The sequence below is a fragment of the Kitasatospora sp. NPDC023120 genome, assembly GCF_055560835.1.
The window spans coordinates 56,024-279,138 of record NZ_JBVHHY010000001.1; the positions used below are offsets into that span (position 1 = coordinate 56,024).

General features: G+C 73.4%; 211 protein-coding genes, 1 tRNA gene and 1 pseudogene (1 of these 213 cut by a window edge). 130 read left to right on the top strand and 83 right to left on the bottom strand.

Annotated features, from left to right (window positions below; genetic code table 11):
- Positions 1–640, bottom strand: the 5' portion of a protein-coding gene (locus ACZ3TI_RS00290) for a class I SAM-dependent methyltransferase (protein WP_465721703.1). Its footprint begins 5 nt before the window's first position; 640 of the gene's 645 nt are visible here — the first part of the coding sequence; the start codon lies at positions 638–640; its stop codon lies beyond the left edge, outside the window.
- A gap of 483 nt (positions 641–1,123) precedes the next feature.
- On the opposite strand from ACZ3TI_RS00290, the gene ACZ3TI_RS00295 reads away from it, so the two are divergent.
- A complete protein-coding gene (locus ACZ3TI_RS00295; RefSeq protein WP_465721705.1) occupies positions 1,124–1,327 on the top strand; it encodes a hypothetical protein in 204 nt (67 codons plus the stop codon).
- A gap of 14 nt (positions 1,328–1,341) precedes the next feature.
- Here the strand turns inward: ACZ3TI_RS00295 and ACZ3TI_RS00300 are convergent, their stop codons facing one another.
- Both ACZ3TI_RS00300 and ACZ3TI_RS00305 read right to left on the bottom strand, forming a co-directional pair.
- The gene (locus ACZ3TI_RS00300) at positions 1,342–3,990 is read right to left on the bottom strand and encodes a lysylphosphatidylglycerol synthase domain-containing protein (RefSeq protein ID WP_465721707.1); all 2,649 of its coding nucleotides are present in this window, start codon (positions 3,988–3,990) and stop codon (positions 1,342–1,344) included.
- Between the two features lie 58 nt (positions 3,991–4,048).
- On the bottom strand, positions 4,049–4,810 hold the full coding sequence (locus ACZ3TI_RS00305) for an SDR family oxidoreductase (RefSeq protein WP_465721709.1): 762 nt from the start codon (positions 4,808–4,810) through the stop codon (positions 4,049–4,051).
- 187 nt (positions 4,811–4,997) lie between these two features.
- Here ACZ3TI_RS00305 and ACZ3TI_RS00310 point away from each other — a divergent pair, with 187 nt between their 5' ends.
- From ACZ3TI_RS00310 to ACZ3TI_RS00340, 7 genes are all read left to right on the top strand, one after another.
- Positions 4,998–5,870, top strand: a complete 873-nt coding sequence (locus ACZ3TI_RS00310; protein WP_465721711.1) for a helix-turn-helix transcriptional regulator — start codon at positions 4,998–5,000, stop codon at positions 5,868–5,870.
- A 59-nt stretch (positions 5,871–5,929) separates the two neighbouring features.
- Entirely contained in the window at positions 5,930–6,196 is a 267-nt protein-coding gene (locus tag ACZ3TI_RS00315) for a UBP-type zinc finger domain-containing protein (RefSeq protein ID WP_363571382.1), read from the top strand.
- Positions 6,197–6,325: 129 nt separating this feature from the next.
- On the top strand, positions 6,326–6,598 hold the full coding sequence (locus ACZ3TI_RS00320) for a hypothetical protein (protein ID WP_465721714.1): 273 nt from the start codon (positions 6,326–6,328) through the stop codon (positions 6,596–6,598).
- Between the two features lie 185 nt (positions 6,599–6,783).
- Positions 6,784–8,025: a serine hydrolase domain-containing protein gene (locus tag ACZ3TI_RS00325; RefSeq protein ID WP_465721716.1), complete on the top strand. Its 1,242-nt coding sequence runs from the start codon at positions 6,784–6,786 to the stop codon at positions 8,023–8,025.
- 118 nt (positions 8,026–8,143) lie between these two features.
- On the top strand, positions 8,144–9,154 hold the full coding sequence (locus ACZ3TI_RS00330) for a sigma-70 family RNA polymerase sigma factor (RefSeq protein ID WP_465721718.1): 1,011 nt from the start codon (positions 8,144–8,146) through the stop codon (positions 9,152–9,154).
- A gap of 398 nt (positions 9,155–9,552) precedes the next feature.
- On the top strand, positions 9,553–10,047 hold the full coding sequence (locus ACZ3TI_RS00335; protein WP_465721720.1) for an NUDIX domain-containing protein: 495 nt from the start codon (positions 9,553–9,555) through the stop codon (positions 10,045–10,047).
- A gap of 165 nt (positions 10,048–10,212) precedes the next feature.
- On the top strand, positions 10,213–10,989 hold the full coding sequence (locus ACZ3TI_RS00340) for a recombinase family protein (protein ID WP_465721722.1): 777 nt from the start codon (positions 10,213–10,215) through the stop codon (positions 10,987–10,989).
- Between the two features lie 641 nt (positions 10,990–11,630).
- On the opposite strand, the gene ACZ3TI_RS00345 is transcribed toward ACZ3TI_RS00340, so the two are convergent.
- The gene (locus ACZ3TI_RS00345) at positions 11,631–12,386 is read right to left on the bottom strand and encodes a helix-turn-helix domain-containing protein (protein WP_465721724.1); all 756 of its coding nucleotides are present in this window, start codon (positions 12,384–12,386) and stop codon (positions 11,631–11,633) included.
- Between the two features lie 325 nt (positions 12,387–12,711).
- Complete coding sequence (locus tag ACZ3TI_RS00350; RefSeq protein ID WP_465721726.1) at positions 12,712–12,957, bottom strand: hypothetical protein; 246 nt, start codon at positions 12,955–12,957, stop codon at positions 12,712–12,714.
- A 138-nt stretch (positions 12,958–13,095) separates the two neighbouring features.
- Between ACZ3TI_RS00350 and ACZ3TI_RS00355 the strand changes: the two genes are divergently transcribed.
- From ACZ3TI_RS00355 to ACZ3TI_RS00365, 3 genes are all read left to right on the top strand, one after another.
- On the top strand, positions 13,096–13,335 hold the full coding sequence (locus ACZ3TI_RS00355) for a hypothetical protein (RefSeq protein WP_465721728.1): 240 nt from the start codon (positions 13,096–13,098) through the stop codon (positions 13,333–13,335).
- 82 nt (positions 13,336–13,417) lie between these two features.
- Positions 13,418–14,284: a JmjC domain-containing protein gene (locus tag ACZ3TI_RS00360; RefSeq protein ID WP_465721730.1), complete on the top strand. Its 867-nt coding sequence runs from the start codon at positions 13,418–13,420 to the stop codon at positions 14,282–14,284.
- 290 nt (positions 14,285–14,574) lie between these two features.
- Positions 14,575–14,907, top strand: a complete 333-nt coding sequence (locus ACZ3TI_RS00365; protein ID WP_465721732.1) for a DUF6087 family protein — start codon at positions 14,575–14,577, stop codon at positions 14,905–14,907.
- Positions 14,908–14,942: 35 nt separating this feature from the next.
- Here the strand turns inward: ACZ3TI_RS00365 and ACZ3TI_RS00370 are convergent, their stop codons facing one another.
- Entirely contained in the window at positions 14,943–15,173 is a 231-nt protein-coding gene (locus ACZ3TI_RS00370) for a GntR family transcriptional regulator (protein WP_465721735.1), read from the bottom strand.
- A 157-nt stretch (positions 15,174–15,330) separates the two neighbouring features.
- Here ACZ3TI_RS00370 and ACZ3TI_RS00375 point away from each other — a divergent pair, with 157 nt between their 5' ends.
- Complete coding sequence (locus ACZ3TI_RS00375; protein ID WP_465721737.1) at positions 15,331–15,735, top strand: hypothetical protein; 405 nt, start codon at positions 15,331–15,333, stop codon at positions 15,733–15,735.
- Positions 15,736–16,060: 325 nt separating this feature from the next.
- Here ACZ3TI_RS00375 and ACZ3TI_RS00380 read toward each other — a convergent pair whose 3' ends face one another.
- The 3 genes from ACZ3TI_RS00380 to ACZ3TI_RS00390 all read right to left on the bottom strand — a co-directional run bounded on the left by ACZ3TI_RS00380 (position 16,061) and on the right by ACZ3TI_RS00390 (position 18,518).
- Positions 16,061–16,819: a Clp protease N-terminal domain-containing protein gene (locus ACZ3TI_RS00380; protein ID WP_465721739.1), complete on the bottom strand. Its 759-nt coding sequence runs from the start codon at positions 16,817–16,819 to the stop codon at positions 16,061–16,063.
- A gap of 75 nt (positions 16,820–16,894) precedes the next feature.
- On the bottom strand, positions 16,895–17,638 hold the full coding sequence (locus ACZ3TI_RS00385) for a tyrosine-protein phosphatase (RefSeq protein WP_465721741.1): 744 nt from the start codon (positions 17,636–17,638) through the stop codon (positions 16,895–16,897).
- Between the two features lie 148 nt (positions 17,639–17,786).
- Positions 17,787–18,518: a VC0807 family protein gene (locus ACZ3TI_RS00390; RefSeq protein ID WP_465721743.1), complete on the bottom strand. Its 732-nt coding sequence runs from the start codon at positions 18,516–18,518 to the stop codon at positions 17,787–17,789.
- A gap of 431 nt (positions 18,519–18,949) precedes the next feature.
- Between ACZ3TI_RS00390 and ACZ3TI_RS00395 the strand changes: the two genes are divergently transcribed.
- From ACZ3TI_RS00395 to ACZ3TI_RS00415, 5 genes are all read left to right on the top strand, one after another.
- Positions 18,950–19,636, top strand: coding sequence for an RNA polymerase sigma factor (locus tag ACZ3TI_RS00395; protein ID WP_465721747.1), 687 nt, complete (start codon positions 18,950–18,952; stop codon positions 19,634–19,636).
- Positions 19,633–20,622, top strand: coding sequence for a hypothetical protein (locus ACZ3TI_RS00400; protein ID WP_465721749.1), 990 nt, complete (start codon positions 19,633–19,635; stop codon positions 20,620–20,622). Before ACZ3TI_RS00395 ends, ACZ3TI_RS00400 begins: the two co-directional genes overlap by 4 nt.
- A 425-nt stretch (positions 20,623–21,047) precedes the next feature.
- Positions 21,048–22,595 carry a protein kinase domain-containing protein gene (locus ACZ3TI_RS00405; protein WP_465721751.1) on the top strand — a complete coding sequence of 516 codons (1,548 nt, stop codon included), beginning with the start codon at positions 21,048–21,050 and terminating at the stop codon, positions 22,593–22,595.
- A 20-nt stretch (positions 22,596–22,615) separates the two neighbouring features.
- Positions 22,616–22,990 carry a VOC family protein gene (locus tag ACZ3TI_RS00410; RefSeq protein WP_465721753.1) on the top strand — a complete coding sequence of 125 codons (375 nt, stop codon included), beginning with the start codon at positions 22,616–22,618 and terminating at the stop codon, positions 22,988–22,990.
- A 324-nt stretch (positions 22,991–23,314) separates the two neighbouring features.
- Positions 23,315–23,572, top strand: a complete 258-nt coding sequence (locus ACZ3TI_RS00415; RefSeq protein ID WP_465721755.1) for a hypothetical protein — start codon at positions 23,315–23,317, stop codon at positions 23,570–23,572.
- A gap of 161 nt (positions 23,573–23,733) precedes the next feature.
- Here ACZ3TI_RS00415 and ACZ3TI_RS00420 read toward each other — a convergent pair whose 3' ends face one another.
- Positions 23,734–24,255, bottom strand: coding sequence for a potassium channel family protein (locus ACZ3TI_RS00420; RefSeq protein WP_465721757.1), 522 nt, complete (start codon positions 24,253–24,255; stop codon positions 23,734–23,736).
- A gap of 163 nt (positions 24,256–24,418) precedes the next feature.
- Complete coding sequence (gene tatA, locus ACZ3TI_RS00425) at positions 24,419–24,700, bottom strand: Sec-independent protein translocase subunit TatA (RefSeq protein WP_465721759.1); 282 nt, start codon at positions 24,698–24,700, stop codon at positions 24,419–24,421.
- A 235-nt stretch (positions 24,701–24,935) separates the two neighbouring features.
- Here tatA and ACZ3TI_RS00430 point away from each other — a divergent pair.
- Positions 24,936–25,205: pseudogene (locus tag ACZ3TI_RS00430) on the top strand (type II toxin-antitoxin system RelE family toxin); the annotation flags it as partial.
- A gap of 95 nt (positions 25,206–25,300) precedes the next feature.
- Here ACZ3TI_RS00430 and ACZ3TI_RS00435 read toward each other — a convergent pair.
- Entirely contained in the window at positions 25,301–26,857 is a 1,557-nt protein-coding gene (locus ACZ3TI_RS00435; RefSeq protein ID WP_465721761.1) for an MFS transporter, read from the bottom strand.
- Between the two features lie 110 nt (positions 26,858–26,967).
- Here ACZ3TI_RS00435 and ACZ3TI_RS00440 point away from each other — a divergent pair, with 110 nt between their 5' ends.
- Positions 26,968–27,552, top strand: coding sequence for a TetR/AcrR family transcriptional regulator (locus ACZ3TI_RS00440; RefSeq protein ID WP_465721763.1), 585 nt, complete (start codon positions 26,968–26,970; stop codon positions 27,550–27,552).
- 30 nt (positions 27,553–27,582) lie between these two features.
- Here ACZ3TI_RS00440 and ACZ3TI_RS00445 read toward each other — a convergent pair whose 3' ends face one another.
- Entirely contained in the window at positions 27,583–27,900 is a 318-nt protein-coding gene (locus ACZ3TI_RS00445) for a cupin domain-containing protein (RefSeq protein ID WP_465721765.1), read from the bottom strand.
- A gap of 105 nt (positions 27,901–28,005) precedes the next feature.
- Between ACZ3TI_RS00445 and ACZ3TI_RS00450 the strand changes: the two genes are divergently transcribed.
- Positions 28,006–28,272 (top strand): hypothetical protein, encoded by a 267-nt coding sequence (locus ACZ3TI_RS00450; protein WP_465721767.1) that lies wholly within the window; start codon positions 28,006–28,008, stop codon positions 28,270–28,272.
- A 63-nt stretch (positions 28,273–28,335) separates the two neighbouring features.
- Here ACZ3TI_RS00450 and ACZ3TI_RS00455 read toward each other — a convergent pair whose 3' ends face one another.
- Positions 28,336–29,493, bottom strand: a complete 1,158-nt coding sequence (locus tag ACZ3TI_RS00455; RefSeq protein WP_465721769.1) for an acyl-CoA dehydrogenase family protein — start codon at positions 29,491–29,493, stop codon at positions 28,336–28,338.
- Between the two features lie 223 nt (positions 29,494–29,716).
- Here ACZ3TI_RS00455 and ACZ3TI_RS00460 point away from each other — a divergent pair, with 223 nt between their 5' ends.
- The 5 genes from ACZ3TI_RS00460 (at position 29,717) to ACZ3TI_RS00480 (ending at position 35,937) form a co-directional block, all read left to right on the top strand.
- A complete protein-coding gene (locus ACZ3TI_RS00460) occupies positions 29,717–30,868 on the top strand; it encodes a TetR/AcrR family transcriptional regulator (protein WP_465721771.1) in 1,152 nt (383 codons plus the stop codon).
- A gap of 134 nt (positions 30,869–31,002) precedes the next feature.
- On the top strand, positions 31,003–31,320 hold the full coding sequence (locus ACZ3TI_RS00465; RefSeq protein ID WP_465721773.1) for a hypothetical protein: 318 nt from the start codon (positions 31,003–31,005) through the stop codon (positions 31,318–31,320).
- 137 nt (positions 31,321–31,457) lie between these two features.
- Positions 31,458–33,245 (top strand): threonine/serine exporter family protein, encoded by a 1,788-nt coding sequence (locus ACZ3TI_RS00470; protein WP_465721775.1) that lies wholly within the window; start codon positions 31,458–31,460, stop codon positions 33,243–33,245.
- 88 nt (positions 33,246–33,333) lie between these two features.
- Positions 33,334–34,410: a hypothetical protein gene (locus tag ACZ3TI_RS00475; RefSeq protein ID WP_465721777.1), complete on the top strand. Its 1,077-nt coding sequence runs from the start codon at positions 33,334–33,336 to the stop codon at positions 34,408–34,410.
- A gap of 240 nt (positions 34,411–34,650) precedes the next feature.
- Positions 34,651–35,937, top strand: coding sequence for a C40 family peptidase (locus tag ACZ3TI_RS00480; RefSeq protein WP_465721779.1), 1,287 nt, complete (start codon positions 34,651–34,653; stop codon positions 35,935–35,937).
- Here ACZ3TI_RS00480 and ACZ3TI_RS00485 read toward each other — a convergent pair.
- Positions 35,922–36,257: a hypothetical protein gene (locus tag ACZ3TI_RS00485; protein WP_465721781.1), complete on the bottom strand. Its 336-nt coding sequence runs from the start codon at positions 36,255–36,257 to the stop codon at positions 35,922–35,924. The two genes, ACZ3TI_RS00480 and ACZ3TI_RS00485, sit on opposite strands and share 16 nt — an antisense overlap.
- Positions 36,258–36,431: 174 nt before the next feature.
- Between ACZ3TI_RS00485 and ACZ3TI_RS00490 the strand changes: the two genes are divergently transcribed.
- Entirely contained in the window at positions 36,432–36,953 is a 522-nt protein-coding gene (locus ACZ3TI_RS00490; RefSeq protein ID WP_465721783.1) for a GNAT family N-acetyltransferase, read from the top strand.
- A 40-nt stretch (positions 36,954–36,993) separates the two neighbouring features.
- Positions 36,994–38,274, top strand: a complete 1,281-nt coding sequence (locus ACZ3TI_RS00495) for a GNAT family N-acetyltransferase (protein WP_465721784.1) — start codon at positions 36,994–36,996, stop codon at positions 38,272–38,274.
- A 96-nt stretch (positions 38,275–38,370) separates the two neighbouring features.
- Here ACZ3TI_RS00495 and ACZ3TI_RS00500 read toward each other — a convergent pair whose 3' ends face one another.
- A complete protein-coding gene (locus ACZ3TI_RS00500; RefSeq protein ID WP_465721787.1) occupies positions 38,371–39,171 on the bottom strand; it encodes a TetR/AcrR family transcriptional regulator in 801 nt (266 codons plus the stop codon).
- A 183-nt stretch (positions 39,172–39,354) separates the two neighbouring features.
- On the opposite strand from ACZ3TI_RS00500, the gene ACZ3TI_RS00505 reads away from it, so the two are divergent.
- The gene (locus ACZ3TI_RS00505) at positions 39,355–39,894 is read left to right on the top strand and encodes a GNAT family N-acetyltransferase (RefSeq protein ID WP_465721789.1); all 540 of its coding nucleotides are present in this window, start codon (positions 39,355–39,357) and stop codon (positions 39,892–39,894) included.
- Between the two features lie 35 nt (positions 39,895–39,929).
- Here the strand turns inward: ACZ3TI_RS00505 and ACZ3TI_RS00510 are convergent, their stop codons facing one another.
- Complete coding sequence (locus tag ACZ3TI_RS00510; RefSeq protein WP_465721791.1) at positions 39,930–40,409, bottom strand: macro domain-containing protein; 480 nt, start codon at positions 40,407–40,409, stop codon at positions 39,930–39,932.
- A gap of 9 nt (positions 40,410–40,418) precedes the next feature.
- Positions 40,419–41,726, bottom strand: a complete 1,308-nt coding sequence (locus ACZ3TI_RS00515) for an MFS transporter (protein WP_465721793.1) — start codon at positions 41,724–41,726, stop codon at positions 40,419–40,421.
- Between the two features lie 150 nt (positions 41,727–41,876).
- Between ACZ3TI_RS00515 and ACZ3TI_RS00520 the strand changes: the two genes are divergently transcribed.
- Positions 41,877–42,857 (top strand): LysR family transcriptional regulator, encoded by a 981-nt coding sequence (locus ACZ3TI_RS00520; RefSeq protein ID WP_465721796.1) that lies wholly within the window; start codon positions 41,877–41,879, stop codon positions 42,855–42,857.
- A gap of 118 nt (positions 42,858–42,975) precedes the next feature.
- Here ACZ3TI_RS00520 and ACZ3TI_RS00525 read toward each other — a convergent pair whose 3' ends face one another.
- Positions 42,976–43,587, bottom strand: coding sequence for a YceI family protein (locus ACZ3TI_RS00525; RefSeq protein ID WP_465721798.1), 612 nt, complete (start codon positions 43,585–43,587; stop codon positions 42,976–42,978).
- 262 nt (positions 43,588–43,849) lie between these two features.
- Between ACZ3TI_RS00525 and ACZ3TI_RS00530 the strand changes: the two genes are divergently transcribed.
- The 8 genes from ACZ3TI_RS00530 (at position 43,850) to ACZ3TI_RS00565 (ending at position 51,764) form a co-directional block, all read left to right on the top strand.
- The gene (locus ACZ3TI_RS00530; RefSeq protein WP_465721800.1) at positions 43,850–47,017 is read left to right on the top strand and encodes a DEAD/DEAH box helicase; all 3,168 of its coding nucleotides are present in this window, start codon (positions 43,850–43,852) and stop codon (positions 47,015–47,017) included.
- Complete coding sequence (locus ACZ3TI_RS00535; RefSeq protein WP_465721802.1) at positions 47,014–47,214, top strand: hypothetical protein; 201 nt, start codon at positions 47,014–47,016, stop codon at positions 47,212–47,214. Before ACZ3TI_RS00530 ends, ACZ3TI_RS00535 begins: the two co-directional genes overlap by 4 nt.
- A 33-nt stretch (positions 47,215–47,247) precedes the next feature.
- The gene (gene sigJ / locus ACZ3TI_RS00540) at positions 47,248–48,201 is read left to right on the top strand and encodes an RNA polymerase sigma factor SigJ (protein ID WP_465721804.1); all 954 of its coding nucleotides are present in this window, start codon (positions 47,248–47,250) and stop codon (positions 48,199–48,201) included.
- A 34-nt stretch (positions 48,202–48,235) separates the two neighbouring features.
- Positions 48,236–49,327: a DNA polymerase III subunit beta family protein gene (locus ACZ3TI_RS00545; RefSeq protein ID WP_465721806.1), complete on the top strand. Its 1,092-nt coding sequence runs from the start codon at positions 48,236–48,238 to the stop codon at positions 49,325–49,327.
- Between the two features lie 96 nt (positions 49,328–49,423).
- Positions 49,424–50,239, top strand: a complete 816-nt coding sequence (locus ACZ3TI_RS00550; protein ID WP_465721808.1) for an alpha/beta fold hydrolase — start codon at positions 49,424–49,426, stop codon at positions 50,237–50,239.
- 92 nt (positions 50,240–50,331) lie between these two features.
- On the top strand, positions 50,332–50,739 hold the full coding sequence (locus tag ACZ3TI_RS00555; protein WP_350627506.1) for a helix-turn-helix domain-containing protein: 408 nt from the start codon (positions 50,332–50,334) through the stop codon (positions 50,737–50,739).
- Between the two features lie 2 nt (positions 50,740–50,741).
- Positions 50,742–51,287: a hypothetical protein gene (locus tag ACZ3TI_RS00560; RefSeq protein WP_465721810.1), complete on the top strand. Its 546-nt coding sequence runs from the start codon at positions 50,742–50,744 to the stop codon at positions 51,285–51,287.
- Positions 51,288–51,410: 123 nt separating this feature from the next.
- Positions 51,411–51,764, top strand: coding sequence for a DUF2516 family protein (locus ACZ3TI_RS00565; protein ID WP_465721812.1), 354 nt, complete (start codon positions 51,411–51,413; stop codon positions 51,762–51,764).
- A 103-nt stretch (positions 51,765–51,867) separates the two neighbouring features.
- Here the strand turns inward: ACZ3TI_RS00565 and ACZ3TI_RS00570 are convergent, their stop codons facing one another.
- Complete coding sequence (locus ACZ3TI_RS00570) at positions 51,868–53,388, bottom strand: PP2C family protein-serine/threonine phosphatase (protein WP_465721814.1); 1,521 nt, start codon at positions 53,386–53,388, stop codon at positions 51,868–51,870.
- Positions 53,389–53,624: 236 nt separating this feature from the next.
- Here ACZ3TI_RS00570 and ACZ3TI_RS00575 point away from each other — a divergent pair, with 236 nt between their 5' ends.
- Complete coding sequence (locus ACZ3TI_RS00575; protein ID WP_465721816.1) at positions 53,625–54,188, top strand: O-acetyl-ADP-ribose deacetylase; 564 nt, start codon at positions 53,625–53,627, stop codon at positions 54,186–54,188.
- A 231-nt stretch (positions 54,189–54,419) separates the two neighbouring features.
- On the opposite strand, the gene ACZ3TI_RS00580 is transcribed toward ACZ3TI_RS00575, so the two are convergent.
- Positions 54,420–55,253, bottom strand: coding sequence for a methyltransferase domain-containing protein (locus ACZ3TI_RS00580; protein WP_465721818.1), 834 nt, complete (start codon positions 55,251–55,253; stop codon positions 54,420–54,422).
- A gap of 237 nt (positions 55,254–55,490) precedes the next feature.
- On the opposite strand from ACZ3TI_RS00580, the gene mshA reads away from it, so the two are divergent.
- Together mshA and ACZ3TI_RS00590 are read left to right on the top strand one after the other, a co-directional pair.
- Complete coding sequence (gene mshA, locus ACZ3TI_RS00585) at positions 55,491–56,861, top strand: D-inositol-3-phosphate glycosyltransferase (RefSeq protein WP_465722491.1); 1,371 nt, start codon at positions 55,491–55,493, stop codon at positions 56,859–56,861.
- Positions 56,862–56,923: 62 nt separating this feature from the next.
- The gene (locus ACZ3TI_RS00590; RefSeq protein WP_465721820.1) at positions 56,924–57,460 is read left to right on the top strand and encodes a type III secretion system chaperone family protein; all 537 of its coding nucleotides are present in this window, start codon (positions 56,924–56,926) and stop codon (positions 57,458–57,460) included.
- 10 nt (positions 57,461–57,470) lie between these two features.
- Here the strand turns inward: ACZ3TI_RS00590 and ACZ3TI_RS00595 are convergent, their stop codons facing one another.
- Positions 57,471–58,802, bottom strand: a complete 1,332-nt coding sequence (locus ACZ3TI_RS00595) for an MDR family MFS transporter (RefSeq protein WP_465721822.1) — start codon at positions 58,800–58,802, stop codon at positions 57,471–57,473.
- A gap of 153 nt (positions 58,803–58,955) precedes the next feature.
- Between ACZ3TI_RS00595 and ACZ3TI_RS00600 the strand changes: the two genes are divergently transcribed.
- On the top strand, positions 58,956–59,714 hold the full coding sequence (locus ACZ3TI_RS00600; protein ID WP_465721824.1) for a phosphoglyceromutase: 759 nt from the start codon (positions 58,956–58,958) through the stop codon (positions 59,712–59,714).
- Positions 59,715–59,968: 254 nt separating this feature from the next.
- The gene (locus ACZ3TI_RS00605) at positions 59,969–60,559 is read left to right on the top strand and encodes a lytic polysaccharide monooxygenase (protein ID WP_465721826.1); all 591 of its coding nucleotides are present in this window, start codon (positions 59,969–59,971) and stop codon (positions 60,557–60,559) included.
- A gap of 106 nt (positions 60,560–60,665) precedes the next feature.
- Here the strand turns inward: ACZ3TI_RS00605 and ACZ3TI_RS00610 are convergent, their stop codons facing one another.
- Together ACZ3TI_RS00610 and phoU are read right to left on the bottom strand one after the other, a co-directional pair.
- Complete coding sequence (locus ACZ3TI_RS00610; RefSeq protein ID WP_350521682.1) at positions 60,666–60,845, bottom strand: hypothetical protein; 180 nt, start codon at positions 60,843–60,845, stop codon at positions 60,666–60,668.
- Between the two features lie 178 nt (positions 60,846–61,023).
- On the bottom strand, positions 61,024–61,722 hold the full coding sequence (gene phoU / locus ACZ3TI_RS00615) for a phosphate signaling complex protein PhoU (RefSeq protein WP_465721847.1): 699 nt from the start codon (positions 61,720–61,722) through the stop codon (positions 61,024–61,026).
- A gap of 307 nt (positions 61,723–62,029) precedes the next feature.
- On the opposite strand from phoU, the gene ACZ3TI_RS00620 reads away from it, so the two are divergent.
- Both ACZ3TI_RS00620 and phoP read left to right on the top strand, forming a co-directional pair.
- Positions 62,030–63,448 carry a sensor histidine kinase gene (locus tag ACZ3TI_RS00620; protein ID WP_465721849.1) on the top strand — a complete coding sequence of 473 codons (1,419 nt, stop codon included), beginning with the start codon at positions 62,030–62,032 and terminating at the stop codon, positions 63,446–63,448.
- A 2-nt stretch (positions 63,449–63,450) separates the two neighbouring features.
- On the top strand, positions 63,451–64,146 hold the full coding sequence (gene phoP / locus ACZ3TI_RS00625) for a two-component system response regulator PhoP (RefSeq protein ID WP_189915892.1): 696 nt from the start codon (positions 63,451–63,453) through the stop codon (positions 64,144–64,146).
- A gap of 117 nt (positions 64,147–64,263) precedes the next feature.
- On the opposite strand, the gene ACZ3TI_RS00630 is transcribed toward phoP, so the two are convergent.
- Positions 64,264–64,941: a DUF461 domain-containing protein gene (locus ACZ3TI_RS00630; protein ID WP_465721851.1), complete on the bottom strand. Its 678-nt coding sequence runs from the start codon at positions 64,939–64,941 to the stop codon at positions 64,264–64,266.
- Positions 64,942–65,368: 427 nt separating this feature from the next.
- Between ACZ3TI_RS00630 and ACZ3TI_RS00635 the strand changes: the two genes are divergently transcribed.
- The 7 genes from ACZ3TI_RS00635 (at position 65,369) to ACZ3TI_RS00665 (ending at position 72,505) form a co-directional block, all read left to right on the top strand.
- Positions 65,369–65,851 carry a CarD family transcriptional regulator gene (locus tag ACZ3TI_RS00635; protein ID WP_014136563.1) on the top strand — a complete coding sequence of 161 codons (483 nt, stop codon included), beginning with the start codon at positions 65,369–65,371 and terminating at the stop codon, positions 65,849–65,851.
- 328 nt (positions 65,852–66,179) lie between these two features.
- Positions 66,180–66,905, top strand: a complete 726-nt coding sequence (ispD, locus tag ACZ3TI_RS00640; protein WP_465721853.1) for a 2-C-methyl-D-erythritol 4-phosphate cytidylyltransferase — start codon at positions 66,180–66,182, stop codon at positions 66,903–66,905.
- Positions 66,895–67,413 (top strand): 2-C-methyl-D-erythritol 2,4-cyclodiphosphate synthase, encoded by a 519-nt coding sequence (ispF, locus tag ACZ3TI_RS00645; RefSeq protein WP_465721855.1) that lies wholly within the window; start codon positions 66,895–66,897, stop codon positions 67,411–67,413. The genes ispD and ispF overlap by 11 nt, the downstream gene beginning before the upstream one ends.
- A gap of 177 nt (positions 67,414–67,590) precedes the next feature.
- Positions 67,591–67,986: a PPOX class F420-dependent oxidoreductase gene (locus ACZ3TI_RS00650; protein WP_465721857.1), complete on the top strand. Its 396-nt coding sequence runs from the start codon at positions 67,591–67,593 to the stop codon at positions 67,984–67,986.
- 130 nt (positions 67,987–68,116) lie between these two features.
- A complete protein-coding gene (cysS, locus tag ACZ3TI_RS00655) occupies positions 68,117–69,511 on the top strand; it encodes a cysteine--tRNA ligase (protein WP_465721859.1) in 1,395 nt (464 codons plus the stop codon).
- 138 nt (positions 69,512–69,649) lie between these two features.
- Complete coding sequence (gene rlmB / locus ACZ3TI_RS00660; protein WP_465721861.1) at positions 69,650–70,642, top strand: 23S rRNA (guanosine(2251)-2'-O)-methyltransferase RlmB; 993 nt, start codon at positions 69,650–69,652, stop codon at positions 70,640–70,642.
- A gap of 204 nt (positions 70,643–70,846) precedes the next feature.
- On the top strand, positions 70,847–72,505 hold the full coding sequence (locus ACZ3TI_RS00665; RefSeq protein WP_465721863.1) for a DoxX family membrane protein: 1,659 nt from the start codon (positions 70,847–70,849) through the stop codon (positions 72,503–72,505).
- A gap of 160 nt (positions 72,506–72,665) precedes the next feature.
- Here the strand turns inward: ACZ3TI_RS00665 and ACZ3TI_RS00670 are convergent, their stop codons facing one another.
- The 3 genes from ACZ3TI_RS00670 to ACZ3TI_RS00680 all read right to left on the bottom strand — a co-directional run bounded on the left by ACZ3TI_RS00670 (position 72,666) and on the right by ACZ3TI_RS00680 (position 75,310).
- On the bottom strand, positions 72,666–73,511 hold the full coding sequence (locus ACZ3TI_RS00670; protein ID WP_465721865.1) for a nucleotidyltransferase family protein: 846 nt from the start codon (positions 73,509–73,511) through the stop codon (positions 72,666–72,668).
- 45 nt (positions 73,512–73,556) lie between these two features.
- Complete coding sequence (locus tag ACZ3TI_RS00675; protein WP_465721867.1) at positions 73,557–74,000, bottom strand: hypothetical protein; 444 nt, start codon at positions 73,998–74,000, stop codon at positions 73,557–73,559.
- Between the two features lie 212 nt (positions 74,001–74,212).
- Complete coding sequence (locus ACZ3TI_RS00680; RefSeq protein ID WP_465721869.1) at positions 74,213–75,310, bottom strand: ABC transporter ATP-binding protein; 1,098 nt, start codon at positions 75,308–75,310, stop codon at positions 74,213–74,215.
- Between the two features lie 283 nt (positions 75,311–75,593).
- Between ACZ3TI_RS00680 and ACZ3TI_RS00685 the strand changes: the two genes are divergently transcribed.
- Positions 75,594–75,667: transfer RNA gene (locus ACZ3TI_RS00685), tRNA-Thr, on the top strand.
- A gap of 71 nt (positions 75,668–75,738) precedes the next feature.
- Here the strand turns inward: ACZ3TI_RS00685 and ACZ3TI_RS00690 are convergent.
- From ACZ3TI_RS00690 to ACZ3TI_RS00710, 5 genes are all read right to left on the bottom strand, one after another.
- Positions 75,739–76,944: a sensor histidine kinase gene (locus ACZ3TI_RS00690; protein WP_465721871.1), complete on the bottom strand. Its 1,206-nt coding sequence runs from the start codon at positions 76,942–76,944 to the stop codon at positions 75,739–75,741.
- Positions 76,941–77,720 carry a two-component system response regulator CseB gene (cseB, locus tag ACZ3TI_RS00695; RefSeq protein ID WP_465721873.1) on the bottom strand — a complete coding sequence of 260 codons (780 nt, stop codon included), beginning with the start codon at positions 77,718–77,720 and terminating at the stop codon, positions 76,941–76,943. Before cseB ends, ACZ3TI_RS00690 begins: the two co-directional genes overlap by 4 nt.
- Positions 77,717–78,604 carry a hypothetical protein gene (locus tag ACZ3TI_RS00700; protein ID WP_465721875.1) on the bottom strand — a complete coding sequence of 296 codons (888 nt, stop codon included), beginning with the start codon at positions 78,602–78,604 and terminating at the stop codon, positions 77,717–77,719. Before ACZ3TI_RS00700 ends, cseB begins: the two co-directional genes overlap by 4 nt.
- Positions 78,605–78,829: 225 nt before the next feature.
- Complete coding sequence (locus ACZ3TI_RS00705; protein ID WP_465721877.1) at positions 78,830–79,435, bottom strand: class F sortase; 606 nt, start codon at positions 79,433–79,435, stop codon at positions 78,830–78,832.
- Positions 79,436–79,694: 259 nt separating this feature from the next.
- Positions 79,695–80,132 carry a sortase-dependent protein gene (locus ACZ3TI_RS00710; protein ID WP_465721879.1) on the bottom strand — a complete coding sequence of 146 codons (438 nt, stop codon included), beginning with the start codon at positions 80,130–80,132 and terminating at the stop codon, positions 79,695–79,697.
- Between the two features lie 634 nt (positions 80,133–80,766).
- Between ACZ3TI_RS00710 and ACZ3TI_RS00715 the strand changes: the two genes are divergently transcribed.
- Positions 80,767–82,653: an ABC transporter ATP-binding protein gene (locus ACZ3TI_RS00715; protein WP_465721881.1), complete on the top strand. Its 1,887-nt coding sequence runs from the start codon at positions 80,767–80,769 to the stop codon at positions 82,651–82,653.
- Positions 82,650–83,468 (top strand): serine/threonine-protein kinase, encoded by an 819-nt coding sequence (locus ACZ3TI_RS00720; RefSeq protein ID WP_465721883.1) that lies wholly within the window; start codon positions 82,650–82,652, stop codon positions 83,466–83,468. Before ACZ3TI_RS00715 ends, ACZ3TI_RS00720 begins: the two co-directional genes overlap by 4 nt.
- A gap of 79 nt (positions 83,469–83,547) precedes the next feature.
- Here the strand turns inward: ACZ3TI_RS00720 and ACZ3TI_RS00725 are convergent, their stop codons facing one another.
- A complete protein-coding gene (locus ACZ3TI_RS00725; RefSeq protein ID WP_465721885.1) occupies positions 83,548–84,345 on the bottom strand; it encodes a hypothetical protein in 798 nt (265 codons plus the stop codon).
- Between the two features lie 202 nt (positions 84,346–84,547).
- Here ACZ3TI_RS00725 and ACZ3TI_RS00730 point away from each other — a divergent pair, with 202 nt between their 5' ends.
- The 7 genes from ACZ3TI_RS00730 to ACZ3TI_RS00760 all read left to right on the top strand — a co-directional run bounded on the left by ACZ3TI_RS00730 (position 84,548) and on the right by ACZ3TI_RS00760 (position 93,187).
- A complete protein-coding gene (locus ACZ3TI_RS00730; protein ID WP_465721887.1) occupies positions 84,548–85,837 on the top strand; it encodes an MFS transporter in 1,290 nt (429 codons plus the stop codon).
- 183 nt (positions 85,838–86,020) lie between these two features.
- Positions 86,021–86,254, top strand: coding sequence for a hypothetical protein (locus tag ACZ3TI_RS00735; RefSeq protein ID WP_465721889.1), 234 nt, complete (start codon positions 86,021–86,023; stop codon positions 86,252–86,254).
- A gap of 134 nt (positions 86,255–86,388) precedes the next feature.
- Entirely contained in the window at positions 86,389–86,934 is a 546-nt protein-coding gene (locus ACZ3TI_RS00740) for a methylated-DNA--[protein]-cysteine S-methyltransferase (protein ID WP_465721891.1), read from the top strand.
- Positions 86,935–87,195: 261 nt separating this feature from the next.
- Positions 87,196–88,617, top strand: a complete 1,422-nt coding sequence (locus ACZ3TI_RS00745) for a family 2B encapsulin nanocompartment shell protein (RefSeq protein ID WP_465721893.1) — start codon at positions 87,196–87,198, stop codon at positions 88,615–88,617.
- Between the two features lie 275 nt (positions 88,618–88,892).
- Positions 88,893–89,942, top strand: coding sequence for a family 2 encapsulin nanocompartment cargo protein polyprenyl transferase (locus tag ACZ3TI_RS00750; RefSeq protein WP_465721895.1), 1,050 nt, complete (start codon positions 88,893–88,895; stop codon positions 89,940–89,942).
- Positions 89,943–90,333: 391 nt separating this feature from the next.
- Positions 90,334–91,800 carry a DUF1254 domain-containing protein gene (locus ACZ3TI_RS00755; RefSeq protein ID WP_465721897.1) on the top strand — a complete coding sequence of 489 codons (1,467 nt, stop codon included), beginning with the start codon at positions 90,334–90,336 and terminating at the stop codon, positions 91,798–91,800.
- Positions 91,801–91,852: 52 nt separating this feature from the next.
- Positions 91,853–93,187 (top strand): DUF1254 domain-containing protein, encoded by a 1,335-nt coding sequence (locus tag ACZ3TI_RS00760; RefSeq protein WP_465721899.1) that lies wholly within the window; start codon positions 91,853–91,855, stop codon positions 93,185–93,187.
- A gap of 4 nt (positions 93,188–93,191) precedes the next feature.
- On the opposite strand, the gene ACZ3TI_RS00765 is transcribed toward ACZ3TI_RS00760, so the two are convergent.
- The gene (locus ACZ3TI_RS00765; RefSeq protein ID WP_465721901.1) at positions 93,192–95,015 is read right to left on the bottom strand and encodes a BACON domain-containing protein; all 1,824 of its coding nucleotides are present in this window, start codon (positions 95,013–95,015) and stop codon (positions 93,192–93,194) included.
- Between the two features lie 150 nt (positions 95,016–95,165).
- Here ACZ3TI_RS00765 and radA point away from each other — a divergent pair, with 150 nt between their 5' ends.
- Both radA and disA read left to right on the top strand, forming a co-directional pair.
- Positions 95,166–96,701, top strand: coding sequence for a DNA repair protein RadA (gene radA / locus ACZ3TI_RS00770; RefSeq protein ID WP_465721903.1), 1,536 nt, complete (start codon positions 95,166–95,168; stop codon positions 96,699–96,701).
- A gap of 194 nt (positions 96,702–96,895) precedes the next feature.
- Positions 96,896–97,954 (top strand): DNA integrity scanning diadenylate cyclase DisA, encoded by a 1,059-nt coding sequence (gene disA / locus ACZ3TI_RS00775; protein ID WP_391551439.1) that lies wholly within the window; start codon positions 96,896–96,898, stop codon positions 97,952–97,954.
- A gap of 147 nt (positions 97,955–98,101) precedes the next feature.
- Here disA and ACZ3TI_RS00780 read toward each other — a convergent pair whose 3' ends face one another.
- Positions 98,102–98,983: a hypothetical protein gene (locus ACZ3TI_RS00780; RefSeq protein WP_465721905.1), complete on the bottom strand. Its 882-nt coding sequence runs from the start codon at positions 98,981–98,983 to the stop codon at positions 98,102–98,104.
- Positions 98,984–99,176: 193 nt separating this feature from the next.
- Here ACZ3TI_RS00780 and ACZ3TI_RS00785 point away from each other — a divergent pair, with 193 nt between their 5' ends.
- Positions 99,177–100,097 carry an HhH-GPD family protein gene (locus ACZ3TI_RS00785; RefSeq protein WP_465721907.1) on the top strand — a complete coding sequence of 307 codons (921 nt, stop codon included), beginning with the start codon at positions 99,177–99,179 and terminating at the stop codon, positions 100,095–100,097.
- A gap of 116 nt (positions 100,098–100,213) precedes the next feature.
- Here the strand turns inward: ACZ3TI_RS00785 and ACZ3TI_RS00790 are convergent, their stop codons facing one another.
- Entirely contained in the window at positions 100,214–101,809 is a 1,596-nt protein-coding gene (locus ACZ3TI_RS00790; RefSeq protein WP_465721909.1) for an MDR family MFS transporter, read from the bottom strand.
- A gap of 223 nt (positions 101,810–102,032) precedes the next feature.
- Here ACZ3TI_RS00790 and ACZ3TI_RS00795 point away from each other — a divergent pair, with 223 nt between their 5' ends.
- Positions 102,033–102,671 (top strand): TetR/AcrR family transcriptional regulator, encoded by a 639-nt coding sequence (locus ACZ3TI_RS00795; RefSeq protein WP_465721911.1) that lies wholly within the window; start codon positions 102,033–102,035, stop codon positions 102,669–102,671.
- Between the two features lie 7 nt (positions 102,672–102,678).
- Here ACZ3TI_RS00795 and ACZ3TI_RS00800 read toward each other — a convergent pair whose 3' ends face one another.
- Entirely contained in the window at positions 102,679–103,599 is a 921-nt protein-coding gene (locus ACZ3TI_RS00800; protein ID WP_465721914.1) for a M23 family metallopeptidase, read from the bottom strand.
- A 358-nt stretch (positions 103,600–103,957) separates the two neighbouring features.
- On the opposite strand from ACZ3TI_RS00800, the gene ACZ3TI_RS00805 reads away from it, so the two are divergent.
- Positions 103,958–105,145: a threonine aldolase family protein gene (locus tag ACZ3TI_RS00805; RefSeq protein WP_465721916.1), complete on the top strand. Its 1,188-nt coding sequence runs from the start codon at positions 103,958–103,960 to the stop codon at positions 105,143–105,145.
- 102 nt (positions 105,146–105,247) lie between these two features.
- Here ACZ3TI_RS00805 and ACZ3TI_RS00810 read toward each other — a convergent pair whose 3' ends face one another.
- From ACZ3TI_RS00810 to ACZ3TI_RS00880, 15 genes are all read right to left on the bottom strand, one after another.
- Positions 105,248–107,593, bottom strand: coding sequence for an immune inhibitor A domain-containing protein (locus tag ACZ3TI_RS00810; protein WP_465721917.1), 2,346 nt, complete (start codon positions 107,591–107,593; stop codon positions 105,248–105,250).
- 343 nt (positions 107,594–107,936) lie between these two features.
- Positions 107,937–110,456, bottom strand: a complete 2,520-nt coding sequence (locus tag ACZ3TI_RS00815) for an ATP-dependent Clp protease ATP-binding subunit (protein ID WP_465721919.1) — start codon at positions 110,454–110,456, stop codon at positions 107,937–107,939.
- Positions 110,457–111,106: 650 nt separating this feature from the next.
- Positions 111,107–111,457 carry a histone-like nucleoid-structuring protein Lsr2 gene (locus tag ACZ3TI_RS00820; RefSeq protein ID WP_465721921.1) on the bottom strand — a complete coding sequence of 117 codons (351 nt, stop codon included), beginning with the start codon at positions 111,455–111,457 and terminating at the stop codon, positions 111,107–111,109.
- A gap of 91 nt (positions 111,458–111,548) precedes the next feature.
- A complete protein-coding gene (locus tag ACZ3TI_RS00825) occupies positions 111,549–112,085 on the bottom strand; it encodes an amino-acid N-acetyltransferase (protein WP_465721923.1) in 537 nt (178 codons plus the stop codon).
- Positions 112,086–112,094: 9 nt separating this feature from the next.
- A complete protein-coding gene (locus ACZ3TI_RS00830; RefSeq protein WP_465721925.1) occupies positions 112,095–112,592 on the bottom strand; it encodes a BlaI/MecI/CopY family transcriptional regulator in 498 nt (165 codons plus the stop codon).
- A gap of 308 nt (positions 112,593–112,900) precedes the next feature.
- Positions 112,901–114,457 carry a bifunctional lysylphosphatidylglycerol synthetase/lysine--tRNA ligase LysX gene (lysX, locus tag ACZ3TI_RS00835; protein WP_465721927.1) on the bottom strand — a complete coding sequence of 519 codons (1,557 nt, stop codon included), beginning with the start codon at positions 114,455–114,457 and terminating at the stop codon, positions 112,901–112,903.
- A 128-nt stretch (positions 114,458–114,585) separates the two neighbouring features.
- Entirely contained in the window at positions 114,586–115,338 is a 753-nt protein-coding gene (locus tag ACZ3TI_RS00840) for a hypothetical protein (protein ID WP_465721929.1), read from the bottom strand.
- A gap of 86 nt (positions 115,339–115,424) precedes the next feature.
- Complete coding sequence (locus ACZ3TI_RS00845; RefSeq protein ID WP_465721931.1) at positions 115,425–116,210, bottom strand: type III pantothenate kinase; 786 nt, start codon at positions 116,208–116,210, stop codon at positions 115,425–115,427.
- A gap of 46 nt (positions 116,211–116,256) precedes the next feature.
- Entirely contained in the window at positions 116,257–117,225 is a 969-nt protein-coding gene (gene nadC, locus ACZ3TI_RS00850; protein WP_465721933.1) for a carboxylating nicotinate-nucleotide diphosphorylase, read from the bottom strand.
- 4 nt (positions 117,226–117,229) lie between these two features.
- Entirely contained in the window at positions 117,230–118,903 is a 1,674-nt protein-coding gene (locus tag ACZ3TI_RS00855) for an L-aspartate oxidase (protein ID WP_465721935.1), read from the bottom strand.
- Positions 118,904–118,918: 15 nt separating this feature from the next.
- The gene (panD, locus tag ACZ3TI_RS00860; RefSeq protein WP_465721937.1) at positions 118,919–119,368 is read right to left on the bottom strand and encodes an aspartate 1-decarboxylase; all 450 of its coding nucleotides are present in this window, start codon (positions 119,366–119,368) and stop codon (positions 118,919–118,921) included.
- 87 nt (positions 119,369–119,455) lie between these two features.
- Positions 119,456–120,361: a pantoate--beta-alanine ligase gene (gene panC, locus ACZ3TI_RS00865; protein WP_465721938.1), complete on the bottom strand. Its 906-nt coding sequence runs from the start codon at positions 120,359–120,361 to the stop codon at positions 119,456–119,458.
- Positions 120,362–121,309, bottom strand: a complete 948-nt coding sequence (locus ACZ3TI_RS00870) for a Rossmann-like and DUF2520 domain-containing protein (RefSeq protein WP_465721939.1) — start codon at positions 121,307–121,309, stop codon at positions 120,362–120,364.
- Between the two features lie 70 nt (positions 121,310–121,379).
- Positions 121,380–122,069, bottom strand: coding sequence for a response regulator (locus ACZ3TI_RS00875; protein WP_465721941.1), 690 nt, complete (start codon positions 122,067–122,069; stop codon positions 121,380–121,382).
- A gap of 24 nt (positions 122,070–122,093) precedes the next feature.
- On the bottom strand, positions 122,094–123,326 hold the full coding sequence (locus ACZ3TI_RS00880; RefSeq protein WP_465721943.1) for a sensor histidine kinase: 1,233 nt from the start codon (positions 123,324–123,326) through the stop codon (positions 122,094–122,096).
- 129 nt (positions 123,327–123,455) lie between these two features.
- Here ACZ3TI_RS00880 and ACZ3TI_RS00885 point away from each other — a divergent pair, with 129 nt between their 5' ends.
- Complete coding sequence (locus ACZ3TI_RS00885; RefSeq protein WP_465721945.1) at positions 123,456–124,478, top strand: SAM-dependent methyltransferase; 1,023 nt, start codon at positions 123,456–123,458, stop codon at positions 124,476–124,478.
- A complete protein-coding gene (locus ACZ3TI_RS00890; protein ID WP_465721947.1) occupies positions 124,475–125,644 on the top strand; it encodes an NADH-quinone oxidoreductase subunit D in 1,170 nt (389 codons plus the stop codon). The genes ACZ3TI_RS00885 and ACZ3TI_RS00890 overlap by 4 nt, the downstream gene beginning before the upstream one ends.
- A 3-nt stretch (positions 125,645–125,647) precedes the next feature.
- Here ACZ3TI_RS00890 and ACZ3TI_RS00895 read toward each other — a convergent pair whose 3' ends face one another.
- A complete protein-coding gene (locus ACZ3TI_RS00895) occupies positions 125,648–126,553 on the bottom strand; it encodes a DUF3109 family protein (RefSeq protein ID WP_465721949.1) in 906 nt (301 codons plus the stop codon).
- Between the two features lie 263 nt (positions 126,554–126,816).
- On the opposite strand from ACZ3TI_RS00895, the gene ACZ3TI_RS00900 reads away from it, so the two are divergent.
- The 8 genes from ACZ3TI_RS00900 to ACZ3TI_RS00935 all read left to right on the top strand — a co-directional run bounded on the left by ACZ3TI_RS00900 (position 126,817) and on the right by ACZ3TI_RS00935 (position 138,085).
- Positions 126,817–127,254, top strand: a complete 438-nt coding sequence (locus ACZ3TI_RS00900) for a hypothetical protein (RefSeq protein ID WP_465721951.1) — start codon at positions 126,817–126,819, stop codon at positions 127,252–127,254.
- A 26-nt stretch (positions 127,255–127,280) separates the two neighbouring features.
- Entirely contained in the window at positions 127,281–130,187 is a 2,907-nt protein-coding gene (locus tag ACZ3TI_RS00905) for a toxin glutamine deamidase domain-containing protein (protein WP_465721953.1), read from the top strand.
- A 683-nt stretch (positions 130,188–130,870) separates the two neighbouring features.
- Positions 130,871–132,133 (top strand): SUKH-4 family immunity protein, encoded by a 1,263-nt coding sequence (locus tag ACZ3TI_RS00910; RefSeq protein ID WP_465721955.1) that lies wholly within the window; start codon positions 130,871–130,873, stop codon positions 132,131–132,133.
- Positions 132,134–132,273: 140 nt separating this feature from the next.
- Complete coding sequence (locus tag ACZ3TI_RS00915) at positions 132,274–133,236, top strand: Ppx/GppA family phosphatase (protein WP_465721957.1); 963 nt, start codon at positions 132,274–132,276, stop codon at positions 133,234–133,236.
- 561 nt (positions 133,237–133,797) lie between these two features.
- Complete coding sequence (locus ACZ3TI_RS00920) at positions 133,798–134,601, top strand: sugar phosphate isomerase/epimerase family protein (protein ID WP_465722492.1); 804 nt, start codon at positions 133,798–133,800, stop codon at positions 134,599–134,601.
- Positions 134,602–134,649: 48 nt separating this feature from the next.
- On the top strand, positions 134,650–135,420 hold the full coding sequence (locus tag ACZ3TI_RS00925; RefSeq protein WP_465721959.1) for a class I SAM-dependent methyltransferase: 771 nt from the start codon (positions 134,650–134,652) through the stop codon (positions 135,418–135,420).
- Between the two features lie 187 nt (positions 135,421–135,607).
- Positions 135,608–137,452, top strand: coding sequence for a dihydroxy-acid dehydratase (ilvD, locus tag ACZ3TI_RS00930; RefSeq protein WP_465721960.1), 1,845 nt, complete (start codon positions 135,608–135,610; stop codon positions 137,450–137,452).
- Between the two features lie 84 nt (positions 137,453–137,536).
- Positions 137,537–138,085: a hypothetical protein gene (locus ACZ3TI_RS00935; protein ID WP_465721962.1), complete on the top strand. Its 549-nt coding sequence runs from the start codon at positions 137,537–137,539 to the stop codon at positions 138,083–138,085.
- 28 nt (positions 138,086–138,113) lie between these two features.
- Here ACZ3TI_RS00935 and ACZ3TI_RS00940 read toward each other — a convergent pair whose 3' ends face one another.
- Entirely contained in the window at positions 138,114–139,442 is a 1,329-nt protein-coding gene (locus ACZ3TI_RS00940; RefSeq protein ID WP_465721964.1) for an SCO2583/SCO2584 N-terminal domain-containing protein, read from the bottom strand.
- A gap of 164 nt (positions 139,443–139,606) precedes the next feature.
- A complete protein-coding gene (locus ACZ3TI_RS00945; protein ID WP_465721966.1) occupies positions 139,607–140,056 on the bottom strand; it encodes a hypothetical protein in 450 nt (149 codons plus the stop codon).
- A 188-nt stretch (positions 140,057–140,244) separates the two neighbouring features.
- Here ACZ3TI_RS00945 and proC point away from each other — a divergent pair, with 188 nt between their 5' ends.
- From proC to ACZ3TI_RS00980, 7 genes are all read left to right on the top strand, one after another.
- Positions 140,245–141,072: a pyrroline-5-carboxylate reductase gene (proC, locus tag ACZ3TI_RS00950; RefSeq protein WP_465721968.1), complete on the top strand. Its 828-nt coding sequence runs from the start codon at positions 140,245–140,247 to the stop codon at positions 141,070–141,072.
- Positions 141,073–141,250: 178 nt separating this feature from the next.
- Entirely contained in the window at positions 141,251–142,423 is a 1,173-nt protein-coding gene (locus ACZ3TI_RS00955; RefSeq protein ID WP_465722493.1) for an MFS transporter, read from the top strand.
- Between the two features lie 122 nt (positions 142,424–142,545).
- A complete protein-coding gene (locus tag ACZ3TI_RS00960; protein ID WP_465721970.1) occupies positions 142,546–143,742 on the top strand; it encodes an acetoin utilization protein AcuC in 1,197 nt (398 codons plus the stop codon).
- A gap of 246 nt (positions 143,743–143,988) precedes the next feature.
- Positions 143,989–144,198, top strand: a complete 210-nt coding sequence (locus ACZ3TI_RS00965) for a helix-turn-helix domain-containing protein (RefSeq protein ID WP_045699258.1) — start codon at positions 143,989–143,991, stop codon at positions 144,196–144,198.
- 191 nt (positions 144,199–144,389) lie between these two features.
- Positions 144,390–144,488 (top strand): 30S ribosomal protein bS22, encoded by a 99-nt coding sequence (locus ACZ3TI_RS00970; RefSeq protein ID WP_003948845.1) that lies wholly within the window; start codon positions 144,390–144,392, stop codon positions 144,486–144,488.
- 148 nt (positions 144,489–144,636) lie between these two features.
- A complete protein-coding gene (locus tag ACZ3TI_RS00975; protein WP_465722494.1) occupies positions 144,637–145,746 on the top strand; it encodes an NAD-dependent epimerase/dehydratase family protein in 1,110 nt (369 codons plus the stop codon).
- A 6-nt stretch (positions 145,747–145,752) separates the two neighbouring features.
- The gene (locus ACZ3TI_RS00980; RefSeq protein ID WP_465721972.1) at positions 145,753–146,760 is read left to right on the top strand and encodes a lysophospholipid acyltransferase family protein; all 1,008 of its coding nucleotides are present in this window, start codon (positions 145,753–145,755) and stop codon (positions 146,758–146,760) included.
- 94 nt (positions 146,761–146,854) lie between these two features.
- Here the strand turns inward: ACZ3TI_RS00980 and ACZ3TI_RS00985 are convergent, their stop codons facing one another.
- The 3 genes from ACZ3TI_RS00985 to ACZ3TI_RS00995 all read right to left on the bottom strand — a co-directional run bounded on the left by ACZ3TI_RS00985 (position 146,855) and on the right by ACZ3TI_RS00995 (position 150,783).
- Positions 146,855–148,132, bottom strand: a complete 1,278-nt coding sequence (locus ACZ3TI_RS00985; RefSeq protein ID WP_465721974.1) for a DUF5667 domain-containing protein — start codon at positions 148,130–148,132, stop codon at positions 146,855–146,857.
- A gap of 270 nt (positions 148,133–148,402) precedes the next feature.
- Positions 148,403–149,191, bottom strand: a complete 789-nt coding sequence (locus ACZ3TI_RS00990; protein ID WP_465722495.1) for an ECF subfamily RNA polymerase sigma factor, BldN family — start codon at positions 149,189–149,191, stop codon at positions 148,403–148,405.
- A gap of 608 nt (positions 149,192–149,799) precedes the next feature.
- Positions 149,800–150,783 carry an HAD family hydrolase gene (locus tag ACZ3TI_RS00995; protein ID WP_465721976.1) on the bottom strand — a complete coding sequence of 328 codons (984 nt, stop codon included), beginning with the start codon at positions 150,781–150,783 and terminating at the stop codon, positions 149,800–149,802.
- Positions 150,784–150,898: 115 nt separating this feature from the next.
- Between ACZ3TI_RS00995 and ACZ3TI_RS01000 the strand changes: the two genes are divergently transcribed.
- The 7 genes from ACZ3TI_RS01000 (at position 150,899) to hemB (ending at position 158,227) form a co-directional block, all read left to right on the top strand.
- Positions 150,899–151,198 carry a glutaredoxin family protein gene (locus ACZ3TI_RS01000; protein ID WP_465721978.1) on the top strand — a complete coding sequence of 100 codons (300 nt, stop codon included), beginning with the start codon at positions 150,899–150,901 and terminating at the stop codon, positions 151,196–151,198.
- Positions 151,199–151,385: 187 nt separating this feature from the next.
- Entirely contained in the window at positions 151,386–152,108 is a 723-nt protein-coding gene (locus ACZ3TI_RS01005) for a 3'-5' exonuclease (protein ID WP_465721980.1), read from the top strand.
- A 107-nt stretch (positions 152,109–152,215) separates the two neighbouring features.
- Positions 152,216–153,112: a redox-sensing transcriptional repressor Rex gene (locus tag ACZ3TI_RS01010; protein WP_465722496.1), complete on the top strand. Its 897-nt coding sequence runs from the start codon at positions 152,216–152,218 to the stop codon at positions 153,110–153,112.
- Positions 153,113–153,137: 25 nt separating this feature from the next.
- A complete protein-coding gene (locus tag ACZ3TI_RS01015) occupies positions 153,138–154,478 on the top strand; it encodes a glutamyl-tRNA reductase (RefSeq protein ID WP_465721982.1) in 1,341 nt (446 codons plus the stop codon).
- Between the two features lie 41 nt (positions 154,479–154,519).
- Entirely contained in the window at positions 154,520–155,527 is a 1,008-nt protein-coding gene (gene hemC, locus ACZ3TI_RS01020) for a hydroxymethylbilane synthase (RefSeq protein ID WP_465721984.1), read from the top strand.
- Positions 155,524–157,173: a bifunctional uroporphyrinogen-III C-methyltransferase/uroporphyrinogen-III synthase gene (locus ACZ3TI_RS01025; RefSeq protein ID WP_465721986.1), complete on the top strand. Its 1,650-nt coding sequence runs from the start codon at positions 155,524–155,526 to the stop codon at positions 157,171–157,173. The genes hemC and ACZ3TI_RS01025 overlap by 4 nt, the downstream gene beginning before the upstream one ends.
- 73 nt (positions 157,174–157,246) lie before the next feature.
- On the top strand, positions 157,247–158,227 hold the full coding sequence (gene hemB / locus ACZ3TI_RS01030) for a porphobilinogen synthase (RefSeq protein WP_465721987.1): 981 nt from the start codon (positions 157,247–157,249) through the stop codon (positions 158,225–158,227).
- A gap of 70 nt (positions 158,228–158,297) precedes the next feature.
- Here the strand turns inward: hemB and ACZ3TI_RS01035 are convergent, their stop codons facing one another.
- The 3 genes from ACZ3TI_RS01035 to ACZ3TI_RS01045 all read right to left on the bottom strand — a co-directional run bounded on the left by ACZ3TI_RS01035 (position 158,298) and on the right by ACZ3TI_RS01045 (position 159,550).
- Positions 158,298–158,564, bottom strand: a complete 267-nt coding sequence (locus tag ACZ3TI_RS01035) for a hypothetical protein (protein WP_465721989.1) — start codon at positions 158,562–158,564, stop codon at positions 158,298–158,300.
- Between the two features lie 211 nt (positions 158,565–158,775).
- On the bottom strand, positions 158,776–159,120 hold the full coding sequence (locus tag ACZ3TI_RS01040) for a rodlet layer protein (protein WP_465721990.1): 345 nt from the start codon (positions 159,118–159,120) through the stop codon (positions 158,776–158,778).
- An 85-nt stretch (positions 159,121–159,205) separates the two neighbouring features.
- On the bottom strand, positions 159,206–159,550 hold the full coding sequence (locus ACZ3TI_RS01045; protein ID WP_465721992.1) for a rodlet layer protein: 345 nt from the start codon (positions 159,548–159,550) through the stop codon (positions 159,206–159,208).
- Positions 159,551–159,854: 304 nt separating this feature from the next.
- Between ACZ3TI_RS01045 and ACZ3TI_RS01050 the strand changes: the two genes are divergently transcribed.
- Positions 159,855–160,574: a hypothetical protein gene (locus tag ACZ3TI_RS01050; RefSeq protein ID WP_465721994.1), complete on the top strand. Its 720-nt coding sequence runs from the start codon at positions 159,855–159,857 to the stop codon at positions 160,572–160,574.
- A gap of 115 nt (positions 160,575–160,689) precedes the next feature.
- On the opposite strand, the gene ACZ3TI_RS01055 is transcribed toward ACZ3TI_RS01050, so the two are convergent.
- The 3 genes from ACZ3TI_RS01055 to ACZ3TI_RS01065 form a co-directional block, all read right to left on the bottom strand.
- Complete coding sequence (locus tag ACZ3TI_RS01055) at positions 160,690–161,070, bottom strand: hypothetical protein (RefSeq protein ID WP_465721995.1); 381 nt, start codon at positions 161,068–161,070, stop codon at positions 160,690–160,692.
- 112 nt (positions 161,071–161,182) lie between these two features.
- A complete protein-coding gene (locus ACZ3TI_RS01060) occupies positions 161,183–161,452 on the bottom strand; it encodes a chaplin (RefSeq protein ID WP_465721997.1) in 270 nt (89 codons plus the stop codon).
- A 106-nt stretch (positions 161,453–161,558) separates the two neighbouring features.
- Positions 161,559–161,801 (bottom strand): chaplin, encoded by a 243-nt coding sequence (locus ACZ3TI_RS01065; RefSeq protein WP_465721999.1) that lies wholly within the window; start codon positions 161,799–161,801, stop codon positions 161,559–161,561.
- A gap of 573 nt (positions 161,802–162,374) precedes the next feature.
- Here ACZ3TI_RS01065 and ACZ3TI_RS01070 point away from each other — a divergent pair.
- The 5 genes from ACZ3TI_RS01070 (at position 162,375) to ACZ3TI_RS01090 (ending at position 168,177) form a co-directional block, all read left to right on the top strand.
- Positions 162,375–162,614 (top strand): chaplin, encoded by a 240-nt coding sequence (locus tag ACZ3TI_RS01070; RefSeq protein ID WP_465722001.1) that lies wholly within the window; start codon positions 162,375–162,377, stop codon positions 162,612–162,614.
- 251 nt (positions 162,615–162,865) lie between these two features.
- Entirely contained in the window at positions 162,866–164,497 is a 1,632-nt protein-coding gene (locus ACZ3TI_RS01075; protein ID WP_465722003.1) for an RICIN domain-containing protein, read from the top strand.
- Positions 164,498–164,784: 287 nt separating this feature from the next.
- Positions 164,785–166,065, top strand: a complete 1,281-nt coding sequence (locus ACZ3TI_RS01080; protein WP_465722004.1) for a hypothetical protein — start codon at positions 164,785–164,787, stop codon at positions 166,063–166,065.
- Positions 166,066–166,128: 63 nt separating this feature from the next.
- On the top strand, positions 166,129–166,617 hold the full coding sequence (locus ACZ3TI_RS01085) for a MarR family winged helix-turn-helix transcriptional regulator (RefSeq protein ID WP_465722006.1): 489 nt from the start codon (positions 166,129–166,131) through the stop codon (positions 166,615–166,617).
- A 117-nt stretch (positions 166,618–166,734) separates the two neighbouring features.
- Positions 166,735–168,177 (top strand): MFS transporter, encoded by a 1,443-nt coding sequence (locus ACZ3TI_RS01090; protein WP_465722008.1) that lies wholly within the window; start codon positions 166,735–166,737, stop codon positions 168,175–168,177.
- Positions 168,178–168,243: 66 nt separating this feature from the next.
- Here the strand turns inward: ACZ3TI_RS01090 and ACZ3TI_RS01095 are convergent, their stop codons facing one another.
- A complete protein-coding gene (locus ACZ3TI_RS01095; protein ID WP_030055696.1) occupies positions 168,244–168,732 on the bottom strand; it encodes a hypothetical protein in 489 nt (162 codons plus the stop codon).
- A 459-nt stretch (positions 168,733–169,191) separates the two neighbouring features.
- On the opposite strand from ACZ3TI_RS01095, the gene hemL reads away from it, so the two are divergent.
- From hemL to ACZ3TI_RS01130, 7 genes are all read left to right on the top strand, one after another.
- On the top strand, positions 169,192–170,520 hold the full coding sequence (gene hemL / locus ACZ3TI_RS01100) for a glutamate-1-semialdehyde 2,1-aminomutase (protein ID WP_465722011.1): 1,329 nt from the start codon (positions 169,192–169,194) through the stop codon (positions 170,518–170,520).
- A gap of 63 nt (positions 170,521–170,583) precedes the next feature.
- Positions 170,584–171,234 (top strand): histidine phosphatase family protein, encoded by a 651-nt coding sequence (locus ACZ3TI_RS01105; protein WP_465722497.1) that lies wholly within the window; start codon positions 170,584–170,586, stop codon positions 171,232–171,234.
- A 151-nt stretch (positions 171,235–171,385) separates the two neighbouring features.
- The gene (locus ACZ3TI_RS01110) at positions 171,386–172,003 is read left to right on the top strand and encodes a TlpA family protein disulfide reductase (protein WP_465722013.1); all 618 of its coding nucleotides are present in this window, start codon (positions 171,386–171,388) and stop codon (positions 172,001–172,003) included.
- Positions 172,000–172,773: a cytochrome c biogenesis CcdA family protein gene (locus ACZ3TI_RS01115; protein ID WP_465722015.1), complete on the top strand. Its 774-nt coding sequence runs from the start codon at positions 172,000–172,002 to the stop codon at positions 172,771–172,773. The genes ACZ3TI_RS01110 and ACZ3TI_RS01115 overlap by 4 nt, the downstream gene beginning before the upstream one ends.
- 2 nt (positions 172,774–172,775) lie before the next feature.
- Entirely contained in the window at positions 172,776–174,533 is a 1,758-nt protein-coding gene (gene resB, locus ACZ3TI_RS01120) for a cytochrome c biogenesis protein ResB (RefSeq protein ID WP_465722017.1), read from the top strand.
- Positions 174,534–174,536: 3 nt separating this feature from the next.
- The gene (gene ccsB / locus ACZ3TI_RS01125) at positions 174,537–175,667 is read left to right on the top strand and encodes a c-type cytochrome biogenesis protein CcsB (protein ID WP_465722019.1); all 1,131 of its coding nucleotides are present in this window, start codon (positions 174,537–174,539) and stop codon (positions 175,665–175,667) included.
- Between the two features lie 125 nt (positions 175,668–175,792).
- Positions 175,793–176,200 (top strand): hypothetical protein, encoded by a 408-nt coding sequence (locus ACZ3TI_RS01130; protein ID WP_465722021.1) that lies wholly within the window; start codon positions 175,793–175,795, stop codon positions 176,198–176,200.
- Positions 176,201–176,241: 41 nt separating this feature from the next.
- On the opposite strand, the gene ACZ3TI_RS01135 is transcribed toward ACZ3TI_RS01130, so the two are convergent.
- A complete protein-coding gene (locus ACZ3TI_RS01135) occupies positions 176,242–177,330 on the bottom strand; it encodes a ScbA/BarX family gamma-butyrolactone biosynthesis protein (protein ID WP_465722023.1) in 1,089 nt (362 codons plus the stop codon).
- Between the two features lie 349 nt (positions 177,331–177,679).
- Between ACZ3TI_RS01135 and ACZ3TI_RS01140 the strand changes: the two genes are divergently transcribed.
- A complete protein-coding gene (locus ACZ3TI_RS01140; protein WP_465722025.1) occupies positions 177,680–178,297 on the top strand; it encodes a ScbR family autoregulator-binding transcription factor in 618 nt (205 codons plus the stop codon).
- 16 nt (positions 178,298–178,313) lie between these two features.
- On the opposite strand, the gene ACZ3TI_RS01145 is transcribed toward ACZ3TI_RS01140, so the two are convergent.
- The 4 genes from ACZ3TI_RS01145 to ACZ3TI_RS01160 form a co-directional block, all read right to left on the bottom strand.
- The gene (locus ACZ3TI_RS01145) at positions 178,314–178,931 is read right to left on the bottom strand and encodes a ScbR family autoregulator-binding transcription factor (RefSeq protein WP_465722027.1); all 618 of its coding nucleotides are present in this window, start codon (positions 178,929–178,931) and stop codon (positions 178,314–178,316) included.
- A 216-nt stretch (positions 178,932–179,147) separates the two neighbouring features.
- The gene (locus ACZ3TI_RS01150) at positions 179,148–179,357 is read right to left on the bottom strand and encodes an acyl-CoA carboxylase subunit epsilon (RefSeq protein ID WP_465722029.1); all 210 of its coding nucleotides are present in this window, start codon (positions 179,355–179,357) and stop codon (positions 179,148–179,150) included.
- A 72-nt stretch (positions 179,358–179,429) separates the two neighbouring features.
- A complete protein-coding gene (locus tag ACZ3TI_RS01155) occupies positions 179,430–181,031 on the bottom strand; it encodes an acyl-CoA carboxylase subunit beta (RefSeq protein ID WP_465722031.1) in 1,602 nt (533 codons plus the stop codon).
- A gap of 451 nt (positions 181,032–181,482) precedes the next feature.
- On the bottom strand, positions 181,483–181,920 hold the full coding sequence (locus ACZ3TI_RS01160; protein ID WP_465722033.1) for a PLD nuclease N-terminal domain-containing protein: 438 nt from the start codon (positions 181,918–181,920) through the stop codon (positions 181,483–181,485).
- A 95-nt stretch (positions 181,921–182,015) separates the two neighbouring features.
- On the opposite strand from ACZ3TI_RS01160, the gene ACZ3TI_RS01165 reads away from it, so the two are divergent.
- Positions 182,016–183,473 carry a menaquinone biosynthesis decarboxylase gene (locus ACZ3TI_RS01165; protein WP_465722035.1) on the top strand — a complete coding sequence of 486 codons (1,458 nt, stop codon included), beginning with the start codon at positions 182,016–182,018 and terminating at the stop codon, positions 183,471–183,473.
- Complete coding sequence (mqnP, locus tag ACZ3TI_RS01170; RefSeq protein ID WP_465722037.1) at positions 183,473–184,369, top strand: menaquinone biosynthesis prenyltransferase MqnP; 897 nt, start codon at positions 183,473–183,475, stop codon at positions 184,367–184,369. Before ACZ3TI_RS01165 ends, mqnP begins: the two co-directional genes overlap by 1 nt.
- 114 nt (positions 184,370–184,483) lie before the next feature.
- On the opposite strand, the gene ACZ3TI_RS01175 is transcribed toward mqnP, so the two are convergent.
- The 3 genes from ACZ3TI_RS01175 to ACZ3TI_RS01185 all read right to left on the bottom strand — a co-directional run bounded on the left by ACZ3TI_RS01175 (position 184,484) and on the right by ACZ3TI_RS01185 (position 186,867).
- Positions 184,484–185,239, bottom strand: a complete 756-nt coding sequence (locus ACZ3TI_RS01175; RefSeq protein ID WP_465722039.1) for an alpha/beta fold hydrolase — start codon at positions 185,237–185,239, stop codon at positions 184,484–184,486.
- A gap of 92 nt (positions 185,240–185,331) precedes the next feature.
- The gene (locus tag ACZ3TI_RS01180) at positions 185,332–186,048 is read right to left on the bottom strand and encodes an MOSC domain-containing protein (protein ID WP_465722041.1); all 717 of its coding nucleotides are present in this window, start codon (positions 186,046–186,048) and stop codon (positions 185,332–185,334) included.
- 66 nt (positions 186,049–186,114) lie between these two features.
- Positions 186,115–186,867 (bottom strand): cyclase family protein, encoded by a 753-nt coding sequence (locus ACZ3TI_RS01185; RefSeq protein ID WP_465722043.1) that lies wholly within the window; start codon positions 186,865–186,867, stop codon positions 186,115–186,117.
- Positions 186,868–186,934: 67 nt separating this feature from the next.
- On the opposite strand from ACZ3TI_RS01185, the gene ACZ3TI_RS01190 reads away from it, so the two are divergent.
- The 6 genes from ACZ3TI_RS01190 to ACZ3TI_RS01215 all read left to right on the top strand — a co-directional run bounded on the left by ACZ3TI_RS01190 (position 186,935) and on the right by ACZ3TI_RS01215 (position 192,925).
- Positions 186,935–187,612: a UbiX family flavin prenyltransferase gene (locus ACZ3TI_RS01190; protein ID WP_465722044.1), complete on the top strand. Its 678-nt coding sequence runs from the start codon at positions 186,935–186,937 to the stop codon at positions 187,610–187,612.
- A 119-nt stretch (positions 187,613–187,731) separates the two neighbouring features.
- Positions 187,732–188,190 carry an Lrp/AsnC family transcriptional regulator gene (locus ACZ3TI_RS01195; protein ID WP_030055719.1) on the top strand — a complete coding sequence of 153 codons (459 nt, stop codon included), beginning with the start codon at positions 187,732–187,734 and terminating at the stop codon, positions 188,188–188,190.
- Between the two features lie 3 nt (positions 188,191–188,193).
- Entirely contained in the window at positions 188,194–189,156 is a 963-nt protein-coding gene (locus ACZ3TI_RS01200; RefSeq protein WP_465722045.1) for a threonine ammonia-lyase, read from the top strand.
- A gap of 85 nt (positions 189,157–189,241) precedes the next feature.
- Entirely contained in the window at positions 189,242–190,405 is a 1,164-nt protein-coding gene (gene mqnE / locus ACZ3TI_RS01205) for an aminofutalosine synthase MqnE (protein WP_465722046.1), read from the top strand.
- A 127-nt stretch (positions 190,406–190,532) separates the two neighbouring features.
- Entirely contained in the window at positions 190,533–191,858 is a 1,326-nt protein-coding gene (locus tag ACZ3TI_RS01210) for a L,D-transpeptidase family protein (RefSeq protein ID WP_465722048.1), read from the top strand.
- Between the two features lie 122 nt (positions 191,859–191,980).
- Entirely contained in the window at positions 191,981–192,925 is a 945-nt protein-coding gene (locus ACZ3TI_RS01215; RefSeq protein ID WP_465722050.1) for a beta-ketoacyl-ACP synthase III, read from the top strand.
- 262 nt (positions 192,926–193,187) lie between these two features.
- Here the strand turns inward: ACZ3TI_RS01215 and ACZ3TI_RS01220 are convergent, their stop codons facing one another.
- The gene (locus tag ACZ3TI_RS01220; RefSeq protein WP_030055725.1) at positions 193,188–193,835 is read right to left on the bottom strand and encodes a TetR family transcriptional regulator; all 648 of its coding nucleotides are present in this window, start codon (positions 193,833–193,835) and stop codon (positions 193,188–193,190) included.
- A gap of 426 nt (positions 193,836–194,261) precedes the next feature.
- Between ACZ3TI_RS01220 and ACZ3TI_RS01225 the strand changes: the two genes are divergently transcribed.
- Positions 194,262–196,658 (top strand): outer membrane protein assembly factor BamB family protein, encoded by a 2,397-nt coding sequence (locus ACZ3TI_RS01225; RefSeq protein WP_465722052.1) that lies wholly within the window; start codon positions 194,262–194,264, stop codon positions 196,656–196,658.
- A 34-nt stretch (positions 196,659–196,692) separates the two neighbouring features.
- Here the strand turns inward: ACZ3TI_RS01225 and galE are convergent, their stop codons facing one another.
- A complete protein-coding gene (gene galE, locus ACZ3TI_RS01230) occupies positions 196,693–197,679 on the bottom strand; it encodes a UDP-glucose 4-epimerase GalE (protein ID WP_465722054.1) in 987 nt (328 codons plus the stop codon).
- Between the two features lie 219 nt (positions 197,680–197,898).
- Here galE and ACZ3TI_RS01235 point away from each other — a divergent pair, with 219 nt between their 5' ends.
- Positions 197,899–198,987, top strand: coding sequence for a S1C family serine protease (locus ACZ3TI_RS01235; protein ID WP_465722498.1), 1,089 nt, complete (start codon positions 197,899–197,901; stop codon positions 198,985–198,987).
- A gap of 139 nt (positions 198,988–199,126) precedes the next feature.
- Here ACZ3TI_RS01235 and ACZ3TI_RS01240 read toward each other — a convergent pair whose 3' ends face one another.
- On the bottom strand, positions 199,127–200,299 hold the full coding sequence (locus ACZ3TI_RS01240; protein WP_465722499.1) for a sensor histidine kinase: 1,173 nt from the start codon (positions 200,297–200,299) through the stop codon (positions 199,127–199,129).
- A 368-nt stretch (positions 200,300–200,667) separates the two neighbouring features.
- Between ACZ3TI_RS01240 and ACZ3TI_RS01245 the strand changes: the two genes are divergently transcribed.
- The 11 genes from ACZ3TI_RS01245 to htpX all read left to right on the top strand — a co-directional run bounded on the left by ACZ3TI_RS01245 (position 200,668) and on the right by htpX (position 211,965).
- On the top strand, positions 200,668–201,084 hold the full coding sequence (locus ACZ3TI_RS01245; RefSeq protein ID WP_465722056.1) for an NADH-quinone oxidoreductase subunit A: 417 nt from the start codon (positions 200,668–200,670) through the stop codon (positions 201,082–201,084).
- On the top strand, positions 201,075–201,758 hold the full coding sequence (locus tag ACZ3TI_RS01250) for an NADH-quinone oxidoreductase subunit B (RefSeq protein WP_465722058.1): 684 nt from the start codon (positions 201,075–201,077) through the stop codon (positions 201,756–201,758). The genes ACZ3TI_RS01245 and ACZ3TI_RS01250 overlap by 10 nt, the downstream gene beginning before the upstream one ends.
- Positions 201,755–202,876: an NADH-quinone oxidoreductase subunit C gene (locus ACZ3TI_RS01255; protein ID WP_465722059.1), complete on the top strand. Its 1,122-nt coding sequence runs from the start codon at positions 201,755–201,757 to the stop codon at positions 202,874–202,876. Before ACZ3TI_RS01250 ends, ACZ3TI_RS01255 begins: the two co-directional genes overlap by 4 nt.
- A complete protein-coding gene (gene nuoH, locus ACZ3TI_RS01260) occupies positions 202,873–203,832 on the top strand; it encodes an NADH-quinone oxidoreductase subunit NuoH (RefSeq protein ID WP_465722060.1) in 960 nt (319 codons plus the stop codon). The genes ACZ3TI_RS01255 and nuoH overlap by 4 nt, the downstream gene beginning before the upstream one ends.
- 73 nt (positions 203,833–203,905) lie before the next feature.
- Complete coding sequence (locus tag ACZ3TI_RS01265) at positions 203,906–204,469, top strand: NuoI/complex I 23 kDa subunit family protein (RefSeq protein WP_465722062.1); 564 nt, start codon at positions 203,906–203,908, stop codon at positions 204,467–204,469.
- On the top strand, positions 204,466–205,182 hold the full coding sequence (locus ACZ3TI_RS01270; protein WP_465722063.1) for an NADH-quinone oxidoreductase subunit J family protein: 717 nt from the start codon (positions 204,466–204,468) through the stop codon (positions 205,180–205,182). The genes ACZ3TI_RS01265 and ACZ3TI_RS01270 overlap by 4 nt, the downstream gene beginning before the upstream one ends.
- Positions 205,182–205,556 (top strand): NADH-quinone oxidoreductase subunit NuoK, encoded by a 375-nt coding sequence (gene nuoK, locus ACZ3TI_RS01275; protein ID WP_396549074.1) that lies wholly within the window; start codon positions 205,182–205,184, stop codon positions 205,554–205,556. Before ACZ3TI_RS01270 ends, nuoK begins: the two co-directional genes overlap by 1 nt.
- Positions 205,553–207,613 (top strand): NADH-quinone oxidoreductase subunit 5 family protein, encoded by a 2,061-nt coding sequence (locus ACZ3TI_RS01280; protein ID WP_465722066.1) that lies wholly within the window; start codon positions 205,553–205,555, stop codon positions 207,611–207,613. The genes nuoK and ACZ3TI_RS01280 overlap by 4 nt, the downstream gene beginning before the upstream one ends.
- 56 nt (positions 207,614–207,669) lie before the next feature.
- Positions 207,670–209,250 (top strand): complex I subunit 4 family protein, encoded by a 1,581-nt coding sequence (locus ACZ3TI_RS01285; protein ID WP_465722068.1) that lies wholly within the window; start codon positions 207,670–207,672, stop codon positions 209,248–209,250.
- Between the two features lie 56 nt (positions 209,251–209,306).
- Positions 209,307–210,890 (top strand): NADH-quinone oxidoreductase subunit N, encoded by a 1,584-nt coding sequence (locus ACZ3TI_RS01290; protein WP_465722069.1) that lies wholly within the window; start codon positions 209,307–209,309, stop codon positions 210,888–210,890.
- Between the two features lie 211 nt (positions 210,891–211,101).
- Positions 211,102–211,965: a zinc metalloprotease HtpX gene (gene htpX, locus ACZ3TI_RS01295; protein WP_465722074.1), complete on the top strand. Its 864-nt coding sequence runs from the start codon at positions 211,102–211,104 to the stop codon at positions 211,963–211,965.
- A gap of 55 nt (positions 211,966–212,020) precedes the next feature.
- Here htpX and ACZ3TI_RS01300 read toward each other — a convergent pair whose 3' ends face one another.
- Positions 212,021–213,475 (bottom strand): aminotransferase-like domain-containing protein, encoded by a 1,455-nt coding sequence (locus ACZ3TI_RS01300; protein WP_465722076.1) that lies wholly within the window; start codon positions 213,473–213,475, stop codon positions 212,021–212,023.
- Between ACZ3TI_RS01300 and ACZ3TI_RS01305 the strand changes: the two genes are divergently transcribed.
- The 3 genes from ACZ3TI_RS01305 to ACZ3TI_RS01315 all read left to right on the top strand — a co-directional run bounded on the left by ACZ3TI_RS01305 (position 213,474) and on the right by ACZ3TI_RS01315 (position 215,958).
- Positions 213,474–214,382: a DMT family transporter gene (locus ACZ3TI_RS01305; RefSeq protein WP_465722078.1), complete on the top strand. Its 909-nt coding sequence runs from the start codon at positions 213,474–213,476 to the stop codon at positions 214,380–214,382. The two genes, ACZ3TI_RS01300 and ACZ3TI_RS01305, sit on opposite strands and share 2 nt — an antisense overlap.
- Positions 214,383–214,572: 190 nt before the next feature.
- On the top strand, positions 214,573–214,998 hold the full coding sequence (locus ACZ3TI_RS01310; RefSeq protein WP_465722080.1) for a BlaI/MecI/CopY family transcriptional regulator: 426 nt from the start codon (positions 214,573–214,575) through the stop codon (positions 214,996–214,998).
- A 3-nt stretch (positions 214,999–215,001) separates the two neighbouring features.
- Entirely contained in the window at positions 215,002–215,958 is a 957-nt protein-coding gene (locus tag ACZ3TI_RS01315) for a M48 family metalloprotease (RefSeq protein WP_465722082.1), read from the top strand.
- A 40-nt stretch (positions 215,959–215,998) separates the two neighbouring features.
- On the opposite strand, the gene ACZ3TI_RS01320 is transcribed toward ACZ3TI_RS01315, so the two are convergent.
- A complete protein-coding gene (locus tag ACZ3TI_RS01320) occupies positions 215,999–216,688 on the bottom strand; it encodes an FMN-dependent NADH-azoreductase (protein WP_465722084.1) in 690 nt (229 codons plus the stop codon).
- 191 nt (positions 216,689–216,879) lie between these two features.
- Here ACZ3TI_RS01320 and ACZ3TI_RS01325 point away from each other — a divergent pair, with 191 nt between their 5' ends.
- On the top strand, positions 216,880–217,788 hold the full coding sequence (locus ACZ3TI_RS01325) for a sigma-70 family RNA polymerase sigma factor (protein WP_465722086.1): 909 nt from the start codon (positions 216,880–216,882) through the stop codon (positions 217,786–217,788).
- An 82-nt stretch (positions 217,789–217,870) separates the two neighbouring features.
- On the opposite strand, the gene ACZ3TI_RS01330 is transcribed toward ACZ3TI_RS01325, so the two are convergent.
- Positions 217,871–218,881, bottom strand: a complete 1,011-nt coding sequence (locus tag ACZ3TI_RS01330; RefSeq protein ID WP_465722088.1) for an NADP-dependent oxidoreductase — start codon at positions 218,879–218,881, stop codon at positions 217,871–217,873.
- A gap of 156 nt (positions 218,882–219,037) precedes the next feature.
- Between ACZ3TI_RS01330 and ACZ3TI_RS01335 the strand changes: the two genes are divergently transcribed.
- Positions 219,038–220,060: a LysR family transcriptional regulator gene (locus tag ACZ3TI_RS01335; protein ID WP_465722090.1), complete on the top strand. Its 1,023-nt coding sequence runs from the start codon at positions 219,038–219,040 to the stop codon at positions 220,058–220,060.
- On the opposite strand, the gene mug is transcribed toward ACZ3TI_RS01335, so the two are convergent.
- From mug to ACZ3TI_RS01350, 3 genes are all read right to left on the bottom strand, one after another.
- Positions 219,985–220,542 (bottom strand): G/U mismatch-specific DNA glycosylase, encoded by a 558-nt coding sequence (gene mug, locus ACZ3TI_RS01340; protein ID WP_465722500.1) that lies wholly within the window; start codon positions 220,540–220,542, stop codon positions 219,985–219,987. The two genes, ACZ3TI_RS01335 and mug, sit on opposite strands and share 76 nt — an antisense overlap.
- A 59-nt stretch (positions 220,543–220,601) precedes the next feature.
- Positions 220,602–221,600, bottom strand: coding sequence for a phosphatase PAP2 family protein (locus ACZ3TI_RS01345; RefSeq protein ID WP_465722092.1), 999 nt, complete (start codon positions 221,598–221,600; stop codon positions 220,602–220,604).
- A 75-nt stretch (positions 221,601–221,675) separates the two neighbouring features.
- On the bottom strand, positions 221,676–223,040 hold the full coding sequence (locus tag ACZ3TI_RS01350; protein WP_465722094.1) for a M20/M25/M40 family metallo-hydrolase: 1,365 nt from the start codon (positions 223,038–223,040) through the stop codon (positions 221,676–221,678).
- Positions 223,041–223,115: the final 75 nt, after the last annotated feature.

Consider the following 223,115-nt stretch of genomic DNA (forward strand, 5'->3'; position numbering starts at 1 on the left):
ACGTCGTACCTCGTCCATTCTCGGAGCCCTCGCCCACCTCGGGGCGGGGCCGCGCTTCCAGAATCCGGCTCCCGCTGACCGACGTGACCCGGGTGGTGGGGTAGCCCTGCTCGTTCAGCCACTTCTGGAGCGAGTCCGAGCCCAGGTGCTTCTGCACCACCAGGAACGCCGAGCCGTCCGGGGTCAGCCGGTCGAGCCAGTGCGTGAGCAGTCGGCGCAGCGCGGCCTTGCCGATGCGGATCGGCGGGTTGGAGTAGATGGTGGCGAACCGGAGGTCCTCGGGGACCTCGTCGGGCAGGGCGGCCCGGACGTTGCCGAGCCCCAGGGCCTCGGCGTTCAGCCGGACCAGATCCAGGGCGCGCTCGTTGACGTCCACCGCCCAGACCGGCAGCCGCTTGCGCCGGCTCGCCCAGGTCAGCGCGATCGGACCGTAGCCGCAGCCGATGTCCAGGATCGGGCCGCGCACCCGCGGCGCCGGGGCGTGCTCCAGCAGGATCCGGGTGCAGGGGTCGAGCCGGCTGCGGGAGAACACCCCGGTGTCGGTGGTCAGTTCCAGGGTGAGGTCCGGCAGGGAGACCGTGATCGGCCGGCGGTCGCTGGCGACCTCGGGTGCACCGGAGAAGTAGTGCGAGCCGGACATGATTCCCCGTCGTTCGTAAGGGCCGTCGGCCGTGAAGGGCCGTCGTTCGTATGGGCCTCGGGGCCACCGGGAGGGTGTGGGTCGGCCCTTCGTACGGCACCGATCGTACCCCCGGCGGCTCGGCGGGCGTTCCGGTCGGACGGCGCCGGAGGTCCTGCGGGTGGCCGCGTTGACGCGGTTCCAGGCGTTGACGGTGAGGCGGACCGAGATCGGCTGCGCCGGCTCGGCCTCCGCGAAGTGCGCGGCGGCCCGGGCGTACACCGCGTCCGGCACCCCGCCGCCGAGGAGCGGAATGCACCCGCTTCCCGGGTCGTTCGGAGCCGTGTTCCATGGGTCAACCAGGGCGTCGGGGCCGGGCGGCACCGGGCTCCCGGCAACACGCCGGGCCGACCCCGGCGCGTCGCGCCCGGGCGCCGGGCGGCGGATACTGCCAGTACCGCCACCCGGGCCCGTGGGAGCCTCCGAACAGTGAGGACGGATGCCATGCCGCAGGATCAGGATCACGAGGACTACCTGATCGACGAGACCGCCGAGACCGTCGAGTCCGACGAGGAGGCGTCCCAGGAGGACGAGTACGACGAGGTCGCCGAGCGCCGCGCCCTCGGCGCCGACCCGGCCACCGACGTCGCGGACGTCGCGGAGCAGACCCGGGTCGTCCAGCTGGACGAGGACGAGTACCGGGAGTAGCCGCCGGACGGCTGCTACAGCGCGCGTCGGCGCTGCAGCCAGGCCAGCGCGGCCCAGCCCGGCAGCACCGGCAGGATCAGCGTCAGCAGCCGGTACAGCGCCACCGCCGCCAGCGCACCGCCCTTCTCCATCGACGCGGTCTGCTGCAGCAGCGTGATCAGCGCCCCGTCCACCGCGCCGGCCCCGCCCGGGGTCGGCGCCGCGCTGCCCGCCGCGTTGCCCACCAGGAACACCACGGCGACCGAGGCGAAGGACGGCTCCCGGCCGATCGCCCGGGCACAGCAGTACAGGCAGGAGATCAGGCAGATCGACACCAGCAGCTGCCCGGCCACCCCGACCGCCAGCCGAGCCGGACTGCGCAGCAGGTCCAGCAGTCGCGGCAGCACCTCGGTCGTCAACGGGCGCAGCCGCGCCGCCAGCCAGCGCCGGGCCGCCGGGATCGCCGACACCACCGCGAGCAGCACCGCCGCCCCCGCCAGCCCGCCCACCACCGCGGGCAGCGCGTCCAGCTCGGAGCCGCCCGGCTGCATGTCCAGCAGGTAGACGAAGGCCCCCAGCTGCAGCAGGTGCAGCACCAGCCCGATCAGCGTCCCCACGCCGACGCTGGACAGCGCCTGCGCCGTCGGGATCCCGGCCCGCTGCAGCAGCCGGGTGTTCAGCGCGACCCCGCCGACCCCGCCGGGCGACACCAGCTTCACGAACGACCCGGCCACCTGTGCCAGCACCGCGTTGCGGAAGTCCAGCCGCTCGGGAACGAAGCCGACGAAGCCCATCGCCGCCGTGACGTGGCTGGTCGCAGCCGCGGCGAGGGCCAGCAGCAGCCACCACGGATCGGCGTCCGCCAGGGCGGAGACCGGGTTGTCCTCCGCCGCGAACAGCTGCGGGATCAGCAGCCACCCGGCCACCACCCCGCCCACGACGGCCAGCAGCGTCCGCGGCCGCACCCGCTCGAGCCGCACCGGCCGCCCCACCACCTGCGGCCGCGCCCGCAGGGCCTCCGCCCGGATCTCCTCCAGGAGGCCGCCGGGGGCTGCGGGCACGGTTTCGGCGGGGGCGGTGGGGCCGCCGGTGGTCCGGGCCGCGGGTTTCGCGTGGCGTTTGAGGGCGCGCCGGGTGGTGTGGGTGAGGGCGATGGGCTGCAGCAGGGGGAGGGCGGCCCCGACGGGGTCGGGGCCGAGGACGGCGGTGGCGGTGCGGACGGAGCGGGCCGCGCCGGTGCGCAGGGCGAGGGTGGTCAGGAGCTGGGCGATGTCGCAGCGCAGGACGAGTTCGGTGGCGGCGATGTCGCCGTCGGCGAAGTCGACCAGGTGCACCGCGCCGGAGTCGTCCACCAGCAGGGAGGAGGGGACGAGGGCGCGGTGGGCGATCTCGCGGCGCTGGAGGAGGGCGAGCTGGCGCCAGGCGTCGGTGAGCAGCTCGTCGGTGATCTCCTCGTCGGCGAGCTGGTCCAGGGTGCGGCCGGCCAGCCGCTCGTACGCGATGAGCGCGGTGTCGTGGCCGAGGCCGGCGGTGGCGGCGATGCCGCGGGTGCGCACGCCGGCGGCCAGGGCCGCGTACGTGACCAGGGCCTCGTGCTCCAGGCCGGTGCGCGGGGAGCGCAGGACGCGGGGGTCGGGGGCGGTGCGCAGGCGCAGCCGGCGCCAGGCGCGCTGGACGGCGGCGGCGGTGACGGCCTGCCGGTCGAGGAGCTGGACGTCCAGGTCGGGCAGGTCGTCGGCCTGCCGGACCCGGTAGCGGTCGGGCCCGGCCTGGTGGGCGTCGACGGGGCGCAGGCCGCTGTCGCGCAGCGCGCGCAGGACCTCGCCGGGCCGCGGGCAGGGGTCGGGGGTGCCGACCGCGTACAGGGTGCCGTGGGCACCGGTCCAGCCGATCAGCAGGCCGAGCAGCAGGGCGGTGGGGGTGGCGAAGCCGCCAGCCAGTCCGGCGAGGCCGTAGAGGGCGAGGACGGTCCAGGACAGGCGGCGCTCGCGGCTGCCGGAGGCGGTCATGAACGCCAGGACCGGGGCCAGGTAGCCGTAGACCGGCTCGGTGCGACCGAGGACGTTCCCGGGCAGCGGCTGGGTGAGCGCGGTGAGCAGCGAGTGCGGGGCGAGGCCGTCGGCCCACAGGTCCATGCCGAGGGTGGCGCCGTACGCGAGGACGGCGGCGAGCAGCCCGTCGGAGACCTGCTGGAGGGCGCGCCGCCGGTCGGGTCCGAGCAGTCGGCGCACGGCGAGGCCGACCGGCAGCAGCAGGACGAGGGCGGTGGTCAGCCCGCCGGCCAGGCTCGCCAGCGGCCGCGGCACCAGGGCGGCGGCCTCGGCGACGTCGGCGGCGATGCCGCCGGTGGTGGCCCGGGCGTAGTCGGCGAGCAGCAGGGTGAGGGCGACGGCGAACAGGCCGCCGAGCAGCCGGATCAGCGCGACGGGCTGCCGGATCCGCCCGGTGGCGGGCACCGGTCGGGCCCGGACCCGGCCCGGTCCGGCGTGCCCGGGTATGCGGGCGGCGCCACTGCCGGGCACGGCACCGCTCGTCACGTCACCGCTTGCCGCGCCACCGCTCGTCACGTCACTGCTCGCCACGCCGTTGCCCGCCGTCCCCGCCCCGCCGTTCCGCTGCGCGGGCACACCGTCCGTGTCGCCCCCGTCGGTGTCGCCGCTCGTTCTCCCCGTCACGATCGCCACGGTTGGCATGCTCCCATGCCGCCCGCGGCCGCCGGGCGGGGGCGCCGTAGGACGGGCTCTACGCCTGCCGGGTCGGCAGGACGACGAGGTGGCGCAGGTTGACGTGCCGGGGGCGGCTGACGGTGAACGCGACGAGGTCGGCGATGTCTTCGGCGGTGAGCGCCGGGATGGCGTCGAACATGCCGCCGAGCTGCTCGCGCAGCACCGGGTTGTCGATGTGCCCGCCGAGCTCGGTGTCGGTCAGTCCGGGCTCGATCGCGCTGACCCGGACGTCGCGCGGGCCGAGCTCGGTGCGCAGGGCGGCGGACAGCTGGGTGAGCGCGGCCTTGGTGGCGCCGTACACGGCGTAGTCGGGGAAGACCACGTGCGAGGCGATCGAGGAGACGTTGACCAGGTCGGCGGTGCGGCCCTCGGCGGCGGCCGCGGTGAGGTCGGCGGTGAAGGCGCGGACGATCCGCAGCGCGCCGGTGAGGTTGGTGTCGATCATGCGGGTCCACTCGTCGATCCGGCCGTCGGCGAGGGGGTTGGGCAGCATCACCCCGGCGTTGTTGACCACCAGGTCGACCTGCCCGTAGGCGTCGTGGACGGTCTTGGCGGCGGCGTCCACGGAGGTCTGGTCGGTGATGTCGGCGGTGACGGCGAGCGCCTGCCCGCCCGCGGCGGTGATCTCGGCGGCGAGCGCGTCCAGCCGCTCGGTGCGGCGGGCGAGCAGGGCGACCCGGGTGCCCTGGGCGGCGAGCGTCCGGGCGGTGGCGGCGCCCATGCCGCTGGCGGCTCCGGTGACGACGGCGGTGCGGGTGGCGAGGGAGGCGAGGCTCATCGGGGGCTCCAGGGGATCCGTTGGTCGGTCGGGCTGACGTCGACCACTCTGTGCCGGTCGCGACTCCCCACCCAGGGCTGCGGTTTTCCCGGGACCCCCGTTCCTGGGACGGCCCATCCTGGGGACGGCCCATCCTGGGAACGGCAGTACCACCCTCGTCCTGCCGTACGGGGCTAACCTGCCGGGCATGGAGAACACCCTGGGGGACTTCCTCCGCTCGCGCCGGGCCCGGATCCTGCCGGAGGAGGTGGGCCTGCCCTCGCACGGCCGCCGCCGGGTGCAGGGCCTGCGCCGGGAGGAGGTGGCGCAGCTCGCGGGCGTCAGCGTGGACTACTACGTGCGGCTGGAGCAGGGCCGGGGCGGCAGCGCCTCGGACGCGGTGCTGGACGCGGTGGCCCGGGTGCTGCGGCTGGACGAGGTGGAGGCGGCGCACCTGCGCTCGCTCGCCCGCCCGCCCAAGGCCCCGACCGGGGCCGCTGCCACCGCCGGGCGGGGACGGGCGCGGCAGCAGGTCCGCCCGGGGACGAGGCTGCTGCTGGACCTGATGACCGAGGTGCCGGCCTTCGTCCTGGGCCGCCGGATGGACGTCCTGGCCTGGAACGCCCTGGGCGACGCGGTGAACGGTTTCTCCACCCGTACGGACAGCCCGCCCAACCAGGCCCGGCACGCCTTCCTCGACCCGGCGGCCCGGGACTACTACCGGCACTGGGACGCCGTCGCCGCCGAGACCGTCTCCTATCTGCGCCGGGACGCCGGGCTGCACCCGGAGGACCCTGCGCTGAGCGCCCTGGTGGGCGAACTGTCGGTGCGCAGCGATGAGTTCCGCCGACTCTGGGCGGACCACCTGGTCCGGGAGAAGACCCACGGGGTCAAGCAGGTCCGGCATCCGCTGGTCGGCGACCTGGAGTTCGGCTACGAGACCCTCGGCGTCAACGGCTCGCCGGACCAGCTCCTGGTCGTCTACACCGCCCCGGTGGGCTCGCCGACCGCCCAGAAACTGGCGCTGCTGGCGAGTTGGACGGCTCCGGGGGCGGCGTCCGAGGCGTCCGGCGTCTCCTGAGTGCCGCCCGCAGCCGGGCCGGGCGGGCGGGACCGCCCGGGGCGGCTTAGCCTGCACTCATGAGCGCCTGCGAAGACCTCGCTCTGGCCCCTCAGGACATCGAGCCGCTTCCGCCCGCCGACGGCTGTGCCGACTGCCTCGCGCAGGGCCGCCGGGACTGGGTGCACCTGCGGATCTGCCTGGACTGCGGCCACATCGGGTGCTGCGACTTCTCGCCGCAGCGGCACGCCACCGCGCACTTCCACAACACCTCCCACCCGGTGATCCGCTCGTACGAGCCGGGGGAGGACTGGCGCTGGTGCTTCGTGCACGAGGTGATGGGCTGAGGTAGGCGCTTCGGGTCGCTCTCCCGCGGTGGCACCGGGGCGCAACCCGGATAAAATCCGGACATAACGCCCGTGCGGCCCCGCCGGTCGACATCCGTCCGGCCGGTGGCCGCCGAAGGGAGGCCGACGATGACCAAGCGAACACCGGGCAGCACCGCCCGGCTCCGCCAGGGCACCCAGGAGCTGCTGGAACGCCGCGGCATGGCGAGCCCGCCCACCCGGATCGCGCCGAAGCTGCGCACCGGCGCGATGTCCTCCTCCGGCGCCGGGTACGACAGCGGAGGGACGTTCCGCCACGGCGGCCGCGACGCGCCGACCACGACCGCGCACGCCGCTCCGGCGATGCACACTGAGCTCAAGGGCCACCGGCACCGCGGCGCGGAGAAGCACTCCGCGCACTGAGCGGCCGCCCGGTGCGCCGTTCCCACGGGGACGGGTGCCGAACTGCGGGCACCCGTCCCTGACGCGTGGTCAGGGTCGTTCTCGGGGGCCTTCTCCGGGCCGGTTTCGGGGGCTTCCCGGATGCCGTGCCGGGCCGCTCTCCCGAAGACTCTCTCCCGTCGGAGCCGCCGTTGGAGAGAGGTCGCATGAACACCCGTACGCGCACCAGCCGTTGGTCCACCCTCGCCGCAGCCGGCGCCCTGCTCGCCGCCGTCACGGTCGGCGCCGCGGCCCCTGCCCTGGCGGCCGACGCGCCCGCCTCCGCCGCTGCCGCCACCACCCCGTACGGCTCGGCCCGGCCGGGGCCGCTGGACCGGGAAGCGCTGGCGCGGACCCTCGGCGCCCTGCCCGCCGACATCACCGGCGCGCTGGTCCGGGTCGGCGGCCCGGGCGCGCGGTGGCGCGGCACCTCGGGCGAGGACATCCCGGCGAACGCCCGGTTCCGGATCGGCAGCATCTCCAAGGTGTTCACCTCGACCGTGATGCTCCAGCTCGTCGCCGAGGGCAAGGCCGACCTGGACGGCACCGTCCAGCAGTACCTGCCCGGGCTGCTGCCGACCGGCTACCCGCCGGTCACCGTGCGCCAGTTGCTCGACCACACCAGCGGACTGCCCGGGGGCGGCGGGATGACCGCCGGGGACGGCAGCACGGCGTGGTTCGCCGCGCACAGGACGGAGTACTTCAGCCCCGAGCAGGTCGTCGCCGACATGCTCACCCAGCCGATGAACTTCGCGCCCGGCACCGCCCAGCAGTACAACGGCAACAACTACTTCGTCGCCGCGCTGGTGATCGAGAAGGTCAGCGGCGACAGCTACGCCGACCAGGTGCGCAAGCGCATCACCGGCCCGCTCGGCCTGCACGCCACCTACGTCCCGGACGCCGACGACCTGACCATCCGCGGCCCGCACGCCACCGGCTACGTGGACGTCCGCGCCGCCGACGGCAGCACCACCCGGGTGGACGTCACCGAGCAGAGCCCGTACCCGTGGGCCGAGGGCGGCATCATCTCCTCCGCCGCCGACCTGGAGCGATTCTTCGACGCGCTCTACCGCGGCCGGCTGCTGCCGCCCGCCCAGCAGGCCGAGGTGTTCACCGTCCCGGACCTGCCGAACGCCCACAACAAGAACTGCGAGATCGGCCCGACCGCCGGCCACGCCTGCTACAGCACCGCCGGCCTGCTGCGCACCGTGCTGCCGAACGGCACCGAGGTCTGGGGCAAGAACGGCTCCCGGCCCGGCTACAGCAGCGGTGTCTTCGCCACCCGTGACCTCTCCCGCACCGTGGTCGTCGGGCTCAACCCGACCGGCATCTCCGGCGAGGAGTTCCCCACCCTGTGGAAGCTGGTGACCACCGGCTTCGGCTCCGGCCAGGTGTACGGACAGCGGTGACACCCTCCGGGCAGGCGGTTGTCGGTGCCCTGCGCTAGGTTCGTCCCGTTCGGCAGAGCAGAGCAGAGCACGGCAGAGCACGGCAGAGCCGGGCAGAGTGGGACGACGGGGGCGCACCATGGCCGAGGTGATCACGGAGGAGCCGGTCGAGCTCCAGCTGGAGCGGTACCGGACGGAGCTCACCGGCTACTGCTACCGGATGCTCGGCTCGGTCTTCGAGGCCGAGGACGCGGTGCAGGAGACCATGGTCCGGGCCTGGCGCGGGCACCGGGGCTTCGAGGGCCGGTCCGCGCTGCGCTCCTGGCTGTACCGCATCGCCACCAACGTCTGCCTGGACGCGCTGAACGGGCGCAACGCCCGCGCCCGTCCGATGGACCTGGCCGGGCCGGTCACGGTGGCCGCGGCGCACGACACCCAGTTGCCCGAGGTGACCTGGATCGGCCCCGCCCCGGACGGCCGGGTGCTGCCCGAGACGGGGGACCCGGCCGAGGTCGCCGCCCAGCGCGAGTCGGTGAAGCTGGCCTTCGTGGCCGCGCTGCAGCGACTCGCGCCCCGGCAGCGGGCGGTGCTGATCCTGCGCGAGGTGCTCGGCTGGAAGGCCGCCGAGGTGGCCGAACTCCTCGGCGTCACGGTGGCCTCGGTCAACAGCGCGCTGCAGCGCGCCCGCGCGGCGCTCGCCGCGGACACTCCGGCCACCCGGCAAGCCCCCGCCCTGGACGAGGACCACCGCGCGCTGCTGGACCGCTACGTCCGCGCCTTCGAGGCGTACGACATGGACGGCCTCGCCGCGCTGCTGCACGAGGACGTCACGCTCAACATGCCGCCGTTCGCGATGTGGCTGCAGGGGCGGGCGGAGCTCCGCGCCTGGATGCTGGGCCCCGGCTGCGGCTGCCGCGGCTCCCGGCTGCTCCCGGTGACGGCCAACGGCGGGCCGGCCTTCGCCCAGTACCGGCCGAGCCCGGCGGGCGGGCACGAGCCGTGGGCGCTGATCGTGCCGGAGGTGTCAGCGGGCCGGATCGCCGGGTTCACCAACTTCCTCGACACCGATGTGCTCTTCCCGCTGTTCGGCCTGCCACCCCGGCTGGACGTCGAAGAGGCCGACGCCGAACTGCCCGACGCCGAGCAGTAGCTCCGCGAGCCCGCTGAACGCGAGCAGCTCCCGCAGCGGGCCGGCCGCGTTCAGCAGCACCACGCCGACCCCGTGCCGGGCGGCGGCGACCCGCAGCCGGGCCAGGGCGTCGACGACGGCCAGGTCGGGGGCGGTCAGCGCGCCCAGGTCGCAGGTCAGGACGGCTTCGTCCGGTGAGGTCTCCGCGGTGGTGCCCGTGGTGGTGTCCATGCGGGTTGGACCGCCGCGACGGCGCCGACTCATCGGTCCGGCCCGAATCCGCCCGGCCCGAATCCGCCCGGCCCGGATCCGCCCGGCCCGCAGCCGGTCCGGCCTGCGTCCGTCCGTCCTTCAGCCGTCCGGCCCGGATCCGGTGGCAGAGTGGGGCCGTCGAACCCACTCGCCCCAGGAGGAGCACCGTGACGGTTGAGCCCTTGAAGTCCCGCGAGGAATGGCTGGCCTCGCTGCCCCGGATCTACGCGGCGGCGGGCTGCCTGCTGCGGGATGAGTCCGGCCGGATCCTGATCGTGAAGGCCGGGTACCGCGAGCACTGGCAGTTCCCCGGCGGCACGATCGACCTCGGCGAGGGCCCGGTCGAGTGCGCCAAGCGGGAGTTGGAGGAGGAGACCGGACTCGTCCGGGAGGCCGGCGAGCTGCTGGCGATCTCCTGGACCCACCCCTCGGGCGAACTCGACCACCCCGCCGAGCACTTCATGTTCGACTTCGGCACCGTCCCGGACGGCACCCCCGTGACCGTCCCGGCCGGCGAGCTGGACGACCACCGCTGGGCGCCGGTCGAGGATGCGCTCGAACTCCTCGGCCCGGCCCGCTCGGCCCGCCTGCGGGCGGCGCTGGCGGCGGCGGAGGACGGCCGGGTCCGGATCGTCACCACCCAGGTAGGTGAAACACCCTGACACCTCCCGGGTAGCGGACCGTTTCCGCTGGTCAGACGGAGGTCCGCCATGTCGACGGCCACGCTCACACGCCCGGCCCGGAAGCCCTTGCGCTCTAGCGAGGGTATGCAAACACCAACTGCACAAGGGGTCTGCCCCTGCCACGGTCGCCTGCAGGTAGACCTGTTGCTCCGCAAGTCCAAGGTCGTCCGAGCGGGCGAACGCGCGCTGTCCATCCGGGCTCAAGAGGACAGGGGCCGAGCGTGGGCCGCCGAACACGGCTACTGCGTCCGCAAGGTGTGGCGCGAGAACCTGTCCGCCTGGTCGGACGTGCAGCGCCCGAAGTACGACGCTGCCATGTCCGCCGTGCTCGACGGCGAAGTGCCGTGCCTGTGGGTGTACGCGCTCGACCGGTTCTCGCGTAAGGGCGCGGAAGCGGTCGTGCCGATCCTCGGTAAGGCCCGCGTCATCTTCGACTATGAGCGGCTGGACAGCTCGGACGAACGCGACCGCCGTTGGATCATCGACCGCGCCGAGAACGCCCGCGAGTACTCGCAGCGCTTGAGCTACAACGTGCGCAGCACGAAGGAGAAGCAGCGCCGCGAAGGGCGTTGGCTGTCTCAGGCGCCGTGGGGCCTGGCGGTCGACAATGCCACCCGGAAGCTCTCGCCCGACACCACGCCCTACATGTGCATACTCGCCAAGAAGCAGGAAATCACCCCGTGGCAGATCATCGAGCGGATCTTCCGGTCAATTGCGGGCGGTATCCCGGGACGGGTCTTGGCGCGGACGCTGAACGCGGAAGGGATCCGGACGGGACAGGGTGCGCAGTGGCGGGTGTCTCAGATCCGGAAGATCATCACGCACCCGGTGTTCGAGGGCTGGTTGACCGGAAGGGGGCGGCTCGTCTTGCCAGTCTGTGGCGGTGGCGCGGTCGGCCGCCGCACCACGAGCCGTTGCTGACCGAGCTCGCTGCGCGCATGGCGGAGATCGGGCTCAGGAACGTGCCGCTTCGGTGTGAGCGGTGCGACGGCAAGGGCCATGTTGCCGCCGTCGTTTTGGCTTGGACGAAGCCGATCCACAAGGGCGGAAGGCGCGAGCACAGCAACGTTCACGCGTCGTGCCTCGGATGCTGGCGCGACACGGGCCGGACCGACGGCTTGCCTGTACTTGAAGGCGCGAGGCTTCACCAGCTCCGAGCACCAAAGTCAGACGCTGTGATCATCTGCTTGTGATGCCCGATGCCCCAGCTGCCGGGCGGGGAGGGCACGACGAAAGTTCACGGCCCGTGGCCGCTGGCGATCCCGGTCCCAGCTCGAAACACACGCTCTGGGTGTGATGCCTTTTCCAGGCCCCCAGATATCAACTTTCTCTCCAGTCACGGCTGTTAGCCGATTCAGTTCACGAGAAAGGCACCCTGTAACGGCACTTAGCTGCGTGATCAGGGCCCGTAACATGCCCCAACCGGCAAAGAGACCCCAGCGGATCCCCGCTGGGGTCTTTCTGCGTTCTGAGTCGGAACGTCTGGATCTCTTTGGCCCTGGACGCCCCCGACGAAGGCGCTCCAACCAGCGGTGCTGAACTCCAGCGCGTGGTGTGACGGGCTACGCCTCCGGCGGCACGCTGTAGCGGCTCAAGACGTCGTCAGCCATGGACTTGTCCAGTAGGCGGAGTTCCCAAGGCCCGGTGTTGACGTCGAACTCCTTGCCGAAGCCGACCCACTTACCGGCCATACGGCGCCCGGTCGGATCGACCAGCAGTTGAATGGCGCCGTGGTACCTGGCCCCCTGGTAGTAGCCATCCTGTGCGGTCTGTTCCACCCACGAGCCCGTCACGACGTTCCGGTCGACAGTGAGGTCGAACGACAGTGGCGAGTCTGGATTGGACGACGCACCCGGGAGGGACCGACCGGTGATCCGGTTTCCGTTCTGGGACAGTACGACGTGGTGCAGGCCGGTGAACGTGTTCTGCCGGCTGCTGCTGAAGAACTCGTAGTGGCTGATCCAGACCCCCGAGTAGTCCTCACCCGTGGGAGCGGGTGCGGCCTGCACGGGCACGCTCGGTTCATCGCTGGTCATGTCATGGCCTCCCGTACCGTCCACGCTGACCCTTGGCGGTAGTTGTGGTGAGTCGAAGCCGAGGCGGTCCACGGAGAGCTTGGTGACCGCCTCAAGAGCTCGAACGTACACCGGACGAGGGGACCTGACCTCCCCTGACTCCCAGCGCTGAACGAGACGCTTACTGGCGTCATTGGGTTCTCCCTGGTTCACCCCGACTTCCCTCAGGCGTTTCGCGAACTCGTCTTGGCTGAGGCGAAGTCCAAGGCGTACGGCCCGCAGGGTCTCGTTCGGCGTCGTCATGAACCCCACCATAGGGGCGGGCATCCTCTGAACGACACCGAAATGACGCCTTGCCAGGACACCGGAGAGACGCCTCAGCGGCGTCGCAATGGTCTGACCTTCCAGGACACCATCAAGCCCTCCGTGGACGCAGAGGAGAGGCAATGGCGAAGCACAAACCGCCTCAAGGGCCGGAGAGGTGGCCCAACAAGTGCCCGTGCGGCGCGCTGATTCGCCCCGACTCGTCGGGACCAGAGGGCATCGCCGCATGGAAGTGTGCGTGCGGGCGCTTCGGCATCCTGCTGCCGGAGGACTACCTGATGGCACACCCGGAGGAGACCTGCGTTCAGGTCTGCGGCCGGAAGTGCACCCGAACCGTCGCCACGCCGGTGACCGCGTGATCGGTCGGTCCCGGCGTCGACTCTGGCTCCATCGGATCAGGCACCCGGTAGTCACGGCTCAGATGCTCTGGGGTCTGCACGTCCAGTTCATGTGGCCGGTGACGATGTTCAGCCCAAGGCGATGGCAGATCGTCCACGACGAACGCGCCTACGTGCGACGCCTTGCGCTTCGCGCGGAACTTGACCGGCAACGGCTGCGGCTGCCAAAGAAGCCCGCCGAGTAACCCCTACAGGCTCCCGTCTCGCCTGGCGCTCGCTGGCCGGAACGGGTCGCAACACCCCCGAAGGGTGCGGCACTCGCCGTACCGAACATCCGAAGGAGAACATTCATGAGCGAGTCCCTGAACTTCAACCCCGCGTCGCACCCCGGCCTGAACTGGTCGGTGGCCATGCAGAGCCAGCTGGACGACCAGGTCCAGTGCTTCGCCGTCGCCGACGCCGGTGACGGCCTGGTGGCCATCGCCAACATCGACAACGAGAACGCCGTGATCACCGGTACCCCCGGTGAGCTGCGCAAGCTGCGCGACGCCTTCGCCGCCGGCCAGTACGACCACCTCATCGGCGCCTGACACACCAGCAAGTAAGCGAGAGCGACCGCCCCAATCAGATGGGGCGGTCGCCCCTCCCACCCTACGAGAAGGGAGCGCTGTCATGCAGACTGCGCTTTCAAGGCTGGTGACCGACCCGGATGCCTTCCGGGTTGCGTGGCCTTCGGCGCCTACGGTGTACGCCCGAGACGTTGTAGACCTTCAACGCCTCGCCACCCGCCAAGCGGCGCGGGAAATCCTGGCCAACCCGGATATCCGCCCTTACTCCTTCGGCATGGTCCGGAACGGCGTTCTGACCGCCGAACGGGCGTCGGCCGACCATCCCACGGACACGCTCGTCTGCAACGGGTTGCACCAGAGCTACCCGCCGATCGTGGCGTTCTGCAGGGAACTTGCCGCGCAGCTGGGGCACCCGATCACCGGGAACCTCTACCTCACTCCTGCCGGGGAGGCGCGCGGATTCGGCTGGCACTGGGACTGCCATCACGTCTTCCTCGCCCAGACGGAAGGTGCCAAGCTGTGGCGGCTCTTCCGGCCCACGTTCGTGGACCCGCTGGAACACCGGCACCACAACTGGTCCAGGATCGGGTTCGACCCGGAAGACAAGGTGCGCTTCGAGACGACGAACCCGGACTATGAGTTCAACCTGACGGCGGGGCAAGTTCTCTTCATTCCGCGTGGATGGGTCCACGCGGGTCGAACTAGTGACCAACACAGTCTCCACATGACGTTCGGCGTGCAACTTCTCACGGAGCACTGGGCGTTGACGAAGCTGTTGGAGGCTGGCCGGGAGTCGGTGGAACTGCGCGGCGCCTTGCCGCCGGACCTTGCGGGCAGCGACTTCGAAGCCCTCTCGGAGCACCTTCGTTCGACGCTGGTGAAGTGGCTGCTCGGTCAGCCGGCGGAGGAACTGGTCATGCGGCTCCGATCCGCGCAACGGATGTCGATCTACCACGGGACGCCGCAGTAGGGGTGCTGGGGAACACTGTCGGGATGAGCGTGGATCGGGCTACCAGCGGCAGGCATCGGCGGATGTGCCAATGGGGAGGGTGCCAGAACTACGCCAACCTGCGGGACCTCGACACAGCGCGCGACTTCTGCCTTGGCTGTGCCCTTGCGATGCTGTACGCAGCGCAAGATCCCATCACCGACTACATCGAGTTCGAGGGGGATGAGTACGCCAAGGCCTTGGAGGAGCGGGCACCCTTCGCCTTACTCGGGTGGCCCTTACCGCCGAACGACGTTGGCCGCTAGCCTCTGATGTACGGCGAGGGAGAGGTGAGGGCCGTGCTCGAACCCGACGACGAAACCGTGTCTGAGTGGTACGCCGCTCGGAGTGATCGACACCGGCCGCCGGGTACGCGGGACGCCATGGTCCTGGATCCTGAGGTCCGGAATGGTCTCCTCTTCCAGGACACGCCCCGCCTGGTGGTCGAGTGGGACGGGGCGGAGTGGCAGCCGGTTGGCGTGGCCGCGAACTACTCGGAGGCGTACGCGGTCATCGTCCGGCGGGGTGCCGAATCCGTTCCGCCGCAAGCCGACACCCCTGTTGCCCTGCTCCGAAAGGGCACAGGGCGACACCGTAAGAGCTAAGAACGGCAGGCAGACACACGGGGCTGACAGGCGGGCTACTTCGTGCGGTCCGTGACGAAGCTCCCCATGCCGGTCTCGGTCCGGATCAACCCATCGTTGCGAAGTGCCGTTGTGACCTTCTGGACGGTCGCACGAGCCACGCCGAAGTCCCGTTCGAGCTGGACCGCCGAAATCAGATAGCCGGGCGGGTACTCGCCATTTTCGATCTTGCGGGCGATCTCGTCGCGGATCTGCTTCCACTTGGGACGGGTTGGGTCGAACTCCATGCCATGAAGGTAGCCGTCGACAACCACCAGCGGGAGTCGGGGCCCATAGGGGCCAATAGACAGGGGTAGGGACCCCTAGTAAGGCCTGCTCAAAAGTAATCCCGGCGACCGCGCCAACGGTCCCGGGAAATGGCCGACGCTTTCGAGGAGCGACGACATGACCCAGCTTATCGTTCTGGCTGCCCTTTGGGTGCTGCGCTTGCTGCTGCCGGCGCGCGGAGAACACCGTGCTGCCCCCAGCACTCAGGCGCCCCAGGGAGCCCCCGTCATCTGCGGGTGGCGGCGCCCCTTCCCCGTGCATCTGCTGATCCGCACCATGCCCCTTCCGGAGCCCGTACAGACGGTTCCGCTCTACGTCGAAGCATGGGAGAGGGCCCCCGTGGCGCAGCAGGAAGCGATTCTGAAGCGGCGGGCACAGGAGCAGGTGGAGCAGTGGGAGAGGATGGCGCAGCGGCAGCGACGCGCGGCAGCCTTCGCGGCGGGGATGGATCTGCCCGACCCGCTTTACTGGCTGGACGATGCGACGGACGCCGACCGCGTTCTCACCGGGGCGGTGGCCTGATGGTGGCGAACGCGGACGAGACGAAGGCGCACCCGTGCTGCCTCTGCGGCAGGAAGACGGCTGACGGCAAGGCCATCGGCATCACGGACCGGGTGAGCGGCCCGTCCTACGTCCGCTGGGCATGCCGAACCCCCTGCACCCCGGCCGCCACCCGCTAGACCCTCCCAACCCCGTCCGGATCGATTCCGGGCGGGGCCTTTTTTGCTGGCGGGTGGGGGGTGTCTCTTCGAGGTGCAAGGGTGTACCGTCCACCCACGTCTCCGGGTTCTGACCGCAACGGTCCGGCCCCGGGCGGGAGTTGCCCCGGGGCCGGACCGGGCCGGTCTCACTGCTGTCCGGACTCCGCGGTCCGGGCCGCGATGAGGGCGGCGATGGCCTCCGAGACGAAGGTCTCCGTCTCGGACTTGTCCACCTTCAGCCCGGCGAGCACGCCCTGGCCGTTCTCCGACTCCAGCAGCGCGAGCAGGATGTGTTCGGTGCCGACGTAGTTGTGCCCGAGCTTGAGCGCCTCGCGGAAGGTCAGCTCCACCACTTTCTTGCTCTGCGCGTCGTACGGGATGAGCGCGGGCGGCGCCTGCTCCATGGCGTCGGGCAGGACGGCGGTGACCGCTTCCCGGACGGCCTGCGGGGTGACGCCCTGGGCGGTGAGCGCCTTGACCCCGATGCCCTCGGGCTCGGCGAGCAGGCCGAGCAGGATGTGCTCGGGGGAGATCTCGGCGTTGCGCGCCTGCCGGGCCTCCTCCTGCGAGGCCACCATGACCTTGCGGGCCCGGGGGGTGAAGCGGCTGAAGCCCTGGCTGGGGTCGAGGTCGGCCGGGGTGGCCGGGTCCTTGGGGACGAAGCGTTTCTGGGCGGCCTGCTTGCTGACGCCCATGCTGCGGCCGATGTCGGTCCAGGAGGCGCCGGAGCGGCGGGCCTGGTCGACGAAGTGGCCGATGAGGTGGTCGGCGAGGTCTCCGAGGTGGTCGGCGGCGATGACCGCGTCGGAGAGCTGGTCCAGCGCGTCGGGGTGGACCTTCTTGATCGCGGCGATCAGGTCGTCGAGGCGCAGCGGAGTGCTGTTGGGAACAACGGGATTCTCCATGCGTCAACCGTAGGTTGTCGATGCGGCTATCGTCAACTATCGGTTGACGATCTACGGCGGGGCTGTGGTGACCCGTCAGGACGCGGGCAGCAGTCGGCTGCGGACGGCGGCGATCCGGTCGGGTGTGACGCCCGCCGCGAGCAGGTAGCCGGCCGGGTCGAAGCCGTCGAGCGCGGTGTCCAGGGCGGCCTCGGCAGTGGTCCCGGCCTCCGCGAGCACCGCGTCGATCCGGTGATACGGGTCCGGCAGGCCCAGCATCCCGTACAGCGGGCGGACGTTGGGGCCGCTCAGCAGGTAGTCCTCGGCGATCGCGGCCCGGTCGACCCCGGCCAGGGCGAGCAGCAGCAGGGCGGCGAGGCCGGTGCGGTCACGGCCGGCGCCGCAGTGCACGACCACGCCTCCCGGTCGGGCGCCGGCGATCGCGGCGATCAGCGCGGCGGCGGCGTGAGGGCAGTGGTCCAGGTACGGGCGGAGCGCGAGCGGGGTGCCGTCCAGTCGGCCGTGGGCATCCCACCAGGCGGGTCCGGCGAGCTCGTCCAGCGGGACGCGGACCAGGTCGACGCCCTCGGGGAGCGGGAGGAGCGGCTTGTACTCCTCGGTGTTGCGCAGGTCGACCACGGTGCGGACGCCGTGGTCGAGGAGGGTGTCCCAGCCCTCGGCGGTGAGGCGGTCCAGGTTGTCCGCCCGGACTATCGCGCGGCGGGCGGTGAGCCGGCCGGAGGCGGTGGGCAGCCCCCCCAGGTCGCGGACGTTCAGGCAGCCGTCCCAGACGAGGGTGCGGTCCTCGGTGGTGGCAGGCGTGTCCGTCGTCCCGTTCATGGGGCTCCCCGTTTCCTCGTCGGGGGTCCCGTTACCCCCTCGTTATGTAAGGACTCCCGGGAGATCCGTATGGTTCCTGGCCGTTCGAGCCCTCGGTGCGGGCTGCCGGGCGCCGGTCGGGCGGTGCTCGGACCTGCCGGGCCGGTGCTCAGGCGGCGGTCGGGGCCTCGGCCTCGACGGTGACCAGCTTCGCCAGCGGCTCGGCGGCGGTCTGGCCGAGCACCGAACCGGCCGCGATCGCGCCGACCAGGAACACGGTGGACAGCCAGGCCATGGTCGACACCGGCAGGGTGAAGGCGCCGACCACCCGGGCCACGCACTCGGTCAGCAGCGCGGTGCCCCAGATGCCCGAGAACACGCGCTCGTGGCGGCGGAAGGAGCGCGACGCGGCCGCCCGGCCCTCGGCCAGCCGCTGCCAGGCGGCGGCGCGGTCCCGCTTGCCCTTGGTGACGAAGGGCATCAGCATCGGGCTCATCACCGGTCGGCCGATCAGCGCGGAGACCAGGATCGCGAGCGCCACGGTGCCGCTCAGCGCGCCGTCCTTGGCGATCATCAGCCGGGCGTCGCCGGTGACGAAGGTCAGCGCCAGGCCCGCCAGGTTGACGGTCAGCATCAGCGCGGCCCACAGGTTGAGCTTGCGCTCGCGCAGCAGGCCGACGACGGTGCGGGCGGCCGGGAACGCGCTGCTCCAGGCCAGTGCGGCGACCTCGCTCAGACCGCAGGCCGAGTGCAGCAGGTAGTAGCCGGCCAGCGGGGCGGCGACGTCGAGGGCGAGCGGGCGGAAGCCGGCGACCAGCGGGTTGGGGGCCTTGGCGTGGGCGGCGCCGGGAGCGGAGACGGGAGCGGCGAGGGTGGCGGCGGCGCTGACGGTCTGGCTCACGGTGGGTTCCTCCCCGGCTGGTGGCCGCGGGCTGCTGCCCGCGTCGTGCCTCCAGTCTTTCCGCCGGACCCTCCGCCGGAGCAGTGCCGTCCGTTGCGGGATCCGCGTGACAGTTGTCATGGTGCGCGTCGTGACACCGCCCCTGACCTGCGGTTTCCTGAGCGCTGCGGGTCGGTCCCGCGCGGAGAGGGGTTCACGGCTCGCGGCCCCGGTCGGCCCCGGGTCTTCGGCCGGGGCGGATACCGTCGCCCGAATGGCGCATCATGTGGCGGGTGCAGAGTGCAGAGCGCCCCGCAGCGGGCACCGGCAGCCCCGTCGGAAGGCCCGGACCAGTACCCCCCGCCGCCCCGCCACCGGGCCCGGCCCCCGCTCACCCCGATCTGACGGAGGCGGTCCAGGCCGCGCAGGGCGGTGACCAGGAGGCGTTCCGGTTGCTGTTCCGGACCGTCCAGCCGGGTCTGCTGCGCTACCTGCGGGTGCTGGTCGGCGGCCGGCCCGAGGACATGCAGGACGCCGAGGACATCGCCTCGGAGACCTGGCTGCAGATCGCCCGCGACCTGCGCGGCTTCACCGGCGACGGGGACGGCTTCCGCGGCTGGGCCGCCACCATCGCCCGCCATCGGGCGCTCGACCACCTGCGCGCCCGCCGCCGCCGTCCGGTCGCCGACCTGCCGTTCGAGTACCTCGTCGAGATCGCGGCCGGGGACGACACCGCGCGCGCCGCGCTGACCACGGTCGGCACCGCCGACGCGCTGGCGCTGATCTCCAGACTGCCGCGCGACCAGGCCGAGGCGGTGCTGCTGCGGGTGGTCATGGAGCTGGACGCGGAGAGCGCCGCCCAGGTGCTCGGCAAGCGGGCCGGCAGCGTCCGGATGGCCGCCCACCGGGGGTTGCGGCGGCTGGCCAAGCTGCTGGAGCAGCCCCTCGCCTCCGGCGGCGGGATCCCCGCCGCGCGGACGGGCGGCGGGACGGCCGAGGCGCCCGGCGGCCCCACCGGGAAGGCCGCCGGAACGAGCGGGGGCGAGGCCTCCGGGCGACCCGCGGGGAAACCCGCGAAAAAAAGTTCTCCGCAGGGTGTGACAGAACGCCGGGCCGCGACGCTGAAGGACATGAGATGAGCACCAACCGATCCCGTCGGATCGACCGTGATACCGCCGAGCAGCTGCTCGGCGGTGCCGTGGCCGCCCCGTCGGCCGGGCAGGACGCCTCGCTCACCGGACCGGACGGCGGTCCCGGGCAGCTCGCCCGGGTGCTCGCCTCGGCCGCCGCTCCCGCGACGGCCGAGGAACTGGCCGGGGAGGAGGCGGCCCTGGCCGCGTTCCGGGAGGCGAGTCTCATGCCCGACCCCGTAGTGACCCCCGTCCGGAGACGATCCATGGCAACCGCAGCGCTGGCCAGGGCCTTCAGCACGAAGGCTGCCGCCGCCGTGCTCGGCGCCACCGCGCTGTGCGGTGTCGCGGTCGCGGCCGGCACCGGCAACCTGCCGTCCCCGTTGAGCGGCGGCTCCGCCGAGCCGGAGCGCACGCTCAGCACGGCCGGAGTCGCGGGCGACCGGTCCGGCACTGCTTCGGCCGGGACCGGCGGCACGGCGACCGGCCCGGCGCAGCCGTTCGGCACCGGATCGCAGCAGGTCGGACCGTCCACCGCGCCGACGTCGGGCGCCCCCTCGACGCTCGGACACGGCGACCAGCCGATCGCGCCCGAGCCGGCCGCCCTCTGCCGGGCCTTCGCCGATCGGACGGGCAAGGGCGAACGGTCGGGCCAGGTGGCCGCCGACCCGCAGTTCGGCCCGCTGGTCGCCAAGGCCGGTGGCGCCGAGAAGGTGGCGGAGTTCTGCGTCGCGGCGCTCGGCGCCGCGGCCGGCGACGGCCATCCGGGCACCGGTGCGCAGTCGCACGGACCCGACCGGTCCACCGGCAGCCCCGCTGCCGGCACCGGCAAGGGCAGCGGGGACGACAGCAAGGGCACCGGCGGCAACGCCAACGGCGGTGTCAAGCCCGGCAAGCCCGGTGTGACGGTCCCGAGCCCGGAAGTCGCGTCGTCGCCGCCCGCGGCACGGCCGAGCAAGTCCGACCGCTCCGACGGCACCGCCGCCGAGAGGTAACCCCAGAACTCCGGGTGGGCGGCGAGCGACTCCCCCCGGGCTCGCCGCCCACCCGGACCGCACCACCAGCACCACGTACCTGCACCACCCGGTACCGCCCGCGGTACCCGAAGGAAGCAGTACCACCCGAAGACTCCGGGTGGCCGGTCGGCTCCCCCGTGCCCGCCGTCCACCCGGTCCCGGCCCCGGCCGGACCGGCAGCGTCACCCCGGACGCGCCACCGGTCCGGCGGGCCCGGAAACGTGCGGCCCGCCCTCCCGCAGTCAGGGCGGGCCGCACCCCCGCGCCGGCGGCCGGGGGACCGCTGCCCGGTCCCCCGACCGCCACCCTCCGCCCCCGGCCGGGTCGCAAGGCCGTACGGCTATCGTGCACAGGTGCACGAGGCGGCCCGGGACCCCGGGCACGGCACGTGAGGGGAGCTCCAGGTGATCGGACGGGCGCTGAACGGGCGTTACGAACTCGTCGAGATGCTCGGCGTCGGAGGCATGGCCACCGTCTGGCGCGGCGTGGACCGCGTGCTCGGCCGCCAGGTCGCCGTGAAGGTCCTCAACGGAGGCCTCGCCGACGACCCCCGCTTCGCCGAGCGCTTCAGCCGCGAGGCGCAGCACGCCGCCATGCTGGTGCACCCGAGGATCGTCATGGTCTTCGACTCGGGCGTGGACCAGGGCACCCCGTTCATCGTCATGGAGCTGGTCAGCGGCCGATCGCTGGCCGCCCTGCTGGCCCAGCAGCCCAACCTGCCGGTGGAGCGCGCCGTCGGCATCGCGGCGGCGGTCTGCGAGGCGCTGGCGGTCGCGCACGCGGCCGGGCTGGTGCACCGGGACATCAAGCCCGGGAACATCATGATCACCGACGACGGCGGGGTGAAGGTCGTCGACTTCGGCATCGCCCGGGCCGGCTCCTCCAACAACCTGACCCAGACCGCGAGCGTGCTCGGTACGGCCGCCTACCTCTCGCCCGAGCAGGCCACCGCCTCGGCGCTGGACGGGCGGACCGACCTGTACGCGGTCGGCTGCGTACTGACCGAGATGCTCACCGGCGCGACCCCGTTCACCGCCGAGAGCCCGGTGGCGATCGCCTTCAAGCACGTCAGCGAGCAGCCGCTGCCGCCGTCCGCGCGGCGCCCCGGCCTGCCGCCCGCCGTGGACGCGGCGGTGCTGCGCCTACTCGCCAAGGACCCGGCCGGGCGTCCGGCCGACGCCTCCGCCGCCCGGGCGGAGCTGCTCGCCACCGTACCCGGGCTGGTCGTCGGCGACCCGACGGCCGAGCTGCTCGCGACCACCGCGGCCGCCACCCAGGTGCTCCCGCCGGTGCCCGCCCCGCCGGTGCCCGTTTCGCCGAACCAGCAGCACACCACCCTCCTCCCGCCGCAGGCCCCGGCGGCCACCTCCGTGATGGCACCCGTCCCGGCGGCGCCCCTGCCCGCTCCCGCACCCGCGTCGGCCCGGAACCGCCGTAACAAGCCGCTGGTCCTCGGCGCGCTGGGCGTGGCGGGCCTCGCCGGGGTCGTGGCCCTGGCCCTCACCGCCTTCGACGAAAAGACCGGCAACGCCGCCGCCCCCAAGGCACCTCCGGTCGCCACCGCCCCAGCCGCGACGCCCACCCCGACCCCGACCCCGACCTCCGCCACCCCTGCGACCCCGTCGGCGGCCCCGACACCCACCCAGGCCGTCCCGCGCAACCAGCCGGCCGCGCTGCAGCTCCAGTCCTTCCGCCAGGCGGTGGCCCAGGCCCAGGTTCCCAAGGACCGCGACAAGCAGCTGGAGCTGCTGAGGATCCTCGACACCGCCGCCGCCCACCTCAACGAGGGTGATCCGGACGCGGCGGCGCAGGAGCTCAAGGGCGCCCAGAAGGTGATCAAGGACATGGCCAAGAAGCACGCCATCGACCCGCTGACCAACGCCAACTGGAACGCCCGCCTCTCGGCCCTGTTCACCACCCTCCACGCGACGGCGGACAACCAGGAGGACTGACGCTCCGCCACAATGGCGGCATGCTGACGATCGGCTCCCTCGTCCTCGGTGTCTCCGACATGTCCCGCGCCGTCGCCTTCTGGACGGCCGCCCTTGGCTATACGCCGAGGGGTGGTCTGGTCGAGGACGACTGGACGGTCCTGGTGCCCGCCGAAGGCGGCGGTGGTGTGCAGCTCGCCCTCGGCCTCAGCGAGTCCCCCGTCCAGGAGCACCCGCGCGTCCACCTCGACCTCTACGCCGGTGATGCCGCCGACCAGGCCGCCGAGGTGGAACGGCTGGTCGCCCTCGGCGCGCGGAAAGTCGACTGGGACCTCTATCCGGAGGACCCGGACTTCGTCGTCCTCGCCGACACCGAGCGCAACCTCTTCTGCGTCATCGACACCAGCCGCTCCTGAATCCACGGAGTTGTCCACAGCCTGTGGACATCCCTGTGTGTGCCGGGGGGCTGCGCAGGACGTCGGCCAGGCCGACTTCCTGCGCCACCAAAGAACGACTACTCGCCAGGGCGAGGGTCAGGCCCCTTGTGGGCGGGCGAGCGGAAGGTACGGCGGAAAGCCTCTGGCCCATGCCGCTGATCGAGCCACCTCGTCAGGCAGGACAGATCGCCGTTGATCACCGCCGCGAGGATGAACCCGTGCAGCACATCCGCGTCGGCCCCGCCCATCTCGGCAAGGAATCGCCGATACCGCGTGCCGACGCCATGCTCGTACCGCCGACCGATGCTGCCCTCCGACCCCCGGATCCGGCACTACACCGACGACCACATCCGCACGCTCCTCGCCGAACTCCACGAGCGCGGCCGGAAGTTCGGTCTGATCTGGCCCTCGGCCTCCACCGACAAGACCATCGACGGCCGCGTCCTCGTCCGCTTCAACACGGCCCCGGCCTCGACCGTCCTCAACCTCCTCTCCCTCCTCCTCGACGCCGAGCGCGAACGCGGACACGACCGCGACCGGGACGACCCGTGCGGTTCCTGATCGCCACCGCCCTCGCCGTCCTCCTAGCCCTCGCGTTCGGGATCGTCGCCCGGGGCGTCGTCACCGCCCTCCGCCCGGCCCCGCCCGAGGAGGACGCCTGAACCGACCGGATGCGCGGCGGGTCGCCTGCAGAGGCCCGTCGTGCCGGAGCCGACCCGACCTCAGCCCTTCGACCGGATCCGCTTCTCCACGTTTCCCCGGAGCGCCCTGGACGCCGTCCCGGCGGCCGCCGCCAGGAACACGAAGTTGTACCCGATCTGCAGCACCACCACGAGCCGCGCCACCTGCCCCGACGGCGTGATGTCCCCGTACCCCACCGTCGCCAGCGTCACGACCGTGAAGTACAGCGCGTCCAGCCGCGTCTCCAGCCCGGCGAACTCCGTGTTGTGGGCGCCCATCGCGTAGTACGTCGTCGCGAAGATGGTCATCGCGAGCGCGATCAGAAAGATCAGCCAGACCACCGGCCGCTTCGCCGTCCCCCGCAGCACCCCGGCGATCTTGGCCAGCATCAGCCAGCTCAGCCCGGCCAGCGCCGTCGCGAACATGAACCAGCTCAGGACCGGCCGACGGTGACCCAGCCACCCCAGCGGTAGCGTGAAGTACCCGACCATTAGCAGCGTGAACGCGACCAGGAGCCAGAACCAGGCCCTCAGGTCGGCGGGGGGTGGCGAGTTCTCGGACATCGCGCCCAGCCTCGTCCACCGCACCCCCCGGCGCCCGCCCGGTTGCTCCGGTCGGGCGAGCCCCCGCCGGACCGCCCGTCAAAGATCGCGGCGCAACCGCCGCTCCCGGACAGCAGAAAGCCCCCGGTGGCTCACCGGGGGCTTTCGACAAGAAGGGGGAGGCTCAGGCGGTCGTCTCGGGCCGCTTCGTCTCCTGGGCCTTGGTCACGTTGGTCGGCGTGACGGCCGGACGGTCCGCGCCCTGCTGGGGAGCGGCGGTGCTCTGCGCGGTGCCGGCGTCCGCCGGGGTCTCGTCCTCGCGCATGGCCTTCGTCTCGGCCTTCAGGATGCGCATCGACTTGCCCAGGCCGCGGGCCATCTCCGGCAGCTTCTTCGATCCGAACAGCAGGATTACGACCGCCAGCACCACGAAGATGTGCCAGGGCTCAAGACCGTTCCGCAGCATCCCTGGCCACCGGTCCCTTCTTGTCTAGAGTCATGGCGGGCGCTAGCGCCCGTGCTGGCCAGTATGCCTGGCCCCCACGGCGAACGGATACACCGGCCGGGAAACGCTGGCCAAAAACCAGGTGCCGCCCCGGCGCCGCCCGGTGGACGACGAGCCACCCGCTCCATCCTCCGTCACATCGGCAACCGTCCGCCTCTCGCGCTCCGGCCGCTCCGCGAGCACCACGGCTGGCGCGATGGGGCACGTCACGCGGTTCGGCCCGCGCGCACAGCGGGAGCTCCTCAAGGTGCCCCGGCCGGACGCCGTCCGGATCCTCCACCGGCTCGCCGACCTGCAGAAGGCACTGGACGGCGGCGACGCTTCCGGGTTCGACATCAAGGCCCTTCAAGGCCACCACGCCCGGCGCCGGCTGAGGGTGGGGGACTACCGGGTGGTCTACACCGTCGAGGACGGGGTGCTGACCGTGTGGGTCCTGTCGGCGGGCCACCGTCGTGAGATCGACCGGCACCTTCGGATCCTTCCCGCCGGGGACGGCGGAGAGCCCCCGCCCTGGGGTGGGCGGGGGCTCTCGATGACTCGCGTGGATCGGGCCGGGGTGGGTCAGACGGTGGCGGGCTCGGGCTCGGGGGCGGGGGCCGGGGTGGCGGCCGGGAGGTGGCGCATCAGGCGGTAGGCCAGGAGGGCGGCGCCGAGGGCGAGGACCGCGCCGACCACGGCGGCGACGTGCAGGCCGTCGGTGAAGGCGGTGCGGGCGGTCTCCAGCAGGTCGGTGCCGAGTCGGCCGGGCAGGTGGGCGGCGACGGTGACCGCTCCGCCGAGGGTGTCCTGGGCGGTCCGGGCGGCCTCGCCGTCGAGGCCCGCCGGGAGGGCGCCGTCCAGCCGGTCGCGGTAGACCGCGGCGCCGGCCGCGCCGAGCAGGGCGATGCCGAGCGAGCTGCCGAGTTCGACCGCGGTCTCCGAGGTGGCGGAGGCGGCGCCGGCCTGCTCGGCCGGGGCGGCGGAGACGACCATCTCGGCGGTCATGGTCATGGTGCCGACGGTCCCGGCGGCCAGCACGCCCGCCGCGACGAGGATGAGCGCCAGCGGGGAGTGCGCGCCGACCTGCGTCATCATCGCGAAGCCCGCCGCGCCGACCAGGAAGCCGCCGCCCATCAGCACCGCCGGGCGGACCTTGCCGGCCAGCGCCGAGCTGGTCCCGACCGCCGCGCCGACGCCCACGCTCGGCACCAGCGACCAGAGCGAGGCGGTCAGCGGGCTCATGCCCTTGACCAGCTGCAGGTACTGCGAGGTGAAGAGGGAGAAGCCCATCATCGCGAACATCGCGATGGTGTTGACGCTGATCGCGCCGCTGAACGTGCGGATCCGGAACAGGCTCAGGTCGAGCAGCGGGTTCGCGGCGGTGCGCTGGCGCCACACGAAGGCGGCGGTGAGCAGCAGGCCGGCCGCGACGGCGAGCGCGGGGAGCGGGCTCCAGCCCTCGACGGCGACGGTCTTGATCCCGTAGACGAGCGGCAGGACCGCCGCCAGCGAGAGCGCGGCGCCGAGCAGGTCGAAGCGGCCGGTGCGGGCGGTGGAGCGGTACTCGGGGAGCAGGGCGGGCGCGGTCAGCAGCACCAGGGCCATCACCGGGACGGCGGGCAGGAAGGCCGAGCCCCACCAGTAGTGGTCGAGCAGCAGGCCGCCGGCGACCGGGCCGAGGGTGGCCCCGGCGGTGAGGATGCCGCCCCAGGCGCCGAGGGCGATCTGCCGCTGCTTGGGGTCGTGGAACGTGTTGCGGATCAGCGCGAGGGTCGAGGGCATCACGGTGGCCCCGGCGGCGCCGAGCAGGGCCCGGGCCGCGATCAGCTGGTTCGCGTCGTTCGACCAGGCGGCCAGCAGCGAGGCGCCGATGAAGCCGGCGGCACCGATCATCAGCAGCCGGCGGCGGCCGATCCGGTCGCCCAGCGAGCCCATCGTGATGAGCAGTCCGGCCAGCAGGAACGAGTACATGTCCATGATCCACAGCTGTTGGGTGCCGCTGGGCGCCAGCGTGGTGGAGATGTACGGGACGGCGAAGAAGAGCACGCCCATGTCCATGGCGAGGACGAGGGTCGGGAGCAGGAGGACGGCCAGGCCGATCCATTCGCGGCGGCCTGCGCGGCCGGTGGTTGCGGTCATGGGGAAGACAGTACGGGCGTGTCAGACGCTTGTCTAGTACGTATGTGTAAATCGATCGTGCGAGACGTTCGTGCAAGACATCTGTGCAGTCCCGCCGTAGGATCAAGGGCATGGGAAACCGCGAAGACCTGATGGCCGGCGCCAAGCGCTGCCTGTACGAGAAGGGCTACGGGCGCACCACCGCCCGCGACATCGCCACCGCCTCCGGTGTCAGCCTGGCCGCGATCGGCTACCACTTCGGCTCGAAGGACGCGCTGCTCAACGCGGCGATGATCGACGCCATCGGCGAGATGGGCGCCGCCCTGGGCGCGGTGGTGACCGCCGCCAACCAGGTGTCGGACAATCCGGAGCAGCGCTTCGCCGCCGTCTGGGACGGCCTGCGGGACGTCTTCGTCGAGCACCGCGGGCTCTGGGCGGCCCAGTTCGAGGCGCTCGCGCAGGCCGCGCACGCCCCCGAACTGGCGCAGGCCTTCGCGGGGGCGCAGAAGGAGGGCCGACTGGGGCTCGCCGCGCTGTTCCAGGGGCTGCCGGAGGTGGCGGACAGCGAGGAGCAGCTCGCCCTCGGCGCCTTCTACCAGACCCTGCTGGCCGGGTATGCCGCCCAGTGGCTGGCCGCGCCCGAACTCGCGCCCGGCGGGCAGGACTTCCTACGCGGGCTGCGGCTGGTCAGCGGCAGCGTGCTCAACCCCGGCTGAGCCGCCCTGGCCCGGGGCCCGGGCGGGGCGTCAGGTGGTGACGGCGGTCAGCAGCACCACCGAGTCGACGTGCGCCAGCAGCCCGTGCCGCTCCTGCGGGACGGGCTCCAGCCGACCGGCCGGCAGCTCCAGCAGCCGGCCGGCGATGGTCAGCGAGACCCGGCCGCGCAGCACCTGGACGCTCCCGGCGGTGGGCGGGTTGTGCTCGTCCAGCGTGGTCCCGGCGGTCAGCGCGATCACGGTCTGGCGCAGGACGCCGTCGTGCAGCACCAGGTGGGCGCTGCGCCCGTGCGGGCTCTCGGCCGCCAGCGCGGCGTGCTCCACGGCGAGCTGTTCGAGATCGGGCATCGGGCGTCCTCCTGACCTTTGCTGCCAGGGTCGCGGACGACCCCGGGTCGCGCACCCGGAGGCATCCGAGGTGCAGCCCGCGCCGACAGCGCTCATCGTGGAGGCATGGCGACCAACGAGAATTTCTTCAGCGGGTTCCGGGTCAACCGCTCGCTGCTGGCCGGTGGCGTTGTGCTGACCGGCATCGGTGCCGCGCTCGGCGCGGCCGGGACCGTGATGGTGTGTGCGGCGCTGGCCACGGCCGGCCGCAACTGGGTGCGGAACATGGATGCCCCACCGACCGCGATCGCCCACCGGGCGCTGCACGGCGCGAAGGTGGCGTCCGCCGCGGGCTGGGAGGCCTGGCGTGCCGAGCAGGCCTCGCCCAACTGACCGGGCCCGCAAGGGTACGGCGGGCCGCCGTGGGGGTGCGGCCCGCCGTGGTCTTGAACCCGGCTACAGCCCCATGGACTTGGCGATGATGCTGCGCATGACCTCGCTGGTGCCGCCGTAGATCCGGAACACCCGGTTGTCGGTGTAGAGCCGGGCGATCGGGTACTCCAGGATGTAGCCGTAACCACCGTGCAGCTGCAGGCACTTGTCGATCACGGTGGAGGCCGACTCGGTGCAGAACAGCTTCGCCGCGGCCGCGTCGGCCACGGTCAGCTCGCCGTTCTGGTACAGCTCCAGCGCGCGGTCCACCATCGACTGCTGCGCCATCACCTGCGACTCGCAGTCGGCCAGGGTGAACTTGGTGTTCTGGAACTCGGCCACCGCCTTGCCGAACACCTTGCGGTCCTTGACGTACTGCACCGCGAACCGCACCGCAGCCGCGGCCGCCGCGTACGCCCCGACGGCGATCGCCAGCCGCTCCTGCACCAGGTTGTGGGTCAGGTACGAGAAGGCCTTGCCCTCCTCGCCGAGCAGGTTCTCCACCGGCACCCTGACGTCGCTGAACGCCAGCTCGGCGGTGTCCGAGGTGCGCAGGCCGATCTTCTGCAGCTTGCGGCCGACGCTGTAGCCCGGCGACGTGGTGTCCACACAGAGGATGGACAGGCCGGCCCGGCGGTTCTCCGGGTCGTGCGGGGCGGTGCGGCAGACCACCAGGACGAGGTCGGCCAGCACGCCGCCGGTGATGAAGGTCTTCGCGCCGTTCAGGACGTAGTGGGTGCCGTCCTCGGAGAGCCGCGCGGTGGTGGTGATGCCCGCGAGGTCGGAACCGGCGCCCGGCTCGGTCATCGCGATCGCGGTCATGATGTCGCCGGAGACGAAGCCGGGCAGCCAGCGCCGCTTCTGCTCCTCGTTCGCGTACTCCAGCAGGTACGGCAGCACCAGCCCGGTGTGCACGCCCGAGGAGCCGAAGCTCACGCCCGCCCGGGCGGTCTCCTCGGCGACCACCGCCTGGTACTTGAAGCCGCTCTCGCCCGCGCCGCCGTACTCCTCCGGCACCTCGATGCCGTAGACGCCGAGCGCACCGAGTTGACGGTAGAAGTCGCGCGGCGGGTGGCCTTCGGCCTCCCAGCTCTCGTAGACCGGCACGACCTCGTTGGCGATGAAGTCCCGGATGGTCTCCCGGAAGGCCTCGTGGTCCTCGTTGAACACGGTGCGGCGCACGGCGGCGCTCCCTTCGACGGTGCCGGCCGGAGCGGCCGACGGGGCGGAACGTGCCAGGTGATGGCCCCACAAGTTAATCCCGGGTAGCTTGGACTGTCCAGAGTCGGCAGGCGGGCGAGTCACGGTCGGCGGGGGTGTCAAGTGAATCCTTGCTAGCCTCTTGGCGGATCCGGCCAGCGGTATCCGGTCAGCGGTGTCCGGCAGGACAGTGGGGAGGCTCGCCATGGTGGTCCGACGGCCGCCCGGGCGGCGTGCCCAGATCCTCGCCGTGGCCGCCGACCGCTTCCACCGCAACGGCTACCACCAGGTCTCGATGACCGAGGTCGCCGCCGGGGTCGGCATCACCGCCCCCGCGCTCTACCGGCACTTCCGCGGCAAGCCCGAACTGCTCGACCGCGCCGTCCGGCTGGGCCTGGACGCCCTCGCCGACGGCCTGCGCGCGGCCCGTACCACCGAGGAGGTCGGCGCCGCGCTGACCGCCGTCGCGGTCGGCCACCGCTCGCTCGGCACCCTGGTGCAGCGCGACGCCCGGCTGCTGCCGCCGGCCCGGCGGGCCGCGCTGCGCCGCGAACTGCGCGCGGACGTCGCCCTGATGACCGCCGTGCTGCGCGCCGAGCGCCCGGAACTCCCCGCCGCGGACGCCGAGTTGCTCTGCTGGTCGGCGCTCTCTGCCTGCGCCGGGCTCTCCTACCAGTCGGCCGCGCCGCAGCCCCGCCGCGCCGAGGCGCTGCTGCGCGAGCTGGTGGCGGCCGTCCTCGCGGTCCCGCTGGACGGCACGGCCGCCGGTCCCGCGGCGCCCGGACCGGCGCCGGACGCCAGGCCGCAGGCGCGCCGGGAGGAACTGCTCGCGGCAGCCGTCCGGCTGTTCCACCAGCGCGGCTTCGACAACGTCAGCACCGACCAGCTCGGCGCCGCCGTCGGCATCTCCGGCCCCAGCGTGTACCGGCACTTCGACAGCAAGGCCCACCTGCTCGCCGCCTCGCTGGTGCGCAGCCGCGAGCGGCTCTGGCACGAGGTGGACGGCGCGATCGCGGCCGCCGACGGGCCCGGGGCGGCGCTCGAGGCCGGGCTGGGCGCGTACGTCGGCTTCGCGCTGCGCAACGGCGACTACCTCGGCGCGATGCTCAGCGAGACGGAGCGGCTGGCCCCGCCCGACCGCCGGGCCGCGGTGGACTTCCGGCGGGACTTCCTGCGCACCTGGGTCGGCCTGCTGCGGCAGGTGCGTCCGGAGTACGACGCGGCGACCGCCCGGATCCGGGTGCACGCGCTGTTCGCGCTGGTCAACGACGGGGTGCGGAACCGCCCGCACAGCCACAGGGCGGACCTCGCGGACTGCCTGCTGCGGCTCGGCCGGGCCGTGCTGGGCGTCGCCTGAGGAGCTCCCGTCGGTTCCCTCCTGACACGGCGCGGGCAACTCCACCGAACGAACGGCAATTCCTCCGATGGTGGAGGGCCGGTCAATTCCGAGTTGTCGCACTGGTGCACCGGGGGGCCGGACCGGTGCCCGGGGTGAGCAGGCCGGCGCCATCGGACCGGCGGTCCTTCCGGCCGCCCGGGCGGCGGCTGGTCGGCGGCGTGCTGTGGGGCGGCGGGGTCACCGTGCTCGGCTACTTCCGGGGGCGGATCCCGTTCCTCCGGGACAACATCGAGGCCATCCTGGTCGGCATCGTGCTGGTCTCGGTGATCCCGGTGGCGATCGAACTGCGGCGGGCCCGCCGGTCCGGCGCGGCCGCCGACGTCCGCCACCGCGCCGGGAAGGCGCCCACCGCCCAGGCCGCGGGACGTCGCGTACATGTGCGTCCGGCTGTTCGATCAGGCAAGGTGTAACCCGAGATCGAGCGGTGGCCGGCGGCCACCAGGGGTGGCGAGGAGCGGAAGTGCCTAAGCGGGGCCGACCGAGTGCGGGCAAGCGGGCGAGGGGAGGCCGGGCGGTCCGTCAGACGCGGCAGGCACCCCCGAAGCCGGTGCACCCCGCCGAGGCCCCGCCCACCGAGGGCCTGCTCGGCCACCCCGCCCCGCCCGTCGAGCCCACCATCGTGGTCCCGCTCGCGCCGCCGGTCCCGGAGACCAAGGGCCTGCTGGCGCCCGAGCCGCTCCCCGGGCCAGAGCCGACGCCCGGACCCGAGCCGACGCCTGAGCCGCACCCCGAGCTCACCATCGAGGTGCGCCCCCGGGACGCCAGCCCCCGGGACACGGCCCCCGGGAGCGTCCGCCCGGCCCGCCGCCGCTCGGTCGCCGAGGACACCCTCACCCCCGAGGAGTGGCGGGCGGCCGGCTACACCCCGCCCACCGGCATCCCGATCCCCGACCTGACCGCCGGCGCCCCCGGTGAGGCACCCTGGCCGGACCGGATGCGCACGCTGCTGCGCACCCCGATGTCCGAGCGCCCGGCCTTCGAGCGGACCGCCCGCGAGATGCACCCCTCCGCCGGTGCCGCCCGCAACGTCCCGCGCATCCTCGACCTGACCCTGCGCATCGGCGAGCTGCTGCTGGCCAGCGGCGAGGCCGCCGAGGACGTCGAGGCGGCGATGCTGGGCATCGCGCACGCCTACCGGCTGGACCACTGCGAGCCCCAGGTGACCTTCACACTGATCGGCATCTCGCACCAGCCCTCGCTGGTCGAGCCGCCGGTCACCGCCGACCGCGTGGTGCGGCGCCGCACCTCCGACTACACCCGGCTGAACGCGGTGTACGAGCTGGTCGCGGACATCACCGCGGAGAAGGTGACGATCAACGACGCCTACCGCCGGCTCGCCCTGATCCGCCGTAACCGGCACCCGTACCCGGCCTGGCTGCTCGCCCTGACCACCGGTCTGCTGGCCGGCGCGGCGACCTTCCTGGTCGGCGGACGGATCGACGACAAGGCCTGGCTGGTCTTCGCCAGCGCCTTCATCGCGGCCGTCCTCGGCGACCGGCTGGCCTCCGCGCTGGCCCGGCGCCGGCTGCCGGAGTTCTACCAGTTCGTGGCGGCGGCGATGCCGGCCGCCGCCTCCGGGATCATCCTGTCCTTCAACGACTGGGGCCTGCGCGGCTCGGTCGTGATCACCGGCGGTCTGTTCGCCCTCTTGCCCGGGCGCGCGCTGGTGGCCGCCGTCCAGGACGGCCTGACCGGCTTCTACATCACCGCCGCGGCCCGACTGCTGGAAGTGATCTACCTGGTCGCGGGCATCGTGATAGGCGTCATGGTGATCCTCTACCTCGGCGTCGGCTACGAGGCGAAGCTGCGGCCGGACGAGAGCCTGGTCGGGGTCAGCTCCCCGCCGGTCCAGATGGTCGCCGCGATGCTGCTGACCCTGGCCTTCGCGATGCTGCTGCAGACCGACCGGCGCACGCTCGCCCTGGTCACGGCCAACAGCGGCATCGGCTGGGCCAGCTACGGCGCGCTGGTCTACAACGCGGGCGTCAACCCGATCGCGGCGACGGGCGTGGCGGCAGGCCTGGTCGGCCTGTTCGGTCAGCTGATGGCGCGCTACCGCAACGGCTCGGCACTGCCGTACGTGACCGCCGCGATCGGCCCGCTGATGCCGGGTTCGGCGCTCTACCTCGGCATGCTCGCCTTCGCCCAGGGGCACTCCAGCGCCGGGCTGGTGTCGGTCTTCCGGGCGGCGGCGATCGCGATGGCGCTGGCGGTCGGGGTGAACCTCGGCGGGGAGATCGCCCGGCTCTTCCTGAAGCTGCCGGTCGGCGCCGAGCTCCCGTCGCTCTACCCGGCGGTGCCGCGCCGGGCGGCCAAGCGCACCCGGGGGTTCTGACCGCGCGTTGACCCGTGTCGGAGCCCCGTCGGCTCCCGGGCCATGTCGGGGCAGGCAGGACGCAGGACCAGGAACGAAGGTAAGACCCATGACCACACTGCTGGACGGCTACCGCGAGCACATCGTCAACGCGCACAAGCAACCGCTGTTCCTGCTGCTGGTCGGCTTCATCACCTCCTTCGTCTTCATCCGGTTCAGCGTCCGGATGATCCGCGCCCAGGTGCGCTGGTGGCCCGGCAACGTGACCCCCGGCGGCCTGCACATCCACCACATGGTGTTCGGCCTGGGCTTCCTGCTGCTCGGCGGCATCGGGGTGTTCGCCACCTACGGCGGGCACCCGTGGATCGACTGGTTCGGGCTGCTCTTCGGGATCGGCTGCGGCCTGGTGCTGGACGAGTTCGCGCTGATCCTGCACCTGGACGACGTGTACTGGAGCGAGCAGGGCCGCAAGTCGGTGGACGCGGTGATCTTCGGGATCCTCTTCACCGCCCTGCTGCTGGTCGGGTACGTGCCGCTCGGCGTGGTGCCCGGCGAGGAGACCAGGTGGGGCCTGGTCACGGTGATCTCGGTGAACGCGCTGGCCTCGGTGATCACCCTGCTGAAGGGCAAGGTGTGGACCGGCCTGCTCGGGATCATGGTCCCCGGCCTGTCCTGGATCGGCGCGATCCGGCTGGCCCGCTCGAGCAGCCCCTGGGCGCGCTGGCTGTACAGCACGCGCCCCCGGCGCCGGGCGCGTGCGCTGCGGCGCGAGCGCCTGCTGCACCGGCGCGCCGACCGGGCCCGCACCTGGTTCTTCGACCTGATCGCCGGCGCCCCCGACAAAGTGCCCGCCAACCACCCCGCCGCCCACCGGGTGGCCGAGCGGATGGCCGCCCGGGCCACCGCCCACCTCGACGCGCACGCCGCCCGGGCGCTGGCCCGCCGCCGGGCCCGGCTGGCCGACCGCCGCTCGGCGGCCGCCGTCGGGGAGGCGAAGCCCCCGACCGGCGACGGCCCGGCGTACGGGGCCGCCGCCGGCCCGGGCCGCTCCCACCGGGCGCAGCAGCGTCGCCGCACGGTCCGGGCCGGGCGCAGCCGGACCTACGCCGTCGGCCCGACCGGGCTGGAGCGCCTCCCGGAGCGACACCCCCGGCTGCGGACGCACACCCGCCGGATCCGCCGGTAGTTCGTGTGCCTTGTGCGTCCGGGCGGAGTTGAGTCCCGATCGGATCATCCGATGGTCACTCGACCGGCGGAGCGCTCTTCGGGCGTGAAGCCCGTCCGAATTGAGAACATGGGAGTCATATGACCGTTCTGTCATGTGATGGGATGATTCGTCGGATTCCCTGCCGCCCGGCCGCCGTCTGCCCGTGTGCCGCGTGCCCTCCGCCGCCGTCCCCTCCGGACCCGTGAGAAGGGATGTCCCGTGGCGCGCAGGCTCCTGCCGACCCTCCTGCTGTCGCTCACCGCCCTGTTCGGGCTGCTCCCCGCGGCCCAGACGGCCCGGGCCGCCGGCGATCCGGTCCCCGGCGGACCGGCGGCCGGTCAGGCCCGGGGCGAGGAACCGTACCCGAGCACCGAGGAGATCGACCGCGCCCGTGCCGAGGCCGAGGACAAGGCCTCCGCGGTCGCCGCCCTGGAGGCCGCGCTCACCGCCGCCCGGGCCGAGCTGGACCGGGCCGGGCGCGGTGCCGAACAGGCCGTCGAGGCCTACAACGGTGCCCAGCTCGCCCTCACCAGGGCCCGCGCCGAGGAGGGCGCCGCCGCGCAGCGGGCCGCCGAGGCCGAGGCCGAGCGGTCGGCGGCCGCCGAGGACGCGGCCCGGTTCGCCGCCGAGACGTACCGTCAGGGCGCGGGCGCCGAACTGTCCGCGCTCAACGCGCTGCTCGGCGCCCACGGCCCGCGCGAGGCGGCCGACCGCGCCGCCGCGGTCGGCCAGGTCAGCGGGCGCGCCCGGCAGATCCTGGACGCCGCCACCGCCACGGCCGCCGCCGCCCGGAGCGCCTCCGCCGCCGCCCGTGCCGCCACCGAGGCCGCCGGGAAGGCCGCCGTCGAGGTCGGCGCGGCCAGGGCGCGGGCGGAGCGGCGGCTGGCCGCGCAGCAGGACGAGGTCGCGGCCGCCGGCCGGCGCCGCGAGCAGCTGCTCACCGAGCTGGCCGCCGCCCGGAACACCACCGTCGGGCTGGAGCGCCTGCGCCGCGAGGCGTTGGAGGCGATCGCCGCCCGCGAGGCCGAGGCGGCGGCCCGGGCCGCCGCCGAGCAGGCCGCCCGGGAGGCCGAGGCCGCCGAAGCCGCGGCAGCCGCCGCCAGGGCCGACGCCGCGCCGCCGTCGGCCCGCCCGTGGTCCGCCGAGGGCGCGGCCGCCGCCGTCGCCTTCGCCAAGTCCAAGATCGGCCTGCCCTACGTCTGGGGCGGCGAGGGCCCGGACGGCTACGACTGCTCGGGGCTGACCATGATGGCCTGGCGCGAGGGAGGCCGGCAGCTCAACCACTTCGCCGCCGACCAGTACGCCCAGAGCAGCCGGATCGGCTACCACCAACTGCGCCCGGGGGACCTGGTGTTCTGGACGGAGACCGGTCGCGCCGCCGACATCCACCACGTCGGGCTCTACATCGGCGACGACCAGATGATCGAGGCCCCGCGCGCGGGCATGCCGATCAAGCAGGCCAGCCTCTGGATCATGGGGACCCCGGACTTCTACGCCCGGCCCTGAGTCCCGAGCAGGGCGCCCAGCTCCTCCCTGCGGGCGCGCAGCCCGGTACCGGTCCAGACCCAGGCGGCGCAGAGCGGGAGCGTCAGGACGGCGACCGCGACCGCCCCGCCGATCCGGCCGATCACCTGGGAGTCGCAGACCTCCTGGAGGTGGAAGCCGAGCGGCTCGTAGAAGGCGGGCGAGCCGCAGTCCCCGCCGACCGGGGAGAGGACCAGCCAGGCCGCCCAGATCCAGCCGAGCACGGTCAGCGTGCCCAGGGCCTTCACGGTGTTGCTCCGCCCCTCGTACTCCTTCAGCCTGCGGAGGTATTCGTCATCCATGGCTCCCCCGGGGAGATCGTCCGTACCTGAACCGGCACGAGGATGGCAGGACCGGCCACCTGGGCGCCACTGTCGGTGCCCGGCGCTAGCGTGGCCGTTCGGGCCCGGGCCGTCCGGGTCCGGGCCGCGCGGGCTCGGGTCCGTTCGGTCGCCCGGTCGTGCCGAGGAGGCGTCATGAGGCTGCGGGATGTGCGGGCGGGGGATGTCGAGGCGTATCGCCGGATGCGCTGCGACCCGGTGATGATGGCCGAGTTGGGCGGTCCGCTGCCCCGGGAGAAGGTGGAGGAGCGGCTGCGCAAGGACGTCGTGGAGGCGGCGGCGGACCGCTGCTGGATCAGGATGATCGTCCCGGACGGCACCGAGGACGGCGAGGTCGCCGGCACGGTCAACCTCTGGTCGGCCGAGGAGGACGGCGAGGCGGTCTCCGAGATCGGCTGGATGGTGCTGCCCGAGTACCAGGGGCTGGGCCTCGCCAAGGCGGCCGTCCGCCTGGTGCTGGACGACGCCGCCGCGGACGGCCGCTGGGGCGAGGTGCACGCCAACCCGGCGACGACCAACGGCCCGTCCAACGGGATCTGCCGGGCACTCGGCTTCCGCCTGCTCGGCGAGCGGGACGTGGACTTCGCGGACCGGAGCCTGCACACCAACCACTGGGTGGTGGTGCCGGGCGAGCACATCGGGTCGGGCACGGAATAAATCAGGTGCCGCCGCCAGGGGGCCGCCGTACCGTGGCCCCATGGGCAACAGTAGCGATCACACGTCCGTCGACACCGTGAACGGGCTCGTAGTGCGGGCGGTCTCCGAGGACGAGGTGGCGGCCTGGGACCGCGCCCTGGCCCTCGGCTTCCTGCGCCCGCACGTGGGCGCCGCGGAGGACGTGCGCCGCCGGCAGTGGGAGTCCGGCCGGATGCTGGCCGGCTTCGACGGCGACCGCCAGATCGCCACCTTCCGCAGCTACGACGCCGAACTGACCGTCCCCGGCGGGGCCGTCATCACGGCCGACGCCATCACCAATGTCACGGTCGGCGCCACCCACCGCCGCCGGGGCGTGCTCAGCACGATGATGCGCCAGGACCTCGCGGCCGCCGTCGAGCGCGGTACGGCGGTCGCCATCCTGATCGCCGCCGAGTACAACATCTACGGCCGGTTCGGCTTCGGCCCGGCCACCCGGGGCGCCGGCTGGCGCGTCGACCTGCGTCGCACCCGGGGTCTGCGCGAGGGCCTGCCGGGCGTGCCCGGCGGCCGGATCGACTTCGTGACGATGGCCGAGGTGCGCGAGCTCGGGCCCGCCCTGCACGAGCGCTGGCGGCGGACCCAGCCGGGCGCGATCGACCGCGACGAGCTGTGGTGGCAGCGCACCACCGGCGAGGTCCAGATGCCGGGCTCCGACTTCAAGGAGCCCTTCGCGGCCGTCCACCGCGACGCCGACGGCACGGTCACCGGTCTGGTGGTCTACCGCGTCGACGACAAGTGGGACGGCAACTACCCCGACTGCACGCTCACCGTCGAGGAGTTCACCGCCCTCGACCTGCCCACCACGGTCGAGCTCTGGCGCTTCCTGCTGTCCGTCGACTGGGTGGCGAGGATCGCGGTGGGCAACGCCTCCCCGGACGACCCGCTGCCGCTGCTGCTGCAGGAGCCCCGTGCGGCCACGCCGCACGAGGAGAGCTCCGACTTCATGTGGCTGCGGGTGCTGGACGTCGAGGCGGCGTTCGGCGCTCGGACGTACGGCGCCCCCGGCCGGGTGGTGCTGGAGGTCGACGACAAGCTCGGCTTCGCGTCCGGCCGTTGGGCGCTCGAGGTCGCCGCGGACGGCACCGGCCGCTGCGTCCGCACCACGGACGACGCCGACCTCGCCCTCGGGGCCTCGGAGTTGGGCTCGCTCTACCTCGGCGGGGAGACGGTCCCGAGGCTGGCCGCGGCCGGACTGGTCACCGAGCTGCGCCCGGGTGCGGCCGCCGCCGCGGACCTGCTGCTGCGCACCCCGCTGCAGGCCTGGAACCCGGACATGTTCTGAACCGGCCGGATCCGCGGGGATCCGTACGGACGTGCCGGAGGCCGGCCCCCGCGGTGGGGCCGGCCTCCGGCACGTCCGAATCGCTTCCGCCGGGCGCTACTTGACCGCCGTCTTGCCGATGGTCGGCAGGATGAAGTCCTGGATCAGGCCCTTGGCGTCGCGGACGATCGGGCGGAAGACCCGGTAACGCGAGAGGTTGATCACCCGCGCCGCCATCGGGGTCGACCGTCGGACGAACTCCCGGGTGCGTTCGGTGTCCTCGGTCCGGTCGAAGACCCAGTAGAGGACGACGACCATGAGGTTCAGCCAGAGCACGTCCGGCAGCAGCTCGACCAGTTCGGCGTCCAGCTTGGGCGCCAGCTCGGAGCCCTGCAGGACCTCGCGGAACAGCTCGACCGCCGTCGCCCGGGCCGGGTGGGACTCGTTGGAGAACGGGCTCAGCGAACTGGTGGGGTCGGCGGCCGTCCGGAAGAACTGCGCGGCGAACTCGTGGTACGGCGCGGCCGTGTCCAGCCAGGAGTTCAGCGCGATCTCCAGCCGCTCGGAGAAGTCCCGGGTGTGGGCCATGCGGCGCCTGGCGTCGGCCGCGTGGTCGTAGGTCATCCGGTCGTAGAACCCCTGGATCAGGAATTCCTTCGCCGAGAAGTAGTAGTAGGCGTTGCCCACCGAGACGCCCGCCTCGGTGGCGATCGCGCGCATGGTGGTCTTCTCGTAGCCCCGTTCCTGGAACAGCCGCATGGCCGTCTCCAGGATCAGCGCCCGGGTCGCCTCACTCTTGTCGGTCTTCGGCTGTGCACGGCCGCCGGGCAGGGGCCCGGCCTCCGCGCCGGGTGCGGCCGGATCCTCGGCCGTACCGTGCTCGCCGTCCGTTCGGTTCGTCGCTGCAAGGTCGTCCACGGGAATGAGCCTAGCCGGAGACGAGGTTCCACCCGGTGTCGGTGTTCGTGGCACCGGCTGCCCCCTCCGCACCCGGTGCCACGAACCGCACCCCCCGTGATTCGAACACGTTCAAAATCCCGGCAGAACTGTAGACGTTTCGGTTGAACATGTTCAACTCCATCTCTGTGGGAGGCTGGTCACATGATCAGTTCAGGGCGGGTCGTCATTCGGCGCGGCGGGGCGCGGGACGCCGGGTCCATTGCCGAGCTGCACGCGCTCAGCTGGCGCACCACCTACCGGGGGATCGTCCCGGAGGAGGGGCTCGGCGACGGGATGGCCGCTCAGCGGCGTGAACTGTGGGAGATCCGCCTGGACGCGGACTACGGCGAGCCGGAGAACACGCCCGAGCTGCTGGTCGCCGAACAGGACGGGGAGACGGCCGGGTTCGTCTACCTCGTCCCGCAGCCGGACGGCCGGGTGCTGATCGACAACCTGCACGTGCGCCCCGGCCTGACCGGCGGCGGCATCGGCCGCGCGCTGCTGGCCGAGGCCCGCGCCTTCGTCGCCGAGCGGCACCCCGGGGCCGAGCTCTTCCTGGAGGTGCTGCGCGACAACACCCGCGCGGTCGCCTTCTACGAGCGCGAGGGCGCCGTGCGGGTCCGGGCGCAGGAGGGCGTCTTCCCGGGCGGGTTCCTGCTGCCCGAGTACGTGTACGCGTGGCCGGGTCGGTCGGAGTCGTAGATCGGTCGGGGTCGTGGGTCGGTCGGAGTCGTGGGTCAGTCGATGTCGTAGACGGTCACCGGCACGCCGCGCGCCGTCAGCCGGGCGGTGACCAGCGGCTCGACCTTCTGCCAGCGCCCGCCCGCGAGTCCGCAGCCGATCCGCGGCATGTGGACGGAGGCGCCGAGGTCGAGCACGCGGTCGCCCAGCGCGGCCAGCCCGGCGTCGATCGCCTCGTACCGGACCGGCACCCCGGAGGAGCGCCCCGTCCGGATGCCGCGCTGGCCGACCAGGTTGGCCACCCAGACGTACGGCTCGACCTGCACCAACTGCAGTGCGCCGAGCCCGAAGTCGTTCTTCGCCCGCTCCCGGTGCCAGCGTCGGTACGCGGCCTCGGGCTCGGGCCAGCGTCTGGAGAGCGCGAGCACGAAGCCCTTGCCCCAGCCGCCGAGGTCGTTGCAGACGTGCGCGATCACCTTCACGCCCTTGCCGAGGGGCGTGGTGGCATCGCCTCGGACGTAGGTGATTTCCGCCATGACTCGAAGTTAGACGGAGGCACTGACAACCCGCTCGGAATTTTCGGCCGCCGCCTCCACCGCGGACGGGTCCACCGCGGACCGCTTCGGCGCCCGCAGGTGCCGCCGCCCGGCCAGCGCGATCAGCAGCGCGAGCGCGGCGGCCGAGGCCGGCAGGGCGTAGCCGGTGCCGGGCGCGGTGTGCTCGGCGACCGTCCCGGCGAGCGCCGCCCCGGCCGAGATGCCGACCACGATGCCGGACACCGCCATCGCCATCCCCTCGTTGAACTGCCGCTGCGGCAGCAGTTCCTGGACCAGCGTCATCCCGGTCACCATGGTCGGTGCGGTGGCGGTCCCGGCCGTGAAGAGCACCGCGCCGAGCACCCAGAGACCGGCCCCGCCCAGCCCGGCGGCGAGCGGCAGCAGCAGCACCCCGGCCATCGCCGACGCCCCGATCAGGAACCGCGCGCCCGGTGCCCGGCGCGGCGTCAGCAGCCCGAACAGCAGCCCCGCCACGCAGGATCCGGCCGCGACCAGGCCCAGCAGTGCGCCGGCCGCCGCCTTGTGCCCGAGCGCGTCGGCGTACGCCACGGTGGTGATCTCGGTCGAGCCGAAGACCACGCCGGTCGCCAGGAAGGTCAGCACCAGCACCCGCAGCCCGGGCACCCGCAGCGGCGAGCCGTGCGTCCGGCCCGTGGCCGCTGTCGCCGCCGCTGCCGGGGCCGCCGACAGCGGCGGTTCGGTGCGCCGCTGGGCGGCGAACAGCAGGGCGCCGGTGGTGCCGAGCGTGCCCGCGGTGATCAGTCCGGCCTCCGGGGCGAGCGTCGTGCAGAGCAGCATCGCGAGCACCGGCGCGGTCATGAAGCAGAGCTCGTCCAGCGCCTGCTCGAAGGAGTTGGCCAGGTGCCGGGCGGCCGGGTCGTCCCGGTACAGGTGCGCCCAGCGGGAGCGCGCCATGCCGCCGAGGTTGGGTGCGGCGGAGCAGGCCGCGGAGCAGAGGTACAGCGTCCAGTCCGGCGCGCCGAAGCGGACGCAGAGCAGCAGCCCGGTGAGCGGGACGACGTTGTACAGCGCGGCCGGCACCGTCACCCGTGCCTGCCCGTACCGGTCCACCAGCCGTCCGACCAGCGGCATCCCGATCGCGCCGGTGACCAGCCCGGCCGCCGAGACCGTCCCGGCCAGCCCGTACGAGCCGCGCCGCTCGGAGAGCAGCACCACCAGCGAGACGCCCGTCATCGACAGCGCGAGCCGGCCGAGCAGCCCGGCCAGGGTGAAGGCGACGGCGCCGGGGGCGCTGAACAGCCGCCGGTAGGAGGCGAGGAAGGCGCGCGAGGGCAAGCGGGCTCCTGAGCAGGAAGAAGGGGGACGTCCCGGCAGGAAAGAGCGGGACGTCCCCTAGCCTCGCCGCGGTGGCGGGCCGCCGTCCAACACCTGTTCCGCCGGATTGACAACACACTGTTGTCAATCCGCGTTGTTAATCTGCCGCCCATGCCCCGTGACCTGCACCCCCGCCTGCTCCGCGGCTTCGTCGCGACCGCCGAGACCCTGCACTTCGGCCGGGCCGCCGAGCGGCTGCACATCGCCCAGCAGGCGCTCAGCCGGGACATCCGGACCCTGGAGGGGGTGCTCGGCGAGGCGCTGTTCACCCGTACCACCCGCAGCGTCGAACTCACCCCGGCCGGGCAGCGGATGCTGCCCGGGGTCCGCCGACTCCTCGCCCTGCACGACGAGATCCTCGCCGAGGCCGGATCGGGCGCCTCCGCCCGGCCGTTGCTGCTCGACCTCAACAGCGACGTCACCGGCCCGGACCTCACCGGCGACCGGGTGCTCGAACGGGCCCGCGCCGCCTGGCCCGAGGGCGAGCTGCTGGCCCGCTTCCACGGCGGCCTGGCCGCGGCCGCCGCCGAGCTGCTGGCCCACCGGCTGGACGCCTCGTTCGGCCGCTTCGCCGGACTGCCCGCCCCGGTGCGCGGCCAACTCGTCCAGCTGCCGGTCCGGTTGGAGCGGATCTCGGTGATGATGGCGGACACCCACCCACTGGCCGGCCGCCCGGCGCTGCGCCTGGCCGAGCTGGCCGGGCACCCCGTCGACATCTGCGCGGGCAACCCGGCCACCACGGAGTGGGCCGACCTCGGCACCCGGCTGCTGCGCGGGCACGGCCTGACCGCGGCCGACCCGTACGTGCCGCCGGTGGGCGTGGACGAGACCGCCCGCTACCTCGCCCGGCACGGCGATCCGATGCTGACCACGGTCGGCGGGCCGAGGATCCCCGGGACGGTGAACGTGCCACTGGTGGACCCGGTGCCGCTGAGCCTGGTCAGCCTGGTGCACCGGCCCGGCGAGAGCCATCCCGGACTGCGGGCGCTGGCCGACGCGGCGCGCGGACTCGGCGCGGCCGAGGGCTGGCTGCGCCGCCCGCCGGGCAGCTGGCTGCCGGAGGCCGACGCGGCGCTGCTCCCCACCGGATGAGGGACCGGCCGGGCGGTCGGACCGGGGCGGGTGGGACGAAGCCGCCCCTGCCCAGGGGGGATGGGCAGGGGCGGTGCTCGTGGGGGCGGGTGCGGGCCCGCCTCGGGGAGTGCCCGGGTCAGGCGGCCTTGACGGCGGAGATGTCGAAGCTGAGCTTGACCTTCTCGCCGATCAGCACGCCGCCGGTCTCCAGGGCGGCGTTGTAGGTCAGCCCGAACTCGGTGCGGTCCACGACCGTCCTGCCCTCGAAGCCGACCCGCTCGGCGCCGTAGGCGTCGGTGGCGCTGCCGGTGTACTCGAGGTCCAGGACCGCCGGGCGGGTGGCGTCCTTGATGGTCAGCTCGCCGGTCATCCGGTAGGTGTCCTCGCCGAGCCGCTCGGTGGAGGTGCTGCGGAAGCGGATCTCCGGGAAGGTCTCCGCGGCGAAGAAGTCGCCGGTGCGCAGGTGCTCGTCGCGCTGGGCCTGGTTGGTGTCGATGCTGGCGACCTTGATCACCAGGTCGGCCGAGGAGTTGTGCGGCGTCGCGCCGTCCAGGTGCAGCTTGCCGTCGTACTCGGTGAAGCGGCCCTTGACGTTGGTGACCATCGCGTGGCGGACCGAGAACCCGATCTCGCTGTGCATGGCGTCGATCGTCCAGTCGCCGGTCAGGTGCGACAGGTCCGGGCCGGCCGGGGTCTGGACGGCGACGGGCGCGGCGGCGGTGGTCTTGGTGCGGTTGAACAGGCCCATGGCTTCTCCTCGGGTTCGAAGCCGTTTGTTTAGGCTTCAACTTCTCAGGCTCCACCGTACGCCGCTGTCGTTCAAATTTCAACCATGCCTTTCGTGGGCTTCCGCTCGATTCGCCCGATCGGCCCACAACCCGGCCTGGTCGGAATCCGGCCCGACCGCCCCGCAACCCGGCCCGGTCGGCTCGGAATCCGGCCCGACCGCCGCTGTCAGTCCTCCCGGCTAGGCTGCGAAGGACGGTTCCCACCCGCCCGGAAGGCCCCCGATGTTCGTCCTGCACGCGCTCTGGCGGACGGACGGGCAGCTGGCGCTCTGGGCCGAGGACGCCCGCGCCCACCCTGGCGCCGCCGAGCCGCAGCCCGGGCGACCCGCCCCGCGTGCCCACCCCTACGCCTGCCCGGCCGGCGAGCTCGCCGCCCTGCTCGGCGGCATCGGCCCGGGCCTCGGCTGGCTCGCCGGGCAGGCCCCCGAGCGCTGGGCCACCCTGCTGCTGCCCACCGTCGGCGCCGCCCCCGCACCTTCGCCCGACCTGCCGGTCACCCCGCCGCGCGGCGGCGCGGTGCTTACCCCCTGGCGGGTGCCGGCCCTGCTCTTCGACGCCCCGGCCGCCGCCCAGCTGCTCGGCGAGGTCTTCGACCCGCACTGGGCCGTCACCGGCGCCGACCTGCCCGGCACCGGGCGCGTCGAGGTCGTCCACGGCGCCTCGCTGCGCTGGCTCACCGGGGTGCACGACCTCGCCTGGCGAACGGTCGGCCGGGGTCGGGTGCTGCCACTGCCCGTACCGGCCGACGGCCGCCCGCAGGCCCGCTGGCAGCCGGACCCCACCCCGGCCGGGCGCCGCGAGGCCGCCGCACTGGCGGCGGGCTGCCCGCCCGTCCTGCTGGGGGAGTGGCCGCACGGCGCCGACAGTGGGGAGGCGCTGCTGGGCGCCGCACTGGGCGCGCTGGTGGACGCCGAGGCCCGGGCGGCCCTGCCCGACACCCTCTTCCCGGCGCCCGGGCGGTCCGCTGCCGAGCAGTGGCTGCACGCCCTCACCACCCCTGACGGCCGCCTCGGCGACGTCCCGCCCGAGGACTTCGTCGAGCTGCGCCGCCGGGTCGCCGCCTGGTACGCCGCGTCCGAACCCACCGACCCCGCGCTGCGGCTCTGCTTCCGTCTGGTCGAGCCGCTCGGTCCCGACCCCGACGACCCCGAGGGCAGCCCCTCCGACGACGCCTGGCAGCTGGAGTTCCTGCTCCAGGCCGTGGACGAGCCGTCCCTGCTGATCCGCGCCGCCGACCTGCACGAGGGCGGTGCCGCGCACGCCGCCCTCGCCCGCAAGGCCGCCGACCCGACCGACGTCCTGGTCACCGAACTCGCCCGCGCCGCCCACCGCTGGCCCGCCCTGGACGGACTGCGTCACCGCGCCCGTCCGTCCGTCCTGCCGCTCGACCGGGCGGGCGCGCTGGACTTCCTGCGCACCGCCGCGCCCGCGCTCGCCGAGGGCGGCTTCGGCGTCCTGCTGCCCGCCTGGTGGCGCCGCCGCCCCCGGCTCGGGCTCGCCCTGCGCGCCACCACCCCGCCCGCGCCCGGCACGCTCGCCGTCACCAGCCAGGTGGACCGGGACGCCGTGGTCGCCTTCCGCTGGCAGGCCGCCCTCGGCCCGGACGGCACCCCGCTCACCGAGCAGGAGCTGGCCGAACTCGCCGCCGCCAAAGAGGGCTTGGTCCGGGTGCGCGGCACCTGGCTGGAGGCCGATCCGGCGCAGATCGCCGCCGCGCTCGCCTTCCTCGCCGACCGGCGCGAGGGCGTGCTGGCCGCCGCCGACCTGCTGCGGCTCGCCCTCGACCCGCAGGCCTCGGTCGCCGGGCTGCCCGTCACCTCCGTCCGGGTGGACGGCCCGCTCGGCGACCTGCTCGCCGGGCGCACCACCGCCCCCGACGGCCCTGCATCCGACGCCGCCCCGGTGCTGCCGCCGGACTTCCGGGCCGTGCTGCGCCCGTACCAGGAGCGCGGACTGGCCTGGCTGCGGACGATGTCCCGGCTCGGCCTCGGCGCCGTCCTGGCCGACGACATGGGCCTCGGCAAGACCGTCCAGACCCTCGCCCTGCTGGCCGCCGAGAACGCCGAACAGGCCGGCCCGGGAGAGGCGGAGAGCACCGGCCCGACCCTGCTGGTCTGCCCGATGTCCCTGGTCGGCAACTGGCAGCGCGAGGCCGAGCGCTTCGCCCCCGCCCTGCGGCGGTACGTCCACCACGGCTCCGGCCGCCTAGGCGCCGACCGACTCGCCGAAGCCGTCCGGGGCGCGGACCTCGTCATCACCACCTACGGGCTGGTCCAGCGCGACCTCGCCGCCCTGCGCGCGATCCGCTGGCGCCGGGTGGTCGCCGACGAAGCCCAGCACATCAAGAACGCCGGCACCGCGCAGTCCCGGGCGATCCGCGCCCTGCCCGTCACCCGCCACCGGATCGCGCTGACCGGCACCCCGGTGGAGAACCGGCTCGCCGAACTGCACGCCGTGCTGGACTTCGCCAACCCCGGCCTGCTCGGCCCGGCCGAGCGCTTCAAGGAGCGCTACGCGATCCCGGTCGAGCTGCACCGCAGCCCCGAGCGCACCGCCGAACTCCGCCGCCGCACCGCCCCGTTCGTGCTGCGTCGGCTCAAGTCCGATCCGGTGGTGGCGGCCGAGCTGCCCGCCAAGCAGGAGATGACCGTCTGGTGCAACCTCACCGCCGAACAGGCGGGCCTCTACCAGGCGGTGGTCGCCGACCTGCTGCGGCGGGTCGACGGGATCCGGGGCGTGGAGCGGCGCGGCACGGTGCTGGCGGCGATCGGCAAGCTCAAGCAGGTCTGCAACCACCCGGCCCAACTGCTGCACGACGGATCGGCGTTGGGCGAGCGCTCGGGAAAGGTCGCCCGGCTCGCCGAGCTGTTGGAGGAGGCGCTGGCCGAGGGCGACCGGACGCTGGTCTTCACCCAGTACGCCGAGTTCGGCGCGATGCTCCGCCCGTACCTGGAGCGCCGACTCGGCGAGGAGGTGCTCTACCTGCACGGCGGACTGTCCCGGGCGCGCCGCGAGGAGCTGGTCGAGCGCTTCCAATCCCCGGACGGGCCACGGGTGTTCCTGCTCTCCCTGCGGGCCGGCGGCACCGGCCTCAACCTGACCGCCGCCAACCAGGTGATCCACCTGGACCGCTGGTGGAACCCGGCGGTCGAGGAGCAGGCCACCGACCGCGCCTTCCGGATCGGCCAGCGCCGGGACGTCCAGGTCCGGCGGCTGGCCTGCGTGGGTACCGTCGAGGAGCGGATCGACGAACTCCTCGCCGCCAAGCGCTCGTTGGCCGAGACGGTGGTGGGGGAGGGGGAGCACTGGCTCACCGACCTGCCGCTCGACGCCCTGCGCGAACTGGTCGCGCTCACCCGGGAGGACGCCGTCGCCGAGGAGGATGCATGAGCGACCAGCCGGCCCCGATGGTCAACGTCGCCGCCTACTGGCGCGGCGACTTCACCCTGCGCCCTACCCCGCCCGGGCAGGACCCCGACGAGCCGGACGAGCCCTCGCTGCGCCGCCTCGGCAGCTCCGGCATCACCGTCCACGGCCGCGACCTCGCCGCCCTGCTCGCCCCCGCGTACGAGGCCTTCCGCGACTGAGGGCCCGCCCTACCGTGCGGTAACGTCCCGAGGGTGACCGACACCCACGACACCCGGGCCACCGGCGACCGACCGGCCGACACCCGGCTGGTCGACTTCGAGCAGCACCGGCGGATGGTCTTCGGCATCGCCTACCGGATGCTCGGCAGCGTCGCCGACGCCGAGGACCTGGTCCAGGACACCTGGCTGCGCTGGAGCCAGGTCACCGGCCCGGTCGCCAGCCCCGGCGGCTTCCTCGCCCGTACGGTCACCAACCTCGCGCTCAACCGGCTGGGCTCCGCCGTCGTCCGCCGCGAGTCCTACGTCGGCCCGTGGCTGCCCGAGCCGCTGGTCACCGAGCCGGACGCGACCGACGGCGTCGAACGCGCCGAGACCGTCTCGCTCGCCCTGCTGGTGGTGCTGGAGAGCCTGTCCCCGCTGGAGCGGGCGGTGTTCGTGCTCAAGGAGGCCTTCGGCTTCTCCTACCTGGAGATCGCCGAGGCCCTGGACCGCACCGAGGCCGCCTGCCGCCAGGTCGGCAGCCGGGCCCGGGCGCACGTCCGCGCCCGCCGGCCCCGCTACGACGCCCCGCCTGAGCTGCGCCGCCGCGCCACCGACGAGTTCCTCGCGGCCAGCGTCGGCGGGGACCTCAACCGGATGCTCGAACTGCTCGCCCCCGACGTCGCCACCTGGAGCGACGGCGGCGGGGTGATCCGCGCCGCGCTGCGGCCGGTCACCGGCGCCGAGAACGTGGCCCGCTTCACCCTCGGCGTGCTGCGGCAGCTGGGTGAGGGCGCCGCCGCCCACCCGGTCCTGGTCAACGGCGAGCCCGGCCTGCTGGTCACCGTGGACGGCGCGGTCGACTCCGTCTCGGTGCTCGACTTCGTCGAGGGGCCGGACGGCACGCTCCTGATCTCCGCGATCCGCGCCGTCCGCAACCCGCAGAAGCTCGCCCACCTCGCCCCCGACCCCGGTGCCGGGTCCCAGGGCGTGTCCGACAGGGCTTGACCCTCGACCAGGTCGAGCCCGCAGAGTCACCGGCATGGAGAGCGAGCTGCACAGCATCGGCGAGCTGGCCCGCGCCAGCGGCCTCGGCGTCGGCACCCTGCGCTACTACGACGGCGCCGAGGTGCTCACCCCCGCCTGGGTCGACCCGCAGACCGGCTACCGCTGGTACCGGCCCGGCCAGCTCGCCGACGCCCGTCTGCTGGCCCGGCTGCGCCGGGTCGGCCTGCCGCTGGCCGACATCCGCGCCGTGCTCGGCGCCGCGCCCGGCGGCGGCGAGGCCCGCCGGGTGCTCGACGCGCACCTGCGGCGGCTGGAGGACGGCCTCGCCGACGCCCGCCGCGAGCTCTCCCTGATCCGCGCGATGATCGACCAGAGGGAGAAACCGATGACCACCGACTCCGCCGACCTGCGCCTCACCGTCCCGGCCGAGGGCCTGGCCGCCGCGCTGGACGCGGTCCGCTTCGCCGTCTGCGGAGACCCGGAGGTGCCCTCCCTCGCCGGGGTGCTGTTCGAACCGGACGGCCCGGTGCTGCGCCTGGTCGCCACCGACCGCTACCGGATGGCCTTCGCCGAGGTGCCCGCCACCGGAGACACGCCCGGCGGGCCGGGGACCGGCACGATCGTCCCGACCCCGCTGGTGGACGCGCTGCGCGCGCTGCTCGGCTCCACGGCCGCCGAGGTCGCCGTCACCCTCGGCGGCGGCCTGGTCCGTGCCGAGGCGGGCGGGCACCGGATCGAGGGCGCCGCCCTCGACTTCGACTACCCCGACCACCGGGCCCTCACCAGGCTCGAACCGGAGCACCGGATCGCCCTCCCCGCCGCCGAACTGCGCGCCGCCGTCGAGACCGGCGCGACCCGCACCCTGCCCTCCGGCCCGCACGGCGCCGACTGCGAGGTCACCGTCCTCACCCTGACCGGGGACGGCGGACTGGCCGTGGCCGCCGACCCGGCGGCCACCGACGGCCTCCGACTGGCCGTCAACCGGGACTTCCTGCTGGACGCCCTCGACGCCGGGCAGCCCGAGCAGCTCGTCCTCGAACTCGGCGGCCCCATCGCCCCCCTGGCCATCCGCACCCCCGGCCGCGCGGGCACCTTCTCCGTCCTGATGCCCATCCGCCTGCCCTAGGGTCCGTCTTCAAACCCCCGCCCGCGCTCCGGGCGGACGACGGGGATCTGAAGACGAACCCCAGGCCCCCGGCGGGGCCTCTGGGAGGATCGCCGCATGAGCCAGCACACCGGTCGCCCCGTGTCCGAGGTCCACGTTCCCGCCCCCGGTGGCGGCCGGCTCTGGGCGGAGCGCGGTGGCTCCGGCAGCCCGGTGGTGCTGCTCCACGGCTCCGGCATGGACTCCCGGCTCTGGGACGCCGTCCTCCCGGAGCTCTCCCGCCACCACGACGTGATCCGCTACGACGCCCGGGGCCTCGGCCGGTCCGCCGAGCCGCAGCGGCCGTTCGACGACGTCGAGGACCTGCGTGCCGTCCTGGACCACTTCGGACTGGCGAGCGCCGCCCTGGTCGGCCTCAGCATGGGCGGGGAGACCGCGCTGGACTTCGCCCTCGCCCACCCGGAGCGGGTCACCGCCCTCGCCCTGGTCGGCGCCTCGGTCAGCGGCCACGACTGGCCGCCCGCCCCGGAGACCGCCGCCTACGCCGAGGCCCGCCGACGGGGCGACGCGTCCGCCCTGGCCGAGCTGGAGCTGTCCGTCTGGGCCGCGATGGGCCCGACGGCACCGGGCGGCGAGCTGATCGCGGCGATGGTCGAGCAGAACGCGGCCCGCCGCATCGTCAGCGAGCGCTTCCTCACCGGCGCCGCCGCGCAGCCCGCCGAACCCCGCCTCGGCGAGGTCACCGCCCCCACCCTGGTCGTCCACGGCGACCGCGACCACCCGGAGATCACCGCGATCGCGGAGCGGCTCGCCGCCGACATCCCCGGCGCCCGCGCCCACCGCGTCCCGGCCGCCGACCACTACCTCCCGCTGCGCACCCCCGAACGGCTCACCGAACTGCTGCTCGGTCACCTGGCATCCCGGCCGGCCTGACCGGCCTGACCGGCGGTCACTGCCCGCGCGCCACGTTTGCTGCCGCTAGCGCCCTGCTTGCATTTGCAAGCGGGGTGCTGCAGGCTGTCCGCATGGCCTCACTCAACGTCGGCTCGCTCGGCGAGTACATCCGGGAGCAGCGCCGCAACGCGCAGTACTCGCTGCGGCAGCTGGCGGAGGCCGCCGGCGTGTCCAACCCGTACCTCAGCCAGATCGAGCGCGGGCTGCGCAAGCCGAGCGCGGAGATCCTGCAGCAGATCGCCAAGGCGCTGCGGATCTCGGCGGAGACGCTGTACGTCCAGGCCGGGATCCTGGAGGAGCGGCGGGGCGAGGGCCTGGAGTTGCGGGCCTCGATCCTGGCCGATCCGCTGATCAACGAGCAGCAGAAGCAGGCGCTGCTCGCGGTCTACGACGCCTTCCTCAAGGAGAACGCCGCTCCGGCCCCCGGTGCGACGACCGACGGCTCAGCCACCCAGAACACCCACCGGGAGGACCGGTAAGCATGCCCATCACCGACGAGATCAAGAAGACCCTCAGCGACCCGACCCCGCTGTACGCCCTGGCCGGCGCCGGGGACCTCGCGTACGAGAAGCTGCGCGAGGTGCCGGGCATGGTCGAGGCGCTTGCGGCGGACCGCAAGGGCGCGCAGGAGAAGGCCACCGCCAGGCTTCAGGAGGCGCAGTCGCTGCTGGTCGGGGCGCCGGCCAAGGTCGGCGAGGCCGTCACCGGGCTGCCCGTCGACCTCAAGGCCCTGCAGGAGCGGGCCCAGGGCTTCGCGCTGCAGCAGGTGGGCCGTGCGGTCGAGCTGGCGGTGAAGGCCAAGGAGACGTACGACGAGCTGGCCGAGCGCGGCAAGGTCGTGGTGGAGAAGGCCCGTCCGGGCACGCCGGCCGGGACCGCCGAACTGGCGGACGCACCGGCCGAGTCCGGGAAGGCCGAGTCCGTGCCGGTCGAGGCTGGGCCGGCCGAGGGCGCCGAGGCCGACGCCGCGCCGGCGCCGAAGAAGTCCGCCCGGGCCCGGAAGGCCGGCTCCGCCGACGCGCAGTGAGCGGTGGTCCTCCACCGGGGGCACATCCGGTGACCACGGAACGTTGACACCGGTGCGTACGGTCGTCGTGCCAGGATGGGCGGCGGCCGAAAGCGCCGGAATCGAGAGACAGAGGAGATCGCGATGGTCGTCGGAGTGCTCCAGATCCTGGCGTTTTCCTACCTGAACCCGATCTGGTGGGCGACGATCGCCATCCTGGCCTACAAGCTGTTCGCCCTGGTCGACGCGGCCACCCGCCGGGAGGACGCCTACCGGGCGGCGGACAAGAAGACCAAGGGTTTCTGGGTCGCGATCCTCGGGATCTCCTTCGGCTGGGACTTCCTGTTCGGGGTGAACTTCTTCACCGGCATCGGCACCCTGGCCGGCCTCGTCGCCTCGATCGTCTACGTGGTGGACGTCCGCCCGGCGATCCGGGCGCTGACCGGAGGCGGCGGCCGGGGCGGCCGGAGCAACAGCGGCCCGTACGGGTCCTGGTAGGCCCGACAGCGGGCAACACGACGGCCCGGACGGGGAGTTCACCCGTCCGGGCCGTCGCCTTGCCCGCCGGCCCGGGGCCGTTCCATTCTCCGGTTCCGGGGCGTCAGCCCAGGATCAACTGCACCGGGTTGCGCTCCAGCAGCAGCACCGCGACGTCGTCGGTCAGCGCGCCGCCGTTCAGCTCCTCGACCTCGGCGATGGCGCTGTCGACCAGCCGCCCCCGGGTCAGCCCGGCGGCCTGGTGGTCGCCGATCAGCCCGGCGAGCCCGTCCTGGCCCAGGCGGCGGGAGCCGGCCCCGACCCGGCCCTCGATCAGCCCGTCGGTGTAGAGCAACAGCCGCCAGCCGGGCGGGAGTTCGACCTCGTGGGCGGGCCAGGCGGCCTGCCCGTCGTGGCACGGCAGCAGCCCGAGTGCGGGCCCGGCGAGGTCGGAGGGCAGGGTGACCGGCTCGTGGTCGCGGCCGAGCAGCAGCGGGGCCGGGTGTCCGGCCAGGTAGAGCCGGGCCTTCTCGCCCGCCCCGAGCGAGTCGAGCTCGCTGTCGGTGCCGCCAGGGTCGATGACGAGCATGCAGAGCGTCGCGAAGATCTCGTCGCTGCGCCGCTCGTGCTCCAGTACGTGCTGGAGCGTGGTGAGCAGCGCCTCGCCGGTGAGGCCCGCGAAGACGAGGGTGCGCCACGCTATCCGGAGCGCGACGCCGAGCGCGGCCTCGTCCGGGCCGTGGCCGCAGACGTCGCCGATGACGACGTGGACGGTGCCGTCGTCGGTGCGGACGGCGTCGTAGAAGTCGCCGCCGAGCAGGGCGCGGCGGCGGCCGGGGCGGTAGCGCCGGGTGAAGGAGAGCCCGGCGCCGTCCAGCAGCGGGGTGGGCAGCAGGTGGCGCTGGAGGCGGGCGTTCTCCTGGCCGCGCAGCTCGGCCTCGACCAGGCGGCGCTGCGACTCGTCGGCGCGCTTGCGCTCGACGGCGTAGCGCAGGGCGCGGGCGAGCAGCGGGCCGTCCGTCTCGTGCTTGATCAGGAAGTCCTGCGCTCCGGCGGCGACCGCGGCCGCGCCGAGTTCGGCCCCGGCGGCGTCGGTGAGCACCACGACGGGGATGTGCGGGGCCCGGCGGAGCAGTTCGTGCAGGCCCTCCAGCCCGTCGGAGGAACCGGACGGGCCGGAGTCGGACGCCGGGCCGGCGAGCGCGGCGAGGTCGAGCAGCACGCAGCCGAACTCGGGGCCGCGGGAGCGTCCGCGGCGGGCCGGGAACGCGGGCGGGGCCAGCAGCGCGGTGGCCTGGGCGAGGCCGCGGGCCCAGTGGATCTCGATCGAGGTGCCGCTGTCGGCGACCGCCGCCTTGATCAGCTGGGCGTCCGAGACGTCGTCCTCGACGACCAGCAGCCGCAGCGGCGCGGCGCCGTCGGCGGGACCGTCCGGCCCGGGGCCCGGCGACACCTCGGAGACGTGGGAGGGGTGCGCGGCGTGCGCCGCCCGTACGGCCTGCGAGCGGGGGTGGGGTATCGGGGGAGCTGCCGTCGTCGAGCCGGACGCGACCGGGCGGTTGCGGGCATGGCCGACGAGGGCGCCGTCGTGGGCGCCCGGCAGGTCCGCGGCACCATGTGCCCGCCCGTCTCCCGTTGCGGGCATCGGTGGTTCCTCCCTTTCCCCGACTGCGTAACGGTCGACGTCCGTCCGCAGTGCCCTCCTGGCACCGTGCGTCGGGGAACTTCTCGCGACCATAACGTGATCTCCGGGGATTTCTCTGGCCGACCGGCGCCGTTGTGGTTATTGCCACGCCGGTGGCGGTGTGGTGATCGGATTCGGACGAGGGCTCGGATGCCCGCCCCGGCGGCTGCCGCGCGGGGCGAAGAAGGGGGCAGGTGATGGTGACGCGGATCACCCTGGTCGAGGGTGACATCACGGAACAGCGGGTGGACGCGGTGGTGAACGCCGCGAACTCGTCCCTCCTGGGCGGTGGCGGGGTGGACGGTGCGATCCACCGCAAGGGCGGGCCGCAGATCCTGGAGGAGTGCCGGCGGCTGCGGGCCTCGCACTGGGGCAAGGGGCTGCCCACGGGGCGCGCGGTGGCGACGACGGCCGGACGGCTGCCGGCCCGGTGGGTGGTGCACACCGTCGGGCCGGTGTACCGGGCGGAGGAGTACGAGGAGCGGGCGGAGCTGCTGGCCTCCTGCTATCGGGAGTCGTTGCGCGTCGCGGCGGAGCTGGGCGCGCGCACGGTGGCCTTCCCGGCCGTGTCGGCCGGGATCTACGGCTGGCCGCCGGCCGACGCGGCCCGGATCGCGCTGGCCACCGTCGCGGAGGTGCTGGGCGGCGGTGAGGCGGAGGCGGGCACGGAGCCGACGGAGGTGCGGTTCGTGCTGTTCGGGTCGGAGATGTACGGAGTGTTCGAACGGGCCCGACGGGAGCTGCTCGGGCAGGACGGCTGACGGCTCTGACGACAGCCTGGAGCTGACGGTCGGGCGCGACATGGTGCGTACCGAGCGGCGTGTGGTGTCGCCGCTCGGTCGCGTCCAATCGTGACGTGACGAGGCGTCAACGCGCCAGAGATATTCGATAACTCGTTCGAGTGAATGCGTCGGCTCGCTCACCAGCTCCCGCCCGCGCCTGCCCGAACCGGCCGTGCCCGCCCGAACCGGCCGTGCCCGCCCGGACGGCGGCTACGGCGCGAGTGCCGACCAGGGCACCGTGACCTCGCCCTGCCGCCACCGCCCGCGCGCGTCCACCAGCGGCCAGCTGCCGGCCAGCGCCGTACAGGCCGCCACCCAGCGCTGCCGCGCCCCGAACGCCCCGTACGGCGCGGCCGCCGCCCAGGCCCGGTCGAAGTCGGTGAGGAAGGCGTGCACCGGTCGGCCCGGCACGTTGTGGTGGATCAGTGCCTTGGGCAGCCGCTCGGCCAGGTCGGAGGGCTGCTCCAGGCCGCCGAGCCGGGCCGCGAAGGTCACCGTCCGGGGCCCCTCCGGGCCGAGCGCGACCCAGACGTGCCGCCGGCCGATCTCGTCGCAGGTGCCCTCGACCAGCAGCCCGTCCGGGGCGAGCCGCGCGCACAGCCGCTCCCACACCCCGGCCACCGCCGCCTCGTCGTACTGCCGCAGCACGTTGGCCGCCCGGATCAGCTGGGCCGGCGCGCCGCCGTCCAGCGGCACCTCGAAGCCGCCGCGCCGGAAGGTGAGCAGCGGCGGCTCGGCGTACGGCAGCGCCGCCGCGACCCGCTCCGGCTCGATCTCGATCCCGACCACCCGGACGTCCGGGCGCACCGCGCGCAGCCGAGCGGCCAGCTCGACGGCGGTCCAGGGCGCCGCGCCGTAGCCGAGGTCCACCGCCACCGGCGGTCGCCCGGCGGCACGGAGCGCACGGCCGAGGGTGTGGGCGATCCAGCGGTCCATCCGGCGCAGCCGGTTGGTGTTGGTGGTGCCCCGGGTGACGGTCCCCACCGGGCGCCCGGTCCGCCCACGGGAGGGCGCGGCGGTGGTGGGGTCGAAGGAGGCAGCCATGCCCAGAAGGGTAGTCGGGGCGTCGGCGGCACCGTGCTGACCTGGGGCGATGCCGGACGGTCCGACAGATGGGCACGGTCGGCGATGCTCGTGCGCCGGACCGGGAATGCCGGACGCCGCCCGCGTGGTTGGCACACTGGTGGTGATGTGTGCCCGGACGGGGCAGCGCACACCGGACTAGGGGCGGCCCGGCGCGGACCGCCTAGACGGGCCCACAGAGGAGGCTTCAGCCAGGTGATCCAGCACCCCGTCCGTTCGGTACGCCGTGCCCAGCCCGCCGGTCCCGCGCGCGGCCGGCTCCAGTCGCTCGTCCCGGGCCGCCGCCGCCCGCGCCGGATAGCCATGCTGAGCGTCCACACCTCGCCGCTGCACCAGCCCGGCACCGGGGACGCCGGCGGGATGAACGTCTACATCGTCGAGCTGGCCAAGCGCCTGGCCGACCTCAACATCGAGGTCGAGGTGTTCACCCGGGCGATCTGCTCGGACGACGCCCCGACCGTGGAGCTGGCCCCGGGCGTGCTGGTCCGCCACGTCACCGCCGGGCCGTACGAGGGCCTGGTCAAGGAGGACCTGCCGGCCCAGCTGTGCGCCTTCACCCACGGGGTGCTGCGGACGGAGGCGGGCCACCGACCCGGCCACTACGACCTGGTGCACTCGCACTACTGGCTCTCCGGGCAGGTCGGCTGGCTGGCCGCGCAGCGCTGGGGGGTGCCGCTGGTGCACACCATGCACACCATGGCGAAGGTCAAGAACGCCGCGCTGGCCGAGGGCGACACGCCCGAGCCCGCGGCCCGGGTGATCGGCGAGACCCAGGTGGTGGAGGCGGCCGACCGGCTGATCGCCAACACCACCGAGGAGGCCGCCGAGCTGGCGCTGCACTACTCCGCCCGGCCGGACCAGCTGGCCGTCGTCCACCCCGGGGTGAACCTGGACGTCTTCCGTCCCGACGGCGCGCAGGCCTCGTCCGCCGCCCGGGCCCGGCTCGGCCTGCCGCAGGACGCCGCGGTGCTGCTCTTCGCCGGGCGGATCCAGCCGCTCAAGGCCCCGGACGTGCTGCTGGCGGCGGTCGCCGCGCTGCTGGCCCGCCGCCCCGAGCTGCGCGAGCGCCTGGTGGTGCCGGTCGTCGGCGGCCCGTCCGGTACCGGCCTGGCCCGGCCGGAGAGCCTGCACAAGCTCGCCGCCCAGCTCGGCATCTCCGACGTGGTGCGCTTCCACCCGCCGGTCGGCCAGGAGCGGCTCGCCGAGTGGTACCGCGCGGCCACGGCCCTGGTGATGCCCTCGTACAGCGAGTCCTTCGGCCTGGTCGCGCTGGAGGCGCAGGCCTGCGGCACCCCGGTGGTGGCGGCCGCGGTCGGCGGCCTGCCGGTCGCGGTGCGGGACGGCGAGACCGGCACCCTGGTACGCGGTCACGACCCCTTGGAGTGGTCGCACGCGTTGGAGCCGTACGTGACCGACCGGGCGCTGGTGGCCCGGCGCGGTGCGGCGGCGGCCCGGCACGCGGCCGGTTTCGGCTGGGACACCGCGGCGGCGACCACCGCCGAGGTGTACGCCGGCAGCCTGGCCCGCCCGGCCGGTCGGCTGGCCACCGCCCGCCGCCGGCTCACCTAGCCAGGTGCCCGGCGGTCCGGCTCCCGTGCGCGGTGCGGGTACCGGCGAGTAACGTCACCTCCATGGCAATCCGCACCAAGGACGAGGCCCTGACCCTCCTGCGCACCGCCCTGGACGACGCCGGGGTGGCCTGGGAGCCGGCCACCACCGACCCGCACACGCTGGTGGCGACCCTCCCGGGCACCCGGAAGCTGAGCACCACCTGCGCCCTGCGGGTCGGCGACCACACCCTGTCGCTGAACGCCTTCGTGATCCGTCGCCCGGACGAGAACCACGAGGCCGTCTACCGCTGGCTGCTGGAGCGCAACACCAGGCTGTACGGCGTGGCGTACGCGGTCGACGCGCTCGGCGACGTCTACCTGGCCGGCCGGCTGCCGCTGGAGGCGCTCACCCCGGAGGTCGTGGACCGGCTGCTCGGGACGGTGCTGGAGAACGCGGACGCACCGTTCAACACCCTGCTGGAGCTGGGCTTCGCCTCGGCGATCCGGCGCGAATGGGAGTGGCGGACCAAGCGCGGGGAGTCCACCCGCAACCTGGCCGCCTTCGCCCATCTGGCGGGCCCGGCCGCCGCCCGGGACGACGCCCCGGGCGCCGACTGACCGCAGCCGCTCAGGCGCCCGCCGGAGCCTTCTCGGACTCCACCGCGACCTCCGCCGCGGCGGTGCCGGCAACCCGAGCCGCGGGTATCGCCGCCTCCGCCGCCTCTGCGGCGGTGCCGGCCACCCCGCCGCCCGTCGCGGCGTGGGTCCGCTTGCCCAGCAGCGCGTACCCGACCGCGGCGACCGTGCCGCAGACCCCGCACGCGCTCCACAGGACCCCGCTGCCGGCCTGCTCCAGGAGCACGCCGCCGACGGCCGGGCCGACGAACGAGGCGAGTGACCAGGAGAGCCCGTAGACGCCCTGGTAGCGCCCGCGGGCATGGGTCGGCGACAGCTCGGCGACCAGGCCCATCAGGGTCGGCGTGTAGAAGATCTCCCCGACCGTCCACACCGCCACGGTGAGGGCGTAGAACCAGGCGGACGACCCGGCCAGGGCCGTCATCCCGAACCCCCAGCCGATCAGCAGCGCGGCCGCGACCAGCATGGCCGACCGACTGCGGTTCTCGACCCACCGGGTGAGCGGGATCTGCAGCACCACGATCAGCAGCCCGTTCAGGCCGATGACCAGGCCGTACTCGGTGGAGGTGATCCCCTGCCGGCCCATGTCCACCGCGAGGGTGGTCGCCCCCTGCTGGAGCACCAGGGCGAGCAGCAGGGTGAGCCCGACCACCGCCATGAAGCGGCTGTCGCGGAACACCGTGCCGAGGCCGACCGTCGGCTCGTCGGCCTTCGCCGCCGGGGCGTCGGGCTTGGTCTCCGGGATCCTGGCGAAGATCACCACCGCGCAGAGCACCGTGGACAGCGCGTCCAGCAGGAAGAGCGTGAGGTAGCCGTGGGTGGCGATCAGGCCGGCGGCCGCCGAGGAGAGGCCGAAGCCCAGGTTGATCGCCCAGAAGTTCAGCGAGTAGGCCCGGACCCGGTCGGCGACCGGGACGATGTCCGCGATGATCGCCGAGATAGCCGGCCGGGTGGCGTTGTTGCAGAAGCCCACCAGGAAGGCCACCACCGCGATCGCCACCTGGCCGTCCGCGAAGCCGAGCACGGCGGTGAACAGCGCGGTGCCGAGCTGGGCGGCGAGCAGGGTCGGACGGCGCCCGATCCGGTCGGTGAGCACCCCGGCGACGATCGAGGAGGCCGCCGAGCCGAGGCCGAACAGGGCCGCGACCAGGCCCGCGTAGGAGGCCGAGTACCCCCGGCTGCCGGTGAGGTAGAGCGCCAGGAAGGTGACCACGAAGGCGCCGAGCCGGTTGACCAGGGTCGAGACCCAGAGCCACCAGAACTGGCGCGGCAGTCCGCCCGCCGTCTCGTGCACCATTCTTCGGAACCGGGCGGCGTCGAGCATGTGGGGGGCTCCCGAGGGCAGGAGCGTCCGCTGAGCGGCGCGGGCAGGCCCGGTCAGCCGACGCATGTAAGTGTCAGATGCGCGGCGCACACGCTACCTGTCGCCCTGAGGTCCCCACCAGGGGTTTTCGGGCCCTCCACTAAGCTGGGGCCCATGGCTGACACGACGTACCGACTCATCCTGCTCCGCCACGGCGAGAGCCAGTGGAACCAGAAGAACCTGTTCACCGGTTGGGTCGACGTCGACCTCAACGAGAAGGGCGAGAAGGAGGCCGCCCGCGGTGGCGAGCTCCTGGCCGCCGAGGGCCTGCTCCCCGACGTGGTGCACACCTCGCTGCTTCGCCGTGCCATCCGTACCTCGCAGATCGCCCTGGACAAGGCCGACCGCCACTGGATCCCGGTCAGCCGCAGCTGGCGCCTGAACGAGCGGCACTACGGCGCGCTGCAGGGCAAGGACAAGGCCCAGACCCTGGCCGAGTTCGGCGAGGAGCAGTTCCAGCTGTGGCGCCGCTCCTACGACACCCCGCCGCCGGTGCTGGCCGACGACAACGAGTACTCGCAGGCCGGTGACGCCCGCTACGCCGAGATCCCGAGCGAGCTGCGTCCGCGCACCGAGTGCCTGAAGGACGTCGTCGAGCGGATGCTCCCGTACTGGTACGACGCCATCGTCCCGGACCTCGCCTCCGGCAAGACCGTCCTGGTCACCGCCCACGGCAACAGCCTGCGCGCGCTGGTCAAGCACCTCGACGGCATCTCCGACGAGGCCATCGCCGGCCTGAACATCCCGACCGGCATCCCGCTGGTGTACGAGCTGGACGCCGACTTCAAGCCGGTCGCCGCGGGCGGCCGCTACCTCGACGCGGAAGCCGCCGCCGCGGCCATCGAGGCGGTCAAGAACCAGGGCAAGAAATAAGCCCGACAGCCACGGAGGCCCCGCCGCCCGGTTCGCCGGGGGCGGGGCCTCTTCGCGTCCCAACCAGCTTGCGGGGTCGGCGAGTTGGACTGAACTGAAAGTGGTTCAGACCATTGACGGGTAGTGTGGCGACTCCTACCGTGAGGGCACCGGGCCGGCGCAGGCATGCCAGGATCTCCCCGTCCGGGCCGCACCCCCACGTGCGCGCGTCTGCGCCCCGGTGCACTCTCCATCCACCCCCACGGAGGAGCACCATGCGCACACGTCACATCGTCGGGGCGGTGGTCGCCGCGCTGGCGGTACCGCTCACGCTCGCCTTCCCGGCGTCCTCGCACGGGTACATCACGACCCCGCCCAGCCGGGCCGCGCTCTGCGCCGCGGGCGCCGTCGCCTGGGACTGCGGTGGGATCCGGTGGGAGCCGCAGAGCGTCGAGGGCCCGAAGGGCTTCCCGACCCGGGGCCCGGCCGACGGCACCATCTGCGCCGGAGGCAACGCGCGCTTCGCCGAGCTGGACGACCCGCACAGCGGCGCCTGGCCGACCACAGCGGTCACGGCGGTCGGGCAGCTCACCTTCACCTGGCGGTTCACCGCCCGGCACGCGACCACGAACTTCAGGTACTACCTGACCAAGCCGGGCTACGACGCGAGCCGGCCGGTCACCCGGGCCGCCCTGGAACTGACGCCCTTCCTGACCGTCCCGTACGGCGGGAAGCAGGTGCCGAGCACGCTCAGCCACACCGCGACCGTCCCGAGCGGGCGCACCGGCCACCAGGTGGTCGTCGCCGTCTGGGAGATCGCCGACACCGGGAACGCCTTCTACTCCTGCACCGACGTCAGGTTCTGACGCCTGAACGCCCGGCACGGCCTCGGCGAGGACGAGGGCGAGGACGAGGAGGACGGCGTCGGCGAGGGCGCACGACTGCCCGTCGTGCGCCCTCGCCCGAGGACCTTCAGTGCCCGCCGCAGCAGCCGCCGTCCGCGCCGCCGCACTGGCAGGGCGCGCCGGACTGGCAGCCGCAGCCGCAGCCCGGGCCGCAGCCGCAGCCGGCCGCGAGGACGGGCAGTAGCTTCGGGGCGGGCGGCTCGACGGTGTCGCGGGCGGGGGCCGGGCGGGTCGGGTTGGCCTTCATCGAGCTGTTCCCTCCGTGAAGCGGGCACACTCCGGCGCCCGATACTTCGAGTGAAACCGCCGAACGGAGGGAGCGTCAACGGGCGCGCAGTGGTGGGACATCCGGAGAACCGTGCGCCCGCACCACCCTCGCCACAGGTTTACTCACCCCTCGGGGTGAGCGGCCGTCGGAGCGGAGCTCACTCCGCCGCGCCGGCCTCCGTGGCCTCCGTGCCCTCGGTGGAGGCGACGAACTCGGCCACGTGCTCGCCCGTCACCAGGTACACCACGCGCTTGGCGACCGACACCGCGTGGTCCGCGAAGCGCTCGTAGTAGCGGCCGACCAGCGTGATGTCGACGGCGGTCTCGATGCCGTGGTGCCAGCGGTCGTCGATCAGGTGCGACAGCAGCTCGCGGTGGAGGGTGTCGATGGCGTCGTCGTCCTGCTCCAGCTCCAGGGCCTTGTCGACGTCCTTGGTGGCGATGACCAGGCCGGCCTTGGCCACCAGGCGCTGGGCGAGCTGGCCCATCTCCAGGACGGTGGAGTGCAGGTCGCGCGGCACGGCGGTGTCCGGGTAGCGCATCCGCGCGACCTTGGCGACGTGCCGGGCGAGGTCGCCGCAGCGCTCGAGGTCGGCGCTCATCCGCAGCGAGGTGACGACGATGCGCAGGTCGGTGGCGACCGGCTGCTGCCGGGCCAGCAGGTCGATCGCCCGGTTCTCCAGCTCGTGGTGCAGCTCGTTGATCTTCTCGTCGGCGGCGATCACGCTCTCCGCCAGTGCCAGGTCCGCGTCGAGGAGGGCGGTGGTGGCGCGGCCGAGGGCGGAGCCGACCAGCCGGGCCATCTCGACCAGGCTGTCGCCGATCGAATCGAGTTCCTCGTGGTACGCGTCGCGCATGTTCTCTCCTCAGTAGCTGTGTCGGTGGCGGTGCCGACCGGTCAGCCCGTACGACCGTCGTTCCGGTGTCCGGGTGACCGCTGCTGGTGGCGCGCATCGTACGCGCACACCCGAGCCCGGTGGCCGCGTTTCGGCACACCGGTCTCTCCCACACGGGCTGCTCGGCCAACTCTCCGCCGTCAGGGCGACGGTGCACGGCCGCTACGGTGAATCGGCAGCCACGTGAAGGTGAATTCTCGGCAACGCGCGGTCGATGCCTTGATCCAGCCCTTGGGGAGTGGCCTGGCCATGCGCTTACGCTGGCCACATGGACGTGAACGTGGCCGCCGCCGCTGCCTGCGCCATTGCCGGGCTCGGCGTCGGCCTCACCGCCTCCATCGCCTTCCGCTGGAGCGAGCGCGAGCAGGCCAGGGGCAGGTACAGCGGCACCGGCGGCAGGAACCACGGCCGGTACCAGGCACCGGCCACCGGCAACCCCGAGCCCCCGCTGCCGCCCGGGGTCGACACCGTGCTCTCCGTGCTGCGCTCCTGCGCGATCGTGCTGGGCGAGGGCGACGAGGTGGTCAAGGCCAGCTCGGCGGCGTACGCGATGGGCCTGGTGCGCGGCGGTGCGGTCGCGGTGGACCAGATGCTCGCGCTGGCCCGCGCCACCCGCCGGGACGGCGAGATCCGCCAGGTCGAGCTGGAGGTGCCCCGACCGGGCGCGGCCCGCGCGGCCGAGCCGCTCGCGGTCTCCGTACGGGTCGCCCCGCTGGGCTCCCGGCTGGTGCTGGTGCTGGTCGAGGACCAGACCGAGCGGCGCCGCGTGGAAGCCGTCCGCCGGGACTTCGTGGCCAACGTGAGCCATGAGCTCAAGACCCCGGTCGGCGCCCTGTCACTGCTCTCCGAGGCGGTCGTCGACGCGTCCGACGACCCGGAGGCGGTGCAGCGCTTCGCCGGCCGGATGCAGGTCGAGGCCGCCCGGCTGGCCAGCCTCGTCCAGGAGATCATCGACCTCTCCCGGGTCCAGGACGACCGCCTGATGGTCGATCCGGAGCCGGTCGCGGTGGACGAGCTGATCGCCGAGGCGATCGACCGCTGCCGCCAGCAGGCCGCCGCCAAGCAGATCCTCATCGCGGCGGGCGGCATCGCCGGCCTCTACCTGCACGGCAACCGCGGCCAGCTCGCCGCCGCGCTCGGCAACCTGGTCGAGAACGCCGTCAACTACAGCCCGCCCCGCACCCGGGTGGCGATCGCCACCCGCCGGATCTCCAGCGCCGCCGCGCTCGGCGAGGCGGACGGCGAGCTCATCGAGATCTCGGTCACCGACCAGGGCATCGGCATCTCCGAGAAGGACCGCGAGCGGGTCTTCGAACGCTTCTACCGCGTCGACCCGGCCCGCTCCCGGGCCACCGGCGGCACCGGCCTCGGCCTCTCCATCGTCAAGCACGTCGCCGCCTCGCACGGCGGCACCGTCTCGGTGTGGAGCGTCGAGGGGCAGGGTTCGACCTTCACCCTCCGCCTGCCCGCGGGACAGGCGCCCGCCGACGACGACGCCGACGACGACGTCGACGGGACCTACGACGAGCCGGACCACGTGCCGGACGCCGCCGGCCCCGCCGCGGCACCCCGAACCCTCACCACGGACCGCACGGACCGCAGGGACCGTACCGACCGTTCGCTCCCCGCCGGGGAGCGGGAACAACACCTGTCAGACACAACTTCTCAGCTTGCCCCGGAGGCCTGATCGTGACCCGAGTACTGGTGGTCGAGGACGAGGAGTCGTTCAGCGACGCCCTCTCGTACATGCTCCGCAAGGAGGGCTTCGAGGTGGCCGTCGCCGCCACCGGCCCCGACGCGCTGGAGCAGTTCGAACGCAACGGCGCGGACCTCGTCCTGCTCGACCTGATGCTGCCGGGCCTGCCCGGCACCGAGGTCTGCCGCCAGCTCCGGGTGCGGTCCAACGTCCCGGTGATCATGGTGACCGCCAAGGACAGCGAGATCGACAAGGTCGTCGGGCTGGAGATAGGCGCTGACGACTACGTGACCAAGCCGTACTCCACCCGCGAGTTGGTCGCCCGGATCCGCGCGGTGCTGCGCCGCCGCGGCGAGGACGGCGGCGCGGGCGAGAACGGCAACGGCCCGGGCGCCCTCGAGGCGGGACCGGTCCGGATGGACGTGGACCGCCACGTGGTGACGGTGGACGGCGCCAAGGTCGACCTGCCGCTCAAGGAGTTCGACCTGCTGGAGATGCTGCTGCGCAACGCCGGCCGGGTGCTCACCCGCATGCAGCTGATCGACCGGGTCTGGGGCGCGGACTACGTCGGCGACACCAAGACCCTGGACGTCCACGTGAAGCGCCTGCGGGCCAAGATCGAGCCGGACCCGGGCGCGCCGCGCTACCTGGTCACCGTCCGCGGCCTGGGCTACAAGTTCGAGCCGTAGACCGCGGGCACCCCGGGTGCGCGGAAGGCCCCCGCCGGCAGCAGCCGGAGGGGGCCTTCGCGTTGCTCCCGGCGGGCCCGGAGGCCCGCCGGAGGCGGGGTACGGCGGGGTGCGGCGTCAGTGCGCGGCCGGGGTGGCCGGGGCGGTGGTGCCGCCGACCGGGACGGTGGTGCCGGTGGCCGGGACGCCCGGGGTGGGGGTGGCACCGGGGGTGGTGGCACCCGCGGTCGGGGCGGCCGGGGTGGGGGAGGAGCTCTTGGCGGGCGTGGTGCTCGCCGACGGGGTCGGGCCGAAGCCCTTGTACAGGCCCTTGCCGTCCGGGCTCACGCCGGCCTGGGCCTCGACCTTCTGGCCGTCCTTGAAGGTGAAGGTGGTGGGCGCGAAGCCGCCGACGTGGACGGAGGCGTTGGCGACGCTCGCGGTCGGGTTGCCCTGGCCACCGATCGCGACCGAGCCGCCGGCCGGGATGACGATGCTCGCCAGCGGGGCGCCCGCGGCGTCCGCGAAGGTGGCGGCGGAGGTGTCGACGGTGACGGACTGGAGCTCCGCCGGGATGTCCGCGGTGTTCGCGATGTTCACGACCACGTTGGCGGGGCCCTTGTAGTCGCCGGAGGTGCCCTCTCCGGTGACGATCACGATGTTGTTGAGCCGAAGGTTCGTCCCGAGGGTTGCCGCCGCGTTGTCCGGCTTGATCTGCAGGGTGTCCGGCGTGTTGCCGGCGGCGCAGGAGGACAGCGAGGCGATGGCGATGGCGGCGATGGCGGCGATGCTGCCGCGTCGAAGGCTGCGGCTCACGGCGGCGGCTTCTCCTAGGTCACGTGTCGGTAGGTCAGGTCTCAGATTATCGACCTCACTTATGCGCTCCTCACGGGGTGGTCCCCGTGTCGCACTCCCGAGGGCCGCCGGGGGCCGTCCGGCGGTACACCCGCCATGTCCCGGTCACAGCGCGGACAAGCTTCGACCAAGATCGAATAACGATTGGGTCGCGACCGGAAAAGGGGTGAAAGCTCAAGATCCAATCATGGCTGCCGGGGTGTTGCGCAAGGGTTTCGTCGAACCCCGGAACCGCCTCCGACCTGCGGGAAGCCCCTCTCGAACACCGGTCGCAGCACGTGATGGGGGTGCTTGTCAAGCCCCGAGACCTGCCCTGACCTGCGAAAACGCCCTTCGGGTGCGCCGAGAAGCATGTTATTCTGGAAAGCCACGGAAGGGGTCCTGTCACATGACGTTCAAGGTTGGCGACACGGTGGTCTACCCCCATCACGGGGCCGCGCTGATCGAGGCCATCGAAACTCGCCAGATCAAAGGTGTGGACAAGACCTACCTGGTGCTCAAGGTGCAGCAGGGAGACCTGACGCTCCGCGTGCCCGCCGAGAACGCGGAGTTCGTCGGCGTGCGCGATGTAGTCGGCCAGGAGGGTCTGGACCGGGTCTTCGAGGTGCTGCGCGCACCGTACACGGAAGAGCCGACCAACTGGTCCCGTCGCTACAAGGCGAACCTGGAGAAGCTCGCCTCGGGCGACGTTATCAAGGTCGCCGAGGTTGTGCGCGACCTCTGGCGTCGCGAGCGCGAGCGCGGCCTCTCGGCCGGCGAGAAGCGGATGCTCGCGAAGGCGCGCCAGATCCTCGTCAGCGAGCTCGCGCTGGCGGAGAACACCAACGAGGACAAGGCGGAAACGCTGCTCGACGAGGTCCTCGCCTCGTAACGCACGCGTCACCGCATGCGGTCGGGCTGCCGCCCAACGCTCACAGCGCCCGGTGCCGGCGCGCCGCTCCTCGGACGAACCGTCCGGGAGTGGTGCAGTGGCACTTCGGGCGCTGAGGCGTGTCCGGACGACGCCCCCACCCGAGCCGGTCCGAGCCTGCCAGACCGTTTCCGCACCCGCATGTTCTGCGGGCTTCGCGGAGCTGTGCGGCGGGCAGTGGACCGTGGTTCTTCGGAAGGGGCCCGGTGCGCCCGCCGGGCACGCCATGGCCATACCCACTTCGCCGAAGGAGTGAAACCTGAACGCGTCAGGAGCAGTCGCAGCAGCAGTGGTGCCCGCCGCCGGACGCGGTGAGCGCCTGGGGCCCGGAGCCCCGAAGGCCCTGCGGGAGCTGGGCGGTGTGCCGCTCCTGGTGCACGCCGTCCGGGCCCTCGCCCGCAGTCGAGCCGTGGGCCTGGTCGTGGTCGCCGCACCCGCCGACGGGGTGGCCGAGGTGGCCGCCCTGCTGGACAGCCACGGGCTGGACGGCAAGGACGTCCGCGTGGTGGCCGGCGGCGCGACCCGCCAGGAGTCGGTGCGGCTGGGCCTGGCCGCGATCCCGGAGGACGTGGAGATCGTCCTGGTGCACGACGCGGCCCGCCCGCTCGTCCCGGTGGAGGTGGTGGACGCCGTCGCGGCCGCCGTCCGGGCCGGGGCGCGCGCCGTGGTGCCCGCGGTGCCGCTGGCCGACACCGTGAAGCGGGTCGAGCCGAACCCGGGCGGCCCCGAGCCGGTGCTCGACACGCCCGAGCGGTCCACCCTGCGCGCGGTGCAGACCCCGCAGGGCTTCGACCGGGCCGCCCTGGTCGAGGTGCACGCCAAGGCGCTGGCCGAGGAGAGCGCCGGCACCGCCGACGCGCCGCCGGTCACCGACGACGCCGGGCTGGTCGAGCGCTACGGCGGCCGGGTCGTCGTGGTTCCCGGCCACGAGGAGGCGTTCAAGGTCACCCGTCCGCTGGACCTCGTGCTCGCCGAGGCCGTACTCGCCCGCCGGAGGGCCGCCGATGCCTACTGACCCGCAGATTCCCGCCGACCCGTCGATCCCCGTGATCCCCCGGGTCGGGATCGGCACCGACGTGCACGCCTTCGAGGCCGGCCGCCCGCTCTGGGTGGCCGGGCTGGAGTGGCCGGACGCCGGGGTCGGGCTCTCCGGGCACTCGGACGCCGACGTGGCCGCGCACGCCGCCTGCGACGCGCTGTTCTCGGCCGCCGGGATCGGCGACCTGGGCGCGCACTTCGGCACCGACCGCCCGGAGTGGGCCGGCGCCTCCGGGGTGAAGCTGCTCGGCGAGGCGGCCCGGCTGGTCCGCGAGGCCGGCTTCGAGATCGGCAACATCGCCGTCCAGGTCATCGGCGTCCGGCCGAAGATCGGCAAGCGGCGGGCCGAGGCGCAGGCCGCGCTCTCGGAGGCGGCCGGCGCCCCGGTGTCCGTCTCCGGCACCACCACCGACGGGCTGGGCCTGACCGGCCGGGCGGAGGGCCTGGCCGCGATCGCCACCGCCCTGGTGTACGAGCGGCGTTGAGCCCGGGGGCGGCGTCGGGCCGGTGGGCCGGTGAGGTGAGCGGGCCGGGAAGAATCCGCGCCTGACGGGTGTTCATCGGGTGGTGCGAGGGCCCGGGTCGTTACTGTTCGGCTTCGGGCCCGCGCCGGGGGCTCCCGCTCGGGCCGTTACCGCCGCCGACGAGATGAGGTTCGCCAGATGACCGCCCAACTCTCCGACCGTGCCAAGGCGTTGATCGACGGCAAGAGCTTCGCCGTGGTCTCCACGATCCAGCCCGACGGCAGCCCCCAGTCCTCGGTGGTCTGGGTCAAGCGGGACGGCGACGACATCCTGTTCTCCACCGTCGAGGGCCGCCGCAAGCACCTCAACCTGGTGCGGGACCCGCGCGTCTCGATCCTGCTCAACCCGGCGGACAGCCCGTACGAGTACCTGGAGGCGCGCGGGGAGGTCACCATGACCACCGAGGGCGGCCGGGCGCTGATCGACGAGCTGGCCGCCAAGTACCGCGGGGTGGACAAGTACACCTGGGACGGCCCGGAGGACGTCCGGGTGATCGTGCGGCTCAGCCCGCGCAAGGTGGTCGGCAGCATCTGAGTCCGCCCGCGCAAGGTGGTCGGCAGCCTCAGGATCCATCCGCCCGTGACCTGCCGTTCCCCGGGATCACAACAGCGTTGTCCCGGGGAATGTGGCGGGGCACCCCCCGCCGCCCACTACGCTTGACGCTGTGAGCATTCGTCTGTACGACACCAGCACCCGCCAGGTACGCGACTTCGTCCCGCTTGTACCGGGTTGTGTCTCGATCTACCTGTGCGGCGCTACCGTCCAGTCGGCGCCTCACATCGGGCACATCCGGTCCGGGCTCAACTTCGACATCATGCAGCGGTGGTTCGCCTACCGCGGCTACCAGGTGACCTTCGCCCGGAACGTCACCGACATCGACGACAAGATCATCGCCAAGGAGCGCGAGCTCGGCACGCCGTGGTGGCAGATCGCCTACGAGAACGAGCGCGCGTTCAACGACGGCTACACCGCGCTCGGCTGCCTGGCGCCGACCGTCGAGCCGCGGGCCACCGGGCACATCCCCGAGATGATCGAGATGATGCAGAGGCTCATCGAGAAGGGCCACGCCTACGCCGCCGACGGCAACGTCTACTTCGACGTGAAGTCCTACCCGGACTACCTCGAGCTCTCCAACCAGAAGCTCGAGGACCTGCGCCAGCCGAGCGGCGAGGGCGAGACCGGCAAGCGGGACCAGCGCGACTTCGCGATGTGGAAGGCCACCAAGCCCGGCGAGCCGAGCTGGGAGACCCCGTGGGGCCGCGGCCGTCCGGGCTGGCACCTGGAGTGCTCGGCGATGGCCCACAAGTACCTGGGCGCGGCCTTCGACATCCACGGCGGCGGGCTGGACCTGATCTTCCCGCACCACGAGAACGAGATCGCCCAGTCCAAGGCCTACGGCGACGACTTCGCCAACTTCTGGGTGCACAACGCCTGGGTCACCATGGCCGGCGAGAAGATGAGCAAGTCGCTCGGCAACTCGGTGCTGGTCTCCGAGATGGTCCGGGCCTGGCGCCCGATCGTGCTCCGGTACTACCTGGCGGCCCCGCACTACCGCTCGATGATCGAGTACAGCGAGGAGTCGCTGCGCGAGGCCGAGGCCGGCTTCGGCCGGATCGAGGGCTTCGTCCAGCGCGCCGTCGAGCGCTGCGGCACGGTCGACGCGGCGCCCGAGGTGCCGCCGGCCTTCGCCGAGGCGATGGACGACGACTTCGGCGTGCCGCAGGCGCTGGCCGTCGTGCACACCGCCGTCCGCCAGGGCAACAGCGCCCTGAACGCGGACGACAAGGAGAGCGTGGTGGCGCGACTGGCCGAGGTCCGTGCGATGCTCGGAGTACTGGGCCTCGACCCGCTCGACCCGCACTGGGCCGGGACGGACCGCGGCGAGGACCTCCACGGTGTGGTCGACTCGCTCGTCCGACTGGTCCTGGACCAGCGGCAGGCAGCGCGCGAGCGCAAGGACTTCGCCACCGCGGATGCCATCCGCGACCAGCTCGGACTGTCCGGGCTGGCGATCGAGGACACCCCGTCCGGCCCCCGCTGGACGATCAACAGCCAGTAACCCCATCTGACGATCGGGGTGATGGGTGGGCCGTACCGGACCGGTGCGGCCCTCCCGCATGACGTACGCATGCCGTCGGCCGCCGCCGGACAGAGACCGGGGCGGCCAGGGCGTGCCGGACAGACAGGAAGTACAGCCATGGCCGGCAACAGCCAGCGCAGGAACCGCCGCAACCCCGGATCGAAGAAGGGTGCGTCTGTCGGTACCGGCGGGCACAGCCGGAAGGCGCTCCAGGGCAAGGGCCCGACCCCTCCCGGCGAGGAGCGCAAGGGCCACCCCAAGCAGCGGGCCGCCAACGCGGCGCTCAAGCGCGAGCGGGACGCCAAGGCCCGGGCCGGCATGCGCCGGGCCGGCGGCGGCGGTCGGGGCGGCCGCGGCGGCGCGGGCAGCGCCGAGCTGGTCTTCGGCCGCAACTCGGTGGTCGAGGCCCTGCAGGGCGACGTCCCGGCCACCGCGCTGTACGTCCAGCAGTTCATCGACACCGACGACCGCGTGCGCGACGCCTTCCAGGCCGCCAACGACCGCGGCATCCCGCTGATGGAGGCCCCGCGCCCGCAGCTGGACCAGATGACCGGCGGGCTCAACCACCAGGGCCTGGTGCTCCAGGTGCCGCCGTACGAGTACGCGCACCCCGAGGACCTGCTGGCGGACGCCGCCGACGCGGGCCAGGACGCGCTGATCATCGCGCTGGACGGGGTCACCGACTCGCGCAACCTCGGCGCCGTGGTCCGCTCCGCCGCCGCCTTCGGCGCGCACGGCGTGGTCATCCCCGAGCGTCGCGCGGCCGGCATGACCGCCGGTGCCTGGAAGACCTCCTCCGGCGCCGCGGCCCGACTGCCCGTCGCCCGGGCCACCAACCTGACCCGCGCCCTGGAGGCGTACCAGAAGGCCGGCCTGATGGTGGTCGGCCTGGCCGCCGACGGCGAGGCCGAGCTGGGCGACCTGGAGCTGCTGACCGGCCCGGTCGTGGTCGTCGCGGGCAGCGAGGGCAAGGGCCTGTCCCGGCTGGTCTCGGAGACCTGCGACATGCGGGTGCGGATCCCGATGTCCGGCCTGACCGAGTCGCTGAACGCCGGTGTCGCGGCGGGCATCGTGCTGTACGAGGCCGCCCGGCTGCGCGCCAAGCGCTGAGGCGGCTGCGGCGCGGTGACGTCCGCCGAGCGCTGAGCACGTCCGACGGGCGGGGCGCAGGCGGTCTTCCGAATTGTCCGCAGTCCGAGTGAAAGGCGATCGGGCCCGACCGGGTCCGATCGCTTTTTTCATGATCACTTCAAGTGTGCGCCGGACATCCACCCGGGAGAGTGTCCTAAGCGCCCGTCACCCGGTTAGACGGGCGTGGACACCAGAACACCTCGGCGCCCCCTGTTCGGCGGCGGCAGCACCGGGATAGACGCGGGCCCCGGTCTCAACACCGTCAAGGTGGAGTCGGACCCCGCGCGGCTCAGCAGCACCCAGGCGAGCTTCCGGCTCCGGCTCGGCGCGCCGGTGGCGCCGCTGATCGAGGCCCCGGCCGGACTGCTGTCCACCGGAGCCGCGTTCGGCGACCCGTACGCCAACCAGGGCCTGATCCGTCGTCCGCTGGTCACCCCGCAGGTCGTTGTCCCGGCCTCCGCCGTCCCGGCGCTCGCGGGTGCCGGGGCCGGTGGCGGGCCGCGCCGCAAGGGCCGGGTCACCACCGTCACCTGGACCGGCCAGGCACCCCCCGGGGACCTCGCGGCCACCCAGCTGCTGGAGGCGGTCCGCCAGGGCGGCGCCCCGGGGCGCGGTGGCATCGGCCTGGCCGAGGCGGAGACCCAGGTGATCCCGCCGCTCGCGGGCGCCCGGACCGTCCCGCGCCAGCCCCGCGAGGGCAGCGGCACCGCCACCGACGCGGGCGTCGGTCCGGTCGGCGAGCCGCACGGCTGGACCCCGAGCGGCGAGCTGCCCGAGGTCTCCGCCGTCGACGCCGAGGGCAAGCAGCCCTGGTACCCCGGCCGCCGCGTCGACCTCGGCCTGGTGCTGCTGCCGCTGCGCGCCGTCCTCGGCTCGCTCTCGGTCTACGCCGGGTTCAGCAAGCTCTGCGACCCGGTGTACTTCGACGGCGGCGAGCGCGGCTCGATGATGCGCTGGCTCTCCTCGCTGCACCCCTGGAAGGTCGCCGAGCCGCTGCTGGCCTTCGCCATGGCGCACCCGGTGGGCGCCGGTCTGGTGGTGTCCTTCACCGAGATCGTGGTCGGCGTGCTGACCGTCCTCGGCCTCTGGCAGCGGCTCGCGGCCGGGGCGGCGATGGCGCTCTCCGCCGCCCTGCTGTTCACCGTCAGCTGGCGGGCCGTACCGGTCTACGACACGCCCGACCTGATCTTCCTCGCGGCCTGGAGCCCGCTGCTGATCGCCGGGGCGCCGTTCGCCTCCCTGGACGGGCGGCTCAACCTGGAGGCCTGGCGGCGGTTCGGCGCCGACGCCTCCGGAGCGCTGCGCCGCCGGGTGCTGCGCCGGGGCGCCGTGGTCACCACGGTCGTCGTCGGCCTGACCCTGCTGCTCGGCTCGATGCTCGGCGCCGCCGTCCGCACCGGCGCCCGCGCACACCAGGCGCCGACCCGTCCGGCCACCGACTTCGGCACCCCGGTCTGGCCGTCCGGCAGCCCGTCCGGCGCCCCGGGGGGCAAGGGCCCGTCCACCTCGCCCTCGCCCGCCGCCCCGCGTCCGACCACCCCGACGCCGGGCGCCACCACACCGGCCTCCAAGCCGGCCACCCCGACCCCGAGCGGCAAGCACTCCGGCAAGTCGGAGACCGGGGCGGGTGCCTCCCCGGCCCCCGCCGCCCCGTCCGCCGGCTCGGGCGGCTCCGCGCCCGCCCAGCGCGGCACCCCGGGCCCCGGCGGCTCGGGCTCGGCGCCCAAGCCCAGCCCGCCCTCCGGCTCCGGGCTGCTCGGCGGGGTGCTGGGCAGCGCGCCGCTGGCCGACCTGTCCGGCGGGCGCTCCTCCTCCCGGCCGGGGGCCCCGACGGCGACCTGAGGGCGGCCCGAGGGCGGCCTCAGGGCTCAGGGAACGGCCTCAGGGCGCTGACACACCGGTCGGCCGGGTGCTCCGTGGGGGAGCACCCGGCCGACCGGCGTTCCGGTTGTCGCGGTGGCTGCCGGGGTGCGGTCCACTGCGGTGCGTTCTGCGGTGCGTTCTACTGCGGTGCGCGGCCCGTGGCGGCGGCGAGTTCCTTGGCGGCCTCGGTGAGGTCCTTGGCGGTGTCGATCGCGCGCCAGTACACGCCCTGCGGCAGCTGGTAGCCCGCCAGCCGCTTGCCGCGGGCGAGTTGGGGGAAGGTGGTGCGCTCGTGGTCGCCCACGTCCGGCAGCAGGTCGGCGAACTCCGGGCTGAACACGTACAGGCCGGCGTTGATCAGGAACGGCGAGGGCGGCGCCTCGATGAAGTCCAGCACGTTGCCGAACTGGTCGGTCTCGACGGCTCCCCACGGGATCCGCGGCCGGGCCAGCGCGAGCGTCGCGACGGCGTCCCGCTCGTGGTGGAAGGCGGCCATGTCGCGCAGGCTGAAGCGGGTCCAGATGTCCCCGTTGGTGGCGTACCACGGCTCGTCCGGGCGGGGCAGCGCCTTGGCCGCGTACTTGAGCCCGCCGCCGCGGCCGAGCGGCTCCGCCTCGACCACCGTGCGCACCCGCAGCGGCAGGTCCGCCTTGTCCAGCCACTCCTCCAGCACGTCGGCGAGGTGCCCGCAGGAGACGACGACGTCGGTGACGCCCTCGGAGGCGAGCCAGGCCAGCTGGTGGCCGAGGATCGGCGTGCCCGTCCCCGGGATCTCGACCAGCGGCTTCGGGCGGTCGTCCGTGTAGGGGCGCAGCCGGGAGCCCTGGCCGCCGGCCAGGATCACGGCCTGGGTGACGGGCGTCGAGGTCGGCCGGGGCTTCGCTGCGCTCTGGGGCTGCGTGGCGCTCTGGGGCTGCGAGAAGCCGGGGGACTGCTGGGAGTTGGGGGACGCGAGGTCGGCAGTGGGGCCGGAGTCAGCGGTCATGCCTGAACAATAGGCCCGCCGACCCGGCCGTGACCCGGGCTTGCGTCAGCCCACCACGCCCGCCGCGAACGCCCCGTCGCAGACCGGGCGGGCGAAAGAGCGGGCCCGCTGGACGTCGCCCTGGTACTTGCGCACCGCGGCCTTGCCCAACTCGGTGGCCAGCGAGGTGCAGTACGGCGTCAGGGACGGCTGCTCGCGCATCGAGCGCTCCAGCAGGTCCAGCGCGGCGGACGGGTTCTTCGCCCGCAACTCGTCCAGCAGGGCCACCCGCAGGGACTCCTGCGGGGCGAGCCCGTCGGCGGCCTTGGCCGCGGTGTCGGAGCGCCCGATCCCGGCGCCGTCGCCGCTGGACGCCGCCACGACCTGCTGGTCGAGCCCGGTCGGCGGGGCCCACGGGACCCGGGTCACGGCGAGGGTGCCGGTGGTCACCAGGACGACCGGCAGGGTCAGGGCGACGGTCTGGCCGATACGGCGCACAAGCTGCTTCACCCTCAGGAGAGTAGCGGTGGGTGCGGACCGGATCGCCCTCCGTTACACCATCGAGTGACAGGGTGTCCGGGTTTGTCCCCGCGCCGTGTTGACGCGGGGGTGTGCGGACGGAGCCCGCCGGACCGGGGAGGGTCCGACGGGCTCCGTCGTGTTCGTCAGCCGCGTGGGCTGCCGGGTCGGTCGCGTCGGCCGTATCAGCCGTGTCAGCCGCGTCAGTCGCAGACGCTCAGGCGCTTGCCGCTGCTGGTCGCGAAGACGTGGGTCTCGTTGGCGATCGGCACCACGTGGATGGTCTCGCCGCGGGCCGGGATCTGGCGGCCGGGCACGCGGACGACCAGCTCCTTGTCCTCGCCGCCGATCTTGGTGGTGCCGTAGACGAAGCCGTCCGAGCCGAGCTCCTCGACCACGTTCACGGTCACCGCGACGCCCTCGATGCCGCCCGTGGGGACGATCTCGAAGTGCTCGGGGCGGACGCCGACGGTCACCGTCTTGTCGGAGCCGGCGCCGACCAGGTTCTCGCGCGAGATGTTGACGACCGAGCCGCCGAACTTCACGCCGCCGTCCACCAGCGGCACCTCGACCAGGTTCATGGCCGGCGAGCCGATGAAGCCGGCCACGAACAGGTTGGCGGGCTTGTCGTACATGTTGCGCGGGGTGTCGACCTGCTGCAGGACGCCGTCCTTGAGCACCGCGACCCGGTCGCCCATGGTGAGCGCCTCGGTCTGGTCGTGGGTGACGTACACCGTGGTGATGCCCAGGCGGCGCTGCAGGCCGGCGATCTGGGTACGGGTCGAGACGCGGAGCTTGGCGTCCAGGTTCGACAGCGGCTCGTCCATCAGGAAGACCTGCGGCTGGCGGACGATCGCGCGGCCCATCGCGACGCGCTGGCGCTGACCGCCGGAGAGCGCCTTGGGCTTGCGGTCCAGGTACTCGGTGAGGTCGAGGATCTTCGCGGCCTCTTCGACCTTGGTGCGGATCTCCGACTTGTTCACGCCGGCGATCTTGAGCGCGAAGCCCATGTTCTCGGCGACGGTCATGTGCGGGTAGAGCGCGTAGTTCTGGAACACCATGGCGATGTCCCGGTCCTTCGGCGGCAGGTGGGTGACGTCCCGGTCACCGATGCGGATCGCGCCGGTGTTGACGTCCTCCAGGCCGGCCAGCATGCGCAGGCTGGTCGACTTGCCGCAGCCCGAGGGGCCGACCAGCACCAGGAACTCGCCGTCCGCGATCTCCAGGTCCAGGGCGTTCACCGAGGGCTTGTCCGCCCCGGGGTAGATGCGGGTCGCCTTGTCGTACGTGACAGAAGCCATGGTTGTTGCTCTCCTTCACCGGCAGGAACGTGCCGGACGATCCGAGTAAAGGGGGTGTGTTGCTTGCTCCGTCGCCCCGTCAATGGTCTGAACCACTAAACGAACCGACTCCCGGCGACGCTACCTCCGCTCCCGCGGCTTGTCAGCCCCCCACCGACTCGATTTCGGCATCGGTTCCATCACGCCCACCCGCCCCCCAACCCCCGGATATCCCACCACCCCGCCACCCGGGCCCGGTAGACTGCCCCCGGTGCCGCCGTGATCCGTCGCGGACGGCCACCGTGCCTCCTTAGCTCAGCTGGCCAGAGCACCGCTCTTGTAAAGCGGGGGTCGTCGGTTCGAACCCGACAGGGGGCTCCGGTGTCTAAGGGCCGGTCCGACGTGGTGTCGGGCCGGCCCTTCGGCGTTGGTGGGGGTGGGTTGGGGGGTCAGTCGGGTGGGAGGGTGAGGGTGGCGAGGGCGCCGCCGGTGGGGTGGTTGGTGAAGGTGAGGGTGGCGCCGATGACGCGGGTGTGGCCGGTGGCGATGGTGAGGCCGAGGCCGTGGCCGCGGCCGCGTTCGGGGATGTTGGTGCGGAAGCGCTGGGGGCCGTGGTGGAGGAGGTCGTCGGGGTAGCCGGGGCCGTGGTCGCGGACGGTGATGCGGTGGCCGTCGACGTGGAGGTGGACCGGGGCGGCGCCGTGGCGGTGGGCGTTGAGGATCAGGTTGCCGAGGATGCGGTCCAGTCGGCGCAGGTCGGTGCGGACCTGCCGGTCCTCGGTGACCTCGACGGTGACGTCCAGGCCGGTGAGGGAGACGGTGCGGCGCACCGCGCGTTCCAGGGGGACGGCGGAGAGGTCGGGGGACTCGGCGTCGGCGTCGAGGCGGGAGACCTCCAGGAGGTCCTCGACCAGGCCGCGCAGGGCTTGGACCCGGTTCCGGACCAGTTGGGTGGGGCGCCCGGGCGGCAGCAGTTCGGCGGCGGTGACCAGGCCGGTGAGCGGGGTGCGCAGCTCGTGGGCGACGTCCGCGGTGAAGCGCTGCTCGTCGGCCAGGCGGCGGTGCAGGGTACGGGACATCAGGTCGACGGCGGCGGCGAGCTCGGCGACCTCGTCCTTGCCGTCGACGAGTTCGCCGATCCGGGTGTCCGTCCCGCCGGCGGCGATGCCCCGGGCGGCGGTGGCGGCGGTGCGCAGGCGGCGGCTGATCCGGTCCGCGACGAGTACGCCGGCCAGCACGGTGGTGAAGACCGCGGCGACGACGGTGAGCAGGATGATCCGGTCCAGGTCGGCGATGGCCTGCCGGTCCTGGCCGAAGTCGACCCGGACGGAGAGCACCCCGTCCTGGACCGGGCAGGCCGCCCACATCCACTCGCCGTTCCCGTCGGTCGCGAGCAGCGAGCCCTGTCGGCCGCTCCGGGCGAGGGCGCGCAGCCGGTCGGGGAGGGCGGGGTCGTCCAGCGCGGCGCCCCGGCCGGCCACCTCGCGGTTGACGCCGTAACCGGTCAGGGTCGAGTCGAGGGCGGTGAGCGCGGCGGCGCGGGCCTGGTCGACGTGCTGACGGATCATCGCCTGGTGGACCAGCAGCCCGACGGCCACCGCGACCAGTACGGAGATGGCGGCGACGGCGGTGGCGATCTGGCGGCGCAGGGTCATGCCGGTCGCCGCAGCTTGTAGCCGAACCCGCGGACGGTCTCGATCCGGCCGGAGCCGATCTTGGCGCGCAGCCGCTGGACGTGGACGTCCACGACCCGGGTGTCGGCGCCCCACTCGTAGTCCCAGACCCGTTCGAGCAGGGTGGAGCGCTCCAGGACGATGCCGGGCGCGGCGGTGAACTCCAGCAGCAGCCGCAGTTCGGTGGGGGTGAGCGGGACGAGGCGGCCGTCCACCCGTACCTCCATGCTGTCGGTGTCCACCCGCAGGCCGTCGAAGCTGCGCACGGCGGGGGTGGGAGCGGGCTGCGGAAGCGGTGGGGCCGCCGGTAGCTGCGCGGCCTCCGGAAGCGGCGGGGAGTCGGGCGGCGGCGGGACGACGCGGACGCGGCGCAGCACCGTACGGATCCGGGCGACCAGGACGGCGCTCTCGAAGGGCTTGACGACGTAGTCGTCCGCGCCGGCCTCCAGACCGGAGACCACGTCCACCGGGTCGGTGCGCGCCGACATCATCAGGATCGGCAGCTGGCTCTCCTCGCGGATCCGGCGGCACAGGCCGACCCCGTCGAGCAGCGGCAGCATGACGTCCAGCAGGAGCAGGTCGGGCCGGACGGCGTGGAAGGCCTCCAGCCCCTCCAGACCGTCGGCGGCCGTGGTGACCGGGAAGCCGTAGCGTTCCAGGGCCATCCGGGTGGCCTCGCGGATCACCTCGTCGTCCTCGACCAGGAGGATGTGCGGGTGGGCGGGGGCGGCAGGTGCGGCAGGGGTCGCGGGGGTCATCGCTTCGGCTCCGGGAACACGGCGGGGGCGGAGGGCTGCGGGGTGGGCCGGGGCGCCCGCGGCGAGGGGACGGCCGCGCCGGGGGCCGGTGCCGGTGATCCGACGGCGGATCCGGCGCCCGAGCCGGCGACGGGGGCACCGGTCGGCGGGGACTTGGGGACGGTGCCGGGCGGCGCCGCGGCGTCCGCGCCGGTGGGCGGCAGCACGCCGAGGCCCTCGTCCTTCCGCTCCAGCAGGACGAGCCTGACCCCGTCCCAGTGGTAGTGGCTGCTGGTCCGGACGTAGACACCGGTCGACTCGTACAGCCACAGGTCGGAGCCGATCGTCTCGGCGCTGAAGGTCCGTTGGACCTGCACCCGCAGGACGGGCAGGAGGCGGTCCTCGGTGAGGGCGAGGGTGTAGACGTGCAGCACCACCGGCCCGGGGGTGATGACGGTGGTGATCAGCGAGAGCCGCCCGTCCCCGGTGAGGTCACGGAACTCGGGGCTGCGGACCTCGCACCCGGCGCACGGGTCGAGCGCCTTCCGCTCCTCCTGGGTCACCGCCGGGTCCTTGGCGAGGACGGTGCGGACGTCGACCGCGGTGAGGTCGCGCCCGGGGACGGTCAGGTCCGGTACGGGCTGCGGCGCCTGGGTGGCGCCGCCGGTGGCGGTGGGCGACGGGCTCGGCAGCGGCGGCGAGGTGGCCAGGTCGGGCCAGAGCGGCCGGGGGACGGGCGGTGGTGTGACGGCCCGGGCCGGGCCCTGGTCCCGCAGGTCGCCGGGGGCGGGCCGGCCGAAGGCCAGGGCGGCGAGGGCGAGCAGGACGACCAGACCGGCCAGGGCCGCCACGGGGACGGCGCCGGGCCGGCGGCGGGGTGGGGGTGTTGCTGCCGTTGCTGCCACGGTCGGTGCTCGTCCTCCTGGTCTGCGGCGGTTCGGCGGTTCGGCCATCCGGCCGTTCGGCGATGCGGCTGCGGCGATGAGTCGGTTCGTCGGTTCGTCGTCGTACCGCCGCACGCCTTAGGTCGCCCGGACGGCGGACGGCGGTTCCGGAGCACCGCCGGGTGCCGGTCGCGTCCCGGTCGGGTGCCGGTTGCTGCTCGCCGTCGGGCGTGGGCCGGGCGCAGGTCAGGCCAGGTCCGCCAGCACGATGATGTTGTCGGTCCAGTGGCCGTCCGAGCCGATCCGCCCGCCGCAGGTGATCAGCCGCAGGGCGGGCGCGGGCGTGCCGCCGTAGACCTGCTCGGTGGGGAAGCTGTCCTTGGCGGCCTGGAGCAGCGTACGGACCTTGAAGTCCACGGTGCTGCCGTCCGCCCGCCGCACCCGGATCAGCTCGCCGGGCCGCAGCTTCGGCAGCTGCCGGAAGACCGCCGGGCCGTGCACGGTGTCGTAGTGCCCGATCAGGACGGCGGGGCCGGTCTCGCCCGGGGAGGGGCCGTTGCGGTACCAGCCGACCTCGTTGCCGCGGTCGGCCGGCGGCACCTGGACCGTGCCGTCGGTGTTCAGTCCGAGGTCGGCCACCGGTGCGTCCACCCCGGCCGAGGGGACCAGCAGCCGGGTCGGCGGCGAGGGCGCGAAGGGCTTCGGGGCGGTGGCTGCGGTGGTCCCGGGGGCGGAGGCGGTTCCGGTGGCCGGTGCCGCCGCCGGGGTGTTCGCGGTGCTGCCGTGGCCGGAGGACTCGATCCGCACCACCGGGCTCTCCTGGCCGGACAGCGCCAGCGAGGTGCCGAGCACCAGGCAGAGCAGGCCCGCCGTGCCGAAGGCCGTACGGCGCAGGGCGCTCGGGCCGGGCCGGGCAGCGCGGCGCCGTCCCCGACGGCCGCGACCGCGTCCGTTTTCACCGCGTCCGTTTTCACCGCGGCCGTGCCCGATGTGTCCGCGCGCCTGCCTGCGGCGGCCGGTCCCCGCCGCCGGGGCCGCCCCGGCGCCACTTCCCCGACTGGCCAGGTGCGGGGAGACGGCGCCGGGGTGCCCGGCGGACTCGGGACCGGTGTCAGCCGCGCGCACCGGAGCGGCGGCGCAGGACGGCGAAGCCCAGCACTCCGGCGCCGACGGCCGCGACGGCGCCGCCGCCCGCGAGCATCAGGCCGGAGCCGTCGGTGGCGCCGGAGCCGTCACCGGCCTGCGCGGCGCCCTTCGGCACCTCGCGGACCTGCGGCTGGGTGCCGTTCGGGGCCGGCGGAGCGGGCACGGCCCTCGGGGACTCCGCGGCGCTGGCCGGAGCCTTCGGGTCGGCCGGGGCCGGGGAGGCGGCCGGAGCGGCACCCGAGCCCGGCGAGGCGACGGCGCCCGGGGCGGTCGCGACGGGCTTCGGCGCGCCGTCGGCCCAGGCCTGCCCGCCGGTGACGGCGGTCAGCAGCGCGGCGCCGGTCAGGGCGCAGGCCGCCAGGACGCGGCGGGCGGGCGTGCGGTCGGTACGGCTCCTGCTCATGCGGTGTTCTCCATCTGCATCGGTGGGGCACGTGGGTGTGAGGTCGGTCCTCGGTGGGGACCGATCGCGGACGTCCGTCGTCGGCGCCGGACGCGTACGTCCTCGTTGTGGACGCCCTTCGACCGCTGCGGGCCGGGGCGCCGACAGTGACGGTAGGAGGGCCGTGTCGCGGTCCTCGGCCGGTCGTGTCACGGCCGCCCATCGGCTGCGTAACGACCCCGCCGCCCACAACGCCGCCGTCCGCTTCTCGACGCCGTCACCGCCGCCGCATCCCGAGTCGGCCCCGCGTCCCGATGGCCCCGCACCCCGAATCCGCCCTGCACCCCGAATCGGCCCCGCACCCCGAATTCGCCCCGCGCCCGGTGAGCGACCCCGCCCCCCGGCGCGTACCCATGAATGGGGGACCGAGAGGACCGACTGAGAGGTGGCAGCGATGAGCATGCTGGCCAACCTGGTGCCGGCGTTGCGGCATCCGCACAAGCGGACCCGGACCGGCACGGATTCCAGGACCTCGAAGACGAAGGACCGTCGTCGCCGCCGTCGTGGAAGCAACTCGCGGCACTGACGGCTCTGCCGTCCTGTCAGGGCCGGGCCGTCACCGGCCCGGCCACGTCCCTTGGGCTGGACTCGTACCGTGTGGTCGCTGCGGCGGCTGACGGCCGTCGACGCGGGTGACGGCGACGGCCGGGTGGACCCGGTCGTCGCCCCGGCCCCGGCCGTCCCGCTGCGGCGGACGTTCGGGCGGTTCTGGCCCTACACCCGCGGGGGTCGGCGCTGGCTGGCCCTGCTGCTGGGGTTCGTCCTGCTCGGGCCGGTGGTCGACGCGGCCGCGATCTGGCTGTTCAAGGTCGTCGTCGACGAGGTGCTGGTGCCGCGCAGGCTCGGGCTGTTCCTGCCGGTCGCGCTCGGCTACGCCGGGCTGACGCTGGTGGCAGGGAGCCTGCGCTTCGCCGACGAGACGACCTCGGCCTGGGTCAGCGAGCGCTTCCTGCTCGCGCTGCGCACGGACGTGTTCCGGCACCTGCAGGGCCTCTCGCTGGGCTTCTTCGAGCGGCGGCGGCTCGGCGACGTACTGTCGCGGCTGACCGCGGATGTCGAGGCGGTCGAGACCTTCCTCCTCTCGGGCGTCCTCGACGCGGTCGCGTACGTCGCCGAGCTGGCCGTCTTCCTCGGCGTGCTGTTCTACCTGCGCTGGGACCTCGCCGCGGTGGCCCTCGTCGTCGTGCCGGTGTTCTGGTTCACCGCGCGGCGCTTCTCCGTGCTGGTGAAGGCCGCGTCGCGGGAGCGACGGCGGCGCAGCGGCTCGGTCAGCGCGCTCGCCGAGGAGACCATGACCAACATCGCGCTGGTGCAGGCGTACAACCGGCAGGACTGGGAGCGGGAACGGTTCTACCGGGAGAGCTTGGCGCGGTTCCGGGCGACCATGGCGGCGACCCGGTTGCGGGCGCTGTTCGCGCCGATCGTGGAGCTGCTGGAGCTGTTCGGCGCATTGATCGTGCTGGGACTGGGCGCCTGGGAGCTCGCCCACGGCCGCCTGACGCTCGGCGAACTCCTCGTCTTCGTCGCTCTGTTGAGCCGGCTGTACGGTCCGATCCGGGGGATCTCGCGGCTCAGCAACGGCTTCTACTCCGCCTCGGCCGCCGCCGAGCGGATCATCGAACTGCTCGACCAGCGGCCGCAGGTGGCCGACCCGCCGGTCCCGCTGCGCCCGGCCCCGGTCCGCGGGGCGGTGGCCTTCGACCGGGTGTGGTTCCGCTACCCCGGCACGACCAGGGTGGCGCTGTTCGACGTGTCCTTCCGCGCCGAGCCGGGCGAGACGGTGGCGCTGGTGGGGGCGAGCGGGGCGGGCAAGTCGACGGCCGCCAAGCTGATGCTGCGCTTCTACGACCCGGAGCGCGGCGCCATCCGGCTCGACGGCATCGACCTGCGCGAACTCGCCTTGGCCGACCTGCGGGAGCGGATCGCGGTGCTGCTGCAGGAGACCCTGGTGATCCACGGCACCGTCCGGGAGAACATCGCCTACGGGCGACCGGGCGCGACCGACGCCCAGGTGGTCGCGGCGGCGAAGGCCGCCGACGCGCACGAGTTCGTCAGCCGGCTGCCGGACGGCTACGACACGGTGGTCGGACGCCAGGGCAGCCTGCTCTCCGGCGGGCAGCGGCAGCGGATCGCGATCGCCCGGGCGATGGTCCGGGACGCGCCCGTCCTGCTGCTGGACGAGCCGACCACCGGCCTGGACGCGGAGTCCGGGCGGCGGATCCTGGAGCCGCTGCGGCGGCTGATGAGCGGCCGGACGACGATCATCATCTCGCACAACCTGCTGACCGTACGGAGCGCGGACCGGATCGTGCTGCTCCGCGGCGGATGCGTCGCCGCCTGCGGCACCCATGAGGACCTGCTGGCCCGCGACGACGGCTACGCACGGCTCGACCGACTGCACCGGCCGCCACTGCGGGAGCCGGTCCGGGAGGCGCTGATGCCGCCGCTGTGGGAGGCGAACCGAGGGGCGGTCCGACGATGAGCCCCCAAGCACCGCTCCCCGCAGCCGAGTTCATCGCTCCCGGCTACCAGGTCCTGGCGCATCTGTGCCGAACCGGCTGGCTGGACGTCTACGACTGCTGGAGCGAGGAGCGCGACTGCCGCTGCGTGGTCAAGGTGCTCCGGCCCGACCGCCGCCGCGAACGCCGGCTGCGCGAGCGTCTGCTCCGGGAGGGCCGCTGGCTGACCGAGTTCACCCACCCGCACCTGGTGCGCGGCTACGGCACCGGCGAACGCCCGCAGCCGTACGCGGTGTTGGAGACCCTCACCGGCGAAACCCTCGCCCACCTGCTGGACACCCGCCCGCGCCGCCCGGCCGCCACCGACCTCGCCCTGCTCGGCCTGCACCTCTGCTCGGCGATCCACTACCTGCACGGGCGCGGTCTGCTCCACCTCGACCTCAAACCCTCCAACGTCGTGATCGACTGCCGCCGCGCCAAGGTGCTCGACCTCAGCATCGCCCGCCCGCCGGGCCCGGGCACCCCCGGCATCGGTACGGACGGCTACCTCGCTCCCGAACAGGCATCCGGCGGCCCACTGACGGCAGCCACCGACGTCTGGGGCATCGGCGTCACCCTCTACGAGGCCGCCACCGGCGAACTCCCCTTCGACGGCGAGCCGTTCAGCGCGATCCCCCCGGTCGCCCGCAAACGCCGCCTCCCGCGCCCGCTCGCCACCGCCATCGACGCCTGCCTCCGCCCCACCCCCACCGACCGTCCCACCCTGCCCCGACTGACCGAAACCCTCGACCAGCTGCTCTCCCGGAGTCGCCGCGCGCCGCCGCCACCGGAGGGATGACCGACCCGCGCCGCACCTCGGTCGGGCCGCCGCCCCCCGGTGCCTCTCCGCTGCCGCGCCGCACCCAGGCCCCTCCCCGCTACCGTGCCGCCCGGAGTTGGCGGAGGGTCCAGCCGGGGGCGAGGGGGGCGGTGTGGGTGGCGAACAGCTCGGCGGCGCGGCGGTAGGAGAGACGGGCGCGGCCGGTGTAGGGGCAGCGGTCGGGGGTGGGGGTGCCGGCGGGGGCACGGCGGTCGGTGAGGAAGAGCGGGCCCGTGCCGCGGCCGGCGATCAGGAGGGGGAGGAGGCGGGCGGTGCCGGACTGCCAGTGGAGGGGCGTGGTCCCGGGGCGGGTGCGGCGGCGGGGGAGGTCGAGGTGGTCGGCGTCCAGGGCGAGGACGGTCTCGATCGCGGCGCCGGACTCGTGCAGCAGGTGCCAGAGCGTCTGCTCGCGCAGCGGCGCGCGGAGGGTGAACAGGGCCTGCAGTTCCTCGGGGGTCAACGGGCCCGTGTGCGCGGTGGGCCGGGGCAGCGGGAGGGGGCGCAGGTCGGTGGTCGGGTCGCCGTCGATCCAGCCGCGGGCCCGCCACCAGGCCGCGGCCGCGCGCAGGGTGGAGAGCTCCCGGTTGAGTGTGCGCGGGTCGGTGTCGGCTCCGCGGTGGGCGACGGCGGCGCGCAGCCGGTCGGCGGCGGCCGGGTGGTCGAGCAGTGCCAGGGGCAGGACGGGCGGCCGGGCACGCCGCCGTTCGGGGCCGGTGGGGGCGGCCCGGTCGGCGAGCGCCCAGGCCCAGGTGTGCAGTGCGATCCGGTAGATCCGCCGGGAGCCTTCGGCGAGCCCGGAGGCGGCCAGGTAGCGCTCGACGGCGACGGCGTACTCGACCGGGGGCAGCTCTGTCACGCGAGCCTTCTTCCGCAGTAAACGGCTTCACTCAAGACAATCGGAGAGTACCGGTACGGCGCAGTAAATGGCAGGTGGGGGCACATATCGGGGGTGATTTACTGCGGCAAGGCGGAGATTTCTCGGAATTGATGGCAAGAGGCTCAAGTTTTTCCGGTAAACCCTTGAATCCCACCTCTCCGGGACCCCAGACTTTCTGCACATGGCAGTGGACACCGAACGGATCCCGGTGCGCCGAAGGCGTCTGGGAGACCGTCTCGCCGTGCTGGGCGAGCGCGAATTCATGTGGTTCTTCACCGGGTACACCACCTCCCTCCTCGGCTCCTCGATGGCGCCGGTGGCGGTGGCGTTCGCGGTGCTCGACGGCGGCGGCAGCGGCACCGAGCTGGGCGGGGTGATGGCGGCCCGGATCCTGCCGGTGGTGCTGGTGCTGCTGGCCGGCGGGGTGATTGCCGACCGGCTCGGCAGCCGCCGGGTGATGCTGGGCTCGGACATCCTGCGCGGCTCGGTGCAGGCGCTGTTCGCCGGACTGCTGGTGGTCGGGAACGCGCCGGTCTGGGCGATGGTGGCCCTGGTGGCGGTGTGGGGGATCGGCGAGGGGCTGTTCATGCCGGCCTTCGGTGCGATCGTGCCCGCTCTGGTGCGCCGCAAGGAGCTGACGGCGGACGCCAACACCCTGCTGGGGCTGTCCCGCTCGGTGTCCACGGTGGTCGGACCGGCCGCGGCCGGCCTGGTGACGGCGGCGCAGGGCCCGGCCGCGGTCCTGCTGGCCGACGCGGTGACGTACGGCGTCGGGGCCTTCGCGCTGGCCGGGCTGCGGCTGCCGGACCACCGGTCTGCGGACGGTGGCGCGGATCCGGCATCCGGCGGGAATTCGACGCTCGGCGACCTGCGGGCCGGCTGGTCGCAGTTCGCCTCCCGCCCGTGGCTGTTGATCACCACCGCGCAGATGGGCCTGTTCAACCTGCTGGTCTGGGCGCCGTTCCTGGTGCTCGGCCCGCTCACCGCGCAGCGGGACCTCGGCGGTGCGCGTGCCTGGGGCCTGGTGATGGGCGTGTACGGCGCGGGTGCGGTGCTCGGCGGGCTGCTGATGCTCGGCCGGAGGCCCGCGCACCCGCTCGCGGTGGCGACCGTGGCCGGTCTGGGCTGGGCGCTGCCCTCGGGGGCGCTCGCGGCGGGGGCGGCACTGCCGTGGGTGGTCGCCGGTGCGCTGGTCGCGGGGGCCGGCTCGGCGGTCTGCGGGACGCTGTACAACACGACGATGCAGGAGTGGGTCCCGGTGGCGCTGCTCGGGCGGCTGACCTCGTTCGGAGCGCTCGGCTCCTTCGTCCTCGGCCCGCTCGGGTTGGCGGCGGCCGGTCCGCTGGCCGGCCGGTTCGGGACGGACGCCGTGCTGCTGCTCGGGTCGGTCTGGCAACTGGCCGCCGGGGCCGTAGTGTTGGGCATACCTGCGGTACGGGGTCGCCGCTGGGGGGAGGATCCGGAGGACTGACCGACCCCGCGGACGGCTTCGGGGCGCACCCCCGGCCCCCGGTGCGGCCCACCGCGCACCGCGCCCGGCCGGCCCCGGAGTGCGACCGGCTGCCCCACCCGCGCAAGCGCGCCTCCGCGGCGGGCGGGGCGGCCGACCCGGTCGTACCGTGGAGGGTGCGGGGGTGACGGAGGAGGTTGACCAATGCCCGGTTCGCTCACCATCAGCCACCACGAGTCCGCGGCCATGCTGGACCACGCGGACGCCGAGCGGCTCGCCACGGTGCTGGCCGAGCTGGCGTACCTGCTGGAGATCCCGGGCCCGAACCGGATCAACGAGGCGCAGCTCGCCCTCCTGTGCGAGGGCCGCACGCCGGACCGCGCCGACCTGTCGCACTGGTGCGCGTCGCTCGCCCGCCAGCTGAAGGGGCAGCTCTGACCGAGGCCGACCGCGCTCGGCGGAGCGCCGACACCGTCCCCGACCGGCCGCCGTACGATGGCGCGCGGGGCGGGGACGCCCTCCGGGTGCCGGGATGGCCGGCTGCCGGTCCGGCGGAGGGTGGGGGCCCGAGCGTGCCGCAGTCCCGGTCGATGTCCTGGCTGACCGTGCCGACGCCGCTGCCCAGCGGTCCGATGCACATCGCGGTGACCCCGCTCGGCGTCGCCGCGGCCGGCTACGGCGGGCGCGACGGCGAGGCGCCCCCGTGCACCGACGAGTCGAAGATCACCGCCGTCACCGAGCGGATCGGCGCCTACCTGGCGGGCCGCACCCGCGAGTTGGGCCTGCCGATCGACTGGAGTCTGAGCTCGGGACCGCACCGCGCCGTGCTGCAGACGCTCTGGCGCGAGGTGCCGTACGGCCGGACCGTCACGTACGGCGAACTCGCCGCCCGCAGCGGGGTGTTCGAGGAGGTCGCGGAGCCCGGCCTGGCGGCCCGGACGGTCGGGCAGATGATGGCCGCCAACCCCGTCGCGCTGCTGGTGCCCTGCCACCGGGTGGTGGCGGCGGACGGGATCGGCGGCTTCGGCGGCGGTCGGGTCGGGATCGAGGTGAAGCGCTGGCTGCTCACCCTGGAGGGGGTGCTGGAGCCGACGCTCGACTGGGACGGGCCGCTGTAGGCAGGGGGTGGGCGCGGGCCGTGTCAAGGGGTGGCGCGGGCGCGCGGGGTGATGGGGGAAGATGGGTGCGGGATTCCGATATGTTCGAATAGATGGTCGAACGAATATCGATCAGGCGATCTAGTCGTACTATTAATTCGGCTATTCCGAACCACTCGAACGAGTGATTGCGGACAGTCCTCGAATGGGCCCACCATGAAGCTGCAACACGAATGTGCAAGGTGACTTCATCGGGTATCGGGTATGCGAAGGGCTCCCCTCATGTCGACCGAAACCAATGCCGGTATTCCTGCGCCCGGCGCGCAGACGGATGTCCGGCAGCAGCAGAGTCTGAGCACGGCCGGCGCGCGCAACCTCGCGACGACCACCAAGTCGGCACCGCAGATGCAGGGCATCAGCCCGCGCTGGCTGCTCAGGAAGCTGCCCTGGGTGCAGGTGTCCGGCGGCACCTACCGGGTCAACCGCCGCCTGCGCTACGCGGTCGGCCGTGGCCGGGTGAGCTTCGTCAAGACCGGTACCGAGGTGCGGATCGTCCCGCCGACGCTCGCCGAGGTGCCGATGCTGCGCGGTTTCCAGGACGAGGCGGTGCTCGAGGAGCTGGCCTCGCGCTTCGTGCAGCGGGAGTTCAACCCCGGGGACGTCCTGGTCGAGGCGGGCACGCCGATCAGCGAGGTCTTCCTGATCGCGCACGGCAAGCTCGACCGCATGGGCACCGGCAAGTACGGCGAGGAGACGGTCGTCGGCACCCTCGCCGACGGCGACCACCTCGGCGACGAGGCGCTCCAGCAGGCGGACGGCACCTGGCCGTACACCGTCCGCGCCGCGACCTCCGGCACCGTGATGGCGCTTGCCTGGCCCTCCTTCCAGGAGCTCCACGACCGCTCCGAGGCGCTGCAACTGCAGGTCATCGAGTACCTGAACGGCTTCCAGCAGGCGCAGAACAAGCACGGCGAGGCCGCGATCGACCTCTCCTCCGGCCACCAGGGCGAGTACGAGCTGCCCGGCGCCTTCGTGGACTACGAGCTCAGGCCCCGCGAGTACGAGCTGAGCGTCGCGCAGACCATCCTCAAGATCCACACCCGCGTCGCCGACCTCTACAACCAGCCGATGAACCAGACCGAGCACCAGCTCCGGCTGACCATCGAGGCCCTGCGCGAGCGCCAGGAGCACGAGCTCATCAACAACCCCGAGTTCGGCCTGTTGGAGAACGCCGCGTACGACCAGCGGATCCAGACCCACTCCGGCCCGCCCACCCCGGACGACATGGACGAGCTGCTCAGCCGCCGCCGCAGCACCAAGCTGTTCCTGGCCCACCCCAAGGCCATCGCTGCCTTCGGTCGGGAGCTCAACAAGCGCGGCATCAACCCGGGCACGGTCGAGGTCGAGGGCCGGCACGTCATGTCCTGGCGCGGGGTGCCGGTCTTCCCGTGCAACAAGATCCCGATCGTCGGCGGGCACACCAGCTCGATCATCGCGATGCGAATCGGCGAGGACAACCAGGGTGTCATCGGGCTGCACCAGACCGGAATTCCGGACGAATACCAGCCGAGCCTTTCGGTGCGGTTCATGGGAATCGACGACAAGGCCATCATTTCCTACCTGGTGAGCGCCTACTACTCCGCCGCGATCCTGGTGCCGGACGCCGTCGGCGTCCTGGAGAACGTGGACATCGCGCAGCGCTGACGGCCCGGCGGGGCCGACCGGAGATCCGCGCCGTCCGGCCGGAGGTGCTCACCGCACCCCGGCCGGACGGCGCGTCCCGGTGCGTCCCGGCGCGTACGGGCGGGGCCGCTGCCTCCCGCGAGCACCCGGGACCCGCGCCCGCAACGCCTCCCGGGACACCTGCCGCAGCATCGCCCGCAACACCTCCCGAAACACCGCCCGACACCCACAGCGCAATCCCGGCAACGCCCACGCCGGGCCGTCCCAGGACAGGCGCCGACAAGGGGGAGAGACCCATGACGAGTCCCACGCTGGAGCGGGACCACAAAGAGGGGCACGAGGCGGCGGACATCCTCGCCCGTGCCCGCGCGCTGGTCGACCCGGTCCTGCGGGCCGCCGTCGACTCGCTGCCCGGCACGATGCGCAAGGTCGCCGGCTACCACTTCGGCTGGTGGGAGGCGGACGGCACACCGGCCACGGCCTCCGCCGGCAAGGCGATCCGGCCTGCCATGGTCCTCGCCGCCACCCAGGCCCTGGGCGGCAAGCCCGGCCAGGCCGCCGCCGCGGCCGCAGCGGTGGAGCTGGTGCACAACTTCACCCTGCTCCACGACGACGTCATCGACCGGGACGACACCCGGCGCCACCGGCCCACCGCCTGGCGGGTGTTCGGCACCACCGAGGCCATCCTGGCCGGGGACGCCATGCACTCCCTCGCGCTGCGGCTGCTCGCCGAGGACACCCACCCGGCCGCCCACGGCTCGATCCGCCGGCTCGCCGACTGCGTGGTCGAACTCTGCGAGGGCCAGCAGATCGACTGCGCCTTCGAGCAGCGCAACGACGTCTCGCTGCCCGAGTGCCTGGCGATGGCGGAGGCCAAGACCGGCGCTCTGCTCGGCGCCGCCTGCGCGATGGGCGCCCTGTACGGCGGGTCGTCCGAGGACGCGGCGCAGGCGATGGACGGCTTCGGCAGGGAGATCGGCCTGGCGTTCCAGCTGATCGACGACCTGATCGGCATCTGGGGGGATCCGGCGGTGACCGGCAAGCCGGTCGGCGCGGACCTGGTCGCCCGGAAGAAGTCGCTGCCGGTGGTCGCGGCGCTGGGCTCCGGCACCGTCGAGGGCGAGCGGCTCGCCGAGCTGTACGCGCTCGAACGCCCGCTCAGCCCCGGGGAGTTGGCGCAGTGTGCGGCGGCGGTCGAAGGGGCCGGCGGTCGCAGCTGGGCGCAGGGGCAGTCCTGTGAGCGGATGGCCGCGGCGATGGCGCAGCTGGCCTCCGCCGTACCGGAGCCGTCCGCGGCCGACGAACTGCTGGCGCTCGCCGAGCTGGTCACCCGCCGGACGCACTGAGACCGGGCGCGCTGAGACCGGGCGCGCTGAGACCGGGCGCGCTGAGACCGGGCGCGCTGAGGCGACACGCGCCGAGGGCGGCGCCGTTCAGGAGTGGGAAGTCGGCCCGGCCGACTTCCCACTCCGCGTCTCGGCCCGTAGGCGGGACGGTCGCGCCGGGCAGTAGCCGCCGGGCAGAAGGGCCGCGGGAGCCCTCGCCGATCACCCGGGCGGGCCAGTCGGCGAAGGCGTGCCGGGACGAGAGGAAGGTGTCGCGGCCGGCCCGCCCGTACGGCAGCCACGCGGTGACGGGCGCGTGCCGTGCGGCGCCCGGTCCGAGGTGCCGCCCCCTCCCGGCCCACTTAGCATCCGATCTGTAGCAGTCTGTACCGATCTGCAACGGTTCGACCGGATGCGGCAGTGGGAGGGCGACAGCATGGTCAACCCGGCACTCGTGGACCCGGCCACCGTCCGCGCGACCGCCGCCGAGGCCTGGATCCGCGCCCAACCGATCCTGCGCACCTACCGCTCCCTCTACGCCCAGGCCCTGGACGACGCGGACCCGTCGTACGTCGGCGGCTTCGGCGTCTTCCGCCACCACCCACAGCCGCCCACCCCCGCGCACACCCGCGCCGGCACCCGCGCCGGCACCCCCATCGACGCCCTGACCGGCATCGGTGAAGGCACCGTCGGCGAGGCCGGGGACGCCCCGTACTCCCGTGCCTGGCTCGACCTGCGCACCGAGCCCTGGGTGGTCTCGGTCCCCGCCGAGGACCGCTACTACGTCCTCCCGCTGCACGAACTCGACACCGTGTACGCCGGGTTCATCGGCTCCCGGACCACCGGCCCGGAGGCCGGGGACCACCTGGTGGCCGGCCCCGACTGGCGGGGGGAGCCCCCGCCCGGCATCCGCAGCGTCATCCGCACCGCCACCCGGCTGGTCGGCATCCTCGGCCGCACCCGGCTCACCGGGAACACCCCCGCCGAGATCGCCGAACTCGCCGCCGTCCAACAGCGGTACCGGCTGCGCCCGTTGCACGAGTACGCCGGCACGCCCGCGCCGCCGCCCGCCCCGGAGCCGGTCTGGCCGGTCTGGCGCGACGAGGTCCCGGACGGGCTCGAGTTCCTCGCCTTCCTCGACTTCCTGCTCGGCTTCTTCCCTTCCGACGGTCCCGTCCCGCTGCCGCCCGCCGAGACCGACCTGCGCGGCCGCCTCGCCGACCTGGGCGTCGACGGGCGCGGGGAGTTCGAGCCCGCCGCCCTCCCGCTGGACGTGCGCGCCGAGATCGAACGCGGCATCGCGGACGGCCGCGCGCGGCTGGAGGGGGCTCTCGCCCAACTCCGCGACCGCTCCGCCCTGCCCGGCGAGAACGTGTACGGCGAGGACAGCAGCGGCGAGGTCGTGTACGGCACCCGCGAGCAGGTCGGCGCGGACTTCCTCCGGCAGGCCGTCGGCGCGGCGGTCGATCCCGAGGGGCTGCCCACCGAGGAGGTCTGGCGAGGCCGTTGGGCGGCGGACAGCGCCGGCCGCCGCCCGCCGAACGCCGCCGACCGCGACCACCTCATCCGCTTCGCCCCGGACGCGCTGCCGGCGGCCCGCTTCGCCTGGTCCGCCACCCTGTACGCACTCCCGGAGCACCGGCTGGTCGACAACACCCTGGACCGCTACTCGATCGGCGACCACACCCCCGGCCTGGTCCGCGACCCGGACGGCGGACTCACCCTCTACGTCCAGCACAAGCGGCCCGCCGATGCCGACCACTCCGCCAACTGGCTGCCCGCCCCGGACGGCCCGTTCACCGTGGTGCTCCGGCTCTACGGCCCGGACCGGACCGTCCTCGACGGCCGCCGGCGGCTCCCACCGCTGGACCCGCGCTGATCCGAAGCGCTCTCCCGCTCCCCACCCCGACCGACCGTACGAAGGACCCCCGATGAACCAGCCCGAGCTGGAGGCCCTGGCCGCCGACGCGTACGTCTACGGCTACCCGCTGGTCGCCGGCCTCACCATGGTCGAGCGCTTCACCAGGGGCGGCCTGGGCACCCTGCCGGCGGCGCCGTTCAACCACTTCAGCCACGCCACCCGGCTGGCGGGCCCGGGCGACCACTTCGTCTCGGTCAACAACGACACGATCTACTCGATCGCCCAGCTCGACCTCTCCGAGGGCCCGCAGGTGCTGCACGTCCCGGACACCGCGGGCTCCTACTACGTGCTGCAGTTCATCGACGCCTGGACGGACAACGTCGCCTACCTCGGCCGCCGCGCCTCCGGCACCGCCGCGCAGACCTGGCTGGTCGTCCCGCCCGGCTGGCACGGCACCCCGCCGGACCGGGAGCGGGTGATCGAGCTGCCCACCACCGTCGGCACCGTGGTCGGCCGGTTCGCCTGCACCGGCCCGGACGACCTGCCCCGGGTCCGGGCCCTGCAGTCCGCCCTCGTCCTGGAGCCGCTGGAGCCAGGCGGCCTGGTCGCCGGACTGCCCGAGCCCGACCCGGACGTCCCCGAGCGGCTGGCCTTCTTCGAGCGCCTGCGGGTGTGGATGCAGGCCTTCCCGCCGGCCACGGCGGACATCGAGTACCAGCGGCGTTTCGCCCCGCTCGGCCTGCTGGACGACGGTGCCTCGCCGTACCGCGCGGCCGTCCCCGAGTGGACGCTCTCGCTGGCCAAGGGCCTGGCCGCCGGCCGCGAACGGGTCGAGGACGCCACCCGCCCGCCCGAGGACCACCCGCCCGGCGAGTGGCGTTCGGCGCTCCACCTCTTCGACTACAACACCGACCACCTGGGCCCGGGCACCCTGGACGACCCCGAGTGGCGCATCCCCGACCGCCGTGCCGCCTACCTCAGCCGCGCCGCCGCCGCCCGGGCCGGCCTCTGGGGCAACCACGCCTACGAGGCCTCGTACGCGATGACCTACGACGACTCCGACGGACGCCCGCTCACCGGCGCCAACAACTACACCCTGCGCTTCGACCAGCCGCCCCCGGTCGAGGCCTTCTGGTCCGTCACGATGTACTCCGTCCCCGACTACTACCTGGTGGAGAACCCGATCGACCGCTACTCGATCGGCGACCGCACCCCGGGCCTGGTCCACGGCGACGACGGCTCCCTCACCCTCGTCCTGCAGCACGACCAGCCCGAGGACCCGGCCGCGGCGGTGAACTGGCTCCCCACCCCGCCCGGCGAGTTCCGCCCGATCATCCGCCTGTACCAGCCCGGGGCCCCCGTCCTGGACGGCAGCTACCAGGTCCCGCCGATCCACCGGACCTGAGGCCCTATCGTCCCGGCGAAGCCGTCCCCGTCCCCGTCCCCGTCCCCGTCCCCGTCCCCGTCCCCGTTGCCGTTGCCGTCGGCGCCCCCGACCCCGTCGGGTGCGGCGGGGCGCTGCCGGTCGGAGCCGCCGTGGGATTGCCCGAGGGGGCGGGCGAAGTCGTCGGCGTGCCGGACGGCTTCGCCGACGACGGCGAGCCCGACGGGGACGGCGCGCCCGTGGCCGTCGGCGAGGCGGTGGCGGTCGGAGTGGCGGTGGCCGTCGGTAAGGGGTCGGCCGTCGGGGAGGAGGGCGAGCCGCCGCGGTTGTGCGGGCCGCCCTCCAGGGTGACCACTGCCTGCGAGGGCGGCAGTGCGATCCGGGCGGTCCAGTGCGTCGTCGGCGCGAGGTCCTCGTCCACGGTGACGATCACGGTGATCCGCTGGCCGGGCGCGAGCGTGCCGGAGTCGCGGCTGAGCCGGAGCCAGCCGGCGTCCGTCACCGCGCGCCAACGGATCTCGGTGGTACCGGAGTTGGTGAGGGTGAGGACGGTACGGCTGCCGTACTCGCCGGCCTCGACGGTGAGCAGTCCGGCCGGGGCCGGTGCGGGCGCGCCGGGTCCGGAGGTCCGGTCGACCACGGGGGCAGGGGCGGCGACCAGGGTCGGGCTGCTGAGCGGGGTGGAGCCGTGGGCCGGGACCGGGACCGCCGCGCCTTGGAAGGTCAGCCGCGGAAAACCGGGGAGCAACGTTTCTGCACCACCGACACCGCCCGCCCCCGCCAGCTCCAGCCCCGGCATCCCGGGCGCCTGCCCGGCCGGGCCCCCGGCCCCGGGCCACGGCGGCCGCTGCCCGGCCTCCCGACCGGCCTCGTCCACCCGCACCGCCGACATCGAGGCCGCCGCCCCCGACCCGCCGCCGCCCCGGTGCCCGGCCCACAGGGCGATCACCGGCGCCGCCAGGACGGCCGCGAGCACCCCGGTGGTCACCACCCGCCGACGGACCGCCAGCCCGCGCCCCGCGTCCGGCGCCCGGTGCCGCGGAAAGCCGCCCTGGTCGAACCGCGGCCCGGGCTCCGCCACCACCGGGCCCACCGGACCGGTCACCCCCGGGAGAGCCGGAGCCGCCAGCAGCGGCAGCCCCGACAGCCCCGCCGCGCCCTTCGCCGCCTCGCCGGCCACCCGCTCCGCCGTCCCCCGGCAGGTCGGGCAGTCCACCACGTGCTGCACCAGCTCGCGCCGCAGCGCCGGGCCGAGCACCCAGTCCCGCCAGGACTCCGCCCCGGCCCCGCCGAGCCGGTCCAGCTCCGGGCAGCTGCCCACGCCGAGCACCAGCAGCGCCGCCCTGGTCCGGGCCACCTCGGCCTCGGCACCGGTCAGCAGCTCGCGGGTCCGCTCGAACGGCAGGCCCAGCACCGCCGCCACCTCCAGCGGGGTCAGCCGGTGCCGGACGGACAGCTCCAGCGCCTCGCGCTGCTCGGGGTCGGTGCCGGCCGCCTCCGGCCAGGCGAGCGAGGCCAGCTCGCGCCGCCGCCGGGCCGCCTCGACCTCGTCCGGCCCCGCCTCGCCCGCCCGGCCGGCCCCGACCCCGTCCGCGAGCCGCCGCAGGCAGCAGTACCGGGCCAGCGAGAACAGCCAGGCCCGGAGCAGCCCGGGCTCGGCCAGCCGCGCGCCGTGCCGCTGCGCCAGCTCCCGGACCTCGCGCAGGGCGTCGGCGGCGGCGTCGTGCTCGCACAGCACCGAGAGGCAGTAGGTGAACAGGCCGTCCGCCTGCCGGTCGTACGCCGCGAGCATGGCAGCGGCCCGCGGTGCGGCCTGCGGCCCGACCGGGCCGACGATTCGCGTTGTCACCTGTCCGACGGTAGAGACCCCGGACGGCCGGACCCCGCCATTCACGGCGTATGTACTTCTTTCGGGTAACAACATCGCCCATCTGTGTGGATGCGCGGCGCGCCCGGTGGCGGACCCGCGCTGTCGTACCCAGGCGCTACCGTGGGCCGCATGCCTCCGCGTTCCAAGACCACCGCCAAGCCGCGCCCGGCGTACCGCTGCACCGAGTGCGGCAACCAGCTGCCCAAATGGGTCGGCCGCTGCCCGGAGTGCAACGCCTGGGGGACGGTCGAGGAGTACGGCGCCGTGCCGATCCGGACGACGGCGGCCGGCCCGGTCAGCGCGCCCGCCCGTCCGATCGCCCAGGTGGACGGCCAGGTCGCGACGGCCCGCTCGACGGGCGTGCCGGAGCTGGACCGGGTGCTCGGCGGCGGGCTGGTCCCCGGCGCGGTGGTGCTGCTGGCCGGCGAGCCCGGCGTCGGCAAGTCCACCCTGCTGCTGGACGTCGCGGCCAAGGCGGCCACCGCGCAGCACCGCACGCTCTACGTCACCGGCGAGGAGTCGGCCGGCCAGGTCCGGCTGCGCGCGGACCGGATCAACGCGCTCTCCGAGCACCTCTACCTCGCCGCCGAGCAGGACCTCGGCGCCGTGCTCGGCCACATCGAGGCGGTCAACCCCGGCCTGCTGATCCTGGACTCGGTGCAGACCATCGCCTCCGCCGAGCTGGACGGCGCCCCCGGCGGCCCGGCCCAGGTCCGGGAGGTGGCGGGCGCGCTGATCCGGGCGTCCAAGGAGCGCGGCATGGCCACCCTGCTGGTCGGCCACGTCACCAAGGACGGCCAGATCGCCGGTCCGCGCCTGCTGGAGCACCTGGTGGACGTGGTGCTCAGCTTCGAGGGGGACCGGCACGCCCGGCTGCGCCTCATCCGCGGGGTCAAGAACCGCTACGGCGCCACCGACGAGGTGGGCTGCTTCGAGCTGCACGACGAGGGTATCGTCGGCCTGGCCGACCCGTCCGGCCTCTTCCTGACCAGGCGTGACAAGCCCGTCCCCGGTACCTGCCTCACCGTCACCCTGGAGGGCAAGCGCCCGCTGGTGGCCGAGGTGCAGGCACTGATGGTGGATTCGCAGATCCCCTCCCCGCGCCGCACCACCTCGGGCCTGGAGTCGCCCCGGATCGCGATGATCCTGGCCGTGGTCGAGCGGCACGGCGGGGTGAAGCTCGGCAAGCAGGACATCTACACCGCGACGGTGGGCGGGGTGAAGCTGAGCGAGCCGTCCGCCGACCTCGCGGTCGCGCTCGCGGTGGCCAGCTCCTCCACCGACACCCCCCTGCCCAGCAACCTGGTGGCGATCGGCGAGGTCGGCCTGGCGGGCGAGGTGCGGCGGGTGACGGGTGTGCAGCGCCGGCTCGCCGAGGCGCACCGGCTGGGCTTCACCCACGCCCTGGTCCCGCCGGACCCGGGCAAGGTGCCGCCGGGCATGAAGGTGGTCGAGGTGGCCGACATCGGCGAGGCGCTGCGGGCCATCCCGGGCCGCCGCCGGTCCGCCGCCAAGCCGCGCGGCGAGGCCCGCGGCGACGGCCGTGGCGAGGCCCGCGCTGAGGCCCCGTCGGCGCCGCCGGCCCCGCGCTCGGCCCGGGTCGCCGCCTACCCGGAGGAGCTGATGGACGGCTGGGAGCCGCTCGACTCCGACGAACTGCGCTGACCCAAGCCCTGCCGAAGCCACACGCAGTTAGACTTTCCCCAGTCTCATTGGCCAGAAGGCAGTACCGAGCGGTACTGAGCGACAGAGCAACAGACCGCGGACCGGCGCGAGGCGCGCGGCACGGGGTCGACCGGAGGAGTCACGTGGCAGCCAGCGACCGGGGGGCGGACAAGGCCTCCCGTGAGGAGGCCCTGCTGCGGGCCTCCCTCACCGCCATCGCGCCCGGCACGGCGTTGCGTGACGGCCTGGAGCGGGTCCTGCGGGCCAACACCGGCGGCCTGATCGTGCTGGGCTTCGACAAGACCGTCGAGTCCATCTGCACCGGCGGCTTCGTCCTGGACGTCGAGTTCACCGCCACCAGGCTGCGCGAGCTGTGCAAGCTCGATGGTGCGGTGGTGCTCGACAAGGACATCACCAAGATCGTCCGGGCCGGCGTGCACCTGATGCCCGACTCGACCATCCCGACCGACGAGACCGGCACCCGCCACCGCACCGCCGAGCGGGTCAACCGGCAGACCGGCTACCCGGTGGTCGCGGTCTCGCACTCCATGCGGCTGATCGCGATGTACGTCAACGGCACCCGCCGGGTGCTGGAGGACTCCACCACCGTGCTGTCCCGCGCCAACCAGGCGCTGGCCACGCTGGAGCGCTACAAGCTGCGCCTGGACGAGGTGGCCGGAACGCTCTCCGCGCTGGAGATCGAGGACCTGGTGACGGTCCGGGACGTCACCGCCGTGGCACAGCGCCTGGAGATGGTCCGGCTGATCGCCACCGAGATCGCCGGCTACGTGCTGGAGCTCGGCATCGACGGCCGCCTGCTCTCGCTGCAGCTGGACGAGCTGATCGCGGGCGTGGAGCCGGAGCGCGAGCTGGTCGCCCGGGACTACTTCCCGGAGCGGGCCGCCAAGAAGGGCCGGACGGTCAACGAGGTGCTGGCCGACCTGGAGGCGCTCACCCACGCCGAGCTACTGGACCTGCAGACTGTGGCGAAGGCGCTCGGCTACTCGGGCTCGCCGGAGTCGCTGGACTCCGCCGTCTCGCCGCGCGGCTACCGCCTGCTGGCGAAGATCCCGCGTCTGCCCAACACGGTGATAGAGCGCCTGGTCGAGCACTTCGGCGGCCTGCAGAAGCTGCTCGCGGCGAGCATCGACGACCTGCAGACGGTCGAGGGCGTCGGCGAGACCCGGGCCCGCTCGGTCCGCGAGGGCCTGTCCCGCCTTGCCGAATCGTCCATCCTGGAGCGCTACGTCTGACCCGGCGCACGAACGGCGGACGGCCCCCGGGGAAACGGTTCCCCGGGGGCCGTCCCGCGTCCTGACACCGCGGCGCGAGAACGCCGGGGAATGCCGGAGCCCCCGGTCGCAGCGCGACCGGGGGCTCCGTACGGAGTCGACCGGTTCTCAGTTGTCCAGCCGGACCGAGGTCCGTGCCGAGACCTTGTCCCCGGAGAGCCCGGTGAGTTCGGCGAGCACCACGTAGGTGCCGTTCGACGGCGGGGTCTGGTCGGCGGTCGCGCACTGCGGCTTGCTGCGGCTGCGGTCCCAGGTGAAGGTCTCGGTCTGGCTGCCGTTCGCCGCCAGCTGGACCCAGATGCTGCCCTTGTCGGCCGGGCAGTCGCCGGAGGACCAGACCCGGTCGCCGTTGCTGGCGCTCACGGTGATCGCGGAGGCGACCCGGCCCAGGTCCACCCGGCAGTTGGCGCCGGAGGAGTTCTTGACCGTCAGGGCGAGCTTCGGCTTGTCCTTGGGCTGGAACGAGTTCTGGGTGCCGGCCAGCTCCAGGGCGACCTGCGAGGAGGCGCAGACCGGAAGCGCCATGATCTCGGGGGTGTTGACCGCCGGGGTGCCGCCGCCCGAGCCGCCGGAGCCGCCCGCCGCACCGCCACCGGTGCCGCCGGCTCCGCCGCCCGCGGCACCCGAGCCGCCCGCGGCACCCGAGCCGCTCGCGGGGGCCGGGTTGGCGCCGCCGGTGCCGCCGCCGCTGAGGTTGACCTCGGTGCCGCCACCGCCGGCCACCGGGCCGCCGCCGGGGTTGCTGCCGCCGCCGGGGCGTGCGGCGGGGCCGCTCGGCGAGGCGCCGGGCGTGATGGCCTGGGCCGGGGTCTGGGACGGAACGGCCTGTGCGGCCTTGCTCTGTGAGTCGCCGCCACCTCCTCCGCCCTGATCGGTCATCAGCCAGGCGATCAGGGCGATGACCGCCGCGACGGCGGCGAGCACGACGACGCGCCGACGCCAGTAGATCGAGGCCGGCAGCGGTCCCACGGGTTGACGCAGAGAGGGCACGATCAAACTCTACGAGACTGTGTGTCGCGATTGACTCACCAACACCGCACAGTCGCCCCTTCTTTCACATGATCCGCCATTTGATCCGTTCGAGGGAGCTCCGAAGGGCTGCTTTCCGGGAGATCCCCGCGGGTGTCCGGAGCATTCCCTTCCGATTCGGCCGGGTCGGCGGGCATGGGAGGATCGAAGGGCCATGACTGCCATCACCGCCACCGCCCCCGGCGCCACCGAGCTGCCGATGCCCCTGCCGCTGTTCCACTCGACCGTCCTGGACTGGTACGAGGCGGCCAAGCGGGACCTGCCCTGGCGGACCCCCGACGCGACGCCCTGGGCGGTCATGGTGAGCGAGTTCATGCTCCAGCAGACCCCCGTCAAGCGCGTGCTGCCCGCCTGGGAGGCCTGGCTGACCCGCTGGCCGACCCCGGCCGACCTCGCCGCCGAGGCGCCCGGCGAGGCGGTCCGGATGTGGGGCCGGCTGGGCTACCCGCGCCGCGCGCTGCGCTTGCACGCGGCGGCCGTGGCGATCACCGAGGAGCACGGCGGCGAGGTCCCGGACGACCACGCCACGCTGCTCTCGCTGCCCGGGGTGGGGGAGTACACCGCCGCCGCGGTCGCCTCCTTCGCGTTCCGCCAGCGGCACGTGGTGCTGGACACCAACGTCCGCCGGGTCTTCGCCCGCGCGGTGACCGGCGTCGAGTACCCGGCCCAGGCCACCACCGCCGCCGAGCGCCGCACCGCCACCGCCCTGCTGCCCGACGACGCCGAGACCGCCGCCACCTGGGCGGTCGGCGTGATGGAGCTGGGCGCGCTGGTCTGCACCGCGCGCGGCCCGGAGTGCGGGCAGTGCCCGCTGTTCGCCGGCTGCGCCTGGCAGCGGGCCGGCCGCCCGCCGTACGAGGGCCCGGCGCGGCGCGGGCAGTCCTACGAGGGGACGGACCGCCAGGTGCGCGGCAAGCTGCTCGCGGTGCTGCGCGAGGCGCACGGCGAGGTCGGGCAGGCCCGGCTGGACGCGGTCTGGCCGGACGCGGTGCAGCGGGCCCGCGCCCTGGACGGACTGGTGGCGGACGGCCTGGTCGAGCCGGTCGAGCAGGGCGTCTACCGACTGCCGCAGTGACGACCGGCTCCCGCGGCAATGGCCGGCTCCCGCCATGGCAACCGGCTCCCACGGCAACGCCGAGCGCCCCCGGAAGGACGATCCTTCCGGGGGCGCTCGGCGTTGCGGGCGGGCCGTCAGACGGCCGCCGCCTCCAGCGAGGCCTCGGCCGGCTTCTCGTCCTTGCCCGTCCCGCGCAGCGGCACCTCGCGCAGGAACACCGCGGCGGCGACGGCGATCAGGGCGACCCCGGCACCCCAGAGGAAGACGGTGTGCATGCCGTTGGACACCGCGTGGTGGTAGGCGTCCTGGATGTTCTCGGGCAGCTTGCGCAGGGCGGCCGGGCTCATCTGACCCGGGTCCTTCACACCGCCGCCCGCAGTGGCCTGCTCGCCGAGCCTCTCCTTCATGGTGTCGGTCACCCGGTTGTTGAACAGCGCGCCGAACAGCGCGACACCGAAGGAGCCGCCGATGGTGCGGAACAGGGTGGCGGTGGAGCTGGCCACGCCCATGTCCTTGAGCTCGACGCTGTTCTGTGCGACCAGCATGGTGATCTGCATCAGGAAGCCCATGCCGGCGCCGAGCACGACCATCCAGCAGGCCGAGGTGAAGCTGCTGGTCCCGGTGCCCATGGTGGAGAGCAGGACCAGGCCGCCGGTCATCACGACGGTGCCGACGATCGGGTAGATCCGGTACTTGCCGGTCTTGGTGACCGCCTGGCCGACCACCAGCGAGACCACCAGCATGCCGAACATCATCGGCATCAGCAGCAGGCCGGAGTTGGTCGCCGAGGCGCCCTGGACGATCTGCTGGTAGAGCGGCAGGAAGACGGTCGAGCCGAACATCACGAAGCCGACGATGAAGCCGATGACCGAGACCAGGGTGAAGTTGAGGTTCTTGAACAGGGTCAGCGGGAGCATCGGCTCCTCGACCCGCTGCTCCACGTAGCAGAAGGCGATCAGCGAGGCGGCGGCGAGCGCGGCCAGGCCCAGGATCTGCTTGGAGCCCCAGGCGTACTGCTGGCCGCCCCAGGTGGTGATCAGCACGAGCGAGGTGATGCCGACGGTGAGCAGGACGGCACCCAGGTAGTCGATCTTGGCGGTGCTGCGGACCTTCGGCAGCTTCAGGGTGACGATGACCACGGCCAGCGCGACCACGCCGAGCGGCAGGTTGATGTAGAAGGTCCAGTGCCAGCTGAGGTGGTCGGTGATGAAGCCGCCGACCAGCGGCCCGCCGATGGTGGCGAGGGCCATCACCGCGGCGAACATGCCCTGGTACTTGCCGCGGTCGCGCGGCGGGACCAGCGCGCCCATGATCGACATGACGCCGACCATCAGACCGCCGGCGCCCAGGCCCTGCACGGCGCGGAAGCCGATCAGCTCGTTCATGTTCTGCGACAGGCCGGAGAGCGCCGATCCCACCAGGAAGATCACGATCGAGGTGAGGAAGCTGCCCTTGCGGCCGTACATATCGCCGAGCTTGCCCCAGATCGGGGTCGAGGCGGCGGTGGCCAGGGTGTAGGCGGTGACCACCCAGGACAGGTGCTCCGCGCCGCCGAGGTCGCCGACGATGGTCGGCATCGCGGTGCCGACGATCAGGTTGTCGAGCATGGCCAGCAGCATGGTGACGACCAGGCCGACCATCACGAGGCGGATCTCGCGGGGTGACCGCGGCTGCTCCTCCTCGGCCGTCTTCTCCTCCGGTACCGGGCCGGCGGTCTTGGACTGTGACATGAGGTGGGGTCTCCCGGAGGGGTGGTTCGGACGGAGCGTCGGGCCGTGCGGCGGCTCACTTACTTGTCGCCCGGCTAGTTTATCGATCGTCGGCACGGTAGGTTGTTTCCTAGCCGGTCGTCAAGCCAGTTTTCGAACCGGATACCTGGGCAGGGAGAATGTCGCCCGGGGCGGACGCCACCGGGCGTCCGCAGCAGTCACCGACGCAGTCATGAGGCAGGCCATGGGCACTCCGCACAGCCCCCGCAGCGACACCCGGGCTCGCATCATCGAGGTGTCGCTGGAGCTCTTCTCCGAGCAGGGCTACGAGCAGACCTCACTGCGCGAGATCGCCGACCGCCTGGGTGTGACCAAGGCCGCGCTCTACTACCACTTCAAGACCAAGGACGACATCGTCCTGGGCATCGTCGAGCGGATGGCCGCGCCGATCGACGACACCATCGAGTGGGGCCGGAAGCAGGCCTGGAGCCCGGAGACGCGCGACGAGCTGATCCGCCGCTTCGCGGACGGGATGGCCGAGCGAGCCCCGCTGCTGCGCTTCTTCCACGAGAACCAGCCCGCGCTGCGCGAGTCCCCGGCCGGGCTCGCCTTCAAGGAGCGCATCATCACCCTGATGCAGCTGGTGCACGGGCCGGAAGCGAACTTCCAGGACCGGCTGCGCGCCGCGATGACGCTGTTCACCATCCACTCGTCGATGTTCCTGCTCCAGCAGGACAACAAGGACTGCCGTCACGCCGAGAACGTGTGGGGCGAGAAGGTGCCCGTGGCCGACCTCGACGAGGCGTTGGAGGCCGCCCGGGCGGTCGCGCTGGAGATCGCCGGCCGGATCACCCACCCCGGGTCGGCCCCCGTCGGCCCGTGAGGGCCGGTCAGAAGTCCTTGACGCCGTGCCCGGCGAGGTACGCGATCGGATCGACCACCGCGCCGTAGCGGTTGCTGGTGCGGATCTCGAAGTGCAGGTGCGGCCCGGTCGAGTTGCCGGTGCTCCCGGACAGACCGATCCGCTGACCGGCCGACACCCGCTGGCCCGCCGAGACCGCGAGCGAGCTCAGGTGCGCGTACTGCGCGAAGTGCCCGTCCGCGAGCCGCAGCACGACCTCCTTGCCGTACGCGCCGTCCCAGGCGGCCGACACCACGGTCGCGTTGCCGACCGCCAGCAGCGGCGTGCCCGGGGAGACCGCGAAGTCCACCCCGGTGTGGTACCCGGCCGCGTAGCTGCGGTTGGCGACCCCGTACGGATTGCTGGTCGGCGCGTCCGGCACCGGCGCGGACCACTCGGGTGCGGGTGCGGGTGCGGGCTCCGCTTCGGGTGCCGGTGCGGCGGCGGGCGCGGGCTCCGCGGCCGGGGCGGGTGGCTCCGGCGGCAGCAGGTTGGCCGCCACCGCGAAGGACTGCCGGGCCGGGCCGCCGTCCTCGGGCAGCTTGTACGGGCTCGGCCCGGCCACCTGGACCAGCCCCGGGGCGGGCACCCGGGCCTGCGGCGCGGTGAACGCGGAGCTGCCCGGCGTGGTGGGCAGTACGGTCTGCGCCGAGGCGCTGCCGGGCGCGGCCACCAGCAGCACGCCGGCCAGCAGCGCCGCGGCCGCCCCGGCCGAGACCAGCGCGTGGTCGTGCTCGGCCCGCTGCCGGCTGCCCGGCAGGGTGGCGTGCCGGGGCGTGCCGAGCCTGCGCAGCGGCGCGGCCTGGGTGCGGACGGCATGGCCGAGTCGGGGGTGCCAGGCCGCCGCCTGGGCCGCCGTACGGGCGGCGAGCCGGCGCAGGGCCGGCCCCACGGGCGGGACGGTGGACATCGGTAGCCGTACCTCACGGGTTGTACGAGGGCAGCGCGAAGCGCCCGTTCGGGCGTGTGCTGATCCGGGGACCACTCAGGTGTAACCGTCACCGCGCGGACTCCCAAACGGTGTGACGTACTACGGCGCGTAGTCGACGCGGCGCGGGAGATTCGAACCGATGGAGTCGTGATCATGGGATCCGATCGGCCACGACCGCTTCCGGGTGGTCCGCGGGCCGGCCGGAGCGGTCCACTACCGCCCGTCGTACCGCGCGGGAGGCCTGTGAGCAGTGCCACGCGCCGCCGTGGTTTGACGGGCTCGAACGGCTTCCGTCCGCACCGCTGACCGGCCCGGCCCGCTGCGGGACCATCGACGCATGTATGGCAACAGGAGCGAAGACCCCGACGCCAGTGACCGCCCGAGCCCGGCGGACCGCCGCTTCACCGCCCTGCGCGGCTGCGAGCGCATCCTGTCCGGCGTCCGGCCGCAGAGCATCCGCGAACGCCTCGCCGCCCTGGCCGACCCGCTGCCGGACGGGAAGGGCGCCCTCCCCGACCTCGACGCCCGCCCGGACCAGTACGGCGACGGCGTGGTCCGCGCCCTGGAGCTCCGGGTCGCCGGACTGCTCGGCACCGAGGACGCGGCCTTCTTCCCGACCGGCACGATGGCCCAGCAGGTCGCCCTGCGGATCCACGCCGAGTCCGCCGGGCTGCGTACCGTCGCCACCCACCCGCTGGCCCACACCGACCGGCACGAACGGCACGCGCTCGGCGTCCTCTCCGGACTGCGCAGCCTCTGGCCGACCCTCGCGCCGCGCCAGCCCACCGCCGGGGAGCTGCGCGCCCTGGACGAGCCGTACGCCGCGCTGAGCCTGGAACTTCCGCTGCGCGACGCCGGGTTCGTGCTGCCCGACTGGGAGACGCTGCGGGCCCTGGCCGCGGTGGTGCGGGAGGAGCACGGCGCGGCGCTGCACCTGGACGGCGCCCGGATCTGGGAGTCCGCCGTCGCCCTCGGCCGCCCGCTGCCGGAGGTCGCGGCCCTCGCCGACTCGGTCTACGTCTCCTTCTACAAGACGCTCGGCGGGATCAGCGGCGCCGCGCTGGCCGGTCCGGCCGGCTTCGTCCGCACCGCCAGGGCCTGGCGGCACCGCTACGGCGGGCAGCTCTTCCAGCAGTGGCCGTTCGCGCTCGCTGCGCTGGCTGGGCTGGAGTGCGAACTGCCGCTACTGGAGCGGTACGTGGCGCACGCCCGGACGGTCGCCGGGGCGCTGGCCCGGGCCAGCGCCGCCGTCCCCGGCGCCCGGGTGCAGCCGGACCCGCCGCACACCCACCAGTTCCGGCTCTGGCTGCCGTACCCGGCCGAGGAGTTGGAGGAGGCCTCGCTGGCGCTGGCCGAGGACGCCGGCATCGGGCTGTTCGGCGCCTGGCGCGAGCGCGAGCTGCCGGGGTCGGCGATGACCGAGGTGACGGTCGCCTCACCCGCCCTCGACTGGACCGCCGCCGACGTCGAGGCGGCGGCCGCCGCCTTCCTGGACCGGCTCCCACCGCCCGTCGCGCGGGCCTGACAAAGCGTCCGGCCCGCCCCCGCGAGCTGCGGGGACGGGCCGGACGTGGAGTTGTCAGAGCTGCCTGGTCACAGGCCGATCGCTACCGCGTGGGCGGGACGATCAGTTGTCGACCGGACGGACCCGGATCCAGGTCTCCAGGTAGTTCGAGGACTCGTTCTCGACCTCGATGCTGGTGCCCGTCTTCGGGACGATGACGCTGCTGTACGGGTTGTCCTTGGACCAGTACTCCTTCAGGTCCGAGAACTCGTCGACACCCTTGGACTTCGGGATGACGGTCTCGACGCCGGCCTTGTGCAGGGTCAGCGCGGGGACGCGGCGCGAGCCGAAGGTCGAGTCGGCGCCGTTGATGCGCGGACGCATCAGGGTGCCGTCCGACCACTTCAGCGGGGCCGGGTGCGAGTCGACCGGCAGGATCAGACCCTGGCCCGGGTGGGCGCTGACGTTGTTGTCGGTCTGCGACTCGTCCCAGTACCAGATCAGCAGGCCGGGCTGGTACGAGTAGTGCTCGACCCAGTTCGGCTTGTCGGCGAAGCCGAAGTTGTACGGGCCGGTCTTCAGGGTCTGGTCGAACGACACGTACTGCCGGTTCTCCGCGATGTAGTACTGCGCGTAGTCCTTGGTGTACGAGCCGCCGAAGCGGGTGAAGCCGCTGGAGACCCAGCCGTTGTCACCCTTCTCGACGTCGTCGCTGAACAGGGTGGCGCCGTCGGCGACCACGGCGATGTTGTCCAGCGCCAGGCCGCGGAAGTGCAGGCCGCCGTCGGTGGTGTTGTGGTAGCGGAACTGGATCTTCTTGCCGGCGTAGGCGTCCAGGTTGAACGACAGGTCGCCCCAGGTGGCGAGCTGGCCGTTCACGGCCGGGCGGCCGTTCTCCTTGGGCAGCGGAGCGCCGTTCCAGGTGCCGTCCACGACGGTCCAGGTCTTGCCACCGTCGGTGGAGACCTCGCCGAAGGCGTAGTCGAAGTCCTGCTCCAGCTCGTACCAGGCCTTGGCGTTGATGCTGGCCTTGGTCTTGCCGGTCAGGTCGATGTCACGGGTGAGCGTGACGTTCAGGTTGTCGGCGCTGCCGCTCCACCACTCACCGGTGCCCGCGAAGGGCTTGTTGATCTCGGTGGTGATGCTCTTCTTCGGCAGGTCGACGATCAGGGCCTGCGGCAGCTTGGAGTTGTACTCCGCCGGGCCGATGTGGTGGGTCGACTCGGTGCCGGCCTTGGCGTGGTCGGCGTTCAGCCAGCCGAGCTTGAACTTGCTCCAGGCGTCGAAGTCGTTCGGCATGTCGCCGATCGAGTTCTTGCCCTCGCCCAGCCAGGAGCCGGAGGACATGATCGACCAGAAGCCGACCGAGTTGTCGACGCCCTTGCCGGCCGTGTCGTAGAGGTCCGGCAGACCGAGGTCGTGGCCGTACTCGTGGGCGAAGACGCCGAGGCCGCCGTTCTCCGGCTGCATCGTGTAGTCGCCGATCCAGAGGCCGGAGTTGCCGACCTGGACGCCACCGAGCTTGTTGCCCTCGGGGCCGGCGGTGCCGGTCAGGTTGCCGTAGACGTACGAGCGGTGCGCCCACAGGGCCTTGCTGCCCTGCTTGCCGCCACCGGCCGACTTGTCCTCGCCGGCGTGCACGATCTGGAAGTGGTCGATGTACCCGTCGGGCTGGTTGAAGTTCCCGTCGTGGTGCGAGCCGTAGCGGTCCCACTTGTCGTACGAGGCCAGGGTCGCCTTGATCTGGGCCTCGGTCTGACCCTTGGCCAGCTGGTCCTTGTACCAGATGTCCACGGCGTCGCGGATCAGGTCCTGGGCGCTGGAGCAGACGTTGGAGCCGCAGTAGTCGGAGCCGTAGCGGGCCTCGTTCCACGGCACGCGCACCCAGTCCTGGACCACACCGTCGACCGAGTAGCGGCCCGAAGACTGCTTCTCGTAGTAGGTCTTCAGCGAGGGCTTGTCCTTGCTGAAGTACAGGTCCTGGTAGTGCTGCTGGTTGTAGTCGGCCTGCCAGGCGGTCGAGTTGTTGGTGGCCGGGTCCGGCTGCGCGATCTCGTTGTGCTTCGGGCCGGGCTCACCGCCGTACTTGACCTTGCCGTCGGCGGTCTTGGTGGTGTTGTCCACCTGGTCGCCGAAGTCGACGAGGATGGTGAAGATCTTGTCCGTGCGCTCGCGGGCGAGCTCCACGTACTTGTCCTTGCCCAGCTTCACGCTGGTGCTGCCGTTGTGCTGCTCGACCTCGGCGGTGCCGTTGAGCAGCTTCTCGGTGGCGGCCTTCTGCTCGGCCTCCACCTTCGCGGTGAACGGCCCCGGAATGTTGTGCTCGGTGTTCTGGACGGCCTCGGCCGGGTCCTTCGGCGCGGGGGCCGAGCCGGCCGCGACGGCGCTGCTCGGGAAAAGACCCGCGCCGAGCGTGACTATGACCGCCGTGGCCGTCGCGGCCGCAGCGGTTCTCCTGGTGTTCTTCAACGTTGTGACGTCCTCCCCGACCGGGGCCAGCTCATGGCCAAAGCCCGGCAAACCAAAATGAAAGACAGGTGGACGTCATTTGATACAAGCGTGCACAGAAAAGATAGACCTTGACCATGACATGGCCACGGCGCTATGCTCCGCGACTTCCCATCAGCTGACCATCTGTCAACCGTATGTTGGTTAAAGCTGACTGAGAAATGGGACGTGCCCGTACCAACCAGCACGGAAGCCACCCGCTCCAGCCGGTGGTGACACCCGCTCAGGCGGGGCGGAACGCACCGAGCCCCCGGCGCGAACGCCGGGGGCTCGGTTGCTGTGAAGTTGTCTGTTAAAAGTTGGGTTACTTCGTCAGGTCCGGACCGGACGAGGCGACCGCGGCCGGGGTGTCCGCGACGGCCGACTTCTCCTCACCGCGGAAGGTGAACTTGGCGTTCTTGCCCTCGCCCTCGACGTCGACGACGACGATGTGGCCGGCCCGCAGCTCGCCGAAGAGGATCTTCTCGGAGAGGTGGTCCTCGATCTCGCGCTGGATGGTGCGGCGCAGCGGGCGGGCACCCAGGATCGGGTCGTAGCCGCGCTTGGCCAGCAGCTTCTTGGCCTCGACGCTGAGCTCCAGGCCCATGTCCTTGTCCTTGAGCCGCTCGTCCACCTTGGCGATCATGAGGTCGACGATCTGGATGATGTCGTCCTCGGACAGCTGGTGGAACACCACGATGTCGTCGACACGGTTCAGGAACTCGGGGCGGAAGTGCTGCTTGAGCTCCTCGCCGACCTTCGCCTTCATCCGCTCGTACCCGGTCTGGGTGTCACCCGTGGCCGCGAAGCCCAGGTTGAAGCCCTTGGAGATGTCCCGGGTGCCGAGGTTGGTCGTCATGATGATGACGGTGTTCTTGAAGTCGACCACGCGGCCCTGGGAGTCGGTCAGCCGACCGTCCTCCAGGATCTGCAGCAGCGAGTTGAAGATGTCCGGGTGGGCCTTCTCGACCTCGTCGAAGAGGACGACCGAGAACGGCTTGCGGCGGACCTTCTCGGTCAGCTGGCCGCCCTCCTCGTAGCCCACGTAGCCGGGCGGGGAGCCGAACAGCCGGGAGACGGTGTGCTTCTCCGAGAACTCGGACATGTCGAGCGCGATCAGCGCGTCCTCGTCGCCGAAGAGGAACTCCGCCAGCGTCTTGGACAGCTCGGTCTTACCGACACCGGACGGGCCGGCGAAGATGAACGAACCGCCGGGGCGCTTCGGGTCCTTGAGGCCCGCACGGGTGCGCCGGATGGCCTGGGAGAGCGCCTTGATGGCGTCCTTCTGACCGATGACGCGCTTGTGCAGCTCGTCCTCCATGCGCAGCAGGCGGGAGGTCTCCTCCTCGGTCAGCTTGAAGACCGGGATGCCGGTGGCGGTGGCCAGGACCTCGGCGATGAGCTCCTCGTTGACCTCCGCGACGACGTCCATGTCGCCGGCCTTCCACTCCTTCTCGCGCTTGGCCTTGGCCTGCAGGAGCTGCTTCTCGTCGTCGCGCAGGGACGCGGCCTTCTCGAAGTCCTGCGCGTCGATCGCGCTCTCCTTCTCGCGGCGCACGTCGGCGATCTTCTCGTCGAACTCGCGCAGGTCCGGCGGCGCGGTCATCCGGCGGATGCGCATCCGGGAGCCGGCCTCGTCGATCAGGTCGATCGCCTTGTCCGGCAGGAAGCGGTCCGAGATGTACCGGTCGGCCAGGGTGGCGGCGGCGACCAGGGCGGCGTCCGTGATGGAGACCCGGTGGTGGGCCTCGTAGCGGTCGCGCAGACCCTTGAGGATCTCGATGGTGTGGGGCAGCGAGGGCTCCGCGACCTGGATCGGCTGGAAGCGGCGCTCCAGCGCGGCGTCCTTCTCCAGGTGCTTGCGGTACTCGTCCAGGGTGGTGGCACCGATGGTCTGCAGCTCGCCGCGGGCCAGCATCGGCTTGAGGATGCTGGCGGCGTCGATGGCGCCCTCGGCGGCGCCCGCGCCGACCAGGGTGTGCAGCTCGTCGATGAACAGGATGATGTCGCCGCGGGTGCGGATCTCCTTGAGCACCTTCTTCAGGCGCTCCTCGAAGTCACCGCGGTAGCGCGAGCCGGCCACCAGGGCGCCCAGGTCCAGCGTGTAGAGCTGCTTGTCCTTGAGCGTCTCCGGGACCTCGCCCTTGACGATCGCCTGCGCCAGGCCCTCGACCACGGCGGTCTTGCCGACGCCGGGCTCACCGATCAGCACCGGGTTGTTCTTGGTGCGGCGGGACAGCACCTGCATGACCCGCTCGATCTCCTTCTCGCGCCCGATGACCGGGTCGAGCTTGGCCTCGCGGGCGGCCTGGGTGAGGTTGCGGCCGAACTGGTCCAGGACCAGCGAGGTCGACGGGGTGCCCTCGGCGGGCCCGCCGGCCGTGGCCGACTCCTTGCCGCCGCCGGTCTGGTAGCCGGAGAGCAGCTGGATGACCTGCTGGCGCACCCGGTTGAGGTCGGCACCCAGCTTGACCAGGACCTGGGCGGCGACGCCCTCGCCCTCGCGGATCAGGCCGAGCAGGATGTGCTCGGTGCCGATGTAGTTGTGGCCGAGCTGCAGGGCCTCTCGGAGCGACAGCTCCAGGACCTTCTTCGCCCGGGGGGTGAAGGGAATGTGACCGGACGGGGCCTGCTGGCCCTGGCCGATGATCTCCTCGACCTGCTGGCGAACGGCCTCAAGAGAAATCCCGAGGCTCTCCAGGGCCTTGGCGGCGACGCCCTCGCCCTCGTGGATCAGACCCAGGAGGATGTGCTCGGTGCCGATGTAGTTGTGGTTGAGCATCCGGGCTTCTTCCTGAGCCAGGACGACAACCCGCCGCGCGCGGTCGGTGAACCTCTCGAACATCGTTTATCGCTCCTCAGAGCGGTCGGGCAGTTCGGGGTCCGTCCCCGCCCTGTCCTTCCGCATGCTAGTCCCGCTCAGCGGCGCGGCCCACGGATTCACTCCCCGGTAGAGGAGCGAGATGCTGCGCGACCAGCCGACACCAATCCCAACCTGATGCTGGGAATCGGTGTTCCCACTGGTGGGCCGGATGCACCGGAATCCGCTACGCCATCGGCGAACAAGCGCCGCCGGGACGTGGTCGGACCCGCTCCGGCCTCGCGCATACAGCCCCTGGACGGGCCACAGAACCCGTCCACCTGCATTCATACCCGGTATCGGGGCGGTTCTCGCGCAGTTTCCGCGGTGGCGGTGTTCGCCTGGCGAGAAGTCGGGCCGCGGTGACGGTGGTTCAACGGCGGCCCGGGTGGTCGGTGCGCCGTCCCGGTGGTGTCCGCGTTACCGCTTCGCCCCTACAGCGTTGCACAGCTCGTGATTGTTCCGCCGCCCGAGTCCGCGCCCCGGACACCCCCCGGTGCCGGAGGCGTCGTGGACGTCCGGGCGCGCGCCGCGGGGCGCGGAGGAGACTCCTCCGCGCCCCGCGCGTGTGTCGACGGCGCCGTGCGCGACCGCCGGGGCCCCGCACCCGCTCCGGCGTGCCGGCGGCGCCGGGGTCAGGACGCGTTGGCCTTGTCGTAGGCCTCGCGGACCGTGCTCGGCACGCGGCCGCGGTCGTTGACCTCCATGCCCTGCTCCTTGGCCCACGCGCGGACCTTCGCGGTGTCCGGGGCGCTGCCGGAGGGGCGCTGGGCCGAGCTGCGGCCCGGGCGGCGGGCGCCGGCGAGCCGGCCGCTCTGCTTGCGGCCCTTCTCCACGTACGGCGCCAGCAGACCGCGAAGCTTGTCCGCGTTGGCGCTCTTCAGGTCGATCTCGTAGGCAACGCCGTCGAGCGCGAACGTCACCGTCTCGTCCGCCGAACCGCCGTCGAGATCGTCTTCAAGAATGACCTGCACCCTCTGTGCCACGGGCTTCCCTTTCCGCTAAACGACCCATTGCCTAAGGAAAGGAAAGCGCCTTTCTCCGGAAAACACAAACCCTTGGCCCGGGCGGAGCGGCTCAGAGGTGCAGCAGCATGCGCGAGTTGCCCAGCGTGTTGGGCTTCACTCGCTCCAGGTCAAGGAACTCGGCGACGCCTTCATCGTACGAGCGGAGGAGTTCTTCATAGACGTCCGTAGCGATCGCCGCCGGGTCTGTCGTACCATCATCGGTTTCCTGGAGCTCCCCGATCTCGACGAAACCGTGTTTCGCGAAGAACGGGACCTCGAACGTCAGGCAGAAAATCCGACGGATGCCGAGCCAGCGGGCCGTCTGCACCAGCTTCTCCAGCAGCAGATGTCCGATCCCGAAGCCCCGGCAGGCCGGATCCACCGCGAGCGTCCGGACCTCGGCGAGGTCCTCCCACATCACGTGCAGGGCTCCGCAGGCCACCACCGTGCCGTTGTCGTCGCGTTCCGCGACCCAGAACTCCTGGACGGATTCGAACAGTGTGACAGTGGGCTTGTCCAGCAGAATGCCCTCGCGCGAGTAGGCGTCGATGAGCCTGCGTACTGCCCGCACGTCCGTGGTCCGCGCGCGGCGGATGGTGACCTCCATGGCGGGACGTTATCGCGTCGCCCCCGGCGCGGTCTCCCCGGTATCCCTCCCGCCGGTATCGGGGCCTGCCGTATCCGCGCCTGCCGTATCCGGGCCTGCCGTATCCGGCTCCTCCGCCGGGGAATCGGCACCGGGCGGATCGGACGGGAACAGTGCGGCCACCCGCAAGGCGTCCCGGAGTGCCTCGCGCTGCTCGGGCGACATCAGGCCGAAGAAGTGCACCAGGGCCGCCGCCGGATTGTCACTGGTGGCCCACGCGTCGTTCATCAGGGCCGCCGTGTACGCCTCACGCGAGGAGACCGGTTCATATCGATAGGCCCGGCCGACCCGCTCCCGGCGCAGCCAGCCCTTTCTGTGGAGCTTGTCCAGGACGGTCATCACCGTGGTGTACGCGATTTCGCGTTCCGACCGCAGATCCAGGAGAACCTCGCGAACCGTCACCGGTCGGTTCCACTGCCACACCCGGGTCATGATGGCGTTCTCAAGTTCGCCGAGTTGCCGGACCATAGTGCGGCCAGGATAGGGAGTGAATGGGGCAAATCTTGTGAAGTGCACCGAACCGGCGCGCCGCCACCCCCGGGAATCGGGAATGGCGGCGCGCCGGTCGTTCGGGGCGGCTGACGGCGTCAGTCGCGGGTCCGCTCGCGGGTCGTCCGGGGGCCGGGGACGGCGTCCGGGGCCCCCGGCCGGATCAGTCGAAGTCTTCCTTGGCCTTCTGGCTCCCGCCCTGGCTGCGGAAGATGGCCCGCACCAGGAAGCCGAAGCCGATCGCCATGACCAGCGGCGGCACGATCGCGCTGACGTAGTCCATCAGGTCACTCCTCCTCGGTCTTCTCCGCCGTCGCGGCGGAAGCCTTCGGCTCCGGCTTCACCAGCGGGAAGAGCACGGTCTCCCGGATGTTCTTGCCGGTCAGCAGCATGATCAGGCGGTCCACGCCGAGGCCGAGGCCACCGGTCGGCGGCATCGCGTACTCGAGGGCGCGCAGGAAGTCCTCGTCCAGCTGCATCGCCTCGACGTCGCCGCCGGCCGCCAGCAGGGACTGGGCGGTGAAGCGGGCGCGCTGCTCGACCGGGTCGATCAGCTCGGAGTAGGCGGTGCCGATCTCGGTGCCGAAGATCACCAGGTCCCACTTCTCGGCCACGCCCGGCAGCGAGCGGTGCTCGCGGGTGAGCGGGGAGACCTCGGTCGGGTAGTCCTTGATGAAGGTCGGCCGGACGGCGTTCTCCTCCAGCAGGCGCTCGACCATCTCCAGCACGATCTGACCGTGGCCCCAGTTCTTCTCGAACGGGATGCCGTGGTCGGTGGCCAGCTTGCGCAGCTCCTCGACGCCGGTCTCCGGGGTGACCTCGACGCCCAGGTGGGCGGAGATGCCCGGGTAGACGCTGACCTCCTCCCACGGCTCGGCCAGGTCGATCTCGTGCTCGACGCCGTGCGCGTCCACGCCCTTGATCACCGTGGTGCCCAGCGCGTCGCGGGCCGCGTTGACGATCGTCTCGCGGATCAGCTCGGCCTGGGTGTCGTAGTCGCCGTAGGCCTCGTACGACTCCAGCGAGGTGAACTCGGGGTTGTGGGTGGCGTCCGCGCCCTCGTTGCGGAAGTTGCGGTTGATCTCGAAGACCTTCTCGGCGCCGCCGACCACCAGCCGCTTGAGGTACAGCTCGGGGGCGATGCGCATGTAGAGGTCGATGTCGTACGCGTTGATGTGCGTCTTGAACGGACGCGCGTTGGCGCCGCCGTGCACCGGCTGCAGCATCGGGGTCTCGACCTCGATGTAGCCGCGGTCCTCGTACGTGCGGCGGATCGAGCGGACGACCTTGCTGCGCAGGTGCAGGATCTCGCGCGCCTCGGGGTTGACGATCAGGTCGAGATAGCGCTGGCGGACCCGGGCCTCCGGGTCGGTCAGGCCCTTGTGCTTGTCCGGCAGCGGGCGCAGGCACTTGGCGGTGAGCTCCCAGCGGTCCACCATCACCGACAGCTCGCCGCGCTTGGAGGTGATCACCTCGCCCTCGACGCCGACCTGGTCGCCGAGGTCGATGTCGGCCTTCCAGGCGGCCAGCCGCTCGGGGCCGAGCTTGTCCAGGGAGAACATCACCTGCAGGTCGCCGGTGCCGTCGCGCAGGGTGGCGAAGCAGAGCTTGCCGCCGGTGCGGGAGAGGATCACCCGGCCGGCGACGCCCGCGCGCTCGCCGGTCGCGGTGTCGGGCTCCAGGTCGGGGTGCTTGGCGCGGAGGTCCGCGATGGTGGTGGTGCGGGGGAATCCGACCGGGTACGGGTCCACGCCGGCCGCCCGGAGCCGGTCCAGCTTCTCGCGCCGGACGCGCATCTGCTCGGGAAGGTCGTCGGTCGCGGGAAAAAGGCTCTGATCGCTCACCCCACAAGGGTAGCCAGCCGTACACCGTGCTCCGCGACCGGATGAGGCGTGACGGGCGCGCGGGGGACGCGCCGGGGACGCGTGAGGGGAGACCGCGGCGGCGGTCTCCCCTCACGGGTTCGGGCGGCTCAGCCGGTGCCGGTGGCGAGCTCGATCTCCTCGGCGGCCTCGTCGGCGGGCGCGGCGGGCCGCGCCGGGGGCTTGGCGCGGCGGCCGAAGAGCTCGGCCGGGGTGGGCATCCGCTGCGGGCGGGGCGGGTTCTTCGCGGCGGCGGGCTCGGTGGGCTGCTGCTCCGGGCGGGAGTCGGTGCTGCTCATGGTGGTCCGTCCTCCTACAGGGGTGGGGTGACTGCTCGGGGGTGCGGCGGGGCCCGGTACGGCCACCAGGTGGCGCGGGTGTCCGGCGGTGAGGGCGAGGCGTTCGCGGACGGCGGCCTCGGCCAGCGCGTGGCAGCGCCCGGCCAGCCGCGAGCGGCGTGACCGTTCGCCCTGGCCGCAGGGCTGGCGGGTCAGCCCGCGCAGCGCGGTGAGGTCCTCGGGCCCGGGCAGGTAGCCGTCGGACACCGCCTCCTCCAGCCGCTCCAGGTAGCCGGGCGCGCTGCCGGGCAGGGCGGAGCGGTAGCGGCCGAGGTCCGCGAGCAGGAAGGCGCGCAGCCGGCCGCCCTCCTGGACGGCCTCGTCGATCGCCTCGGTCAGGCGCAGCGCGTCCTGGACGTCCTCCGCCCAGAGCTCGGCGCCCGGCCCGGCGAGCGCCGTCCGGTCGGGCCCCTGGAGGTGGACGGGAACGGCGGGGTGCAGGGCTTGGGCGAGGGCGCGGCGCAGCACGCGGACTTCGTCGGCGCTGAAGGCCATGCCGCCGCGCGATCCGTGTGGCGTAGGCATGGGCTGACACTACGTGAGGAATATCCGATTTGTCGGTAACGTCGCGCCCGAACCACCCACGTTCGGCCCGACGGGCGGAGCGCCGGTCAGCTCGGCCGGTTGCGTTCGTAGACCAGGCGCAGGCCGATGAGGGTGAGCCAGGGCTCGTGGACGTCGATGGTGGTGGCCTCGCCGAGGACGAGGGTGGCGAGGCCGCCGGTGGCGATCACCTGGACGTCGTCCGGGTCCTTGGACAGCTCGCGGGCCATCCGCTCGACCAGGCCGTCGACCTGGCCGGCGAAGCCGTAGAGGATGCCGGACTGCATGCCCTCGACGGTGTTCTTGCCGATCACGTTGCGCGGGCGGGCCAGCTCGATCTTGCGCAGCTGGGCGCCGCGGACGCCGAGGGCCTCGACGGAGATCTCGATGCCGGGGGCGATCGCGCCGCCGACGTAGTCGCCGCGGGCGTTGACGGCGTCGAAGGTGGTCGCGGTGCCGAAGTCGACCACGATGCACGGGCCGCCGTACAGGTGGTTGGCGGCCAGCGCGTTGACGATCCGGTCGGCGCCGACCTCCTTGGGGTTGTCCATCAGGACGTGCACCCCGGTCTTCACGCCGGGCTCCACGATCACCGCGGGGACGTCGCCGTAGTAGCGGCGGGTCACCTCGCGGAGCTCGTGGAGCACGGCGGGAACGGACGAGCAGATCGCCAGGCCCTCCACCGCGGCCTCCCGGACCGCGGTGTGGTTGCCCATCAACCCCTGCAGCAGCACCGCCAGTTCATCGGCTGTGCGACGCGGATCGGTGGAGATCCGCCAGTGTTCCACCACGTCCTCGCCGTCGAACAGGCCGAGCGTGGTCTGGGTGTTGCCGACGTCGATGGTGAGGAGCATGGGGCGCTTTCTGCGAGTCGGGACGGGTCTGCTCGGGTCCTGACGGTCAGGCGCGCAGGTCCAGGCCGATGTCCAGGATCGGCGAGGAGTGCGTGAGCGCGCCCACGGCCAGGTAGTCCACCCCAGTCTGGGCGACCTCGCGCGCGTCGGCCAGGGTCAGTCCGCCGGAGGCCTCCAGCTTCGCCCGGCCGGCCACCAGCTCGACGGCCTCCTTCAGCTGCTGCGGCGTGAAGTTGTCCAGCAGGATCAGGTCGGCCCCGGCCTCCAGCACCGGCGTGATCTGCTCCAGGGTGTCCACCTCGACCTCGACCGGCAGTTCCGGGTACGCGGCCCGGACGGCCCGGAAGGCCTCGGCCACGCCGCCCGCCGCGACCACGTGGTTGTCCTTCACCAGGGCGGCGTCGGACAGCGCCATCCGGTGGTTGGCGCCACCGCCGCAGCGCACCGCGAACTTCTCCAGCGCGCGCAGGCCCGGGGTGGTCTTGCGGGTGTCCCGGACGACCGCGCCGGTGCCCTCCAGGGCGTCCGCCCAGGCGCGGGTCGCGGTGGCGATGCCGGACAGGTGGCAGAGCAGGTTGAGCGCGCTGCGCTCGGCGGTCAGCAGGTCGCGGGTGCGGGAGCGCACCGAGAGCAGCACCTGACCGGCCTCGACCCGGTCGCCGTCCTCGACGTGCCGCTCGACCTCGAACTCCTCCTCGCAGACCAGCGAGACGACCGCCTCGGCGACCCGCAGGCCGGCCACCACGCCCGCCTGACGGGCGGTGAAGTCGGCGGTGGCGACGGCGTCGGCGGGCACGGTCGCCACCGAGGTGACGTCCTCGCCGCCGGCCAGGTCCTCGGCCAGCGCCAGGGTGGCGATGTCCTCGACCTCGACCGGGTCCAGCCCGGCCTGCTCCAGCAGCTCGGCCAGCTGCGGGTCCAGACCGGTCTCGTAGCCCTCGCCGTCCCCGCAGGCACAGCCGTCGCCGCAGCCGCCCTGGTCGGCCAGGGGGAGTTCCTCGTGGGAGTGGGTCATGGTTCTACTGCTCCTCAGGGGTGCTGACGGGGCCGCCGGTGGCGGCGAGGGTGGTGATCAGGTGGCGCCGCCAGTGGGCGTCGTCCCGCTCGGGGAAGTCCTCGCGCCAGTGGCAGCCGCGGGTCTCCTCGCGCTGCGCGGCGGCCGCGACCAGGGCGGTGGCGACCAGCAGCAGGTTGGCCGCCTCCCAGGTCTCCACCCGGGGGTCGGCGGGCTTCTCCTCGGCGACGTGCGCGTAGGCCTGCTCGGAGAGCAGGGCCAGTCCGGCCGCGGCCTCGGCCATCGAGGCGGCCGAGCGCAGCACGCCCGCTCCGCGCGTCATCAGCCGCTGGATCTCGGCGCGGGACTCGGAGGCCGGCAGCGGCACGGCGTGAGCGGCCTGCGTGGCGGCCACGTCCACGGTGCGTTCGGGCAGCTCGCCGGCCGCGTACCGCTCGGCCAGGTCGTCGGCGATCCGCTCGGCGAAGACCAGGCCCTCCAGCAGGGAGTTGGAGGCCAGCCGGTTGGCGCCGTGCACCCCGGTGCAGGCGACCTCACCGCAGGCGTACAGACCGGGGACGGAGGTGCGGCCGTGCCGGTCGGTGCGCACCCCGCCCGAGGCGTGGTGCGCGGCCGGGGCGATCGGGATCGGCTCGGTGACCGGGTCGATGCCGTGGGCGCGGCAGGTGGCGAGGATGGTCGGGAACCGGTGCTCCCACATCGCGGCGCCGAAGTGCCGCCCGTCCAGGTACATGTGGTCGGCGCCCTGCTCCTGCATGCGCCGGGTGATCGCCTTGGCGACGATGTCGCGCGGGGCCAGTTCGGCCAGCTCGTGCTGTCCGACCATGAACCGCACGCCGTCCGCGTCCACCAGGTGGGCACCCTCGCCGCGCACGGCCTCGGAGACCAGCGGCTGCTGGCCCTGGGCGTCCGGGCCGAGCCAGAGCACGGTCGGGTGGAACTGGACGAACTCCAGGTCGGTGGCGGCGGCGCCGGCCCGCAGGGCCAGGGCCACGCCGTCGCCGGTGGAGACGGCCGGGTTGGTGGTGGCGGAGAAGACCTGGCCCATGCCGCCGGTGGCGAGCACCACCGCGCGGGCCCGGACGGCGCCGACGCCGTCGCGGGTGCCCTCGCCCATCACGTGCAGGGTCAGGCCGGCGGCGTGGCCCTCGGCGTCGGTCAGCAGGTCCAGGACGAGGGCGTGCTCGATCAGTTCGAGGTCCGGGTCGTCGAGGACGGCGGCGGCCAGGGCGCGGGAGACCTCGGCGCCGGTGGCGTCCCCGCCCGCGTGAACGATCCGGTGGCGGTGGTGGCCGCCCTCGCGGGTGAGCAGGATCTCGCCGGCCTCGTCGCGGTCGAAGGCGGCGCCGACCGCGATCAGCCGGCGGACGGAGTCCGGGCCCTCGGTGACGAGGGTGCGCACGGCCTCCTCGTCGCAGATCCCGGCGCCGGCCACCAGGGTGTCGACCAGGTGCTGCTCGGGGGTGTCCCCCTCGCCGAGGGCGGCGGCTATGCCGCCCTGGGCCCAGCGGGTGGAACCCTCGTCCAGCACCGCCTTGGTGACCACCATGGCCCGCAGGCCGGCCTTGCGGACGTTGAGGGCGACGGTGAGACCGGCGACGCCGGAGCCGACCACGACCACGTCGGTGGTGGCGGTCCAGCCCGGGGTCGGGGCGGTGAGGCGATGCGTAACGGACATGGCTCAGTGGCTCCTTCAGCGCGTGGCCGAGGTGGCCGCGCCTTCCTCGCCACGGTACGCCGCGTCCCCGCGCAGCAGACCGCTGCCCTCCGGGGCGTCCGCGGGGTCGCCGCCGAGGCCGGTGATCCGGTTCCGCTCGTCCACGAAGACGATCTTCGGCTCGTAGCCCTTGGCCTCGGCCGTGTCCATCTGCCCGTAGGCGATGAGTATGACCAGGTCGCCGGGGTGGACCAGACGGGCGGCGGCGCCGTTGATGCCGATCACGCCGGTGCCGCGCGGGCCGGCGATGGTGTACGTCTCCAGCCGGGCGCCGTTGTTGATGTCGACGATGTGGACCAGCTCGCCGGGGAGCAGGTCGGCGGCGTCGAGCAGGTCCTCGTCCACCGTGACGGAGCCGACGTAGTGCAGGTCGGCCTGGGTCACGGTGGCCCGGTGGATCTTGGACTTGAGCATGGTGCGGAGCATTGCGGGTCACGCCTCCTGTGAGTGCATGCCTGAAGGGGATTGCTTCCGGTTCGGCGAACGATCCGGCGAACGGTTTCAGCGAACGGTTCAGCGAACGATGATGCGGACGTTGTCGATCAGGCGGGTCGAGCCCACCTTCGCGGCGACGGCCAGCACCGCCTCGCCCTGGAAGTCGTCCGCCGCCTCGGTGAAGTCGTGCGGGTCGATCAGGGCGAGGTAGTCAAGGGTGACACCCTCGGCACCGTCCAGGACGGCCGAGGCGGCCTCGCGGACGGCCTTCGGGCCCTGCGCGGCGACGTCCCGGCCCGCGAACAGGGCCTTGGACAGGGCCAGGGCGCTGGTGCGCTCCTCCTCCGAGAGGTAGCGGTTGCGCGAGGACAGCGCCAGGCCGTCCTCCTCGCGGACGGTCGGCACGCCGACGATCTCGACGTCGAAGTCCAGGTCGGCGACCATCCGCTGGATGACCGCCAGCTGCTGGGCGTCCTTCTCGCCGAAGAAGGCGAAGTCCGGGTCGGTGATGTGCAGCAGCTTGGCGACCACGGTCAGCACGCCGTCGAAGTGGCCGGGGCGGGTGGCGCCCTCGAAGCGCTCGCCCATGGGGCCGGCCACCAGGCGCACCTGCGGCTCGCCGTTCGGGTAGACCTCCTCGACGGACGGCGCGAAGACCACGTCGGCGCCGTTCTCCTCGGCCAGCTTCACGTCCTCGTCGAGGGTGCGCGGGTAGCGCTCCAGGTCCTCGCCCGCGCCGAACTGCAGCGGGTTGACGAAGACCGTCACCGCGACCCGGCCGTCCCGGCCGACCTGCTTGCGGGCGGCCCGGATCAGCGCGGCGTGGCCCTCGTGCAGCGCGCCCATGGTCATCACGACGGCGTTGTCCGCGGGCTGCTCGTCCGGCCAGAACGCGGCCTCGAAGTCGTCCACGGTGCGGGTGACCACGGCCCGGTGGACCTTCGGCGCCCGCTGGGGCTTGTTCGGCTGCTTACCGCGTGCCATCTAGCGCTTCTCCTCGTTCAGTACGTCCAGCAGCGCCGCCGCCGACGTTTCGTCGATCGTTCCGTTGGCGAGCGCCCGCTGCGCGGTGGCGCGGGCCATCGCCCGGTAGGCCGCCGGGATGTCGGGGGACACCGTACTGAGCTGCGCCAGGTGGCGCCGTACGGTGCCCGCGTCGCCCCGGGCGACCGGGCCGGTGAGGGCCGCGTCGCCGGAGCGCAGGCTGTTGTCCAGCGCGGCGCCCAGCAGCGGGCCGAGCATCCGGCCGGGCTCGGCGACGCCGGCCGTGCGCAGCAGCTCCATCGCCTGCGCGACCAGGGTGACCAGGTGGTTCGCGCCGTGCGCGAGGGCGGTGTGGTAGAGCGGGCGGACCTCCTCGGGCACCCACTCGGGCTCGCCGCCCATCTCCACCACCAGCGCCTCGGCGACCGGCCGCAGCTCCTCCGGGGCCGTCACGCCGAACGGGCAGCCGGCCAGCCGGGCCAGGTCGACGGAGGTGCCGGTGAAGGTCATCGCCGGGTGCAGGGCCAGCGGCAGCGCCCCGGCCCGGGTGGCGGGCTCCAGGACGGCGACGCCGTGCGCGCCCGAGGTGTGCACGACCAGCTGGCCCGGGCGGACGGCGCCGGTGGCGGCCAGCCCGGCCACCAGGTCGGCGAGCGCGTCGTCCGGGACGGTCAGCAGGACGAGATCGGCGGCGGCCAGCACCTGCGGCGGGGTGACGATCCGCACCCCAGGCAGCAGCGCGTCCGCGCGGCGGCGGGAGGCGGCGGACACCCCGGAGGCGGCGACCACGGTGTGCCCGGCGAGCTGCAGCGCGGCGCCCAGCGCGGGACCGACCCGGCCGGTGCCGACCACGCCGACGGCGAGCCGGGCCGGGCGGCTGCTCGGGTCGCCGAGGCCGTCGGCGAGCGGGGCGAACTCGCCGAAGTCCGCGAAGTCGGAAGGACTCAACCTTTGTCCCTGATCATCCGTTCCAGTCCACCTGCGGGTACCGGACGTACCGCCCCAGTGTACGGGCGTGTCAGTCGGCGGCACCGGCCCGGATCAGACCGGCCTCGTACGCCAGCACCACGGCCTGGACCCGGTCGCGCAGGCCGAGCTTGGCCAGGATCCGGCCGACGTGGGTCTTCACGGTGGCCTCGGAGAGCACCAGCCGGGCCGCGATCTCACCGTTCGACAGGCCCTGGGCGACCAGCAGGAACACCTCGCGCTCGCGCTCGGTCAGCGGGCCGAGGGCGTCCGAGCCGGGCGCGCTCTGCGGGGTGGGCAGCACCTCCGCGAAGCGGTCGATCATCCGGCGGGTGGTGGTCGGCGCGACCACCGCGTCCCCGCCGTGCACCGCGCGGATCGCGGCCACCAGCTCGGTCGGCGGGACGTCCTTGAGCAGGAAGCCGCTGGCGCCGGCCTTGAGCGCGGCGAAGGCGTACTCGTCCAGGTCGAAGGTGGTGAGGATCAGCACGTGCGGGGCGTCCGGCAGCGGGCTGCCGTCCTCGGCCAGGCAGATCCGGCGGGTCGCCTGCACGCCGTCCAGCCGCGGCATCCGGACGTCCATCAGGATCACGTCCACCTTGGTGTGCCGCAGCGCCTCCAGGGCCTGCGCGCCGTCTCCCGCCTCGGCGGCGATCTCGATGTCGCCCTGCGACTGCAGGATCATCCGGAAACCGGTGCGCAGCAGTTCCTGGTCGTCGACGAGCATCACGCGGATGGTCAAGGTGGCTCCTAAGGGGGGCGGAGGTCAGTGTGCGGCCTTGAGCGGGAGGACGGCGCGGATCCGGAAGCCGCCGCCGGGGCGCGGGCCCACGTCCAGCCTGCCGCTGACCATGCCGACCCGCTCACGCATGCCGATCAGGCCGTGGCCGAGGCCGTCCGTGCCGCCGGACGCCAGCTGCTCGTCGGTGCTGCCGCGCCCGTCGTCCTCCACCAGCACGGCCAGCTCGCGCTCGCCGAAGTCGACCGCGACCCGGGCGTGCACATCGGGGCCGCCGTGCTTGCGGACGTTGGTGAGCGCCTCTTGGACGATCCGGTAGACCGTCAGCTCGACGCCGCGCGGCAGCTCGCGCGGGTGCCCGGAGGTCGCGTAGTCCACCTGCAGCCCGGCGGTGCGGACCTGCTCCAGCAGCTCCGGCAGCTCCTCCACGCCCGGCTGCGGCACGTACTCCTCGGCGGTGGTGTCGGAGGTGCGCAGCACGCCCAGCAGGCGGCGCATCTCGACCAGCGCCTGGCGGCCGGTGGAGGCGATCGTGCCGAGCGCCTCCTTCGCCTGCTGCGGGGAGTTGTCGAGGACGTACGCGGCGCCGTCGGCCTGGACGATCATCACCGAGACGTTGTGCGCGACCACGTCGTGCAGCTCGCGGGCGATCCGGGCCCGCTCGGCGGCGACCGCCACCTTGGCCTGGGCGTCCCGCTCGCGCTCCAGCCGGGCGGCGCGGTCCTCCAGCTCGGTCAGGTAGGCGCGGCGCACCCGGGTCAGCCGGCCCCAGGCCCAGCACAGGATGAACGGGGTGCTCATCAGCACCATGATCATCGCTGCTTCGCCGATGCCGTACGAGTGCGAGACGTAGTGGTTGGCGCTCTCGCGGACCGTCTTCGTCGGGTGCATCTGCCAGAACACCAGCGGCCCGGCGGACAGGCCCGCGGCCAGCGCCAGCCGGGAGGTCCACTTCTGGCCGAAGGCGGCGCCGGTGTAGGCGAAGACCAGGTAGGCGACCGAGGAGGCGCCCGGTTCGACGTCGGCCAGCACCTGGCTGACGCCGAGGCCGGTGGCGGCGGCCACCGTGACGTCCGGGTGGCGCCGGCGGAAGACCATCAGCGCGGGCAGCAGCAGCGCGATCAGGATGTCCGCGTCGAAGCGCCAGCCCGAGTCGGGGAAGTTGCCGTTCGGCAGCAGGCCGAAGAACAGCACGATCGCCGCCCAGGCGGAGTCGACCACCATGGGGTGACGGCGGAGCCAGGCGTTGAGTCGATGCACGTGTCCAGCGTAGGCAGTCGCTCAGTGTGCCCAGGTCCGCCGGTAGGGCGATCCGTCCTACTCCGTAGGTCGGAGAAGGCCCGGCTCCGATTGGGAGGCCCCTGCGACCGGCGGGTAGCGTCCGGCCCCATGACTTGGATGCGGTGGGCGCCCGCCATGGAACAGGCCCTGTACGACCCCGACCGGGGCTTCTACCGCAGGCCCGAGGGCCCCGCCGGGCACTTCCGCACCTCGGTGCACGCCTCGCCGAGGTTCGCCCGTGCGGTGGCCCGGCTGCTCCTCGAGGTTGACGCGGCCCTCGGCCGTCCGGAGGTGCTGGCCTTCGTCGACGTCGGGGCCGGGCGCGGGGAGCTGCTGACCGGCGTCCTGGCCGAACTGCCCGCCGAGGTGCTGGCGCGGCTGCGCCCGTACGGCGTGGAGATCGCGGATCGCCCGGCCGGACTTCCGTCCACAGCCCTGTGGACGGACGAGCTGCCGCGCGGCGTGACCGGGCTGCTGTTCGCCAACGAGTGGCTGGACAACGTGCCGCTGGACGCCGGCGAGGTGGACGGGGACGGGGTGCTGCGGTACGTCGAGGTGGAGACCGCGACCGGTGCGGTGCGCCCGGGGGCGCGGGTGCCGGGGGCGTCGGCGGACGCGGCCTGGGCCGCGCGGTGGTGGCCGGTCTCGGAGCCCGGCGAGGTGGTGGAGTTCGGCGGCACCCGGGACGCCGCCTGGGCGCGGGCCGTCGCCGGGCTGGAGCGCGGGCTGGCCGTCGCCGTCGACTACGGGCACACGGCGGGGCGGCGGCCGCCCTTCGGCACCTTCACCGGCTTCCGGGACGGCCGGGAGGTGACCCCGGTGCCGGACGGCTCCTGCGACGTCACCGCGCACGTGGCGCTGGACGCCGTCGCCGTCCCCGGTCTCCACAGCCTGTGGACGACGCAGCGCGAGGCCCTGCGCGCGCTCGGCGTGAGCGGCGGACGCCCGCCGCTGGCCCTCGCCTCCACCGACCCGGTCGGCTACCTGCGTGCGCTGAGCGGGGCGGGGGAGGGGGCCGAGCTGACCGACCCGAGCGGGCTGGGGGCCTTCGGGTGGCTGCTGCAGAGTGTCCGCATGCCGGTACCGGCGAGCTTGGACCTGCTGCCGGGATGGCAGACTCTGGGGGCATGAGGGAGACCACGGTCGGCATCGGGGCGGGAGCCGAGAACTTCACCGGCGAGGCGGGCACCACCGACATGGTGCTCAACATCGGCCCGCAGCACCCGGCCACGCACGGCGTGCTGCGGCTGCGCCTGCTGCTCGACGGCGAGCGCATCGTCAGCGCCGAGCCGGTGATCGGCTACATGCACCGGGGCGCGGAGAAGCTGTTCGAGGCCCGCGACTACCGGCAGATCATCATGCTGGCCAACCGGCACGACTGGCTCTCCGCCTTCTCCAACGAACTCGGCGTCGTCCTCGGCGTCGAGCGGATGCTCGGCATGGAGGTCCCCGAGCGGGCGGTGTGGGTCCGCACCCTGCTCGCCGAACTCAACCGGGTGCTCAACCACCTGATGTTCCTCGGCTCCTACCCGCTGGAGCTCGGCGGGATCACCCCGATCTTCCACGCCTTCCACAGCCGCGAGGAGCTCCAGCACGTCCTGGAGGAGGCCTCCGGCGGCCGGATGCACTACATGTTCAACCGGGTCGGCGGCCTCAAGGAGGACCTCCCGGCCGGCTGGCTCGGCCGCGTCCGCGCCGCCGTCGCCACGGTCCGCTCGGAGATGCCGGTCTTCGAGGAGCTCGTCCTCGGCAACGAGATCTTCCGTGCCCGCACCGCCGGCGTCGGCGTCCTCACCAAGGCGCAGGCCGAGGCTTACGGCGTCAGCGGCCCGATCGCCCGCGCCAGCGGCCTCGACTTCGACCTGCGCCGCGACGAGCCCTACCTCGCGTACGGCTCCGAGGAACTGCGGCAGGTCCTCACCGTGGTCACCCGCGAGGAGGGCGACTGCCTGGCCCGCTTCGAGTGCCTGCTGGAACAGACCCTCAACGCGCTGGACCTCGCCGACGCCTGCCTCGACAAGCTCGCCGTTCTGCCGCCCGGCCCGGTCAACCAGCGGCTGCCCAAGGTGCTCAAGGCACCCGAGGGCAGCACCTACGCCTGGACCGAGAACCCGCTCGGCATCAACGGCTACTACCTGGTCTCGCGCGGCGACAAGACGCCGTGGCGGCTCAAGCTGCGCTCGGCGTCCTTCAACAACATCCAGGCGCTGACCGAGCTGCTGCCGGGGACGCTGGTCGCGGACATGGTGGCGATCCTGGGGTCGATGTTCTTCGTGGTCGGGGACATCGACAAGTAGGGCTCAGCCCTTCTTGGGCTTCTTGGCGGGGTTGCCCGGGTCGGCCGGGTGCGGGGCGACCTTGCGGTCGCCCTTGGTGGCGATCCGCTCGTCGCACAGCCGGGCCAGCACGTCGTACGCCGCCTTGCCCATCAGCTCGGTGAGCTCGGGGCGGTAGCTGACGTACACCGGCGTCGCGCCCTGGTGGGCCGCCGGGGCGCCGGTGCACCACCAGTGCAGGTCGTGGCCGCCCGGGCCCCAGCCACGGCGGTCGTACTCGCCGATCGACACCTGGAGGTAGCGGGTGTCGTCCGGGCGCTCGATCCAGTCGTAGGTGCGGCGGATCGGCAGCTGCCAGCAGACGTCCGGCTTGGTCTCCAGCGGCTCGCGGCCCTCCTTGAGCGCGAGCGCGTGCAGGGCGCAGCCGGCGCCGCCCGCGAAGTCGGGGCTGTTCACGAAGATGCAGGCGCCGTTGACCCGGCGGGTCTGGCGGTCGCCGTCCTCGTCCAGCATCGTGATGCCGCCGTCGGAGACGAGCCGGCCCTCGGCGTCGGTGCCCTCGGCGAAGTTCTCCCACAGCTCGGGCGTCAGCCGCGCCGCGTGCCCCAGGACGCGCTGCTCGTCGTCCTCGTCCGAGTAGTGCGCGCCCAGCGTGCAGCAGCCGTCCGACTCGCCGCGGCCCTCGCGGATGCCGTGGCAGCCCTGGCCGAACACGCAGGACCAGCGGGAGGTCAGCCAGGTGAGGTCGCAGCGGAAGACCTGCTCCTCGTCGGCGGGGTCGGCGAACTCGACCCAGGCGCGCGGGAAGTCGAGCGGGACCTCGTCGCGCGGGATCTCGCGGCGCAGGGTCGGCATCGCGAGGTCGACGGGGGCGGGGGCGGCCTTGGGCTTCGCCTTGGCCTTGTTCTTGGACGTTTCTGCTGGTGCCACCCGGCAAGGGTAGAGCTTTCGCGGGGGTGGTGACGGGTGCCGGGCGGGTCGGGTTCGGGCTCGGGGCGCGCGCGGGGCGGGGTCGGGTTCGGGCTTCGGGTGGTGCGGGGTCGGCGGGGTCGGCGGGGTCGGGGTAGGGCCTCGGGGTGGGGCCTCGGGGCCGGGTTCGGGGTGAAGGCGGGGTGAAGAGGTCCGTCGGGCGCTGCGGGCGGGCCCGGGCGCGCGCCTACGATGGCGACCGGTCCGCTACGGGGAGGTACGGGATGGCAGGCGGCGGCAGCACCGGGGCGTCCGGCGGTCCGGGCGGGGAGTTCGTCCTCAAGCCGTGGGAACTGCACGGTGAGGGGCGGGAGTTCGAGAAGCTCGGGGGCGAGCTGGCGAAGGCCGTCGCCGCTCTGGAACAGGGCCTCGCCGCACTCGGCACCCCCTGGGGAGCGGACCAGCCGGGCAGCGGCTTCGCGGCCGTGTACGGTCCGGCGCACGGTGAACTCGTCGGCGGGCTCAGGGGGTTGGCGGGGCGGGTGGGGAAGGTCGGGACCGGGCTGCACGCGATGGCCGAGCGGACCACGGACACGGACACCTCGGCGGCGAACGGGTTCGGTGCCGGAGCGGCAGTGGTCTCCGCGGTCTACTCGGCCTCCTCGACGGCGGGGGCAACCCCGGGGGCGGCGTCCGTCGTCCCCAAGGACATGTCGGTCTGACGGACCCGGCTCGGAGGGGGAAGCGCGTGTCCCGGAAACTGCCCGAGGAACTGGTCCCGGTGCTGGCCAGGACCGGTCACCAGTGGCCGCAGGCCGACGAGGAGGGCCTGCGGAAGGCGGCCGGGGTCTGGCGGGAGTTCGGCAAGGAGGCCGACCGTCTCACCCGCCGCTGCGGCGAGTCCGTCCAGCGCGTCACCACCGACAACTCCGGCCACGCGGTCGAGGCCTTCGGCGCCTACTGGCAGACCTTCAGCGGCGGCGGCAAGGGCCACCTGGACGACGCGCACGCCGCGGTCGGGCTGGTCGCCGGCGCCTTCGACACGGCCGCGCGGGCCGTGGACACCTGCAAGGCCGAGATCATTGCCACCCTGCAGCAGCTCGCCGCCGACCTCAAGCAGGCCGAGGAGCAGGCCGCCAGGGCCAAGGAGGCGGCGGGCAAGGTCGCTGCCGCGGCCGGTGGCGCTTCGGGGGCCGGGCCCGGGTCCGGGTCGGCGTCCGGGTCGGGCGCGGGGTCGGGGGCGGGGAGCGGCGGGGTGGTCGGCGGGCTGCAGAAGGCCGTCGGGGGCCTCGCGACCGGGGTGAAGAACGCTGCCACCGAGCAGGTCGCGGCAGGTGTGGCGGCCGTCGCCGTCGAGGCCGCCGCGTTGAAGATCGGCGGGCTGCTCGCCGAACTCGGCCGTGCCATGAAGGACCCCCTCGCCGCCGCGCTCAAGGAACCGGCCGCCGTCGTCCTGCTCCGGCTCGGCACCCCGCAGGGGACCGGGATCACCGCCGCCTCGTACCGCAACGGCGCCTTCGACCCGCGCGCCGCCGGACTGCCCCTCGCCCTCGGCGAGCCTGGCGTGCTGGGCGCGGACGGATCCGGGCTGGTCCTGCTCGCGGGCAAGGACGGCAAGCCGCTGGTCGGCGTGCCGGGGCTCACCGTCAAGGTCGACGCGCACGGGCAGCCCGTCCTCGGCCAGGACGGCCGACCGGTCATCCTCCGGGCCGACGGCACGCCGGTGGGCGACGCCGCCGGGCTGCTGGTCGTCCCCGGGCCGGACGGCAAGCCGGTCGTCGGGGTCGCCGACCTGGGCGTGCGGCTGGACGAGAACGGGCGGCCGGTGCTCACCGACGAGCACGGCAAGGAGGTCCGGGGGCTGCCGCTCGCCGGGCTGACGGAGACGCCGGACGCGTCGGTCGAACGGATGACGGCTGACGGCAAGGCGCTCGACGGGCGATCGGTCGACGGGAGACCGGTCGACGGCGCGGAGGCGGAGGGGAAGCCGGACCCGAAGGCGCCCGGCGTGGTGACCGTGGCCTCGGCCGTCGTGGCGGACCCGGGGACGGTCGTGGGCGGGGTGGACAACGCCGTTGCCGCGAGCGCACCCGTCGGTTCGGTGTCGTCGGGAGCCTCGTACGCGACCGGGGGGTGGCAGGGGCAGCACCGGGCCGTGACCGGGGGTGGCGACTGGACGCCGCCGGCGCGGGACGACGGGGCGCCCGGGCGGTCCGTCGTCGCGCCGGTCCGCCCGAGCGGCGGCGGGTCGGCAGGCTGGTCGGACGGGGACTACCCGCTCCAGGCGCCCGCGGCCCTCGCGCACGGCGGGGGCGGTGGTGCTGCCGGGAGCGGTGGTGGTGGCGGGAGCGGTGGTGGTGGCGGGCCGGTGACTGTACGGACCGACTCGGTCGGTGCGCTGTCTGCGCCGCCCGCGCCGTCGGTGCCGTCCGGTGCCGCGCCGCAGTCCGACGGCTTCGCTGCTCCTTCGCGCGGACCGGCGCCGGACGCCGCTCCGTCGGCGCCCCGGCCGATCGGAGTGAGCGGGCAGTTCGGGACACCGGCGTACGGCGCCGGGTACCCGGTGGCCGGTACGGGCGGTGCCGCGGGCACCATCGGCGTCGTCGGGCCCGGACCGCTCGCGGGCGGCGGCGGAGGACCCGCGCAGGTCGCGGCGCCGTACGGCAGCGGTGTCGGGGCGGGCGCCGGGGGGACGGGCGCCGGCGGGGCGGGGGCCGCCGGTGTGGCGCCCGTCGTCGGTGAACCCCGGCCGGGCGCGCCCGCGCCCCGTGCCCCGGTCGGCGCCGCGCCGCCCGCCGTCATCGGTCCGCCGCCCGTCCACGCCGCACCGCCGGCCCCGGCAACGCCGCCGATCGTCGGCACCACCCCGGTGCTCGGTCGGCCCGAGCCGCACCACGTGGACGCCCGTCGCCGGGACACCGCCGCGCCCGTCGCCGACCCGACCCTCGCCTGGGGCGCCGTTCCGGTCGCGACCGCCCACGCGATGGCCCTCCAACTCGCCCTGCGCGCACGGCGCGGGGCCCAGCCCGACGATCCGGCCGCCCGGCTGCGCAGCATCGCCGACAGCCGTCCGTACGGGCTGCCCGGCGGGCTCGCCCCGGTCGACCCGGAGCACCAGGCCGAACTCGAACGCCGTGCGCCCCGCGACCCGGACGGCCTGCCCGTCCGTCACCCCGACCCGGCCCACGGCGGCTGGACGGAGGCCGTCAACGACGGCGGCTACCGCGAACCCGGCCGGGCCAACAACAGCATCGAGATCGCCCTCTCCGCAGTCGAGTGCTACGCCGGCCGACCCACCTGCGCCGCCCCGCGCATCCCCACCGAGGGCGACGCCGGCGAACGCGGCGGCCGCGACCGCGCCGAACGCGAACTCGGCGCTCCCTTCCGCGACCTGGGCGACGGCGGCCACGCCTTCGACCGCCTCGCCGCGGACCTCCGCCGCGCCGGCCACGGCTCCCAGGCCGTCCTCCTCACGCTGGACGCCTTCGGGCGCCCGCACGCCTGGAACGTCGTCAACCACCGGGACACCGTCACCTACCTCGACCACCAACTCGCCCGCCAGGGCCCCACCCCCCTCCATTCCGCCACCCACGGCCTGTGGGCCATCGCCCTCACCCCCGAAGGCCGCCCCCTGGACCTCACCCCCGCCGGCTGACCCGCCTGCGCACTCCGGGCGGGGGCGACGCCCCTCGCAGCTCCTCGTAGCTTCCGGGGCAAATATGTAGATCGGTCGTCATATTCCTCGCGCGCCCGAGCGAGGTTGTCGCCTGTGCGTGAGAAGTCGACCAGGCCGACTTCTCACGCAGTGGGCCAGGGATGGGAGTCGCTCTATGTAGACCGGTCGCCATAATTTGCCCCCGAACTGGGCCAGGAGCGCGCGAAGAGTGCGGGGTCGACTTTCTATGCGGATGTGGAGAGGCTGCCGCAGGGGCCTCTATGTAGACCGGTCTTCATAATTTTGCCCCCGAGGCAGGGCGCGGCAACGCGAGAAGTCGGCGGGGTCGACTTCCTGCGCGCACTGCGGCTGGGCGCCCGGGGGTATGTAGACCGGTCTGCATATTCGTGCCCTGGGCGCGTGAGCTGGTGCAGGAAGTCGGCCGGGTCGACTTTCTGTGCGGGTGGTGCAAGGGGATCTGTATGTAGACCGGTCGTCATATTCGAGTGTGCGGGCTTGGCGTGGGGGATGGGTGGGGGCGTAGGGTCGCGGCGCGGTTGGGGTTGTGGGGTCGGGTGGCGTCGGGACGGGGGTGCCGGGTGGTTTCGCGGGCGCAGGCGGTGGAGGCGGGGCATCGGTGGATCAACGGGGATCTGCCGCAGGGGTCCGGAGTGGCGCGGCGGGTGCGTACGCACGAGTTCGAGCTCGGGTGGGTGGTGTGGGCGGAGCCCGCGCGGGTGGAGGTGGATCCGCGGACGGGGGAGCGGCGGGCGCCCGAGGAGGTCGGCGCGGCGTGTGCCGTGGTGGACCGGGAGAGCGGCCGGTTCACGGTGTGGCCCTCGGTGCCGGTGGACGAAGTGGTCGGGCTGTACCGCGACTTCGTCGGTGCGGGCGGGTACGACCCGACCCTCCCGCCGGCGACCGGCCGGGGCGCCCGCGCCGAGTTGGCGTACCGGGACGGTGCGGGCGAGGAGCGGTCGCTGGCGCTGCGTTCGGCGGCGGGTCTGCCGCATCCGGCGCTGCGCGGCTGGTGGTGGCTGCGTGAGCAGGGGGTGGCGGCCGAGGACGTGCTCGCCGTCCGAACCGACCTGCGGATGAGCGCCCTGCCTGGTGGCTACTGGGCCTACGCCCTCGCCGCCGAACTGCCGCACGCCCGGATCGACTTCGAGCTGCCGTACGGCCCGCGGTTCGACCACCGCGCCGCCGCCGTACGGGCGCTGCCCGCGCCACCCGACGGTCCGGCCCGCAACCGGGTGCCATTCCCCCGCCCCGCAGGCCCGGCACGCCCCGCACGCCCCGCACGCCCGACACACCCGGTACGGAACATGCCGACCGATCCGGACGAGACCGATGCAGCGCTCGCCGCGCGGCTCGCGGCGCGGTTCGGCCCGGCGGGCGTGCAGCGCTTCGACCCGGCGGACGTCGTGCGGTCCCAACTGCCCGGGGACGCAGCCGCGTTGCTGCTGACGGTGGGTGTGCCGACCGCCGTGCCCGGGTTCTTCGCCCTGCACCACCCCGGCGGCGAGGCGATCGCGGACGGCTCGCGCCCGGGCACCGTGCTGCCGCCCGCGGCCTCGTACCTGGCGGCGCTCGACCGCGGCACCCGGACGGCCGGGCGCGAGCGCCTCGCGCTCGCCGGGCAGCTGGTGCTGGGGACGGACGGCTGGTCGCTGGTGACCCTCGACCCGGCGGACGGCGCCGTCCGCGCGGTGGACCCGGACTACGCGACCGCCCGCCATTGCAACGCCGACCTGCGCGCCTTCATCCGCTGCCTGACGGTGTTCGCCGGTTGGTGGCCCGCCCTGCGCGGACTCGACCCGCTGGCCGCGGGCGAGGCGGTGGACGGACTGCAGCGCACCCTGGCGGAGGTGGACGGTACGGTCTTCGCCGATCCCGAGAACTGGTGGGCCGTCATCGTGGAGCAGCTGTGGGACGGCCTGCTCTGACAGGACTCCGATACTCCGGGACTCCGGTACTCCGGGGCAACGCGGGCGCCGCAGGAGCGCCCCTGCCCTGGCCCCCGGACCAGCGCGGATACCGCCGCAACCCCCCTCGCCCGGGCCCGGATCGCGTAGCGTGGAGATTTATGCGACTCGGTGTGCTCGACGTAGGTTCCAACACGGTCCACTTCCTCGTGGTGGACGCCCATCCGGGCGCTGCCCCGCTGCCCGCGTACTCCCACAAGGCGGAACTGCGCCTGGCCGAGCTGCTGGACGAGGACGGCGCGATAAGCGAGGCCGGCATCGAGCGGCTGGTCGGCCACGTGGCGTCCTCGCTGCGGGTCGCCGAGGACAAGGGCGTCGTCGACATCCTGCCGTTCGCCACCTCCGCCGTGCGCGAGGCCGCGAACGGTGAGGAGGTGCTGCGCCGGGTGACCGCCGAGACCGGCGTCGAGCTGCGGGTGCTCTCCGGGCAGGACGAGGCCCGGCTCACCTTCCTGGCCGTCCGCCGTTGGTTCGGCTGGTCCTCCGGCCGACTGCTCAACCTGGACATCGGCGGCGGCTCGCTGGAGATCGCCTGCGGTCTGGACGAGCAGCCGGACGTCGCCTGCTCGCTGCCGCTGGGCGCCGGGCGGCTGACCGGCCGCTGGCTGCCCGGGGACGTCGCCGAACCGGACGGGCTGCGCGAGCTGAGACGCCACATCCGGGCCGAGATGGGCACCGTGGTCGGCGAGATCTCCAGGCTCGGGCCGCCGCAGCACGCGGTCGCCACCTCCAAGACCTTCAAGCAGCTGGCCCGGATGACCGGCGCCGCCCCCGCCGACGCAGGCCCGTACGCCGACCGCCGGCTCACCCGCAGCGGGCTGGCCGCCTGGCTGCCGCGGCTGTCCACCATGACGGTCGCCGAGCGCGCGCAGATCCCCGGCGTCTCCGAGGGCCGCGCCAAGCAGCTGCTGGCGGGCGCGCTGGTCGCCGACGCCGCGATGGACCTGTTCGGCCTCGACGAGCTGGATGTCTGTCCGTGGGCCCTGCGGGAGGGCATCATCCTGCGCCGCCTGGACACCATGGACAGCCCCGCCGACCGCCGCCGACCGGCGCTCACCCCGTAGGGGGGACCGGACCGGGACCAGGACGGGACCAGGACGGCGTCCCGTTCGGAGCGCACTCCGCTTACGCTGTCTCCCGTGGTGCAACCAGCGGGCGAGGACGGAACGCGGGAGGACCGCGCTCCCGGGGACGGGCAGCCGCGGTCGGACAGCCCGCGCCGTCGGCTCGGCAAGACGGTCAAGGGCGTCCCCGCCGCCAAGGCAGCCAAAGCAGTCAAGGCAGCCAAAGCAGTCAAGACCGTCAAGGCGGACAAGGTCGTCAAGGCAGCCCAGCGCACCGCGAAGAAGGCCGCCGAGAAGGCCGCCGAGAAGGCCGAGCAGAAGGCCACCCCGACAAGGGCCACCCCGACGAAGCCCACCCCGACAAAGGCCGCCCCGAAGAACCCGGCCCCCCGTCGTGCCGCCGCCAAGGCCGCGCCGAAGGAGACCCGCACCGCCCGGGCCGCCGGCGCCGCCAAGGCCGCCGTCCAGTCGGTGCGCTCGGTCAAGGCCGCCCGCCGGGACGCCGCCCGCCCGCCGCTGCTGCGCACCACGGACCGGCTGGTGCTGCCCCAGCACCCCGCCCTGCACATCCCCGACACCAAGGTGGCCCTGTCCACCGCCTCGGTGTACCCGGCGAGCACCACCGTGGCCTTCGAGCTGGCCGCCAAGCTGGGCTACGACGGGGTCGAGGTGATGGTCTGGAACGACCCGGTCAGCCAGGACATCGACGCCCTGCGCCGGCTGTCCGACGCCCATCAGCTGCCGATCCTGGCGGTGCACGCGCCCTGTCTGCTGATCACCCAGCGGGTGTGGACCACAGACCCGTGGACCAAGCTGGTCCGGGCCCGGGCGGCGGCCGAGAAGCTCGGGGCGAGCGCCGTCGTCGTCCACCCGCCGTTCCGCTGGCAGCGGCAGTACGCCCGGGACTTCGTCGAGGGCATCAACCGGATGGCGGGCGAGACCGACGTCCGCTTCGCCGTCGAGAACATGTACCCGTGGCGCTACCGCGACCGCGAGGTGCTGGCGTACTCGCCCGGCTGGGACGTGACCGACGAGGAGTACCGGCACTTCACCATCGACCTGTCGCACGTCGCCACCTCCCGGATCGACACCTTCGCGATGGTCGAGCGGATGGGCGACCGGCTGGCCCACGTCCACCTGGCTGACGGGAGCGGGTCCGGCAAGGACGAGCACCTGATCCCAGGCCGCGGCAAGCAGCCCTGCGCCGAGCTGCTGGAGCACCTCGCCCGCACCGGGTTCGACGGCCACGTGGTGCTGGAGGTCAACACCCGCCGCTCCGCGTCGCCCGCCGAACGCGAGGCCGATCTGGCCGAGGCGCTCGCCTTCACCCGCTTGCACCTGGCCACCCCCTCGCGCGTACGCTGAGCGGATCGGCCCACCCGTGGGCGCCAACTTCCTTGCGGAGGTGGAGAGGTGACGGAGCTGCGGGACTACCGGGAGGCCGCCGGATGCTTCGGCGCGGTGGCCGCCGAGTACGACCGGGGCCGCCCGGGCTACCCCGACGAGCTGTTCGACGCACTGGAGCGGCTGTGGGGCCGCAGCCTCAAGGGGGCCCGGGTGCTGGACGTCGGCGCGGGCACCGGCATCGCCACCCGGCTGCTGGCGGCCCGGGGCGCGGAGGTCGTCGCCGTCGAGCCCAGCGCCGGCATGGCCGCCCAGTTCCTGGCCTCCTCGCCCACGCTGCCGCTGGTCCGCGGCAGCGGCGACGACCTGCCCTGCCACGACGACTCCGCCGACCTGGTGACCTACGCCCAGGCCTTCCACTGGACGCGGCCCGAGCGGTCCGTCCCCGAGGCGGTCCGGGTCCTGCGGCCCGGCGGTGCCATCGCGACCTGGTGGAACCTGCACGACGAGACCGTGCCGTGGGTCCGGGCCCGCGACCGGCGGATGGCCGCGGCCCTGCCCGCCCGCTACCGCGGCTACGGCGGGATCAGCGCCCAGACCGGCCACTTCGCGCCGGCCGGGCTCGCGGTCGAGCGGACGGTGCTGCGCTGGGAGCGGCGGGTCACCGTCGACCACGTGCTGACCGACCTCACCTCGCGCTCCTACATGGCCTCGCTGAGCCCCGAGGAGCGGGCACCGGTGCTGGCCGCCGAGCGGGAGGCGATGCTCGCCGAGTTCCCGGACGGCACCGTGGTCGAGCCCTTCACCCTGGACCTCACCGTGGCGGTCACCCCGAGCTGACGCGCCACCCCGAGACAGCGGCACCCCGAGACAGCGGCCCGCCGCGACTCCGGCCCGCCGTCTGCTGACCGCATCGCGGACGTCCCGTCCGCCCGCCGGACCGCGGGCGTAGGCTCGGTAGCCACAGCGGCCCCCGCACCCTCCCACCGGCGGGGCGCCGTCGAGAGCCCCGAAGGAGTGGAGCACAGTGCCCGAGCTGAGGTCCCGTACGGTCACCCACGGTCGCAACATGGCTGGCGCCCGGGCGCTTCTCCGGGCGGCCGGCGTAGCCCGCGAGGACTTCGGCAAGCCGATCATCGCGGTCGCCAACTCCTTCACCGAGTTCGTCCCCGGCCACACCCACCTCCAGCCGGTCGGCCGGATCGTCTCCGAGGCGATCAAGCAGGCGGGCGGCATCCCGCGCGAGTTCAACACCATCGCCGTGGACGACGGCATCGCGATGGGCCACGGCGGCATGCTCTACTCGCTGCCCTCGCGCGACCTGATCGCCGACTCGGTCGAGTACATGGTCAACGCGCACTGCGCCGACGCCCTGATCTGCATCTCCAACTGCGACAAGATCACCCCGGGCATGCTGATGGCCGCGCTGCGCCTGAACATCCCGACCGTCTTCGTCTCCGGCGGCCCGATGGAGGCCGGCAAGGCCACCCTGGTCGACGGCACCGTGCGCAAGCTCGACCTGGTCGACGCGATCTCGCAGGCCGTCAACGAGAACGTCTCCGACGAGGACATCGCGATCATCGAGGAGAACGCCTGCCCCACCTGCGGCTCGTGTTCCGGGATGTTCACCGCCAACTCGATGAACTGCCTCACCGAGGCGATCGGCCTCTCGCTGCCCGGCAACGGCTCGGTCCTCGCCACCCACACCGCCCGCCGGGCGCTGTACGAGAAGGCCGGGCGGACGATCGTCGAGATCACGGGCCGCCACTACGGCCAGGACGACCCGTCCGTCCTGCCCCGCGCGATCGCCACCCGCGCCGCCTTCGAGAACGCCATGGCCCTGGACATCGCCATGGGTGGCTCGACCAACACGATCCTGCACCTGCTCGCCGCCGCCCAGGAGGCCGAGCTGGACTTCGACCAGCGGGCCATCGACGCGATCTCCCGCAAGGTGCCCTGTCTGTCCAAGGTCGCGCCGAACGGCTCGTACTACATGGAGGACGTCCACCGGGCCGGCGGCATCCCGGCCATCCTCGGCGAGCTGTACCGCGGTGGGCTGCTCAACGAGGACGTGCACACCGTGCACTCCGGCTCGCTCGCCGAGTGGCTGAAGACCTGGGACGTGCGCGGCGGCTCGCCGTCCGCCGAGGCGGTCGAGCTGTGGCACGCCGCCCCGGGCTGCGTCCGCTCCGCCGAGGCGTTCTCCCAGTCCGAGCGCTGGGAGTCGCTGGACACCGACGCGGCCAAGGGCTGCATCCGCAGCGTCGAGCACGCCTACTCCGTCGAGGGCGGCCTGGCCGTGCTGTACGGCAACTTGGCCGAGGACGGCTGCATCGTGAAGACCGCCGGTGTGGACGAGTCGATCTGGACCTTCAGCGGTCCGGCCGTCGTGGTCGAGTCCCAGGAGGACGCGGTCGAGGCGATCCTGGCCAAGCGGGTCAAGGAGGGCGACGTCGTCGTCATCCGCTACGAGGGCCCCAAGGGCGGCCCGGGCATGCAGGAGATGCTCTACCCGACCTCCTTCCTCAAGGGCCGCGGCCTCGGAAAGGCCTGCGCGCTGGTCACCGACGGCCGCTTCTCCGGCGGCACCTCGGGCCTGTCCATCGGCCACGCCTCCCCGGAGGCGGCCTCCGGCGGCACCATCGCCCTGGTCGAGGACGGCGACACCATCGCCATCGACATCCCCGGCCGGAAGATCTCCCTGGAGGTGCCGGAGGAGGTCCTCGCCGAGCGCCGCCGCGCCCTGGAGGCCTCGGGCGGCTACCGCCCGAAGAACCGCGACCGCCAGGTCAGCCAGGCGCTGCGCGCGTACGCCGCGATGGCGACCTCGGCCGACAAGGGCGCCGTCCGCGACGTCAGCAAGCTCGGCTGAGAAGCACGACGACCCGCCGGAGGAGCCGTCCCGCAGGCCGGGACGGCTCCTCCGGCGTGCGGCGGTCGGGTGATAATCGACGACGTGAGCGAGCAGCAGCCCCCCACCCCAGCCCCCGAGGCCGTCGGCGCTCCTAGGGCCGTCGGCGCCCCCGAGCCGGAGCCGATCCGCTGGTTCGGCACCAGCTGGCTGAACCGGGACGGCGGCTACTGGCTGCGCCGGGTCGCCGTCTCGGTCGGCGCCCTGGCCGCGACCGCCGCCGTGGTGCTGGTGCTGCGCTTCGGCGTCGAGGGCATCGCCCTCTCCGACAACGGGACCTTCCTCAACGCGCTGCTGACCGCCGCCATCGCGATCTGCTCGATGATGTCCGTCCGGCGCACCTGGAAGCTGCTCACCGAGGGCAGGGACCAGCTGACCGGCTGGATGGCCGAGGACAAGTCGCTCGGCGCGGTCTGGCTCATCGGCAGCGCCGGTGCCCTGGCCGCCTACTTCGCCCGCAGCCTGGTCGAGGCGCCCGGCGAGGCGGTGCGGCGCGCCTCGTACGAGCGGGCCGTCGTCCGGTACGAGAAGCGCCAGGCGGGCCGCAGCGGCCGGCCCTCCGAGTCGTCGGGCCGGGCCAGGCGCAAGCGCTGACCCGGCCCGACCGTACGTCGGCCGTGGTTCAGCTGCGGCTGGCTGTCCCGCACTGCCCGTTCGGCGCGATGTCCTTGGTCACGTCGTACGGGTCCCTGGTCGGGCCGGTCGGCGCCGGGCCGTGATCGGCGAACTGCTCGAACTGCGGGTGCAGGAAGCCGTCGTAGATGTCGCAGGAGCTGTTGCCCACCTCGGACTGGGTCTTGGTGACGGCCAGCTTCTTCGCGTCGACCTTGTAACGCTTCGGGTCGTAGAAGCGGAAGTCGTCGACCTTGCGGACGATCGTGCGGGCCGTCCGGGTGGCGCCCGTGGTGTCGGCGGCCGGGACGACCAGGCCGACCGGCTTGGCGGTGCCGCCCTGCGCGGTGCCGGGGGGCGTGGCGCCCTGCGTGCGGCGGCGGGTCGAGGCCAGCTTCTCCGCGTCGGGGCCCGGCTGCAGCGGGTAGACGAAGGTGAAGTCGGTGTGCACCAGCACGCCCCCGTCACCGTCCCCCTCGATGCTCATCCGGCCCAGGACCTTGACCGTGCTGCCGACCAGGGTCGCCTCGCGCGGGTCGAAGCGGGCGAACCAGTTCGTCGGGTCGGTGTCCTTGCCGGGGTGGTCGAGGGCGGCGACGGCGGAGGCCCGCTCCTCGTGGTCGAGCATCGCCAGGGCGGCATCCGGGCGGCCGCCGGCGATCACCCGGGGGTCGAGGTCGGCGGCCGTCAGGTAGGCCTTGACCGACTGGAGCTGGGCGGCGACCTCGTCGGCGGAGAAGACGCCGATGGCTTTGGCGTCGGGCAGCACGAAGGCCTCCGCACCGTTCGGCCAGCTCTCGGCGGGGGAGCCCTTCCACGGGTGGTCGACGGTCGGTACGCCGTCGGGGGTGGTCGGCGGCGCCGAGGTCGGCCGGGCCGTCTCCGGGGCGCCGGTCGGCACCGATCGGGCCGAGGACGAGTTGCCGCCGTAGTGGTCGGAGTACCAGCGGCGCAGCCCGTCGACGTTCAGCGCCGCGAGCAGGACGGCGGCGGTCAGCACGACGTAGAGCGGCGTGCGCCAGGCCGGCCGGCGGCGCGGGCGCGGGTTGCCCCAGGGGTCGAGTGCCGGGATCTTCGGCTTGCGGCCGAAACGGCGCTTGGGCGCCGGTCCGTCGTTGACCGAGCGGCGGCCGCCCGGATCGACCGGCGGGGTGTGCTTCCACCGGGCGGCCAGCATGCGGGTGCGTCCGCTCTGCTCGGTGACGGTGGCGCTGCGGACGAACTCCTCGTCCAGGACGAGGTCGGCGAACGGGTCCTTCGCACCCGTCCCGGACGGGTCGGACCCGCCCGGCTCGTCGCCCCTGGCGGGGCGCGGTTCCGGATCTTCGGCTATCGGCATCGCGCCAGTATGACGACGGGGGGTGACGATGCGTCGATCGGGGGCGCATCGGGTGGTGAACTCGTGTCGACCGGTCGCGCTTCGACCTGGTTCGTCCTGGTCCACCCGGGCTGGTCCACCCGGGCTGGTCCACCCGGGCTGGTCCACCCGGAACCGCGCCGGTGTCAGGCCTTGCCGCGGGCCTGCTTGACCGACCCCACCACTCCGGCGATCGCCAGCAGCAGGCCGGCCGGCAGCAGGGAGATGAAGAACGCGCCGAGCACCGTGGCGTCGCCGAGGAAGAGCTGCGCGAGGGTGTTCAGTGCCAGCAGTGCGCCGGCCGCCGGGAGCGCGGACTGCCACGGGTGCTCGTCCGCCCAGCGGCGCAGTCGTCGGTCGGCGGTGTCGCGGCGCAGTTGCCCGCCGACGGTGCCGACCAGGAAGAAGAAGAACAGGGCCCAGCCGGCCGGTCCGGCCAGCATGCTCAGCGACCAGCTTCCGGAGATCGCCTCGATCCCCAGGGCGGTCGCCCCCACCACCGCACCGACTCCCGCGGCGGTCCGCCACGGGCCCACGGTCGCCGAGGCGGCGGCGAGTTGCCGGTTCTCACGTCGGGACATTTCGTCGTGTGCCATGGTTCAACGGTGCGCTTGCCCGGGTCCGGAGGCCATAGGGGAACCCCCTGGTTTTCTCCCTAGGGGCGGACGGCCCTGCCGGGGGCAACGAGGTCGGTACCGGCCCCCGCGACCACGGACCGGACGGGCCCGACGGGCGCCGTCGCGCGGTGCGAGGATGGCCGCAGTACCGAGGCAAGGAGCGGACCATGGGCAGCAGCGCAGCGCGCGGACAGAAGATCGCCTTCCTGGGCACCGGAAAGATCGGCGAGGCCCTGCTCTCCGGTCTGCTGCGGGCCGGCAAGGACCCGGCCGACGTCCTGGTGACCGCCCGCCGCCCCGAGCGCGCGGCCGAACTCGCCGACCGGTACGGCGTGGTGGCGGCCTCCAACGCCGAGGCCGCCAAGCTCGCCGACACCCTGATCCTCGCGGTCAAGCCGCAGGACATGGGCACCCTGCTGGAGGAGCTGGCCCCACACGTCGGGGCGGACCGGCTGGTGATCTCGGCCGCGGCCGGCGTCCCGACCGCCTGGTTCGAGGAGCGGCTGGCGGCCGGCACCCCGGTGGTCCGGGTGATGCCCAACACGCCGGTCCTGGTGGACGAGGGGATGAGCGTCATCTCCGGTGGCTCGCACGCCACCGAGGAGCACCTGGTGCGCGCCGAGGAGATCTTCAGCTCCGTCGGCAAGGCGCTGCGGCTGCCCGAGTCCCAGCAGGACGCGGCGACCGCGCTCTCCGGCTCCGGACCGGCCTACTTCTACTTCCTGGTCGAGGCGATGACCGACGCCGGCATCCTGCTCGGCCTGCCCCGCCAGGTGGCGCACGACCTGATCGTGCAGTCCGCGATCGGTGCCTCGGTGATGCTGCGCGACTCCGGCGAGCACCCGGTGAAGCTGCGCGAGGCGGTCACCTCCCCGGCCGGGACCACGATCGCGGCCATCCGCGAGTTGGAGAACCACGGCGTGCGGGCCGCGCTGCTGGGCGCCCTGGAGGCGGCCCGGGACCGTTCCCGGGAGCTGGCCTCCGGCGGCAAGTAGCCCGCGGCGGCCGGGCAGAAGTCCCTGCGCGACCCCTCCCGCAACCGCGGCGCACCCCCTACGCTCTCGCCAACATCGTCCTACCGGGCGGTAGCGAGGTCGCCAGGAGGTCCGTGTGGAGGTCCGTAGGAGTGCCGCGCCGTCCGAGCGCCCCGCCCCGTCCCCGACGGCGCCCGGCCTGCGGGCCGGACGGGCCGCGCTCGCCGTCAGCTTCCTGCTCCAGGGCGCCACCTTCGCGCTGCTGGTCACCTGCATCCCGGAGATCCAGCACCGGTACGGGCTGAGCGACGGGCTGCTGCCGGTCTTCCTGGCCGCCGTGCCGATCCTGGCGGGGGTCGGCTCGATCGCCTCCGAGCAGGTGGTCAAGCGCACCGGCGCGCGGGCCGTGCTGCGGGTGGTGCAGCCGGCCGTCTGCCTCGGCCTGGCGGGCGTCGGGCTCGGCGACGCGCTATGGCAACTCGCCCTGGCACTGGGCGCGTTCGGGCTGCTGGTGGGGGCGCTGGACGCCAGTATGAACATGCTCGGAGTGGGCCTGCAGCATCGCTACGGTCGCTCGATCATGATCGGGTTCCACGCCGCGTTCAGCCTCGGCGCCATCGTCGGCGCGGCTCTCGCGGGCCTCGGTTCGCACCTCGACCTCGGACTGCCGGTGCTGTTCGGCACGGCCGCGGCGGTGATCGCCCCGCTCGCGGTGCTCACCGGCACGTTCTTCGCCGGCCCGGCCGAACTCGGCGGCGCCGTCCGGGAGGCCGCCGAGGCCGCCGCCCGGTCCGTCCCCTGGCGGCCGCTGCTGCCACTCTGCGTGGCGATGGCCTTCGCGTACATCGCCGACGCCTCGGTCTCCAACTACAGCGTCAAGTACCTCACCGACGGGCTGGGCAGCCGCGAGGACCTCGCCAAGCTCTCCTACCTCGGCTACATGGTCGCGATGCTGCTCGGCCGCGCCCTGGGCGACCGCGCGGTGCAGCGCTTCGGCGCCGTCCCGGTGGTGCGCGCCGGTGCGGCGCTGGCCGCGCTCGGCTTCGGGGCGGCCGCGGTCGCGCCCGCCGCCTGGGCGGGCATCGCCGGGTTCACCGTGCTGGGCTTCGGCATCTGCGCGATCATCCCGCAGGTCTTCGCGGCCGGCGGCCGGCTCTTCCCGGCCGACTCGGACGCCGCGGTGGCCCGGCTCAACCTCTTCAACTACGTGGGCTTCCTGGTGGGTTCGCCGCTGGTCGGGGCGATCGCCGGCGCGAGCTCGTACCGCTGGGCGCTGCTCGCCCCGATGCTGCTGGTGCTCGCCGTCCTGCCGCTGGCCTACCGCTTCGCCCCGGCACCGGCGCCGGCCCCCGTCCCCGCCCCCGCCGGGTGACGGCGGGGGCAGCGGCCGCCCCGCACCCGCCCCGACGCCCCCGACGCCCCCGATGCCCCCCGACACCGCTCCGGACCCGCCCCGGCGCGGCTGCGAGGCCGCCACCCGCTACGGTGGAGGCCATGCCAGAAGCCGAGCGTGACACCTCCTGCGGCCTGCACCTCTTCTGGGACGAGGCCGTCACCGCCTACGACTTCGGCCCCGGCCACCCGATGGACCCGACCCGACTGGCCCTCACCATGCGCCTGGTCGAGGCGCTCGGTCTGGACGGCGGACCGGGAGTGACCGTCCGGTCCGCGCCGCCCGCGGGCGAGTCCACGCTCCGGCTGGTGCACACCCGGGAGTACGTCGAGGCGGTCAAGCACGCCGGCGCCCACCCCGAGCAGTCCGACCCCCGGCACGGCCTCGGCACCGACGACAACTGGTCCTTCCCCGCCGTCCATTCGGCCTCCGCGCTGATCGCCGGACAGTCGGTGGCCGCCGCCGAGGCGGTCTGGCGCGGCGAGACCCCGCACGCGGTCAACTTCGCCGGCGGGCTGCACCACGCGATGCCCGCCAAGGCCTCCGGCTTCTGCATCTACAACGACCCGGCGCTGGCCATCGCCCGGCTGCTCGAACTCGGTGCCGAGCGGGTCGCCTACGTCGACGTGGACGTCCACCACGGCGACGGCGTCCAGGAGGCCTTCTGGAACGACCCCCGGGTGCTCACCGTCTCCCTGCACGAGCACCCCGCCACGCTGTTCCCGCAGACCGGCTGGCCGACGGAGACCGGCGGCCCGGACGCCCCCGGCTCCGCCGCCAACCTGCCGCTGCCCGCCGGCACCGGCGACGCCGGCTGGCTGCGCGCCTTCCACGCCCTGGTGCCCGAGCTGCTGGAGTCCTTCCGCCCGCAGGTGCTGGTCACCCAGCACGGCGCCGACACCCACCTGGAGGACCCGCTCGCCCACCTCGCCGTCACCGTGGACGCCCAGCGGCTGATCGCCGAGGAGCTGCACGACCTGGCGCACCGGTACGCCGGCGGTCGCTGGGTGGCCACCGGCGGGGGCGGCTACGCGGTGGTCGACGTCGTCCCGCGCACCTGGACCCACCTGGTCGCCACCGCCGCCGGCCGGGCCGTCGACCCGGCCACCGAGACCCCCGAGTCCTGGCGCGCCGAGGTCTACCGCCGCACCCGCCGCCCGGCCCCGCTGCGGATGACCGACGGCGCCCGCCCGGCCTGGCGCGACTTCGACGCGGGATACGATCCGGCCGACCGGCTCGATCAGGCCATCCTCGCCGGCCGCCGCGCGGTGTTCCCCCACCACGGCCTGCTGGCCTGAACCCGCCGCCCGGCCCGGCCCCGGCCGGGCCCCCGCCGGGCCCCCGCCGGGCCGTGCGTACGCCGACCCGTGCGATCCGCCGAGCGGCTACGTACTGCAACAGTCCTATCTCTCACCGTACGAGGACTGCACTTCCCCTCTTCCCACTGGTACCACCCATAACTACTCTGGGGATACACGTGTGCCGGTGGAGTCACCGGAGGGGAAGCCGGTGCCTTGCACACGGGTAAGGGTCGGGTGATGGTCATGAGTTCCGTGGAGCGTCCCCTGCAGGAAGTCGTCTTCCTGACCGTGGCGGAGGTCGCCGCGGTCATGCGGGTGTCCAAGATGACGGTGTACCGGCTGGTGCACAGCGGAGAGCTGCCGGCCATCCGGGTCGGACGGTCCTTCCGGGTGCCCCAGCAGGCGGTGCACGAGTACCTGAAGGAGTCGTACGTACGGCTCGAGAGCGCGTAGCACCGGGGTCGGCGGGGCCGGGTCCGCAGCCGCGGGACCGGCCCCGTTCGCCCCGGATTTCCCACGAGTTTCCCGGTTGCCGGGAGCGCGATTTACAGCCCCGGGCACCCGGACGGTAGGCTAGGCCCTCACGTCAGTCGTATGGACTCCGTCTCTCACGGACGAGAGTCTCAGTGAGCGAGGGTTGTTCCGTGGGCTCTGTCATCAAGAAGCGTCGCAAGCGTATGGCCAAGAAGAAGCACCGCAAGCTTCTGAAGCGGACTCGCGTTCAGCGTCGCAACAAGAAGTAAGCGCCCCCGGCCGCGCCCAGCGCGCCCAGCGCTTCCACCGCCCGCCCGGCCTCCATGGCTGGGCGGGCGGTGTCGTTTCACGGCCCGGTGGGCTGGCGCGGTACGGTGCACGCAGGTCGCTCGGGTCGAGGGAATGGGGTGCAGCACCGTGGGCGTGGTCGTGCTGGTCACCGGCGTGGCACGCCATCTCGGTGCCCGCTTCGCCGCCGAGGTCCGCCGCCGTCCGGGTGTGGACCTGGTCGTCGGCGTGGACGTGCAGCCGCCCCGGCTGCCGGCCGAGGAGCCGCAGGGCCCGGCCGCCCCGTACCGCTTCCACCAGCTCGACCTGCGCCGCCCGGCGGTGTCCCGGGTGCTCGCCGAGCACCGGGTGGACACCGTGGTGCACCTCAGCGTCAGCGCCACCGGGCTGGGCTCCACCAACCGCTCCGCGGTGAAGGAGTCCAACGTCATCGGCACCATGCAGCTGCTCGGCGCCTGTCAGAAGGCGCCCGGGGTGCGCCGGCTGGTGGTGAAGTCCACCACCGGCGTGTACGGCTCCGCGCCCCGCGACCCGGCGGTGTTCAGCGAGCGGATGCAGCCGAAGGACCCGCCCGGCGGCGGCTTCGCCAAGGACGCCTCGGAGGTCGAGGGCTACGTCCGCGGCTTCGCCCGGCGCCGCCCGGACGTCGCGGTGACGGTGCTGCGCTTCGCCAACATCGTCGGCCCGGACGCGGACACACCGCTCAGCGAGTACTTCGCGCTGCCCGTGCTGCCGACCGTCCTCGGCTACGACCCGCGGCTGCAGTTCGTCCACGAGGACGACGCCGTCGCCGTGCTCTGCCGGGCCTCCGGCGAGCCCGAGCCGGGCACCGTCAACACCGGGACCTTCAACGTGGCGGGGGAGGGCGTCCTGCTGCTCTCCCAGTGCGCCCGCCGGCTGGGCCGGCCCACCTTGCCGCTGCTGCTGCCCGCCGTCAGCTGGATGGCCGTACTGGCCCGGCAGACCCGGCTGGTGGACGTCTCGCCGGAGCAGCTGCGGCTGCTCACCCACGGCAGGGTGGTGGACACCGCGCGGTTGCGCGAGACCTTCGGCTACCGCCCGGCCTTCACCACCCCCGAGGCCTTCGCCGACTTCGCCGCCGCGCAGGGCCCCGGCCTGCTGCCGCCCGAGCGGCTGGCCGCCGCCGCCGACCGGCTGACCGCGCTGCTCGGCCCGGAGGGCTCCGCCCCGTCCCGGACCGCCCCCGAACCGAACCGCCCCCGCCGACCGAGGAGCTGAACCGCGATGAACGCCGCAGCCGAGAACGCGCCGGGCGAGGCCAAGGTCATCCCGATCGAGTCCGCCCCCAGCTGGACCTCGCCGGAGGGCCCCGGCCTGGCCGACCGGCTCGCCGGGGCCGTCGGCGGGGCGCTGTCCGGGCCGCTCGGCCCGGCGGCCACCCGGATGTTCGGCAAGGGCTGGGAGGGCCGCGCCGCCGAGGGGCTGGCCTTCCTGCGCCGCCGGGTCACCGGCGACTACGAGGTGGACGAGTTCGGCTTCGACCGGGAGCTCACCGAGGAGGTGCTGCTCTCGCTGCTGCGCCCGCTGGCCGAGAAGTACTTCCGGATCGACGTCCAGGGGGTGGAGAACATCCCGGCCGAGGGCGGCGCGCTGATCGTCGCCAACCACTCCGGGACGATCCCGCTGGACGCGCTGATGACCCAGGTGGTCATCCACGACCACCACCCGAACCGGCGGCACCTGCGGATGCTCGCCGCCGACCTGGTCTTCGTGCTCCCCGGCATCAACGAGCTGGCCCGCAAGGCCGGCCACACCCTGGCCTGCAACGAGGACGCTCAGGCGCTGCTGGAGCGCGGCGAGGTGGTCGGGGTCTGGCCGGAGGGCTTCAAGGGCATCGGCAAGCCGTTCGCCGAGCGCTACAAGCTCAAGCGGTTCGGCCGCGGCGGCTTCGTGGCCTCGGCGCTGCGCGCGAAGGTGCCGATCGTGCCGTGCTCGATCGTCGGGGCGGAGGAGACCTACCCGATGATCGGCAACGTGAAGACGCTGGCCCGGCTGCTGGGCCTGCCGTACGTGCCGATCACGCCGACCTTCCCCTGGCTGGGCCCGCTCGGGATGCTGCCGCTGCCGACCAAGTGGACGATCCGCTTCGGCGAGCCGATCGCCACCGACCGGTACCCGGCGGAGGCCGCGGACGACCCGATGCTGGTCTTCGACCTGGCCGACGAGGTGCGCGAGACCATCCAGCACACGCTGTACCAGCTGCTGGTGCAGCGGCGTTCGGTGTTCTTCTGACCGTCCTTCCGACCGTCGCGGCACAGCCTGCTCCTGCAGACGCGAAGAGGGCCCGGCGGATATCGCACTCCGCCGGGCCCTCGTCCTACCCCGGTCAGCCGCCGAGGATCCTGAGCCCGGGCAGCAGGCCCGGGGCCAGCGGGGGCACCTCGACGCCCTGCTGCGGGGCGCCGTCCGTGCCGCCGGGAGTCCCGGACGGCTTCGGCGCCTGCGGCGGGGCCGCGTCGGCGCTGGGCGAGGGCTTGGTGCCGGTGAGTCCGCTGGTGAGGTCGCCGACCAGCCCGTTGACGGCGTCCGGGGCGCTGGTGGGCAGGGTGCTCGGCAGCCCGGCCCCCTTGCCGCCGCTGCCGGTCGCACCGGCGCCGGGGTTGGCCGGGGCGTGGTCGCCGGCACCGGGGCGGTTGCCGCCGGTGGCGCCGCCGCCCGGGGCCTGCCCGGCGCCGGAGCCGGCGGCCGGGGAACCGCCGGTCGATTCGGACGAGCCGCCGCCCGCTCCGGGGCCGGCCGTGCCACCGCTCTTGGCGGGGGGCTGGACCAGCCGCAGGGGCGCGACGTCCTCGCTTATGGCGTCGAAGAGCTGGTTCACCAGGTCGGCCTGCTGGGTGAGTTGGACGGGCAGCTTGCCCTGCAGCTCGCTCCAGCGGCTGTCCTCGTCGTGGGCGAATCCGGCCAGCGCGCGCATCGGGTCGAGCGAGCCGTTGCTGCGGTAGACCGAGCGCAGCAGCTCGCGGCCCTTGAGCGCGTCGGTGTGCATGTCGTCCAGGGCGCGGCGGACCTGCTCGACGGTGGCCGGGCTGAGCCCGCCCGCCGGGCCGGTGCGGCCGACCAGGGTCTTGGCCTCGCCGAGCCTGGTCGCGGCGTTGTCCAGCAGCAGTTCGCCGCGCTCGGAGTCGGATCCCGCGAAGTCCAGGCGGAGCCCTTCGAGGCCGCGCTTCAGCCCGTACAGCGTGTCCCCGGGCAGCGCGTTGGTACTCGCGGCGGCGGCACCGGCCAGGCTGCCGACGGCGAGCCCGGCGACGAGTCCTCCGATTGCGAACCGCCGGCTCCAGCGGCCGCGCGGCGCCGTCCGGATCGCCCGGTGGCGGCGCTGGCGAGGCACCGCGGCGCCCGTTCCGCCGGCGAAGGCCTGCTCGAACGCGGCCATCAGCTGGGCGCGTTGGACCGTCCGGACCTCGCGGTCCAGCACCGGTCCGGGCAGCGCTCCCAGCGCGTCGGTCAGGCCGACCAGTTCGGTCATCGCGGCCGAACCGGCGCCGGTGCCGGCGGTGTTGGCCGATTTCGCGTCGGCCGCGGCGCGTTGCTCCGTCCGGTGGGCCTCCAGCGCCTCGGCGAAGGCCTTCGCCCGCCGGTGCTCAAGCACGTTTGCCGTCACGGGCCACACCTCCCTTCGTCGTTGTCGACACCCCGGCCTGCCGGACGGTTGCCCCGGCGGGCCAAAGCCACTCCATCGGGTGACAGGTCGCAATTGGGCTTGACCGTACGCCTGGTGGGGGCTTGCACGTTGGCCAACGATCGGTACGGGCTGTCGGTTACGCACGGCTGATCATCGGATCGACCGTTCACTCTGACGTGTCGGTCGGGCGCGGACGGTGACGGCCGGCCGGGCGGCCGTGCGGCTATGCCCCCCTCGGTCACGGCCGGCTCACCGCGCGTCGGGCGGGAGCAGCCGCGCCAGGGTGCGCACGGCGCGGTACTGGAGGGTCTTGATGGCGCCCTCGTTCTTGCCCATGATCCGGGCCGTCTCGGCGACCGAAAGGCCCTGCAGGAACCGCAGGGTGACGCACTCCTGCTGCTGCGGGTTGAGCCGGCGCACCGCGTCCAGCAGGGCGGCGTTCGAGAGCGACTCCAGCACCGACTCCTCCGGGCTGCGCTCGCACTCGTTGGAGTCGAGCATCTCGCCGGTGGTGACCTCCAGCCGGAAGCGGCTGGACTTGAAGTGGTCGGCGACCAGGTTGCGCGCGATGGTGACCAGCCAGGCGCCGAAGTCCCGGCCCTGCCAGGTGAAGGTGCCGATCCGGCGCAGTGCGCGCAGGAACGTCTCGCTGGTGAGGTCCTCGGCCGTGGCCCGGCTGCCGACCCGGTAGTAGATGTACCGGTAGACGGTGTCCGCGTAGTGGTCGTAGAGCCGGCCGAAGGCCTCGCTCTCGCCGGCCTGGGCCCGCTCGACCAGCTCCATGATCGGGTTGTGCTCGGTCTCGTAGCCGGGCCCGGTCGTCGTCCGGGCCCGGCCGCGCCCGACGCCGGTGGTGCCGGTGCGGCCGCGCGAGCCGGTGCCGGCCGAGCCGGCCGCGGTGGTGCGCAGCGTCAGGCCGCCACCGTGCTGGCCGGGGCCGTACGCGGGGCCGAACGATCCGCCGGCGGGCGCGAGTTGGGGCGACGTGGCGAGCTGGCTGCGGAGCAGGCTGCGCAGCAGGTCCAGGCCGGGGGAGATCTGCCGCTCGGCGGTGGGGCGGCCGCGGTGGGCGGCGCGGGGGCGCAGGGGCGCGGACGACGGGCGGGAGGGTGCAGGCGCGTCGTTCCGGACGGGTGGGTACACGGGACTCCCAGAGGCAGAACTGTGGACGGATCACCTCCGCCTGCGCGGAGAGCACGCCCCGAAGCGTCCGTTCGAGCGGGACGTGTGGTGACGTGCATCCAGGAGAGAATAACGCTTTGTGCAATGACAGCTACACCGTGTGGTTGAAGTGGTCGTTTGAGATCCATTTGTTGCGCATATTCGGCTGACACTGACTGGAGCTGTCATCGTTCATCCGGCTCAACGTGATCGAACAGGTGCCCAGGGTGACCAATTCGGCGGTCCGGCGGGCGGTTTCCCAGCCTTGGGGTTCGGCAACCCCCGACTTTCCCGGCCTGGCGAACGATCAGAACCGGTCAACAGGTGGCACGTTCGCACATCAGGCCCGGACTTCCCTGCGGTGGAAGGGAGTTCGCCCAGAAGAGCGGCCAGGTCAGGGCCCCGGTTGACGTCCGCTCACCCGCACGGGCGAACCCGCCGGGTGAGCCCGCGCGAGCGCCGGTGACGGCTCCGGCGAAGGGAATTCAGGCGTGGCGGCGACGGCGGTACAGCGCCACCCCGGCGGCCGTCGCGCCGGCCAGTACGCCGACCGCGGCCGCCGCCGGCAGCCCCACCCGGGCCGCCTTCCGCCCGGTGCGGAAGTCCCGCACCCGCCACCCCTGGGCCCGGGCGTGGCGGCGCAGCGCGCCGTCCGGGTTCACCACGTACGGGTGGCCGACCAGCGAGAGCATCGGGATGTCGTTGGCGGAGTCGCTGTACGCGGCGCAGCGGTCGAGGTCGAGGCGCTCGCGGCGGGCCAGCGCGCGGACGGCGGCGGCCTTGGCCGGGCCGTGCAGCATGTCGCCGACCAGCCGGCCGGTGTAGTGGCCGTCCCGGGCCTCGGCGACGGTGCCGAGCGCGCCGGTCATGCCGAGCCGCCGGGCGATGATCCGGGCCACCTCCAGTGGGGCGGCGGTGACCAGCCAGACCCGCTGCCCGGCGTCCAGGTGCATCTGGACCAGGGCGCGGGTGCCAGGCCAGATCTTGTCCGCGACGACCTTCTCGAAGATCTCCTCGCAGATCTCCTCCAGGTCGGCGGTGCGCTTGCCCGCGACGATGCCGAGGGCGGTGTGCTTGGCGTCCGAGATGTGGTCCGGGTCCTCGGCGCCGTGCAGCCGGAACCAGGCCTGCTGCCAGGCGAAGCGGGAGATGTCGCGGCGGGTGAGGAAGCCGTGGCGGTAGAGGCCGACGCCGAGGTAGAAGATCGCGGCGCCGCGCAGGATGGTGTTGTCGCAGTCGAAGAAGGCGGCGGCGCGGGGGTCGTCCCGGTCCGGGGTGTGGTTCTCGGCCGGGGCCTTGGGGGCCTTCCCGGGCTTCGCCGCGGTCGGCGCGTCCTCGGCGGGGGCGGGCCGGGGCTCCGGCTCGGCGCGCAGCGCGGCCTCGGCCGCCTCGGCAGCAGCCTCGCCGGCCAGGGCGCTCCGCTCGCTGGTGGAACGTCTTGCCTGGGTGAGCCTTCGGAGCACGGCCATGGCATCGAGCATAGCCAGCCGGGCGCGGAGCGGCCGTGACGGAGCCGTGCCCGGGAGGTGAACACCTCACCGAGCGCCGGCACCGGGTCCGAGCGCCCCGGGGGCGGGCGGACGCATGAGGGGGGCGCAGAATGGGGCGGTGAGTCCACTGCTGCGACGTAAGAGCCCCGAGCCCGCGGGTCGGACCGTGACCCTGGTCGGCAAGCCCGGCTGCCACCTGTGCGACGAGGCCCGCGAGGTGATCGTCCGGGTGGCGGGCGAGCTGGGGGCGTCCTTCGAGGAGAAGGACATCACCCAGGACGAGGAGCTGTACCGCCGCTACTGGGAGCAGATCCCGGTGACCCTGATCGACGGCCGTCAGCACGACTTCTGGCGGGTCGACGAGCGCCGGCTGCGCACCGCCCTGGGCGGCTGACCGGCCCCCTGCGCGGGCATCGCCGCCCCCGCCACTCGGCGGGGGCGCTTCGCCGAATCGTTGCCAAAGACACTCCGTTTCGGCTTGGGGCGGGGCGGGTTGGTCGGCTTACGATCGAACGCGTTTGCGCCCATGGGGGGCTGAGCACACGAGGAGTGCCGCCATGCTTCCCGGTCCGACCACAGGGATGCCTGAAGCCCCGTCCGGGGCCGGGGGCTTCGCCGTGGTGGACGTCGAGGCGACCGGCCGCAGCCCGTGGCGGCACCGGGTGGTCGAGGTCGCGGTCGTGCTGCTCGACGAGCGGCTGCGCCCCGAGGGTGAGTTCGCCACCCTGCTGGACCCGCTGGGCCCGGTCGGCCCGACCCATGTGCACCGGATACGCCAGAGCGACGTCGAGGGCGCCCCGCGCTTCCGGGAGATCGCCCCGCGGCTGCTGGAGCTGCTGGCCGGCCGGGTGCTGGTCGGCCACCACGTCAGCTGCGACCACGCCTTCCTGGACCGAGAGTTCGCCCGGATCGGGGTGCCGCTGCCGCCCGTCCCGCTGCTGTGCACGATGCGGCTGGCCCGCGCCCACCTGCCGGAGGCCCGCAGCCACGGCCTGGCGGCCTGCGTGGAGGCGGCGGGCCTCGGCTGGTACCCGGCGCACACCGCGCTGGGCGACGCCCGGGTGACCGCCGAGCTGCTGCGGCACTGCCTGGGTGCCCCGTCCTGTCCGCCGGACGATTGGATCGGCCCGCTGCGGGAAGCCGCCCGGGTGCCCTGGCCGCGACTGGGCCGGGCCCGCTCCCGCCCGTCCGGGGGGCCCGTCCCGCTGCTGCGCCGGGAGGCCTCGTACGGTCCGTGGCTGCCAGGTGCCCAGGCCCCGGAGGTGGTGCTCAACCAGGCCGGTGCTATGGGTTCGACGGCGTGATGCGCATCACTGTGCGGGGACAAATCGGACACCATCTTTGTGCACACGTTCACAAACGCATAGCCTGGCTGCCAAAGCCCAGCTTCACCCACAGGAGCACCGTGGCAATCGGCCGATCACCACAGAGCAGTTCGCAGACGCCCGACCAGGGCGCCGCGCGCCGACCCTCGCGTGCCCGGGGCATCCCGGAGGCGACCGTCGCGCGCCTCCCCCTCTACCTGCGGGCCCTCACCGCGCTCTCCGAGCGCTCGGTGCCGACCGTCTCCTCCGAGGAGCTGGCCGCCGCGGCCGGCGTGAACTCGGCCAAGCTCCGCAAGGACTTCTCCTACCTCGGCTCCTACGGCACCCGCGGTGTCGGCTACGACGTCGAGTACCTCGTCTACCAGATCTCCCGCGAGCTCGGGCTGACCCAGGACTGGCCGGTCGTCATCGTCGGCATCGGCAACCTCGGCCACGCCCTCGCCAACTACGGCGGCTTCGCCTCCCGCGGCTTCCGGGTGGCCGCCCTGCTCGACGCCGACCCGAACGTGGTCGGCACCAGTGCGGCCGGCCTGCCGGTGCGCCACATGGACGAGCTGGAGTCGATCGTCGAGAGCCAGCACGTCTCCATCGGTGTGATCACCACCCCGCCCGGCGCCGCCCAGCAGGTGTGCGACCGACTGGTCGAGGCCGGCGTCACCAGCATCCTGAACTTCGCCCCGACCGTGCTGACCGTCCCGGACGGCGTGGACGTGCGCAAGGTGGACCTCTCCATCGAGCTGCAGATCCTGGCCTTCCACGAGCAGCGCAAGGCCGGCGAGGAGCCGGACGACCGTTCCGAGTCGGTGCTCGACCGCGCCCCCGGCCCGGTCCGGGCGGCCGCCGCCAAGCTGCGCCGTGCGGCCGGAGGCAGCGGCAAGGGCCGCGGCGGCGCGGAGCCGGCCGCCAAGGACCAGGCCGAGCAGGCCAAGGGAAAGTCCGCCAAGGGCGGCGACGGGGATCTCTCCGCGGTGATGCCCGCATGAACACCGAGAGCTGTGGGGGGCGGGCATGAGCCTTCTCGTCGTAGGGCTGAGCCATCGCACGGCCCCGGTCGGCGTGCTGGAGCGCGCCGCGCTGACCGGCGGGGTGCCGACCCGGCTGCTGCACGACGCGGCCGCCACCGCGACCGTCGCCGAGGCCGCGCTGCTGAACACCTGCAACCGGATCGAGCTGTACGCCGACGTGGACAAGTTCCACGCCGGCGTCGCCGAGCTGTCGCTGCTGCTGGCCCACCACAGCGGGGTGGACCTGGAGGAGCTGACCTCCCACCTGTACGTTCACTACGAGGACCGCGCCGTCCACCACCTGTTCTCGGTGGCCTGCGGCCTGGACTCGATGGTGGTCGGCGAGGGCCAGATCCTCGGCCAGCTGCGCGACGCCCTGGCCAAGGCCCAGGAGGAGCACACCGCCGGGCGCGGCCTGAACGAGCTGTTCCAGCAGGCGCTGCGGGTCGGCAAGCGGGCGCACAGCGAGACCGGCATCGACAAGGCCGGCCAGTCGCTGGTCACCTTCGGCCTGGAGCAGGTCGCCGCGGGCGCGGGCGAGATCGCCGGAAAGCGCGCGCTGGTGGTCGGCGCCGGCTCGATGAGCTCGCTGGCCGCCGCCACCCTGGTCCGCTCCGGCGTGACCGACCTGCTGATCGCCAACCGGACCCTCGCCCGCGCTGAGCGGCTGGTCGAGATCCTCGGCCCGGACGTCGCCCGCACCCTGGACCTCGCCAAGGTGCCGGAGGCGCTCGCCGACGTGGACCTGGTGATCTCCTGCACCGGCGCGGCCGGCGTGGTGATCAAGACCGAGGACGTGGCCGCCGCCGTCGCCACCCGTACGGCCGCGCAGCCGTTGGCCCTGCTCGACCTCGCCATGCCGCGCGACGTCGACCACGCCGCGCACGAGCTGGACGGCGCCCTGCTGGTCGACCTGGAGAGCCTCTCCCACGCGCACGCCGCCACTCCCGGCGCCGGCGACGTCGACCAGGTCACCCGGATCGTCGCCGAGGAGGTCAGCGCCTTCGGTGCCGCCCAGCGGGCCGCCCGGATCGCCCCGACCGTGGTCGCGCTGCGCTCGATGGCCTCCGACGTGGTCGCCGCCGAGCTCGGCCGGCTGGAGTCCCGACTGCCCGACCTCGACGAGCGCTCCCGCGCGGAGATCGGCCAGACCGTCCGCCGGGTCGTCGACAAGCTGCTGCACGCCCCGACCGTCCGGGTGAAGCAGCTGGCCGCCGAGCCCGGCGGCGCCTCCTACGCGGAGGCCCTGCGCGAGCTGTTCGACCTCGACCCGGCAGCCGTGCACGCCGTGTCCGGCACGCCCGTCGGCGGCGCGCCCCAGCCCTCCGCCGGGGGCACCAGATGAACCGTCAGCCATCCCACGAGTACCACCGGGACGATCACCCCATGAATGGTCAACCGATCACGGAGCAGCCCTCGGCCACCGCAGCCCTGCGGCTCGGCACCCGGCGCAGCGCCCTCGCCATGGCCCAGTCGGGCATGGTGGCCCGCGAGGTGACCAGGGTCACCGGGCGCCCCGTCGAGCTGGTCGAGATCACCACCTACGGCGACACCTCCCGCGAGGCGCTGGCGCAGATCGGCGGCACCGGCGTGTTCGTCTCCGCGCTGCGGGACGCGCTGCTGGAAGGCCGGATCGACTTCGCCGTGCACTCGCTCAAGGACCTGCCCACCGCCGCCCCCGCGGGCCTGGTGCTGGCCGCCGTCCCCGAGCGCGAGGACGTCCGGGACGCCCTGGTCGCGGCCGAGGGCCTGAACCTGGAAGAGCTGGTGGAGAAGCTGGCCGGCGCCGGGCGCACGGCCCGGATCGGCACCGGCTCCCCCCGCCGGATGGCCCAGCTGAACGCCTGGGCCACCGCCCGCGGCGACCGGCTGGAGACCGTCGCGATCCGCGGCAACGTGGACACCCGGATCGGCTACGTGACCGGCGGCGAGCTGGACGCGGTGGTGCTGGCGACGGCCGGCCTGAACCGGCTCGGCCGCAGCGCCGAGATCTCCCAGCACCTCGACCCCGAGCTGATGACCCCGGCCCCCGGCCAGGGCGCGCTCGCGATCGAGTGCACCGCCGCCGATACGGAACTGACCGCTGCGCTCGCGGCCCTGGACCACGCCCCCACCCGGGTCGCCGTGGCCGCCGAGCGCGCCCTGCTGGCCGCCCTGGAGGCCGGCTGCTCGGCACCGGTGGCCGCGCTGGCCACCTGGGGCCGGGAGAACGAACTGCGGCTGGACGGCGTCGTCGGCGATCCCGACGGCTCCGCCCTGCTGAAGATGTCCGCCAACGGTCCGATCGTCCTCGACGAGACCGCCGAGCAGCGGGCGGCGGCCCTGGGCCGCGCGCTGGCTGACCGGCTGCTCGACGGGGGCGCGGCCACCCTGATGGGGGAGCGAGCCCGATGAGCCCCACCGCCGCCACCGACGCCCTGTTCCCCGCCGGGCAGCCCGCCACCGGACGGTGCACCTTCCTGGGCGCGGGCCCCGGGGACCCGGGCCTGCTGACCCTGCGCGCGGTCGAGGTGCTGTCCACGGCCGACGTCCTGGTCGCCGACCCGCTGACCGCCGCCGCCGTGCGCAGCCACTGTCCGGCCACCGTGCAGGTGCACACCCCGGCCGCCGAGGGCACCGACTTCGACCTGGCCAAGCTGGTCGTCGAGGCCGTCCGCTCGGGCAAGCACGTGGTCCGCACCGTCGACGGCGACCCGGGCCTGGACGGCTGCGCCGCCGAGGAGATGCTCAGCTGCGCGGGCGACGGGATCCCCTTCGAGGTGATCCCGGGCGTCGCCCAGTCGGTCGGCGTCCCGGCGTACGCGGGCGTCCCGCTGCGCCCCGGCGCCGGCACCGACGTGCGCTTCGTGGACGGTGCCCAGCTCCTGGCCGGCGGTCCGGTGGACCTGGGCGCGTCGGAGACCACCCTCGTGGTCCGCACCACCCTGGGCCAGCTGCCGGCCACCGCGTCCGCCCTGGTCTCCAACGGCCGCAAGCCGGAGTCCGCGCTCAGCGCGACGCTCTCCGGCACCACCACCCGGCAGCGGACCTTCACCTCCACCCTGTCCGGCATCGCGGCCGACCTGAAGGCCGCCCGGGTGCTGCCCTCGCCGGTCTCCGCCCCGGTCGACCCGGCCACCTCGGTGATAGCCGTGGTGGGCGAGCAGGTCGCCCACCGGGCCTCGCACTCGTGGTTCGAGACCAAGCCGCTGTTCGGCTGGAACGTCCTCGTGCCGCGCACCAAGGAGCAGGCCACCGGCCTGTCCGAGCAGCTGCGCTCGTACGGCGCGGTGCCGCAGGAGGTGCCGACCATCGCGGTCGAGCCGCCGCGCACCCCGCAGCAGATGGAGCGGGCCATCAAGGGCCTGGTCACCGGCCGCTACGAGTGGATCGCCTTCACCTCGGTGAACGCGGTGCGCGCGGTCCGGGAGAAGTTCGAGGAGTACGGCCTGGACGCCCGTGCGTTCGCCGGGATCAAGGTCGCGGCGGTCGGCGAGACCACCGCGCAGGCCCTGGTGGACTTCGGCGTGAAGCCGGACCTGGTGCCCTCCGGCGAGCAGTCCGCCGCCGGTCTGCTGGAGGACTGGCCGCCGTACGACCCGGTCTTCGACCCGATCGACCGGGTGCTGCTGCCGCGCGCCGACATCGCCACCGAGACCCTGGTGGCCGGCCTGGTCGAGCTGGGCTGGGAGGTCGACGACGTGACGGCGTACCGGACGGTGCGCGCCTCGCCGCCGCCGGCCGAGACCCGTGAGGCGATCAAGGGCGGCGGCTTCGACGCGGTGCTGTTCACCTCGTCCTCGACCGTCCGGAACCTGGTCGGCATCGCGGGCAAGCCGCACAACGTCACGGTCATCGCCTGTATCGGCCCGGCCACCGCCAAGACCGCCGAGGAGCACGGCCTGCGGGTCGACGTGATGGCCCCGGCGCCGTCGGCGGCCGCGCTGGCCCAGGCGCTGGCAGACTTCGGTGCCAAGCGCCGTGACACCGCGACGGCCGCCGGCGAGCCGGTCTACCGGCCCAGCGAGCGCCGTCCGGGTTCCCGCCGCAAGGCTCGCTGAGAACCCCAACTATGGTGCTGGGGGCGGCGGTTCGTCGCCCCCAGCACTGCACAACCGTTCGGAGAGAGAAGCCGTGTCCGCTGAATTCCCGTACGTTCGCCCCCGCCGGCTGCGCCAGAGCCCGGCGATGCGCCGCCTGGTGGCCGAGACCCGGCTGCACCCGGCGGAGCTGATCCTGCCGCTGTTCGTCCGCGAGGGCGTCAGCGAGCCCGTCCCGGTCACCTCGATGCCGGGCGTGGTCCAGCACACCCGGGACACCCTGCGCAAGGCCGTCGTGGAGGCGGCCGAGGCGGGCCTGGGCGGCGTCATGCTGTTCGGCGTCCCGGAGGTGCAGGACGCGACCGGCAGCGAGGGCACCAACCCGGACGGCATCCTGCAGCAGGCGATCCGGGACGTGGTCTCCGAGGTCGGCGACTCCCTCGTGGTCATGTCGGACCTCTGCCTGGACGAGTACACCGACCACGGCCACTGCGGTGTGCTCGCCGCCGACGGCAGCGTGGACAACGACGCCACCCTGGAGCGCTACGCCGAGATGGCCCGGGTGCAGGCCGACGCCGGCGTCCACCTGGTCGGCCCCTCCGGCATGATGGACGGCCAGATCGCCGTCATCCGGCGGGCGCTGGACGAGGCCGGGCACCAGGACGTCGGCATCCTCGCCTACACCGCCAAGTACGCCTCGGCCTTCTACGGTCCGTTCCGCGAGGCCGTCGGCTCCTCGCTCAAGGGCGACCGCAAGAGCTACCAGCAGGACCCGGCGAACGCCCGCGAGGCGCTGCGCGAGCTGGAGCAGGACCTCGCCGAGGGCGCGGACATGGTGATGGTCAAGCCGGCCATGGCCTACCTGGACATCCTGCGCCAGGTCGCCGACGCCTCCCCGGTGCCGGTCTCCGCGTACCAGGTGTCCGGCGAGTACGCGATGGTCGAGGCGGCCGCCGCGAACGGCTGGATCGACCGGGAGCGCATGATCATGGAGACGCTCACCTCGATCCGCCGCGCGGGCGCCGAGCAGATCCTCACCTACTGGGCGCTCGAAGCCGCCGCGATGCTGAAGTAGGGCCGAGCGGGCACCACTCGTGCGGAAGGCCGGGCCGCACCCCACGGGGTGCGGCCCGGCCTTCCGGCTGCTAGTGCCAGCCCTTGACGTGGGCGAAGCCCTCGCCGCCGCCGATGATGTCGGTGGAGGTGGCGGCCACGGCACCGAAACCGCCCGCGGCGGTGTCCGTGGTGTGGGCGATGCCGAAGCCCTCGGCCGCCAGGAACGGCTCGTCGGCGGTGGCGACGAACGTACCGCCGCCGACCAGGCCGACGTGGGCGAAGGCCGGGGTGGCGACACCCGCGAGCGCCAGCGCGGCGGTGGCGGTCAGCGCGGCCTTGGCCAGCGTGCTCTTCATGGATCTGCCCTCTCTCTGGGAGCGCCCGGTCGGACGCTCTGACACGTGTTCACATCCGGTCGTCCGGCCCGGCGCCCCACGCGCCGGGCCGGACGACCGGCCACCCGGCCGGTCCGCGCTGTGGCGTCCGGTCGGACACTTCGTCCGCCAAGCCCGGAGGGCCCGGGGAGACCTTCCTCCCCGGGCCCTCCGTCCGTGCCATGCCCCTTGATCAGCCGATCAGGTGCGAGATGCCCGCGTCGCCCGAGGACTGGGTGTTCTGGCCGACGTTGCAGATCTGCTTCGGGGCGCTGTTCAGGATCGGCACCTCGATCGGAACCGCGGCGCCGGCGGCGGTGATGGCGATGTTGTGGATCTCCGGCAGGCAGATGTTCGGGTTGTCCAGGGTGTGGAAGTTCGGGCTGCCGTTGCCGTGGGTGCCGGTCTGGTTGGTGCCGCCGTTGCCCTGGACCGTGGTGGCGGCGCCGTCCGAGTCGGCGATGGCGGAGGCCGAGCCGGCGGACATCGCGAGGGCGGCGGCGGCCAGGCCGGCGGCGGCGAGGGACTTCTTGATCATTTCCGGTTTTCCTCTCGGGGGTGAATCGGGGAGCGATTCGAAGGTGGATCAGAGGGGGGGTGGTGCAGGGGAGCTGAACGGAGCGTCAGCCGATCAGGTGGGACACGCCCGCGTCGCCGTGGCTCTGGGTGCCCTGGCCCTGGGTGCAGTACTGCCGACCACCGCTGTTGGCGATCGGGACCTCGACCGGAATGGCCAGACCGACCCCGCTCACGGCGATGTTGTGGATCTCGGGGAGGCAGATGTTCGCGTTGTCCAGGAAGTGGAAGTTCGGGCTGTTGTTCCCGACCGTCCCGGTGAAGTTGGTGCCGCCGTTGCCCTCGATGGAGGCGGCGGCGCCGTCCGCGTCACCGATGGCCGAGGCGGGCGCGGCGGCGGCGGCCAGCGCGGCGACGGCCAGGCCGGCAGCGGCGAAGGACTTCTGGATCATGGGGAGATCCCTCTCTGAAATGCTCTTGGATTCCTTGCGTACAACGCGTAGAACGCTCAGACCCGGTCTGCAGTCACTGACGTCCAGATCAAAGAATGACGGCACGGAAGGTTACGGGGATTTTTGAAAAGAATCCGGGAGGCGCGTCGACGGATGGTTTCCGGTCGGATTATTAGGCCGAATTGGTTAACCGCCGCAATCCGCACTCCCGGTCACTCGTTGAGGCAGATTGCTTTCCGGCTGCGCCCGCGCAGCCCTTCCTCAGTGACCCCCCCTTGTACGGACAGCAGAAACGGTGAAAAGCATGAAGTTCTCCAAGCGGGCCGGCGCGATGCTGCTGGCGGTCGGTGCGGGCATGCTCGCCTCCCAGGGATCGGCCTCCGCCGCCCCGGTCGGCCCCGACCAGGTCGGAGTCCTGGAGGACGCGCTGGCCACCGGGCAGGTCCCGGCGGAGGTGCCGCTCACCCCGCTGGGCAGCCGGCTCTCGGCGGGCATCCCGACCTCGCTGCTGATGCCGCCGGTGCCCGGCCGGACCACCGGCACCAGCACCGAGCTGATCCCGGAGCGGATCGTCCCCCAGCTGAGCACCGGCAAGGTCGGCCCGAGCGCCAAGGCCGAGCTGCCGTTGCCGCTGGTCGACCAGGGCGCCGACCTCGGCGGGCTGCTGCTGGACGCTCCGGCCTCGCCGCTGCACGCCGACACCCCCGGCCTCAGCCTCGGCAAGCCGCTCTCGCTCGCCCAGGACGGCGCCGGCCAGCTCGCCGACGGCAAGCTCAAGGTGGGCGAGGTCGACCCGCGCCTGCTCACCGGCGCCGTGCATGCCGTCCCGGGGGCCAGTGCCGGCCTCGGCGGCGAGGACCACCGGCTCTCCGTCACCGACGAGGTCAACGACCTGACCACGACCACCGCCGCGACCGCCACCGAGGTGGTCGGGCAGATCGGACTCGCCGACCCGGCGGCCACCACCCCGACCGCCACCGGCGTGGTCCAGCAGACCGGGCTGACCGACCTGACCCGGCTCTGACCCGGTTCTGACCGGGACCGCCACCGGCGCCCGGGTACGTGGGAGCCCGGCACCCCGCTCGCGCGACGGGGTGCCGGGCTCCCGTACGTCCGGTCCGCGCCGGGCGTGCGGTACGTCAGCCCGGCAGGACGCTGGTCAGCCCGCCGACCAGCGGCAGGTCCTTGGCGCCGCCGCCGTCGCTCAGCGGGCCGGTCAGCGTGCCGGTGCCGACCGGGGCCAGGCCCTGGTCCGGCTGGACGGTCGCGCCGTTGTTGAGCACGTCGGCGGAGGAGTTCGCCCAGGGGTCCAGGCGCAGGCTCTTGATGGGCGCGATGCCGTAGCCGAGGCCGGAGGTCGTCCCGTTCAGCGCCTGGCTGACGTCGTTCCTGGCCAGCGTGGCCGGGCCCGCCGGGGCCTGTCCGGCCGGCGCGGTGGCGGCCTGCGCCGAACCGGCGCCGAGCAGCACCGCGGCACCGACGGCGGCGGCCAGGCCGGCCCCGCTCTTCTTCGAAACCATGCGGATCACCCTTCGGTGGATCGGGGTCCCGGACGGGCGTCCGGGGATGCCGAACTGCCCCCCGGCCGACTGGTCGGGGGGCAGGACGGCCGGATCACGTGCCGATCGGGGATCAGCAGTCGTCCGCGGGCTTCGGGTGCGCCTCGACGTTGGCGCAGCTGTTGCCGAAGGCCGGGTTCAGCAGTCCGGCGGCGTCGACGGTGTTGCCGCACAGGTTCAGCGGGATGTGGATCGGCACCTGGATCTGGTTGCCGGAGACGACGCCGGGGGAGCCGGCGGCGACGCCCTCCGCGCCCGAGCTGGCGGCGGCGGAGCCCGCCGCGCCCAGCACCAGGCCGGCAGCGGCGGCGGAGAGGACGGCGGCCTTCTTCACGTTCTGCATGGGGGTTGATCTCCTCGATCACACACGGGTTGAGCGTGCCGCGCCCCGGCGCGGGGCGCGGCACGGGCTCGGTGAATCAGCTGTCGCCGGTGCGGCGACGGCGGGTTCAGCCGATGTTGGCGCAGTGGTTGCCGAACGCCGGGTTCAGCACGCCGATCACGCCGATGCTGTTGCCGCAGACGTTGACCGGGATGTGCACCGGGATCTGGATCTGGTTGCCGGAGAGCACACCCGGGGAGCCGGCGGCGACGCCCTCGGCACCGGAGCTGGCGAACGCGCCGCCGGCGGCACCGAGCACCAGGCCGGTGGCGGCCAAGGACAGCACCGCGGCCTTCTTGACGTTACGCATGTTCTTTCCTCCGAGTTTCTGCCCGACGGATGGGAATGTCGGGCTTCGGGCGAGCAGGAATACCCACCCGTTGGCTTCAGGGATTGCCGTGGTTGTCACTCGGGCGGCGCACACCGGCGTATTCCGCCCATGGCTCGGGCGTGGACGCAGCCGCCGTTCTGCAGCGCCTCCCGAAACGATTCCCGCACGGCCGGGAAAGGCTTCGGACAAAGGCGCGACCAGGTGGAGATCCCGGTCAGGCGTTCCGGCGGGGGTTGCCGGACGCCGCGTTCGGGAGGCCCGCCACCGCGATCGAGCAGCCGGTGGCCGCAGTGCCGACGATGCCGTTGGCGTGCTTGCGCATGGGCCGTACTCGATTCGTGCGTGGGGGCCGATGGACCGGGTTCCGTGAGGGAGAACGAGGCACCGCGCGCGGGGAAACGGTCCGGCCGAAGCCGATCACCCGAATGCCGATCGGGGATGCCATTGCTCCGGACGGGTGACAGTGCGCGCACCGTCGCAACCGGTCCGGAGAGGTCTCGTTCTTGATGTCGCACTCCCCGTGCATCTCTGTTGAACAGTCAGGAGGCTCACATGAGCATCAAGAAGACCGCCGCCGTCGGCGCGGCCGTGGTGGGCATCGTGGCCGCCGGCGCCGGCACCGCGATGGCCAGCTCCGGCGCCGAGGGCGTCGCCGCCGGTTCCCCCGGTGTCATCTCGGGCAACCAGGTTCAGGTGCCGATCCACATCCCGGTGAACCTGTGCGGCAACACCGTCGACGCCGCCGGACTGCTGAACCCGGCGTTCGGCAACCACTGCGTCAACGCGGGCTGAAACCCGCGGCCGGTTCGGCCGGTTGGAGCCGCCGCTCCGCGCTTCCCTCCTGGGGCGCGGGGCGGCGGCTCTTCGCGTTCCCGGCCGCGCTTTCCCGGGAGTCCGTCAATTCCCGACGCTGTCGGAAGCCTTGTTGCACTACTTGTCAGTACCTAGAATCCGAGTCCTGCTCACCTTTTCAGCTCCTCTCTCTTGCTCCGCGCCGCTCGGCGCCCGCCCGGGCGGTCCCCCACCCCCGCAAGGAGTCGCGTGTGATCAGGTCCCGACTGTCGGCGGCACTCGCCACCGGCGCCCTCCTCGCCACCCTCGGCCTGGCCGGTGCCCCCGCCGCCCTCGCCGATTCCGCCCCGGCGCCCGGCGCCGCCAAACCGGCCGCGGTCGTCGCCCTCGGCGACAGCGCCATCTCCGGGGAGGGCGCCGGCACCGACACCGACGACGGCTACTTCCCGGAGACGGACAGCCCCACCAACTACTGCCACCGGCACCCCAAGTCGGAGATCTTCGTCACCGACATCCCCGGGGTCACCCCGATCGACCTCGCCTGTTCCGGCGCCCAGACCGGCGACCTTGTCAGCGACCCCGAGCTGGCGAAGGTCACCGGCCCGGGCAGCGGCGACTTCGGCGAGCCCAAACAGGACGTCAAGCTCGCCGACGTGGCGTCCAAGTACGACGTCAAGCTGGTCGTGGTGACGATCGGCGCCAACGACGACTTCGACTTCAGCGGCGTCATGATGCACTGCCTGGCGCAGTACTTCCCGATTCCCAAGGACCAGGGCTGCCGCGACACCATCGGCAGTGACGAGATCCGCCGGCGCGCCAAGGGCGTGCAGCCCAAGGTCGTCGCGGCGCTGCAGAACATCCGGCAGACCATGCGCAAGGCCGGCTACGCCGACTCCGCGTACCAGCTGGTCTACCAGTCGTACTTCAACCCGATCACCCCGGACATCCGGCGCAACGACTATCTCGGCAAGATCGCCGACGGCTGCCCGGCCTTCCCCGAGGACCTCGCCTGGGGGCACAACTGGGTGGTCCCGACCTTCAGCGCTGCGCTGCGCGGCGCGGCCGAGCAGGTGCCCGGCGTCCGCTACCTGGACCAGCGGCGGGTCGCCTTCGGGCACGAGGTCTGCGCGGAGTGGACCAGCTCCCCGTACGAGTACAGCAACGGGGACGTCATCAACCTCGACGAGTGGGTGCGCAACGGCTGCGACTCGCAGATCGGCATCCCCGGCCTGTGCATGAACATGGTCCGCCAGTCGTACCACCTGCGGGTGGCCGGCTACCGCGGCGAGGGCGTCTGCCTCGGCCAGTTCTACGCCCGCCCCGAGCTGACGCAGGCCTACTGCACGCTCAACCAGCAGAACACCACGTCGATCCAGCCGCTCACCCCCGGGAAGCCCTTCGGTGACGTCCCGGAGGACGGCGCCTGGTACCAGCTGACCAACGCGGGCACCGGCAACGCCCTCGACCTCACCGGCGGCGGCAGCTACGGCGACTCCACCGACGGCCGGGCCGCCATCAGCTACCCGGCCGGCGGCGGGCTCAACCAGTCCTTCGTCCTGGAGGCCAAGGCCGGCGGCAGCTACGAGCTCGACTTCAGCGGCAACCGCGACATGTGCCTGGACGCCAACGCCGCCTCCACCGTCCCCGGCACCCGGATCCAGCAGTGGCGCTGCAACGGCGGCGGCAACCAGCACTGGGTGTTCAAGCCGACCGGCGACGGCCGCTACAAGATCGCCGACTCCCAGGACCAGAGCAAGGTCCTCGCCGCCGGCAGCACCCTCGACGCCAAGGGCAACCCCTACGTCCAGCTCGCCACCGACACCGGCGCCGCCGGCCAGCTCTGGCAGCTCACCAAGCTCGGCATCGTCTACGTCCAGGGCTGATCCGCCCGCATCCCCTCCTCAGGCCGCCGCCCCCAGCCGGGCGGCGGCGGCCGCACTCACCGGGTACGGCGCCTCGACCGGCAGCAGCGCCGGATCCCTGATCCGGCGCGTCGGCGGGGTGTTCGGCATGCGGGGAATCGTCGCGGGCGCGGCCGTCGTGCCGCCAGGGGTTTTTCCCGCCGGGCGGGGGACGGCGGGCGAGGCGGGGGCGTGCCGTAGGCTCACGGGAACATCGTTGCGCCGGAGCCGCGCGGACCACGAGCGGGGCGGGGGAGTACCCACAGCACATGAGCACGGCATCGAGCACCGAGTCGTCCAGCACCGAGCCCGGGGCGTCCGCAGCGGCGTCGAGCGCGCCGTCCGAGGAGCGGACGGGGCGGGCGCCCGGGCGGTTCGGCGCGCTGGTGGACCGCTTCGCGCCCGCGCTGGGCGCGTACGCGGTGGTCAAGGCCATCGGCCTGACCGTCTTCCTGCTGCTGCTCTCGCACACCGGCGACTACCTGAAGAAGCAGCCGGGCCGCGGCGGCGGAGCCAACCCCTGGGACGTGCTGGGCACCTGGGACGGCGTCTGGTACCAGCGGATCGCCGAGAACGGGTACAACCCGGAGCTGATCCCGCTGCACGGCTTCCCGCTGGCCACCTACTACGAGAACTCGGCCGCCTTCTTCCCGCTCTACCCGTGGCTGATGCGGCTGGTCGGCGCGGTCACCGGGCTCGGCCCGTACGGCTCCGGGATCGTGGTCTCGGTGCTCGCCTCGCTGGTCGCGGCGGCCGGGATCTTCGCGATCGCCGAGCGACTCGGGGGCTTCCGGGCGGGCGTGACGGCGGCGGTGATCTGGGGGCTGTTCCCGGGCTCCGGCGTGGAGTGGGCGGTCTACTCGGACTCGCTGTTCGTCGCGCTGTCCGCCTGGGCCTGCTACTGCGTGATGACCCGCCGTTGGCTGACCGCCGGTCTGCTGGCCCTGGTGGCGGGCCTCAACCGGCCGACCGCGGCCGCGCTGATCGCTGCCGTCTCGATCGCCGCGCTGGTCGCGCTGGTGCGCCGCACCGACGGGGTGGCCCGCCCGCTGACCGCGATGCTGATCACCCCCTGGGGCCTGATCGGCTACGTCGCCTGGGTCGGCTGGAAGATGGGCGACTGGGGCGGCTACTTCAAGCTCCAGCGCGGTGCGTGGAACCGCTACTTCGACGGCGGCGCCTCCACGCTCCGCACGATCATGGACGTGATCACCGGGCACTGGGACTTCTGGCAGTCCAACCCCGTCCCGGACCTGATCGCCATCGCCCTGCTGATCGCCCTGCCCGGCCTGCTGGTGCTGCTCTGGCGCGCCCGGCCGCCGCTGGTCCTGTGGGTCTACACGGCGCTCACCATCGCCACCGCGCTGAGCAGCAACCAGATCTTCGGCAACATCTCGCGCTACCTGCTGCCGGCCTTCCCGCTCTTCATCGGTCTGGCGTTCGCGCTGCGCCGGGTGCGGACCTCCTCGCTGGTCGGGCTGTTCGCGATGCCCGCGATCGCGGCGGGCTGGTACGCCGGCTATGCGCTGTTCGAGTTGGGTATCCCGTAGACCCGGTGGTGGTTGGCAACGGGATCATCCGGCAGCAGACGGGCCGTTGCTAACCTCGGACGTATGACGACGACGCCGCCCGTGCGCGAGATCCGCGACATCTCCGGCCTGCTGGACCACGCGAGCCATGTGCTGGCGACCCGGATGGCGGCCGCCTTCACCGAGCTCGGGATCACCCCGCGCGCCTACTGCGTGCTGTTCCACGCGCAGGAGGCCGAGCGCACCCAGATCCAGCTGGCCGAGCTGTCCGACCTGGACAAGACCACCATGGTGGTCACCGTCGACGAGCTGGAGAAGGCGGGCTTGGCCGAGCGCCGCCCGTCCGCGACCGACCGCCGGGCCCGGATCATCTCGGTCACCGAGGCGGGCGAGCGCGCCGTCGTGGAGGGCACCGCGATCGCCGACCGGGTGCACCGCGAGCTGCTGGAGTCGCTGCCGCAGCCCGAGCGCGAGGTCTTCCTGTCGGCCCTGACGCACCTCGTGGGCGGGCACCTCGCGGAGCCGGTGGAGAGCGAGCGCACCGTACGCCGGGCCCGTCGGTCCCGCGGCTGAGCCACCCCGGCGGGCACTCCGGCGGCCACTCCGAAGTCCTGCTCCCGAGATAGATAGTCCCGAACAAAACAATCTGATAGCGTCCTACCCGGTACTCGACGAACCGGGAGAACTGCCATGACCGCGCACGCCCCGGTCGCGCCCCCCACGGACTCCGCGACCTCCCCCCGCTCCCGCGCACTCGCCCTGGCGGTGCTCTGCGCGGGCATGCTGATGATCATCCTGGACGGCTCGATCGTCACCGTGGCACTGCCCGCGATCCAGGACGACCTGCACTTCTCGCCCGCCGACCTCACCTGGACGGTCAACGCCTACCTGATCGCCTTCGGCGGCCTGCTCCTGCTGGCCGGCCGGCTCGGCGACCTGATCGGCCGCAAGCGGGTGTTCGTCGCCGGGCTCGCCCTCTTCACCGCCGCCTCGCTGCTCTGCGCCCTCGCCACCGGGCAGGGGGTGCTGATCGCCGCCCGCTTCCTGCAGGGCGTCGGCGGTGCGATGGCCTCCTCGGTCAGCCTCGGCATGATCGTCACGCTCTTCCCCGAACCGCGCGAACGCGGCCGCGCGATCGGCGCGTTCAGCTTCGTCGGCGCGGCCGGCGCCTCGATCGGCCAGGTCCTCGGCGGGGTGCTCACCGAGGCCCTCAACTGGCACTGGATCTTCCTGATCAACCTGCCGCTCGGCCTGACCGCCGCCCTGCTGGCCGTCCGGGTGCTGGAGGGCGACCGCGGCCCCGGCCTGCGGGCCGGCGCCGACGCCCTCGGCTCCGCGCTGATCACCGGTGCCCTGATGCTCGGCATCTACACCATCGTCGGCACCGGCGAGCACGGCTGGGCCTGTGCCCGCACCCTCGGCCTCGGTGCGCTCTCGCTCGCCCTGCTGGCCGGCTTCCTGCTCCGCCAGGCCCGGGCCCCCCAGCCCCTGCTCCCGCTGCGGATGTTCCGCTCGCGCAACGTCACCGGCGCCAACCTGGTGCAGATCCTGACCATCTCCGGGATGTTCGGCTTCCAGATCCTCGTCGCGCTCTACATGCAGCAGGTCCTCGGCTACGGCGCGGCCGCCACGGGCCTGGCGATGCTGCCGGCGGCGGTCGCGATCGGCGCGGTGTCGTTGCTGCTCTCCGCCCGGTTGAGCGCCCGCTTCGGCGAGCGCGCCGTGCTGCTCGCGGGCCTCGCCCTGCTGCTCGCCGCGCTCGGCCTGCTGGTCCGGCTGCCCGCCGACGCCGACTACGTCGTCCACCTGCTGCCGACGATGCTGCTCATCTCCGGCGGCGGCCTGGTGCTGTCCACGCTCGCCGTCCTCGGCATGTCGGGCGCCGGACCGCAGGACGCGGGCACCGCCTCGGGCCTGTTCAACACCACCCAGCAGGTCGGCGGCGCGCTCGGGGTCGCCGTCCTCACCACCCTCGCGGGCAGCCGGACCGCCGCACTGGCCGCGGCCGGACACCCCGTCGCGGACGCCCTGACCGGCGGCTTCCGGCTCGCCTTCGCGGTGGCCGCCGGGCTGCTCGCCGCGGCCCTGCTGCTGGCCGCCACCGTCCTGCGGCCGACCGGGCGTCAGGGCTGACGACAGGTCAACTCACTTCTCCCCGGCCCGTGTTCAGAGGCAGCCGGGGTCAAGTGGCGTGAGGCGCTACGGCCAGACCAGGCAGTACAGCTGGTGCCCGGCCTCGTGCAGCCGGTTCGCGAAGTCCTGCCACTCGTGCAGCATGCTGTAGATGACGAAGGCGTCCCGCGGCCCGCGCCGGTCAGGGACGGTGGACCAGATGAAGGCGGCGGCGCCGAGCTCGGTCTCGTCGGCCTTGCGGAGCGGCTCGACGACGTTGTGGGGGAGCTGGACGACGGCGTAGTCCGGGTGCAGGACGACGAGCTCCAGCGGCGGCACCTGGTGCAGGGGAACGCCCTGGATGCCGGTGAGGACCATGGCGCTCATGGTCTCCGGCTTGATCTTGGTGGAGAGGTGGCCGGTGGGGGAGCCGCTGGTCTCCATCAGGTCGCCGAGCCGCCCCAGCGAGCCGAGTTCGCCGGCGTCCAGGCCGAGCCCACCCGGGCCGAGGGCGGTGGGAACCCTGGCGGCGGTCGCTCGGTCGGGGGCGCCGAAGTACTTGTACGTCACCCCCACGCGACCCTCACCCCGCCTCTCGCCGCCGCGGCGACCACGTCCCGTACCCGCTCCCGTACCCCCGCGTGCGGCCTCGGCAGGCCGGCGGGAGCCCCCCGCGGCCTCGTCGTAGCCGTCCTGCGCCTCGGACACTCGGACCATCCTCACCGGAATTCGCCGGAATCGACAGACCCCCGCACGTCCGGCGTCCCTCCGGACGTGCTCCTTACCCGTCATGCGCCGCCGTGCCCACGCGCGGGCCTTACCCACTCGCGGCCGACAGCAGTCCTCTCCACACCCCTGCACACAACCGGAGCGCTCGCGCACTCTGTGTACACAGTCTGACTGGTCCGTCCTCCGGGGCAGTCAGCGGCCCCGTCCGTACGGACTGTACGGACAACCGTACAGACAACGGTGCCCGGATCATCGTTCCAGATGATCGGGTCCGACATGCAGAGGGCAAGGACACGATTTGAGACCATGTCTCCCGTGAGCTACCCCTACGAAGCCCCCCAGTCCCAGTCGCTGTTCGATCGCGCCTCCGTGGTGACGCCCGGCGGCGTCAACTCCCCGGTGCGCGCCTTCCGCGCGGTCGGCGGCACGCCGCGCTTCATGGTGTCCGGCACCGGCCCCTACCTCACCGACGCCGACGGCCGCGAGTACGTCGACCTGGTGTGCTCGTGGGGTCCGATGATCCTCGGCCACGCGCACCCCGCGGTGGTCGACGCCGTCCAGCGGGCCGTCTCCCTCGGCACCTCCTTCGGCACGCCGGGCCAGGGCGAGGTCGAGCTGGCCGAGGAGATCGTCGCCCGGGTCGCCCCGGTCGAGCAGGTCCGCCTCGTCTCCTCCGGCACCGAGGCCACCATGTCCGCGATCCGGCTGGCCCGCGGCTTCACCGGCCGGGCGAAGGTCGTGAAGTTCGCCGGCTGCTACCACGGTCACGTGGACGCGCTGCTGGCCGCCGCCGGTTCCGGCGTGGCCACCTTCGGCCTGCCGGACACCCCGGGCGTCACCGGTGCCCAGGCCGGCGACACCATCGTGCTGCCGTACAACGACCTGGCCGCCGTCGAGCAGGCCTTCGCGGCCCACCCGGGCGAGATCGCCTGCGTGATCACCGAGGCCTCGCCCGGCAACATGGGTGTCGTCCCGCCGCTGCCCGGCTTCAACGCGGGCCTGGCCCGGCTCTGCCGGGACAACGGCGCGCTGTTCATCTCCGACGAGGTGATGACCGGCTTCCGCGTCTCCAAGGCCGGCTGGTACGGCCTGGAGGCGGCGAACGAGGGCTGGGCGCCGGACCTGCTGACCTTCGGCAAGGTCATGGGCGGCGGCTTCCCGGCCGCGGCCTTCGGCGGCCGCGCCGACGTGATGGGGCGCCTCGCCCCGGCCGGCCCGGTCTACCAGGCGGGCACCCTGTCCGGGAACCCGATCGCCACCGCGGCGGGCCTGGCCCAGCTGCGCGGCTGCACCGACGAGGTGTACGCGACGGTGGACCGGGTCGCCGCCGAGATCTCTGGCCTGGTCTCCGAGGCGCTCGCCAAGGAGGGCGTGGCGCACCGGCTGCAGACCGCCGGGAACATGTTCTCGGTGTTCTTCACCGAGGCCGCCGTCACGAACTACGACGAGGCGAAGACCCAGGAGGCGTACCGTTTCAACGCCTTCTTCCACGCGATGCTCGCCGAGGGCGTCTACCTGCCGCCGTCCGCCTTCGAGTCCTGGTTCGTCTCGGCGTCCCACGACGAGCGGGCGATCGAGCGGATCGCCGCCGCCCTGCCGGCCGCCGCGCGCGCCGCTGCCGCCGCCACGGCCTAGTCCCTTACGAGCCCCAGGAGCAGTTGAGAAGTGAGCGCCAAAGAGATCACCGTCGTCCACCTGATGCGGCACGGCGAGGTGCACAACCCGGAGGGCGTCCTGTACGGGCGCCTGCCGGACTACCACCTGTCCGAGCTGGGCCGGCAGATGGCCGACCGGGTGGCCGAGGACCTGGCGGGCCGGGACATCACCCACGTGGTGGCCTCGCCGCTGGAGCGGGCCCAGGAGACCGCCGAGCCGATCGCCAAGGCGCACGGCCTGGACGTCGCGGCGGACGCGCGGCTGATCGAGGCGGAGAACGTCTTCGAGGGCAAGACCTTCGGCGTCGGTGACGGCTCGCTGCGCAACCCGGGCTACTGGAAGTACCTCACCAACCCGTTCAAGCCCTCCTGGGGCGAGCCGTACCTCGACCAGGTGGTGCGGATGATGGGCGCGCTCGGCGCCGCCCGGGACGCCGCGCGTGGGCACGAGGCGGTCTGCGTCAGCCACCAGCTGCCGATCTGGATCGTCCGCTCCTTCGTCGAGCGCCGCCGGCTCTGGCACGACCCGCGCAACCGGCAGTGCTCGCTGGCCTCGCTGACCAGCTTCACCTTCGAGGGCGACCGGATCGTCTCGGTCGGCTACCGCGAGCCTGCCCGCGACCTGCTGCCCGCGCACCTGGTGGGCAAGGGCCGCAAGGGCGACAAGCCGGTGGGCAAGAGCTTCGGCGCCTAGCCCGCGGTGCGGCCGTAAGCGGTGCGTAAGTATGACTTCGGGTCACCCGGCGAGCGCCGGGTGACCCGATTTCTTCGCAGGTCAGAGGGGCTGTGACGCGCAAGGCAGGACCCCCCCGAACCTGCCCGGAACTCCATGCGAAACTTTTCACATGTCTGCCATGACGCGCCCCCGTCCCCGTGTCGCCGCAGCCGCCGTCGCCACCGCCGCGGCCGCTGCGCTCGCCCTCACCGGCTGTTCCTCCTCGGGCTCGTCCGGTGGCGGCGAGGGCCAGGTGGGCTTCGTCACGGTCAAGGGCACCAACCTGTCGAAGGCGGACGCCGGCAAGCGCGGGGACGCGCCGGACATCTCCGGGGAGACCCTGGAGGGCGGCCCGACCAAGCTCTCGGACTACCGGGGCAAGGTCGTCGTGCTGAACGTCTGGGGCTCCTGGTGCGGTCCGTGCCGGGCCGAGGCGAAGAGCCTGCAGGCCGTCGCGGACAAGTACAAGGACCAGGGAGTCCAGTTCCTGGGCGTCAACACCCGGGACACCGAGAAGAACAACGCCGTCCGCTTCGAGCAGGAGCAGGGCGTCGGCTACCCGAGCATCTTCGACCCGGCCGGCGCCCAGCTGCTCAAGTTCCCCAAGGGCAGCCTCAACCCGCAGTCCATCCCGACCACGCTGATCGTCGACCGCGACGGCAAGCTGGCCGCCCGTGCCGTCGGCGGCACGACCCAGGACGCGCTGGAGTCGATTCTGCAGCCGGTGGTCGCGGAGCAGAAGCAGTGAGCCTGCCGCAGCAGCTCGCCGACAACACCGGGACCCTCCAGAGCGGAGCGCTGCTGGTGGCCGCGCCGATCGCGCTGGCGGCCGGCCTGGTGTCGTTCTTCTCGCCCTGCGTGCTGCCGCTCGTCCCCGGCTACCTGTCGTACGTGACCGGCTTCTCCGCCGCCGACCTCGCGGACGCCCGCGGCGCGCGGCGCGGGCGGATGGCGCTCGGGGCGACGCTCTTCATCCTCGGCTTCACCGCGGTCTTCGTCTCCGGCGGCGCGCTGTTCGGACAGTTCGGCGACACCCTGCAGGAACACAAGCGGGTCATCTCGATCGTGCTCGGCGTGCTGACCGTCGTCATGGGCCTCGCCTTCATGGGCCTCGTCCCCGGCCTGAGCATGCGCGAGGTGCGCTCCCACCGGCGTCCGGCGGTCGGTCTGCTGGGCGCCCCGCTGCTGGGCGTGGTCTTCGGCGTCGGCTGGACGCCCTGCCTCGGCCCGACCATCGCGACCGTCCAGAACCTGGCCCTGAACCAGGCCGACGCGGCGCGCGGCGCCATGCTGATGACCTTCTACTGCCTGGGCCTCGGCGTACCGTTCATCGTGGCTGCGGTCGCTTTCCGCCGGGCGCTGGGCGCCTTCGGTTGGGTCAAGCGGCACTACCCGCTCGTGATGCGGATCGGCGGCGGCATGCTCGTCGCGGTCGGTCTGCTGCTCGTCACCGGGATCTGGGATTCCTGGATGAGCGAACTGCAGTCCTGGACCGCCGACTCCTCGATCGGAATCTGACCGTGAGCAACACCACGACCGAGACCGAGCAGCCCCCGGCGCCGGACGACACCGCGGCCGAGCGGCTCAGCACCGCGCCGGTCGAGTCCGACGGTCCGACCGGCATGGGGGGCTTCGGCTGGGCGCGCTGGATGTGGCGTCAGCTGACCTCGATGCGGGTCGCCCTGATCCTGCTCTTCCTGCTCTCGCTGGCCGCCATCCCGGGCTCGCTGATCCCGCAGTACCAGAACGGCCAGGGGCAGCTGAAGGTCGAGGCGTGGAAGGCACAGCACGGCACCGTCGCGCCGATCTACGAGAAGCTCCAGCTGTTCGACGTCTACAGCTCGGTCTGGTTCTCCGCGATCTACATCCTGCTGTTCGTCTCGCTGGCGGGCTGCATCGTCCCGCGCACCTGGCAGTTCGTCGGCGTGCTGCGCGCCCAGCCGCCGGCCGCGCCGCGCAACCTGACCCGGATGCCGGTGCACGCGGCCTGGCGCACCGGGGCGGACGCCGACGCGGTGAACGCCGCCGCCCACCGGCTGCTGCGCAAGCGCGGCTTCCGCGCGAACCTGTCCGGCGGCTCGGTGGCCGCCGAGAAGGGCTACCTGCGCGAGGTCGGCAACCTGCTCTTCCACCTGTCGCTGTTCGCGCTGCTCGGCGGGTTCGCCTGGGCCAGCCTGGCGTCGGGTACGGGCGGCAAGCTGATGGTCGAGGGCGAGGGCTACTCCAACACCATCACCCAGCTCGACGACTTCAACGGCACCCGGTTCTACGGCAGCCAGGACCTCGACCCCTTCTACCTGAAGCTGGACGGCTTCACGTCCAGGTTCCAGACCAAGGGCGACCAGATCGGCGCCGCACGGCAGTTCACCGCGAACGTCGAGTACTACGCGGGCAGCGACGAGTCGAAGCTGAAGAAGTCGACGATCGAGGTCAACCACCCGCTGGAGATCGGCGGCAGCAAGGTCTTCCTGATCGGCCACGGCTACGCCCCGGTGGTCACCGTCCGCAACGGCAAGGGCGACGTCGTCTACCAGGGCGCCGTCCCCTTCCTGCCGCAGGACGGCAACCTGACCTCCACCGGGGTCGTGAAGGTCTCCGACTACGGCGCCGGCCCCGACGGCAACAAGACCCAGATGGGCTTCTCCGGCTTCTTCCTGCCGACCGCCCCGCTGAGCTTCGAGGGCACCGGCCCGGTCTCGCTGTTCCCCGGCGACGCCGCCCCCGAGCTGGTGCTGAACGCCTTCGCGGGCGACCTCGGCACCGACTCCGGGCTGCCGCAGAACGTCTACCAGCTCAACACCCGCAAGCTCACCCAGCTGACCCAGGACGGCCAGCCGGCCAAGGCCCGGCTCAAGCCCGGCCAGGGCTGGACCCTCCCCGACGGCTACGGCTCCGTCACCTTCGAGGGCTACAAGCAGTGGGCCAGCTTCAACGTCTCGCACCGCCCCGGCAATGCGATCGCCCTGACCGGCGCCGTGCTGGCGATCCTCGGCCTGATCGGCTCGCTGTTCATCCAGCGCCGCCGGATCTGGGTGCGGGCGGTCGCCCTGCCGGGCGGCGGCACCCAGGTGGAGCTGGCCGGGCTGGCCCGCAGCGAGTCGGCGAAGATCGCCGAGGAGCTGGCCGAGCTCGCGGTGGACCTCCAGGACGACGCCCCGGCCTCCGAGGAGGAGGACGCGGACGCCGGTTCCGAGGAACGGGAAGCCGCCGCACCCGCCGACCCCGAGGCCGAGGCCTCAGCCCCCGCAGTCCCTGCCGACCAGAACTCCAAGGAGTAGACGGTGCAACTCGCCTCGGCGGTCGACCCACAGCTGGCCGACCTCTCCAACAAGCTGATCTATTCGGCGATGGTGGTCTACACGCTCGCCATGTTCGCCCACATGATCGAGTGGACCTTCGGCAGCAAGGGCGCCGTCGCCGTCCGCTCGAAGGAGCAGGCGGGCAGCCTGGGCGAGACCGTCGCCGCGGCCGGGCAGAAGGCCGCGAAGAAGGTCACCGTCACCGTGGCGGGGGCGGGCGGCGGCACCACCACGCTCACCCGCACCGCGATCGCGGGCGAGGGCGCGACGGTGGTCACCAGCGGGCGCGGCGCCGAGGAGGAGGACGGCCCGGGCGCGGCCGGCACCAACGAGAAGGCCGACCTGGCCGGCCGGATCGCCGTCTCGCTCACCGTGCTGGCGCTGCTGCTGCACGGCGGCGGCATCGTCGCCCGCGGCCTGTCGGTGTCCCGCTGGCCGTGGGGCAACATGTACGAGTTCTCCTGCGCCTTCGCCTTCGCGATGACGGCTGCCTACCTGGTGCTGCTGGCCGCGGGGAAGAAGGTCCGCTGGCTCGGCCTGCCGGTCGTCGTGGCGGTCCTGCTGACCCTCGGCATCGCCACCACCACGCTGTACACCGACTCCGAGCAGCTCGTCCCGGCGCTGCACTCGCCGTGGCTGGCGATCCACGTCTCCACCGCGATCTTCTGCGGCGGCGCCTTCTACGCGGCGTTCATCGCCACGCTGCTGTACCTCGGCAAGGACTCCTTCGAGAAGCGCGTCGCGGCCGGCCTGACCACCGGACCGCTGGGCACCTCGGCGTCGATCTGGCGCCGCCTGCCCGCCGCGTCGACCTTCGACAAGCTGTCCTACCGGATCAACGCCCTGGTCTTCCCGCTGTGGACGTTCACCATCATCGCGGGCGCGATCTGGGCCGAGGCGGCGTGGGGCAAGTACTGGGAGTGGGACCCGAAGGAGACCTGGTCGTTCATCACCTGGGTCGCCTACGCCTGCTACCTGCACGCCCGGGCCACGGCCGGCTGGAAGGGCCGCAAGGCCGCCTACCTGGCGCTGGCGGCCTTCGCCTGCTGGCTCTTCAACTACTACGGCGTGAACATCTTCGTCACCGGCAAGCACTCGTACGCGGGGATCTGACCGGGGCGCGATCACCCACCGGCCCGGCTTTCCGCAGGAGGTAGCCGGGCCGAGTTGTGACAGGGGTAGTGCGTGCCGGCCGCGTCCGCGCCGGCACGGGGAGGAACTGAGGAGGAAATCGCGCGATGGAGTGCGACGAGGTCATGCTGACCGTCCGAATCACCGCCGCCGAGCAGCTGCTGCTCCGCCGGCTCGCCCAGGGACACCGGAGCGACGTGTCCGAGGTGGTGGCGGACGCCCTACTGGACATCATCCCCACGCTCAGCGCACCGGGGGACGCCTACCGGCTGCTGGGCGCGCTCGCGATGCCGGCGCCGTGCGCCCTGACGGTCTGGCTGCCGACCGCGCTGGCCGACCTGCTGGTGCCCGGCGCGGCCCGGATCGCGCAGATCACCGACGTCCGGATCGAGTCGGCCAGCGCCGCCCTGGGCGCGGCCCTGCGGCTCTGGCTGGCGCAGGACCCGGTGAGACTGGCGACCAACCTCAGCGTGATGCACGCCGGGCGGCCGTCGTCGGCGCTGGTGGCCGCCTGACGGCCCGGACGGCCCTGACGGCCTGACGGCCCGGGGGTGTCTCAACTGGCCAGCGGCAGCCGGGTGCTGCCGCGGCCCGCCGCGGCGGGGCGGCCGTCGAGGGCGTCCCGCCGGGCCGGCGCCGCCGGGCGCTCGGCGGGTCCGTCCAGCGGCCCGTCCAGGGGCTCGGTGAGCAGCCGGCACTCGGCCGCCGTCCGTCCGTCCTGGACCAGCTGGACCCGGACGGGCAGCCGGCGGCCGTCCGCGGCCGGCTCGGGCACGGCCCGGACGAAGCAGGGCCGGTCCAGCTCGATGTAGTGGTCGAAGGAGGTCACGAGTTCGACCGGCGCGACCGGTTCGGGGTGGCGCAGCCGCTGTGCGGCCTGCCGCGCGGCCTCCAGCACCAGCATCCCGGGCACGTGGTCCAGCTCGTGGTCGAACAGCACCGGGTGCGCGGCGTTGGCGCGCAGCAGCCAGGTGTCCGGCGCCAGGGTCGGGCTGAGCACCACGTCGGCGGGCTGGGCGCGGCCGACGAGTTCGGGCGCGGTGGGGGCCGGAGGCCGCAGCGGGGCGACGGCGTGCCGTCCGGGCCCGCGCAGCCGGGCGTACGAGGCGGGGGACAGCACGCGCAGCTGGCCCGAGCCGCGGCCTATCGGGCGGCCGTCCCGGGTGATCTCGGCGCGCACCCGCAGCGAGACCAGTCGGCCGTGCCGCATCCGGACGTCCTCGCAGCCGACGGCGAGCATCAGCGAGGCCGGGCCCGCGGCGACGGCCAGCCCGGGCAGTCCGATGGCGCCGAGTTCGTAGGAGAGGTCGTCCATGACGAAGTGGTGCCCGCGCGGCACGCCGAACCCGGCGTGGCCGACCAGCAGCCCGGCCTGCCGGACGGTCTCGGCCATCAGCACCGGGTCGTGGTAGCGGTCCCCGGGCAGCCGGTAGAAGCCGTGCAGGCGGGGCCACTGGGCGCCGAGCAGGAAGTCGTACGGGCCGGTGGCCTGCCAGCCGGTGAGGAAGACCTCGGAGACCGCGGCGCGGTGCACCAGGTGCCGGGAGACGGTCCGGTCGTGGAAGTCGTAGCCGGATCCGGGGCCGAGGCCGCTGCCGGGGTGGGCGTACGGGCCGTGGGGGTCCGGCTCTACGATCGATGGCATGACTGGCCCCCGCTCCCAGGGTGTCGGTCGAGCGGCCGCCATGGACGCTCGAGCAAAACATACATACCACCCGGTTTGTGATCGGCGACTGGGGTGCCCCGGCCGCGCAGCCCGGCCCGTTCACGCTACCTGCCCCGTGGGCTGGGGCAATGCCCTGGCGGGTACCGCAGACCTTGGACGGGGGGCCGTCCCCGCTGGACGGCGGGGGCGCCGCAGGCGCTAGATTAGATACCAACCATGCGGTTTCGGTCGCAGCCGTCCGCATGCGAGCGCCGCCCCTGGCAGGGGGCGCGCCGACAGCAGCCGGGCGGGGCGGGAATCGCGCCCGGTCGAGTCCGGAGGGGAGCCAGTGGTCAAGCAGGAACGGGCTGGGCGGACCCGGCAGGCCGTACTGCTCGCCGCGGCGGAGACCTTCGCGCGGGTGGGCTTCGAAGCCGCCAGTCTGGTCGACATCAGCCGCCGGGCCGGGGTCAGCAAGGGCGCCCTGTACTTCCACTTCGTGTCCAAGCAGGCCCTCGCCGACGGGGTGCGCCGGGCCGCCGGGCGGGAGATCGGCTCCGCCGCGCTGCGCGCCCTGCGCGCCGACGGCCCGGCCCTGCAGGGGCTGATCGACCTCTCGCACGAGCTGGCCCGGATGCTGCGCGAGGACGTGGTGGTGCGGGCCGGGGTCCGGCTCGGCCGCCAGGGCCCGCGCCGGGAGGACGGCCCGCCCGGCCCCGACGCCACCTGGCGCAGCCTCACCGCGGTCGTCCACCGGCTGCTGGACCGCGCCGCCGGGGCCGGCGAGCTGTGCCCCGGGGTGGACCGGCGGGCCGCCGCCGAGCTGCTCACCGCGGTGGCGGCCGGCCAGGTGCTGCTGGCGGGCGACGAGGCCGACCGTCCGGGGCCGGAGGCCGTGCGCCGGGTCTGGGTGGCCGCGCTGCCCGCCCTGGTGGCGGCCGAGCGCCGAGCGGGCTACCGGATCTGAACCCGGCGGCCTCTGCTCAGGAGGGGGCGCGCTCGGCCACGCTCAGCCGGGCGAGCGCGTGCGGCTGGACCAGTCCGGGCAGCAGCAGCGTCCACAGGTCGGCCATCCGCTGGATCAGGTCCTGCCGGTCGGCCAGCACCTGGGAGCTCAGCTGGATCCCGGTGACGGCTCCGGTGATCACCCCGGCGGCCGCGGCCAGGTCGATCCCCGGGTGGAGGTCGCCGGCGTCCCTGGCCTGCTCCAGCAGCTCCCGTACCAGGTCCATCCAGCCCTGGTAGGCGGCGATCTGCGGCTGGGTGAAGCTGCCGTGCTCGATCGTCAGCCGGATGCTGCCGCGCACCAGCGGGTCGTCCTGGAGCGCGTGGGCGAAGGCGTACGCGAGGTCGATCAGGTTCTGCACCGAGTTGTCCGAGGCGGGCTGCCAGCCCGCGATCCAGGCGCCCTGCCCCTCGATGACGGCGAGCGCCAACTCCTCCTTGGAGCGGAAGTGGAAGTACAGCGCGCCCTTGGTGACGCCGGCGCGGTCCAGGATCTCGGACATCGTGGCGGCGGCGTAGCCCCGCTCGTCGAACACCTCGGCCGCCGCGAGGAGTACCGCCTGGCGGGTCGCCAGCGCGCGGGCCTGCCTGGCCATCGCAGCCTCCCTGGAAGTCTCTGGTACCTCGGCAGCGGCCGATCCTATGGGGGCCGACGGAGCGGCGGCGGCATACCGTCCGGTAGGCATCCTACCGAGCCGCCCGCGTGCCGGTCCGCCCGTGCGGATGCGAAGCGGGACACCGCTCCCGGGAACGCCCGACGGCCGGCCACCCGAGCGGGGTGACCGGCCGTCGGCGGAAGCCGCGGGGGTGCGTCAGGCGGCCTGCTGCCAGCTGACCGGCGAGTAGTAGGCCGGACGGCGCTCCAGGCGCTGCCAGTTGGCGATCGGCTCGATCGGCGCGACGGCGGCGGCCTGCTGCGCGGCGGCGGCGCGCGCCATCAGGACGGCGGTCAGGGCGGCGAGTTCCTCGTCGGTGAGGCTGCCGCGGACGATGCGGACGAGGGGTTCGGCGGAAGCGGTCATGTCCTGGTTTCTCCCCCGGTGGCTGTGGTCTGAGGTGGCGCGATGCGGGCTGCTGCGGTGTGAACCGCGCTGCTACATCGGCGGGTTGCCGTGCTTGCGGCTGGGCAGGTCGGCGTGCTTGGTGCGGAGCATGGCCAGGGCGGAAGCGATCACCTGGCGGGTCTCGGCCGGGTCGATGACGTCGTCCACGAGGCCGCGCTCGGCCGCGTAGTACGGGTGCATCAGCTCGTTCTTGTATTCCTTGATCTTCTGGGCGCGCATGGCGTCCGGGTCCTCGGCGGCGTTGATCTCGCGTCGGAAGATGACGTTGGCCGCGCCCTCGGCGCCCATGACGGCGATCTCGTTGGTCGGCCAGGCGTAGGACAGGTCGGCGCCGATGGAACGGGAGTCCATCACGATGTACGCGCCGCCGTAGGCCTTGCGCAGGATCAGCGAGATGCGCGGCACGGTGGCGTTGCAGTACGCGTACAGCAGCTTGGCGCCGTGGCGGATGATGCCGCCGTGCTCCTGGTCGACACCGGGCAGGAAGCCGGGGACGTCGAGCAGGGTGACCAGCGGGATGTTGAAGGCGTCGCACATCTGCACGAAGCGGGCGGCCTTCTCGCTGGCGTTGATGTCCAGCACGCCGGCCAGCGACTGCGGCTGGTTGGCGATGATGCCGACGACGTGGCCGTCGACGCGGGCCAGCACGCACAGCACGTTGGTGGCCCAGCGCTCGTGGACCTCCAGGTACTCGCCGTGGTCGACGATCTCCTCGATCACCTTGCGCATGTCGTACGGGCGGTTGCCGTCGGCGGGCACCAGGTCCAGCAGGCTGTCGTTGCGCCGCTCGACCGGGTCCTCGCTCATCACGGACGGCGGCATCTCGCGGTTGTTCTGCGGCAGCAGCGACAGGAGGTAGCGGACCTCCTCGATGCAGGACTGCTCGTCGTCGTAGATGAAGTGGGCCACCCCGGAGACGCCGGCGTGCACGTCCGCGCCGCCGAGGCCGTTCTGGGTGATCTTCTCGCCGGTCACCGCCTGGACGACGTCCGGGCCGGTGATGAACATCTGCGAGGTCTCGCGGACCATGAAGACGAAATCGGTCAGCGCGGGGGAGTACGCGGCGCCGCCGGCGCACGGGCCGAGCATGACCGAGATCTGCGGGATGACGCCGGAGGCCTTGGTGTTGCGCTGGAAGATGCCGCCGTAGCCGGCGAGGGCGGTGACGCCCTCCTGGATGCGGGCGCCGGCGCCGTCGTTCAGCGAGACCAGCGGCGCGCCGGCCGCGATGGCCATGTCCATGATCTTGTGGATCTTCTGCGCGTGGGCCTCGCCCAGCGCGCCGCCGAAGATCCGGAAGTCGTGCGCGTAGGTGAAGACGGTGCGGCCGTGGACGGTGCCCCAGCCGACGACGACGCCGTCGGTGTGCGGCTTCTTGGCCTCCAGGCCGAAGCCCTGGGCGCGGTGCCGGCGCAGCGGCTCGACCTCGTGGAAGGAGCCCTCGTCCAGCAGCAGCGCGATGCGCTCGCGGGCGGTCAGCTTGCCCTTGGCGTGCTGGGCCTCGGTGGCCTTGTCGCTGGGGCCGCGGCGGACCTTCTCGCGCAGCTCGTGCAGCTCGGCGACCCGCCCGCGGGCGTCGGCCGGGACCTCGGGGACCTCGCCGTCGACCGGCGCCTCATGCACAACCGTCATCTCGAACCACTCCAAGGGTGAGGGAACTGTCCGACAGCCAACGTCTGCTGTGCCCCCGGCCGCGAATCACTTTCTTCACTTATGACTGTACGAGGGGCCGTGTGCTGGTTTCGGCGTCGATTCCGTACAAGGTCGAGTTCGTTTAGCTGTCAGGCCTGTACAGAAGCGGCCCGGTGGGAGTCGGAGCGCTCCGTGTTCGTTCGAATACCGGGGGTTGTCGGACAGGTGATGGTCCGATGATCTGAGCATGAAGAAAAGCGCAGGTCAGAGCCATCCCTCCGTAGTGTAGGGCGGTCCTCTTGGGTGTGGCTCAAGGTCTGCTCAAGCCCCGCGCCCGGATGGCGGCCATCCGCGCGAGAGGGCGTCCAGTCGTAGGGAAGCGCCAAAAAGACCACAGCCCACCCGGGGGCGCCCGGGTGGGCTGTTGGAGGGAGTCCGCGAACCCCCGTGATCAGCTCTTCCGCCCGTCCTCGGGCTCGTCCCGGTCGCGCAGCTCGCGCTCACGGCGGCGCAGATCGGCCTCCCACTGCTTGAGCATGTCCTCGTGGTCCTTGTCGCTCTTCTTCAACGAGGCGAGGAACTCCGGGTCGTCGTCCGGCGCGAGCGGACGCCCGCCGCGCCCGCCGGGGCCGGGGCGGCCCGGGCCGTCGGCGGCCGGGTACCCGTCGCCGGTCGGGTACCCGTCGGCGGTCCCGGCCCGGAGGAATCCGCGCCGCCTGCCCGCGATCAGCCAGGCGATCGGGCCCAGCGGCGGGAAGAGCAGCACGATGATCACCCAGATCGCCTTCGGGAGGTGCTTCACCTCGTCCTCGGGTGTGGTCAGGCAGTCGATGAACGCCCAGACCCAGAGCGCGAGCGGAAGGATGATGGTCAGAAGAATCCGCGGCATGGCTGCGATCTCCCCCCGGCGGCGGCGGTGACGGCGGGCGCCTTCCCGGGGCCCTTGACGCAAGCCAGGCTATCTGGTGGCGGATACTGACAGGCATGGCATACGACGATCTCCGCTCGTTTCTCCGGGCCCTCGACCGCGAAGGCGACCTCAAGCGCATCAAGGCGGAGGTGGACCCCCACCTGGAGATCGGCGAGATCGTCGACCGGGTGCAGAAGGCCAAGGGGCCCGCGCTGCTCTTCGAGAACGTCAAGGGCTCGTCGATGCCGCTCGCGATGAACGTCTTCGGCACCGAGCGGCGCCTGGCCAAGGCGCTCGGGCTCAAGGGCCCCGACGACATCTCCGAGAAGATTGCCGGACTGCTCAAGCCGGAACTGCCGCAGGGCTTCACCGGCTTCCGCGACGCCTTCGGCAAGCTCGCCTCGATGGCGCACGTCCCGCCGCGGCACGTGAAGTCCGGCGACGCCCCGGTGCAGGAGGTCGTGCTCACCGGCGACGACGTCAACCTGGGCGAGCTGCCGGCCCTCTTCACCTGGCCGCTGGACGGCGGCTCCTTCTTCAACCTGGGCCTCACCCACACCAAGGACCCGGACACCGGCATCCGCAACCTGGGCCTCTACCGGCTCCAGCGGCACGACCGCCGCACCATCGGGATGCACTGGCAGATCCACAAGGACAGCCGCAACCACTACGCGGTGGCCGCCAAGCGGGGCGAACGCCTCCCGGTCGCGATCGCCTTCGGCTGTCCGCCGGCCGTCACCTACGCGGCCACCGCACCGCTGCCCGGCGACATCGACGAGTACCTCTTCGCCGGCTTCGTCGCGGGCGAGCGGGTGCGGATGGTCGACTGCAAGACCGTCCCGCTGCAGGTGCCCGCCGACGCCGAGGTGGTCCTGGAGGGCTGGCTGGAGCCCGGCGAGATGCTGCCCGAGGGCCCGTTCGGCGACCACACCGGCTTCTACACGCCGCAGGAGCCGTTCCCGGCGCTGAAGATCGACTGCGTGACGATGCGCCGCCGCCCGATCCTGCAGTCCATCGTGGTCGGCCGTCCGCCGACGGAGGACGGCCCGCTGGGCAAGTTCACCGAGCGGTTCTTCCTGCCGCTGCTGAAGATCATCATCCCGGACATCGTCGACTACGACCTGCCCGAGGCCGGCGGCTTCCACAACTGCGTGATCGTCTCGATCGACAAGAAGTACCCCAAGCACGCCCAGAAGACGATGCACGCGATCTGGGGCGCGCACATGATGTCGCTGACCAAGCTGATCATCGTGGTGGACGCGGACTGCGACGTGCACGACTACCAGGAAGTCGCCTGGCGGGCCTTCGGCAACGTCGACTACAACCGGGACCTCACCGTCGTCGAAGGCCCGGTCGACCACCTCGACCACGCCTCGTACCAACAGTTCTGGGGCGGCAAGGCCGGCATCGACGCGACCCGCAAGCTGCCCGAGGAGGGCTACACCCGGGACGGCGGCTGGCCGGAGATGGTGTCGTCCGACCCGGCCACCGCCGCACTGGTGTCGCGTCGCTGGAAGGAGTACGGACTCTGATGAGTACGGCTGCTGTCGAAACCCCGGGGCGCACGAAGGCCTTCCTGCGCCTGGTGATGATCGAGCACTCGGTCTTCGCGCTCCCCTTCGCCTACATCGCCGCGCTGACGGCCATGTTCCTCGCCGACAAGCGGGTGCACTGGGGTCAGCTGTTCGTCGTCACGGTGTGCATGGTCGGCCTGCGGACCTTCGCGATGGCGGCGAACCGGATCATCGACCGCGAGATCGACGCCCGGAACCCGCGCACCGCGACGCGCGAACTCGTCACCGGTGCGGTGTCGTTGAAGACCGCGTATGTCGGGTCCGCGGTCGCGCTGGTGGCCTTCCTCGGCGCGGCGGCGATGCTCAACCCGCTCTGCCTGGTGCTCGCCCCGGTCGCCGTGGTGCCGATGGTCGTCTACCCGTACGGCAAGCGCTTCACCGACTTCCCGCAGGCGATCCTGGGGCTCGCGCAGGCCATGGGCCCGGTCGGCGCCTGGCTCGCGGTGACCGGCAGCTGGTCCTGGGAGGCCGTGGTGCTGGGCGTCGCGGTCGGCATCTGGATCGGCGGCTTCGACCTCATCTACGCCTGCCAGGACGTCGAGTCCGACCGCCACGGCAAGGTGCGCTCCGTCCCGGCCCGCTTCGGCATCCCGGCAGCCATCCGCGGCGCACGCGTCTGCCACGTCCTGACGACGCTCCTGCTGGGCTGGTTCGCGGTCCTGACCCACGCCGGGGCGGCGTTCTGGACCGGCCTGGCCGTCGTCGCCGGCGCCTTCGTCTACGAGCACACCATCGTCAAGCCGAACGACCTGTCGAGGCTCAACCGGGCGTTCTTCCAGACGAACGGCTTCGTGGGCATCTCGCTGTTCTGCTTCGCCCTGCTGGACCTGATCATCCGCGGCCTCGGCATCTGACCCCGGGCCGGCCCCGCCGACCGGCGGGCCACGCTCACGGCCGACGCCGAGGCCTGAAAGGGGTGCGCGGGAAGTCGGCCCGGCCGACTTCCCGCACATTCCCCGGACCGGGCGTCAGTTGTGCAGGAAGCCCTCGAGAGAGGCCGCCAGGGCCACCGGGGCCTCGTACATCGGGTAGTGGCCGCTGCCGCCGAGCTCCTCCAGCTCCGCGTTGGGGTAGTGGGCGAGGAAGGTGCCGCGCATGACGTCGGCGGTGAGGGCGAGGTCGTGTTCGCCGACGATGACCTTGACCGGCACCGGGTTGCCGCTGATCCGCCGTTCCAGGTCGGCCGTCGCCCAGTCGCGGATGTAGCCGCCGAAGGCCTCGGGGGTGGAGAGGTGCAGGGACTGGTCGACCATCCGGTCGAGCCAGACCCGGCCGGCCCGCCGGCCGGTGACCAGGTCCAGGATCGCGAGACGCTTCTCCCGGTCCTCGGCGGCGCCGTAGAACAGCGCCTCACCGGCGTCGTCCAGCGGGTACGCCCCGGCGGGCACGGGGGCCAGCCCGACCAGCTTGCGGACCCGCAGCGGGGCCTCCGCGAGGACCTGCTGGGCCGCCTTGCCGCCCATCGAGTGGCCGACCACCGAGAAGCGCTCCCAGCCGAGCTGATCGGCGAGGGCGAGCGCGTCCGAGGCGATCTCGGCGAGCGTGTAGCTGCCGGTCACGTCCTTGCGCTCGCCGTAGCCGCGGTAGTCGAGGAAGGCGTAGCTGAAGGCGTCGCCGTCGAGGTAGTCCAGGAACGGGCCCCAGCCCGCGCTGGTGCCGAACCAGTCGTGCAGGACGAGGACGTGGTGGTCGCCGGTGCCGGTCGAGCGGTGGGGGATCGTCATGCCATCGGTCGTTCCCCGCGACCCACCCGTCCGAACGGCCGGTCCGGCTGCCGCTCGGATCGGTCCGCCGCGCAGGGCGTATTGACGCAGCGTCAGGTGAGGACCAGTCGGTCGCCGACGCGGAGGCGGCCCGGGCGGGCCACCTCGGCGAGGGCGTCGAGGCGGCCGTCGTGGGCGTGCACGACGGCCTTGAGGATCTCGGGTGCGTGCGGCAGTCCCGGTTGCGGGGCGCCGGTCATGGCGCAGCGTTCGCTGGAGTCGGTGAAGGCGAGCCGGGCGCTGTCCGGGGCTTCGCCGCGGGCCTGGCGGCCGAGCCAGGCGTCCTCGACGAAGGGCGGGGTGCCGGGTGGGGTGCGCAGCACGATGTTGGGCCGGAAGCGGCGTTCGTCGACCGCGGCGAAGGGGGCGGCCTCGCGGACCCAGTCCAGGGTGGCGGTGGTGAGCAGGCTGACCGGCAGCCGGTCGAAGTGCGAGACGCCGTCCTCGCGGGCGAGTTCGACGTCCGCGCGCTGGAGGTAGGCGCGCAGGAAGGCATCCGGCCGGGCGACCAGGCGGCCGAGCGGGTCGTACAGCTCGGGGCCGTCGATCCGGTGCCCGAGGCGGGCGGAGAGGCGGAGCAGGCCGTCCATCCGGCGGAATCGGCGGGTGTTCTTGCCGGAGCCGAGCTTCCCGGACGCGTCGCGGACGGCATAGAGGCGGTCGCCGGCCAGGCCGCGCCCGTCCACCTCGACGGAGTCGAGCCGCTCGCCGCCGGTGGATTTCACGGGGTAGCGCCAGAGTCGCTCGATCACTCCGATGATCTCAGCCATGGGTGGACAGCGTACTGGCGCCACCGGTGGATGGTCTAGACCAAGTGTCGCGCCCGTCGGCGCGGTTCAGCCCAGCCGGGCCACCGCCCGTACCGGGGCGCCGTCCGCCGCGACCAGCCGCAGCGGGAACAGTGAGACCTCCACCGGTCGGCCCGCCTCCTGTGCCTCCAGCAGCGCCCGCAGGTCGGTCAGGTTCTCGGCGATCACGCCGCCGCCGGGCGCCCCCAGCAGCACCCGGTGCGCGGCGAGCGAGGGCTCGTCGGCGGTGCCCTGGTCGTGCTCGTCGGTGAGGTCGGCGAGCAGCGCGGCCACCGCGGGGTCGCCCGGGCCCGGGTCGGGCGTCGGGTCGATGCTGAGCGCGTCCACCCCGACCGTCCGCACCCCGGCGGCGACGATCGCCTCGGCGGCGTCCGGGGTCAGGCTGGGGTGGGCGAGGTAGGCGTCGGTGCCCCAGTGCCGGGCCCAGCCGGTGGCCAGCAGCAGGACGGTGCCCTCGCCGGAGTCCGCGACCCGCTCCAGCGCGGGCGCCAGCAGCTCGGGGGTGAGGGCGGTGCGGGGCTCCAGCCCGCGCAGGTCGGCGAGCACGGCCGGACCGGTGAACCGCTCCAGCGGAAGCCCGTCCAGGGTCGGCCAGGTGACGTCCACGTGGTACGGCGCGTCCACGTGCGTCCCGGACTGCGAGCCGAGGTGCAGGGCCAGCACGTTCACCCCGGCGGTGGCGGTGGTGAGCGCGGGCTCCAGCAGGACGGCCGGATCGCCGGGGTAGACCGGCATCGCGGTGGTCACCTGATGGGTGAGGTCGACGAGGGTCGCTGCCATGCCCCCCATCCTCCCAGGGGCGACCGCGGATGCGGCCCGGACGGGGGAAGCCGGATAGAAATGCCCCATGGGAACTGCGAAGCGTCAGCCGTGGGTGGTCGGGGTCTCGGGTGCGTCGGGGACGCCGTACGCGGCCTCGGTGATCCGGGGGCTGCTGGCCGCCGGCGAGGCGGTGGACCTGGTCGTGAGCCGGGCCGCCCGGCTCACCATCCTGGACGAGACCGGCATCTCCTTCCGGGACGCCCACTGGCGCACCGACCTGGCCGCCTGGCTCGCCGTCGACGAGAGCCGCCTGGACGACGTCCGCTACTGGTCCGCCGGGGACTTCGCGGCAGGCCCGTCCAGCGGCTCCTACCCCGCCAAGGGCATGCTGGTGGTGCCCGCGACCACCGGCGCGGTCGCCGGGATCGCGCTCGGGCTGAGCAAGGACCTGCTGCAGCGGGTCGCCAGCGTCACCCTCAAGGAGCGCCGTCCGCTCGTCGTCTGCGTGCGCGAGACACCACTCAACGGGGTGACATTGAAGCACCTGGTGGAACTCGACGCGCAGGGCGCGGTCGTCCTGCCCGCTTCGCCCGGTTTCTACGCCGGCGGCTCCACCGTGCGCGAACTCGTGGATTTCGTGGCGGGACGGGTCCTCGACGCCGTCGGCGTGCCGCATTCCCTGTACCTGCGCTGGGAGGGGGAGTTGGGGGCAGCGGCCCGCCGAGCCGACGGGAATGGCGGCGCACCGGCTGAGGGGGAGTAAGGCGACCGAGGGCGGGAGAGTATGTTCTCTGCGATATCCGGGTCGGTCGGCGCACGGCGCCTTTGAATCCGGATAATGATCTGTGGGTCTGGAGAGGTTCGGAAGGACGCGGACGGTATATGGACACGGTGGACAGACAGCTCATCCAGGCGCTCCGGGAGAACGGCCGTGCGTCCTACGCCGAGCTGGGCCGGCTGGTCGGACTCTCCGGCCCGAGCGTCACGGACCGCATCAACCGCCTGGAGCAGGCCGGGGTCATCACGGGGTACCGCGCGACGGTCAACCCGGCCTCGCTCGGCTTCGGCGTCACGGCCCTGATCGGCCTTCAGCTCACGGACGCCGCCGACCACGAGGACGTCGCGTTCCGGCTGAAGGACCTCAACGAGGTCGAGGACTGCTGGTTCATCGCGGGTGACGACTCCTACATGCTCAAGGTCCGGGTGGCCGACGTGGCCGGCCTGGAGTCGGTGGTGAAGCGGATCTCGGGCACCAAGGGTGTGGCCCGGACCCGCACCACCGTCGTACTCTCCACGAAGTGGGAGAACCGGGTGAGTGAACTTCCTCCTGTAGGAGAGTGACGCATGGCACTGGTCGGTCTGGAGGAGCTGCGCGCCGCTCGGCAGCGGATCGCGGGGGTCGCCGTGCGCACCCCGCTGGTTCCCGCCCCCTGGGCGGCCGAGGGGGAGCGGCGGCTCTGGCTCAAGCCCGAGAACCTCCAGCCGACCGGGGCCTTCAAGACCCGCGGCGCCTACAACCGGCTGGCCGCGCTCACCGCGGACGAGCGGGCCCGCGGCGTGGTCGCCCAGTCCAGCGGCAACCACGCGCAGGCGGTGGCGTACGCGGCGCAGCTGCTCGGCATCAAGGCCGTCATCGTGATGCCGGACACCTCACCGAGGGTCAAGGTCGACAACACCCGTGCGTTCGGCGCCGAGGTGGTCCTGGTCGGCCCGGACGCGCGGGACACCGTGCCCGCCGAGCTGGCCGAGAAGCACGGCTACGTCTGGGTGCCGCCGTACGACGACCCGTTCATCATCGCGGGCCAGGGCACGGTCGGCCTGGAGATCGCCGAGGACGCCCCGGCCGGGCTGGACACCGTCCTGGTGCCGGTCAGCGGCGGCGGGCTGATCGGCGGCACGGCGGCCGCGCTCAAGCTCACCCGCCCGGGCATCCGGGTGATCGGGGTGGAGCCCGAGCTGGCCGCCGACGCCCGGGCGAGCCTGCGGGCCGGTCGCCGGGTGGAGTGGCCGGTCGCCGACACCTACCGCACCATCGCGGACGGCCTGCGCACCCCGTCCGTCGGCGTGCTGCCGTACGAGCACATCACCGCCTACGTGGACGACATCGTCACCGTCACCGAGGACGAGATCCGCGCCACCGTCGCCCTGCTGGCCCGCCGTGGACGCCTCGTCGCCGAGCCCTCCGGGGCGGTCGCCCCGGCCGCGTACTTCCACCGCGCCGCCGAGACCGGGGGCCAGTCGGTGGCGGCCGTGGTCAGCGGCGGCAACATCGAACCGGCACTGCTCGCCGAGCTGCTGTCGGCGTAGCCCGCAAGCCCTCGCCGAGCCGCCCGCGGCATAGGCGTAACCTCGTTCCGGCAAGGAATCGAAGTCGGAGGAGGCGGGGCACCGCATGGACGCAGGGCTCAAGCGCGAGCTGGAGGCGAAGGTCTACGCGGGTGAGCGGCTGACCCGCGAGGACGGGATCGCGCTCTACGAGAGCGACGACCTGGCCTGGCTGGGTGGTCTGGCCCACCACGTGCGGACGCGGAAGAACGGCGACGTCGTCCACTTCAACGTCAACCGACACCTCAACATGACCAACGTGTGCAACGCGTCCTGCGCGTACTGCTCGTTCCAGCGCAAGCCGGGCGAGAAGGACGCGTACACGATGCGCATCGAGGAGGCCGTCCGCCTCGCCAAGGCGATGGAGGTCGAGTCCCTCACCGAGCTGCACATCGTCAACGGCCTGCACCCGACCCTGCCGTGGCGCTACTACCCGCGCTCGCTGCGGGAGCTGAAGGCGGCCCTGCCGAACGTCTCGCTGAAGGCCTTCACCGCCACCGAGATCCACTGGTTCGAGAAGATCAGCGGCCTGCCCGCCGACGAGATCCTGGACGAGCTGATCGACGCCGGCCTGGAGTCGCTGACCGGCGGCGGCGCGGAGATCTTCGACTGGGAGGTCCGCCAGCACATCGTCGACCACGACACCCACTGGGAGGACTGGTCGCGGATCCACCGCCTCGCGCACCGCAAGGGCCTCAAGACGCCGGCCACCATGCTGTACGGCCACATCGAGGAGCCCCGCCACCGGGTGGACCACGTGCTGCGGCTGCGCGAGCTGCAGGACGAGACCGGCGGCTTCCAGGTCTTCATCCCGCTGCGCTACCAGCACGACTTCCACGACTCCAAGGACGGCGTCGTGCGCAACAAGCTGATGGCCCGCACCGAGATGGCCACCGGCGCCGAGGCGCTGAAGACCTTCGCGGTCTCCCGGCTGCTCTTCGACAACGTCCCGCACGTCAAGGTCTTCTGGGTGATGCACGGCGTCACCACCGCCCAGCTGGCGCTCAGCCACGGCGCGGACGACATGGACGGCTCGGTGGTCGAGTACAAGATCACCCACGACGCGGACAACTTCGGCACCCCGAACAAGCTCGGCCGCGACGACCTGCTCGGGCTGATCCGCGACGCCGGCTTCCGCCCGGTCGAGCGCAACACCCGCTACGAGATCATCCGCGAGTACGAGGGCCCGGACCCGATGCGCCGTGAGTCCCCGCAGGCGATGCGCCTCTGATCTGCCCTCCGACCTGCGCACTTCCCCGCCGCCCGGGCCGCACTGCGGCCCGGGCGGCAGCGTCTTCACGGCCTCCGCACGCGACCCGGGTTTACCAACGGGTACGGCGTTTGGCAAGATCGACGGCATGTCCGGTTCTCATCGCGCCACCGAGTACCCGCCGTACGAGCCGATGCAGGAGCCGGTGTACGGGGTGCCGCAGCAGTCGCACGAGGCGCCGTACGGCACCTACGAGCCGTACCAGGAGCCCGCCGGGCAGGACTACGGGCAGGGCGTGTACCAGCCCTACGAGCAGTCCTACGAGCAGCCCTACGAGCAGTCCTACGACCAGTCATACGGGCAGTCCCACGAGCAGCCCCATGACCAGTCGTACGAGCAGGCGCAGCCTCAGGAACAGTCGTACGACCAGCCGTACGAGCCGTACGAGTCGTCGTACGAGCAGGCTTCTGACGGGTACTTCGAGGGGTACGACCAGCCCTTCCGGTCGTACGAGTCCGCACCGGAGCCCTCCGCCTACGAGCCCGAGCCCGCGCCCCTCGCTCCCGTCGTGCCCGCCGCCGGCCCCGTCACGGGTGGTCGGGCGGCAGCCCGGGGTCGGCGTCGCAAGGTGAAGCAGAAACGTCACGGCAAGGCCGTGATGGCCGGTACCGCCCTCCTGGTCGCGGCCGCCGCCGGCTGGTACACCGTCGGCCAGGACGGCGCCAAGCCCGGCCTCACCGCCGCCGACGGCCCCGGCCCCGGCCCCGAGGGCGTCAGCAAGCCCGACCAGCCCGCCCCGGCCCCCGCGGCCGTCCAGGCCGCCTCCGACCGGCAGGCCGCGCCCCAGGCCGCCGGCCGCGGCGAGGCCCGCCAGGACGTCTCGGTGGCCGCGATACCCGGCCTGGGTGCCACCTTCACCGCGAAGATCCCCGCCGAGACGACCCAGGTCGTGGTCGCCTCCGGCGCGGACAAGAACACCGACAAGAACACCGTCGTCCTCTGGACCCGCACCCCCGAGGGCCGCTGGGTGGCCGGCGAGACCTGGCAGGGCCACAACGGCAAGAACGGCTGGACCGCCGATCACAACGAGGGCGACCTGCGCAGCCCGATCGGCGTCTTCAGCCTCACCGACGCGGGCGGCCGCAAGGACAACCCGGGCAGCAAGCTCCCGTACGACAAGGACCCGAGCTTCGTGGTCTCCGGCACGGGCTTCTTCGGCGACCAGCTGGCGGGCTCCTTCGACTACGTGGTCGCGATCAACTACAACCGCGTCCCCGGCAACTCCCCGCTCGACGCGCGCCGCCCGATGGGCTCCAAGAAGGGCGGCGGCATCTGGCTCCACGTGGACCACGACGGCCCCACCCACGGCTGCGTGTCGATCCCCGAGGACAAGATGGCCCAGCTGATCCGCACCCTGGACCCGACCGCCCACCCGGTCATCGTGATGGGCGACACCACGACGCTGGCCACCTGACCTCGGCACGCGCGCGACCCGGGTGCCCCAACGCCCCTTGTCGATCTCCTACAGATCATGAGGGTGGATCCTGTCGCCGGTCGTGCCCCGCTGACCAGCGGGTAACCGGGTTCCATGGCAGCATGAGCGGTTCGCGCATTGTGGCACTCGGGCACTACCAGCCCCCCAAGGTCCTCAGCAACGACGACCTGGCGGCTCTCGTCGACACCGACGACGAATGGATCCGCACCCGGGTGGGCATCCGGACCCGGCACATCGCCGAGGGCGAGACCCTGGTCGACCTCGCCACCGAAGCCGCGCAGAAGGCGCTCGCCAAGAGCGGCCGGACGGCGGAGGAGATCGACCTCGTCGTGGTCGCCACCTGCACCGCCATCGAGCGCAGCCCCAACACCGCCGCCGCCGTCGCCGCCCGGCTGGGCGTGCGCTCGCCCGCCGCGTACGACATCAACACGGTCTGCTCCGGATTCTCGTACGCCCTGGCCACCGCCGACCACGCGATCCGGGCCGGTGCGGCCCGCCGGGCGCTGGTGATCGGCGCCGAGCGGATGTCCGACACGCTGGACTGGACCGACCGCTCCACCTGCGTGATCTTCGGCGACGGCGCGGGCGCCGCGGTGGTCGAGGCCCAGGAGGAGGGCGCCGAGCCCGGCATCGGGCCGGTGGTCTGGGGCTCCGAGCCGGAGAAGGGCGACGCCGTGGTGATCACCGGCTGGGACCCGGTGATCAGCCAGCAGGGGCAGTCGGTGTTCCGCTGGGCCACCACCCAGCTCGCCCCGCTCGCCCGTCAGGCCTGCGAGCGGGCCGGGATCGACCCGGCCGAGCTGAAGGGCTTCGTCCCGCACCAGGCCAACCTCCGGATCATCGACGCGATCGCCAAGAAGCTGGGCCTCGGCGACGCCGTGGTGGCCCGCGACGTGGTCGACTCCGGCAACACCTCGGCCGCCTCCATCCCGCTGGCCTTCTCCAAGCTGGTCGAGCGCGGCGAGCTCTCGCCCGGCGACCCGGTCCTGCTCTTCGGCTTCGGCGGCGGCCTGGCCTATGCCGGCCAGGTCGTGCGCTGCCCCTGACCCGCCCGCTCGCCTCCGGGGCGCTCTGACCCGGTGCCTCGGGGCGGGCGCGCCCCTTCGGCCCGGGGCGGGCGCCCCGAGCGGTCACAAAGACGGATGCCGGTGGGCGGGCACCCTCGTACGGGGTGCCCGCCCACCGGCATGTCTGGCGCGCGTGCGGTACGTCGGCGGACCTCCCCCGAGGACACGGCCGCCGTCCGTCGTTCCCCGGACAGGAGGCCGGGGCTGCGCGCGGAGCGGATTGGTGGGTCGTACGGTCGGTCTACTTGGGCGGCTTCTTGCCGGTGACGCCCAGGTACACCAGGGGAGCGAGGTTGGGCTTCAGGTCCTTGACCTTGACGCCCCAGGAGGTGAAGGCCTTCTGGTGCTCGGCTGCCGAAGCGAGCAGCGAGACCAGGGCCCCGGCCACGGCGTTCGGGTCGAGCGACTTGTCGGCCTGACCCTTCGCCTGGAGTTCCTTGACGGCCTCCGCGAGCGGCTTGGCGACCGCGTTGAGGACGGTCATGCGGATCTTGAAGAACCGCTTGTCCCCTTCGGCGGCACCGAGCGTGACCACTCGGAGAATGGCGTCGTTCTTGCGCCAGAAGGCGAGGAATCCGTCGACCAGTTCTTCCGAAGTGGTCGGTCCGGACTTCCCTGCCCAGGACTTTCCGGCCACCAGCTCTTTGAGGGTGTCGGCGTCCTTGGCCATTTCCTCGGCGATTTCGAGGACTGCGCCCTCGACATCCGGGAAGTACTGGTAGAAGGTCGCGGGGGAGGTACCCGCCATACGGGCGACGTCGATGACCTTGACGTCCCGATAGGGCGACGTGCTGAGCATCTCGCGGAGGCAGTCGAGCAGCTTCTGCCGCGTCTCCTGTCCGCGTCGCCCGGCGACGCGACCGTCGACGGTGCGAACTTGTCCTGTCATGCCGTCAGCTTACCGTGGCACGATCTTGGCGCGATTCGGTGATGCGACTATTACTCCGCACGGGGGTTGCTATAGCGGCATCAACCACTTCGGACGGATATTCACGGGGCCTCGAAGCCCCTTGTTTGAAGCCCCCCCGTGTGCTTTTGATCTCACAGCGTGACGGCGAGTCCGCTGAGGGGTGGTCGGGTGACAGAGCGTGACGACCCTGGTGGGCCCGGAACCGTCCCGAAGTGGACGGTTCCGAGCCGCGGACGCAAGCCGCGGCCGGAGCGGGCGTCAGAATCCGGCCGTTCCGTCCGCGCCGGTCAGGGGGCGCTCGGCGGTGCTCTCCGGGCGGGGGATGTTGGAGATGCGCCGGGCGGCATTGGAGAATCGGGTCCGGCACCACGCGGCGGGTGCGGACAACGGGGAGGTGGCAGCGGAGTGGACCAGCTGACGGCGCACGATCCGAGGCGGATCGGGCCCTTCGAGGTGCTGGGGCGGCTCGGCGCGGGTGGGATGGGGCTGGTCTACCTGGCGCGGTCCGCGTCCGGGCGACGGGTGGCCATCAAGACCGTCCGGGGGGAGCTGGCCGAGGACGAGCTGTTCCGCGTCCGCTTCGCCCGGGAGATCGCGGCGGCCAAGACGGTCGGCGGCTTCTACACGGCGGCCGTGGTGGACGCCGACGCGGACGCCCGGGTGCCCTGGCTGGCCACGGCCTACATCCCGGCGCCCTCGCTGGAGGACCTGGTCGAGGACTGCGGCCCGCTGCCGGTGGACGCCACCCGCTGGCTGGTCGCCGGCATCGCGGAGGCCCTGCAGTCCATCCACGCGGCCGGGCTGATCCACCGCGACCTCAAGCCCTCCAACGTCCTGGTGGTCGAGGACGGCCCGAAGGTGATCGACTTCGGCATCGCCGCCGGGGTCTCCAGCACCCGGCTGACCATGACCAACGTCGCGGTCGGCACCCCCGCCTACATGTCCCCCGAGCAGGCCCGGGACAGCCGGACCGTCCGGGGCGCCAGCGACGTCTTCTCGCTCGGCTCGCTGATGGTCTTCTGCGCCACCGGACACCCGCCCTACCGCGGCTCCAACCCGGTCGAGACGGTGTTCCAGCTGCTGCGCGAGGAGCCGGACCTGACCGGCATGCCGCCGGAGCTGATGGACCTGGTCCGGGCCTGCATGCAGCAGGCGCCCGAGCGCCGGCCCACCCCGGCCCAGATCCAGGCCGAGCTGGCCCCGCACCTCTTCTCCCGGGACGACGCCTCCGGCGAGGCCGGGGACTGGCTGCCGACCAACGCGCTGGACCTGATCGAGCGCAAGCGCGGTCGACGTCCGACCGCGCCGCCGCCCCGCCCGCCCCAGGGCCCGGCCGAGCCGCCGCAGCAGCCCGCGCACCCGCAGGCGCCGCCCGCGCACCCGCAGGTCCCGCCGCAGGCCCACGGGCCGGCCGACCCGCGCACCAACCCGGGCCGGCACGCGCAGCCGCCGGCCGGTCCGGTGCACACCGCGCCGCTCGCCGGCCCGGCCTCCGACGCCGAGATCCCGACCGCGAAGCTCGCCGCCCCGAACCGGCACCGCGCGCCGACCGGCGGCGGCGCCGTCGAGGTGCAGCTGTCCGGCGCCTCGGTGCGGATAGGCCCGGGGCCGCGGGCCGAGCACGAGCAGCCCGGTCCGAACACCGCCCCCGCCGCGACCGACTGGGTCCGCCGGGCGGCGCCCACCCCGCCGCCCCCGCCGGTCCCGGCCGCCCGCTGGCGGCCCTGGCGGTTCCGGATGTCCAACGACGTCTGGGGCACCCCGGTGGTCGCCGACGGCACGCTCTTCGTCTCCAGCTTCGAGGTGCACGCGCTGGACATCGGCTCCGGCGAGCGCCGCTACAAGACCCGGGACGTCGCCTGGGCGCTCGCGGTGGACGCCGGCCGGGTGCACGCCGCGGACGGCCCGCACCTGTACACCGTGGACGCCGCGGACGGCACCGAGCGCTGGCGCACCTCGCTGGACGGCTGGGTCTACTCGCTCTCCGCCGCCGACGGCGTGCTCTGCTGCGGCATCAGGGGCGGTGGCGTCCAGCTGCGCTCGGCGGCCAACGGCGCCGAGCTGTGGCGCGCCGACGACGCCCAGCAGGACTACGAGAACCCGCAGTCCGGTCCGACCCTGGTCGGCGGCGCCGCCTACTACCACGGCTCCGGCCGGCTGCGCTGCGTGGACCCGCGCGGCGCCGGCCTGCGCTGGTCCTTCCCGGTCGGCGAGGACGTGCCCTCGCACCCGGTCGAGCGCGGCGGCGTGCTGTACGTGACGGCCGGCACCCGGGTGTACGCGCTGGACGCGGCCAGCGGGGCGGAGCGCTGGCGCTTCGAGGCCCCGGTGGTGCTGTTCACCCCGCCGGCCCTGGACGCCGACGCGGTCTACGTGGCCGACTACCTGGGCACGGTCTACGCGCTGGACGCGGCCACCGGCACGGACCGCTGGCGCGGGGTCACCGGCAGCCGCCAGGGCGCCGAGCCGGTGGTGGTCGGGGACGGCATGGTGTTGGTCGGCAGCGGCGAGGTGCTGTACGCCTTCGAGGCGGCGACCGGCCGGGAGCGCTGGCGCTACACCGCGCGCGGCGAGATCGTCGGCTCCCCGGCGGTGGCGGACGGGCTGGTGCACCTGGGCAGCCGCGACCACTCGCTGCACACCCTGGACCTGGCGAGCGGTCAGCTGCGCTGGGAGCTCGGCACCAAGGGCGAGCTCACCGGCTCGCCGGTGGCGGTCGGCGGGCGGGTGTTCGTCGGCTCCAAGGACCGCTGCGTGTACGCGCTGGACGCCTTCTACGGCACGGCGGTGCCCGCCCGCTGAGCGGGGGCGGACACCGCCGCGCCGGGCCGGGGGCTCAGCCCCTGCGGGCCTCCGGGTGGCGGCTGCACCAGCCGTCCCACGCGGAGGCCACCATCTCCTTGACGCCGTGACGGGCGCTCCAGCCCAGCTCGCGGTGGATCAGGTCGGCGGAGGCCACCACCCGGGCGGGGTCGCCGGGGCGGCGCGGCGTCACCTCGGCGGTGGTGTCGTAGCCGGTGACCTCGCCGATCACCGCCAGCATCTCCAGGACGCTGACGCCCTCGCCGCGGCCGATGTTGAGCACCAGCGTGGTGGCCCCGGCCGGGTCCGCGGCCAGCCGCTTGGCGGCCGCCACGTGCGCCGAGGCGATGTCGGAGACGTGGATGAAGTCGCGCACGCAGGTGCCGTCCGGCGTCGGGTAGTCGGCGCCGAAGACGCGCGGGGCCTGTCCGGCGGTGAGCCGCTCGAAGACCATCGGGATCAGGTTGAAGACCCCGGCGTCGGAGAGCTCGGGGGAGGCGGCGCCGGCCACGTTGAAATAGCGCAGGGCCACGGTGGACATGCCGTGGGCCTTCCCCGCCGCGGCGACCAGCCACTCGCCGGCCAGCTTGGTCTCGCCGTACGGGCTCATCGGGGCGCAGGGGGTGGACTCGGTGACCAGGTCGACGTCCGGCATGCCGTAGACGGCGGCGGAGGAGGAGAACAGGAAGCGCTTGACCCCGCCCTCGGCGGCGGCCTCCAGGACGGTCTGCAGGCCGATCACGTTCTCGCGGTAGTACAGGAACGGCTGCTCGACCGACTCGCCGACCTGCTTCTTGGCGGCGAAGTGCAGGACGCCCTCGATGCCGTGCTCGCGGATCGCGGCGTCCAGGACGGCGCGGTCCAGGGTGGAGCCCTCGACCAGGGGGACGCCGGCCGGGAGCCGGGACGCGTCGCCCGTGCTCAGGTCGTCCAGGACGACGACGCGCTCACCGGCGTCCAGCAGCTGGCGGACGACGTGCCCGCCGATGTATCCGGCTCCGCCGGTGATCAACCAAGTCATGCGGCGAATCCTAGGCGTCGGTTCGAGTCGACTTTTCGGGCGAGTCCGACCGGCGGAACGGACAAACCGGTGAAATGCTGACAAAGATTTCCGTGCCCTCATGCCCGCGCCGCGGCGTGGTGACGAATCGGAGGCAGCCAGGTGAGCCGCAAGAAGGACCACACCCGCCCCGTGCCGGCCGGGCCGCGTCCGACCGGACCCAAGGCGGCGCGCACCCGGCTGCGGGCGGCAGGGGCGGTCGCGGTGGCCGTCGCGCTGACGCTGGCCGGGTGCAGCAGCGGCTCCTCCTCCTCGGCGTCCTCCCCGTCCTCGCCCACGGCCGCCCCGTCCGGCTCCGCCGGAAAAAAGCAGGCCTCCTCGGCCCCCGCGCAGAGCGGGAACCAGCTGCAGGACGCGTACCAGAAGGTGATCGCCGACGTGCTGCCCTCGGTGGTGCAGATCACCACCGGCGACAGCCTCGGCTCCGGGATCGTCTACGACGACAAGGGCGACATCGTCACCAACGCCCACGTGGTCGGCTCCGCGACCACCTTCACCGTCCTGCTCGCCAACAGCACCAAGGCACTGGACGCCGGCCTGGTGGGCAGCTACCCCGACTCCGACCTCGCGGTGATCCGGCTGAACAGCCCGCCGAGCGCGCTCAAACCCGCGACCTTCGGCGACTCCGGCAAGGTCCAGCTCGGCCAGATCACCCTCGCCATGGGCAGCCCGCTCGGGCTCGCCGGCAGCGTCACCCAGGGGATCGTCTCGGCCACCGGGCGGACCGTCTCCGAGCCCCAGGGCGGCGGTTCACCGGGCGCCACCATCGCCAACATGGTGCAGACCTCGGCCGCGATCAACCCGGGCAACAGCGGTGGAGCGCTGGTCAACCTGGACAGCCAGGTGATCGGCATCAACACGCTGGCCGCCACCGAGCCCCAGACCAACGGCGCGGCCGCCCCCGGCATCGGCTTCGCCATCCCGGCGTCCACCATCACCAACATCGCCGACCAGCTGATCAAGCAGGGCAAGGTCACCAACTCCGGCCGCGCCGCGCTCGGCATCACCGCCCGGACCGCCTTCGACCAGCAGTTCCAGCCGGCCGGCGCGGTGATCGTGACGGTCAGCCCGGGCGGCGCGGCCGCCGCTGCGGGGCTGCAGCCCGGGGACGTCATCACCAAGATCGGCGACACCCCGGTCGACTCGCTGAACGCGCTCACCACCGCGCTCGCCTCGCTCACCCCCGGCACCAAGGTGACCGTCACCTACACCCGGGACGGCAACACCAAGACCGCCGACGTCACCCTCGGCACGCTGGAAACCCCGTAACCCCGGTGCGGCGCCGCCGGGCCGCACGCCGCGCAAGGGTTCCGCGGGCCGGCCGCCGTACCGGACCGGCGCCGGGCTCCCGTCACTGCCTCGACGGGGGCCCGGCCCCCTGGTGGCATCCGGTGCCGTTCACGGCGGATCAGCGGGCGCGGGCGGTGCGGGTGCGCCAGGGCAGCTCGATGGTGACGGTGGTCGGGCCGCCCGCCGGGCTGTCCACCAGGAAGACCCCGTCCACCGCGCGGATCCGCTCGGCCAGACCGGCCAGGCCGCTGCCCGGGTAGGGGGCCGCGCCGCCCTTGCCGTCGTCCTGGACCAGCACCATCAGCTGGTCGGTGGCCCGCCAGACGTCGACCGAGGCGGTGCGGGCGCCGGCGTGCTTGGAGACGTTGGTCAGCAGCTCGCTGACGGTGAAGTAGGCGATGCCCTCGACCGCCGAGTCCGGGCGCTCGGGCTCGCCGTCCCGGCCGTTCAGGTCCACGTTCACCTTGACCCCGCCGGGGACGGTGCAGCGCGCCGCGACCGCGGACAGCGCGGCGTCCAGGCCGCGGTCGGTGAGCACCGCCGGGTGGATGCCGCGGGCCAGGTCGCGCAGCTCCTGCAGGGCCAGCTTCACCTCGCCGTGCGCGTTGTCGACCATCTTCGCGGCGGCCGCCATGTCGTCCTCGGTCTCCACCTCGCGCAGCCGCTCCTTGGCCATGCCGAGGTCCATCGCCAGCGCCACCAGCCGGGCCTGGGCGCCGTCGTGCAGGTCGCGCTCGATCCGGCGCAGGTCGGCGGCGGCGGTGTCGACGACGGTGCCGCGGTCGTCCTCCAGCTCGCGCACCCGCTCGGCCAGCGCGCCCGGGAAGAGCAGCGACTCGATCAGGATCCGGTCGATCGCGGCCATGCCCCGGATCGCCCAGGGCAGCACCGGCCACAGCACCACGATCGAGACCAGGGTCAGGGTGAAGCTGAGGATGCCCCAGGGCAGCATCAGCACGTTGTAGAGCGCGGTGCGCCAGTTCAGCAGGTCGGTGAGGTGGGCGATGGTGAAGCCGACCGTGCCCGGGCGGCGCGGGCGCACCGGCTCCGGCTCGTCGATCCGGGAGCCGTACGCCGTCCGCGCCCGGCGGCGGCCCTGCGCGCCCAGGGAACGCTGGGCGGCCAGCCCGCCGGCCAGCAGCGGCAGGCCGATCACGGTGACGGACAGCCCCAGGCCGACCGAGAGCGTCACGACGGCGAGCACGAAGCCGGCGATGCCCAGCGGCAGGTTCAGCATGAGCTGCCCGGCCTGGCGCCACATCCGCGCGCCGTACAGCGGCGGGCGCTCCATCCGGGCGTCCTGCTCCTTGATGGCGTCCACGGCGCGGCGGTGCAGCGGCTTCATCCGGATCTACCGTCCCTCTTGATCGTGCGGCTGGACCAAGCTTCCCGAACCGGGGGCGGTGGATGCCATGGGGGTGATACATCTTCCCGGCCGGGGGTTATCCCCACCCCCGTCCCGGTCGCCGGGTGTTCTCCGGGGTGTCCACGTGCCGTCTTGTGGAGTGGGCAGGGTTCGGGTGGAGCGGAGCCGTCCCCTTAGACTCACGCATTGGCCGTGATTGTGATCGTGATCATGACCGCGGTTAGGTCCGAGCGAGGAAACGTCGTAGAACTGCCTTGAGGGGCGGATCCACGACCCGAGGTGGAGGCGAAGGCATGGAGGGGCAGCACGCGGCTGCCGTCGCGGCCGACCCGGCGGTCGGCAGCGGCTACTTCGACGCGTACGCCGCGATGGGCCTGCTGGCCGTCGTCGGGGTGCTCTTCGTCGTCGTGGCGTTCACCGCCAACCGCCTGCTGCGGCCGGTGGTCCACTCGCCTGAGAAGCTGCTCGCCTACGAGTGCGGCGTGGACCCGGTGGGCGAGGACTGGGCGCACACCCAGATCCGTTACTACGTGTACGCCTTCCTGTACGTGATCTTCGCGGTCGACGCGATCTACCTGTTCCCGTGGGCGACCGTCTTCGCCGCCGCCGGGTACGGCGCCGGAACGCTGATCGAGATGTTCCTCTTCATCGGCTTCCTCGCGGTCGGGCTGCTCTACGCCTGGAAGAAGGGCGTTCTGGAATGGACGTGACGCACTCCCACTCGCACGGCTCCCAGGGCGGTCCCGTCCCGCTCGGACTGCCGGACCCCGCACGCCCCGGCGCCGTCGAGCGCCGCGGCATCGGACCGCTGGCCCGGCTCGCGCCGGACCCGGTCAAGGTGGTGCTCAACTGGGGCCGCCGCTACAGCCTCTGGTGCTTCAACTTCGGGCTGGCCTGCTGCGCGATCGAGTTCATCGCCGCGTCCATGGCCAAGCACGACTTCATCCGGATGGGCGTCATTCCGTTCGCGCCCGGGCCCCGTCAGGCCGACCTGATGATCGTCTCGGGGACGGTCACCGACAAGATGGCGCCCGCCGTCAAGCGCCTCTACGAGCAGATGCCCGAGCCGAAGTACGTCATCTCCTTCGGCGCCTGCTCGAACTCCGGCGGGCCCTACTGGGACTCGTACTCGGTCACCAAGGGCGTGGACCAGATCATCCCGGTCGACGTCTACGTGCCCGGCTGCCCGCCCCGGCCCGAGGCGCTGCTCCAGGGCATCCTCAAGCTGCAGGAGAAGATCGCCGAGGAGTCCCTGCCCGGCCGCTACACCGCGCCCGCGGCGGCGCTGCGCCGTCCGCTGGTGCCGGGGCCCTCGGCCGGTTCTCCGTCCGGTACGTCGGCCGGTTCCTCGGCGGGGGCATCGAGTGAGGGAGGGGCCTCGTGAGCGCGGCCGAGCAGTACGCGGCGTCGGTCGGGGAGTGGGCGACCGGCGCCGAGGCGTACGGGCTGATCACCGTCGACGTCCCGGCCGAGCACTGGATCGAGGCGCTCACCAACGCCCGCGACGTCCTGGGCCTGGGCTTCTTCGACTGGCTGAGCGCCGTCGACGAGCTCGCCGAAGGCTTCTCCGTGGTCGCCCACCTGGCCTCGCCCGACGGGCACGCGGTGCGCCACCTCGCGCTGCGCACCCGGGTGCCGCGCGACAAGGCGGCGCTGCCGACCGCCGTCCCGGTCTACGCCGGTGCCGCCTGGCACGAGCGCGAGACCCACGAGATGTTCGGCATCGACTTCCCCGGACACCCCTACCTGGCCACCCTGCTGCTGCCGGACGGCTTCGAGGGCCACCCGCTGCGCAAGGAGTTCGTGCTCGCGGCCCGGGTCGCCAAGGACTGGCCGGGCGCCAAGGAGCCGGGCGAGTCGGACCACGGCGGTGGGCCGGCCCGGCGCAAGATGCAGCCGGCCGGTGTGCCGGACCCGAACGAGTGGGGCCCGCTCAAGGGCACCCTGCCGCCGGTCGCCGAGCGGCCCGCGCGCGGTGCGCGGGCGGCGGGCGCCGCGGCGCGCACGCCCCGGGCGGCGGCTGCCGCTGCCGGTGGGGCTGCTGCGGGTTGGGCTGCTGCGGGTGGTGCTGCAGCCGAGGGTGCGCCCGTGCGGGCGGACCGGCCGCGGCGGACGCGCTCGGTGTCGGAGGGGTCGGCGAGCCAGGCGGCTCCCGATGCCGCTGCTCCCGATGCCGGTGCTCCCGATGCCGCTGCCGGTGCTCCCGTCGAGGAGGCGCCCGCGGTGCGCGCGGACCGGCCGCGGCGGACCAGGTCGGTCTCCGACGGGTCGGTCAGCCAGACCGCCGAGGAGCCGAAGCCGTCCCGTCCGGCTCCCGCGCGGCCGTCGTCCTCCGACGCGCCCTGGCACAACCCGGTGCCGGCCCACGACGAGAAGCCCTCGGGCGACGAGCCGTCCGGCGGCAAGCCCTCGGGTGACGAGCCCGCGGAGCAGCCGGCCGAGCCGGAGCAGAAGGACGAGACGGCGGCCGCCCCGGCCGACCGGGACGGAGACGGCGCGTGAACCTGCTCGACACGGTGCTGCGCTGCGTCGCGACCCTCGTCGTCTTCCTCGTCTTCCCGCTGGTCATCGGCCAGACGGAGCACAAGGTCATGGCGCACATGCAGGGCCGGCTCGGTCCGATGTACGCGGGCGGCTTCCACGGCTGGGCGCAGCTCGTCGCGGACGGCGTGAAGTTCGCGCAGAAGGAGAACATCGTCCCGGAGGGGGCGGACCGGCGGATCTTCCAGCTGGCGCCCGCCGTCTCGCTGCTGCCGTACCTCTTCGTGCTGCTGGCGATCCCGGTCGGCCCGAACGGTTTCGTCGGCCAGGCGATCGACGCCGGGCTGTTCTTCGTGCTGGCCGTGATGGGCGTCGGCGTGATCGGCAAGCTGATGGCCGGTTGGGCCTCGGCGAACAAGTTCTCGCTGCTCGGCGGTCTGCGGACGGCCGCGCAGCTGATGTCGTACGAGCTGCCGATGGTGCTGGCGGCGGCCTCGGTGGCGATGGCCGCCGGCACGCTCTCCCTGCCCGGGATCGTGGACTCCTGGCAGTGGTACTGGCTGCCCTGGCAGATCATCGGCGCGTTCGTGTTCTTCACGGCCGGCCTGGCCGAGCTGCAGCGCCCGCCGTTCGACATGCCGGTCGCCGACTCGGAGATCATCTTCGGCGCGTACACCGAGTACACCGGTCTGCGGTTCGCGCTGTTCCTGCTGTCCGAGTACGTCGGCATCCTCGTGGTGTCCGGGCTGACCGCGGTGCTCTTCCTCGGCGGCTGGCACGGGCCGATGCCGGACCGGCTCGGCTGGCTCTGGATGATCCTCAAGACCTTCGCGCTGGCCTTCGTGGTCATCTGGCTGCGGGTCACCTACCCGCGCCTGCGCGAGGACCAGCTGATGCGCTTCGCGTGGACGGTGCTGATCCCGCTCGCCCTGGTCCAGCTGGCCCTCACCGGCATCATCAAGGTGGCGATCTCATGAGCGAGCGAAGCGAGCGAATCATCGTTAGGGGCGTACGGGCGAATGCCCCTGCTGAGCGAAGCGAGGCGGGCGCATGAGTTTTCCCGGTGTCGGGCTTGCCAAGGGCCTGGCGGTGACCCTGCGGACGATGACGAAGAAGAGCGTCACCGCGCAGTACCCCGACGTGCAGCCGGTGCTGCCGCCGCGTTCGCGCGGCGTCATCGCGCTGCTGGAGGAGAACTGCACGGTGTGCATGCTCTGCGCGCGCGAGTGCCCGGACTGGTGCATCTACATCGACTCCCACAAGGAGACGCTGCCGGCCGCCGAGCCGAACGCCCGGGCCCGCACCCGCAACGTGCTGGACCGGTTCGCCATCGACTTCTCGCTCTGCATGTACTGCGGGATCTGCATCGAGGTCTGCCCCTTCGACGCGCTGTTCTGGTCGCCGGAGTTCGAGTACGCCGAGACCGACATCCACGAGCTGACCCACGAGCGGGAGAAGCTCCGCGAGTGGATGTGGACCGTCCCGGCACCGCCGGCGCTGGACCCGGCGGCCGAGGAGCCCAAGGAGATCGGCACCGCGCGCAAGGCGGCGGACAAGCTGGCCGCTGCCGCCGCTGCGGCGGAGGTTTCGGAAGGGAAGGGTGACGACGCATGAGTACTGCCGCCACGCTTCTCGCGGCGACCGGCTCGTTGGAGCCGGCCGCCCGTTCGTTCCTGTCCCCGACCGGGCAGGAGATCGTCTTCCTGCTGGTCGGCATCGCGGTGCTCGGCTCGGCCGTGGTCTCCGTCACCACCAAGCAGCTGGTGCACGCCGCGCTCTGGCTGGTGGTCGCGCTCGGCGGGCTGGCGGTGGAGTTCCTGCTGCTCACGGCCGAGTTCATCGCCTGGGTGCAGGTGCTGATCTACCTCGGCTCGGTGGTCGTCCTGGTGCTGTTCGGGCTGATGCTCACCAAGGCGCCGATCGGGCGCTCGCCGGACGCCGACTCCAAGAACCGCTGGGTGGCCCTGGCCGTGGCGCTGGCCTCGGCCGGGACGCTGGTCACCCTGGTGGTCGACGCCTTCCGGACCTCCTGGGTCGACCTCGGCGCGGGCGGCGGCTCGGCCGCCGTCACCGGAGCGAGCCTGTTCCGGCACTGGGTGCTGCCCTTCGAGGCGCTGTCCGTCCTGCTGCTGGCGGCGCTGGTCGGCGCGATCGTGCTGTCGCGCGGGAACAAGCGGCGGGTGCCGGCACCCCGGGCGGGCAAGCTGCGCGCCGGGCGGCCGGTCGGGTCGAACGGGACGGTCGCCGCGACGGCGCCCCGAACCGCCGCGCCCGCTGCCCCCGTCGCCGAGGCCCCGGTCGCCGGGGCCCCGGAGGAGGAGAGCTGATGCACCTCGCCTACCCCGTCGTCCTCGCCGCGCTGCTGTTCAGCGTCGGTGTGTACGGCGTGCTCGCCCGGCGCAACGCCGTCCTGGTGCTGATGTCCGTCGAGCTGATGCTCAACGCCGTCAACCTCAACCTGGTCGCCTTCGACGCCTGGCTGCGCGACTCGCTGCACGCCGGGCAGGCGCTCACCCTGTTCACCATCACCGTCGCCGCCGCCGAGATCGGGCTGGGGCTCGCCATCGTCCTGCTGCTGTTCCGGGCCCGGGGCACCGCGGACATCGACCGGGCGACCGCGCTCGGCGACCCGGCCGAGTCGCTCGCCGTCGAGGAGGCGCCGAACGGAGCCGAGGCGCTGAAGGGCCAGGCCGCCGCATGAACCTCGCCCTGCCCGCACTCGTCCCCGCGCTGCCCGCGCTCGGCGCGGCCGCGACCCTTGCCACCGGGAAGAAGGCGCCCGGGCTGGCCCGGCCACTGGCGATCGTCCCGGTCGCCGTATCGGCCGTGCTCGCCCTGGTGGTCGCCCTCCAGCTCGGCACCGGCCAGACCCTCGACGCGGCCACGCGGCTCACCCCGACCGGCGGCCCGGACATCGCGCTCGCCCTCCACCTGGACGGCTTCAGCTCGCTGATCTCGGTGCTGGTCGGCCTGGTCGCCACCTGCGTCCAGGTCTACTCGACCGCGTACCTGAAGCAGGACCCGCGCTACCCCTCGTACGCGGCGCTGGTCTCGCTGTTCACCGCGGCGATGTTCCTGGTGGTCTACTCGGGCGACCTGATCGTGCTGCTGGTCGGCTGGGAGGTCATGGGCCTCTGCTCGTACTTCCTGATCGGCCACCACTGGGAGAGCGCCGACGCCCGCTCGGCCTCGCTCAAGGCCTTCCTGGTCACCAAGCTCGGCGACGTGCCGTTCCTGTTCGGGATCTTCCTGCTGGGCGCGGACGCCGGCAGCTTCCGGATCCCGGACGTGCTGGCCGCCGCCGGCGAGGGCAGGCTCGGCCACCCGACCCTGATCGCGCTGCTGCTGCTCGCCGGGGTCGCCGGCAAGAGCGCGCAGTTCCCGCTGCACACCTGGCTCCCGGACGCGATGGCCGGCCCGACGCCGGTCTCCGCGCTGATCCACGCCGCCACCATGGTCGCGGCCGGCATCTACCTGGTCGCCCGGCTGCTGCCGGTGTTCCTGCTGTCGGGCGCGGCGCTGGTCGTGCTCGCCGTGATGGCCGCCGTGACGATGATCGGCTCGGCGCTGTGCGCGCTCGCCCAGGACGACCTCAAGCGCGTGCTCGCCTACTCCACCGTCGGCCAGCTCGGCTACATGGCCGGCGCACTGGCCAGCGGCGACCGCGAGGCCTCCGTCTTCCACCTGGTCACCCACGGCGCGTTCAAGGCGCTGCTGTTCCTGGCCGCCGGTGTGGTCATCCACGCCGCGCACACCAACTCGATCTCCGCGATGTCCCGGATCCCCGGGCTGCGCAAGCGCGTCCCGGACGCCTACTGGACGATGGGCATCGCGCTGGTCGCCCTGATCGGGCTGCCGCCGTTCTCCGGCTTCTTCAGCAAGGAGGCGGTGCTGACCGCCGCCGAGCACGCCGCCAACGGCGAGGCGCTCACCAACGGGCTCGGCCCGTCCTCGGCGGTGCCGGAGGCGGCCGGGTGGATCGTGCTGATCTCCGCCGCACTCACCGCACTGCTCACCGCCGCGTACGCGACCCGGCTCTTCCTGGTGGCCTTCCACAGCCCGGCCGGTGCCGCCGCTGCCGCACCGCAGGTGCTGCCCGAAGCCGACCGGGCCACCGTCGTGGCCGACCACGAGGCCGACGCGCCGTACTCGCCGGAGCTGGACGAGGCCGACCCGGGCACCGCCGAACCGCCCGCGATGCGCTGGCCGCTCTGGGTGCTGGCCGTCCCGACCATGGGCTTCGGCGTCGCCGGCCTGCGCTCGGACTGGCTGCCCGCGCTGCTGGACGGCGGCACGCTGCGGCCCTCCGGGGTCACCGCCGTCACCGGCACCGGGCTCGCCGTCGTCGGCATGCTCGCGGCGTACGGCGCCTGGCGCTCGGCGACCGCCCGGCTGGGCACCGGCAGGCCGGCCCCGGCCGCCGTCGGCCGGGTGCCCGAGCAAGCCGGAGCCCCGGCCGCCGAGGTGATCGTCGCCGACCCCGGGCGCACCCTGCTCGGCCCGCTGTTCGGCCCCGCCCGGCACGGCTTCGGCGTCGATCGGCTGTACCAGGCGCTGTTCGTCCGCCCGGTGATCGGCGCCGCCCGACTGGTCCGCTTCCTCGACCGCGAGGTCGTCGAGACCTACGTGCGCGGCACCGGGGTGGGCGCCAACCTGCTCGGCCGGGCCGTCCGGCTCGCGCAGACCGGCAACGCGCAGACCTACCTCAGCGCCCTGCTGGCCGCCGTCGTCCTGCTGGCCGTCCTGGTGGCGGTGTAGCCGGTGCTGTCCTCCACCTCCGTTCCCTCGACCGCCGTCGCACCAAGGAGCCCCCGATGAACGCAGTCCTCATCGCCCTCCTGGTGCTGCCACTGCTCGGTGCCGCGCTCACCCTGGCGCCGGTGTTCGGGCCGGACCGGGCCGCCGCCGACCGGCGGGCGCTGCGCCTGAACACCGTCGTCACCGGCGCGGTGCTGCTGCTCACCATCGCCCTCGCGGCCGGCTTCGACCACGACGAACCCGCCCGGATGCAGGCCACCACCGACGTGTCCTGGATCCCGGCCCTGCACGTGCGCCTCCACCTCGGTGTGGACGGCATCTCGTTGCCGCTGATCGTGCTGACCGCGCTGCTCACCTTCCTCTGCGCGCTGTACTCGGAGAAGCGGCTGCCGAACGGGGACGACCGGGGCGGAGCCCCTGATGAGCCCCGTCCGTCCGCGCAGGCCTTCGTCGGGCTGTTCCTCCTCCTCGAAGTCGGCATGCTCGCCACCTTCGCGGTGCTGGACCTCCTGCTCTTCTTCCTGGCCTTCGAGATCGTGCTGATCCCGATGTACTTCCTGATCGCCCGCTGGGGGAGCGGAGCGAAGACCCCGGCCGCCAACCGGTTCATCCTCTACACGCTGCTCGGCTCGGCCGTGATGCTGCTCGGCTTCCTGCTGATCGGCAGCAAGGCCGGCACCTTCGACATGCAGGCCCTGGCCGCCGCGCACGGCACCGGCCTGAGCCATACCACCCAGGTGATCGCCGCGCTGGCGATCCTGGTCGGGCTCGCGGTCAAGGCCCCCGCCTGGCCGCTGCACAGCTGGCTCCCCGACGCGCACACCGCCGCCCCGACGGTGGGCTCGGTGCTGCTCGCCGGCGTGCTGCTGAAGATGGGTACGTACGGTCTGGTCCGCGTCCTCCTCCCGGTCGTGCCGGACGGCACCACCACGCTCGCTCCCTACCTGGGCGCCTTCGCGGCCGTCGGCATCGTCTACGGGTCGCTGGCCTGCCTGGCGCTGGCCCGCCCCGGAGCCAAGGGCGACCTCAAGCGCCTGATCGCGTACTCCTCCGTCGGCCACATGGGCTTCGTGCTGCTCGGCATCGCCTCCCTCACCCCGGTGGGCGTCAACGGCGCGCTGTTCGCGAACATCGCCCACGGTCTGATCACCGGTCTGCTGTTCTTCGTCGTCGGCGCGCTCAAGGACCGCTACGGCACGGCCGACCTCGACACCCTCTCCGGCAGCACCGGCGCCGCCCTGTACGGCCGGGCGCCGCGACTCGGCGCGCTGCTCGCCTTCGCCGCCGTCGCCAGCCTCGGCCTACCCGGCCTGGCCGGCTTCTGGGGCGAGCTGCTCGCCATGTTCGGCGCGTTCGACCCCGCCGACGGCCTGTCGCGCCCCGCCTTCGTCACCTACATGGTCCTGGCCGGCCTCGGCACCCTCCTCACCGCCGCGTACCTGCTGGTCATGGTCAAGCGCGTCTGCATGGGCGACCCCGAGCAGCCCGCGCCGGTGGCCGAGGTGGCCGACGTGCGCCCGTACGAGGCCGTCAGCTGGATGCCGCTGGCCGCGCTCACCCTGCTCGCCGGCCTCTGGCCCGCGCTGCTGCTCGGCCTCTCGAACCCCGCCGTCAAGCACCTCCTCGGGGGTGGCTGACCGTGCTCGCCGCCCAGACCGCCGCACTCGGACCTCACTCCACGGGGCAGCACACTGTGACCTCCCTCGCCGTAGCCAACCCGGGCAGCCTGATCCAGTCCGTGGACTGGGTGGCGATCGCGCCCCCGCTGATCGCCGCCGTGGCCGCCCTCGCCGTGCTGGTCACGGACCTGTTCCTGCCCGAGCGGCACAAGAAGTGGCTCGGCCGCATCACCGCGGCCGGACTCGCCCTCGCCCTCATCGCACTCCTCCCCCTCACCGATGGATCACCCCGAGCTACCTTCTGCGTGCAGAACGTAGCAGGGGTCACTGACACTCCATCGGTCAGCGGCTCCGCCGTGGGCGGCTGCTCGTACGTCGCCGACCACTTCGCCCTGGTGTTCCAGCTGCTCGCCCTCGGCGGCGCACTGATCGCGGCACTGCTGTCGGCGCACACCGTCGAGACCGAGAAGCTCCCGCGCGGCGAGTACTGGTTCCTGCTGCTCTCCAGCGCCACCGGCGCCGCCCTGCTGCCCGCCTCCCGCGACCTCGCCACCCTGGTGATCGCCCTGGAGGTCGCCTCGCTGCCCGCCTTCGCCCTGGTCGCACTGCGCCGCGACGGCCGGGGCGCGGAGGCCGCGCTCAAGTTCTTCGTCTCCTCGGTGGCGGCGACCGCCGTGATGCTCCTCGGCATCGGCTTCGTCTACGCGGCGAGCGGCAGCCTGCACCTCGGCGCCGTCGCCCAGGGCCTGGAGCACGCCCCCGGACAGCTCAAGCCGCTGGCCGAGGCGGGCGCGGTGCTGACGCTCGTCGGCTTCGCGTTCAAGGTCGCCGCCGTCCCGTTCCACTTCTGGGTGCCGGACACCTACACCGGCGCGCCGCTGCCGGTGGCCGGCTACCTCTCGGTGGTCGGAAAGGCGGCCGGCCTCTCCGGTCTCGCGCTCGCCACCACCATCGCCTTCCGCCCGTACGCGCACACCTGGGGCCTGGCGCTCGCGGTGCTGGCCGCCGTCACGATGACCGTCGGCAACGTCGGCGCGCTGCGGCAGCGCTTCGACACCCGGTACAGCGCCGTGCGACTGCTCGCCTGGTCCTCGGTCGGCCAGGCCGGGTACCTGCTGGTGCCGCTCGCCGCGGCCGGCTACGCGCCCACCGGGGTCGACCCGCTCGGCGCCACCGCCGCGTACGCGCTGATCTACGGTGTGGTGAACCTCGGCGCGTTCGGGGTGGTGGCGGCGGTCGGCCGCCGGGCCGGCACCAGCGTGGACGACTTCCGCGGCCTGTTCGCCCGCCGCCGCTGGACGGCGCTGGCGCTCGCCTTCTTCCTGCTCTGCCTGGCCGGGCTGCCGCCGGGCGTGATCGGCCTGTTCGGCAAGGTCGTGGTATTCCGTGCGGCCGTCGACGCCGGGCTGGGCTGGCTGGCCGTGGTGATGGCCGCCAATGTGGTCGTCGCCCTGTACTACTACCTGCTGTGGACGGCGCGGCTGTTCGCCCCGGCGGGCGACGAGCAGGCGGGCGCGGCGGTCGGGGGCGGGGCCGAGGCCGAGCGTCGACTGCCGGCCAGCCTGACCGCGACGCTGGGGCTCACCGCCTCGGTGGCGGTGGTCCTGTCGGTGGCGCCGCAGCTGGTCCTGCAGGTCGCGGGCGGCTCCCTGTTCTGAGGCCCCGAGGCCCCAGGCCCCGAGGTCCCGAGCCGGGGCCGCTCCGGCGGTGCGGTGCGGTCCTGCAATGTGACGGTGGCGCGTCCGGCGGTGGCGCCCCCGGCGGTGTCGCGTCGGTCACAAGGGAACAAGGTCCCCGGCCCCACCCGTTGACCGGGCAAGAGGGACGAGGCAGAAAGGGCTTCCCCACCGCACCAATGGAGGGCCTGACGTGCACCGCCGGCACAACGGACTGAGGACCGCCGTCCTGCTCGGCGGCCTCTCGGCGCTGATCCTGGTGATCGGAAGCTTCTTCGGTCGCACCGGCTTCGTGGTCGCCCTGGTGATCGCCCTCGGCACCAATGCCTACGCCTACTGGAACAGTGACAAGATCGCGCTGCGGGCCATGCGGGCCCGCCCGGTCAGCGAGTTCGAAGCACCCCAGCTGTACCGGATCGTGCGCGAGCTCTCCACGGCCGCCCGTCAGCCGATGCCCCGCCTCTACATCTCCCCGACCCCCGCCCCCAACGCCTTCGCCACCGGCCGCAACCCGCGCAACGCGGCGGTCTGCTGCACGGAGGGCATCCTGCAGATCCTGGACGAGCGAGAGCTGCGGGGCGTGCTCGGGCACGAGCTGAGCCACGTCTACAACAGGGACATCCTGATCTCCTCGGTCGCCGGGGCGCTCGCCTCGGTGGTGATGTTCCTGGTGAACTTCGCCTGGCTGATCCCCTTCGGCCGCTCCGAGGACGACGACGGACCGGGGCTGTTCGGCATGCTCGCCATCATGATCCTCGGACCGCTCGCGGCCGGACTGATCCAGCTGGCGGTCAGCCGCTCCCGCGAGTACCAGGCCGATGCCGACGGCGCCCGGATCACCGGTGACCCGCTCGCCCTGGCCGGTGCCCTGCGCAAGCTCGACGCCGGCACCCGCCGGCTCCCCCTCCCGCCCGAGCCGCAGCTCCAGACGGCGAGCCACATGATGATCGCCAGCCCCTTCCGCCCGGGCGAGGCCGGCGCCAGGCTGTTCTCCACCCACCCGCCGATGGCCGAGCGCATCGCCCGCCTGGAGCGGATGGCGGGCTCCGGGCGGTAGAAGGCTCCGCCGCGCGGGGCGGGCTCCGGGCGGTAGCGGTCCGCCGCGCCCCTCCTCAGCCTGCCGTTTCGTCGTACGCCAGGCGGAGGCGGTGGATGCCCTCGGCCACCTGGGCGGGGCTTTCGGCGGCCGCGTAGCTGAGGCGGAGGTGGGGGGCCGGGGGTTCGGCGGCGTGGTACGGGCGGCCGGGGGTGATCTGGACGCCCGCGCGCAGGGCGGCCGTGGTCAGGGCTCCGTCGTCGGTGCCGTCCGGGAGGCGCAGCCACAGGTGGTAGCCGCCCGGACGGTGGATGGTGAGCAGGCCGGGCAGTTCGCGGTGCAGGGCGGCGACGGCGGCGGTGCGGCGGTCGCGCAGTTCGGCGCCGAGGGTGCGCAGGTGGCGGGCCCAGGCCGGGTCGGCGACGAGTTCCAGCGTCGCCTCCTGGAGCGGCCGGGGCACGAAGAAGCTGTCCACCACCTGGGTGGCCCGCAGCCGGGCGAGGGCCGGGCCGCGGGCGGTGAGGGCGCCGATCCGCAGGTTGGGGGAGGCGGCCTTGGTGAGCGAGCGCAGGTGCACCACGACCCCGTCCCGGTCGTCGGCGGCGAGCGGGCGCGGCAGTGCGGGGGCGTCCGTGTGGACCAGCAGCCGGGCGAAGTCGTCCTCGACCACGAACGCCCCGGCGGCCCGGGCGATCCGCAGGACTTCCTCCCGCCGTCCGGGTGAGAGCACCGCGCCGGTGGGGTTCTGGAACAGCGGCTGGCAGACGAAGACCCGGGCCCGGGTGGCGGCGAAGGCGTCGGCCAGCAGGTCGGTGCGGACGCCGTCGGCGTCGACCGGGACGGGGACGGGCCGCAGCCCAGCGGCCCGGACGACCGCGAGGATGCCCGAGTACGTCGGCGACTCCACCAGCACCGGCGAGCCGGGCGCGGCCAGCGAGCGCATGGCGACGGTGAGCCCGCCCTGCCCGCCGGAGGTGATCAGGACGTCCCCGGCGCCGATCGGTCCGCCGTGGCCGCCGATGTCGCGGGCGAACCAGCCGCGAAGTTCGGTGAGACCGTCGACCGGCGGGCGGTCCCAGGCACCGGGGCGCCGACCGGCCCGGGCGAGGGCGGTGGCGAGCAGCCGTTCGGGCAGCAGGGAGGAGTGCGGGTAGCCGCTGTTGAGGTCGATGACGTCGGGCGGCGGCACCTGGAGGGTGGCGAGCACCGGGGCGGCGAGCAGGTCGCGGGGGCCGGATTCGGCGCTGAGCGCGATCTCCTGCCAGGAGAGGTCGCCGCTGCGGCCGGGCGGTGCGGCGGTGGCGGTCGGGGCCGCGGCGAAGGCCGCCGCCCGGAAGACCCCCGCGCCCGGCCGGGAGACCACGAGGCCCTCGGCGACGAGCACCGCGATGGCCCGGGAGACCGTCCCCGGGCTGACCTGGTGGCGCTCCATCAGTGCCCGGCTGGCAGGCAGCTTCCGTCCCTCCGGGTAGCGCTCGACCTCGCGCCGCAGGGTATCGGCGAGTTCGCTCACACTGCTACGCTCGTTCATGACGACACAAGATAGCGCTACCCTGGTCCGGGCGATAGCACCGAAGCACAGCGCGGCCGCCGGCACGGCCCTCGCCGCCCTCGGAGTGGCGTCCTTCTCGCTCAGCTTCCCGGCCACCGCGTGGTCCCTGCAGGGCTTCGGCCCGTGGTCCTCGACCGGGCTGCGCGGCGCCCTGGCCGGCGTGCTGGCCGCGCTCTACCTGCTGGCCGCCGCCGCACCGCTGCCGAAGCGGCGGGACTGGCCCGCCCTGCTGGTGGTCTCCGGCGGCTGCGTCCTCGGCTTCCCGCTGCTGACCACGCTCGCCCTGCGCACCTCCTCGACCGCCCACTCGGCCGTGGTGATCGGCGTCCTGCCGCTGGCCACCGCGGTGGTCTCGGCGCTGCGTACCGGCCGCCGGCCGTCCCGGGCGTTCTGGGCGGCGGCGCTGGCGGGGGCGGCGGCCGTCCTCGTCTTCACCCTGCTGCAGAGCCACGGTCGGCCGACCGTCGCCGACCTCTTCCTGTTCGTCGGGCTGGTGGTCTGCGCGGCCGGGTACGCGGAGGGCGGGCGGCTCTCCCGGGACCTCCCGGGCGCCCAGGTGATCGCCTGGGCGGTGCTGGCCGCGCTGCCGGTGATGCTGCTGACCTCCGCGTTCGGGCTGGCCACCGAGCCGGTGCGGCTCGCGCCGAAGGCGCTGACCGGGCTGGTGTACATCGCGGCGGTGTCGCAGTTCGGCGGGTTCGTGCTCTGGTACCGGGGGATGGCCGCGATCGGCGTGCCGAGGGCCAGTCAGCTGCAGCTCGGGCAGCCGCTGCTGACGCTGGTCTGGTCGGTGCTGCTGCTCGGCGAGGACCTGCCGACGGCCGCGCCGGTCACGGCGGGGGTGGTGCTGGTCTGCATCGCGGTGACCCAGCGCGCCCGGACCTGAGCCGGGCCCGGACCCGAGCAGGGCTCGGACCCGAGCAGGGCTCGCAGCTGAGGCGGCTCGGGCCCGGTGCCCGTCCGGATGCCGGCCTCTCGGGGACCGTTGCGCTGACCGGGTCGGAGCGGCACGCGGCTCGTTAGGATGAGGCCGCGCCCGTCGGTCCGGGCGCGGCATCCGGAGGGAGTGGGCCGTCATGGCAGACGAGAGGCACGCCCCGGCGGCCGGGGATGCACCGGCCCGACGACGCGGCCAGGGCGAGCTGGAGGCGCAGGTGCTGGCGGTGCTCCAGCAGGCGCCCGGCCCGGCCACCGCGGGGTGGGTCCAGGAGCGCCTGGAGGGCGACCTGGCGTACACCACGGTGATGACCATCCTGTCCCGGTTGCACGCCAAGAACGCCGTCTCCCGGAGCCGCTCCGGGCGCTCCTACCTGTGGCAGGCCTCGTCCGACGCCGCCGGGCTGGCGGCACTGCGGATGCGCCGGATGCTCGACGGGGAGGCGGATCGGGACGCCGTCCTGGCCAGCTTCGTCAGCGCGCTGCTGCCGCACGACGAGGAACTGCTGCGGGCGCTGCTCGACGCCGCGTCCGCCGATCCGGCAGCGGCCGACCGTGAGAGCTGACCCGTGGGCTTCTTCGTCTTCCTCCCGCTCGTCCTGCCGCTCACAGCGGTCCCGATCGCTCGCCTGACCGAGCAGCACCTGCACCCGCGCGGCGCGGCCCGGCTGATGACCGTGATCAGCGCGGTGATGGCGGTGTGCAGCGTGCTCTGCCTCGGGCTGATCGGCGTGGTGGGCACCGCGCAGATCCCCGGCAACCCGCTGCCGGACGGCTGGTCCGACCCGGAGGTGCGGGCCGCGCTGCCGTACCACGAGACGGTCGGGACGGCCGCGATGTGGCTGCTGGCGCTGGTGGGCTTCGCCTGCGCCCGGACGGTCGTCCGGCACCTCCGGGTGCGCGCCCGGGCCCGGCGGGCGCTGTCCGGGCTGCCCGCGGGGCCGGGCCCGTCCGGCGACCTCGCGGTGCTGCCGGACCGCAACCCGTACGCCTACGCGCTGCCCGGCTCGCCCGGGCGGGTGGTGGTCTCCACCGGGATGCTGGACGGCCTGGCGGCGGACGAGCGGGAGGCGCTGCTCGCGCACGAGCGGGCGCACCTGCGCCACCGCCACCACCGGTACCTGCTGACCACCCAGCTCGCCGCCTGCGTCAATCCCTTCCTGCGGCCGCTGCAGAACGCGGTGGCGTACAGCGCGGAGCGGTGGGCGGACGAGGACTCGGCGCAGGCCGTGGGGGACCGCCGGATCACCGCGCGGGCGGTGGCCCGGGCGGCCCTGGTCTCGCGCGCCGCCCCGGCTCCCGGCTTCGCGGCCTTCGCCGCCCCGACCGCCGCTGCCGGACCGGTACCGCGCCGGGTCGCCGCGCTGCTCGGCCCGGTGCCGACCTCCCGCAACTGGCCGCCGGCCAAGACCCCGGCGGGCCTGGCGGCGATGGTCGCCGCGATCGGTACGGCGGCGTCGGCGCTGTGTGCGCTCAACGCCGCCGTGGCCCTGTTGGTGGTGCTGAAGGCGGTCACCCCGCTGTAGGGCGGGGCCTGTGTGCCCCGGTCTGCCCCGGGGCTGGGGCTCACCCCGCCGCAGCCAGGGCGTCCAGCCGGGCCCCGGCTGCCGCCAGCGACTCGACGGCGAGCGGCTCCAGGCCGTTCAGCGCGGGGACGTCCGCGGCCCGGGTGAGCTCGGCCGTGACGACGTGCAGGTTCTCCTCGGCGACCCCGAGGTTGCCGAAGTACGCCCGCAGGTACGGGACCTGGAAGTCGACGTGCTCGCGCGGGGCGCCCGCTCCGTAACCGCCGCCGCGGACGGCGACGACCACCACACGGGTGTCGCGCAGCAGCTGCTCGCCGGTGTCCGGGTCGAGGAAGGCGCCGGGGAAGGAGACCCGGTCGATCCACGCCTTGAGGCCGGTCGAGACGGTGAGGTTGTACATCGGGCTGCCGAGCAACAGGGTGCCTGCGGCCCGCAGCTCCTCGATCAGCGGGCGGCTGAGCGCCCACTCGCGCTGCTCGTCCGGGGTCTCGGCCAGGGCGGCGACGTCCTCCAGCGGGAGCGGGCCCTTGCGTTCGGTCCGTCGGCCGAGGGCGTCGTAGCCGGCGAGGACGGCGGGCACCGGGTCGGCGGCGAGGTCGCGGTACCGGTGCCGGGCGGTGGTGCCGTGCCGGGCGCGCCAGGCGGTGGCGAAGCGGTCGGTCAGGGCGCGGCTGACCGAGCCGGCCGGGCTGATGCTGGAGTCCAGGTGGAGCAGCGTGGCGGAGGTCATGGTGGTCTCCTGGTCACCTCGGGGGAGGACGGATCGTCATGGTGGTGACGAGCCGGGCCGAGGAAAGGTGACCGATGCGCCGGGACGGGATTTCGGGAGCGACGGGCGAGGGAACGGCGCCAGATGGAGCGACGGCCGAGAGAGCGGCGGCCCAGGGGGCTCCGGGTGGCGGGGGAGCGACGGCCGGGGCGGTGGCGGCCGAGGTGTCGGCGGCGCGCTTCGAGGCCGAGCGCGGGCGACTGCGGGCGATCGCGCAGCGGATGCTCGGGTCGACGGGCGAGGCCGACGACGCGGTGCAGGAGGCCTGGCTCCGGCTGGTCAGGGCCGACCCGGCGGAGATCGACAACCTGCCCGGCTGGCTGACCACGGTGGTCTCCCGGATCTGCCTGGACCTGCTGCGGGCCCGCGCCGCACGCCGCGAGGAGCCGACCGGCGAGGCGCTCCCGGACGCGGCGGGCGGCGGCGCGGACCCGGAGCGGGAGGCACTGCTGGTCGAGTCGGTGGGACGGGCGCTGCTCGTGGTGCTGGACCGGCTGGGACCGGCCGAGCGGGTCGCCTTCGTGTTGCACGACGGCTTCGCGGTGCCCTTCGAGCAGATCGCGCCGATCGTCGGGCGGACCCCGGTGGCCGCCAAGAAGCTGGCCAGCCGCGCCCGGCAGCGGGTGCGGGGCACGGCCGCGCTGCCCCCTCAGCCGCTGGCCGGGCACCGGCGGGTGGTGGAGGCCTTCCTGGCCGCCGCCAGGGACGGGGACCTGGCCGGCCTGCTGGCCGTCCTGGCCCCGGACGTGGTGCGGCGGGCCGACCCGGCCGCGCTGCCGCCCGGCCGCTCCCCGGTGGCCCGCGGCGCGGCGGCGGTCGCCCGGGAGACCACGGTCTTCGGCCGCCGGGCCCGGTACGGCGCGGTGGCCCTGGTGGACGGGGTGCCCGGCATCCTGATCGCGCCGGACGGGCGGCTGCGGCTGGTGCTGCGGGTGGCGGTCGCGGACGGCAGGGTGGCCGGCTACGAGGTGGTCGCCGACCCGGCCCGGCTCGCGGCCCTGCAGCTCGCCCTCCTCCCGGACGGGGGAGGGGAGCCGGGGCCGCGATCGGCGCACCGGTGAACCCCCGTCCCGGACGCGCCCGGGACGGGGGTTCAACCGGCGCCGGGCCCGGTTCGCGGCGCCGGACCGGGCCCGGAAGGGGCTACTTCTCGTCGGCGATCCGGACCAGCATCTTGCCGGTGTTGGCGCCGGTCAGCACGCCGAGGAAGGCCTCCACCACGCGGTCGAAGCCGTCCACGATCGTCTCCTCCGGGACGACGGCGCCCGAGCGCAGGTGCGGGACGAGGAAGTCGTACAGCTCGGGCCGGGCGTCGAGGTTGTTGCGCACCAGGAAGCCCTCGAGCCGCAGGCTCTTGCCGACCACGTCGTAGAGGTTGCGCGGCGCGGGCGGCGGGTCCAGCGGGTGGTTGTACTGGGCGATGGCGCCGCACCAGGCGATCCGGCCGCGATCGCGCAGGACGTCGATGGCCGCCTCCAGGTGGTCGCCGCCGACGTTGTCCAGGTAGACGTGCAGCCCCTCGGGGGCGGCCTCGCGCAGGCGGTCCGCGATCGGGCCGTCGTGGTAGTCGAAGGCGGCGTCGAAGCCGAGGTGCTCGGTGAGGCGGGCGGCCTTGGCGGCGGAGCCGGTGCTGCCGATGATCCGTCCGGCGCCGAGCAGGCGGGCGAGCTGTCCGGCGGCGGTGCCGACGCCGCCGGCGGCCGCCGAGATGAACACCGTCTCGCCGGGCTGGAGCCGGGCGACCCTGGTCAGGCCGACCCAGGCGGACAGTCCGGTGCCGCCGAGCACCGACAGGTGGGCGCTCAGCGGGACGCCGTCGAAGTCGGGCAGCACGTTCGCCCCTTCGGCGGTGACCACCGAGTGGGTGCGCCAGGCCTGGCGGTGGAAGACCAGCGCGCCGACGGGCAGGGCGTCGGCCCGGGACTCCACGACCCGGCCGATGGTGCGGCCCTCCAGCGGGGCGTGCAGGTCCCAGCCGCCCTCGTCCATCTCCTCGCGCATGTACGGGTCGACGGACTGGTAGACGTTCGCGACGAGGGCCTCGCCCGCCGCGAGCGCCGGGACGCTCTCCTCGACGAAGGCGAAGTTCTCGGCGGTCGGCGCGCCGGTGGGGCGGGAGACCAGGTGGACGGCACGGGTGGTGGGGCGGGACATCGGTGCTCCGGACGGGTGAGGACGGGCGGTGTGTGATCACCGTAGGAAGCGGGGGAGCGGCCGGGCAGGGGCTTCCGTCGATGGAACGGCGGCTTCCATGAACGGGATCGATGGATCGGGGGCACAGGGCCGCGGACACGCCCTAGATTCGGAGGCATGACCGATCTCGCCCCGCACGAACTGCGGATCCTGGTCGCCGTCGCCGAGGAGCAGAGCTTCACGGCGGCCGCCACGCGCCTGGGCACCACCCAGTCCGCCGTTTCGCACGGCGTGCGCGCCTGCGAGCGGAAGCTCGGAGCGGTGCTCTTCGACCGCGGGCGCCACGGCGCACGCCCCACCGAGCCCGGCGCCCGGGCGGTGGCGTACGCCCGCCGGATCCTACGGCTGATGGACGCGATGGGCCCGGAGGTGCGCGGGGCCGGGACGGACGGGCCGCTGACCGGCACCCTGCGGATCGCCGCCTTCCGCAGCGCCGCCGCCCACCTGCTGCCGCCCGTCCTGTCCCGGCTCGCCGAGCGCCACCCCGCCCTCGGCACGCGCGTCCGGATCGTCCGGGAGATCGGCCGCGGCACCGCCGGGGAGGTCGCCGACGGCCGTGCCGACCTCGGGCTCGCCACCCTGGACGCCGGCGGCCCGCCGCCCGTCCCCGGCCTCGTCGCGGTGCGCCTGTACGAGGAGACGTACGCGCTCGCGCACCCGCAGGGACACCCGGCGCCGCGCGAGCTCCCGCTGGTCGACTGGGACGAGAACTGCGGCTCGTACACCCGGGACTGGTGGCAGCGGCAGGACTGGATCCCGCCCGCGACCGTGGACGTGGAGGACGACACGGTGGCCCTCTCGCTGGTCGCCCAGGGCCTGGGCATGGCGATCATGCCTCGGACGGCCCTGCTCGGCGCCCCGGCCGGGCTCGCCGTCACCGACCTCGGGCCGCGCCCGCCCAGTCGCTTCGTCGGGTACGTCACCACGCCGGAGCTGGCCGGGACGGCCGCCGTCCGGGCGCTGATCCGCGAGCTGCGGGAGGTCAGGCTGCCGACGGGGCTGGCGCCGGCCCAGCCCTCGGCGACCGCTCAGCCCTCGACGCCGGGCCGGCGTTCGGCGATCGCTCAGCCCTCGACGCCGGGTCCCTCGACTGCCTCCCGGAGCGTGCGGAACTCCGCGGCCAGCGCGTCCAGGGTGTAGTGCGCGTTGAGGCCGCTGGGGTTGGGCAGCACCCACACCTCGGTGTCGCCGATGCCCTCCGGCTGGCGCCCGATCGCCGCCCGCCGCTGCCCGAAGGCCGTCCGGTAGGCGCCGATGCCGAGCACGGCCAGCACTCGCGGGCGCAGCCGCAGGACCCGGTCGCGGAGTGCGGTGTCGCCCTCGCGCAGCTCCTCGGCGGTCAGCTCGTCCGCCTTGGCGGTGGTGCGCGGGGCGACGTTGGTGATGCCCAGGCCGAGTGCGAGCAGCTGCTCCTGCTCGTCCGGGCGGTACTGGCGCTCGGTGAAGCCGGAGCGGTGCAGCGCGGGCCAGAAGCGGTTGCCGGGCCGGGCGAAGTGGTGCCCGGTGGCGCCGGACCACAGGCCCGGGTTGATGCCGCAGAACAGCACCCGCAGCCCGGGCCCGGCGACGTCCGGGATGGTGGTGTCCTGGGCGGCCAGCAGCTGTTCGGCGCTGGGCTTCATCGGGGTCTGCGGCTTCGTCGGGGTCTGCGGCTTCGTCGGCGTTTGCGGCGTCTGCGGCTTCACGCGGCCAAGTCTGCCGTGCCGTGCGACGGCGCCGTGCGACGGCTGCGCAGCCACCGCAGGCCGAAGACCACCACGGCCGCGTACGCCCAGCCGACGAACACGTCGATGATGAAGTGCTCCGCGCCGTAGACCAGGGTGAACGTCATCGCGAGTGGATAGGCGACCAGGACCGCCCGCAGCCAGGGCCGGGCGGTGGGCCAGAAGAAGAACAGCAGCATCGCCGGGTAGGCGGAGTGCAGCGAGGGCATCGCGGCGACGTCGTTGGCGAACTGGCTGCCGTTCTCCAGCAGCGAGTCGGCCTGCGGCAGCCCGCTCGCCGAGATCACCTCCCAGACCACCCGGGACAGGTGTGGCATGTTGCCCTCCCGGGCGACCAGCCACGGCGGGTCGGCCGGGTAGAGCAGGTAGGTGGCGAAGCCCGCGAAGGTGAGCGTCAGGTAGCAGGCGAGCAGCTGTCGGAACCGGTGGTGCGCGCGTCGCCAGAGCACGGCGAGCAGCAGGAAGACGACGAAGAAGTGCGAGAGGTAGACGCCCACCGCCGCGTAGTCGTACCAGTGCGGCGAGCCCGGGGTGTAGAGGGCGTGCTGGAGCCGGACGGTCCAGGTCTCGCCGAAGCCGAGCACCTCGTCGAAGCGCAGCTGAGGCAGCCAGTGCGGGGCCCACGGGGTGTGCGCGCCGTAGCCGCGCAGCAGCGAGTACGCCCAGACCACGGCCATCACCGGCACCCAGTCGCGCAGGACCAGGAGGAAGCCGCGCGGGCCGTGCCCGCTGTGCACGGCGGCGGTGAGGAGCGCGCCGATCAGCCAGAGGAACAGCACGTCGTTGGCGGACGGGATGCCCTCGGTGCGCAGGAACCAGAGGAGGCCGGTCAGGTAGAGCGGCCAGGCCAGGAAGCGGAGTCTCGACCAACCCGTCACGCGGGAGCGGGGCGGAGGCACCGGGCGCGGTCGCGCGGCCCGCACGGGGGGCGGGGCCGGGTGGAGGGTCTTGGTCATGTGCACGGAAACTAGCAAGTCAAACTTGGAGGACTCTGGGTGAACTATGACCGGATCGTAAGAAGTGCAGATGCCTCAGCGTATCCGCGAGTCGGCGAAGTGCCGTAGGAACAGCGCCTCGACATGGGCCATGTGCGCGAGCTCGTCCGGGTCGACGCTCTCGTTCGGGGCGTGGATCAGGCAGCGCGGCTCCTCGACGCCGATCAGGATGATCTCCGCGTCGGGGTAGGTGTCGGCGAGCACGGTGCAGAGCGGGATCGAGCCGCCCTGGCCGAGGAAGGACACCGGCAGGCCGTAGACCTCCCGCATCGCCCGGCCGAGCGCGGCGTAGGCGGGCCCGCCGGTCTCGGCCCGGAACGGCGCGCCGGCGCCCTCCCGCTCGACGTCCACCAGCACGCCCCAGGGAGCGGCCGCCGCCAGGTGCGCGACCAGGGCGTCCTGGGCGGCGCGGGCGTCGGTTCCGGGCGGCACCCGCAGGCTCACCCGGGCCCGGGCGGTGGCCGGGACGGCGGAGGCCGAGCCGACCACGGGCGGGCAGTCGATGCCGAGGACCGTGACGGCGGGGCGGGCCCAGAGCCGGTCGGCGACGGTGCCGGAGCCGGTCAGCCGGACGCCGTCCAGGACGCCCGCGTCCGCGCGGAAGGCGGCCTCGTCGTAGCCGACTCCGTTCCAGGTGCCCTCGCAGTCCAGGCCGTTGACGCGGGTGCCGCCGTCGGCGTCGCGCAGCGAGTCGAGCATCCGGATCAGTGCGGCGAGGGCGTCCGGGGCGGGGCCGCCGAACATGCCGGAGTGCAGCTCGCCCCGCAACGCCCGTACGGTGACCACCACCTCGGCGACCCCGCGCAGCGAGGTGGTCGCGGTCGGGACGCCGACGGCGGCGTTGCCGGTGTCGCAGATCAGCAGCGCGTCCGCGTGCAACTCCCCGGCGTGCGGCGGCAGATGCTGCTCCAGCCCGCCGGTGCCCTGCTCCTCGGAGCCCTCGACCACCAGCTTGAGGCCGACCGGGACGTCCTCGCCGAGCGCGCGCAGCGCGGTGAGGTGCATGACGATGTTGCCCTTGCAGTCGGCTGCGCCGCGCCCGTACCAGCGGCCGTCGCGTTCGGTGAGCCGGAACGGCGGGGAGTCCCAGGCGGCTTCGTCCAGCGGGGGCTGGACGTCGTAGTGGCTGTAGAGCAGCACGGTCGGGGCGCCGGGCGGCGGCGGGCGGTGGCCGATCACGGCGTGGCTGCCGTCCGGGGTCTCCTCCAGGTGGACGTCGCGCAGTCCGGCCTCGGTGAATGCGGCGGCGACCCACTCGGCGGCCCGGCGGCAGTTCTCCGGCGGGTACTGCCGGGGGTCGGCGACGGACGGGATGGCGACCAGCTCGGCCAGGTCGGCCTGCGCTCGCGGCATCAACGCGGCGATCCGGCGGGCGAGTTCGCCGGTGGTTTCGTCGGTCATGCGGGGGCTCCCTGGGCCTGCGGCGGGCGGGGCTTGTCGGCATCTCGGCATCTCGGCATTTTTCGGCGGTCGGCG

Coding starts and splice junctions, on each gene's coding strand:
- ACZ3TI_RS00720 (WP_465721883.1), top strand. CDS start 82,650: ATGAGCCCCCAAGCACCGCTCCCCGCAGCCGAGTTCATCGCTCCCGGC.
- ACZ3TI_RS00475 (WP_465721777.1), top strand. CDS start 33,334: ATGACCACACTGCTGGACGGCTACCGCGAGCACATCGTCAACGCGCAC.
- galE (WP_465722054.1), bottom strand. CDS start 197,679: ATGACTTGGTTGATCACCGGCGGAGCCGGATACATCGGCGGGCACGTC.
- nadC (WP_465721933.1), bottom strand. CDS start 117,225: ATGACCCACTCCCACGAGGAACTCCCCCTGGCCGACCAGGGCGGCTGC.
- ACZ3TI_RS00965 (WP_045699258.1), top strand. CDS start 143,989: ATGAGTTCCGTGGAGCGTCCCCTGCAGGAAGTCGTCTTCCTGACCGTG.
- ACZ3TI_RS00505 (WP_465721789.1), top strand. CDS start 39,355: ATGATCAGTTCAGGGCGGGTCGTCATTCGGCGCGGCGGGGCGCGGGAC.
- ACZ3TI_RS00750 (WP_465721895.1), top strand. CDS start 88,893: ATGACGAGTCCCACGCTGGAGCGGGACCACAAAGAGGGGCACGAGGCG.
- ACZ3TI_RS01085 (WP_465722006.1), top strand. CDS start 166,129: ATGACGACGACGCCGCCCGTGCGCGAGATCCGCGACATCTCCGGCCTG.
- ACZ3TI_RS00745 (WP_465721893.1), top strand. CDS start 87,196: ATGTCGACCGAAACCAATGCCGGTATTCCTGCGCCCGGCGCGCAGACG.
- ACZ3TI_RS01130 (WP_465722021.1), top strand. CDS start 175,793: ATGGAGTGCGACGAGGTCATGCTGACCGTCCGAATCACCGCCGCCGAG.
- ACZ3TI_RS01055 (WP_465721995.1), bottom strand. CDS start 161,070: ATGGTTTCGAAGAAGAGCGGGGCCGGCCTGGCCGCCGCCGTCGGTGCC.
- ACZ3TI_RS00490 (WP_465721783.1), top strand. CDS start 36,432: ATGAGGCTGCGGGATGTGCGGGCGGGGGATGTCGAGGCGTATCGCCGG.
- ACZ3TI_RS01015 (WP_465721982.1), top strand. CDS start 153,138: ATGAGCCTTCTCGTCGTAGGGCTGAGCCATCGCACGGCCCCGGTCGGC.
- ACZ3TI_RS00545 (WP_465721806.1), top strand. CDS start 48,236: ATGGAGAGCGAGCTGCACAGCATCGGCGAGCTGGCCCGCGCCAGCGGC.
- ACZ3TI_RS01135 (WP_465722023.1), bottom strand. CDS start 177,330: ATGCCATCGATCGTAGAGCCGGACCCCCACGGCCCGTACGCCCACCCC.
- ACZ3TI_RS00815 (WP_465721919.1), bottom strand. CDS start 110,456: ATGTTCGAGAGGTTCACCGACCGCGCGCGGCGGGTTGTCGTCCTGGCT.
- ACZ3TI_RS01320 (WP_465722084.1), bottom strand. CDS start 216,688: ATGACCTCCGCCACGCTGCTCCACCTGGACTCCAGCATCAGCCCGGCC.
- ACZ3TI_RS01045 (WP_465721992.1), bottom strand. CDS start 159,550: ATGATCCAGAAGTCCTTCGCCGCTGCCGGCCTGGCCGTCGCCGCGCTG.
- ACZ3TI_RS00370 (WP_465721735.1), bottom strand. CDS start 15,173: ATGGAGTTCGACCCAACCCGTCCCAAGTGGAAGCAGATCCGCGACGAG.
- ACZ3TI_RS01175 (WP_465722039.1), bottom strand. CDS start 185,239: ATGACGATCCCCCACCGCTCGACCGGCACCGGCGACCACCACGTCCTC.
- ACZ3TI_RS00855 (WP_465721935.1), bottom strand. CDS start 118,903: ATGTCCGTTACGCATCGCCTCACCGCCCCGACCCCGGGCTGGACCGCC.
- ACZ3TI_RS00310 (WP_465721711.1), top strand. CDS start 4,998: ATGGAGAACACCCTGGGGGACTTCCTCCGCTCGCGCCGGGCCCGGATC.
- ACZ3TI_RS00400 (WP_465721749.1), top strand. CDS start 19,633: ATGAGCACCAACCGATCCCGTCGGATCGACCGTGATACCGCCGAGCAG.
- ACZ3TI_RS00420 (WP_465721757.1), bottom strand. CDS start 24,255: ATGTCCGAGAACTCGCCACCCCCCGCCGACCTGAGGGCCTGGTTCTGG.
- ACZ3TI_RS00495 (WP_465721784.1), top strand. CDS start 36,994: ATGGGCAACAGTAGCGATCACACGTCCGTCGACACCGTGAACGGGCTC.
- ACZ3TI_RS00525 (WP_465721798.1), bottom strand. CDS start 43,587: ATGGGCCTGTTCAACCGCACCAAGACCACCGCCGCCGCGCCCGTCGCC.
- ACZ3TI_RS01155 (WP_465722031.1), bottom strand. CDS start 181,031: ATGACGGTTGTGCATGAGGCGCCGGTCGACGGCGAGGTCCCCGAGGTC.
- ACZ3TI_RS01305 (WP_465722078.1), top strand. CDS start 213,474: ATGACGACACAAGATAGCGCTACCCTGGTCCGGGCGATAGCACCGAAG.
- ACZ3TI_RS01280 (WP_465722066.1), top strand. CDS start 205,553: ATGAACCTCGCCCTGCCCGCACTCGTCCCCGCGCTGCCCGCGCTCGGC.
- ACZ3TI_RS00690 (WP_465721871.1), bottom strand. CDS start 76,944: ATGACCCTGCGCCGCCAGATCGCCACCGCCGTCGCCGCCATCTCCGTA.
- ACZ3TI_RS00845 (WP_465721931.1), bottom strand. CDS start 116,210: ATGCTCCTCACCATCGACGTCGGCAACACCCAGACCACGCTCGGCCTG.
- ACZ3TI_RS01080 (WP_465722004.1), top strand. CDS start 164,785: ATGAGCACGGCATCGAGCACCGAGTCGTCCAGCACCGAGCCCGGGGCG.
- mqnE (WP_465722046.1), top strand. CDS start 189,242: ATGGACGCAGGGCTCAAGCGCGAGCTGGAGGCGAAGGTCTACGCGGGT.
- cseB (WP_465721873.1), bottom strand. CDS start 77,720: ATGACCCCCGCGACCCCTGCCGCACCTGCCGCCCCCGCCCACCCGCAC.
- ACZ3TI_RS00295 (WP_465721705.1), top strand. CDS start 1,124: ATGCCGCAGGATCAGGATCACGAGGACTACCTGATCGACGAGACCGCC.
- ACZ3TI_RS00485 (WP_465721781.1), bottom strand. CDS start 36,257: ATGGATGACGAATACCTCCGCAGGCTGAAGGAGTACGAGGGGCGGAGC.
- ACZ3TI_RS00530 (WP_465721800.1), top strand. CDS start 43,850: ATGTTCGTCCTGCACGCGCTCTGGCGGACGGACGGGCAGCTGGCGCTC.
- ACZ3TI_RS00580 (WP_465721818.1), bottom strand. CDS start 55,253: ATGGCTGCCTCCTTCGACCCCACCACCGCCGCGCCCTCCCGTGGGCGG.
- ACZ3TI_RS01165 (WP_465722035.1), top strand. CDS start 182,016: ATGGCATACGACGATCTCCGCTCGTTTCTCCGGGCCCTCGACCGCGAA.
- ACZ3TI_RS00595 (WP_465721822.1), bottom strand. CDS start 58,802: ATGCTCGACGCCGCCCGGTTCCGAAGAATGGTGCACGAGACGGCGGGC.
- ACZ3TI_RS01040 (WP_465721990.1), bottom strand. CDS start 159,120: ATGATCAAGAAGTCCCTCGCCGCCGCCGGCCTGGCCGCCGCCGCCCTC.
- ACZ3TI_RS00800 (WP_465721914.1), bottom strand. CDS start 103,599: ATGTCCACCGTCCCGCCCGTGGGGCCGGCCCTGCGCCGGCTCGCCGCC.
- radA (WP_465721903.1), top strand. CDS start 95,166: ATGCCTCCGCGTTCCAAGACCACCGCCAAGCCGCGCCCGGCGTACCGC.
- ACZ3TI_RS01065 (WP_465721999.1), bottom strand. CDS start 161,801: ATGCGTAACGTCAAGAAGGCCGCGGTGCTGTCCTTGGCCGCCACCGGC.
- ACZ3TI_RS01240 (WP_465722499.1), bottom strand. CDS start 200,299: ATGGAGCGCCCGCCGCTGTACGGCGCGCGGATGTGGCGCCAGGCCGGG.
- ACZ3TI_RS01150 (WP_465722029.1), bottom strand. CDS start 179,357: ATGACCGCTTCCGCCGAACCCCTCGTCCGCATCGTCCGCGGCAGCCTC.
- ACZ3TI_RS00755 (WP_465721897.1), top strand. CDS start 90,334: ATGCGGCAGTGGGAGGGCGACAGCATGGTCAACCCGGCACTCGTGGAC.
- rlmB (WP_465721861.1), top strand. CDS start 69,650: ATGGCCGGCAACAGCCAGCGCAGGAACCGCCGCAACCCCGGATCGAAG.
- ACZ3TI_RS00555 (WP_350627506.1), top strand. CDS start 50,332: ATGGCCTCACTCAACGTCGGCTCGCTCGGCGAGTACATCCGGGAGCAG.
- ACZ3TI_RS00945 (WP_465721966.1), bottom strand. CDS start 140,056: ATGGCACACGACGAAATGTCCCGACGTGAGAACCGGCAACTCGCCGCC.
- ACZ3TI_RS00315 (WP_363571382.1), top strand. CDS start 5,930: ATGAGCGCCTGCGAAGACCTCGCTCTGGCCCCTCAGGACATCGAGCCG.
- ACZ3TI_RS01215 (WP_465722050.1), top strand. CDS start 191,981: ATGAGCGGTTCGCGCATTGTGGCACTCGGGCACTACCAGCCCCCCAAG.
- ACZ3TI_RS00330 (WP_465721718.1), top strand. CDS start 8,144: ATGGCCGAGGTGATCACGGAGGAGCCGGTCGAGCTCCAGCTGGAGCGG.
- ACZ3TI_RS00730 (WP_465721887.1), top strand. CDS start 84,548: ATGGCAGTGGACACCGAACGGATCCCGGTGCGCCGAAGGCGTCTGGGA.
- ACZ3TI_RS00785 (WP_465721907.1), top strand. CDS start 99,177: ATGACTGCCATCACCGCCACCGCCCCCGGCGCCACCGAGCTGCCGATG.
- ACZ3TI_RS01070 (WP_465722001.1), top strand. CDS start 162,375: ATGAGCATCAAGAAGACCGCCGCCGTCGGCGCGGCCGTGGTGGGCATC.
- ACZ3TI_RS00520 (WP_465721796.1), top strand. CDS start 41,877: ATGCCCCGTGACCTGCACCCCCGCCTGCTCCGCGGCTTCGTCGCGACC.
- ACZ3TI_RS00385 (WP_465721741.1), bottom strand. CDS start 17,638: ATGAACGGGACGACGGACACGCCTGCCACCACCGAGGACCGCACCCTC.
- ACZ3TI_RS01180 (WP_465722041.1), bottom strand. CDS start 186,048: ATGGCTGAGATCATCGGAGTGATCGAGCGACTCTGGCGCTACCCCGTG.
- ACZ3TI_RS01195 (WP_030055719.1), top strand. CDS start 187,732: ATGGACACGGTGGACAGACAGCTCATCCAGGCGCTCCGGGAGAACGGC.
- ACZ3TI_RS00410 (WP_465721753.1), top strand. CDS start 22,616: ATGCTGACGATCGGCTCCCTCGTCCTCGGTGTCTCCGACATGTCCCGC.
- ACZ3TI_RS00890 (WP_465721947.1), top strand. CDS start 124,475: ATGAGGGAGACCACGGTCGGCATCGGGGCGGGAGCCGAGAACTTCACC.
- ACZ3TI_RS00840 (WP_465721929.1), bottom strand. CDS start 115,338: ATGCCTACGCCACACGGATCGCGCGGCGGCATGGCCTTCAGCGCCGAC.
- ACZ3TI_RS00570 (WP_465721814.1), bottom strand. CDS start 53,388: ATGCCCGCAACGGGAGACGGGCGGGCACATGGTGCCGCGGACCTGCCG.
- ACZ3TI_RS01025 (WP_465721986.1), top strand. CDS start 155,524: ATGAGCCCCACCGCCGCCACCGACGCCCTGTTCCCCGCCGGGCAGCCC.
- mug (WP_465722500.1), bottom strand. CDS start 220,542: ATGAAGCCCAGCGCCGAACAGCTGCTGGCCGCCCAGGACACCACCATC.
- ACZ3TI_RS00995 (WP_465721976.1), bottom strand. CDS start 150,783: ATGGCCGTGCTCCGAAGGCTCACCCAGGCAAGACGTTCCACCAGCGAG.
- ACZ3TI_RS00830 (WP_465721925.1), bottom strand. CDS start 112,592: ATGGTCCGGCAACTCGGCGAACTTGAGAACGCCATCATGACCCGGGTG.
- hemL (WP_465722011.1), top strand. CDS start 169,192: ATGTCTCCCGTGAGCTACCCCTACGAAGCCCCCCAGTCCCAGTCGCTG.
- ACZ3TI_RS00735 (WP_465721889.1), top strand. CDS start 86,021: ATGCCCGGTTCGCTCACCATCAGCCACCACGAGTCCGCGGCCATGCTG.
- ACZ3TI_RS01200 (WP_465722045.1), top strand. CDS start 188,194: ATGGCACTGGTCGGTCTGGAGGAGCTGCGCGCCGCTCGGCAGCGGATC.
- ACZ3TI_RS00600 (WP_465721824.1), top strand. CDS start 58,956: ATGGCTGACACGACGTACCGACTCATCCTGCTCCGCCACGGCGAGAGC.
- ACZ3TI_RS01185 (WP_465722043.1), bottom strand. CDS start 186,867: ATGGCAGCGACCCTCGTCGACCTCACCCATCAGGTGACCACCGCGATG.
- ACZ3TI_RS01145 (WP_465722027.1), bottom strand. CDS start 178,931: ATGGCCAGGCAGGCCCGCGCGCTGGCGACCCGCCAGGCGGTACTCCTC.
- tatA (WP_465721759.1), bottom strand. CDS start 24,700: ATGCTGCGGAACGGTCTTGAGCCCTGGCACATCTTCGTGGTGCTGGCG.
- hemC (WP_465721984.1), top strand. CDS start 154,520: ATGAATGGTCAACCGATCACGGAGCAGCCCTCGGCCACCGCAGCCCTG.
- ACZ3TI_RS00605 (WP_465721826.1), top strand. CDS start 59,969: ATGCGCACACGTCACATCGTCGGGGCGGTGGTCGCCGCGCTGGCGGTA.
- ACZ3TI_RS00635 (WP_014136563.1), top strand. CDS start 65,369: ATGACGTTCAAGGTTGGCGACACGGTGGTCTACCCCCATCACGGGGCC.
- ACZ3TI_RS01005 (WP_465721980.1), top strand. CDS start 151,386: ATGCCTGAAGCCCCGTCCGGGGCCGGGGGCTTCGCCGTGGTGGACGTC.
- ACZ3TI_RS01330 (WP_465722088.1), bottom strand. CDS start 218,881: ATGTCCCGCCCCACCACCCGTGCCGTCCACCTGGTCTCCCGCCCCACC.
- ispF (WP_465721855.1), top strand. CDS start 66,895: ATGCCTACTGACCCGCAGATTCCCGCCGACCCGTCGATCCCCGTGATC.
- ACZ3TI_RS01245 (WP_465722056.1), top strand. CDS start 200,668: ATGGAGGGGCAGCACGCGGCTGCCGTCGCGGCCGACCCGGCGGTCGGC.
- ACZ3TI_RS00940 (WP_465721964.1), bottom strand. CDS start 139,442: ATGCCGATAGCCGAAGATCCGGAACCGCGCCCCGCCAGGGGCGACGAG.
- ACZ3TI_RS01110 (WP_465722013.1), top strand. CDS start 171,386: ATGTCTGCCATGACGCGCCCCCGTCCCCGTGTCGCCGCAGCCGCCGTC.
- ACZ3TI_RS00805 (WP_465721916.1), top strand. CDS start 103,958: ATGTATGGCAACAGGAGCGAAGACCCCGACGCCAGTGACCGCCCGAGC.
- ACZ3TI_RS01050 (WP_465721994.1), top strand. CDS start 159,855: ATGAAGTTCTCCAAGCGGGCCGGCGCGATGCTGCTGGCGGTCGGTGCG.
- ACZ3TI_RS00790 (WP_465721909.1), bottom strand. CDS start 101,809: ATGTCACAGTCCAAGACCGCCGGCCCGGTACCGGAGGAGAAGACGGCC.
- ACZ3TI_RS00620 (WP_465721849.1), top strand. CDS start 62,030: ATGGACGTGAACGTGGCCGCCGCCGCTGCCTGCGCCATTGCCGGGCTC.
- ACZ3TI_RS00915 (WP_465721957.1), top strand. CDS start 132,274: ATGCGACTCGGTGTGCTCGACGTAGGTTCCAACACGGTCCACTTCCTC.
- ACZ3TI_RS00650 (WP_465721857.1), top strand. CDS start 67,591: ATGACCGCCCAACTCTCCGACCGTGCCAAGGCGTTGATCGACGGCAAG.
- ACZ3TI_RS00305 (WP_465721709.1), bottom strand. CDS start 4,810: ATGAGCCTCGCCTCCCTCGCCACCCGCACCGCCGTCGTCACCGGAGCC.
- ACZ3TI_RS00825 (WP_465721923.1), bottom strand. CDS start 112,085: ATGGAGGTCACCATCCGCCGCGCGCGGACCACGGACGTGCGGGCAGTA.
- ACZ3TI_RS00680 (WP_465721869.1), bottom strand. CDS start 75,310: ATGGCTTCTGTCACGTACGACAAGGCGACCCGCATCTACCCCGGGGCG.
- ACZ3TI_RS00510 (WP_465721791.1), bottom strand. CDS start 40,409: ATGGCGGAAATCACCTACGTCCGAGGCGATGCCACCACGCCCCTCGGC.
- ACZ3TI_RS00590 (WP_465721820.1), top strand. CDS start 56,924: ATGGCAATCCGCACCAAGGACGAGGCCCTGACCCTCCTGCGCACCGCC.
- ACZ3TI_RS00365 (WP_465721732.1), top strand. CDS start 14,575: ATGTACGGCGAGGGAGAGGTGAGGGCCGTGCTCGAACCCGACGACGAA.
- ACZ3TI_RS00345 (WP_465721724.1), bottom strand. CDS start 12,386: ATGACGACGCCGAACGAGACCCTGCGGGCCGTACGCCTTGGACTTCGC.
- nuoK (WP_396549074.1), top strand. CDS start 205,182: ATGCACCTCGCCTACCCCGTCGTCCTCGCCGCGCTGCTGTTCAGCGTC.
- ACZ3TI_RS00535 (WP_465721802.1), top strand. CDS start 47,014: ATGAGCGACCAGCCGGCCCCGATGGTCAACGTCGCCGCCTACTGGCGC.
- proC (WP_465721968.1), top strand. CDS start 140,245: ATGGGCAGCAGCGCAGCGCGCGGACAGAAGATCGCCTTCCTGGGCACC.
- ACZ3TI_RS01220 (WP_030055725.1), bottom strand. CDS start 193,835: ATGACAGGACAAGTTCGCACCGTCGACGGTCGCGTCGCCGGGCGACGC.
- ACZ3TI_RS00380 (WP_465721739.1), bottom strand. CDS start 16,819: ATGGAGAATCCCGTTGTTCCCAACAGCACTCCGCTGCGCCTCGACGAC.
- ACZ3TI_RS01000 (WP_465721978.1), top strand. CDS start 150,899: ATGAGGGGGGCGCAGAATGGGGCGGTGAGTCCACTGCTGCGACGTAAG.
- ACZ3TI_RS01090 (WP_465722008.1), top strand. CDS start 166,735: ATGACCGCGCACGCCCCGGTCGCGCCCCCCACGGACTCCGCGACCTCC.
- ACZ3TI_RS01250 (WP_465722058.1), top strand. CDS start 201,075: ATGGACGTGACGCACTCCCACTCGCACGGCTCCCAGGGCGGTCCCGTC.
- ACZ3TI_RS00550 (WP_465721808.1), top strand. CDS start 49,424: ATGAGCCAGCACACCGGTCGCCCCGTGTCCGAGGTCCACGTTCCCGCC.
- ACZ3TI_RS00670 (WP_465721865.1), bottom strand. CDS start 73,511: ATGACCGCTGACTCCGGCCCCACTGCCGACCTCGCGTCCCCCAACTCC.
- panC (WP_465721938.1), bottom strand. CDS start 120,361: ATGGCACGCGGTAAGCAGCCGAACAAGCCCCAGCGGGCGCCGAAGGTC.
- ACZ3TI_RS00575 (WP_465721816.1), top strand. CDS start 53,625: ATGGTGACGCGGATCACCCTGGTCGAGGGTGACATCACGGAACAGCGG.
- ACZ3TI_RS01035 (WP_465721989.1), bottom strand. CDS start 158,564: ATGAAGAGCACGCTGGCCAAGGCCGCGCTGACCGCCACCGCCGCGCTG.
- ACZ3TI_RS01335 (WP_465722090.1), top strand. CDS start 219,038: ATGACCGATCTCGCCCCGCACGAACTGCGGATCCTGGTCGCCGTCGCC.
- ACZ3TI_RS00900 (WP_465721951.1), top strand. CDS start 126,817: ATGGCAGGCGGCGGCAGCACCGGGGCGTCCGGCGGTCCGGGCGGGGAG.
- phoU (WP_465721847.1), bottom strand. CDS start 61,722: ATGCGCGACGCGTACCACGAGGAACTCGATTCGATCGGCGACAGCCTG.
- ACZ3TI_RS01160 (WP_465722033.1), bottom strand. CDS start 181,920: ATGCCGCGGATTCTTCTGACCATCATCCTTCCGCTCGCGCTCTGGGTC.
- ACZ3TI_RS00795 (WP_465721911.1), top strand. CDS start 102,033: ATGGGCACTCCGCACAGCCCCCGCAGCGACACCCGGGCTCGCATCATC.
- mqnP (WP_465722037.1), top strand. CDS start 183,473: ATGAGTACGGCTGCTGTCGAAACCCCGGGGCGCACGAAGGCCTTCCTG.
- ACZ3TI_RS01310 (WP_465722080.1), top strand. CDS start 214,573: ATGGCAGACGAGAGGCACGCCCCGGCGGCCGGGGATGCACCGGCCCGA.
- ACZ3TI_RS00885 (WP_465721945.1), top strand. CDS start 123,456: ATGACTTGGATGCGGTGGGCGCCCGCCATGGAACAGGCCCTGTACGAC.
- ACZ3TI_RS01350 (WP_465722094.1), bottom strand. CDS start 223,040: ATGACCGACGAAACCACCGGCGAACTCGCCCGCCGGATCGCCGCGTTG.
- ACZ3TI_RS01190 (WP_465722044.1), top strand. CDS start 186,935: ATGGGAACTGCGAAGCGTCAGCCGTGGGTGGTCGGGGTCTCGGGTGCG.
- ACZ3TI_RS00320 (WP_465721714.1), top strand. CDS start 6,326: ATGACCAAGCGAACACCGGGCAGCACCGCCCGGCTCCGCCAGGGCACC.
- ACZ3TI_RS01105 (WP_465722497.1), top strand. CDS start 170,584: ATGCGGCACGGCGAGGTGCACAACCCGGAGGGCGTCCTGTACGGGCGC.
- ACZ3TI_RS00325 (WP_465721716.1), top strand. CDS start 6,784: ATGAACACCCGTACGCGCACCAGCCGTTGGTCCACCCTCGCCGCAGCC.
- ACZ3TI_RS00440 (WP_465721763.1), top strand. CDS start 26,968: ATGGGAAACCGCGAAGACCTGATGGCCGGCGCCAAGCGCTGCCTGTAC.
- ACZ3TI_RS01210 (WP_465722048.1), top strand. CDS start 190,533: ATGTCCGGTTCTCATCGCGCCACCGAGTACCCGCCGTACGAGCCGATG.
- panD (WP_465721937.1), bottom strand. CDS start 119,368: ATGCTCCGCACCATGCTCAAGTCCAAGATCCACCGGGCCACCGTGACC.
- ACZ3TI_RS00415 (WP_465721755.1), top strand. CDS start 23,315: ATGCTGCCCTCCGACCCCCGGATCCGGCACTACACCGACGACCACATC.
- ACZ3TI_RS00980 (WP_465721972.1), top strand. CDS start 145,753: ATGAACGCCGCAGCCGAGAACGCGCCGGGCGAGGCCAAGGTCATCCCG.
- ACZ3TI_RS00450 (WP_465721767.1), top strand. CDS start 28,006: ATGGCGACCAACGAGAATTTCTTCAGCGGGTTCCGGGTCAACCGCTCG.
- ACZ3TI_RS00460 (WP_465721771.1), top strand. CDS start 29,717: ATGGTGGTCCGACGGCCGCCCGGGCGGCGTGCCCAGATCCTCGCCGTG.
- ACZ3TI_RS01345 (WP_465722092.1), bottom strand. CDS start 221,600: ATGACCAAGACCCTCCACCCGGCCCCGCCCCCCGTGCGGGCCGCGCGA.
- ACZ3TI_RS00610 (WP_350521682.1), bottom strand. CDS start 60,845: ATGAAGGCCAACCCGACCCGCCCGGCCCCCGCCCGCGACACCGTCGAG.
- ACZ3TI_RS01060 (WP_465721997.1), bottom strand. CDS start 161,452: ATGCAGAACGTGAAGAAGGCCGCCGTCCTCTCCGCCGCCGCTGCCGGC.
- ACZ3TI_RS00435 (WP_465721761.1), bottom strand. CDS start 26,857: ATGACCGCAACCACCGGCCGCGCAGGCCGCCGCGAATGGATCGGCCTG.
- ACZ3TI_RS00375 (WP_465721737.1), top strand. CDS start 15,331: ATGACCCAGCTTATCGTTCTGGCTGCCCTTTGGGTGCTGCGCTTGCTG.
- ACZ3TI_RS00560 (WP_465721810.1), top strand. CDS start 50,742: ATGCCCATCACCGACGAGATCAAGAAGACCCTCAGCGACCCGACCCCG.
- ACZ3TI_RS00355 (WP_465721728.1), top strand. CDS start 13,096: ATGAGCGAGTCCCTGAACTTCAACCCCGCGTCGCACCCCGGCCTGAAC.
- ACZ3TI_RS00360 (WP_465721730.1), top strand. CDS start 13,418: ATGCAGACTGCGCTTTCAAGGCTGGTGACCGACCCGGATGCCTTCCGG.
- ACZ3TI_RS00445 (WP_465721765.1), bottom strand. CDS start 27,900: ATGCCCGATCTCGAACAGCTCGCCGTGGAGCACGCCGCGCTGGCGGCC.
- ACZ3TI_RS01265 (WP_465722062.1), top strand. CDS start 203,906: ATGAGTTTTCCCGGTGTCGGGCTTGCCAAGGGCCTGGCGGTGACCCTG.
- ACZ3TI_RS00710 (WP_465721879.1), bottom strand. CDS start 80,132: ATGAGCAGGAGCCGTACCGACCGCACGCCCGCCCGCCGCGTCCTGGCG.
- ACZ3TI_RS00960 (WP_465721970.1), top strand. CDS start 142,546: ATGCCAGAAGCCGAGCGTGACACCTCCTGCGGCCTGCACCTCTTCTGG.
- ACZ3TI_RS01270 (WP_465722063.1), top strand. CDS start 204,466: ATGAGTACTGCCGCCACGCTTCTCGCGGCGACCGGCTCGTTGGAGCCG.
- ACZ3TI_RS00565 (WP_465721812.1), top strand. CDS start 51,411: ATGGTCGTCGGAGTGCTCCAGATCCTGGCGTTTTCCTACCTGAACCCG.
- ACZ3TI_RS01285 (WP_465722068.1), top strand. CDS start 207,670: ATGAACGCAGTCCTCATCGCCCTCCTGGTGCTGCCACTGCTCGGTGCC.
- ACZ3TI_RS00760 (WP_465721899.1), top strand. CDS start 91,853: ATGAACCAGCCCGAGCTGGAGGCCCTGGCCGCCGACGCGTACGTCTAC.
- ACZ3TI_RS01300 (WP_465722076.1), bottom strand. CDS start 213,475: ATGAACGAGCGTAGCAGTGTGAGCGAACTCGCCGATACCCTGCGGCGC.